Source organism: Neobacillus sp. SuZ13 (assembly GCF_030123365.1).
GTDB lineage: Bacteria > Bacillota > Bacilli > Bacillales > Cytobacillaceae > Neobacillus.
Map to the genome: position 1 here is coordinate 2,606,689 of NZ_CP126107.1, position 230,686 is coordinate 2,837,374.

General features: G+C 36.0%; 236 protein-coding genes, 3 tRNA genes, 2 other RNA genes, 14 pseudogenes and 1 other annotated feature (1 of these 256 cut by a window edge). Of the genes and pseudogenes, 178 read left to right on the top strand and 77 right to left on the bottom strand.

Annotation, left to right across the window (positions count from 1 at the left end):
* Nucleotides 1-632: 632 nt before the first annotated feature.
* The 5 genes from QNH17_RS12545 to QNH17_RS12565 all read left to right on the top strand — a co-directional run bounded on the left by QNH17_RS12545 (nucleotide 633) and on the right by QNH17_RS12565 (nucleotide 8,527).
* A complete protein-coding gene (locus QNH17_RS12545; RefSeq protein ID WP_283879491.1) occupies nucleotides 633-1,340 on the top strand; it encodes a DNA alkylation repair protein in 708 nt (235 codons plus the stop codon).
* A 367-nt stretch (nucleotides 1,341-1,707) separates the two neighbouring features.
* The gene (locus QNH17_RS12550; protein WP_283878992.1) at nucleotides 1,708-2,262 is read left to right on the top strand and encodes a hypothetical protein; all 555 of its coding nucleotides are present in this window, start codon (nucleotides 1,708-1,710) and stop codon (nucleotides 2,260-2,262) included.
* A 123-nt stretch (nucleotides 2,263-2,385) separates the two neighbouring features.
* The gene (locus QNH17_RS12555; protein WP_283878993.1) at nucleotides 2,386-3,444 is read left to right on the top strand and encodes a PrsW family intramembrane metalloprotease; all 1,059 of its coding nucleotides are present in this window, start codon (nucleotides 2,386-2,388) and stop codon (nucleotides 3,442-3,444) included.
* Nucleotides 3,445-4,150: 706 nt separating this feature from the next.
* Nucleotides 4,151-7,336 carry a glycoside hydrolase gene (locus tag QNH17_RS12560; protein WP_283878994.1) on the top strand — a complete coding sequence of 1,062 codons (3,186 nt, stop codon included), beginning with the start codon at nucleotides 4,151-4,153 and terminating at the stop codon, nucleotides 7,334-7,336.
* A gap of 159 nt (nucleotides 7,337-7,495) precedes the next feature.
* Nucleotides 7,496-8,527 (top strand): LacI family DNA-binding transcriptional regulator, encoded by a 1,032-nt coding sequence (locus QNH17_RS12565; protein ID WP_283878995.1) that lies wholly within the window; start codon nucleotides 7,496-7,498, stop codon nucleotides 8,525-8,527.
* Between the two features lie 81 nt (nucleotides 8,528-8,608).
* Here the strand turns inward: QNH17_RS12565 and QNH17_RS12570 are convergent, their stop codons facing one another.
* A complete protein-coding gene (locus QNH17_RS12570; RefSeq protein ID WP_283878996.1) occupies nucleotides 8,609-9,361 on the bottom strand; it encodes a YqcI/YcgG family protein in 753 nt (250 codons plus the stop codon).
* Nucleotides 9,362-9,619: 258 nt separating this feature from the next.
* Here QNH17_RS12570 and QNH17_RS12575 point away from each other — a divergent pair, with 258 nt between their 5' ends.
* The 8 genes from QNH17_RS12575 to QNH17_RS12610 all read left to right on the top strand — a co-directional run bounded on the left by QNH17_RS12575 (nucleotide 9,620) and on the right by QNH17_RS12610 (nucleotide 12,516).
* Nucleotides 9,620-10,213, top strand: a complete 594-nt coding sequence (locus QNH17_RS12575) for a YybS family protein (protein ID WP_283878997.1) — start codon at nucleotides 9,620-9,622, stop codon at nucleotides 10,211-10,213.
* A 123-nt stretch (nucleotides 10,214-10,336) separates the two neighbouring features.
* On the top strand, nucleotides 10,337-10,477 hold the full coding sequence (locus QNH17_RS12580; RefSeq protein WP_283878998.1) for a hypothetical protein: 141 nt from the start codon (nucleotides 10,337-10,339) through the stop codon (nucleotides 10,475-10,477).
* 284 nt (nucleotides 10,478-10,761) lie between these two features.
* Nucleotides 10,762-10,852: transfer RNA gene (locus QNH17_RS12585), tRNA-Ser, on the top strand.
* 9 nt (nucleotides 10,853-10,861) lie between these two features.
* Nucleotides 10,862-11,223: a transfer-messenger RNA gene (gene ssrA, locus QNH17_RS12590) on the top strand.
* A gap of 218 nt (nucleotides 11,224-11,441) precedes the next feature.
* A tRNA-Thr gene (locus QNH17_RS12595) sits at nucleotides 11,442-11,517 on the top strand.
* 4 nt (nucleotides 11,518-11,521) lie between these two features.
* A tRNA-Asn gene (locus QNH17_RS12600) sits at nucleotides 11,522-11,593 on the top strand.
* An RNA gene (ffs, locus tag QNH17_RS12605) (signal recognition particle sRNA small type) lies at nucleotides 11,593-11,676 on the top strand. Before QNH17_RS12600 ends, ffs begins: the two co-directional genes overlap by 1 nt.
* A 252-nt stretch (nucleotides 11,677-11,928) precedes the next feature.
* On the top strand, nucleotides 11,929-12,516 hold the full coding sequence (locus tag QNH17_RS12610; protein WP_283878999.1) for a nucleotidyltransferase family protein: 588 nt from the start codon (nucleotides 11,929-11,931) through the stop codon (nucleotides 12,514-12,516).
* A gap of 259 nt (nucleotides 12,517-12,775) precedes the next feature.
* Here QNH17_RS12610 and QNH17_RS12615 read toward each other — a convergent pair whose 3' ends face one another.
* Nucleotides 12,776-14,050, bottom strand: coding sequence for an MFS transporter (locus tag QNH17_RS12615; protein WP_283879000.1), 1,275 nt, complete (start codon nucleotides 14,048-14,050; stop codon nucleotides 12,776-12,778).
* A 146-nt stretch (nucleotides 14,051-14,196) separates the two neighbouring features.
* Between QNH17_RS12615 and QNH17_RS12620 the strand changes: the two genes are divergently transcribed.
* From QNH17_RS12620 to QNH17_RS12650, 7 genes are all read left to right on the top strand, one after another.
* Entirely contained in the window at nucleotides 14,197-15,108 is a 912-nt protein-coding gene (locus QNH17_RS12620) for a LysR family transcriptional regulator (protein WP_283879001.1), read from the top strand.
* Nucleotides 15,109-15,291: 183 nt separating this feature from the next.
* Nucleotides 15,292-15,747: a YrvL family regulatory protein gene (locus QNH17_RS12625; protein WP_283879002.1), complete on the top strand. Its 456-nt coding sequence runs from the start codon at nucleotides 15,292-15,294 to the stop codon at nucleotides 15,745-15,747.
* 721 nt (nucleotides 15,748-16,468) lie between these two features.
* A complete protein-coding gene (locus QNH17_RS12630) occupies nucleotides 16,469-18,634 on the top strand; it encodes a xanthine dehydrogenase family protein molybdopterin-binding subunit (RefSeq protein ID WP_283879003.1) in 2,166 nt (721 codons plus the stop codon).
* Nucleotides 18,618-19,094: a (2Fe-2S)-binding protein gene (locus QNH17_RS12635; RefSeq protein ID WP_283879004.1), complete on the top strand. Its 477-nt coding sequence runs from the start codon at nucleotides 18,618-18,620 to the stop codon at nucleotides 19,092-19,094. Before QNH17_RS12630 ends, QNH17_RS12635 begins: the two co-directional genes overlap by 17 nt.
* Nucleotides 19,088-19,957, top strand: a complete 870-nt coding sequence (locus QNH17_RS12640; protein ID WP_283879005.1) for an FAD binding domain-containing protein — start codon at nucleotides 19,088-19,090, stop codon at nucleotides 19,955-19,957. The genes QNH17_RS12635 and QNH17_RS12640 overlap by 7 nt, the downstream gene beginning before the upstream one ends.
* A 27-nt stretch (nucleotides 19,958-19,984) precedes the next feature.
* Nucleotides 19,985-20,788 carry an XdhC family protein gene (locus QNH17_RS12645; RefSeq protein WP_283879006.1) on the top strand — a complete coding sequence of 268 codons (804 nt, stop codon included), beginning with the start codon at nucleotides 19,985-19,987 and terminating at the stop codon, nucleotides 20,786-20,788.
* Between the two features lie 160 nt (nucleotides 20,789-20,948).
* The gene (locus QNH17_RS12650; protein WP_283879007.1) at nucleotides 20,949-21,791 is read left to right on the top strand and encodes an aldo/keto reductase; all 843 of its coding nucleotides are present in this window, start codon (nucleotides 20,949-20,951) and stop codon (nucleotides 21,789-21,791) included.
* 434 nt (nucleotides 21,792-22,225) lie between these two features.
* Here QNH17_RS12650 and QNH17_RS12655 read toward each other — a convergent pair whose 3' ends face one another.
* From QNH17_RS12655 to QNH17_RS12675, 5 genes are all read right to left on the bottom strand, one after another.
* Nucleotides 22,226-22,390: a hypothetical protein gene (locus QNH17_RS12655; RefSeq protein WP_283879008.1), complete on the bottom strand. Its 165-nt coding sequence runs from the start codon at nucleotides 22,388-22,390 to the stop codon at nucleotides 22,226-22,228.
* A gap of 306 nt (nucleotides 22,391-22,696) precedes the next feature.
* Nucleotides 22,697-24,061 carry an arsenic transporter gene (locus tag QNH17_RS12660; RefSeq protein WP_283879009.1) on the bottom strand — a complete coding sequence of 455 codons (1,365 nt, stop codon included), beginning with the start codon at nucleotides 24,059-24,061 and terminating at the stop codon, nucleotides 22,697-22,699.
* Between the two features lie 391 nt (nucleotides 24,062-24,452).
* On the bottom strand, nucleotides 24,453-24,911 hold the full coding sequence (locus QNH17_RS12665) for a BclA C-terminal domain-containing protein (RefSeq protein ID WP_283879010.1): 459 nt from the start codon (nucleotides 24,909-24,911) through the stop codon (nucleotides 24,453-24,455).
* A 258-nt stretch (nucleotides 24,912-25,169) separates the two neighbouring features.
* Nucleotides 25,170-25,424 (bottom strand): Ig-like domain-containing protein, encoded by a 255-nt coding sequence (locus QNH17_RS12670; protein WP_283879011.1) that lies wholly within the window; start codon nucleotides 25,422-25,424, stop codon nucleotides 25,170-25,172.
* 137 nt (nucleotides 25,425-25,561) lie between these two features.
* Nucleotides 25,562-25,855 (bottom strand): hypothetical protein, encoded by a 294-nt coding sequence (locus QNH17_RS12675; RefSeq protein WP_283879012.1) that lies wholly within the window; start codon nucleotides 25,853-25,855, stop codon nucleotides 25,562-25,564.
* Nucleotides 25,856-26,097: 242 nt separating this feature from the next.
* Between QNH17_RS12675 and QNH17_RS12680 the strand changes: the two genes are divergently transcribed.
* Entirely contained in the window at nucleotides 26,098-26,553 is a 456-nt protein-coding gene (locus tag QNH17_RS12680; RefSeq protein ID WP_144549525.1) for a C40 family peptidase, read from the top strand.
* Between the two features lie 49 nt (nucleotides 26,554-26,602).
* Here QNH17_RS12680 and QNH17_RS12685 read toward each other — a convergent pair whose 3' ends face one another.
* Nucleotides 26,603-27,565, bottom strand: coding sequence for a helix-turn-helix transcriptional regulator (locus QNH17_RS12685; RefSeq protein WP_283879013.1), 963 nt, complete (start codon nucleotides 27,563-27,565; stop codon nucleotides 26,603-26,605).
* Nucleotides 27,566-27,673: 108 nt separating this feature from the next.
* Here QNH17_RS12685 and QNH17_RS12690 point away from each other — a divergent pair, with 108 nt between their 5' ends.
* Both QNH17_RS12690 and QNH17_RS12695 read left to right on the top strand, forming a co-directional pair.
* The gene (locus tag QNH17_RS12690; RefSeq protein ID WP_283879014.1) at nucleotides 27,674-28,153 is read left to right on the top strand and encodes a GyrI-like domain-containing protein; all 480 of its coding nucleotides are present in this window, start codon (nucleotides 27,674-27,676) and stop codon (nucleotides 28,151-28,153) included.
* 22 nt (nucleotides 28,154-28,175) lie between these two features.
* Nucleotides 28,176-28,643 carry a DUF8821 family protein gene (locus QNH17_RS12695; RefSeq protein WP_283879015.1) on the top strand — a complete coding sequence of 156 codons (468 nt, stop codon included), beginning with the start codon at nucleotides 28,176-28,178 and terminating at the stop codon, nucleotides 28,641-28,643.
* An 81-nt stretch (nucleotides 28,644-28,724) separates the two neighbouring features.
* Here QNH17_RS12695 and QNH17_RS12700 read toward each other — a convergent pair whose 3' ends face one another.
* A complete protein-coding gene (locus QNH17_RS12700; protein WP_283879016.1) occupies nucleotides 28,725-29,045 on the bottom strand; it encodes a hypothetical protein in 321 nt (106 codons plus the stop codon).
* 203 nt (nucleotides 29,046-29,248) lie between these two features.
* On the opposite strand from QNH17_RS12700, the pseudogene QNH17_RS12705 reads away from it, so the two are divergent.
* Nucleotides 29,249-29,356 (top strand): annotated as a pseudogene (locus QNH17_RS12705) (SAM-dependent methyltransferase); the annotation flags it as partial.
* Between the two features lie 88 nt (nucleotides 29,357-29,444).
* Nucleotides 29,445-29,663, top strand: coding sequence for a hypothetical protein (locus tag QNH17_RS12710; RefSeq protein ID WP_283879017.1), 219 nt, complete (start codon nucleotides 29,445-29,447; stop codon nucleotides 29,661-29,663).
* Nucleotides 29,664-29,803: 140 nt separating this feature from the next.
* On the opposite strand, the gene QNH17_RS12715 is transcribed toward QNH17_RS12710, so the two are convergent.
* Nucleotides 29,804-30,295 carry a CBO0543 family protein gene (locus QNH17_RS12715; RefSeq protein WP_283879018.1) on the bottom strand — a complete coding sequence of 164 codons (492 nt, stop codon included), beginning with the start codon at nucleotides 30,293-30,295 and terminating at the stop codon, nucleotides 29,804-29,806.
* Between the two features lie 241 nt (nucleotides 30,296-30,536).
* Between QNH17_RS12715 and QNH17_RS12720 the strand changes: the two genes are divergently transcribed.
* The 3 genes from QNH17_RS12720 (at nucleotide 30,537) to QNH17_RS12730 (ending at nucleotide 32,549) form a co-directional block, all read left to right on the top strand.
* Nucleotides 30,537-30,890, top strand: coding sequence for a VOC family protein (locus QNH17_RS12720; RefSeq protein ID WP_283879019.1), 354 nt, complete (start codon nucleotides 30,537-30,539; stop codon nucleotides 30,888-30,890).
* A gap of 133 nt (nucleotides 30,891-31,023) precedes the next feature.
* On the top strand, nucleotides 31,024-31,839 hold the full coding sequence (locus QNH17_RS12725) for a Cof-type HAD-IIB family hydrolase (protein WP_283879020.1): 816 nt from the start codon (nucleotides 31,024-31,026) through the stop codon (nucleotides 31,837-31,839).
* A gap of 461 nt (nucleotides 31,840-32,300) precedes the next feature.
* Nucleotides 32,301-32,549: a DapH/DapD/GlmU-related protein gene (locus tag QNH17_RS12730; protein ID WP_283879021.1), complete on the top strand. Its 249-nt coding sequence runs from the start codon at nucleotides 32,301-32,303 to the stop codon at nucleotides 32,547-32,549.
* Between the two features lie 284 nt (nucleotides 32,550-32,833).
* Here the strand turns inward: QNH17_RS12730 and QNH17_RS12735 are convergent, their stop codons facing one another.
* Nucleotides 32,834-33,202, bottom strand: a complete 369-nt coding sequence (locus QNH17_RS12735) for a hypothetical protein (RefSeq protein ID WP_283879022.1) — start codon at nucleotides 33,200-33,202, stop codon at nucleotides 32,834-32,836.
* Between the two features lie 360 nt (nucleotides 33,203-33,562).
* On the opposite strand from QNH17_RS12735, the gene QNH17_RS12740 reads away from it, so the two are divergent.
* From QNH17_RS12740 to QNH17_RS12745, 3 genes are all read left to right on the top strand, one after another.
* On the top strand, nucleotides 33,563-34,063 hold the full coding sequence (locus tag QNH17_RS12740) for a CBO0543 family protein (RefSeq protein WP_283879023.1): 501 nt from the start codon (nucleotides 33,563-33,565) through the stop codon (nucleotides 34,061-34,063).
* A 43-nt stretch (nucleotides 34,064-34,106) separates the two neighbouring features.
* Nucleotides 34,107-34,532: a CBO0543 family protein gene (locus tag QNH17_RS30000; protein ID WP_481858622.1), complete on the top strand. Its 426-nt coding sequence runs from the start codon at nucleotides 34,107-34,109 to the stop codon at nucleotides 34,530-34,532.
* A 114-nt stretch (nucleotides 34,533-34,646) separates the two neighbouring features.
* The gene (locus tag QNH17_RS12745) at nucleotides 34,647-34,823 is read left to right on the top strand and encodes a hypothetical protein (protein ID WP_283879024.1); all 177 of its coding nucleotides are present in this window, start codon (nucleotides 34,647-34,649) and stop codon (nucleotides 34,821-34,823) included.
* Between the two features lie 532 nt (nucleotides 34,824-35,355).
* Here the strand turns inward: QNH17_RS12745 and QNH17_RS12750 are convergent.
* A complete protein-coding gene (locus QNH17_RS12750; RefSeq protein WP_283879025.1) occupies nucleotides 35,356-35,568 on the bottom strand; it encodes a hypothetical protein in 213 nt (70 codons plus the stop codon).
* Nucleotides 35,569-35,796: 228 nt separating this feature from the next.
* On the opposite strand from QNH17_RS12750, the gene QNH17_RS12755 reads away from it, so the two are divergent.
* The 3 genes from QNH17_RS12755 (at nucleotide 35,797) to QNH17_RS12765 (ending at nucleotide 38,345) form a co-directional block, all read left to right on the top strand.
* Nucleotides 35,797-36,999 carry a macrolide family glycosyltransferase gene (locus QNH17_RS12755; protein WP_283879026.1) on the top strand — a complete coding sequence of 401 codons (1,203 nt, stop codon included), beginning with the start codon at nucleotides 35,797-35,799 and terminating at the stop codon, nucleotides 36,997-36,999.
* A gap of 104 nt (nucleotides 37,000-37,103) precedes the next feature.
* The gene (locus tag QNH17_RS12760) at nucleotides 37,104-37,373 is read left to right on the top strand and encodes a zinc ribbon domain-containing protein (protein WP_283879027.1); all 270 of its coding nucleotides are present in this window, start codon (nucleotides 37,104-37,106) and stop codon (nucleotides 37,371-37,373) included.
* Between the two features lie 120 nt (nucleotides 37,374-37,493).
* Entirely contained in the window at nucleotides 37,494-38,345 is an 852-nt protein-coding gene (locus tag QNH17_RS12765) for an alpha/beta fold hydrolase (RefSeq protein WP_283879028.1), read from the top strand.
* A 125-nt stretch (nucleotides 38,346-38,470) separates the two neighbouring features.
* Here QNH17_RS12765 and QNH17_RS12770 read toward each other — a convergent pair whose 3' ends face one another.
* The gene (locus QNH17_RS12770) at nucleotides 38,471-39,178 is read right to left on the bottom strand and encodes an SDR family oxidoreductase (protein ID WP_283879029.1); all 708 of its coding nucleotides are present in this window, start codon (nucleotides 39,176-39,178) and stop codon (nucleotides 38,471-38,473) included.
* 747 nt (nucleotides 39,179-39,925) lie between these two features.
* Nucleotides 39,926-41,149 (bottom strand): MFS transporter, encoded by a 1,224-nt coding sequence (locus tag QNH17_RS12775; RefSeq protein ID WP_283879030.1) that lies wholly within the window; start codon nucleotides 41,147-41,149, stop codon nucleotides 39,926-39,928.
* A gap of 173 nt (nucleotides 41,150-41,322) precedes the next feature.
* Between QNH17_RS12775 and QNH17_RS12780 the strand changes: the two genes are divergently transcribed.
* Nucleotides 41,323-41,535 carry a hypothetical protein gene (locus QNH17_RS12780; protein ID WP_283879031.1) on the top strand — a complete coding sequence of 71 codons (213 nt, stop codon included), beginning with the start codon at nucleotides 41,323-41,325 and terminating at the stop codon, nucleotides 41,533-41,535.
* Between the two features lie 84 nt (nucleotides 41,536-41,619).
* On the opposite strand, the gene QNH17_RS12785 is transcribed toward QNH17_RS12780, so the two are convergent.
* On the bottom strand, nucleotides 41,620-42,036 hold the full coding sequence (locus tag QNH17_RS12785) for a MerR family transcriptional regulator (RefSeq protein WP_283879032.1): 417 nt from the start codon (nucleotides 42,034-42,036) through the stop codon (nucleotides 41,620-41,622).
* Nucleotides 42,037-42,333: 297 nt separating this feature from the next.
* Between QNH17_RS12785 and QNH17_RS12790 the strand changes: the two genes are divergently transcribed.
* Nucleotides 42,334-43,374: an NAD(P)-dependent alcohol dehydrogenase gene (locus tag QNH17_RS12790; RefSeq protein WP_283879033.1), complete on the top strand. Its 1,041-nt coding sequence runs from the start codon at nucleotides 42,334-42,336 to the stop codon at nucleotides 43,372-43,374.
* Nucleotides 43,375-43,619: 245 nt separating this feature from the next.
* On the top strand, nucleotides 43,620-44,699 hold the full coding sequence (locus tag QNH17_RS12795; protein WP_283879492.1) for an MBL fold metallo-hydrolase: 1,080 nt from the start codon (nucleotides 43,620-43,622) through the stop codon (nucleotides 44,697-44,699).
* Between the two features lie 113 nt (nucleotides 44,700-44,812).
* Here the strand turns inward: QNH17_RS12795 and QNH17_RS12800 are convergent, their stop codons facing one another.
* Nucleotides 44,813-45,445 carry a LysE family translocator gene (locus tag QNH17_RS12800; protein ID WP_283879034.1) on the bottom strand — a complete coding sequence of 211 codons (633 nt, stop codon included), beginning with the start codon at nucleotides 45,443-45,445 and terminating at the stop codon, nucleotides 44,813-44,815.
* A 306-nt stretch (nucleotides 45,446-45,751) separates the two neighbouring features.
* On the opposite strand from QNH17_RS12800, the gene QNH17_RS12805 reads away from it, so the two are divergent.
* From QNH17_RS12805 to QNH17_RS12825, 5 genes are all read left to right on the top strand, one after another.
* The gene (locus QNH17_RS12805) at nucleotides 45,752-46,960 is read left to right on the top strand and encodes an MFS transporter (RefSeq protein ID WP_283879035.1); all 1,209 of its coding nucleotides are present in this window, start codon (nucleotides 45,752-45,754) and stop codon (nucleotides 46,958-46,960) included.
* A 121-nt stretch (nucleotides 46,961-47,081) separates the two neighbouring features.
* Nucleotides 47,082-47,609 (top strand): dihydrofolate reductase family protein, encoded by a 528-nt coding sequence (locus QNH17_RS12810; RefSeq protein ID WP_283879036.1) that lies wholly within the window; start codon nucleotides 47,082-47,084, stop codon nucleotides 47,607-47,609.
* 367 nt (nucleotides 47,610-47,976) lie between these two features.
* Nucleotides 47,977-49,488, top strand: coding sequence for a spore germination protein (locus tag QNH17_RS12815; protein WP_283879037.1), 1,512 nt, complete (start codon nucleotides 47,977-47,979; stop codon nucleotides 49,486-49,488).
* The gene (locus QNH17_RS12820; RefSeq protein ID WP_283879038.1) at nucleotides 49,481-50,590 is read left to right on the top strand and encodes a Ger(x)C family spore germination protein; all 1,110 of its coding nucleotides are present in this window, start codon (nucleotides 49,481-49,483) and stop codon (nucleotides 50,588-50,590) included. Before QNH17_RS12815 ends, QNH17_RS12820 begins: the two co-directional genes overlap by 8 nt.
* Before the next feature lie 15 nt (nucleotides 50,591-50,605).
* On the top strand, nucleotides 50,606-51,718 hold the full coding sequence (locus tag QNH17_RS12825; protein ID WP_283879039.1) for a GerAB/ArcD/ProY family transporter: 1,113 nt from the start codon (nucleotides 50,606-50,608) through the stop codon (nucleotides 51,716-51,718).
* A 118-nt stretch (nucleotides 51,719-51,836) separates the two neighbouring features.
* On the opposite strand, the gene QNH17_RS12830 is transcribed toward QNH17_RS12825, so the two are convergent.
* Nucleotides 51,837-52,469, bottom strand: a complete 633-nt coding sequence (locus QNH17_RS12830) for an MOSC domain-containing protein (RefSeq protein WP_283879040.1) — start codon at nucleotides 52,467-52,469, stop codon at nucleotides 51,837-51,839.
* Between the two features lie 268 nt (nucleotides 52,470-52,737).
* Between QNH17_RS12830 and QNH17_RS12835 the strand changes: the two genes are divergently transcribed.
* The 9 genes from QNH17_RS12835 to QNH17_RS12875 all read left to right on the top strand — a co-directional run bounded on the left by QNH17_RS12835 (nucleotide 52,738) and on the right by QNH17_RS12875 (nucleotide 58,991).
* Nucleotides 52,738-53,700: a tRNA dihydrouridine synthase gene (locus QNH17_RS12835; protein WP_283879041.1), complete on the top strand. Its 963-nt coding sequence runs from the start codon at nucleotides 52,738-52,740 to the stop codon at nucleotides 53,698-53,700.
* 205 nt (nucleotides 53,701-53,905) lie between these two features.
* Nucleotides 53,906-54,487 (top strand): TetR/AcrR family transcriptional regulator, encoded by a 582-nt coding sequence (locus tag QNH17_RS12840; protein ID WP_283879042.1) that lies wholly within the window; start codon nucleotides 53,906-53,908, stop codon nucleotides 54,485-54,487.
* A 23-nt stretch (nucleotides 54,488-54,510) separates the two neighbouring features.
* A complete protein-coding gene (locus tag QNH17_RS12845; protein ID WP_283879043.1) occupies nucleotides 54,511-54,852 on the top strand; it encodes a DMT family transporter in 342 nt (113 codons plus the stop codon).
* A gap of 1 nt (nucleotide 54,853) precedes the next feature.
* Nucleotides 54,854-55,168 carry a DMT family transporter gene (locus tag QNH17_RS12850; RefSeq protein WP_283879044.1) on the top strand — a complete coding sequence of 105 codons (315 nt, stop codon included), beginning with the start codon at nucleotides 54,854-54,856 and terminating at the stop codon, nucleotides 55,166-55,168.
* A 64-nt stretch (nucleotides 55,169-55,232) separates the two neighbouring features.
* Entirely contained in the window at nucleotides 55,233-55,460 is a 228-nt protein-coding gene (locus QNH17_RS12855; protein ID WP_283879045.1) for a cyclase, read from the top strand.
* Between the two features lie 173 nt (nucleotides 55,461-55,633).
* A complete protein-coding gene (locus QNH17_RS12860) occupies nucleotides 55,634-56,002 on the top strand; it encodes a hypothetical protein (RefSeq protein WP_283879046.1) in 369 nt (122 codons plus the stop codon).
* 126 nt (nucleotides 56,003-56,128) lie between these two features.
* Nucleotides 56,129-56,599 carry a hypothetical protein gene (locus QNH17_RS12865; protein WP_283879047.1) on the top strand — a complete coding sequence of 157 codons (471 nt, stop codon included), beginning with the start codon at nucleotides 56,129-56,131 and terminating at the stop codon, nucleotides 56,597-56,599.
* Nucleotides 56,600-57,380: 781 nt separating this feature from the next.
* Nucleotides 57,381-57,992 carry a sugar O-acetyltransferase gene (locus QNH17_RS12870; RefSeq protein ID WP_283879048.1) on the top strand — a complete coding sequence of 204 codons (612 nt, stop codon included), beginning with the start codon at nucleotides 57,381-57,383 and terminating at the stop codon, nucleotides 57,990-57,992.
* 165 nt (nucleotides 57,993-58,157) lie between these two features.
* On the top strand, nucleotides 58,158-58,991 hold the full coding sequence (locus tag QNH17_RS12875) for a putative protein N(5)-glutamine methyltransferase (RefSeq protein WP_283879493.1): 834 nt from the start codon (nucleotides 58,158-58,160) through the stop codon (nucleotides 58,989-58,991).
* Between the two features lie 129 nt (nucleotides 58,992-59,120).
* On the opposite strand, the gene QNH17_RS12880 is transcribed toward QNH17_RS12875, so the two are convergent.
* The gene (locus QNH17_RS12880; protein WP_283879049.1) at nucleotides 59,121-59,594 is read right to left on the bottom strand and encodes a hypothetical protein; all 474 of its coding nucleotides are present in this window, start codon (nucleotides 59,592-59,594) and stop codon (nucleotides 59,121-59,123) included.
* 182 nt (nucleotides 59,595-59,776) lie between these two features.
* On the opposite strand from QNH17_RS12880, the gene QNH17_RS12885 reads away from it, so the two are divergent.
* A complete protein-coding gene (locus tag QNH17_RS12885; RefSeq protein WP_283879050.1) occupies nucleotides 59,777-60,418 on the top strand; it encodes a class I SAM-dependent DNA methyltransferase in 642 nt (213 codons plus the stop codon).
* A gap of 579 nt (nucleotides 60,419-60,997) precedes the next feature.
* On the top strand, nucleotides 60,998-61,120 hold the full coding sequence (locus QNH17_RS12890) for a hypothetical protein (protein ID WP_283879051.1): 123 nt from the start codon (nucleotides 60,998-61,000) through the stop codon (nucleotides 61,118-61,120).
* A gap of 282 nt (nucleotides 61,121-61,402) precedes the next feature.
* Here the strand turns inward: QNH17_RS12890 and QNH17_RS12895 are convergent.
* Nucleotides 61,403-61,736: pseudogene (locus QNH17_RS12895) on the bottom strand (IS110 family transposase); the annotation flags it as partial.
* A 362-nt stretch (nucleotides 61,737-62,098) separates the two neighbouring features.
* Here QNH17_RS12895 and QNH17_RS12900 point away from each other — a divergent pair.
* Nucleotides 62,099-62,530 (top strand): hypothetical protein, encoded by a 432-nt coding sequence (locus QNH17_RS12900; protein WP_283879052.1) that lies wholly within the window; start codon nucleotides 62,099-62,101, stop codon nucleotides 62,528-62,530.
* 603 nt (nucleotides 62,531-63,133) lie between these two features.
* On the opposite strand, the gene QNH17_RS12905 is transcribed toward QNH17_RS12900, so the two are convergent.
* Genes QNH17_RS12905 through QNH17_RS12915 form a run of 3 tightly spaced genes read right to left on the bottom strand, consistent with a single transcriptional unit; the run spans nucleotide 63,134 to nucleotide 66,865 of the window.
* Nucleotides 63,134-64,243 carry a Ger(x)C family spore germination protein gene (locus QNH17_RS12905; RefSeq protein ID WP_283879053.1) on the bottom strand — a complete coding sequence of 370 codons (1,110 nt, stop codon included), beginning with the start codon at nucleotides 64,241-64,243 and terminating at the stop codon, nucleotides 63,134-63,136.
* Complete coding sequence (locus tag QNH17_RS12910) at nucleotides 64,240-65,340, bottom strand: GerAB/ArcD/ProY family transporter (protein WP_283879054.1); 1,101 nt, start codon at nucleotides 65,338-65,340, stop codon at nucleotides 64,240-64,242. The genes QNH17_RS12905 and QNH17_RS12910 overlap by 4 nt, the downstream gene beginning before the upstream one ends.
* Nucleotides 65,321-66,865, bottom strand: a complete 1,545-nt coding sequence (locus tag QNH17_RS12915; protein WP_283879055.1) for a spore germination protein — start codon at nucleotides 66,863-66,865, stop codon at nucleotides 65,321-65,323. Before QNH17_RS12915 ends, QNH17_RS12910 begins: the two co-directional genes overlap by 20 nt.
* Before the next feature lie 1,481 nt (nucleotides 66,866-68,346).
* On the opposite strand from QNH17_RS12915, the gene QNH17_RS12920 reads away from it, so the two are divergent.
* A complete protein-coding gene (locus tag QNH17_RS12920) occupies nucleotides 68,347-68,712 on the top strand; it encodes a CPCC family cysteine-rich protein (RefSeq protein ID WP_283879056.1) in 366 nt (121 codons plus the stop codon).
* Between the two features lie 206 nt (nucleotides 68,713-68,918).
* Nucleotides 68,919-69,162: a binding site (T-box leader), on the top strand.
* 70 nt (nucleotides 69,163-69,232) lie between these two features.
* On the top strand, nucleotides 69,233-70,939 hold the full coding sequence (locus tag QNH17_RS12925) for a 2-isopropylmalate synthase (RefSeq protein WP_283879057.1): 1,707 nt from the start codon (nucleotides 69,233-69,235) through the stop codon (nucleotides 70,937-70,939).
* Nucleotides 70,940-71,340: 401 nt separating this feature from the next.
* Here QNH17_RS12925 and QNH17_RS12930 read toward each other — a convergent pair whose 3' ends face one another.
* The 3 genes from QNH17_RS12930 to QNH17_RS12940 all read right to left on the bottom strand — a co-directional run bounded on the left by QNH17_RS12930 (nucleotide 71,341) and on the right by QNH17_RS12940 (nucleotide 73,968).
* Nucleotides 71,341-72,357, bottom strand: coding sequence for a DUF3231 family protein (locus tag QNH17_RS12930; protein WP_283879058.1), 1,017 nt, complete (start codon nucleotides 72,355-72,357; stop codon nucleotides 71,341-71,343).
* 971 nt (nucleotides 72,358-73,328) lie between these two features.
* The gene (locus tag QNH17_RS12935; RefSeq protein ID WP_283879059.1) at nucleotides 73,329-73,481 is read right to left on the bottom strand and encodes a hypothetical protein; all 153 of its coding nucleotides are present in this window, start codon (nucleotides 73,479-73,481) and stop codon (nucleotides 73,329-73,331) included.
* A gap of 298 nt (nucleotides 73,482-73,779) precedes the next feature.
* Nucleotides 73,780-73,968: a TetR-like C-terminal domain-containing protein gene (locus tag QNH17_RS12940; RefSeq protein WP_186446690.1), complete on the bottom strand. Its 189-nt coding sequence runs from the start codon at nucleotides 73,966-73,968 to the stop codon at nucleotides 73,780-73,782.
* Nucleotides 73,969-74,143: 175 nt separating this feature from the next.
* Between QNH17_RS12940 and QNH17_RS12945 the strand changes: the two genes are divergently transcribed.
* The gene (locus QNH17_RS12945) at nucleotides 74,144-75,004 is read left to right on the top strand and encodes a hypothetical protein (protein WP_283879060.1); all 861 of its coding nucleotides are present in this window, start codon (nucleotides 74,144-74,146) and stop codon (nucleotides 75,002-75,004) included.
* Between the two features lie 200 nt (nucleotides 75,005-75,204).
* On the opposite strand, the pseudogene QNH17_RS12950 reads toward QNH17_RS12945, so the two are convergent.
* Nucleotides 75,205-75,417 (bottom strand): annotated as a pseudogene (locus tag QNH17_RS12950) (KGG domain-containing protein); the annotation flags it as partial.
* Between the two features lie 668 nt (nucleotides 75,418-76,085).
* Between QNH17_RS12950 and QNH17_RS12955 the strand changes: the two are divergent.
* Together QNH17_RS12955 and QNH17_RS12960 are read left to right on the top strand one after the other, a co-directional pair.
* On the top strand, nucleotides 76,086-76,646 hold the full coding sequence (locus QNH17_RS12955; RefSeq protein WP_283879061.1) for a hypothetical protein: 561 nt from the start codon (nucleotides 76,086-76,088) through the stop codon (nucleotides 76,644-76,646).
* Nucleotides 76,647-76,832: 186 nt separating this feature from the next.
* Nucleotides 76,833-77,354, top strand: a complete 522-nt coding sequence (locus QNH17_RS12960) for an MOSC domain-containing protein (RefSeq protein WP_349632572.1) — start codon at nucleotides 76,833-76,835, stop codon at nucleotides 77,352-77,354.
* Nucleotides 77,355-77,456: 102 nt separating this feature from the next.
* Here QNH17_RS12960 and QNH17_RS12965 read toward each other — a convergent pair whose 3' ends face one another.
* The gene (locus QNH17_RS12965; RefSeq protein ID WP_283879062.1) at nucleotides 77,457-77,945 is read right to left on the bottom strand and encodes a pyridoxamine 5'-phosphate oxidase family protein; all 489 of its coding nucleotides are present in this window, start codon (nucleotides 77,943-77,945) and stop codon (nucleotides 77,457-77,459) included.
* A 957-nt stretch (nucleotides 77,946-78,902) separates the two neighbouring features.
* Between QNH17_RS12965 and QNH17_RS12970 the strand changes: the two genes are divergently transcribed.
* The 4 genes from QNH17_RS12970 (at nucleotide 78,903) to QNH17_RS12985 (ending at nucleotide 81,504) form a co-directional block, all read left to right on the top strand.
* Nucleotides 78,903-79,337, top strand: a complete 435-nt coding sequence (locus QNH17_RS12970) for a DUF192 domain-containing protein (protein WP_283879063.1) — start codon at nucleotides 78,903-78,905, stop codon at nucleotides 79,335-79,337.
* Nucleotides 79,338-79,562: 225 nt separating this feature from the next.
* Nucleotides 79,563-79,994 (top strand): hypothetical protein, encoded by a 432-nt coding sequence (locus QNH17_RS12975; RefSeq protein ID WP_283879064.1) that lies wholly within the window; start codon nucleotides 79,563-79,565, stop codon nucleotides 79,992-79,994.
* 1,076 nt (nucleotides 79,995-81,070) lie between these two features.
* Nucleotides 81,071-81,205 carry a BA3454 family stress response protein gene (locus QNH17_RS12980; protein ID WP_144555969.1) on the top strand — a complete coding sequence of 45 codons (135 nt, stop codon included), beginning with the start codon at nucleotides 81,071-81,073 and terminating at the stop codon, nucleotides 81,203-81,205.
* Between the two features lie 140 nt (nucleotides 81,206-81,345).
* Nucleotides 81,346-81,504 (top strand): hypothetical protein, encoded by a 159-nt coding sequence (locus QNH17_RS12985; RefSeq protein ID WP_283879065.1) that lies wholly within the window; start codon nucleotides 81,346-81,348, stop codon nucleotides 81,502-81,504.
* Nucleotides 81,505-81,610: 106 nt separating this feature from the next.
* Here the strand turns inward: QNH17_RS12985 and QNH17_RS12990 are convergent, their stop codons facing one another.
* Nucleotides 81,611-81,976: a hypothetical protein gene (locus QNH17_RS12990; RefSeq protein ID WP_283879066.1), complete on the bottom strand. Its 366-nt coding sequence runs from the start codon at nucleotides 81,974-81,976 to the stop codon at nucleotides 81,611-81,613.
* Between the two features lie 345 nt (nucleotides 81,977-82,321).
* On the opposite strand from QNH17_RS12990, the gene QNH17_RS12995 reads away from it, so the two are divergent.
* Together QNH17_RS12995 and QNH17_RS13000 are read left to right on the top strand one after the other, a co-directional pair.
* Complete coding sequence (locus tag QNH17_RS12995; RefSeq protein WP_283879067.1) at nucleotides 82,322-83,338, top strand: DUF3231 family protein; 1,017 nt, start codon at nucleotides 82,322-82,324, stop codon at nucleotides 83,336-83,338.
* Nucleotides 83,339-84,216: 878 nt separating this feature from the next.
* Entirely contained in the window at nucleotides 84,217-84,600 is a 384-nt protein-coding gene (locus tag QNH17_RS13000; RefSeq protein ID WP_283879068.1) for a hypothetical protein, read from the top strand.
* Between the two features lie 482 nt (nucleotides 84,601-85,082).
* Here the strand turns inward: QNH17_RS13000 and QNH17_RS30005 are convergent, their stop codons facing one another.
* The gene (locus QNH17_RS30005; RefSeq protein ID WP_481858597.1) at nucleotides 85,083-85,301 is read right to left on the bottom strand and encodes an alpha-helical endospore appendage domain-containing protein; all 219 of its coding nucleotides are present in this window, start codon (nucleotides 85,299-85,301) and stop codon (nucleotides 85,083-85,085) included.
* A gap of 183 nt (nucleotides 85,302-85,484) precedes the next feature.
* Between QNH17_RS30005 and QNH17_RS13010 the strand changes: the two are divergent.
* Both QNH17_RS13010 and QNH17_RS13015 read left to right on the top strand, forming a co-directional pair.
* Nucleotides 85,485-85,637: pseudogene (locus QNH17_RS13010) on the top strand (CotD family spore coat protein); the annotation flags it as partial.
* Nucleotides 85,638-85,951: 314 nt separating this feature from the next.
* Complete coding sequence (locus tag QNH17_RS13015; protein ID WP_283879069.1) at nucleotides 85,952-87,367, top strand: coiled-coil domain-containing protein; 1,416 nt, start codon at nucleotides 85,952-85,954, stop codon at nucleotides 87,365-87,367.
* A 408-nt stretch (nucleotides 87,368-87,775) separates the two neighbouring features.
* Here QNH17_RS13015 and QNH17_RS13020 read toward each other — a convergent pair whose 3' ends face one another.
* Entirely contained in the window at nucleotides 87,776-88,108 is a 333-nt protein-coding gene (locus QNH17_RS13020) for a hypothetical protein (RefSeq protein WP_283879070.1), read from the bottom strand.
* Between the two features lie 183 nt (nucleotides 88,109-88,291).
* On the opposite strand from QNH17_RS13020, the gene QNH17_RS13025 reads away from it, so the two are divergent.
* Nucleotides 88,292-89,518: a phospholipase D-like domain-containing protein gene (locus tag QNH17_RS13025; protein WP_283879071.1), complete on the top strand. Its 1,227-nt coding sequence runs from the start codon at nucleotides 88,292-88,294 to the stop codon at nucleotides 89,516-89,518.
* Nucleotides 89,519-89,876: 358 nt separating this feature from the next.
* On the opposite strand, the pseudogene QNH17_RS13030 reads toward QNH17_RS13025, so the two are convergent.
* A pseudogene (locus tag QNH17_RS13030) lies at nucleotides 89,877-91,119 on the bottom strand (IS110 family RNA-guided transposase).
* 418 nt (nucleotides 91,120-91,537) lie between these two features.
* Between QNH17_RS13030 and QNH17_RS13035 the strand changes: the two are divergent.
* The 11 genes and pseudogenes from QNH17_RS13035 (at nucleotide 91,538) to QNH17_RS13080 (ending at nucleotide 99,339) form a co-directional block, all read left to right on the top strand.
* Nucleotides 91,538-91,984 carry an SMI1/KNR4 family protein gene (locus QNH17_RS13035; protein WP_283879072.1) on the top strand — a complete coding sequence of 149 codons (447 nt, stop codon included), beginning with the start codon at nucleotides 91,538-91,540 and terminating at the stop codon, nucleotides 91,982-91,984.
* Between the two features lie 188 nt (nucleotides 91,985-92,172).
* Nucleotides 92,173-92,469, top strand: a complete 297-nt coding sequence (locus tag QNH17_RS30010) for a DUF5316 domain-containing protein (RefSeq protein WP_481858598.1) — start codon at nucleotides 92,173-92,175, stop codon at nucleotides 92,467-92,469.
* A gap of 416 nt (nucleotides 92,470-92,885) precedes the next feature.
* The gene (locus QNH17_RS13040) at nucleotides 92,886-93,032 is read left to right on the top strand and encodes a hypothetical protein (RefSeq protein ID WP_283879073.1); all 147 of its coding nucleotides are present in this window, start codon (nucleotides 92,886-92,888) and stop codon (nucleotides 93,030-93,032) included.
* A 798-nt stretch (nucleotides 93,033-93,830) separates the two neighbouring features.
* Entirely contained in the window at nucleotides 93,831-94,604 is a 774-nt protein-coding gene (locus QNH17_RS13045; protein WP_283879074.1) for a TerC family protein, read from the top strand.
* A 203-nt stretch (nucleotides 94,605-94,807) separates the two neighbouring features.
* Entirely contained in the window at nucleotides 94,808-95,281 is a 474-nt protein-coding gene (locus QNH17_RS13050) for a hypothetical protein (protein WP_283879075.1), read from the top strand.
* A gap of 107 nt (nucleotides 95,282-95,388) precedes the next feature.
* Nucleotides 95,389-95,778, top strand: a complete 390-nt coding sequence (locus QNH17_RS13055) for a hypothetical protein (protein ID WP_283879076.1) — start codon at nucleotides 95,389-95,391, stop codon at nucleotides 95,776-95,778.
* A 130-nt stretch (nucleotides 95,779-95,908) separates the two neighbouring features.
* Nucleotides 95,909-96,052, top strand: a complete 144-nt coding sequence (locus QNH17_RS13060; protein WP_283879077.1) for a hypothetical protein — start codon at nucleotides 95,909-95,911, stop codon at nucleotides 96,050-96,052.
* A gap of 684 nt (nucleotides 96,053-96,736) precedes the next feature.
* Entirely contained in the window at nucleotides 96,737-97,084 is a 348-nt protein-coding gene (locus tag QNH17_RS13065) for a cupin domain-containing protein (RefSeq protein WP_283879078.1), read from the top strand.
* Nucleotides 97,085-97,219: 135 nt separating this feature from the next.
* Nucleotides 97,220-97,676 (top strand): annotated as a pseudogene (locus tag QNH17_RS13070) (2-thiouracil desulfurase family protein).
* A 219-nt stretch (nucleotides 97,677-97,895) separates the two neighbouring features.
* Nucleotides 97,896-98,465, top strand: a complete 570-nt coding sequence (locus tag QNH17_RS13075) for a histidine phosphatase family protein (protein WP_283879079.1) — start codon at nucleotides 97,896-97,898, stop codon at nucleotides 98,463-98,465.
* A gap of 229 nt (nucleotides 98,466-98,694) precedes the next feature.
* Nucleotides 98,695-99,339, top strand: coding sequence for a LysE family translocator (locus tag QNH17_RS13080; RefSeq protein WP_283879080.1), 645 nt, complete (start codon nucleotides 98,695-98,697; stop codon nucleotides 99,337-99,339).
* 168 nt (nucleotides 99,340-99,507) lie between these two features.
* Here QNH17_RS13080 and QNH17_RS13085 read toward each other — a convergent pair whose 3' ends face one another.
* The gene (locus QNH17_RS13085) at nucleotides 99,508-99,825 is read right to left on the bottom strand and encodes a hypothetical protein (RefSeq protein ID WP_283879081.1); all 318 of its coding nucleotides are present in this window, start codon (nucleotides 99,823-99,825) and stop codon (nucleotides 99,508-99,510) included.
* Nucleotides 99,826-99,982: 157 nt separating this feature from the next.
* A complete protein-coding gene (locus tag QNH17_RS13090; RefSeq protein WP_283879082.1) occupies nucleotides 99,983-100,117 on the bottom strand; it encodes a hypothetical protein in 135 nt (44 codons plus the stop codon).
* 275 nt (nucleotides 100,118-100,392) lie between these two features.
* Here QNH17_RS13090 and QNH17_RS13095 point away from each other — a divergent pair, with 275 nt between their 5' ends.
* Nucleotides 100,393-100,941: a CBO0543 family protein gene (locus QNH17_RS13095; RefSeq protein ID WP_283879083.1), complete on the top strand. Its 549-nt coding sequence runs from the start codon at nucleotides 100,393-100,395 to the stop codon at nucleotides 100,939-100,941.
* 312 nt (nucleotides 100,942-101,253) lie between these two features.
* Nucleotides 101,254-101,706: a YoqH family protein gene (locus tag QNH17_RS13100; protein WP_283879084.1), complete on the top strand. Its 453-nt coding sequence runs from the start codon at nucleotides 101,254-101,256 to the stop codon at nucleotides 101,704-101,706.
* A gap of 456 nt (nucleotides 101,707-102,162) precedes the next feature.
* On the opposite strand, the gene QNH17_RS13105 is transcribed toward QNH17_RS13100, so the two are convergent.
* The gene (locus QNH17_RS13105) at nucleotides 102,163-102,942 is read right to left on the bottom strand and encodes an SDR family NAD(P)-dependent oxidoreductase (protein ID WP_283879085.1); all 780 of its coding nucleotides are present in this window, start codon (nucleotides 102,940-102,942) and stop codon (nucleotides 102,163-102,165) included.
* Nucleotides 102,943-103,304: 362 nt separating this feature from the next.
* Between QNH17_RS13105 and QNH17_RS13110 the strand changes: the two genes are divergently transcribed.
* The 3 genes from QNH17_RS13110 (at nucleotide 103,305) to QNH17_RS30015 (ending at nucleotide 104,789) form a co-directional block, all read left to right on the top strand.
* The gene (locus QNH17_RS13110) at nucleotides 103,305-104,285 is read left to right on the top strand and encodes an SDR family oxidoreductase (RefSeq protein ID WP_283879086.1); all 981 of its coding nucleotides are present in this window, start codon (nucleotides 103,305-103,307) and stop codon (nucleotides 104,283-104,285) included.
* An 18-nt stretch (nucleotides 104,286-104,303) separates the two neighbouring features.
* Nucleotides 104,304-104,468 (top strand): hypothetical protein, encoded by a 165-nt coding sequence (locus QNH17_RS13115; protein ID WP_283879087.1) that lies wholly within the window; start codon nucleotides 104,304-104,306, stop codon nucleotides 104,466-104,468.
* A 138-nt stretch (nucleotides 104,469-104,606) separates the two neighbouring features.
* Complete coding sequence (locus QNH17_RS30015; RefSeq protein ID WP_372447615.1) at nucleotides 104,607-104,789, top strand: DUF1835 domain-containing protein; 183 nt, start codon at nucleotides 104,607-104,609, stop codon at nucleotides 104,787-104,789.
* A 536-nt stretch (nucleotides 104,790-105,325) separates the two neighbouring features.
* Here the strand turns inward: QNH17_RS30015 and QNH17_RS13120 are convergent.
* Nucleotides 105,326-105,502, bottom strand: coding sequence for a hypothetical protein (locus QNH17_RS13120; RefSeq protein WP_283879088.1), 177 nt, complete (start codon nucleotides 105,500-105,502; stop codon nucleotides 105,326-105,328).
* Nucleotides 105,503-105,658: 156 nt separating this feature from the next.
* A complete protein-coding gene (locus QNH17_RS13125; RefSeq protein WP_283879089.1) occupies nucleotides 105,659-106,339 on the bottom strand; it encodes a helix-turn-helix transcriptional regulator in 681 nt (226 codons plus the stop codon).
* Nucleotides 106,340-106,499: 160 nt separating this feature from the next.
* Here QNH17_RS13125 and QNH17_RS13130 point away from each other — a divergent pair, with 160 nt between their 5' ends.
* The 6 genes and pseudogenes from QNH17_RS13130 to QNH17_RS13155 all read left to right on the top strand — a co-directional run.
* Complete coding sequence (locus QNH17_RS13130) at nucleotides 106,500-106,889, top strand: RidA family protein (RefSeq protein WP_283879090.1); 390 nt, start codon at nucleotides 106,500-106,502, stop codon at nucleotides 106,887-106,889.
* Nucleotides 106,890-107,241: 352 nt separating this feature from the next.
* On the top strand, nucleotides 107,242-108,315 hold the full coding sequence (locus tag QNH17_RS13135) for a sugar phosphate isomerase/epimerase family protein (protein ID WP_283879091.1): 1,074 nt from the start codon (nucleotides 107,242-107,244) through the stop codon (nucleotides 108,313-108,315).
* A complete protein-coding gene (locus QNH17_RS13140; protein ID WP_283879092.1) occupies nucleotides 108,308-109,570 on the top strand; it encodes an MFS transporter in 1,263 nt (420 codons plus the stop codon). Before QNH17_RS13135 ends, QNH17_RS13140 begins: the two co-directional genes overlap by 8 nt.
* A gap of 671 nt (nucleotides 109,571-110,241) precedes the next feature.
* A complete protein-coding gene (locus QNH17_RS13145) occupies nucleotides 110,242-111,432 on the top strand; it encodes a YsnF/AvaK domain-containing protein (RefSeq protein WP_283879494.1) in 1,191 nt (396 codons plus the stop codon).
* A gap of 448 nt (nucleotides 111,433-111,880) precedes the next feature.
* Complete coding sequence (locus QNH17_RS13150; protein WP_283879093.1) at nucleotides 111,881-112,681, top strand: polysaccharide deacetylase family protein; 801 nt, start codon at nucleotides 111,881-111,883, stop codon at nucleotides 112,679-112,681.
* Between the two features lie 141 nt (nucleotides 112,682-112,822).
* Nucleotides 112,823-112,933, top strand: a pseudogene (locus QNH17_RS13155) (winged helix-turn-helix transcriptional regulator); the annotation flags it as partial.
* Nucleotides 112,934-113,195: 262 nt separating this feature from the next.
* On the opposite strand, the gene QNH17_RS13160 reads toward QNH17_RS13155, so the two are convergent.
* Nucleotides 113,196-113,384, bottom strand: a complete 189-nt coding sequence (locus QNH17_RS13160; RefSeq protein ID WP_283879094.1) for a hypothetical protein — start codon at nucleotides 113,382-113,384, stop codon at nucleotides 113,196-113,198.
* A gap of 192 nt (nucleotides 113,385-113,576) precedes the next feature.
* Here QNH17_RS13160 and QNH17_RS13165 point away from each other — a divergent pair, with 192 nt between their 5' ends.
* Nucleotides 113,577-113,903, top strand: coding sequence for a hypothetical protein (locus QNH17_RS13165; protein WP_283879095.1), 327 nt, complete (start codon nucleotides 113,577-113,579; stop codon nucleotides 113,901-113,903).
* A gap of 267 nt (nucleotides 113,904-114,170) precedes the next feature.
* Here QNH17_RS13165 and QNH17_RS13170 read toward each other — a convergent pair whose 3' ends face one another.
* Complete coding sequence (locus tag QNH17_RS13170; RefSeq protein ID WP_283879096.1) at nucleotides 114,171-115,019, bottom strand: helix-turn-helix transcriptional regulator; 849 nt, start codon at nucleotides 115,017-115,019, stop codon at nucleotides 114,171-114,173.
* Between the two features lie 119 nt (nucleotides 115,020-115,138).
* Between QNH17_RS13170 and fabF the strand changes: the two genes are divergently transcribed.
* The 4 genes and pseudogenes from fabF to QNH17_RS13190 all read left to right on the top strand — a co-directional run bounded on the left by fabF (nucleotide 115,139) and on the right by QNH17_RS13190 (nucleotide 117,888).
* Complete coding sequence (gene fabF, locus QNH17_RS13175; RefSeq protein ID WP_283879097.1) at nucleotides 115,139-116,371, top strand: beta-ketoacyl-ACP synthase II; 1,233 nt, start codon at nucleotides 115,139-115,141, stop codon at nucleotides 116,369-116,371.
* 134 nt (nucleotides 116,372-116,505) lie between these two features.
* Nucleotides 116,506-116,997, top strand: a complete 492-nt coding sequence (locus QNH17_RS13180; protein ID WP_283879495.1) for an SDR family NAD(P)-dependent oxidoreductase — start codon at nucleotides 116,506-116,508, stop codon at nucleotides 116,995-116,997.
* A 92-nt stretch (nucleotides 116,998-117,089) separates the two neighbouring features.
* Nucleotides 117,090-117,293 (top strand): annotated as a pseudogene (locus tag QNH17_RS13185) (VOC family protein); the annotation flags it as partial.
* 1 nt (nucleotide 117,294) lies between these two features.
* On the top strand, nucleotides 117,295-117,888 hold the full coding sequence (locus tag QNH17_RS13190) for a dienelactone hydrolase family protein (RefSeq protein ID WP_283879098.1): 594 nt from the start codon (nucleotides 117,295-117,297) through the stop codon (nucleotides 117,886-117,888).
* Nucleotides 117,889-118,266: 378 nt separating this feature from the next.
* Here QNH17_RS13190 and QNH17_RS13195 read toward each other — a convergent pair whose 3' ends face one another.
* A complete protein-coding gene (locus QNH17_RS13195; protein WP_283879099.1) occupies nucleotides 118,267-119,247 on the bottom strand; it encodes an aldo/keto reductase in 981 nt (326 codons plus the stop codon).
* A gap of 199 nt (nucleotides 119,248-119,446) precedes the next feature.
* Here QNH17_RS13195 and QNH17_RS13200 point away from each other — a divergent pair, with 199 nt between their 5' ends.
* Nucleotides 119,447-120,346 (top strand): AraC family transcriptional regulator, encoded by a 900-nt coding sequence (locus QNH17_RS13200; protein WP_283879100.1) that lies wholly within the window; start codon nucleotides 119,447-119,449, stop codon nucleotides 120,344-120,346.
* Nucleotides 120,347-120,522: 176 nt separating this feature from the next.
* Here QNH17_RS13200 and QNH17_RS13205 read toward each other — a convergent pair whose 3' ends face one another.
* From QNH17_RS13205 to QNH17_RS13220, 4 genes are all read right to left on the bottom strand, one after another.
* Nucleotides 120,523-121,050, bottom strand: coding sequence for a permease (locus QNH17_RS13205; RefSeq protein ID WP_283879101.1), 528 nt, complete (start codon nucleotides 121,048-121,050; stop codon nucleotides 120,523-120,525).
* The gene (locus QNH17_RS13210; protein WP_283879102.1) at nucleotides 121,047-121,529 is read right to left on the bottom strand and encodes a hypothetical protein; all 483 of its coding nucleotides are present in this window, start codon (nucleotides 121,527-121,529) and stop codon (nucleotides 121,047-121,049) included. The genes QNH17_RS13205 and QNH17_RS13210 overlap by 4 nt, the downstream gene beginning before the upstream one ends.
* Nucleotides 121,522-121,863, bottom strand: a complete 342-nt coding sequence (locus QNH17_RS13215; RefSeq protein ID WP_283879103.1) for a PadR family transcriptional regulator — start codon at nucleotides 121,861-121,863, stop codon at nucleotides 121,522-121,524. Before QNH17_RS13215 ends, QNH17_RS13210 begins: the two co-directional genes overlap by 8 nt.
* Before the next feature lie 535 nt (nucleotides 121,864-122,398).
* The gene (locus QNH17_RS13220) at nucleotides 122,399-122,611 is read right to left on the bottom strand and encodes a hypothetical protein (protein WP_026564780.1); all 213 of its coding nucleotides are present in this window, start codon (nucleotides 122,609-122,611) and stop codon (nucleotides 122,399-122,401) included.
* Between the two features lie 216 nt (nucleotides 122,612-122,827).
* On the opposite strand from QNH17_RS13220, the gene QNH17_RS13225 reads away from it, so the two are divergent.
* Nucleotides 122,828-124,291 (top strand): flavin monoamine oxidase family protein, encoded by a 1,464-nt coding sequence (locus QNH17_RS13225; protein WP_349632573.1) that lies wholly within the window; start codon nucleotides 122,828-122,830, stop codon nucleotides 124,289-124,291.
* A 163-nt stretch (nucleotides 124,292-124,454) separates the two neighbouring features.
* Here QNH17_RS13225 and QNH17_RS13230 read toward each other — a convergent pair whose 3' ends face one another.
* The gene (locus QNH17_RS13230; protein ID WP_283879104.1) at nucleotides 124,455-125,459 is read right to left on the bottom strand and encodes a DUF3231 family protein; all 1,005 of its coding nucleotides are present in this window, start codon (nucleotides 125,457-125,459) and stop codon (nucleotides 124,455-124,457) included.
* A gap of 697 nt (nucleotides 125,460-126,156) precedes the next feature.
* Entirely contained in the window at nucleotides 126,157-126,342 is a 186-nt protein-coding gene (locus QNH17_RS13235; RefSeq protein WP_283879105.1) for a hypothetical protein, read from the bottom strand.
* 517 nt (nucleotides 126,343-126,859) lie between these two features.
* On the opposite strand from QNH17_RS13235, the gene QNH17_RS13240 reads away from it, so the two are divergent.
* Both QNH17_RS13240 and QNH17_RS13245 read left to right on the top strand, forming a co-directional pair.
* Nucleotides 126,860-127,336 carry a hypothetical protein gene (locus tag QNH17_RS13240; RefSeq protein WP_283879106.1) on the top strand — a complete coding sequence of 159 codons (477 nt, stop codon included), beginning with the start codon at nucleotides 126,860-126,862 and terminating at the stop codon, nucleotides 127,334-127,336.
* Nucleotides 127,337-127,596: 260 nt separating this feature from the next.
* The gene (locus QNH17_RS13245) at nucleotides 127,597-127,968 is read left to right on the top strand and encodes a Clp protease ClpB (protein WP_283879107.1); all 372 of its coding nucleotides are present in this window, start codon (nucleotides 127,597-127,599) and stop codon (nucleotides 127,966-127,968) included.
* A 69-nt stretch (nucleotides 127,969-128,037) separates the two neighbouring features.
* Here the strand turns inward: QNH17_RS13245 and QNH17_RS13250 are convergent, their stop codons facing one another.
* Nucleotides 128,038-128,436 carry a nuclear transport factor 2 family protein gene (locus tag QNH17_RS13250; RefSeq protein ID WP_283879108.1) on the bottom strand — a complete coding sequence of 133 codons (399 nt, stop codon included), beginning with the start codon at nucleotides 128,434-128,436 and terminating at the stop codon, nucleotides 128,038-128,040.
* Nucleotides 128,437-128,463: 27 nt separating this feature from the next.
* Nucleotides 128,464-128,835 (bottom strand): VOC family protein, encoded by a 372-nt coding sequence (locus tag QNH17_RS13255; protein WP_283879109.1) that lies wholly within the window; start codon nucleotides 128,833-128,835, stop codon nucleotides 128,464-128,466.
* Nucleotides 128,836-129,208: 373 nt separating this feature from the next.
* Between QNH17_RS13255 and QNH17_RS13260 the strand changes: the two genes are divergently transcribed.
* The 7 genes from QNH17_RS13260 (at nucleotide 129,209) to QNH17_RS13290 (ending at nucleotide 134,419) form a co-directional block, all read left to right on the top strand.
* The gene (locus QNH17_RS13260) at nucleotides 129,209-129,979 is read left to right on the top strand and encodes a DUF817 domain-containing protein (RefSeq protein ID WP_283879497.1); all 771 of its coding nucleotides are present in this window, start codon (nucleotides 129,209-129,211) and stop codon (nucleotides 129,977-129,979) included.
* Nucleotides 129,980-130,266: 287 nt separating this feature from the next.
* Nucleotides 130,267-130,662, top strand: a complete 396-nt coding sequence (gene spxA / locus QNH17_RS13265; RefSeq protein WP_283879110.1) for a transcriptional regulator SpxA — start codon at nucleotides 130,267-130,269, stop codon at nucleotides 130,660-130,662.
* A 61-nt stretch (nucleotides 130,663-130,723) separates the two neighbouring features.
* Nucleotides 130,724-130,858: a BA3454 family stress response protein gene (locus QNH17_RS13270; protein ID WP_283879111.1), complete on the top strand. Its 135-nt coding sequence runs from the start codon at nucleotides 130,724-130,726 to the stop codon at nucleotides 130,856-130,858.
* Nucleotides 130,859-130,975: 117 nt separating this feature from the next.
* Entirely contained in the window at nucleotides 130,976-131,389 is a 414-nt protein-coding gene (locus QNH17_RS13275) for an RrF2 family transcriptional regulator (protein WP_283879112.1), read from the top strand.
* 112 nt (nucleotides 131,390-131,501) lie between these two features.
* On the top strand, nucleotides 131,502-131,837 hold the full coding sequence (locus tag QNH17_RS13280; RefSeq protein WP_283879113.1) for an IDEAL domain-containing protein: 336 nt from the start codon (nucleotides 131,502-131,504) through the stop codon (nucleotides 131,835-131,837).
* Between the two features lie 602 nt (nucleotides 131,838-132,439).
* Entirely contained in the window at nucleotides 132,440-133,687 is a 1,248-nt protein-coding gene (locus QNH17_RS13285) for a glycosyltransferase family 2 protein (protein ID WP_283879114.1), read from the top strand.
* Nucleotides 133,688-133,702: 15 nt separating this feature from the next.
* On the top strand, nucleotides 133,703-134,419 hold the full coding sequence (locus tag QNH17_RS13290) for a glycosyltransferase family 2 protein (RefSeq protein WP_283879115.1): 717 nt from the start codon (nucleotides 133,703-133,705) through the stop codon (nucleotides 134,417-134,419).
* Here the strand turns inward: QNH17_RS13290 and QNH17_RS13295 are convergent.
* The 3 genes and pseudogenes from QNH17_RS13295 to QNH17_RS13305 all read right to left on the bottom strand — a co-directional run.
* A pseudogene (locus QNH17_RS13295) lies at nucleotides 134,349-134,521 on the bottom strand (transposase); the annotation flags it as partial. The gene QNH17_RS13290 and the pseudogene QNH17_RS13295 overlap by 71 nt on opposite strands.
* 386 nt (nucleotides 134,522-134,907) lie before the next feature.
* Nucleotides 134,908-136,080 (bottom strand): beta-aspartyl-peptidase, encoded by a 1,173-nt coding sequence (gene iadA / locus QNH17_RS13300; RefSeq protein ID WP_283879116.1) that lies wholly within the window; start codon nucleotides 136,078-136,080, stop codon nucleotides 134,908-134,910.
* A 33-nt stretch (nucleotides 136,081-136,113) separates the two neighbouring features.
* Nucleotides 136,114-137,544 carry a YfcC family protein gene (locus QNH17_RS13305; protein ID WP_283879117.1) on the bottom strand — a complete coding sequence of 477 codons (1,431 nt, stop codon included), beginning with the start codon at nucleotides 137,542-137,544 and terminating at the stop codon, nucleotides 136,114-136,116.
* Nucleotides 137,545-137,822: 278 nt separating this feature from the next.
* Here QNH17_RS13305 and QNH17_RS13310 point away from each other — a divergent pair, with 278 nt between their 5' ends.
* The 10 genes and pseudogenes from QNH17_RS13310 to QNH17_RS13355 all read left to right on the top strand — a co-directional run bounded on the left by QNH17_RS13310 (nucleotide 137,823) and on the right by QNH17_RS13355 (nucleotide 146,535).
* Nucleotides 137,823-139,844, top strand: a complete 2,022-nt coding sequence (locus QNH17_RS13310) for a sigma 54-interacting transcriptional regulator (RefSeq protein ID WP_283879118.1) — start codon at nucleotides 137,823-137,825, stop codon at nucleotides 139,842-139,844.
* A 229-nt stretch (nucleotides 139,845-140,073) separates the two neighbouring features.
* Nucleotides 140,074-140,895 carry an Imm26 family immunity protein gene (locus tag QNH17_RS13315; RefSeq protein WP_283879119.1) on the top strand — a complete coding sequence of 274 codons (822 nt, stop codon included), beginning with the start codon at nucleotides 140,074-140,076 and terminating at the stop codon, nucleotides 140,893-140,895.
* 226 nt (nucleotides 140,896-141,121) lie between these two features.
* Nucleotides 141,122-141,592 carry a hypothetical protein gene (locus QNH17_RS13320; RefSeq protein ID WP_283879120.1) on the top strand — a complete coding sequence of 157 codons (471 nt, stop codon included), beginning with the start codon at nucleotides 141,122-141,124 and terminating at the stop codon, nucleotides 141,590-141,592.
* A gap of 155 nt (nucleotides 141,593-141,747) precedes the next feature.
* Complete coding sequence (locus tag QNH17_RS13325; protein WP_283879121.1) at nucleotides 141,748-142,179, top strand: hypothetical protein; 432 nt, start codon at nucleotides 141,748-141,750, stop codon at nucleotides 142,177-142,179.
* A 202-nt stretch (nucleotides 142,180-142,381) separates the two neighbouring features.
* The gene (locus QNH17_RS13330; protein WP_283879122.1) at nucleotides 142,382-142,879 is read left to right on the top strand and encodes a DinB family protein; all 498 of its coding nucleotides are present in this window, start codon (nucleotides 142,382-142,384) and stop codon (nucleotides 142,877-142,879) included.
* 354 nt (nucleotides 142,880-143,233) lie between these two features.
* Nucleotides 143,234-143,722, top strand: coding sequence for a DinB family protein (locus tag QNH17_RS13335; protein WP_283879123.1), 489 nt, complete (start codon nucleotides 143,234-143,236; stop codon nucleotides 143,720-143,722).
* A 442-nt stretch (nucleotides 143,723-144,164) separates the two neighbouring features.
* Nucleotides 144,165-144,406, top strand: a pseudogene (locus QNH17_RS13340) (TauD/TfdA dioxygenase family protein); the annotation flags it as partial.
* Between the two features lie 86 nt (nucleotides 144,407-144,492).
* Nucleotides 144,493-144,873, top strand: coding sequence for a DMT family transporter (locus QNH17_RS13345; RefSeq protein ID WP_283879124.1), 381 nt, complete (start codon nucleotides 144,493-144,495; stop codon nucleotides 144,871-144,873).
* Between the two features lie 336 nt (nucleotides 144,874-145,209).
* Nucleotides 145,210-146,022 (top strand): protein phosphatase 2C domain-containing protein, encoded by an 813-nt coding sequence (locus tag QNH17_RS13350; protein WP_283879125.1) that lies wholly within the window; start codon nucleotides 145,210-145,212, stop codon nucleotides 146,020-146,022.
* Nucleotides 146,023-146,037: 15 nt separating this feature from the next.
* Nucleotides 146,038-146,535, top strand: a complete 498-nt coding sequence (locus QNH17_RS13355; protein WP_283879126.1) for a peptidoglycan recognition protein family protein — start codon at nucleotides 146,038-146,040, stop codon at nucleotides 146,533-146,535.
* 99 nt (nucleotides 146,536-146,634) lie between these two features.
* Here QNH17_RS13355 and QNH17_RS13360 read toward each other — a convergent pair whose 3' ends face one another.
* Nucleotides 146,635-147,252, bottom strand: a complete 618-nt coding sequence (locus QNH17_RS13360) for an NUDIX hydrolase (RefSeq protein ID WP_283879127.1) — start codon at nucleotides 147,250-147,252, stop codon at nucleotides 146,635-146,637.
* A 589-nt stretch (nucleotides 147,253-147,841) separates the two neighbouring features.
* Between QNH17_RS13360 and QNH17_RS13365 the strand changes: the two genes are divergently transcribed.
* Nucleotides 147,842-148,504: a nitroreductase family protein gene (locus QNH17_RS13365; RefSeq protein ID WP_283879128.1), complete on the top strand. Its 663-nt coding sequence runs from the start codon at nucleotides 147,842-147,844 to the stop codon at nucleotides 148,502-148,504.
* Nucleotides 148,505-148,673: 169 nt separating this feature from the next.
* Here QNH17_RS13365 and QNH17_RS13370 read toward each other — a convergent pair whose 3' ends face one another.
* Together QNH17_RS13370 and QNH17_RS13375 are read right to left on the bottom strand one after the other, a co-directional pair.
* Entirely contained in the window at nucleotides 148,674-149,300 is a 627-nt protein-coding gene (locus tag QNH17_RS13370) for a metal-dependent hydrolase (RefSeq protein ID WP_283879129.1), read from the bottom strand.
* Between the two features lie 269 nt (nucleotides 149,301-149,569).
* The gene (locus QNH17_RS13375) at nucleotides 149,570-150,160 is read right to left on the bottom strand and encodes a hypothetical protein (RefSeq protein ID WP_283879130.1); all 591 of its coding nucleotides are present in this window, start codon (nucleotides 150,158-150,160) and stop codon (nucleotides 149,570-149,572) included.
* Between the two features lie 115 nt (nucleotides 150,161-150,275).
* Between QNH17_RS13375 and QNH17_RS13380 the strand changes: the two genes are divergently transcribed.
* Nucleotides 150,276-150,818, top strand: a complete 543-nt coding sequence (locus QNH17_RS13380; protein ID WP_283879131.1) for a YjdJ family protein — start codon at nucleotides 150,276-150,278, stop codon at nucleotides 150,816-150,818.
* 137 nt (nucleotides 150,819-150,955) lie between these two features.
* On the opposite strand, the gene acpP is transcribed toward QNH17_RS13380, so the two are convergent.
* Complete coding sequence (acpP, locus tag QNH17_RS13385) at nucleotides 150,956-151,183, bottom strand: acyl carrier protein (protein WP_283879132.1); 228 nt, start codon at nucleotides 151,181-151,183, stop codon at nucleotides 150,956-150,958.
* Between the two features lie 247 nt (nucleotides 151,184-151,430).
* Here acpP and QNH17_RS13390 point away from each other — a divergent pair, with 247 nt between their 5' ends.
* The 8 genes from QNH17_RS13390 to QNH17_RS13425 all read left to right on the top strand — a co-directional run bounded on the left by QNH17_RS13390 (nucleotide 151,431) and on the right by QNH17_RS13425 (nucleotide 156,478).
* Nucleotides 151,431-151,655, top strand: a complete 225-nt coding sequence (locus tag QNH17_RS13390; RefSeq protein WP_283879133.1) for a hypothetical protein — start codon at nucleotides 151,431-151,433, stop codon at nucleotides 151,653-151,655.
* Nucleotides 151,656-151,728: 73 nt separating this feature from the next.
* The gene (locus QNH17_RS13395; protein ID WP_283879134.1) at nucleotides 151,729-151,899 is read left to right on the top strand and encodes a hypothetical protein; all 171 of its coding nucleotides are present in this window, start codon (nucleotides 151,729-151,731) and stop codon (nucleotides 151,897-151,899) included.
* Nucleotides 151,900-152,110: 211 nt separating this feature from the next.
* Complete coding sequence (locus QNH17_RS13400) at nucleotides 152,111-152,677, top strand: tyrosine-type recombinase/integrase (RefSeq protein ID WP_283879135.1); 567 nt, start codon at nucleotides 152,111-152,113, stop codon at nucleotides 152,675-152,677.
* Between the two features lie 48 nt (nucleotides 152,678-152,725).
* Nucleotides 152,726-153,598 (top strand): YitT family protein, encoded by an 873-nt coding sequence (locus QNH17_RS13405; protein ID WP_283879136.1) that lies wholly within the window; start codon nucleotides 152,726-152,728, stop codon nucleotides 153,596-153,598.
* A gap of 226 nt (nucleotides 153,599-153,824) precedes the next feature.
* Nucleotides 153,825-154,481, top strand: coding sequence for a 7-cyano-7-deazaguanine synthase QueC (queC, locus tag QNH17_RS13410; protein WP_283879137.1), 657 nt, complete (start codon nucleotides 153,825-153,827; stop codon nucleotides 154,479-154,481).
* A 2-nt stretch (nucleotides 154,482-154,483) separates the two neighbouring features.
* Nucleotides 154,484-154,960, top strand: coding sequence for a 6-carboxytetrahydropterin synthase QueD (gene queD / locus QNH17_RS13415; protein WP_283879138.1), 477 nt, complete (start codon nucleotides 154,484-154,486; stop codon nucleotides 154,958-154,960).
* Nucleotides 154,957-155,685: a 7-carboxy-7-deazaguanine synthase QueE gene (gene queE / locus QNH17_RS13420; RefSeq protein ID WP_283879139.1), complete on the top strand. Its 729-nt coding sequence runs from the start codon at nucleotides 154,957-154,959 to the stop codon at nucleotides 155,683-155,685. The genes queD and queE overlap by 4 nt, the downstream gene beginning before the upstream one ends.
* Before the next feature lie 142 nt (nucleotides 155,686-155,827).
* Complete coding sequence (locus QNH17_RS13425) at nucleotides 155,828-156,478, top strand: vWA domain-containing protein (protein WP_283879140.1); 651 nt, start codon at nucleotides 155,828-155,830, stop codon at nucleotides 156,476-156,478.
* Nucleotides 156,479-156,620: 142 nt separating this feature from the next.
* On the opposite strand, the gene QNH17_RS13430 is transcribed toward QNH17_RS13425, so the two are convergent.
* Nucleotides 156,621-157,418: an HAD family hydrolase gene (locus QNH17_RS13430; protein WP_283879141.1), complete on the bottom strand. Its 798-nt coding sequence runs from the start codon at nucleotides 157,416-157,418 to the stop codon at nucleotides 156,621-156,623.
* Between the two features lie 123 nt (nucleotides 157,419-157,541).
* On the bottom strand, nucleotides 157,542-157,958 hold the full coding sequence (locus QNH17_RS13435) for a DUF1284 domain-containing protein (RefSeq protein WP_283879142.1): 417 nt from the start codon (nucleotides 157,956-157,958) through the stop codon (nucleotides 157,542-157,544).
* 347 nt (nucleotides 157,959-158,305) lie between these two features.
* Between QNH17_RS13435 and QNH17_RS13440 the strand changes: the two genes are divergently transcribed.
* A complete protein-coding gene (locus tag QNH17_RS13440; RefSeq protein WP_283879143.1) occupies nucleotides 158,306-159,487 on the top strand; it encodes a beta-ketoacyl synthase N-terminal-like domain-containing protein in 1,182 nt (393 codons plus the stop codon).
* A gap of 10 nt (nucleotides 159,488-159,497) precedes the next feature.
* Entirely contained in the window at nucleotides 159,498-161,927 is a 2,430-nt protein-coding gene (locus QNH17_RS13445) for a putative bifunctional diguanylate cyclase/phosphodiesterase (RefSeq protein ID WP_283879144.1), read from the top strand.
* 277 nt (nucleotides 161,928-162,204) lie between these two features.
* On the opposite strand, the gene QNH17_RS13450 is transcribed toward QNH17_RS13445, so the two are convergent.
* Nucleotides 162,205-162,669: a BclA C-terminal domain-containing protein gene (locus QNH17_RS13450; RefSeq protein ID WP_283879145.1), complete on the bottom strand. Its 465-nt coding sequence runs from the start codon at nucleotides 162,667-162,669 to the stop codon at nucleotides 162,205-162,207.
* Nucleotides 162,670-163,003: 334 nt separating this feature from the next.
* Between QNH17_RS13450 and QNH17_RS13455 the strand changes: the two genes are divergently transcribed.
* From QNH17_RS13455 to QNH17_RS13475, 5 genes are all read left to right on the top strand, one after another.
* Nucleotides 163,004-163,927: a DMT family transporter gene (locus QNH17_RS13455; RefSeq protein ID WP_283879146.1), complete on the top strand. Its 924-nt coding sequence runs from the start codon at nucleotides 163,004-163,006 to the stop codon at nucleotides 163,925-163,927.
* A gap of 3 nt (nucleotides 163,928-163,930) precedes the next feature.
* Nucleotides 163,931-164,827 (top strand): RCC1 domain-containing protein, encoded by an 897-nt coding sequence (locus QNH17_RS13460; protein WP_283879147.1) that lies wholly within the window; start codon nucleotides 163,931-163,933, stop codon nucleotides 164,825-164,827.
* Nucleotides 164,828-164,999: 172 nt separating this feature from the next.
* Nucleotides 165,000-166,019 (top strand): tetratricopeptide repeat protein, encoded by a 1,020-nt coding sequence (locus QNH17_RS13465; protein WP_283879148.1) that lies wholly within the window; start codon nucleotides 165,000-165,002, stop codon nucleotides 166,017-166,019.
* Nucleotides 166,020-166,091: 72 nt separating this feature from the next.
* A complete protein-coding gene (locus QNH17_RS13470) occupies nucleotides 166,092-167,468 on the top strand; it encodes a M20/M25/M40 family metallo-hydrolase (protein ID WP_283879149.1) in 1,377 nt (458 codons plus the stop codon).
* Entirely contained in the window at nucleotides 167,465-167,866 is a 402-nt protein-coding gene (locus QNH17_RS13475) for a gamma-glutamylcyclotransferase family protein (RefSeq protein ID WP_283879150.1), read from the top strand. Before QNH17_RS13470 ends, QNH17_RS13475 begins: the two co-directional genes overlap by 4 nt.
* A 154-nt stretch (nucleotides 167,867-168,020) precedes the next feature.
* On the opposite strand, the gene QNH17_RS13480 is transcribed toward QNH17_RS13475, so the two are convergent.
* Nucleotides 168,021-168,404, bottom strand: coding sequence for a VOC family protein (locus QNH17_RS13480; protein ID WP_283879151.1), 384 nt, complete (start codon nucleotides 168,402-168,404; stop codon nucleotides 168,021-168,023).
* 277 nt (nucleotides 168,405-168,681) lie between these two features.
* Between QNH17_RS13480 and QNH17_RS13485 the strand changes: the two genes are divergently transcribed.
* Together QNH17_RS13485 and QNH17_RS13490 are read left to right on the top strand one after the other, a co-directional pair.
* A complete protein-coding gene (locus QNH17_RS13485; protein ID WP_283879152.1) occupies nucleotides 168,682-169,185 on the top strand; it encodes a GNAT family N-acetyltransferase in 504 nt (167 codons plus the stop codon).
* Nucleotides 169,186-169,389: 204 nt separating this feature from the next.
* On the top strand, nucleotides 169,390-169,623 hold the full coding sequence (locus QNH17_RS13490) for a hypothetical protein (protein WP_283879153.1): 234 nt from the start codon (nucleotides 169,390-169,392) through the stop codon (nucleotides 169,621-169,623).
* 208 nt (nucleotides 169,624-169,831) lie between these two features.
* On the opposite strand, the gene QNH17_RS13495 is transcribed toward QNH17_RS13490, so the two are convergent.
* The 5 genes and pseudogenes from QNH17_RS13495 to QNH17_RS13515 all read right to left on the bottom strand — a co-directional run bounded on the left by QNH17_RS13495 (nucleotide 169,832) and on the right by QNH17_RS13515 (nucleotide 175,712).
* Nucleotides 169,832-171,049 (bottom strand): IS110 family RNA-guided transposase, encoded by a 1,218-nt coding sequence (locus QNH17_RS13495; RefSeq protein ID WP_283879154.1) that lies wholly within the window; start codon nucleotides 171,047-171,049, stop codon nucleotides 169,832-169,834.
* A gap of 345 nt (nucleotides 171,050-171,394) precedes the next feature.
* A pseudogene (locus tag QNH17_RS13500) lies at nucleotides 171,395-172,745 on the bottom strand (IS3 family transposase).
* A gap of 103 nt (nucleotides 172,746-172,848) precedes the next feature.
* Nucleotides 172,849-173,610 (bottom strand): SDR family oxidoreductase, encoded by a 762-nt coding sequence (locus QNH17_RS13505; protein ID WP_283879155.1) that lies wholly within the window; start codon nucleotides 173,608-173,610, stop codon nucleotides 172,849-172,851.
* Nucleotides 173,611-173,692: 82 nt separating this feature from the next.
* Nucleotides 173,693-174,073, bottom strand: a complete 381-nt coding sequence (locus QNH17_RS13510) for a MerR family transcriptional regulator (protein ID WP_283879156.1) — start codon at nucleotides 174,071-174,073, stop codon at nucleotides 173,693-173,695.
* A gap of 610 nt (nucleotides 174,074-174,683) precedes the next feature.
* The gene (locus QNH17_RS13515; RefSeq protein WP_283879157.1) at nucleotides 174,684-175,712 is read right to left on the bottom strand and encodes an extracellular catalytic domain type 1 short-chain-length polyhydroxyalkanoate depolymerase; all 1,029 of its coding nucleotides are present in this window, start codon (nucleotides 175,710-175,712) and stop codon (nucleotides 174,684-174,686) included.
* Nucleotides 175,713-176,244: 532 nt separating this feature from the next.
* Between QNH17_RS13515 and QNH17_RS13520 the strand changes: the two genes are divergently transcribed.
* The 3 genes from QNH17_RS13520 (at nucleotide 176,245) to QNH17_RS13530 (ending at nucleotide 178,086) form a co-directional block, all read left to right on the top strand.
* Nucleotides 176,245-177,027 carry a hypothetical protein gene (locus QNH17_RS13520; protein WP_283879158.1) on the top strand — a complete coding sequence of 261 codons (783 nt, stop codon included), beginning with the start codon at nucleotides 176,245-176,247 and terminating at the stop codon, nucleotides 177,025-177,027.
* Nucleotides 177,028-177,501: a hypothetical protein gene (locus QNH17_RS13525; protein WP_215006635.1), complete on the top strand. Its 474-nt coding sequence runs from the start codon at nucleotides 177,028-177,030 to the stop codon at nucleotides 177,499-177,501. It begins immediately after the preceding gene.
* A gap of 246 nt (nucleotides 177,502-177,747) precedes the next feature.
* On the top strand, nucleotides 177,748-178,086 hold the full coding sequence (locus QNH17_RS13530) for a DUF5655 domain-containing protein (protein WP_283879159.1): 339 nt from the start codon (nucleotides 177,748-177,750) through the stop codon (nucleotides 178,084-178,086).
* A 244-nt stretch (nucleotides 178,087-178,330) separates the two neighbouring features.
* Here QNH17_RS13530 and QNH17_RS13535 read toward each other — a convergent pair whose 3' ends face one another.
* A complete protein-coding gene (locus tag QNH17_RS13535) occupies nucleotides 178,331-178,834 on the bottom strand; it encodes a CBO0543 family protein (protein WP_349632574.1) in 504 nt (167 codons plus the stop codon).
* Between the two features lie 586 nt (nucleotides 178,835-179,420).
* Nucleotides 179,421-179,975 carry a CBO0543 family protein gene (locus QNH17_RS13540; RefSeq protein WP_283879161.1) on the bottom strand — a complete coding sequence of 185 codons (555 nt, stop codon included), beginning with the start codon at nucleotides 179,973-179,975 and terminating at the stop codon, nucleotides 179,421-179,423.
* A gap of 151 nt (nucleotides 179,976-180,126) precedes the next feature.
* On the opposite strand from QNH17_RS13540, the pseudogene QNH17_RS13545 reads away from it, so the two are divergent.
* The 3 genes and pseudogenes from QNH17_RS13545 to QNH17_RS13555 form a co-directional block, all read left to right on the top strand.
* Nucleotides 180,127-180,287, top strand: a pseudogene (locus tag QNH17_RS13545) (VOC family protein); the annotation flags it as partial.
* A 158-nt stretch (nucleotides 180,288-180,445) separates the two neighbouring features.
* Complete coding sequence (locus QNH17_RS13550; RefSeq protein WP_283879162.1) at nucleotides 180,446-181,153, top strand: DUF421 domain-containing protein; 708 nt, start codon at nucleotides 180,446-180,448, stop codon at nucleotides 181,151-181,153.
* Nucleotides 181,154-181,262: 109 nt separating this feature from the next.
* Nucleotides 181,263-181,601, top strand: a complete 339-nt coding sequence (locus QNH17_RS13555) for a YmaF family protein (RefSeq protein ID WP_026564944.1) — start codon at nucleotides 181,263-181,265, stop codon at nucleotides 181,599-181,601.
* A 366-nt stretch (nucleotides 181,602-181,967) separates the two neighbouring features.
* On the opposite strand, the gene QNH17_RS13560 is transcribed toward QNH17_RS13555, so the two are convergent.
* The 6 genes and pseudogenes from QNH17_RS13560 to QNH17_RS13585 all read right to left on the bottom strand — a co-directional run bounded on the left by QNH17_RS13560 (nucleotide 181,968) and on the right by QNH17_RS13585 (nucleotide 187,121).
* Nucleotides 181,968-182,417: a peptide deformylase gene (locus QNH17_RS13560; RefSeq protein WP_283879163.1), complete on the bottom strand. Its 450-nt coding sequence runs from the start codon at nucleotides 182,415-182,417 to the stop codon at nucleotides 181,968-181,970.
* 155 nt (nucleotides 182,418-182,572) lie between these two features.
* Nucleotides 182,573-182,714: pseudogene (locus tag QNH17_RS13565) on the bottom strand (IS110 family transposase); the annotation flags it as partial.
* A 296-nt stretch (nucleotides 182,715-183,010) separates the two neighbouring features.
* Nucleotides 183,011-183,904 carry a TIGR03943 family putative permease subunit gene (locus QNH17_RS13570; protein ID WP_283879164.1) on the bottom strand — a complete coding sequence of 298 codons (894 nt, stop codon included), beginning with the start codon at nucleotides 183,902-183,904 and terminating at the stop codon, nucleotides 183,011-183,013.
* A gap of 13 nt (nucleotides 183,905-183,917) precedes the next feature.
* Nucleotides 183,918-184,805: a permease gene (locus QNH17_RS13575; RefSeq protein ID WP_481858623.1), complete on the bottom strand. Its 888-nt coding sequence runs from the start codon at nucleotides 184,803-184,805 to the stop codon at nucleotides 183,918-183,920.
* A 366-nt stretch (nucleotides 184,806-185,171) separates the two neighbouring features.
* Nucleotides 185,172-186,098 (bottom strand): TIGR03943 family putative permease subunit, encoded by a 927-nt coding sequence (locus QNH17_RS13580; RefSeq protein ID WP_283879166.1) that lies wholly within the window; start codon nucleotides 186,096-186,098, stop codon nucleotides 185,172-185,174.
* A 15-nt stretch (nucleotides 186,099-186,113) separates the two neighbouring features.
* Nucleotides 186,114-187,121 (bottom strand): permease, encoded by a 1,008-nt coding sequence (locus QNH17_RS13585; protein ID WP_481858599.1) that lies wholly within the window; start codon nucleotides 187,119-187,121, stop codon nucleotides 186,114-186,116.
* 220 nt (nucleotides 187,122-187,341) lie between these two features.
* Between QNH17_RS13585 and QNH17_RS13590 the strand changes: the two genes are divergently transcribed.
* Nucleotides 187,342-188,274 (top strand): metal ABC transporter substrate-binding protein, encoded by a 933-nt coding sequence (locus QNH17_RS13590; protein WP_283879168.1) that lies wholly within the window; start codon nucleotides 187,342-187,344, stop codon nucleotides 188,272-188,274.
* A 409-nt stretch (nucleotides 188,275-188,683) separates the two neighbouring features.
* Here the strand turns inward: QNH17_RS13590 and arr are convergent, their stop codons facing one another.
* Entirely contained in the window at nucleotides 188,684-189,100 is a 417-nt protein-coding gene (gene arr / locus QNH17_RS13595; protein WP_283879169.1) for an NAD(+)--rifampin ADP-ribosyltransferase, read from the bottom strand.
* A gap of 368 nt (nucleotides 189,101-189,468) precedes the next feature.
* Here arr and QNH17_RS13600 point away from each other — a divergent pair, with 368 nt between their 5' ends.
* From QNH17_RS13600 to QNH17_RS13610, 3 genes are all read left to right on the top strand, one after another.
* A complete protein-coding gene (locus QNH17_RS13600; RefSeq protein WP_283879170.1) occupies nucleotides 189,469-189,837 on the top strand; it encodes a YxiJ family protein in 369 nt (122 codons plus the stop codon).
* Nucleotides 189,838-189,975: 138 nt separating this feature from the next.
* Nucleotides 189,976-190,143 carry a hypothetical protein gene (locus tag QNH17_RS13605; RefSeq protein ID WP_283879171.1) on the top strand — a complete coding sequence of 56 codons (168 nt, stop codon included), beginning with the start codon at nucleotides 189,976-189,978 and terminating at the stop codon, nucleotides 190,141-190,143.
* A 72-nt stretch (nucleotides 190,144-190,215) separates the two neighbouring features.
* Nucleotides 190,216-190,467, top strand: a complete 252-nt coding sequence (locus tag QNH17_RS13610) for a hypothetical protein (protein ID WP_283879172.1) — start codon at nucleotides 190,216-190,218, stop codon at nucleotides 190,465-190,467.
* A 159-nt stretch (nucleotides 190,468-190,626) separates the two neighbouring features.
* Here QNH17_RS13610 and QNH17_RS13615 read toward each other — a convergent pair whose 3' ends face one another.
* Nucleotides 190,627-191,109 (bottom strand): YndM family protein, encoded by a 483-nt coding sequence (locus tag QNH17_RS13615; RefSeq protein ID WP_283879173.1) that lies wholly within the window; start codon nucleotides 191,107-191,109, stop codon nucleotides 190,627-190,629.
* A gap of 587 nt (nucleotides 191,110-191,696) precedes the next feature.
* On the opposite strand from QNH17_RS13615, the gene QNH17_RS13620 reads away from it, so the two are divergent.
* The 9 genes from QNH17_RS13620 (at nucleotide 191,697) to QNH17_RS13660 (ending at nucleotide 198,066) form a co-directional block, all read left to right on the top strand.
* Nucleotides 191,697-191,858 carry a hypothetical protein gene (locus QNH17_RS13620; RefSeq protein WP_283879174.1) on the top strand — a complete coding sequence of 54 codons (162 nt, stop codon included), beginning with the start codon at nucleotides 191,697-191,699 and terminating at the stop codon, nucleotides 191,856-191,858.
* 201 nt (nucleotides 191,859-192,059) lie between these two features.
* The gene (locus QNH17_RS13625) at nucleotides 192,060-192,239 is read left to right on the top strand and encodes a hypothetical protein (RefSeq protein ID WP_283879175.1); all 180 of its coding nucleotides are present in this window, start codon (nucleotides 192,060-192,062) and stop codon (nucleotides 192,237-192,239) included.
* A gap of 203 nt (nucleotides 192,240-192,442) precedes the next feature.
* The gene (locus QNH17_RS13630) at nucleotides 192,443-193,141 is read left to right on the top strand and encodes a VanZ family protein (RefSeq protein WP_283879176.1); all 699 of its coding nucleotides are present in this window, start codon (nucleotides 192,443-192,445) and stop codon (nucleotides 193,139-193,141) included.
* 252 nt (nucleotides 193,142-193,393) lie between these two features.
* Nucleotides 193,394-193,888, top strand: a complete 495-nt coding sequence (locus QNH17_RS13635) for a hypothetical protein (RefSeq protein WP_283879177.1) — start codon at nucleotides 193,394-193,396, stop codon at nucleotides 193,886-193,888.
* Nucleotides 193,889-194,022: 134 nt separating this feature from the next.
* Nucleotides 194,023-194,313 (top strand): hypothetical protein, encoded by a 291-nt coding sequence (locus QNH17_RS13640; RefSeq protein ID WP_283879178.1) that lies wholly within the window; start codon nucleotides 194,023-194,025, stop codon nucleotides 194,311-194,313.
* A 133-nt stretch (nucleotides 194,314-194,446) separates the two neighbouring features.
* Nucleotides 194,447-194,794 (top strand): cupin domain-containing protein, encoded by a 348-nt coding sequence (locus QNH17_RS13645; RefSeq protein ID WP_283879179.1) that lies wholly within the window; start codon nucleotides 194,447-194,449, stop codon nucleotides 194,792-194,794.
* A 544-nt stretch (nucleotides 194,795-195,338) separates the two neighbouring features.
* Nucleotides 195,339-195,689 (top strand): DUF2019 domain-containing protein, encoded by a 351-nt coding sequence (locus QNH17_RS13650; RefSeq protein ID WP_283879180.1) that lies wholly within the window; start codon nucleotides 195,339-195,341, stop codon nucleotides 195,687-195,689.
* Nucleotides 195,690-195,902: 213 nt separating this feature from the next.
* On the top strand, nucleotides 195,903-196,112 hold the full coding sequence (locus QNH17_RS13655; RefSeq protein ID WP_283879181.1) for a hypothetical protein: 210 nt from the start codon (nucleotides 195,903-195,905) through the stop codon (nucleotides 196,110-196,112).
* Between the two features lie 574 nt (nucleotides 196,113-196,686).
* On the top strand, nucleotides 196,687-198,066 hold the full coding sequence (locus QNH17_RS13660) for a DJ-1/PfpI family protein (protein ID WP_283879182.1): 1,380 nt from the start codon (nucleotides 196,687-196,689) through the stop codon (nucleotides 198,064-198,066).
* A gap of 346 nt (nucleotides 198,067-198,412) precedes the next feature.
* Here the strand turns inward: QNH17_RS13660 and QNH17_RS13665 are convergent, their stop codons facing one another.
* Nucleotides 198,413-198,916, bottom strand: a complete 504-nt coding sequence (locus QNH17_RS13665) for a divergent PAP2 family protein (protein WP_283879183.1) — start codon at nucleotides 198,914-198,916, stop codon at nucleotides 198,413-198,415.
* A gap of 687 nt (nucleotides 198,917-199,603) precedes the next feature.
* Here QNH17_RS13665 and bluB point away from each other — a divergent pair.
* From bluB to QNH17_RS13715, 10 genes are all read left to right on the top strand, one after another.
* Nucleotides 199,604-200,245, top strand: coding sequence for a 5,6-dimethylbenzimidazole synthase (bluB, locus tag QNH17_RS13670; protein ID WP_097974747.1), 642 nt, complete (start codon nucleotides 199,604-199,606; stop codon nucleotides 200,243-200,245).
* Nucleotides 200,246-200,862: 617 nt separating this feature from the next.
* Nucleotides 200,863-202,122 (top strand): group II intron reverse transcriptase/maturase, encoded by a 1,260-nt coding sequence (gene ltrA, locus QNH17_RS13675; RefSeq protein ID WP_283879184.1) that lies wholly within the window; start codon nucleotides 200,863-200,865, stop codon nucleotides 202,120-202,122.
* Between the two features lie 551 nt (nucleotides 202,123-202,673).
* Nucleotides 202,674-203,912: a group II intron reverse transcriptase/maturase gene (gene ltrA, locus QNH17_RS13680; RefSeq protein ID WP_283879185.1), complete on the top strand. Its 1,239-nt coding sequence runs from the start codon at nucleotides 202,674-202,676 to the stop codon at nucleotides 203,910-203,912.
* 194 nt (nucleotides 203,913-204,106) lie between these two features.
* Nucleotides 204,107-204,334, top strand: coding sequence for a hypothetical protein (locus tag QNH17_RS13685; protein ID WP_283879186.1), 228 nt, complete (start codon nucleotides 204,107-204,109; stop codon nucleotides 204,332-204,334).
* 433 nt (nucleotides 204,335-204,767) lie between these two features.
* On the top strand, nucleotides 204,768-204,959 hold the full coding sequence (locus QNH17_RS13690; protein ID WP_283879187.1) for a hypothetical protein: 192 nt from the start codon (nucleotides 204,768-204,770) through the stop codon (nucleotides 204,957-204,959).
* Between the two features lie 183 nt (nucleotides 204,960-205,142).
* Nucleotides 205,143-205,592 (top strand): hypothetical protein, encoded by a 450-nt coding sequence (locus QNH17_RS13695; protein ID WP_283879188.1) that lies wholly within the window; start codon nucleotides 205,143-205,145, stop codon nucleotides 205,590-205,592.
* Nucleotides 205,593-205,844: 252 nt separating this feature from the next.
* The gene (locus QNH17_RS13700; RefSeq protein WP_283879189.1) at nucleotides 205,845-206,042 is read left to right on the top strand and encodes a hypothetical protein; all 198 of its coding nucleotides are present in this window, start codon (nucleotides 205,845-205,847) and stop codon (nucleotides 206,040-206,042) included.
* Between the two features lie 401 nt (nucleotides 206,043-206,443).
* Nucleotides 206,444-206,542 carry a YjcZ family sporulation protein gene (locus tag QNH17_RS13705; RefSeq protein ID WP_283879190.1) on the top strand — a complete coding sequence of 33 codons (99 nt, stop codon included), beginning with the start codon at nucleotides 206,444-206,446 and terminating at the stop codon, nucleotides 206,540-206,542.
* A gap of 80 nt (nucleotides 206,543-206,622) precedes the next feature.
* Nucleotides 206,623-207,849, top strand: a complete 1,227-nt coding sequence (locus QNH17_RS13710; protein WP_283879191.1) for a glycosyltransferase family 2 protein — start codon at nucleotides 206,623-206,625, stop codon at nucleotides 207,847-207,849.
* A gap of 481 nt (nucleotides 207,850-208,330) precedes the next feature.
* Nucleotides 208,331-209,338 (top strand): ketoacyl-ACP synthase III, encoded by a 1,008-nt coding sequence (locus tag QNH17_RS13715; RefSeq protein WP_283879192.1) that lies wholly within the window; start codon nucleotides 208,331-208,333, stop codon nucleotides 209,336-209,338.
* 158 nt (nucleotides 209,339-209,496) lie between these two features.
* Here QNH17_RS13715 and QNH17_RS13720 read toward each other — a convergent pair whose 3' ends face one another.
* Nucleotides 209,497-209,643, bottom strand: a complete 147-nt coding sequence (locus QNH17_RS13720) for a hypothetical protein (protein WP_283879193.1) — start codon at nucleotides 209,641-209,643, stop codon at nucleotides 209,497-209,499.
* A gap of 429 nt (nucleotides 209,644-210,072) precedes the next feature.
* Here QNH17_RS13720 and QNH17_RS13725 point away from each other — a divergent pair, with 429 nt between their 5' ends.
* The 6 genes and pseudogenes from QNH17_RS13725 to QNH17_RS13745 all read left to right on the top strand — a co-directional run bounded on the left by QNH17_RS13725 (nucleotide 210,073) and on the right by QNH17_RS13745 (nucleotide 213,660).
* Nucleotides 210,073-210,438 (top strand): hypothetical protein, encoded by a 366-nt coding sequence (locus QNH17_RS13725; RefSeq protein WP_283879194.1) that lies wholly within the window; start codon nucleotides 210,073-210,075, stop codon nucleotides 210,436-210,438.
* 153 nt (nucleotides 210,439-210,591) lie between these two features.
* Nucleotides 210,592-211,059 carry a hypothetical protein gene (locus QNH17_RS13730; protein ID WP_283879195.1) on the top strand — a complete coding sequence of 156 codons (468 nt, stop codon included), beginning with the start codon at nucleotides 210,592-210,594 and terminating at the stop codon, nucleotides 211,057-211,059.
* 534 nt (nucleotides 211,060-211,593) lie between these two features.
* On the top strand, nucleotides 211,594-211,758 hold the full coding sequence (locus QNH17_RS13735) for a hypothetical protein (RefSeq protein WP_283879196.1): 165 nt from the start codon (nucleotides 211,594-211,596) through the stop codon (nucleotides 211,756-211,758).
* Between the two features lie 38 nt (nucleotides 211,759-211,796).
* A pseudogene (locus QNH17_RS30020) lies at nucleotides 211,797-211,853 on the top strand (MarR family winged helix-turn-helix transcriptional regulator); the annotation flags it as partial.
* 18 nt (nucleotides 211,854-211,871) lie between these two features.
* Complete coding sequence (locus tag QNH17_RS13740) at nucleotides 211,872-212,159, top strand: hypothetical protein (protein WP_283879197.1); 288 nt, start codon at nucleotides 211,872-211,874, stop codon at nucleotides 212,157-212,159.
* A gap of 43 nt (nucleotides 212,160-212,202) precedes the next feature.
* Nucleotides 212,203-213,660, top strand: a complete 1,458-nt coding sequence (locus tag QNH17_RS13745; RefSeq protein WP_283879198.1) for an aryl-sulfate sulfotransferase — start codon at nucleotides 212,203-212,205, stop codon at nucleotides 213,658-213,660.
* A gap of 174 nt (nucleotides 213,661-213,834) precedes the next feature.
* On the opposite strand, the gene QNH17_RS13750 is transcribed toward QNH17_RS13745, so the two are convergent.
* Nucleotides 213,835-214,404: a dihydrofolate reductase family protein gene (locus QNH17_RS13750; RefSeq protein WP_283879199.1), complete on the bottom strand. Its 570-nt coding sequence runs from the start codon at nucleotides 214,402-214,404 to the stop codon at nucleotides 213,835-213,837.
* A 478-nt stretch (nucleotides 214,405-214,882) separates the two neighbouring features.
* Between QNH17_RS13750 and QNH17_RS13755 the strand changes: the two genes are divergently transcribed.
* From QNH17_RS13755 to QNH17_RS13770, 4 genes are all read left to right on the top strand, one after another.
* Nucleotides 214,883-215,290: a hypothetical protein gene (locus QNH17_RS13755; protein WP_283879200.1), complete on the top strand. Its 408-nt coding sequence runs from the start codon at nucleotides 214,883-214,885 to the stop codon at nucleotides 215,288-215,290.
* A gap of 659 nt (nucleotides 215,291-215,949) precedes the next feature.
* Entirely contained in the window at nucleotides 215,950-218,574 is a 2,625-nt protein-coding gene (gene ppsA / locus QNH17_RS13760) for a phosphoenolpyruvate synthase (RefSeq protein ID WP_283879201.1), read from the top strand.
* Nucleotides 218,575-218,788: 214 nt separating this feature from the next.
* Nucleotides 218,789-220,492 (top strand): hydroxysqualene dehydroxylase, encoded by a 1,704-nt coding sequence (locus QNH17_RS13765; protein ID WP_283879202.1) that lies wholly within the window; start codon nucleotides 218,789-218,791, stop codon nucleotides 220,490-220,492.
* Between the two features lie 808 nt (nucleotides 220,493-221,300).
* Complete coding sequence (locus QNH17_RS13770; RefSeq protein WP_283879203.1) at nucleotides 221,301-222,668, top strand: dipeptidase; 1,368 nt, start codon at nucleotides 221,301-221,303, stop codon at nucleotides 222,666-222,668.
* Between the two features lie 56 nt (nucleotides 222,669-222,724).
* Here the strand turns inward: QNH17_RS13770 and QNH17_RS13775 are convergent, their stop codons facing one another.
* Nucleotides 222,725-225,757 (bottom strand): efflux RND transporter permease subunit, encoded by a 3,033-nt coding sequence (locus QNH17_RS13775; RefSeq protein WP_283879204.1) that lies wholly within the window; start codon nucleotides 225,755-225,757, stop codon nucleotides 222,725-222,727.
* Nucleotides 225,758-226,021: 264 nt separating this feature from the next.
* Between QNH17_RS13775 and QNH17_RS13780 the strand changes: the two genes are divergently transcribed.
* The 4 genes from QNH17_RS13780 to QNH17_RS13795 all read left to right on the top strand — a co-directional run.
* Nucleotides 226,022-226,531 (top strand): hypothetical protein, encoded by a 510-nt coding sequence (locus QNH17_RS13780; protein WP_283879205.1) that lies wholly within the window; start codon nucleotides 226,022-226,024, stop codon nucleotides 226,529-226,531.
* A 205-nt stretch (nucleotides 226,532-226,736) separates the two neighbouring features.
* Complete coding sequence (locus tag QNH17_RS13785) at nucleotides 226,737-227,489, top strand: NADPH-dependent oxidoreductase (protein ID WP_283879206.1); 753 nt, start codon at nucleotides 226,737-226,739, stop codon at nucleotides 227,487-227,489.
* Between the two features lie 173 nt (nucleotides 227,490-227,662).
* A complete protein-coding gene (locus QNH17_RS13790; RefSeq protein WP_283879207.1) occupies nucleotides 227,663-229,537 on the top strand; it encodes a XylR N-terminal domain-containing protein in 1,875 nt (624 codons plus the stop codon).
* 233 nt (nucleotides 229,538-229,770) lie between these two features.
* Nucleotides 229,771-230,686, top strand: partial view of a 4-hydroxyphenylacetate 3-hydroxylase family protein gene (locus QNH17_RS13795; protein WP_283879208.1) — the 5' portion only. It continues 596 nt past the right edge of the window; 916 of the gene's 1,512 nt are visible here — the first part of the coding sequence; the start codon lies at nucleotides 229,771-229,773; the stop codon falls past the right edge of the window.

Consider the following 230,686-nt stretch of genomic DNA (forward strand, 5'->3'; position numbering starts at 1 on the left):
TAACAATTTTATCAACTTGTTTACATCGCTATTATAAATTCATAAATTTTAAATTTGGAGTTCTTTATGAATCTGTTCAAAAATAAGTCAAAAAGATTTGAACACTTCGTGACAAAAAGGAAAGTGGATGAGGTTGGACCTTATTTGAATTTAAATTTGAGCTTGTGGAAATTTGTACTTAAATTAACAGGGCTTTACATCAATATGGAGTAGATCCTTTTTTGTTGTGTCACTTACGGGAGTTTAACTCAATATGGAGTTGATAAATTCTGTACATAATATGAATGGAAGGAGGCAAAATGAAAGTGAAAGGCAGTGGAAGATTAACGAGATTATTTATAATAACACTGCATACTATAACGGAAAGTATAGATATTTCCGAAAAAACATGTTCTTTATCCTTTGCTTCAAATGAATATACTTTTCCTTCTTTTTAATATAAAAAGAGTTGAGTAATTTAAAAAAATACAAAAATAGACAAAGTATGATAACTTTAAAGTATAATATGAAATAGGTATGTTTGTTCGGTCAGTAAATAAATAATGAAATTCAATATCTTCTGAACGAATCAGATATTGAACAGAATTTGAAAGGTAACAAAGGATCGATAAAAAGAAAGGAAGTGCAAAATGATAGATTTTGAAATGGTTATGCAGGAACTGGACGCGCTTGGCAAGGAACGAACGAAAAAGATATACATAAGTAATGGTGCACACGAACCTCTTTATGGGGTGGCTACGGGTGCAATGAAGCCACTCGCGAAGAAAATCAAGAAAAATCAGCCATTAGCTGATCAGCTTTACGCCACCGGGAACTACGATGCCATGTATTTTGCCGGCATCATTGCGGACCCCATGATCATGACAGAGGCAGATTTTGAGCGGTGGATTGATGGGGCGTATTTCTATATGATTTCTGATTATGTGGTTGCCGTAACGCTGGCTGAAACTGATATTGCGCAAGATGTTGCAGACAAATGGATCGCAAGCGGGGAAGAACTAAAAATGTCGGCAGGCTGGAGCTGTTACTGTTGGCTTTTAGGGAATCGTCCAGACAGTGAATTCAGCGAAAGCAAGATGTCCAGTATGCTTGATCAGGTGAAAAATACGATTCATGATTCTCCGGATCGAACGAAATCCGCCATGAATAATTTTATCTACACCGTGGGGATTTCCTACTTGCCGCTACATGAAAAAGCGGTTGAAACGGCAAAAGCCGTAGGACCAGTAGAAATCAAACGGGACAAGAAAAAAAGCAGTATTCTTCTTGCTTCCGAAAATATTCAAAAGGAAATTGATAGAGGAAAACTTGGTTTCAAGCGTAAATATGTAAGATGTTAGCATAGCTTATGGAAAGTGGCTTAGTAATTACATTACTGAGCCATTTATTTTGGCAAAATTCGATACAAATTAGAATGCATTTTCGAATACACGACAAATTATTCATTCTGTCATGGGACTTTTTAATTAAAAGCGTGGAAGATGAGGATTTTTGCAAGATTAAGCAGGATTTTTAATTTTTATAAAAGAATATATATTATACAATTTAGATTCAGTGGTTCATGGAAGTTGATTTGTCAGATTTTTTGAAAAATTGTATGAAAAGCTAATGCAGAATGTTGTTTTCATATTGCTAATAGTCGCTGATAAAAATAGACAAACCATATTATTCATCCATTCTATCAAGGTATGAAAGAGGGTATTCGATATGATTGAAAATTTCTTTGCTGACTATAAAAACTATATTGTGGTACCGGAGGATGAAAAGGCTGGTAATGAAGTATTTGATCCCCAAAAATTTGAAGCCTATTATATCTTAACTCTGTCCATTTTTGATTCCCGTTTATCGACCTGGAAGGATGCAAGTAAATTTGAAATCGATGTTGAAAAAGGTATCAAAATAGTCCTGAGTGATTTCAATCAAAGGCAGCGAAACAAGTATCATCTTCAATTACTGGAATTTGACCGGTATAAAAACTATTTTATCTTGGCTCTTTCTGCTAAAACAAAATTTAATCCAGGGGAAGAAAAAGAGCGAATCACGTATGTCATTGATAATATTCTCACGAATCCTTTTTATGTTGGACAAGGATGGTTTAACTTAGTTGGCGAAAAAGGCAAGGTTGCCCGAAAGCTATTTTGCTGTTCCTTTAAGGAATATGTCGTGGAGGACCGAAACCAGTCTAAAAGGGAAGAAAAATTTGAAAACGTCAGTGAATTCATCCCTAAGAATGGAGAGATGAAGCTAATCAAAAGCCTCTAAAAAGGGATAGTTTAGAAGACTACTCAAAATTAGAGGAGTAATCATTTATTCAAATAATTTACCTATTTTTGGGCATCCTCTTGGTGAGGATGTTTTTTTGCTAACCAAAAGGGGTGAAGGTGTTTGAAATGCCCGCAATGTGTTTATTCCAATCCAGATGGAGTGAAGTTTTGCTTAAGCTGCGGCGAAAAGTTTTTTAAAAATAACGCACAAGAGGATGAAAACAGCTATTTCTATGAGTTTGCCCATTATGTTGATATGGTTCCAAAAATCGAACGAACGATCGAGCCGAAATTTCAAAATGTATTTTCGCGTGTTTTCCGAAATCATACTGAACTGGAAGCTGAACGGCTGTTTATCGTGGGAACGGCACTAACGACACCCAAAATTTCGGAAGTGAAAGACACATGGCCGAAACCGTGGCTTTTTGCAAGGGTGTTTATCATTGCGCTTCTTGCCTTCGCAGGATTTTACATGGGTGTGACCTATTTTGGAAATGTGAATTTTTTACCTGGACTTATTATCGTTGGAGCATTTGCTGTTCCGTTTACAACGTTGATCTTCTTCTGGGAGATGAATGCGCCGCAAAATATTGCCTTTTATCGAGTGTTTTATGTTGTGTTGATCGGTGGTGTTCTCTCCATGTTGGTCGCACTTGTGTTTTTCAATATTTTAAAAAACAATATCAATCCGATTACGATTGGAATAGCTGAGGAGCTGGCCAAAGCGATAACGGTCATTACGTTTGTTCGGTATCGAAAATACAGATATATTCTAAATGGCCTTCTCATTGGAGCTGCCGTAGGTGCAGGATTTGCAGCGTTTGAAACCGCGGGGTATGCTCTAAGGGCACTGCTTTCTGGGGATGGTGCAAATCTCTACAATACAATCCTATGGCGTGGAATCTTTGCACCCGGCGGCCATATTGCCTGGGCAGCGCTGACTGGTGCTGCATTTTGCAGAGTACAAGGGGACCATCCTTTTGATCTTAGGATGCTATTCCGTTTTCGGTTTTTACGTGTCTTCGTCTTAGTGGTTTTGATGCATGCACTATGGGACACTCCGATAAAAGGTATGTTCCCCTTTGGACAGATATTTTTAATGCTAGCTTCATGGGTAGTGGTCTTCCTGCTTATCCGCGCAGGCCTTAAAGAGATCGGGGAAAGAAAAATATCCGTTTAAGAAGCAGAGGAGAGTTCTTCTGTTTCTTTTTTGGACTGTTTTTGCCATCAAGCGCCAGGGGAAAATGTCAGTAATACAAGATCTTACGGACAAGACTTGTCGAGCACTTTGATTTTTGTGAAGGTATGGGAATTCATAGACGGAGAATTTCCGGTTAATGTATAAAGGTGAAGCTTAAGAAGCAGATATAAGCGGAAAAATTCCGATTAACTGTCTAAATAAGACAAAATCCAACGATTTGGAACATATAAACGGAAAAACTTCCTTTATTTTTAAGGAAATAAGGGTATTTCCCAATTTAAGCGGAATTTTCCGTTTATTTTTCAAACACAGTGAAATCAACATTCAGTGAAAACAGACCCTTAACATTAGGCATACTTTGACAGAGTCCCAAAGACCTATTTTAGATAGGAATAAAGAACCAAAAATTTCCTCTCGTATTGACAGCACCCAGGGCAAATTTTATATTAATACTCAAGGTGAGTATTCAGAATTAACAGACATCTATTTGAAATAGAAACCGGTTTCTACTCCTTGGAATACACCACACGACTTTACTTCCAATTGATTCATACATAACTACTTCAGATAAATAAGGTGTTTTTTTCTATTTTATAGAAACCGGTTTCTATAATACCACTATTTGGGAGGTGATCCAAACCGTAACTGTTTCAATCTAGGAAAATAGTAAAAGGGGGATGATAACATGACAAAAGCTCATATTAAGCAAATAGCTAAAAAGGTTTTAACATGCGGTTCGGCTACGGCCCTTACGCTTAGTCTGCTCGCACCTGCAGCAACACCTAAGGTATCTGCGGCTGAAGTTACTCCATCAAGCACAATCACAGAAATGGTGAAATTAGATCCAAGTTATCAACAAGCACCTTTTGATGGGTGGGGAACAGCACTTGTTTGGTTTGCCAATATTACAGGCGGCTGGCCGGATGAAATCAAAAACCAATTAGCCGATGCCCTTTATGGCGAGGATGGACTTAATTTTAATATAGCTCGTTATAATATCGGTGGTGGTGATTCACCAGAAACTACTCCATACATGCGCCTAGGCGGAGCAGTCCCAGGTTATTGGAATCGGCCGGCCGAATTTGGACCGCCGAATGGAAACACAGAAGGATGGACAGAGCCGAAGAACTGGTGGGACCCGACAAATCCTGAACATTGGAATTGGGATGCTGATGCTAACCAGCGCTGGTGGCTGACGGCAGCTAAGTCTAGAGGAGCAGATACATTCGAAGCCTTTTCGAACTCAGCACCATACTTTATGACGCAAAGCGGATACGTATCTGGAAACTGGAATTCTAATAATGATAACCTTAAGTCCGATCAATATAAGAATTTTGCCAGCTATTTAACGGGAGTTGTTGACCATTTACAGCAACAAACCGGCATTGAATTTAAAACGCTTTCACCGGTAAATGAACCGAATACGAATTACTGGGGTGCCAAGGGCAGACAGGAAGGATCACACTGGTCACCGGCTTCACAAGCGAAAATGATTAATGAGGTCAAACAGCAATTGACCGAAAAAGGATTGGGAACAGTTGTATCGGCAATGGACGAAACCAATCCATCAACATTCCGAAAAAACTGGGACGCGTACAATACCGACACCCGCAATAATATTGGCCAATTGAATGTACATACGTACGGAACAGGAGAAAGAATTGGTGCTAGAGATATTGCCAAAGGTGCGGATAAAAAACTCTGGATGTCGGAGGTTGACCTAAGTGTCGGCGGCCAAAATCACGAGGACATTAAGACTGGTCTTGCCATCTCGGAAAGAATTCAAGCGGATATCCAGCAGCTTGAGCCGGAAGCATGGGTGCTTTGGCAAGCAGTTGAGGATGAAGTAAATATGAGACCAGAGCATGAAAATGGCAACTGGGGTCTGATACAGGTGGACTTTGCTGCAAAGGATTTCAGCGATTTTAAAATCTACAAAAATAAAAAGTACTACGCCGTAGGTAACTATAGTAAATTTATCCGTCCTGGCGATCAGTTTATCAACTCAAACGACAAAAATACGTTAGCAGCAATTGATTCGAAAGATGACTCTGTTGTGGTCGTTTATACCAATTCATCGACAGAACAAAAAGCAATCGATTTCGATTTATCTGGTTTTGAAACAGTGAATAAGACAGCTTCAGCAACGCCATATGTAACATCTGCTACCGAGAATTTGCAGCAAAAAGCAGCCATCAAGGTAAAGGATGATCTATTAGAAGCTGTGGTTCCAGCACAATCAATTACGACATTCGTTGTATCCGGTGTATCTGGAGTTAATGACGTGGCTGGATTTTTAAATAACCAAGATCATTACAAAATAAGCAATCTAAACAGTAGCAAGGTCCTGGATGTGAAAGAGGATGGCAAGGTTGTGCAAAAAACCTATGACCGCGATAAAGCGAGCCAGCAATGGAGCATTCAAAAAGTGACTGATGGATACAGTTCAAAGGAAGAGTATAAAATCAAAGACACAAATAGCGGCAAGGTAATTGGTGTTGAAAATGGGGCCGCAGTGATTCAAACCGATCAAGACAAAACTAGCCAAAAATGGAAGTTATCCACCTCCGGCAACCAACAATTCACGTTCATTAACACAGCCAACGGTCAGCTGCTCGAAGTTGGCGGTGAATCAACAAAAGAAGATGCAGGTGTCGATGTCTGGTCTGCTAACGCAGGAAAGAATCAGACATGGATCATCAATAAGGCTGGAATTGTGGACATTGAGCCAGCCAATGTGGTCGTAACGAAGAAAAAGATCGCACCGGAAATGCCGCAGGAAGTGACCACGATTTATGGTGACGGAGAAAAAGTACAAAAAGCTGTCCAATGGGATCCAATTGCCCCTGAACAATATGACAGGGAAAACACTTTTACAGTAAGAGGTACAGTAGAGGGAACGAACATCCCGGCTATCGCTAATGTAACCGTCAGCAAGGTGGAGAGTGTAGAACCGATTAAGGTGAAAACTGTTCCAGGCAAAGCCCCGGCACTTCCTGATTTTGTACCTGCTAAACTTGAAAACGGTACAGAAGGAAACGTACGTGTGAAGTGGGAATCAATTGATCCAAGTAAGTTTGAAAGTCTTGGCAAGTTTGCAGTAAAAGGCTCGATCCCGTATAGTCATGTTAAAGTAACTGCCAATATCCAAGTTACCAAACCTGCATTGCAGAACATTGCGCTAAACCTTCCTAATTCTGGACAGGAGTTTCCAAAGGTATCAGCTTCCTTTACCGGACAATATGATAGAACAACCAATGTCAACAATGGAGAAATCTCTTCAGAGCGTTGGACGAATTGGGATCCCAACAGCTGGAGACCAGAAGATTGGGTAGCAATCGATTTTGACCGTGAAGATACAATATCTAAAATTGATTTCCATTTTTATGATGATGGCGGCGGTACGAGACCACCAGCATCACTAAATCTTGAATATTGGGATGGAACCCAGTGGAAGGCAATCGAGGGAACCCAATTAGATGTGAATGCAACAAAGGACTTAACGGTGAAGTTTGCACCAGTTACCACCTCGAAAATCCGAGTGGTGATGAAGGCGATGCCGAATACATGCATCGCGATTTCGGAAATTGAGGTATTTGGAAATGGAGATGTCACGAAGGCTGACCCAAGCATTGGGGAAGATGCAACGCTTGAGAGCATCTTAATCGATGGGAAGCCGTTAAAGGATTTCCAAGCTGACCAATTGACGTATGAGGTAAAGGAAAAAGCAGTGAAAGATCCAATAGTAACAGCGGTCACTAATGACTTATTTGCCTCCTATCAGGTTTCTGAAAAAGATGACACTGCGGTAATCACCGTAAAATCGGAGGATGGTCTTCAGACAGAAACATATACTGTGAAATATAGGTAATCCACTAGATCATAGTTGAGGATGAAAACGTCCTCAACTATGACTTTTTTTATCACCTTTATTCCTCCGCAGCCACTTTCACCTGAACATCTACCATTTATCTAATAAAATAGATTACAATTGAAAGAAAGATACTTTTCAAAGAAGGGAGGCTTTCCAGTGGATAAAAAAACGTTCACCATCTATGATATTGCCGAAGCAACAAACGTATCACCTGCGACGGTTTCCCGTGTCCTAAATGGCAATTATCCCGTCAGCAAAAAAACAAAAGAAAAAGTACTAGCGAAAATACAGGAATATAATTTTCAACCAAACAGTATTGCGAGAAGTTTGTCCAAAAAAGAAACGAAGATGATTGGATTAATCTTGCCAGACATCACGAATCCATTCTTCTCAAGCTTTTGCATCGAGTTAGAAAAATACGCACAAAAAAAGGGCTATACGATTTTCCTATGTAATTCTATGAATGATAGTGTAATGGAGTCTGTCTATCTTAAGGTTCTCTCAGAACGCCAGGTCGAAGGCATTATCATGATGGGAGGCCGGATCAACAAATCGGTAACGGAAGCGGAAGAGGCTTTAGAAGTTCTCGAAGTGATGAAAAAGATCCCTGTGTTGATGGTCAATGGAGAGATGTCCGGTGTCGATTGTTATCAGGTGAGATCCGATGAGCGGTTAGGGATGAAGATGATTGTGGAGCATTTAGTTCAAGTCGGGCACAAAAACATCGGCTTACTTGGAGGTAAGCAGGGAATAACATCAACCGATATTAAAGTAGAGGGATTTAGGCAGAACCTGTTGGAAAATGGTCTGGATTATCATCAAGAATGGCATATTTATAGCGGTTTTTCGGTAGGAAGTGGACAAATAGCGATGGAAAAGCTGCTGGAAAACAAGGAGCTGCCTACTGCGATTATTTGTATGAATGATATGATTGCCTCCGGAGCGCTAGTTGCATGCAATCAGAAACAGATCGATCCTAATAAATTTGCCTTTGTCGGCTATGATGATTCATTTGTCGCCGATATTTTGACACCGAGTCTAACCTCGATTAACCATGATTACGAAAAACTTGGCAAAGAGGCTCTAGATTTAATTATTAACGCAAAAAATGAGCTGGTGGCACCGGAGGAAACAAAAGTAATAACGATAGAACCTTTTCTCACTAAGAGGAACTCGACCGACAGATAACTCCTCGCCTTGAACTTGGTCCTAAAAAGGTCCTTTTTGTTTAAAAAGCAATAAAATAACCGCAGGCGGTTTCTCCTGCGGTCATTTGTTGGATTTAAATAAGTTGAGAATCCGATGATAGGGGCATTTGGCCAATGATGTATCATCATCACGAAGAAAATATTGCCGCCACTCAAAATTATCCTCTGCACCATAGCTGTTTAAATCGGGATGGATAGGAGCAGAATCGTAGGCTGTCAGCCTTTTTCTAATTTGTTGTTTTATCCCCTTTGCAAAATGGGGCGACTTATTAAATTCTTGGAGAACCCAGCGTGGAGTAATAGCGAGCAACATTTCATCAAAATGCCTGCTTTTTCGATTCCTATGGGCAGGTGTTGCACAGTACATAAAGTATTGCTCCCCATTAAAGCAAAACTCCCAAACAGGATGATGGGGGTCCATTGGTAAATCCTCTGGCCAATCAAATTGGTCGATGCTTCTTAAGCCGCTAAGATGCTTCCAAAATGTTTGTTCGTAATCTTCAACCTGATAGGCGTCCTTCATGTCTTCGGGCGTTTCATAAAAAACAATCAGTGATGTGTAGCCTCCGATATTCCTAGAAACTTCAGTATAACTACTCAATGCTTCCGCAAGTTCATATAGAGTAGAAGGTTCTCTCGGATCCCCAATAAAGCTGTATCGCAGTTGATTTTTAGAGAATCCAATAGTTGCAGGGATACAGGGAAAGGGTTTTTCTTTGTCACTCATTTTAGTGGAAAATTTCTCTATAGCATTCTTTTCCCATTCCTTTAATTGATTCCTGCCTAAAGGATCGTCTATATAAAGTCCTTTCACGATTGACACCTCCATACTGCAGTATATTCATACGTACAAGAGTGGGGAGATGTCCTGATTTAAATGGGCAAACCCTAAAAATTTCTTAAGAATATCGCTTGGTATCAAAGATTATAGAGCCAAAGTGTTTCCGATTTTCGATTAAAAAGAATGCATCAATTGCTGATCGAAGAATAGATGTTAGAGATGGATTCAATCAATATCTTATGAGGAAAATCTGCAGATCGGACCGCAATATACCAGTTGGGGAGGATGCTTATGAGATTGATAACTTGGACTTTGGGCGTATTTAAAAAGAAACATAAGATTACAGCCGTTCTGTATACCAAGAATATAAAGCATGTGCTCGGCAGCCTGTTAGGTGCGATCGCTGCCATCTTGCAATCAGCGGGTTTGATAGGTGGGATTGGTTATGCGTTCAGCATCATGGCTACCGGACCGATTGTTCTTGCGATGGTCATTTCCATCCGAATCGGTCTTTTAACATATGCTGTCACTGCTTTTTTATTGGTCATCCTGCAACCTAGTGAAGTCCTGGTTTTCCTATTTACCACCGGTCTTCTCGGCATTGCCCTTGGGATAGGATTTAAACGGTTTAAAACAGGATCAATGGTTTCGTTAATGGGCGGAACCTGTCTTTCAGCAGGTATTTTTATCTTACTTTACATAATTCAATTCCCCGTATTAGGACCTTCAGTTTCAAGCCGAATAAGTGGAACAGTGGTAGCAGGAGTTTTCCTGTTTGGCCAGTTTTATAGCTGGATTTGGATGAATCTTAGCATAGTTGGAATGAAGTATTTAAATAAGGTCATGTTGAGAAAGATATTGGTAGAGAAAGATGAGTCAAGTTGAAAGTTATGGGGGATAAACAAATTGCAACTAATAAATAATTTTTTGTTAATAATAATGCACGTTTCTTCTCCATTAACATAAATTAGCTTCTGTGAGAAATTTGATTGGAAGGAAGAAATCATTATGAACAACCATGAATTTAAAATTAAAACAACTAAACATGCATTTAACGTCGGAGGAACTGAATATAAAGTAATTGAAATAAAGGTAAATGATCTATCTGAAAATTTATATGCTGTCGTAACTCCTATTAAAATGAAATAATACCTATCGAACTTATGGCCTCATCCAATCAAGAGAGGCCCTTATTTAAATTTTGCTTTTTTTCTGAAAGATTGATGCATCTTAATTCGCTCATTGTAACGTGGGATTCGCTCATAAATGTCCATTATTCGCTCATAGAAACTCAATATTCGCTCATAGCACTTGGCTTTATTGATATAACTAGGTCTTTTGGACTACCAAAATTTACAGCTATCTTCCATTTGGCAGACATGATATATTTCTCTTGTAAGTTCTTAACGGAACTGACGCGAAACTTTTATTACAGAGAAGTACTCAAGAGGCTGAAGAGGCGCCCCTGCTAAGGGTGTAGGTCGGGTAACCGGCGCGAGGGTTCAAATCCCTTCTTCTCTGCCATTATATTATGGGAATGTCTTGGAATCGACAGGGATCGTTTGAGCTTATATTGCGAGTCGAGGGATTCGGCCTCGTTAAAACGATAAAGCCTATAACTGGCAAACAAAACAACAACTTCGCTTTCGCTGCCTAATATCAGACGATAGCGGTTCCTCCCTCCATCGTCCATGTGGTAGGGTAAGGGACTCATTCTAAGTGGACTACGCCGAATTCCACCGTCTGAGGATGAAGGAAGAGACTAACCAGACTAACTGCTTCAACGCCTGTCAGTAGGCTAACGAAGTAAGTGAAATCAATTCTACTGACTACACTCGTAGATGTATAAGTGTCAAGATCTTTGCACACGGGTTCAACTCCCGTCATTTCCACTAAAATTTAAAAAATTTCTTGAAAAAGATTCATTATCCGATTATTATGTAAATATGACGTAAGTATTATGCCGGTTTAGCTCAATTGGTAGAGCACGACCGAATAGGCATCCTGAAAAGGCTTCAGCATACTGACCAAATTGCTGCTTGCATAAGCATTCTGAGGTCAGGATGACGTAACTTTTCAGCGTGTACAAACTTTATAATACCTCAAATTATTTGCCGGTTTAGCTCAATTGGTAGAGCAACTGACTTGTAATCAGTAGGTTGGGGGTTCAAGTCCTCTAGCCGGCACCATTTTTCCGCAGTAGCTCAGTGGTAGAGCTATCGGCTGTTAACCGATCGGTCGTAGGTTCGAGTCCTACCTGCGGAGTTTAGTCCAACAAAGACATTAGGAAACTGGTCAGGGCGGGAACGCAGCAGCCATAACTAGTGGAATTGTGTGGACTATTACATAGCACAAACACTTTATAAACTAACTTTCTAATACTAATATCTACCATTTCCATCACCATCCATATTTGTGGATGGTGATTTTATTTTTAGTAAACGCATAATATCATCAATGAAAGAAAAAAGCGCCAGTTAGACGCTTTGTAAGTTCTTAAGGAGTTACTGTATCTTAGGAATGGTTATCTTAGATCGCAATGGACAAACATGGAGTCAAGGTAAATAAAATGATTAAATAACATATAGAAGGTGACAAAAATGGAAGCAATTGTCCTAGCTGCTGGATACTCTAGTCGTGCGAATGCATATAAAATGACTCTGCCACTCGGGCAAATGACTGTATTGGAGCAAACCCTATCAAAATTTGAAGGAATATGCAGCAGGGTCATCGTCGTAGCGGGGTTTCAAGCACATATAATCCAAGAGGAAATTGTTAAAATCAACAATAAAAATGCCTATACATTTCAGCTGAAATTTGTTTACAATGAATACTTTAACCAGGGAATGTTTAGTTCCATCCAAAAGGGAAGTAGCGAAGTAAATGCCTCAACCTTCTTTATTACACCTGGAGATTGTCCGCTTGTAAAAAAAGAGACCGTTCAGTTACTAGCAGTACAAGAAGGGAACGTAGTGATTCCCAGTTTTAATTGTAAAGGTGGTCACCCTATCAAATTATCAAGTGAAGTGAAACAGAAAATTCTCGAAACCAAACCAGACAGTAATCTGCGTGTAGTATTAAGCTGTTTCGATAAGAAATATATGAATGCAGAGGATCCGGGAGTTTTAATGGATGTTGATACACTGGAGGATTACCAAAAAGCCATTGATTATTATGATAAAGCTTAGATTTCACTATATTTTTCCGCTTCATAACCGGAGGCGATTCTTTAAAAAGCAGCAGAAGAATATAAGTGAATCCAAATAAAAAAGCCAAATCTCTTACTGCAGTACCTAGAAATTTGGCTTTTGAACACCAAGTTATAACTAAAATATAAATTCTATGGATTACAGGTTGCTTGCCAGAATCTATAAACTCTTTGTCAGATAACGTAACTCGTGCTGTGAGAGTAAAGTAAATATCTGACCTTTATTTTTTTACGAATTGCTATATATTCATTATTCCTTCTTTAGTTAATTGACTTGAATGTTGTTTCTTAATAATAATGACAAATAAGCTTGCAAGTAAACAGAACATTCCTGCCGAGAAGAATGCCCAAGTATAAGTGTTGAAAAATTTATAGACTAGACCCCCTCCATATGCAGCGACTGCAGCACCTACCTGATGTGATGCGAAAATCCAACCGTAAATTATTCCACTTTTAGTAGTACCAAAGATTTGTCTTGAGATACTAATAGTAGGGGGAACAGTTGCAATCCAATCTAATCCATAAAATACAGTAAAGAAAACTAGCATAGTAGTGGAACCTTCATTTAATGCAAAAGGAAGTAATACAAGCGAAGCCCCTCTTAAACCATAGTACCAAAATAATAGCCATCGATTATCGAAACGATCTGACAGCCACCCGGATAGAGTTGTTCCTACTAGATTAAAGATTCCCATAAACGAAAGAAAAGAAGCTGCTGTCACTAAAGGGATGCCAAAACTAATACAGTAAGAAACAAAATGAGTACCAATTAATCCGCTCGTTGAAAGCCCACAAATAAAGAAACTACCTGCTAATAACCAAAATTCCTTCACCTTCACAGCTTCGAATAAGCCATTGAAGGCTAAAACAATAGGATTTTTCTTTTCTCCTTTATTGCTCACTTGTGTTTCTTTTTCCAGTCCATATGGAAGAATGCCAACATCCTTAGGTGTGTTTTTCATAAATAAAAGGATTATGATAAGCATTATGAAACTAAGGATCATAAATAAAGCAATCGCCCAGCGCCACGAATAATTTTCAATTATAGCCGCTAAAACAGGAAGTAGAATTAACTGACCAGTTGCTGTACTTGCTGTTAATATTCCTACTGCTAGACCTCTTCTTTTCTCAAACCAATGATTCGCCACATATGGACTTACTACCGTTAAAAAAAGGCTTGCTCCTAATCCAATTATAACGCCCCAAATAAGGATCATATGCCATGACTGGTTCATCATTAAAGTAAGTATGATACCTGTCAGCAAAGTTGCCATAGAAACGATCATCATTTTTTTTAACCCAATCACTTCTAATAATGCTGCCATGAACGGTCCTGATATCCCATATAAAAAGAGACTAATTGCAAAAGCAAGTGCAATAATAGATCGATCCCAGCCAAATTCGTTTTCTAAGGGATCTATGAAAACCCCTGAAGATGACATGACAATTCCGGCTACAATAATAGAGAAAAATGTTATAACAAGAATATACCAGCTATAGTGTATACGCTTCAAAACTCAAATACCTCCGTTGTCTTTATATAATGTTTTTTTCTAAATAATAACTTGCAAATAATTATTAGTAAAATTGAAGTTTATGAAGTTATCCATTGATTTTTTTGATACTATAAAAGTAAGAGTAAATTTAAGTAGGTGAAATAATGGAAATACGCCATTTTGTTACGTTTAAAAAGGTCATTGAAACGGGCAGCTTCACACAAGCAGCAGAACATTTAGGCTACACTCAATCGACAGTGACTTCTCATATTCAGGCACTTGAAGGACATTTAGGTGGACCTCTGTTTGATCGGATGGGTCGAAAGGTTGGATTGACTGATATTGGCAAGAAGTTGTTGCCATATATACAAGAGATTTTAGATACCTATGGAAAAATCGAAAGCATTACTAGTGATGGTGAGGATATAAGAGGGGAGTTAAAGATAGCGGCCCCGGAATCTCTAACGGTATACCGCCTAGAAATAATATTAAGAGAATATAGAAAGAAATTTCCTCATGTGCGCATCAGTTTAAGTAACGCCACCTGCGGTGATAACAAGAAATCAATACTTGATGGTAGAGCAGATATTGCGTTTGTCATGTTGCCACGGTTTGAGGATTCAGATTTAGTCATCCATCCGTTAATGAACGAACCAATTGTTCTCGTTGGAAGTCCTGACTGTTCCCTGAACAGTTTAGCTAAAAGTTACGAAAATCAGAAGCTTAGCGAGTGTTTAATTACTAACGAAAAAGAAGCCAGTTATCGAAGAATATTTGAAGAGTTCCTACGGGAAAGAGGGATTGTACCTTCCAATATTATGGAACTTTGGAGTATTGAGGCGATAAAGCGATCTGTAATGAGTGGTCTTGGTATTGCTTATTTACCTTTAATAGCTGTACAGGATGAAGTCGAAGAAGGAAAGTTGAAAATTATTCCTTGTGAAGCTGATTTAAAACTGATATACTCCCAAGTCCTTTATCACAAAAACAAATGGGTTTCCCCTGCATTATCAGGTTTTATAGATATTACCTTGAAACATGCAAGAGACTGGTCATGTGAGGAGACTACTTGTTGAGTTGAGATTGTGAAGTTCAAACTTAAACGAACGGGTTCAAAATTAGACGTTCCAGCTGCCATTTCTGGTGGCTGTTTTTCTTGTTCAACAAACGGGCAGTTTAGTAAAAGAAGGTATATTACAATGAGAGGAAATAAATGTTAATAATTTGTAAGTTCACGAAAAAGGAATTGTTAATAAACAATGAATCAAAATTATGATAAAAATTCATTTCGAAATTTGAATCTATTTGAAAAGATCTTAGTTATTACAGCATTAACACTCCTTGTTTTCCTATCCATTACTTTTGTGATAGGGAGTTTTTTCTTTGGGATTGCAGGCTTTTTTAGTTTATTTGGAGTGCAATATACATCTCCATACTCCCTTATAGGTTTTGTGTTGTTTTTCTTGCTATTGGGTGTTGTAATGGATTTATTCTCTAATGCTTTTATCAAGTTATCATCCGATTATATATCAGGTAAATATAAATTATTTATCACACGAATGGTTATTGATTGCACATTTACTTGGTTAGCTTTACATACAGTAGATGAATTTATGAATAGTATTACAGTTCCATCGACAACAGAAATTATTACAGCTTTATTATTATTCTTTATTGAAGTTGCCTTTGATGATAAAGATAAAAATAAAAAGTAATTGTTTCAATGTGGTTTCTTAGGTTTACATACGGGAATTTTTAAAAGGTTTATTTTAATTAATGCAATTTTAAATGCATTCTTTGCTTATCCGTTGTCATTTTTCGCGAAAAAAATAAGATATTATAAATTAGTTCGTTTTAATAATCATCAATTCTTCTTATATTTCTTTTCAAAGGCATTTTTATTTTATTGGTTACAATATCTATTTGAAAAGAACAAATCGCCCAATAATAAAGGGGCTTATATTGTGAAGGATTATACTTAAGCTACGGGCGGCTTTACTTCAATAAGGAGTAAGGCTTTTTTCTTGTTCAACTAAGCAGGATAGCTATAAAAATTCATTAAAATTACTATCTAAAGATGAAAAGCATATTCTTCGCAATTTATATTCCCTTTATTTACACGACCTTTCTGAATTTACCGATGGTTTAGACATATCATCAAGTGGTTCATTTGAGCTTAACTCATTTGAATTAATCTGGGAGAGAGATGGGGGAACACCATATTTTCTAAAAAAAGACCAGATAAATTATCAATAAGCCAAAAATATGCGAGTTTTTATTCATTTACTTGTATATTTTCGGCTTTTTTACATGAAGCATCATAAATTCTTGAATGAAATGAATCATAAAATATGATTCTCGTTTATAAAATCATAGGAAGAGGTTTCTATAAATAAAGTGTCCCCTATAAAAAAAGAGTCGAAGGGTGTTGTTGGAATGAACCTAAAAGACATAAGCACCTCAGTGCCCAAAAAGGACCATGGTGGTAAAGTATCGGGTCAGCTGCCCTACATTAGTGACGTGAAAGTAGAAACTATGGTTTATGGGGTTTTGTACCGGTCGACCATTGCGTATGGAAAAATCAAGTCAATTCAGTTACCGAACCTTCCTGAAGGTTATGAAGCGGTTGGGGCAGAGCATATTCCTGGACCAAATTATGTCAAAATCATCAAAGAAGATCAGCCCATTTTTGCGAATGAATGGGTCAATTATATTGGTGAGCCGATTCTTATGCTCGTTGGAAAAGAACTTAATGTCCTGTATGGATTGTTAAGTGAAATTAAGGTCGAATTTGAAGAACATCAGCCTATTTATACATTGGACGAAGCCATCCAACAAAAATCTACAACTGGTGTAAATATGGCAAGCTATGAATTCGGAGAAAGCTTAGAGAACATTACAGTGATTGAACAGGGAGCCCATAAAATAATTGAAGAAGAATATGAAACGGGTTATCAGGAGCATGTCTACCTTGAGCCACAAGGAATGCTCGCCATATATAAGGATGATGAAATTGAAGTCCAGGGTTCAATGCAATGTCTTTATTATATAAAAAATGCCTTACTAAGCGCGTTAGCCTGTGGCGATGATGAAGTCAGAGTGGTCCAAAGCCCGACCGGCGGAGGTTTTGGCGGCAAAGAAGAGTTCCCTTCAATGATGGCATGTCACGTAGCTGTTGCGGCAAAAGCAGTAAAAAAATCAGTGATGCTCGTGTTCGACCGTGCTGAGGATATGGTAGTAACCACAAAAAGGCACCCGGCCAAACTTAAATATCGAACGGCCATAGATAAGGAAGGAAATATCTTAAGCCTGTGTGTAGATATCTATTTGGATGGCGGAGCGAATGTGGGTTTGAGTTCTGTCGTGCTGCAGCGTGCCTTAATAAACAGTGCCGGTGTTTATAAAATTCCGCACTTTCATGCAAAAGGCTATGTCTTAAAAACCAATACGGTTCCGAACGGTGCCTTCAGAGGCTTTGGTGCTCCTCAAAGCTTTGCCGGAATCGAAAGTCATATGGGACATCTTAGTAAACTAGCAAATATCGATCCACTTGAATATAAACAAAAATACCTCGTCAAACAAGGAGACCCCACCATTACCAAAGGTATATTCCGCGACCCAATATTAGTGCAAGATATGATTGACGATCTACTTAACAAGTCTAAATACAAAAATAAGAAAGAAGAGTTTCAGCATTACAATCAACAAAATCAACGTTATAAAAAAGGCATTGGAACTTCGTTGTTCCTCCATGGTTGTGGATTTACAGGCAGTGGCGAACGAGACCATATTAAAGCAACAGTGAAACTGTTTAAATCAAAGGACGGAAAGGTATCACTTAAAATCTCAAATTCTGATATGGGACAAGGCATTTTGACGACCCTGTCTAAAATTGTCGCCAAAGAACTAGACCTCCCGTACGAAGAAGTATTGTACCCGTATCCCGATACAAAAGAAGTTCCAGACTCCGGTCCGACCGTAGCCTCGAGGACGACGATGATTGTCGGAAAATTGCTTGAACGGGCCGCAAAAAAACTAAAGGACCAGTGGCAAATAGGAGTGGAACAGGAAGTAGTGGAACATTATGTTCATCGTGAAATGATCCCTTGGGACGAAACAACCTTCACAGGAGATGCTTATCCCGCTTATTCATGGGGTGTGAATATCGTTGAATTGGAAGTGGATACGTTAACAGGAAATATTAAGCTAGAAAAAGTATACGGCAATTATGAAGTGGGGAAGGTCATCGATGACAGAATTATGAAAGGCCAAATTGATGGTGGTCTGGCTCAAGGGTTAGCGTACGGCTATTTAGAAAAGATGACGTCAAAGCAAGGCAGGATCCAACAAAAAAGCATATCGGATTATGGACCGCCGACTTCATTGGACGTCGTTTCAATCGAAAGCAAGGTCTTTGATAACCCTTATGCTGATGGTCCGTACGGGGCGAAGGGTGCGGGTGAATTGACATTAATCGGCGGTGCTCCAGCCGTCCAAGCGGCAATCGAGGATGCACTGCAAACTTCTTTTCAGCAAATTCCAATCACACCGGAAGTCATTATTGAAAGTCTTTGGAGGAAAGAAGGTGAAGAGGTTGATTAAATTTACACTAAATGGAAGAACAGTAGAAACGGACGCTCCTGCTACTGTAAGATTACTAGATTTAATAAGAGAAGAGTTTGAGTTAATCGGAACAAAGGAAGGCTGTGGTGAAGGGGAGTGCGGAGCCTGCAGTGTATTTGTGAATAACCTTCTGCAAAACAGCTGCCTGATTCCTATTGGCTCGATTGATGGAGCCAATATTCAAACGATTGAAGGAATACTTGATTCCGAACAATTTAAGATCTTAGATGAGAGCTATTCTAGTGCCGGGGGAGTGCAATGCGGCTATTGCATTCCGGGGATGATTATGGCAAGTGCCGCGTTATTATCTAAAAATCCTCATCCTTCCGAGGCTGAGATACGTGAGGGGATTTCTGGAAATTTATGTCGATGTACGGGCTACAATATGATTGTTGATGCGATCAATCAGGCAGCAAAAAAAGGTGATGGCTTATGGTAGAGAAAATAACCACGTATCGCTTTGAACGGTTAGACCAAACATTGAGCCAATTGAATAGTGAAGACTGTGTAATCATGGCGGGCGGCACCGATGTCATGGTTCTTCACAAAAGTGGAAGGGGAGTACCTCTGAAATTCCCAAAACCGCTTGTTTTTATTGATCATCTTTCCGAATTAAAGCAGGTATATCAAAATCACAACGATCTCCACATCGGGGCTTGCTGTACCTATAGCGAATTACTTGAAGAGCGGTTAATCCCAGTACCATTAAAGGACGCAATCAAAACGATTGCGGCACCGGCCATAAGAAACAGAGGGACATTAGGCGGGAATATTTGCAATGCATCTCCGGCTGGCGACACACTGCCATTATTATATGTATATAATGCAAAACTTGTACTGCGCTCGATTAATGGTGATCGAGTAGTGGCTATTAGCGATTTTATTCAAGGTCCAAGGCGGGTAGGGCGGCATCAAAATGAGATTTTAGCTGAAATTATCTTACCGTCCGTTTTAGAAGAAGGTGCTCATGTTGTTTTCGAGAAAGTGGGCAACCGCAATGCTGATGCCATTGCCAAAGTAGGGTTTGCAGGATATATCCGAATAAATACTGATCGAATCGATGATGTGCGCTTATGCGTAGGGGCGGTCGGACCTACTATGGTTCGTTCCATTAATATTGAAAAAATGCTGGTCGGAAAAACCATTCCATTAGCCGATGCAGACATTGCTCAAGTGGTAGCAGCTTTCAGTAAGATTATTCGGCCGATCGACGATCAGCGCTCCACAGCCGCTTACAGAAAAACCGTCGCCTTAAATCTTTTACGCAATTTCCTGAGCATGAAGCAATATCAACCGAATTAATTTTAAAAAGAAGGGGGAGAGCTATTCATGCTACTGATGGAAAAAGTGGCCTTACTGAACCGTCAAAACGAAACCTTTGCCTTAGCCATGATCATCGAATCAAAAGGCTCAACTCCCCAGCATGTTGGAAAAATGATAGTTTACCGTGACGGTACGATTGAAGGCACTGTCGGAGGGGGCTTGGCTGAATATTACATCATTGAAGAGAGTGTTAAAGCGATTAAAGATGGAAAATCGAAAATCGTTGAATACAAATTAAATAGACATGCAAAAGACGGAATTCAAATGAGTTGTGGGGGAACGTTGCGGGTGTTTATTGAAGTCTATAAAAGCAGGCCTGAACTTGTTCTATGCGGTGCCGGACATTTAGGCCAAGCGTTGGCAAAGCTTGCCGATTTCCTTGAAATCCCCTATTGCATTGTCGATGATCGAGTGGGTTATTGTACGCAGGATCGCTTTCCTAATGCGACGAACCTTTATGTGAACGAGGATATTGAAAAAGCCTTACTGGCAGCCGGCCTAAATGAGAACTCCTATGTGGTGATTGTGACAAAAGATGGCGATGACATCGTCTTAAAAACGGCACTGCAATTTCCTATTGCGTATGTGGGCATGGTCGCCAGCAAACGCAAGGTCATAACCATATTTGAAAAATTAAAAAGCGAAGGCGTCAGTCAAGAACGGTTGGAACAGGTACACTCTCCAATCGGCTTGAACATTGGCTCGGAAACCACACAAGAAATTGCAGTCAGTATTATCGGGGAAATTATCAAGGTAAGCAAGGAAAGTAAGGAAAGTAAGCTTTTGAAAGTGAAACAATTGAATAGATAATCAAGGTGTTTTATTTTGGTTTCATTTAATTAATGGATAAAGGCATTTACCAGGAGAATCAAGTTCCGTGGTAAATGCTTTTTTGCGGTAAGCCTCCAATCATGAAAAAGATTCGGAATTGTGCTAATCTTATGATATTACTGAAAGGAGGGATTGGTTAATGAGTAAAGCCATTCCAGAGTTGACTCTTAATGATGGGCTTACTTTGCCTGTAATCGGGCTGGGTACATATAAGCTAAAAGGAAATGATGGGGTTAATTCTATCCAAAGTGCGATGGATATCGGTTATAGATTAATAGATTCTGCTTATAATTATGAAAATGAAGGTACAGTGGGTGAAGCAGTTAGACGCAGTTCGGTTCCTAGAGAAGAGTTAAGAATTACTTCGAAATTACCGGGTCGTTATCAGTCATATAACAAAGCAGTAACGACGATTGAAGAATCCTTATATCGTGCACATCTCGATTATTATGATTTATATTTGATCCATTGGCCGAACCCAAAACAAGACCAATATGTAGAAGCATGGCAAGCATTAATTGAAGCAAAAAAGAAAGGGCTAATTCGTTCAATTGGTGTTTGTAATTTCCTGCCTGAACACATAAAGCGTCTAGAAAAGGAAACGGGTGTTAAGCCAAGTGTGAACCAAATTGAATTACATCCTTACTTCAATCAAGCAGATCTAAGAATTTGGCATGAAGAACAAGAGATTAAGATTGAGTCATGGAGCCCATTAGCTCGTGCCAATGATATTTTACAAAATGACACGCTGCAAATGATTGCCAGCCATCACAATAAATCCATTTCACAAATCATCCTTCGTTGGCATTATCAACTGGGGGCCATTTCGATTCCAAAATCTGCTTCTCCTACAAGGCAACTAGAAAATATATCAATCTTTGACTTCACCTTGAATGAATCTGAAATGAGCATAATTTCAGGATTTACTCGCCCTGATGGAAGGATCAATAATCAAGATCCAGCTGAATACGAAGAATTTTAAACAAGTAATGAACGGATCCATTTAATAACCAACCGGATGGAGAAGGGATAAGGAATGGTTTTTGGAGCTTTCAGCGGAATTATACGGGATGAAGAAGCTTGTTAATGGAGAACATTAAAATCCCTAAATCATTAAGAGTAACTAAATTAGTGAAATAAAACAGGAAAATAGAACTACAATATTTTTCCTGCCCTTAAACAAAATTAATCAAACAACATATAATAAAATATATGGTACACCTTAAAGAAGACCGTGACTTGGACGACACGGTCTAACAAAAAACTCGAAAGTGATTGAGTAATCCATCCTCGTCGGCAAACTCTGGTTGGATTACTCTTTTTGTTTGTTTTGTTTTCTCATGTGTGGATATCACCTACTTATTTATTTTTGGTTAAAGATGAATTATTAAGATTCTCATTTATTACATAAGGTATTTACGGTAATTGTATTGTTTTGATATGCTCTAAATTGCGACAAACCATTTCCCCTTCAGCTGTTATAAGAATCATTTTGTTATTACGAATCTTTTGAAGTAAGCCTATTTTTTCAGTATTTTCTCCACCATCTATTATAATTAGTTGATTTTCAACTTTTTTCAATTGTTCACTAAAAGATCCAGACAACGGAGTAGATTAGGTTTAAGTAGTAGAGATTCACTGTTTAATGAAAAAGGGGTTACTTTTGATGGGTAAGGAATGAGCCATTTGACATGATACATTGAGATAAACATGGATTTGTATACAGGGGAGTGAAGGACAAAATAGTCACTCATAATGCTAGTTAAATAGCCGTGAATGGATTTTTTCCCTGACACATAAACCTGAACAAACAAACCTTTAGCAAGTGTTAATACTTTTCTTCAAAATCTTTAAACATTCTTCATTCTCCTTTTTCCTCAAAAGGTGTTATCTTATTAGAACATCCCCAAAAAGCGTAGAAACCCAATAATATAAGACAACTAATGTGAATAACACAGTAGGCGGGATGACAACAGCCGTGACTTTAATATATTCACTCCAAGTTATTCTGATTTTTCCGCGCTTGACAATGTGCATCCACATCAATGTAGCCAGAGTTCCCATTGGAAGAAGTAACGAACCGATGTCACTGCCTATAATGTTAGCTAAATAGGCGATTTTCAAGGAAAGTAGACTTAACTCCATATTCGTTAACGTAAGCGTTCCAACCATAAGGGCTGGGTGATTATTAAATATGTTGGACGTTACGGTTAGTAGTGTTCCCATCATCAAACTTGCATGGAACAGACTTCCTTTAATGATTGGCTGCATAAATCCAATCAACCAGTCCGTTAAACCGATGTTATTGAGACCATAAATGATGGTATACATACCAAAGGCGAAAATGATAATATACCAAGGTGTTTTTTTCAACATATCGGCAGGGGATATTTTTAGATAAGCCCATCTCCATCCCAAGAGAACCAGAGATCCAAAAACAGCTACGAATGAGACGGGAATAGCGAAAAATGAAGCGACAAACAAACTGACACGTACTGCAAATACGAAAAGGAGGACGTTACGCATAAACCTTGACCGTGCTTTCTGCGAAGCATACTGAAGCCCTTTATGGCTTGTCTTAAGTGGAGGGTAAGAAGGGAGTGATAGTCCTGTTACCTCGGTAGGAACTGTTTTTGGTAAGATTTTGCGAAAACGAAGGAACAGGAGCCCCACTAGGAGTAGTAGTCCAAGCGTTGCAGGAACAAACATCATCGCAGTATGCATCCACAACGTCATATCCACGATTTTCAATGCAACAAGGTTTACTATATTACTTACACCGATTGGTGCACTCGAAGCGGTTGCAATTAAACCTCCAGACAGCAAATAGGGGATTTTTTGATGGTTCTTTAAGCCCATATTGTTTAGTAACATGACTAAAATGGGGGTCGTGATCAAAATACTTCCATCATTATTAAAAAAGAGGGTCATGAGAAAACAGAGAAGATTGACATACCAGAATAATCGAATGCCTGAGCCCTTTGCTTTTGTCGCGAGCTTCTCTGCCACCCAGTGAAAGAACCCAAAACTTTCTAATACAATCGCCATGACAATGGTTGCCATAATGGTAACCGCAGCACCGCTGATTGTATCAGAAATGATTGCTAGGTCAGATAATGAAACACTCCCAATTAGTACGACAATAATCGCACCTACCGCCGCAGGTATGGCTTCATTCATGCCTCTAGGTCTCCAAAGAATCAAGATGAGGGTACCCAAAAAGGTTAAAATGGTCATCCAAAGTTGAAACATATTGATCTCCTTTCATCTAGCTGGTATTAAGGATTTCCCTAAATCGACATGACCTCCACTTGTCTCTCACTCCGCTGATGTCCCTCCCTTCCATTTATCTCTCTTGTGATTTTGTACTATATCTATATGTATTTGAAAGAGACAAGCTTGGGTTTTTCCCTAACTTCCAATAAAATCCACTTGAGTCTAAACACAATGGATTAAGTAAATGCATATGTCAAGACATAAGAAAAACACGTTTGTTTGACACAACGTGTTTTTGTATAGTTCCTGTGGAGTTATTTCCATTTAGTTGAAAATATAATCTAGGTCGTTTTCCTTTTTTCATAACCAAGCCAAGGAGGCTCAGAATAACCTTCAAAGAATAGACCATGCAACGTAACATCACTTATCAATTAAGTTTCACCAGCGATATTGATGCGGCATTGATGTTGTTATTCCCTAAAATTGGCAGTAGTGTATCTGTAGCAGTTCCTATATTTCTTAGTTCTACTGTGGAATTTTTGGAAACATGGATAATTGCTTGTCCTATAAGCATTAGAGTAGCATTATTTACTTGTCTTGTAATGCCAAAGTTGGTTAGATTACTAGGCACCAAAGAATGGTTTAAGAAAATACCATATACAGAGGTGGAAGCGGGACCATCAATGAGTAACGTATATTCTATCTTATAGTCTCCCGATTTCAAAACGGTAATAGTATGGCTATTTTGGGAAAATTTTATATTATTCAATGAGCCATGCTGATTAAATCGTATATTTTCATTGGGTCCTACTAAGATTGAATCGCTTCCAACAAGTGTGAAATAACCATAGGCTGCTGAAGATTTATTCCCATTTCGATCAGACAATTTATATCACCACCTTTTCAATCAACTAATATATGATATTAGAGAATAAAGGAAATGATTGTACGATAAAGAAACTTTAGATTACTTGAAAATCAAGAAACATTGACGGGCAATTGATTTCAAAAGGAGAAGGTTACAATAAAGAATTTCTCCAAAATTGCAAAGACGCCTTCAAAAATCATGTTTGAAGGCGTTTTTCTGCGTTTTATTATAAAAATGCCGCACTTGAATATTTTCCGTAGATAAAGAGTTGTTCAATTAGTAAACCTTAGTAGTAACTTGCTTACTTCGATTTTTAGCAGCATCTATTGCTATAATCTTAATGATTGTTCCTTTTTTCATTCCCTTTATTTTTAATGAATAGGTTCCACCCCTTGTTGCTTTGACGCTTCCCAATAATTTATTTTTAACAAGGATCTCTACTAGTGAATATTTTTCTGCCTTTCCAGTTATACTCTTGGATTTGGTTGTGACCTTTTTCACTACTGGTGAACGAGGCGGAATGACGTCCAATCTATATCATTTTTGTAATAATTTATTGAATCTAACCCAATCTCCAAGGGTCCCTTGTGAAAAAATCTGATTACTTCCTTTTAATTTTGTATTAGGTGTAAGATCAATTTCCTCCTCAGGAACAAGCGTGAATTGTATTAAATCATTCCTTTTTGTTTTTTATATACTAATGTAAGGTTAGAAACTGGTTCAGATACTTCAGCTTCCACACTGACTGTGTCACCATCTTTAAGGTTTGTTGTTGTTGAGGGTTTCACTCGTTTAACATAGAGTTGGTTATTTGCTTCATTTGTTGCCAGTTCATTTTGTGTATTTATAGTGTTTTGAGTATTTAAATTACTTCCAATGGATTTTGGCCCTTGCTCTTTCACTGAAAAGCATCCACTTAGAGTAAGTAAAATTGTAATAATCGGTACAATAATTTTTTTCATTTATTTCACTCTCCAAACTGCTACAAATTAATTATTGATTCTGCTGAAACCATATTCTATTTATTAAATAAAATATATACCTGAACTATGGAACGGAATAATATTATGGCTCTTTTTTCATTCATACAATGAAAAAATTATAATAGAATTACTTTGTAATGAAATTATCATATTGCTGTGATGAGTCTGTTATACCTTTCTAGTATAGTGAAACTATCAAATCACACTAGGAGGAAACAATCATGCTAAAGAAATTCATCATAGCTTTTACCATCTTAGCTTCTTGTGGCTCTTTGTTCGCCGCCAAGGGTGAAAAAGCGGAAGCAGCAACTTATAATTATCATACAGCAGCGATTTCGATCGCAAAATCTAATCTTGGAGTTCCGTACCGATGGGGCGGAATGTCGCCAAGCGGATTTGACTGTTCAGGTCTTGTAAAGTATTCATACGGAAAAGCGGGAAGAACACTTAATCGCACGGCTGCCCAAATGTACTATGGAAACGGATATCGACCATCTAATTTACAAATTGGCGATTTACTTTTCTACGCGCCGACCAAAGCAAGTGCCCCAACCCATGTAGCCATTTATATTGGATACGGGAAAATGATCATGGCATCCTCTTCAAAAGGGGTCATTATTACCTATACAAGTAACCCTTATTGGCATGCAAGATATATTGGAGTCAAGCGCGTCTAAAGATCATCATTAATGATGGTCTTTTTTTTATCGTAGAAAAAGTTTATGTTCATGGGCAGTATAAGTGTAATCTCTCTTGTAAACCTTTTACTACTTCCTCTGGGATTTCCCTGACATTGATATCCCCACCTAGGAAAAGTAGCCAATTTATTATTTCGGTCAATTCTTCGGGCATATTAACATTGATAAAGGTCTTAAGAATCGCTGTGGATTGGTAAGGATTCGTGTAGGAAATTGAAACTTTTAATGGATGGTATTTTTTGAACTGGGCAATCGCTTTTGGACCAAGTTCAAGGATTAGGTTGATTTCCTCTTCCTGCTTCCTTAGTTTTTCTAAAATCTTTTTCTTACTTACTCTTTTTTTCGTCGGGTAGGGCTCGACATTGGTGAGATGGTCGACTGGAAAAATCCGCTTTTTTTCTTCCTTTAAGTCAAACCCTTCAATCAGCCAAAGGCTTTTTTCTCGATAAAGGTGCAAGAGATAAATTGGATAAGACTTGATTACCTCCTCTTCTTGGATAGTAATCAATAAATAACGATCCAACTGAAGGGTTTGGATCAGTTTTTCTAACATCGGATGTGGGAGGTCTGATAGATCAAGTAGGTCGGGATTATAGGGGTTGGTCCCTTCAAAAAGCAAGATTTGATTTAAAAGAACAAGGTCATCTTGCTGGTTTTCAGAGAGGAGACCAAGTAATTTTTCAGCTAAAGACTGACGACTCTTTAGATAAGGGAGCTGTTGATTTCTTGTGGCCATAAAGGCAATAAAAAGGGCTTTGACTTCATTATCGGTAAAGCGGACTACAGGAAGGACAGAGTTGTGCATGACAAAATAACCCCCATCTCTTCCAACTTCAGCGACAAGTGGCATCCCCATGGACTCAATTTCTCTAATATCTCTAATAGCTGTCGAACGAGAGATGTTAAACTCTCGCATGATTTCAGAAATGGTAAAGTGATTACGGTTGTTGATATACCGCATGATGATATTAATCCGTTCAACTTTTTTCATCGGGACTCCTAAACAGTATCATTTTTTGACATGATTTAAGGTTATGATATATCCATCAAGTGAAGAATACAAGACATTTGAAATTTTTAAGAAGAGGATGGTATTAAGATGGCAGAATATACACTAGAGGAAAAGGACGGTTTTACCGTTTTAGGGATTGGAACCGAGCTTAAGAGTCATTACACAGACTTTGCAGGGATAAGCAAGGAAAAGGCAGACTTTTGGCAGTCCATCAAACAAGATGGAAGGCTTGACTGGTTAAAATCTATAGCAACAAATAACTATGTTTTTGCCGTGAACGAAGCGGTGAATAACAAGATGATGCATTATGCTGGCGTCATGACAGAGGCATCGGCACCAGAAGGAGACAGACTGATCCAATTTCCTAAGGGGGAATACCTTGTTGTAAAAGGGGAAGGGAAGATGGCTGATGAACTGCATAATACGCTTGCCGGTGTCGCCTTTGGAGAAGTCTTGCCAGAAGCAAAGAATTTTGCTTATGTGGGTGGGCCCAATACAACGGTTGAAATGGGTCAGCAAGACGGCTTAGTTTTTGGTGAAATGTGGATTCCTGTTGTTAGGAAATAAAGAGATAAAAGGAGAGATGGACTTGTCCTATATCGTTGATTTTAAAAATGTGTCTACGGTAGGCTTAGAGTCTTCGCCGGTAGCAGAAACGCTTGCTGGTTTACGCGCAAATGAAGCCCGTTACTTTATGAACAAATACAAACATGAATTTACGGTAGTACCAGCTAGTGAGTCCTGCGAGACCCTTGATTATGTGAACCGAATCTTGAAAGAAGAGCGTGATATTGAATTTGCGGCCAAACCATTAGTAACATCGCGTTTTCAAGTGGAAAATATCAATTGGGCTTACGTCTTCTATGAGGATGGTCTTGAGGTCAACGTCTTGTATACGATTGATGGTCCCAAGCCGAAACGGGCCGTTGGTTTCAAGCTGTCGGAGGGGATGGAGATACCAAAAGAGTTAGAAGGGAAGTTTAAATTTGCTAGGCAGAAGTCCAAACTGGCAGGAACCATTCGTGGCTCGTTTTTTGTAATAAAGAGAGAATATTAAAGTAAGCAAAACTGCTAGTAGAGGAACTTTAGCGAAAAATTAGAGCTGCCAAATATGGTGGCTTTTCTTATTGTTCGAGAGCTAAAATTTTAATTCTACACCATTTTCTATATAAATTGTGTTTTGTAATCCGGTTTGATTTTTCAGATATTCAAATACATTTCTTGCTGTGTTTCTGATCATCACACTCAAACCTAGGTTGTCAAATACGCGTGCATAGCAGCGGAGTATCAACGTATCATTTTCTGTGAACAAATGATAATAGACGGTTTCTTTCTGTAATTTCGAAAAACAGTGGATAAATAGATATTCATCTGTTGGAACTATTCCTTTTATCAAAAGTTCTTTTTGAACGATTCGTATTATTTCCGCTATTTGATCCTCTGATAAATTAATTCTCATTCAAGCATCACCTTCTTTATTTTGATTAATATTTCATCCAATTTCATTATACTAAAGTCCATGTTCGTCTGTCACAAAGCGCGAATTAGTTAAGAATATCTTTAAAGAAATAACAAAAGGATTATTAATTTCCTATATAATTATAACTAACAAAAATAGATTATATAAGGATAGCTGATAACTTGAAAACAAAAGCAAAAGAAGAGCTTTTAAATGTCCTAAAGAAACATGGGGTATCTGAATTGAATAGCAAAAAACTTGCTAATGACATGAAATTGCCAAAGCTCTTATTGAATAAGAAAATATTATGAAATGCAATGATTTTGAGTGGAAGGAAATAATACATTGTACTTGTATTGGTCATATAAAAAAAGATTAAGGAAGTAATCAGGTAACATTATGAAGATGTATAAGCTAAAGAATAATTTTAAAGGTTTTAAAAAGGGAACACAATTCTATTTGATTGCTGAATCTGAATTTATCGGAGTAAAAGATTTTGTTTTACGAACGATAGACTTAGCAGACAGGATTGCAATTAATGAAAGGGAGCTTCATAATAATTTTATTTTATTGAAGAATAGTTCAGGGGTTAATTCTAATGAAGTAACGGATGCTTGAGAGTATGATTGTAAGGCTGTTGCGGCAGCCTTTTTTTATTGTACTAAATGAGTTTAGTTAAATAAGAAATTAAACTTAATGGGTATTTGATACTAAAGATGACATAAATAAGAAGCGTTTAATAACGCTTCGGATGTGAACTATTGTGTGTTTTCGGTTTGTTTTTTTGATAACTTCCTAATTACCCCCATAAGATACCTGACCATAATAAAGGTTGTGGCAATTGAAAAAAAACTATGTATGGATGTCCATGATTTTTTATAGCTAATTAACTTTGTGTTTTTTTCAAGCCAATCCTCCGCTAATGCAGACGGGGCACTAAATAATAACGCCTTAATAAAAATTCCTAAGTTACTTGATTTACTGGTTAATTGATTAAAGTAAATACAGCTTACAGGGAAAAGTAAGTAACTAAATAAAACACTAATGTCAAAAGTTTTAAATAAATTAACTGGATATTTAAGGTAGCCTTTTTTTACTAGAACATTATCCAATATTGAAGCAATGTAGCTTTTTAATAAAAAAATGATCAACCAATCTTTTAGTGGTGGCTTTCTAACTAAATTTATAAATGTGGCGATTCCAAAAACAAATAATATCCTTAATACCTTTTTTTCAAATCCTTTAGTCATATTTTGTGCTCCTGTATCCGTTTATAGTAGTTTAATCCAAATTCATAAATTTATGATTACGTAATCTTTCAACACTTTTGTTAAGAGTTGTACTTAAGCTAACAGTTGCTTTAGTTAAAGAATAATAAGCTGCTTTTACAGCTTTTTTCTTGTTCCACTTATGGGGCCGGTTAGTTTAATAAAAAGGAGATATATAAAATAAAGCGAATTATTTTAATAAATTATATTTTAGGAGGTTCCAATGAATCCTGTTTTAAATCAAATCGGAACAGTCTTTATTCCTGTAAGTAATGTCGAAGAAGCACGGGATTGGTATTGTGATATTTTGGGGCTAGATGCAGAAGGTGAGATTTTTTTTGGGCATTTATTTATTGTACCTACAACGAATGGAACTGGAATTGTCTTGGATAGCAAGACCTATTCAGAAGAAAATATTTTCAAAACCCCAGCTTTTCATTTTAATACCCACAATATCGAAGCAGCCTATAAGTTTTTGAAGGGTAAGAATGTTGAATTAACAACAGAAATTGAGCATAATCATTGGTTTAATTTCAAAGACCCTTATGGAAATCATTTGATGGTATGTAGGTGTTAACCTTTTTCACCAATCGAGGCATAGGTCCAATTAGGAATGGCACAAATCGCAGTTGATATAAACAAACTGAGAAGAAGTTAGAGCATACTTTAAGAAAATTAGTGTTTAATTAAATGAAGGAGGACAATAAAATATGACACTTAAAGCTATTTTTAGCGATATCGACGGAACCTTATTAAATTCAAATCATCAAATTACAGAAGAAACCAAAAAAGCAATTTTAAAAGTTGTGAACAATAATATTCCCTTTATACTCGTATCAGCAAGAATGCCGAGTGGCATCCTACATCTTCAGCAAACGTTATCCATTGATTCTCCTATAATATGCTATAGTGGTGCTCTGATTTTAGGTCCAGATAATGACAATGGAGAAAAAACAATCATTGATAGCACCAGCTTATTGCAAACAGATGTACAAAAATTATATAAAATAGTCAATGAACTTTACTCATCCATTAATATTAGCTTATATAGCCATAACCAATGGGTGGTTAGTGACAGTCAAAATGAATGGGTTATACAAGAAATGGAAATTACAAATGCTACTCCAATTCATCGTCAACTCCCTTCATTTATTGAAGAGAACCATGCTATTCATAAATGTTTGTGTATGGGGGAACCACAAATAATTAATCAACTTGAATCAACATTAAAAGATAAATTCGCTAATTTAACCATCTATAAGTCAAAGGATACCTATTTAGAAATCATGTCAGGTAATGTTTCCAAATCTAATGCTATTAAAAAGCTAGAGAACCTATATCACATTACAAATCAGGAAATCATGGCCATTGGAGATAACTTTAATGATATGGATATGTTAAAATACGCAGGTTTAGGGGTTGCGATGGGGAATGCACCAGATGAGGTAAAGGTGATCGCTGATGAGGTCACTTTGAGTAATAATGAGAATGGTCTAAAACATACTTTACAAAAGTATTTTGATTAACAGGAAACTAAAATTTATAAGATTTTAATAGAGTTGAATTAGGTTCAAAATTGAGAAAATATGAATTATTTCACCTAAACAAACGGGTAGATTTACTTCAACAACGAAATAAGGTATTTAATCTTGAACGTGGCAGCTTCTTGAATAAAATGTGGTATTTTAATAAATAACAGAAGGAAAGAGATTAGGTATGGTGGCTAAAAAGAAAATTTATTATGAACGAGGTACGCAGGAACTAAGGATGAAAAATCTCCGTGCCCATAAACTAGTTCAAGAATTTAATAATTGTGCAATTGAGTTTTCTTAAAAAAAGAGAAAATTATTAAGGAATTGTTTGGAACAGTAGGGGTAAATTCGAGTATTGAACATAATTTCCATTGTGATTTAGGATACAACATTCACGTTGGAGATAATTTCTATGCTGGTTATAACTTTACGATTTTAGATATGGCAGAAGTAGTATGATTGGACCAAATGTTGGACTATATACGGCTGGTCATTCAATTGAACCTAAAGATAGGAACAAGAGTGGTTATGCTATTCCAATAACGATTGGAAATGATGTTTGGATTGGTGGTAGTTGTGTTATCTTACCAGGAATCACAATTGGTGAACATTCAATTAGTGCTGCAGGACCTGTTGTTACGAAAGATGTACCTGCTAATTCAATAGTCGCAGGAAACCCAGCAAATATACTGAAAAATATATAAATTCATATTAAACAAGAAAGATTCGAAAACCAACAAGTTAGGACCAATTATTTTGCAAAACACCCTTCAAGGATGCCACTTCGCTCAAAATAATAATTGAAATCCCTTTATTTCAACAGAAATAAACCTACAAATTAGTAAACAATTTGTAGGTCATTTTGCATTACATTTCTAATGCTTGCGATACACAACGTAGGCTTTAATGTTTTTACTTATTATTTTATTGTTAATTATGACTGTCTATTTCTTTTTAGATGGACACTATTAGAATTTTAACATAATAACTATCCATTATTTTTAACCACGACCCACAGGGAAACGTCTGAAGGTACATCAGAAGCATTATGAAGGATAACAATCATGGCATTTGGGTCACTTGGACCATTTTGTATCGAATAAATATTTGCAATGGGGGCACTCAAGTATCCTGCGCTAATTACCTGTTCATTTTTATGTGCTTCTAATCGAAAGTCCAGATATTCACCATTATTGATCCGGATGGCAGGTATCCACGTATAACGTTTAAACCCATGGCCAAGATCCTCTTCAATCGCATTTTTGCAAATCAAATCAATACGTTTCCTATACACCGAGTCATGAGATAGTTTCTCTCGATTTGTATAATGCAGCCATCCATTAACGGGTAAACTCATTCGGATCACTCCCAATCTATTAAATTAGTGGCAATTTCTAAAAACAGATTATCAGTCTTTATCTAATACATATTGAAAGAAATGGATGATATTCCAGAATTCGATGCAAAAAGCATGGTTATTCTTAATTTGACAAAAATTCCTTAAGAAAATAGTACCATATTAGTGATTAGTATAAAGTGTCTAATTTATAACAACATTTTAATTATTCAAATAAATTTTCGAAAAGGGGAACGTGCAACGTTTGTTCGGTACACATAGGTTATAACAATGGACATCTATATTTATATGTGAGGTGAAGTTAATAAAATTCAACGAAAAAAGCATACTAGCAGTAAAAACCATATTGGAGTGAGAAAATTGAATACGGATAGATGGATATTAGTGATGATCATAGTAACTTCTATTATATTTCTAATAAAATTTGTACCTCTTCAAAAGTTGAGAGATGCCGTAATTATATTTTTATCACTTCAAATGTTAACATGGCCATTGGGTCTAATTGCTGTAGAGAAGAAATGGATCGAATATCCTGTTCAATTATTACCAAATGAGAATCAAACTAATAAATCAAGTTTATTGTTTGAATATTTTTTATTCCCACTTTTAGCCATTCTTTTTAGTTTGTATTATCCTAAATACAAAAATAAAATGGTTATTGTTTTATACTATCTAATAATTACAGGTATATTTACTATTCTCGAGGTTGTGATTGAAAGGTACACGGATCTAGTACAATATCATACTTGGCGTTGGTACTGGACTTTTATATCGGTTTTGATTGTCTTATTTATCAACCATTCCTATTATTCATGGTATAAAAAAGAACTCGTGGCAGTAAGCAAAGTAAATTATGAGTAAAGAATTATTTGTTTTGATCATCTCGTGGACAGTAGCTATTGGAATGTTATGGTGGAAAATCCCAAGGAATAGGGTGAGGGAAGCACACCTTGTTTTCTTGTTTGCCCAAGCGATAGGATGGTTATACGTATTTATTCAAACTAAATTAGGGAATATAATCTTTCCATATCGTGAGTTTCCTTACGCATCTGATATGTTAATTTCTTTGCATTACATTATTTATCCAACTTTTAATGTCTTTTATATTTTGTGGTATCCAAAGAATAAGGGAAAATTTATACGAATAATCTATACCTTGATATTCATTGGAATACATCAAATGTACGAATACTTATTAGCTCGCTATACAGATTTAATCGAAAATAAGAACTGGCATTGGTCATACGGCTTACTGACAAAACTCATTATTTATTTCATCATTTTAAGATTTTACAAATGGTATAAAAAAGGATTAAAAACACCCGATTAAAATTTTAAAAAATTCACAAAAAAGATAGTTGAAATTTTCCGAAGGGACAGCACCCAATTGTAAATGGGTACTGTCCCTTTTTGTTACATTCAATCAATCAAAGGGTGGGTATTTGTGAAGAAAAAAATTGATGAGTATCAAATTTATGAAAAACACTACGAAGAAATTTATAACCAAGTTAAAAACGATCCGAATGCTCAGTCTTTAGGCATTCAGTTAAAAAAATTTGAGGCTCACAACTACAATAGGAGCGATTGTTCAATAAAAGCAGTCGCTTTGTTTTTCCGCTAACGGGGCAGGCTCAAGACCTGAAAAAGCACATGTCATAAGGTCGATGAGAGTACGGGTCAAATCCTAAAAAATCTTACGAGAAGTTCTGAAGGGGATTTTTCATGAAATCAGCTCTTATATCTTTCGGAAAAATGTCTAGAAAACGAGAAAATCACCCCGCGCGGTCGTGAGGGTGATTAATGAGGAATTGGAAACCAAATTTTACCCATACTAAATATAAAAATAAAATAATGTAGACGTAGTGAATTTATTTATAATTGGATTTTATTCCACAGAAATATAAACAGTGAGGGGGCAGAATTCCTGTAATCGTTGAAAATAAGTTTGAAGGTTGTGAAAGTATATACTGATAGGAACGAAAACTGTCAATACCCATTAGTGGTATGGAAACCAAAAGCAGATTGAACCGCCACAACTTCTTAAAGAAACGGTAGCTTTAGTAGAAGAAAGCCACTGATTTTTATTAGTGGCTTTTGTGTTTGTTTAATGGAGACCTCTTACAATTAACTATTTATTCAATTATGGCAGAATTCTAGTTACTTAATTCCATTAATACTTCGTGAACAATGTGTTGTTCAAAATCTTTTGGCTTATCCATTAGTATTCCTCTTCTTGAAGCGGATGCAATTATTAGTCCTAGTTCATAGTACATATTTTTAGAAACTAATCCTTTTGAAATCATTTTCTTCACTTCATAATAAAATTGAATCAAAAAATCACTTGGTAATTTTTCATACAAAGACAAATTTAAAACACCTACTATTCCTACTATACTAATAGGAATAATAGCAATTAAAACTCAAATTGAAAAGAGTTTTTCGCCAGATTCATTAAATTGTCATTTTATTTTACAATTACTTATAAGTTTGAGATTTTCAAGAAATGAACTATGATAAATTTAATCCCATTATTGAATAGACAAGAGTATAACTCTACTCATTCATAATATAGAATTAATTGAGGAGTGGTAGAAATGGCACGTGTTTTATTTATTAATGCCGGATCAGAAGGGCATATCAATCCAACGATTGGAGTTGTCCAAGAGCTTATTTCGCGCGGAGAAGAGGTCGTGTACTTTACGATAGAAGCTTTTCGAGAGCGACTGGAGAAGGCGGGAGCAACAGTCCGTACATTGGACGGTCAAAAATTTATAAAAGCCTTTATCTCGGGTGGTAGAAATTATTTACATGAAAGAATTAATGGTCTTCTACATACGGCAGATATTGTCATACCTAACGTTCTTGAACAGATTGAGGGAGAACATTTTGATTACATCATTCATGATTCCATGTTTGGTTGTGGACGTATACTTGCCCAAATCCTAAAGCTTCCGGCAATCAACTCTTGTACTTCCTTTGCGGAGACAAGGGAATCATTCGATAAACTGTTGGAACGGCTTTCTATAAATATTCCTACAGAAGTAATGAAAGAAATTAACGATGAGTATCAAAACCTGACAGCAATGATAAAGGAAAAATATGATGTCGAAATCAATTCTCCTTATGAAGTTTTTTGTAATCCAGCACCACTTACAATCGTGTATACAACTAGAGAGTTTCAACCTTCTGGAGAAGCATTCGACCAAACTTATAAATTTATAGGTCCATCTATTTCAACACGAGTGACTCAAGAAAATTTTGACCTTACAGCAATCAAGGGAAAAAGCCCCATTTATATTTCACTGGGTACGGTCTTTAACCGAGCCATTGAATTTTATAAACTTTGTTTTGCTGCATTTGAAAATAGCGATCATACGGTTGTCATGTCGATTGGGAAGCAAACCCTACTTAATGATTTAGGAGAGATCCCTCAAAACTTTATTGTAAAAGACTATGTTCCACAAACGGATGTGTTAAAACACAGTAAATTATTTGTCACACATGGTGGAATGAATAGTACTAATGAGGGTTTCTACTACGAGGTTCCGCTAATTGTAATCCCACAAAGTGCGGACCAGCCGATTATTGCGGGGCAAGTTGCCAATCTCGGAGCTGGTATTACATTACCAATGCAAGGCTTGAGTGCAAATCAACTACGTGAAGCGGCAGATCATGTGTTAAACGACCCATCTTTCCAAAAAGCTGTTTCAAATAAAAGAGAATCCATGCAGCAATCGGGTGGATATCACAAAGCGGTTGATGAGATTTTTGAATTTAAAAGTCAAAATGATATATAAATATCAAAAATGAAAAAATAGGATAGTTGTGCATCGGCTATCAGTATAAAATGGTAAATGCTATGATGACATATTCAAAATATAACAAAAACGGGGGAATAAAAATGGCAAAACCAAACCTTTGTCAAAGCTGTGGCATGCCCATGAAAGTTCCAAGTGAATATGGAACTGAAAAGGATGGAACACCGTCAGAAAAATTCTGTCACTATTGTTACCAAAATGGTAAATGGGTGCAGCCTGATTTAACATTCGATGAATTTTATGCATTCAGTTTGAAAAAGTTTCAGGAATCAGATATGAATCGGATTGAGAAATTTTTTCTCAATAAAATGTATACAAAAAAATTCTTAAAAAAATTAGAGCGCTGGCGCTAAAACATAAGAATTGTGCAGGCTCATTTTGTTTAGGCTTAGGGCAATTTTTGAAGAAGGGATTCTCGCTAGTTAATCGAATATTTAATTATCGGAATATTAAAAATCGAAGGTGGTGGTGTTATGTCTTCTCCTAAATCTAGGTTTGAAACGATTAATGGAATGGAAGTTCATTTTACAGAATGGGGAGATCCACAGAAACCAGCTGTGGTTTGTTGGCACGGATTAACTCGAAATGGGCGAGACTTTGATATTTTAGCCCGCCATTTATCCCAAAACTATTATATCCTTTGCCCGGATACAATTGGTCGAGGCTTGAGTCAATGGAGTTCGTCCCCTGAAAAGGATTATTGTTTTGAAACTTACAGTAACCTGGCGATTGAATTATTGGACCATTTAGGAATCGATCAAGTCCGATGGATAGGGACTTCAATGGGGGGAGCCATTGGAATGCGAATTGCTGGCACGCCTAATCATCAAAATCGGATTTCACATTTAGTGTTAAATGACATTGGCGCCGGTGCTTCTGAAAATGCTGTTCACGATATTGAAGGCATTAAACGAATTATTAGCTATGTAGGGGCTCCTCCACAATTTAAAACCTTTAGTGAATTAAAGAAGTATTACCAAACCATTTATACCACATTTGGTCTAGCGAATGAAGAGGAGTGGAATGATTTTACCCGATATTCAAGTAGAAGAAGAGATGAGGGTGGAATAAGTCCTGATTATGATCCAAACATCGCTTTGCAATTTCAGCATATAGAAGATTTAAACCTATGGAACTACTGGGAAGTGGTTCAATCTAAAATATTACTAATCCGAGGAGAAATTTCCGACGTTCTTCCTCTTGATGTTGCGGAAAAAATGAAGCAAAAACCAAACTGTCAAATGGTAACGGTTCCAAAACTTGGTCATGCCCCAGCTTTAAATACAAAAGAACAAATTACCATCATTGAGAATTTTCTTTTGTAAATGGTAATTTAATCTATTGAATTAGGGATGGGTACCAAGTATATGACTATGAAACTCATTCAAAAAGTTATAGAAAAAGCCGAACATCTTAATTGGAAATAGGATGTTCGGCTTTTTATCTTTTGCTACCAATCGATTCGTTTTCCATCTCTGAAGAATCCCCCGTTAGGTCCTTCAGGTCCAATTGTCGCTAACCAAAGGATAGACTCAGCAGCTTGCTTTGGAGTTCGTGGAGCCGATGGTCCACCCATATCTGAGCTTACCCATCCCGGATCGACAGCGTTTATTTTGATATCATCATTAATTTCTGCCGAGATTAATTGTGTCAGTCCATTCAAGACAAGCTTAGACAATTTATAAGCGCCTGCTCCAGGATAAGACATTTCACTCAACGCCCCATATTCCGAAGAAATATTAATAATTCTTCCATATCCTTGTTCTTCCATGAGTGGGATAAAGGAGCGGATGACATGGTAAGCACCGAAGAAATTCGTTGTCATCGTTCGCTCCAGAATGGAAGGGTCCATAGACACTAACTTTTTATTATCATCCAAATAGACCCCAGCATTATTAATCAATACGTCTAATCTTCCATACTGCTCATTTACTGTAATCGCAGCTTGACGAATGCTTTCTTGATTATCAACATCCATCACCACAAACGAAACATCCAGATGTGACTCTTTAAGCTTTTGGGTAGTTTCATGACCCATCTCTGGGTCCCGGCTTGCTAAAATAACCTTAAAATCTTTTAAAGCTAATTGCTTGACCAGCTCATATCCAATTCCTCGATTCCCACCGGTGACAAGTGCAACTTTTATATCCGATGACATTTTTAATCCTCCATTTCTCAGTAACTAATATTGGGCTAGAGCAGATTTTTTTACACCCTAAAAATCTCGAAGAGTAATCTATCACTTTTTCAGGTTTTCGAAGGGATTAGGTCATCATCGCCTCTATGATGACCACTATCTCAGGTTTTTCGAAAGGATTAGGTCATCATTGCCTTTATGATGACCACTTTCTCAGGTTTTTCGAAAGGATTGGGTCATCATCGCCTTTATGAAGACCACTTTCTCAGGTTTTTCTAAAGGATTAGGTCATCATTGCCTTTATGAAGACCACTTTCTCAGGTTTTCCAAAAGGATTAGGTCATCATCTCCTCTATGATTACCACTTTCTCAGATTTTCCGAAAGGATTAGGTCATCATCGCCTCTATGATGACCACTATCTTAGATTTTCCGAAAAGATTAGGTCATCATCGCCTTTATGATGACCACTTTCTCAGATTTTCCGAAAGGATTAGGTCATCATTGCCTCTATGATGACCACTTTCTCAGGTATTTCGAAAGGATTAGGTCATCATTGCCTCTATGATGACCACTTTCTCAGGTTTTTCGAAAGGATTAGGTCATCATTGCCTTTATGATGACCACTTTCTCAGGTTTTTCGAAAGGATTAGGTCATCATTGCCTCTATGATAACCACTTTCTCAGATTTTCCGAAAGGATTAGGTCATCATTGCCTTTATGATGACCATTTTCTCAGATTTTCCGAAAGGATTAGGTCATCATTGCCTTTATGATGATAAACAAGTTGAAGCTTTAATAGAAGGTTGTTTGGTAGGACTATAAATATAGTTTCTTAGTAAAATAGTTACCAAACTTAGTATCAATGATAGGATTCCCACAAATACGACGTATGGTGTACCCATTTCTGAAATAAATAACCCGCCTACCGCTGCACCAATGGTTGTTCCTACGTTACAAGATGAGATAAATAAACCATTGGCGAAATCAGGCGCTTCAGGAGCCGCAGATATAATCCAATATTGATTTATATTACCACCTATCCCTCCTAAAATACCCCAAAATAGGGTAATGAAGGCCATAGGTAAGGTAAACTGTCCAAATAAGAATAATAGGATGTAAACGATACCTAATACAAAAGGAAAAGATGCGACTAATTTGTTTGCATTTTTAGTAAGTAATTTCCCTGCCACAATGTTTCCAATAATATTGGCTCCACCGAATATGAACAGCATCAAACTAATTGTATTCGAAGACATATTGGTAACAGTTTTTAAATACTCAGCAAAATAGCTATAAACTCCAAATACGGCAGAGTTTAATAAAATGACTGTAACTATGGAAAGCCATGTAATAGATTTTTTTAATACTGATAATTGTGCTCCAGAAGAAAGTCGTTCCTTAACAGGCATCGATGGTACAAATAGTAACGTAGCAATGAATACAATAGCATTAACAATAGCAAAGAATGCCATCGCCATTTCAAACGAAACGGCACTCGCGATAAAACTTGCGATTGGTACACCGACTACCATACCGGCTGATACTCCTATGAATACTTTAGAAACAGCCTTTGGAGCTTCCTCTTTACTTACTGAAGAAGCAGCAACTGTAAAGGCCAAGGAACAATAAATAGGATGAAAAAAGGCTGGAATAATCCGAGCAATTAATAGAATAGTAAAGTTAGATGTAAAGATGGATACGATGTTCCCCAAAATGAAAACACCTAGTACCAGTAACATGACCTTCTTCCGATTTATACCGGAAAACAATAACGGCATCGTTGGACCGGATACTGCAACAACAAGGGCAAACAGGCTCACCAGCCATCCTGCTTTTGATATGCTGACATGAAAGTGTTCAGCAATGGCAGGTAATATCCCAATAACCCCCATTTCAGTATTTAAGATGCCAAATACTCCTATAGCCATTATGAAAATTAACAAATTACTCTTTTTAGTTAAAAAAACATATCCAGTCTTAAATAAAGACATGTTTATTACCTCCCGTAATTTGGCTTATGTACGGGAGTAAGTATAAACGCTAGAGTTAACTCTATATCAAGGATGAAATTTTATGTAAAAAAATGTAAGAACTTTCTCATTGACCTATCGTTTAATCTAGGTTGTAAAGTCTTTTGGAATGATGTCACAAGGAGGAAATGTGCATGGCAAAGGGGATAACGCGAAAATACCGGTTCTTACGGACAAAACTCGTCAAGCGATCGGGGAAAGTGTCCGCAAAACCGGTTCTTACGGACAAAACCCGCCAAGCGACAGAGGAAAGTGTCCGCAATACCGGTTCTTACGGACAAAACCCGCCAAGCGATAGAGCGAATTGTCCGCAAAACCGGTTCTTACGGACAAAGCTTGCCAAGTGACAAAGTGAAATGTCCGTAATACTGTCTGCTTCTGAATTTTGATACTTGATAATAAGAAAAGCAACAATCTTTTAGAAAAGAGCCTTAATCAATAGTAGAAATTTCTATTTTATCATTTTTGTGAATATCTTCCGTTCCAGCATCCAATGCAGTCTTGTAATATAAGCATTTATGCTCGATGACTTCCATTGTTTTTTTCAGTTCTTCCATTTGTGCTTCTACATTCGCTTTTCGCTCCATAAACATGTCATATCTTTGTTGCAAAGTGGAATCCCCATCAGAACACCAATCGATGAAATTTTTAATTTCCTTAATAGGCATTCCTGTCGATTTTAGACATTCAATTACTTTTAAAGCGCCGATATCGGATTCTTTAAACATTCGAATTCCGCTAGGTGTGCGTTCTACAAAAGGAATAAGTCCCTCCTTGTCGTAGTAACGCAAGGTATATACTGTAAGATTTAATTCCTTTGCAACCTCGCTGATAGAATAAGTCTTCATCTTGTATCTCCCATCCTAATTGATATAGACTTCGAGTTAACTCTATGATAGAGAGGATTTTAACACGCTGAATGCTTAATGTCAAAGCTGTCACGTAAACATAAAAAGGCAAAACAGAAATCAAAAGCTCAAAACTTTATCCGCAAAATACTTGACCTAGAGTTAACTCTAAGGATTAATATTGTTCTGCAAGAGAGAAAAGTAGGGTAAATATGATTGATGGGGAATTTGAACCTGAGTTAAACCCGTTAAAAGTACATTCTCTTGAAAAAATATAAATTATTGGAGGTTTTATTAATGATTACTGCTAAAGCACGAGCTGTCGATGGCCCAGACAAACTGTTTCGAGCGGCTGAAATTAAAAGACGCGATCTTGATTTACATGATGTTCTGATTGAAATTAAATATGCAGGGATATGCCATTCTGACATCCATACTGCTCACGGCGAATGGGGTCCCGTAAACTATCCCCTCGTGCCTGGACACGAGATCGCTGGAATTGTCACGGAAGTAGGAACAGAGGTCACAAAGTACAAGGTCGGTGATCGGGTAGGGGTCGGATGTATGGTTGATTCCTGTGGCGATTGCGAGAACTGCCGTAAAGGAGAAGAACAATACTGTCTGAACGGAAATGTCCCTACATACGCTGGTGTTGACAAGTACGGCGAGCCTACTCAAGGTGGGTATTCTACACACATAGTCGTCACTGAGGACTTCGTGGTCAGAATTCCTGATAGCATTGGGCTTGACGCTGCCGCACCATTACTTTGCGCAGGTATTACGACATTTTCACCACTAAACCATTGGGGAGCAGGACCAGGTAAGAAAGTAGCGGTCGTTGGTATGGGTGGTCTTGGTCATATGGCAGTCAAAATTGCACATGCCATGGGTGCCGAGGTTACCGTTTTGTCTCAATCATTAAAGAAAATGGACGATGGCTTGCAATTCGGCGCAGCTAACTACTATGCCACAAGTGACCCAGAAACATTCGAGAAACTTGCCGGAGCCTTTGACTTAATTATTAACACGGTAAGTGCAAAAATCGATATTAATGCTTATTTCGCCCTACTCACTCTTGACGGTACGTTGGTTAATGTCGGTGCACCAGCGGAGCCGTTGTCAGTTAATGTATTCTCACTCATCGGTCATCGTCGTTCATTTGCGGGTTCAATGATTGGAGGCATCCGTGAGACTCAGGAAATGTTGGAGTTCTGTGCAAAACATAACATTGTTCCTAAGATTGAAGTAATTTCCGCAGACCAAATTGATGAAGCCTACAAACGTGTATTAGCTTCAGCTGTGAAGTATCGATTTGTAATTGACATTAGTACAATGTAAGTTGTGTAAACGATAGGATGTCCAAAAAGCCTAGCTTCTTGGACATCCTTTTATATATTTAGCTTAAAATTTAACTTATACTGTACTTATGAAGAAATACCAATAATAGCAAACTAGGAGAAGAATCCCAAGCCATGTATCGAAAGGAGGGATTTAGTATTTTAAATACAAAAAAAATTCCTGCCTCACAAAAAACGGCCGGAGGTTTTGCACCAAAAGGTAAGTACATAATAATGAAAAAAATAATGATTTTTTTATTGGTTACTTTAGTTTTAATAGGAGCTGTTATTTCATTGTATATAAACTTGCATCCAGTATTCGGTAGAAACCCCAGTAACGAACAAAAAGAGGTATATAAAACGTTTGATAATTATGTGAACGGGAAATTTGTTTACCAGTCACCACCAAAATCCACTATTACATCCACGTTTAAGAACTCTAAATCAAGTAGTAAAGACCGAAGACCTGTTGAAATTCCTGTATCCGAGATTGATTGGAACAAAATTAATAATAAAGAAGATAGTCTAACTTGGTTTGGGCATTCTGCTTTTTTACTTAGCATCGATAATAAAAAGATACTCATAGATCCGATGCTTGGCCGTATTGCTTCACCTGTTTCCTTTGTAGGACCTACACGCTACAGCGAGGATATGTTGGATATTATTGAAGATATGCCGCCAATTGATGCTGTCTTTATTACTCATGATCATTATGATCACTTAGATTATCCTTCCATCCGGAAACTAAAGAGCAAGGTTGGTCATTTCTTTGTTCCTTACGGTGTAAGTAATCATTTGATCCGATGGGGAGTGGAAAAAGAAAAAATTACAGAACTCAACTGGTGGGAGGACACTTCATTCCAAGGTTTAAACATTGCCTTGACACCATCCAAGCATTTTTCTGGAAGGGGGATTTTTAATCGAAATTCAACCCTTTGGGGTGGTTGGGTTATTGTTGGAAAACAGACCCGTTTCTATACCAGCGGAGATGGGGGCTATGATGCGCATTTTAAAGAAATTGGAGAAAAATATGGTCCTTTCGATATCGCCTTAATCGAAGGCGGCCAATATGATAGACGCTGGTCTTGGGCTCATATGTTTCCAGAAGAATCTGTACAGGCTAATATAGATGTAAAAGGAAAAAATATGATGTTAATGCATTGGGGAGCTTTTACCCTTGCGAATCATGGATGGTCAGAACCTATAGAACGAGCGTTAAAAGAGGCAAAGAAAAATGATGTGAATCTCATCGCTCCTAGAATTGGTGAAACTGTTCCTTTAATAGAATCGTTATCTACTCCTGTTACATCATGGTGGGAAATATAAAAGGGGATTTTTCAAGTAATTCTTTATCCAATTTAATAAAGGCCTAATAAATTTTCGAAGAAAAGACCCTTAGATTTAAGAAAATCAAGGGTCTAACCGTAAATTAGAATCACCTAATTGTGAGCTTTTTCAAGAAATAGTCTTATACCAAAACCTATCAGTATGGTTCCCGTGAGTCCTTCAATAATATTTTGTGTTTTAGGTTTTTTCATAAAAGCACTAATATGATTAATTAAATAGACATAGAGCACAGACCATAGGGCAGTCATTACCGTATAAGTGGTACCCATGATCACAAACGGTAAAAACGAAGTGTTTCCATGGTCAACAAATTGAGGGAAAAAGGTTAAGAAAAGAACCGCAATTTTGGGGTTGAGGAGATTTGTAAGGAACCCTTGTTTAAAACAAGAGGTGCTTGCAACTTTCCTTTGTGTATTCATCTCAACGCTTGCTGCTACTTCTTTGTTCTTTAAAGACCATAATGTCTTAACACCCATATAAATTAGGTAAGCAGCCCCTACATATTTAAAGACAGAAAATAATAACGCTGATTTCATAATGATGGCTGAAAGTCCTAATACAGCAGCAGATGTATGGATAAAAAGGGCACAACAAATACCTAAAAGTGTTTTAAGACCCCCGACTTTCCCCGCGGTGATCGTATTTTTTGTAGTAATTGCAGTGTCGGGACCGGGTAAAATGATAAAAAAAATACACATAAGAACAAACATATAAAAGTTTTCCAATTTAGGATCTCCTTTCAGCTTTAGATAAGGTTTGAATATAATTCTTAAAAATAATTATATATAAAGCTGGAGATTAATTGAAGATTAAACTTTTTTGGATGCTTAGCTCCGAACCTGTTTTGAATATTTTTTAGTAAGTGTTTGAAATTTACTAAAATACATATAATCATTTATTAGAAAAAATTTTGAGATAAATCTACATCCCCCAGGTTTATCCGATATTGAAAGGAGATAGGCCTTAAATGAACAGTCCGATTTAAGATCTCCCAATAATCAAGATTAATTTGAAATATTGGGGGATGTAGAATGAAATTGAATAAAAATTTTACTTTGTTACTGTTAGGTCATTCGTTCGCAAATATGGGCGATGTCCTATATATCGTTAGTGTTATTAGTGTGATATTTAACTTAACAGATTCTGCAACAGTATCATCATTCGTTCCATTTACGATTACTTCATCTATGTTTGTTTCCAGCATGTTAACTCCTCTTTTAGTTGGAAAAGTGAATTTAAAATGGTTAATGGCTTGGTCACAAATCGGAAAGACCATTCTGCTTGTTATTTTGGGTTTGATGATAGTTGGTATTACAGCATCTAATTATTATTTAATCTTTTTAATAATTGGTTTGATTGCGATTCTTGACGGTTGTGCAAATCCCATAAGACAAACATTAATTCCATACTATGTAAACCCTATTGATTTAATAAAAGCTAATGGAATTGCTGAAACAGTGACTCAAATCATTCAAGCAGTAATGTGGTTCGTGGGTAGTCTGTTTTTAATAGTATTAAGTCCGCAACAACTCATTTGGCTCGTTGGATGTTTGTTCGTAATATCAAGTGTTTTGCTAAGTTTATTAGAAACTGTAAGTCATACTTCATCGGAGCAAAAAGGGAAATTAGAACAACTTAAAGAGGGATGGAAAACTTTATTAATTACACCTGTGTTGAAAAGAATTGCTTTGATCGACACTTTAGAAACCATTGCAGGGACGGTATGGATTGCGGCTATTTTATATGTTTTCGTGAACGATGCTTTACACGTTGATGAAAAATGGTGGGGTTTTATCAATGGTGCTTTCTTTCTAGGCTTAATCATAGGAAGCATTTTTTGTATTAAATATTCTAGTTTTGTGGAAAAGAACCTGGGTACTTTTATTTTTGTTGGTTCATTCACGTGTTTCTTAGTCACCATATTTTTTAGCCTAAATAGTAATCCGCTCATGGCCTTATGTCTATCGCTCTTTATGGGGCTTTTTGGGCAAATCAAATACATTCCTCAACAAACGGTCATACAAACTAGTGTTACCAAAGAGGAGTTGTCCACTGTTTATACCTCATTAAGTGCGATTGGAACGGGGATGTTTGGGGCTGGTTCTTTGGCAATGGGGATATTAGCAGACTTGTTTGGGGTAAGAAGTGTATTCATTTTATCTGGGATAATGATTGCTTTGGCAAGTACAATTGTTTATAAATACAAACAACTGTTTGTTAGAAAGTTATTCCAAAAATAGCGTTGTGAAGGAAGGATTGTAATTAATAAAATCCTTCCTTTTAATGTTTGGAGTAGTTTGTGAAAATTAAGGAAAAGGGGAGTTTACTTAAATAAAAACAAACAAAGGAAGGGAGATTCACGTGAAAAAAGAGCGTAACATTATTTTATACATAGGCACTTCAATTGATGGCTATATTGCAAATGAGGATGGTACATTAGAATGGTTAGAATCAACAGAAGTAGAGGGAGATTCTGGCTACAATTCACTCCTTGAAAGAATAGACACTGTAGTTATGGGAAAAGGAACCTATGATGTCGTTCGTGGATTTGATATGGACTACCCTTATAGCACTTATAAGAATTATGTATTTTCAAAATCTGTTAGTGGATCAGATGAATACGCTACCTTTATTGATGAAGAGGCCAAAACGTTTATTAATAATCTAAAACAAAAGCCTGGTAAAGATATATGGTTAATTGGTGGAGGAAAGTTAGCTCGTGAATTTTTTAAAGATAATTTAATTGATGAAATTCAATTAGGTATTGCACCTATTATTTTAGGGAAAGGGATCACCCTATATACGGGGGATGACATTACTCAAAACTACACATTAACGAAAGTAGAAAAATTAGGTCAACTGGCAATGCTTCATTATATGAAAAAATAATTTTCATTTTCCCCCTTTTTGCAGTGACGTTTAAAATTTTCACACCCTTTGATGTTTTTACTAGTGGTAAAAAAGTAGATCAGGAGGGTGTCGCAATGATTATTAGAATTGCGCTAATGCCCATGCAAAGCTTCATTTAAAAAAACAAATCAATAAGTAAGAAAAAACTAACCGGAAAATTTCCGATTAGTTTTTTGTCGTTAAAAAATAAAAGTAAAAAAGATACATTGGGAATTAAAAATAAATGCTGGGGCAAATTAATGATTGGGAGTTTTATAAAAAAAGTGTGATTTTTTATTCTTAAAAGAGTTCATGGGTTTTATACGACAATTTTAAAGAATATATAAGATCAATTTAGGTGATATAAATGCCTTTCAAGTTTTTCCAAGAATTTAAAAATAATCAGAAGTCAGAGAACGAGACAAAGTCAATAAAAACGATTTTTGAACAAGCTGCTAAATCGAGTGATTTTCATCAATTTTTACTATCTGAAGAACTGGATATTACAATTAGTTACTATAAAAGTATGGTGGATCCAAAGAAAATAAATAACCTTCTTCTTCCAGCAATTCAAGAACATAGTGAGAAAATTAGGGGAATTAATGACATAAAAAAGTTTATTCCTTTTGAGGATCTTTTAGTTACAACTAATCCATTAGATGTAGAAGAAAAATTAATTAAAGGATATGTTATTGTTCAATTAAAAGATTCCAACCAACATTTTTTAACGATAAATATTGAAAATGCCAATCTTGGTTATCGAGAGAATAATGATACAGAAAATGAATTTAGTGTTATCGGCCCAAAAGTTGGATTTGTAGAAAACATAGGTATTAATATTCATTTGTTAAGAAAGCAAATAGCTGTTCCAGAGTTAGTTTTTGAAGAAATAAAAATTGGTTCAATGTCTAAAACTGAAGTAGTCATTGCGTATTTAGATGGAATTACCAATCCAGAATATATTCAAACTGTTCGACAACGATTAAAGGATATTGACTTTGATGTTATTTTCGATAATTCCCAAATTGATCAAATTATTTCAGATAACTCAAATACTCCCTTTCCTGTTTTTTTATCCACTGAGCGGATTGACAGGGTTATATATGCAATGGTTATGGGGCAAGTTGCAATCATGTCGAATGGATCCCCTTACATTATTACAGGGCCAATAACTATATTAGATTTTTTCATTTCTCCCGAGGATTATTATCTTAATTGGGTACTGGGGTCATTTTTTCGTATCATTCGCATTTTTAGTGTTATATTCTCGTTGTTTGCTACACCTTTATATGTAGCAATTTTAACTTTTCATTATGAAGTCGTACCTGATGATTTATTGCAACCCCTTATTAGTTCTAGGGCTCATGTTCCATTTCCTCCGGTTTGGGAAGCTATTTTTTTGGAAATTACCATTGAATTGTTGAGGGAGGCGGGGGCACGCTTGCCGACTAAAATTGGGCAAACACTTGGTATTGTAGGTGGTATTGTTATCGGTCAGGCCTCTGTCCAAGCTGCTCTAACAAGTAATGTTTTACTTATTATTGTTTCATTATCTGCACTTGCTTCTTTCACTACTCCTATATTTAAAATGTCAAATGCAATTCGTCTCATCCGGTTTCCGCTAATTTTACTTGCAGCATTTTTGGGCGGGTTTGGAATTATAATAGGATTTGTTCTGCTGGTAGGACATTTATTAAAACTTAAATCCTTAGGGAATCCATATATGGTCCCTCTATTTCCTTTTAGAATAAAGAACTTTCGAGACAGTTTTATTCGATCACCATATCAGTTTACAACAACACGAAGCAGATTTTTAAGACCTCTTTCACTTAAAAGATATACACCAAATCAAGATAAGGATGATATTAATAATGAATAGTCAAAAGCGAAAAAATATAAGGTATTTTTGTGCTCTTTTGACTCTCATTTTGATTATTCCTGGCTGCTCATATCCACGGCAAAAAATTATAGATGATGTGCAACTTCCTAAAGTATTAGGTTTTGACAAAGTGGATAACCAGTATGTTGGAACGGTACTTTATTCTGATTATACGGGAGATGAAAAAAAAGATGGGAGCTCTATTCTACAGGGGAAAGGAAAGAAATCCTATTTAATAAAACAATCTATAAATGCACAATCTCCTAAACCTCTAGAAATTGGAAAGTTGAACCTTTTAATCTTTGGTAAAGAATTAGCTGAAAATGGGGTGTCTTATTTTGTTAAGACTGTTTGCAGGGATCCTTTGATTGGAAGCAATATGTTAGTGGCTGTTTCAGAAGAACCAGCAGGAGAAATATTAATGAAAAATAAAGATAAAAACAGCGACTATCCTTATAAAATGATTGAACAGAATTATCGAACTCAAAATGTACCAATTCCAACTTTGCAAAGTTTTTTATTTGATTTCTATGGAGAGGGAAGAGACCCCTCCCTACCTTTTTTAAAGATAAATCAAAAGGGGAACATTGAGGTAAACAGGCTAGCAGTGTTAAAAAACGACAAACTGGGACTTATCTTAAATCAAAAAGAAAGCTTTCTATATAAAATTTTGAGAGGAAGAGTTATTAGTGGACAAACAGATTTTAAAATACATAAGGGGCAGTCGGGGGATTCTGTAATTTTAGCAATTTTATATGGAAAAAACAAAAAATCAATTATTATCAAAGATTCGAAATCAAAGGTAACACTCAATATAACACTTAATGGAATGGTAAAGGATTTTCCAGATTGGCTAGATTTAAGGAAAAGACAAAATAACATATTATTAAAAAAGCAATTGGAAAAACAAATGAAAAAGGATTTTGAAAAGCTATTCGTAAAACTTCAAAAGCATCAAGTCGATCCTTTAGGTATAGGTGACTTAGCAAGAGCAAATTCACAAAAATGGAACGAAAAGGAGTTTTATGAAAAGGTGTACCCAACTATTTCATTGGATATAAATTTAAAAATAGAACTATCTCAAGCAGGGATTGGTGAATAAAAAAGGTGATTGACTATGAGTAAACAATTAAATAAAAGTTTGACAGTATCTCCTTTTTTTTTATTTTTTTTGATTCACAGTACCCAAACCGGTGTAGGCTTGTTGAATTTTCAAAGTAAAATAATAAAGGGAGCAGAACAGGATGCATGGGTTTCAATTGTATTGGTTGGAATTAGTCTTCATCTCATTATTTGGCTGCTGTATTTCTTATTAAAGAAATCAAATAATGGTGATATTATGTCTTTACATCAACAATTATTTGGGAGATGGATAGGAAACGTATTAAATATTTTCTTTTATGGATATATGCTTTTAATTGTTTCGACTATAATTAGGTCCTATTTATCAGTTTTAGTTACTTGGGTTTTTCCTTATACACCGATTTGGTTTTTATCACTTACTATGATTTTTGTGATTTCATATTTAGTTGTTGGAGGCTTTAGGGTCATTACCGGAATTTGTTTTTGGGGGATGCTAGTCCCTTCCCTCCTTCTGTTTACTGTATATTTTCCATTGAAATATGCTTACTGGACAAATTTATTACCCGTTTTTAATCACAGCTTAAGTGACTATTTTGTATCAGCAAAAGAAAGTATTCTTATGTACTCAGGACCAGAATTTTTACTAATTTATTTTCCTTTTATTAAAAATAATCAAATCTCCCAAAAATGGGCCCACATTTCACAAGCGTATACAACCATTTTATATTTATTGGTTACAATCATATCATTTGTTTATTTTAGTCATGGGCAGCTTGAACATGTTACTTGGCCAACCCTCATGATGTCAAAAATTATCCGTTTTCCATTTATCGAAAGATTTGAATATATCTTTATCTTTTTATGGCTATTAGTGATCCTTCCCCCTTGTTGTATGGCATTGTGGGGGGCGATTCGAGTTTTGAAAGAATCGTTTAAATTTAAACCTAGAAGGTCATTATGGATGTCAATTATTATTGTTCATTTAATTGTAATTAATGTAAATAGTAAAATAGAAGTTGAGGAAATAGGGGATTTCTTAAAGTATATCACCTCTAGCTTTTTGTATATTTATTTACCTATATTGTTTATGTTTTATCTCATTTTACAAAACTTTAAGAAAGCAAAGAGTGGAAAGATAAATCCTTAGCAGTTCAATTTATTAAGATTTACTAAATTATAATACGAACGGGCAGAAGCAATATTATACATAAAAAACCTAGCTTTTTAGGCTAGGTTTTAGCGTTATCCAAAACACAATAATTGAATCATAACAATTTTAAAAATCTATTTCTCCAGTCCTCTGCAAGAGCATCAACTGTCAATATTTTTTCAATGGATGTTTTATCTTGTTTTTGGTGAAATAGAATTTGTGTAGCAAAAGAAACGGAGATTTCTTTTGCGTGTTTCTCCACAAGACTTATTTGCGAATTTAATGTAATAGTCCCTTCTTCTAATACACGAAAAAAGTACCCAGTTAGCGTCGTTTCAACGACTTTCTTTAAAAATTGTTTTTCCTGATTATAATTAGAGATAGTTGCACAAGGTACTCTTCCTTGTGTTACTTGGACAACAGTATCCCCTAATTTATATATATCACCAATACAAACCTGTTCTTCTACCATTCCTGTTGCAGTAATATTTTCTCCAAAAGCAGGTAGAATAAGCTTTTTTTGAAACATCTTTTCCCAATAGGAGTAATGCTCAAATGGATACAAACATACTGCACGGTCTGGCCCCCCGTGAAACTGGTGGTTTGCAACATCATCACCAACAAAGCCAGCTTTTTTTAACTCAACAGCTTGTACAGATGATTTTCCGATTGCGGAAAACTCCTTTTTATTGTTCCAATTAAATTCCTTTGGTTTTCCAATAGCCAAATTAATAATTTTTCGATTCAAATTAGATTTACCTCACTTCCACAGATCTCTTTAATCAATATTCAATAATAAATTCTTTTATAATATACCATTTAAGAACGATTTCAGTTAAAATAAATACTGCTGATTTTTACAATAGTTTTTCACAAATAATAAAGTACAAATATACTTCTGTTTGATAAAAAGTTATTAAGCATGATATAAGTGTAAAAGAAGTGGAACTTTTGGCTTTATATTTTTTTTCAGATTGTTTAAAGTTGTATCCATAGTGAGAGGATTTGAGTTTGAAATGATAGATAATTTTTGGCGTGATTTACCACGGCCATTTTTTGTACTTGCACCAATGGAGGATGTGACAGATCTTGTTTTCCGTCACGTAGTAAGTGAAGCCGGCCGTCCGGATGTATTTTTCACAGAGTTTACCAACTCGGATAGCTACTGTCATCCAGAGGGCATGAAAAGTGTGCGTGGCCGATTAACTTTTACAGAAGATGAACAGCCAATGGTGGCTCATATATGGGGGGATAATCCCGAATATTTCCGTCAAATGAGTATTGGCATGGCAGAGCTAGGATTTAAAGGCATCGATATTAATATGGGCTGCCCTGTACCGAATGTGGCATCGAGAGGGAAAGGTAGTGGCCTTATTCTGCGTCCAGACGTTGCGGCAGAACTTATTCAAGCAGCAAAAGCGGGCGGACTGCCTGTCAGCGTGAAAACACGACTTGGCTATAAGGAGGTTGAGGAGTGGGAGGAGTGGCTAACGCATATTTTAAAACAGGATATTGCGAACCTTTCTATTCATTTACGGACAAGAGAGGAAATGAGCCAAGTGGATGCGCATTGGGAGCTCATTCCGGAAATTAAAAAATTACGTGACCGTGTCGCACCAAATACGCTACTGACAATCAATGGCGACATTCCTGACCGTCAAACTGGTCTGCAGCTTGCTGAACAATATGGTATTGATGGCGTTATGATCGGGCGAGGTATTTTTAAAAATCCTTTTGCATTTGAAAAAGAGCCAAGAGAGCATAGCAGTAAAGAATACCTAGATCTTTTAAGACTGCAGCTTGATCTTCAAGATCAATATGCGGAAGTACTGCCACGTTCCATCACAGGGCTACATCGCTTTTTCAAAATTTATGTTAAAGGATTCCCTGGAGCTGCTGAATTAAGAAATCAATTGATGAACACGAAATCAACAGATGAAGTGCGTGCATTGCTTGATAACTTTGGAAAAGATAGTTGATGGGACGGGGTAAGTGAAAATAGGAGTGTTTGTAAAGAAATACAGGTAATTAATCTGGCTGCTATGATGCAGCCTTTTTCTTATTCGACTAAAGGCAGTTCAATTAGAATTGTAAAACTTTAATTCTTGAAAAAAATATTGACTGAAAAATTAATGTGTGATAAGTTTTAAAATATAACTGACGACCGTTCGGAAGGTGAATTTTATGACTTATAATCAAATTAAGAATGTTGCTCTGAATCATTTCACGGATAAGGGATATGAAGGAACATCGATGGCACATATCGCTGATGATGTAGGAATTAAAAAACAATCCATCTATACCCATTTCAAAGGGAAAGATGAACTTTTTCTACAGGTTTGCAGTGATGTTTTTGATGCCGAATTAAAATTTGTTATTAATTATATAGACAGTAACAAGACACAATCTATAGAGGAATTCTTATTTAATTTTCTTATGCTATATAAAGAAAGATATGAGAAGAACAACATAACAAAATTTTGGCTTCGAATCTCTTTCTTTCCACCCACTCATCTTTATGAACAGGTTATAAGTCATGTATATGAGTACTTGGATAAGGTAGAAAAACATCTCCTTTTGGTCATCGAGAAGGCGATGGTGGAGGGAGAACTTAGCTCAACCATTGATTCACAACAAGCTACTTCTGCATTTTTAGGAGTTTTAGATGGAATATTTGTTGAAATGTTATATGGAGGTTCTGAACGCTTAATGAAGAGAATGGATGCCTCTTGGTATCTTTATTGGCGTGGACTTTCGAAGGAATAATTATATTTTTTGGGGGATATGGAATGAAACGTAATTGGGTATTTGTCATATTGGCTGGCCTTATTGAGGTTTTGTGGGCATTAGGATTAAAGCATGCGAGCAACTGGCTTTCTTGGGCTGGTATTGCTCTACTTATATATATTTCATTTGTTTTACTGATAAAGGCGACAAAAAGCCTGCCCGTTGCTACAGTTTACGCAATCTTTACTGGAATAGGGACAGCTGGAACTGTTGTGGTGGAGATGTTGTTTTTCGGAGTGGCCTTTAGTTGGACGAAAGTATTATTTATTCTCTTACTTCTTTCTGGTGTGGTAGGCTTAAAGCTTGTCACAACTGAATCTAGTAAGAAAGAAGGTGCAGTGTAACATGGCCTGGATGTATCTTATACTGGCAGGAGCTTTTGAAGTGGTTGGAGTTACAGGTATGAATAAAGTGGTTAAAGACAAAAACATACAGTCATATATGGTACTGTTCATTGGATTTATATTTAGTTTTAGTTTTCTGAGTTTAGCAATGAAAACACTACCTGCGGGAACTTCCTATGCCGTTTGGACAGGAATCGGAACTGTAGGTGGAACGATTATTGGAATGCTTTTTTATGGAGAAGCAAAGGATTGGAGACGTATTTTATTTATCGCTCTAATATTAGTAGCAGTCATTGGATTGAAAATGACATCGTAGAATTGTTAACCTGAATATATATATTTAGATCAATTTTTAATCCAAGGTTAAGGTGTGATTCTATATGGATAAAAGAGTTCAATTTGACTTTGAAATCGAGTTTACGAACGGCGGGGGAATTCAAGGTCAGGAATTTCGTCTTGATATTGATGGCGATGACATTACTGACGAAGAGTTAGCAAAATATATTGTAGAAGATATGAGGTTGCTAATGGTTGGTAAAGTAAGGATACTTAACAAGAAAATCATTAATGAAAAACATAAACGAAGAGTTTCCGATGAGCAAAGCTGAGAATTATAAATGTTTATTTTGCTGTCCTGCAAATAGAAGCTGCCAAATGAGGTGGCTTTTTTTCTTATTCAGCAATTAGTTGAATATGATATCATTTAAAACAAAACATTTTAAATAATAAAAAAATGATTTAGTATGGAGAAAATAACCATATTTGAAACGAGGCGTTTTAGATGAGTGAGATGGAAAAAGTGATTTCCTTTTTATTTGGAATTGCTATGAACGCATTAATAATAATGGCATTATTAAGCCTCAATGGAAAAATAAACCGACAGAAGAAATGGTTATCTATATTAAGCCTTATATCCACTATTATTTTCAGTTTCATTCCTACAACTGGTACTAGAGTTGATAAAGATTTGTGGGAGTATCACCTTGGTTTTCCTGCTGAAGGTTTTATTTATCGGGGCGGATGGGATATAAATTTTAGCTCTCTCGGGTTTATATATAACTTTTTCTTCTTTTATTGGGTGTTTAAATTCATTTTAAAAGTTAGAGAGGTTGGTGTTGCAATAGCAAAAGGTCTAAAATCTCAATCATAAATTTTTTCAAAAGGATTCAATCGATGATGTTCTATAGTGTTACATCTTATTGTCTATAATGTATAAATCGCTTTATTTAGTCAAAGTCTAAATATAGTTGATGATAAAAATAGAGGTGGACTTACGATGGCATTATCAATCATTCTTTATTTAGCGTGGTTAATTATTACTATATTATATGCAATGAAGAAACCATTTTCAAAAATAGAAATTTCTGCCATCATATTTTTTATTTTTATTATTGATATTAACCGGAGTTGGATAACAAATGATGAACTAAAATATATTACATATTCTAAAGTTCCACTAAATTATACAGCATATATTATTCATCGTACCTTTATAACCCCAGTGTTTATAGTACTAGGTATGAGTAGTATTCCTAGAAACTCGACAGTGTTAAAGAAAATTTCAGCGATTCTTATTTCTTCCTTTGTTTTAGTTTTAATACGAATTGTTTTACTAAAATTTGATGTCGTCTATTTCCATCAATGGAATTTGTTCTATGATTATCTATACTATGTCTTATTACATTTGTTAGGATATTTTATTCTAAACTGTTACAATTCATTAGTTTTAAAAGGAGCTAAAAATTAAATGATTTGGATCGGAAATTTTAGCCTAAATGAGATTTCACTAATCATAATGAATGTTATCGGTTACTCAATAATGATGTTTTTACCAAAAAAACTAGGTAGGGATGTAACTTTTATAAGTATACTTGCAGGTTTATCAACTGGTATGTTGTTTGATTTTACGATAGGTGGAGGTCTCCTGGATTTTTACAAGCAAAATGATAGTAATCACTATGAACTATTTGATCTATTCTATTATTCCTTATTTGCACCGTTTGGTTATTTTTTTATGTATTTTTATCATGTGATACGGATTAATAAAATATCATTTATATTTTATATTACCGCTTGGGCTTTTATTGGTATTACTGTTCAATGGATATTTACACTTCTTCATATCCTTACTTATCAAAATAACTATCAATTATCGTACTCTTTTCCTATATTCTTACTAACTCAAACATTGACGGGGCTCTATTACCTTTTCATTACTAGAGATAATAGTAGAAAACTGACCTAAGAAAGGGTGCAAGAGTTTAAGAACGAGATCGCTGCGGCGGTCTTTTTATGTTGGGCAAGCTAATGCAGGGAGTTCAAGAAGCATCGTCCTTAATCACCTACGACATGGCATGCGAATAAGTAATAGGAGTTAATGTGGCAGGATAATTGAAAAAGTAATGATTATTAAAGATAATAAAAAAGGGCAGGTCACGGTAATATAAATTTTTTTAGGCTAATAGTGAAATTAAGATGGAAACGGATTGAGAATTCAATAAAATATTGAAAAAAGGGAGTGAGTATTTATGTCAATCAGGGAAAAAATGAAAAACGGAAAATTATATTTCTGTAATGATGAAGATTTAATGAATGAACAGATGCAATGTCTAGAGGTATTATATGACTTTAATCAGACTAGACCTTCTCAAGTAGAAAAGAGAAAAGAAATTTTACATAAACTGTTTGCCGAAGTAGGTGCCAACGTGTATATTGAACCACCACTTCATGCAAATTGGGGTAGACATACACATCTAGGAAATGACGTCTACGTCAATTTCAATCTTACATTGGTAGATGACACCGATATTTATATAGGCAATAATGTATTAATTGGGCCTAATGTGACGATTGATGCAGGAACTCATCCGATTCATCCAGAATTACGGAGAAAATCGGCACAGTATAACCTGCCAGTAGTAATTGAGGATAATGTTTGGATTGGAGCAGGTGCGATTATCTTACCCGGAGTTCGAATTGGCGAAAATACTGTAATCGGTGCCGGTAGTGTAGTTACCAAGGATATTCCAGCCAATGTAATAGCAATAGGAAGCCCTTGCAGGATAATGCGGGAAATCAATGAGCGTGACATGGAGTTTTATCATAAAGACATGAAAATCGATGAAAAAGACTTAATTTAAAAGATTCATTAATAATCTTACCTAAGACTGCTGCTGCAGTCTTTTTTCTTGCTGTGCTGACGGAGCAAGTTAGTTGAAGAAGGATTTTTCCATTTTATAGCGAACTATTTATATTACTTTTATATAAGTAGGTGTGGTTATATAGAAAAGCAAATTAATTTTAATATTGATGATCAAATTAAAAAAAATATTATCGAAAGTCTTAGGTCCGCCGGATGTGTTTTCGCAGAAGAAGAGGCTGAACTTCTTTTTTCTGAGTCAATGACATTGGATGAGCTCTCAAGTATGGTCAATCTTCGAATGACAGGTACCCCACTTGAACATGTCCTTGGTTGGGCGAAGTTTTGCGGCATAAGGATTATTGTAGACCCAGGAGTCTTCGTTCCTAGGGTCCGTACAGAATACCTCGTCCGAAATGCGGTTGCCTTATCAGTAACTGGGGCCATAGTCGTTGACCTTTGCTGTGGTACAGGAGCGGTTGGTATTGCGATAGCAAAAGGTCTAGAGTGGATTCAGTTGTATGCAGTGGACATTGACCCAATCGCAGTGCGCTGTGCTCGCCGAAATGTTACAAACCTTGGTGGGCTCGTATTTGAAGGGGACCTCTATAAGGCTCTACCTGCCAAACTACGTGGGAAAGTAAACATCGTGGTAGCAAACGCACCCTACGTGCCTACAGGAGCAATGAATCTACTTCCACAGGAAGCACGTTTACATGAACCGAAGGTGGCGCTGGACGGTGGATATGACGGACTCGATATTCAACGAAGAGTAGCAGAAGAAGCAACCCTCTGGCTAGCTCCAGGAGGGCATTTATTAGTAGAAACAAGTCAAATGCAGGCACCTCATTCCTTAGAAATCTTTGCCCAATTCGGGCTGATACCTCAATTGATACACAACGATGAAATGGACGCTACTGTCGTAATTGGAACCAAACCGAACCTGTGGAAACATAATGAGCCTAGTGCGCTTGTCGAAAAACCAAAAGGGATTGATTAATCATTGTCTTTACTAATTGAACTGGGTGCGAATCTTTAATAATGAAGGATCGCATTTTCAATACAAAGGAATTATTTTTCTGATGCAGTATTAAAGGGCATCCTTGAGGTTGCCCTTTTGTATCCCCCCTTATCTTTTTTTCGCCCTCAATAAGGCCGCGTAGCTTGCCGCCTTTTTGGGTGGGGCAGTGAGGGATTTCTCATAACCTTTCTGGAAACTTTTTTCGTACGCCTTCACAAACTTCAGCCCGAGTATCCGTTGGGCCGCCTGTACCGCATTCATTTCCGGATGGGCATGAAGGTAGGCGTAGAATTTCTCCCCAGAGGAAAAAGAGAGGTACACCTGTCGAAGAAGTCCTATTTTAATGAGAGGCTGAACTATTTCCATCTTGTTGTCCAAGCTCAGCTGGGAGCGTGGCATCTGCTGCCAAGCACGGGAGATCCTGAAATTATGACGGTCCTCAAGCCCCGACCGGATTCCTTCATAATATCCTTCTTCCTTCCCCATCTGGACGGGGTCGGTCGGCGGTTCGCCGTCTGTCTGTAAACCGCCGGTGAAAAGAAGGCCTGCAAACAGGAAAAAGGCTATAAGTTTCCGTGTCACAGCTTTTCCCCCTTTCTATTTATTTCGTCTTCTTTAGTTTAACCAGTCATTTCCGTCATATGAGTAGGGACTTTTATCAGGAGGACAATTTAGAATAATCAAATGCTAATAGTGACCAATAACTTTTTTAATTCATAGTATATTTATAGGTATTATATGGATTGAATTGTGAGGTGAATAAATTGGGCAGAGAGTTTATTCAGTTGTTCGATGATTGGGCAGAATATTATGAAGAAACTATCTCAGGAAAGGATCAAGAATACAAAGAAGTTTTTGAGCGGTATGATTATATATTAGAAACGGTTGCTTTAAGATCTCATGGCACTGTTCTTGAATTCGGTGTTGGTACTGGAAACCTAACTGAGAAATTGATTAAGTTAGGCAGAAAGGTTATTGGTGTTGAACCTTCTAAGATGATGAGGGAAAAAACAAAAGCTCGTTTATTAGATTGTCTTTTATTCGATGGGGATTTTTTATCCTTTCCTGAATTGCCAGGGAAAGTGGACTCAATTGTAAGTACCTATGCTTTTCATCATTTGACAGATGCTGAAAAGGAAGTTGCTATTTCCCTTTATTCCACGATGCTAGATGATCGGGGAAAGATCATTTTTGCTGATACTGCCTTCATTAATGATGAGGAGCGGCGGGAGTGCCAACGAAAAGTTAGAGAACAGGGTTATGGGAATCTACTGGAGGACCTACAAAGAGAATACTATTCAACTTTAGAAGTCCTTGAGGAACTTTTCACTAAGAATGGTTTTAAGGTAAGTTTTGAAAAAATGAACTCGTATGTTTGGGTGATGGAAGCGATAAAGGCAGTCTAAGAAATTTCCCTTGATAAACTAAAGGGGACTTGAATTGAACAAGGGGTTACTGCTGCAGCCCTTCATTTCGAAAGTTTTTTGAAAAAATTAAGTCAGTTTTCTTTTCTAAAAAGTGTTCTATTACTTCTATAGGATTGCTGCTGCAGTCCTTTTTTTGTTATGGCACTGTTATAACTGAATGTTGATTTCACTGTGTTTGAATAATAAACGTAAAAATCCGTTTAAATTGGGAAATACCCATATTTCCTTAAAAATAAAGGAAGTTTTTCCTTTTATATGATCCAAATCTTTGGATTTTGTCTTATTTAGAGAAGTTAATCGGAATTTCTCCGCTTATAGTTGCTTCTTATGCTTCCTCTATATACATTAGCCGGAAATTCTCCACCTATGAATTCTCATACCTACACGAAAATCAACAATGAATAAAAACAGAGCCTTTGTTATAAATAAGGTGAATGAACAATCGAACTTGTTTGAATGAGAATATACTAAAGAAAGAAATAAATAAATTTCGTGAGCACATTCCACTTACTGATGAATTACTTGTAAAATGACTAAGTTAAAAGGGGTGATAGGTAATTGGGACGAATGAAAATAAAAAGAATTGCAGTCGATTCCATCCTTTATTCAGAAGTTGATGATTGTGAAACAGACGATCAAACAGATGATTGGGATGTTCAATTAGAAGGAAGTGAAAGTTAAATATCAATTGCTAATGCTTTTAAATTTTGGAACTCAGAAATAAGTCACATTTATGTCATATGATATGAAAATGAATTTAGGTGGACTGTGTTATACTATTTTTTAATAATAGTTTTAATTAAAGCAGTTCTCTAACCTATAGAAATACTTTAAGCCGCCAAATAATTAGTTCATTAGTTAATATAGTATATGAACCCAAGTACTAAAACAAAAGTGTGCTTGAGTTAAAGATTAGAGCTGTCATTAAGGCAGCTTTTTCTTGTTGAATTAAACCAGCTAATAGAGATGGTAAGCATCTATCGCATCTGTCTTTACTTTTCGAAGACTTGAACTTTTAGCCTTAAAAGAAATCAATGGATTAACGATGATCAATAAATACCCACGGTCCTCCTAGTATTGAACAATAGAGGAATGATAATGTCCTGTCGCTTCTAGAACAATAGGTGGTTTCTTACCAGTTTCCATTCATAACCACCTCCAGAAACTCTACAAGTAAATCAAGACCTTCAATAGTATGAGAAACTTTAAAACTCTTACGGTATGGTTTGCCTTTATCTATAAATGCCTGAACTTTACTTTCCCCTTTTGAAACATCCAGACCAATGACTGGATTCATTCTAAAATCTCCTCCTAAACTCGTAATTTGCCAGTACCCCTAATTCCTCCATGCAGTGTCATAGCTTCGCTTGTTATACGAGATCTAGGTCACAACCAGCCTCAATCATGTTTCTACAAGAAGGGGGCGAACGGTTTAGCTGACGGGGTCAAAGCCCCACGGGCAGTTAAGTTCTACCCTGGCTACTGATATAATAAGACCCAAATAAATAAGGTCAACCAGAAATATTTAGCATTCTGGTTAACCTTATAATACGAACGGGGTAGGTTTCTTTTAGAAGGAATTAACCCCTTTACCAAAATCTTGTAGTATCATTGATATAAATAGGGTATGGGGGAGATGTACTTGAAAGAGAAGATTTTATGTTTTTTATGTTCTTTATACTTATCATAGTAGTTGTTCCAATTGTATTTGCCAGTTCACCTTTTGTTATTGGTGAAGAAAAAGCAGGAGGCTATGAATACACTGTAATAAAAGAACAAAACACATTTACTTGGAAAATTGGTCATCAAGACAACATTTCTACTCTCGTAGAGAATAAGGATAATAACGAAGATTTGGAGCGTTTTAGAATTGCGGTTGAGGATATTAATATGGAAATATTTAATATAATAATATCTGCATCATATTTTTTAATTGTTGTTATAACAACGTTATTTTTCTACAAGAAGAAAAAACAAATACCTAAAGGTGTTGGTGCAATTATTACTATATTTGTAGGGATTGCATTGTATTATACAATAGTAAATTCTATTAACCTAAATACTGCATTTCAGGATGCGAAGTTTTATTAATCGATGCTAACAAATTAAGAATTTAAATTCCACTAAATGGTGTTTACTCCAAGAGGAGTAGAGCCTTTTTGGTTGCTCCACTAACGGTGCAGGTGAGACGAATTCGATTAATCTTCAAATAATTCGTGCTTATGAGAATGAACTTCTAGAGGAGTGGCAGATTGTTTGTCGGGACAGCGGGTCTAAATATCGTTTTGAAACCTTTGAGAGTAAAGAATTGGAGATATTAAGTGACCATGAATTGCTATGGAAATATAACAACGATTGCGGCAAGTTAATCTTAAAGGGGAGAGCGAAATCGACTTTTAAAACCATTGGGGAACTGTATAAAACGCACCATAACCATACGAAGGGTTACTTACCTAGGCGACGATGTGGTTCTTTGTGCTAATCGTAGTTGTACTTTACATACTGTTCCTGTTCATGCCCAAAAGCTTCCACCTAACTGAGCATAGATACTTGTAGTCTCAATTTACTCATTACCGAGTACACTCTGAATGACTTCCAATGGAGCACCGTGATAGCCCTACTGTTAACACAGTAAGGCTATTTTGCAGCTTCCGCTACTCACTTTCTTAGTTTTCATGTTTGATTACTCATCCATTACAAGACAATTCCGTTTTTGATGATTTCAACTTTCACATTTGTTTTAAACTTTATATTTTTAAAATAATCCGTCTTATCCAGCATGGCCCAAGTTTTAGGGTGAAGCGCAATCAGTCTCCTTCCAATTCCAAAAACATCACAGTTCGACTGCTGTAATTTTGTAACGACTTGATTTGCTTCTTCTGTAAGCTCCTTCGTTAAAGCCTCGTTTAGGTGATCTATTTCCTTTGGAACATCCCCTTTGGGATATTCTTCTACGTTTATCTTTAAATGTGAATATATATAAACAGAAACCTCTCCATTTTTTACTTGTACTTTTAATTTTCTTTTCATTTTGTGAACATTAAATGTAATATAGTTTTTTAATTTCTGCTCCTCATCGTTATTTACCTGTTTTGTAAATCGTGCGTATTTTCCTTTTTTGTTATTCAATAAAAGAAGGAGGGTTGAATCCTCTGGTGAAATACTTCGCACATATTTTTTTTCATTCATGAGTGCTAAGCCGACCACTACAGCGCTTTTCTTGTTATTTATTTTTAGGTAAGGAAGGACGATATCTTCTCCAGGATCAAGCATTTCTGAAGCGAGTGTCTGGATGGTTTGATTCGGAATAATGGAGTTTTCTTCTGCGCTTGTAAGAGCGTCTTGTATATATTCGCTCACGTTTGTCTCATGTTTCGGTGTAATATTAAGCAGATTAACCGCTTCTCCCTCCACCACCCCAAGTGTCGCCCCCAATGAATTTCGGGGATCTCTCCAAATAACATCTAACGGAGGATAAATACCTGAAGCAGCCATTTGTTCGCCAAACAGAATCAGTTTATTTTTAGATGTATCTAATATTCCAGATATTTCTCGGTCGATTTTACGTCGGCTATCCCTTGGTGTATGACCTTTTGCAGAAAATGTTTCACTTTTAACCAAAGCTTGCGGTCCCCCTGCGGCCTCCTCGATAATGGGGATGGAAACCCCTAACAACAGATCCTCGTTATCTGTCAAATCGAAACTTAATATTTGTACGAGAACTGCATTTTTCAACAGGTGCTGGTCCCAGCATCCAGTAAGTAATAAACATAAAAGTACAAAGATAGGCTTTTGGCTTTTCATAGATTATTCACCACTTCTTTTTTCGACAAGACCCATGAGAGAATGAGTAGAAGTATAGGGATGATGCCAATAAAAATATAGTGCGTCGGCCCAAGAAAGTGATTAAAATGTTCAAAGTCTCTTCCTTGATCAGGAAGAAGAGCCAAAATTAAATTGACTCCTGCAACAATGGGCAGACAGCCGGCATAGTGTTTTTTTCTAAAAAGGCTGGCCAACCCCATTGAAGATAATAATAGCCAATTCGCAATCGAAGTTGCAACGACTACAAGCCAGAGCGATAAGAAAAATAAATCCGTCCTTTCGAGAACCTGAAACGAATAGGCTTTAATCATATATAATAATGGCTCTGGAGTCAGTCCGATATCTATATTTGGCTCGAAATAGACAAGGGCTGCAAACACTAAAAAGGTATAATAGAAGGTGACAAAAATGTTCGCTGTTGTGATGGCGATCAGCTTCTCTTTTCCGGAAGCTTGCACATAGGGATGGATAAAAAGAAACAGTTCAAAGCCCAACATAGAGAAAGCAGCTTCTTTTGAACCTTTCAATATTGTTAGAATGCTATGCCCCCCTACTGGAAAGATATACAGGAAGTTCGCATCCTTCATTGCATATACAATCAACACTAATAATACAAACAGAATGGGGGATACCAGTACATAAAATCTCGCAATACTGGTTAATCCGGCATTGACGATGTAAATGCAGGTGATGAGGATTAAAACCATTGTAATCCAATTAGGGGTACGTGGTAAGATCCATTTATCAAGGATATCACTATATCTTGCTAAAACTAAGCTCCCTGTTACCATAAAATAAAGTGCATAACTGAGAATAAGTACCTTCCCGACAACTTTCCCCAGTAATTTTGGGAGTATTTCGTACAAAGATGACGAAGGAAATCTTCTGCTTAATCCCCAAAAGGCAAAAATAATCGCCTGCGAGATGATTCCTGCAAGTAAAGTGGAAATCCAGCCATCCTGTTTGGCTAATAATGCCACATCATGGGGCAACGATAATATTCCTACCCCGATTTGGGCCTGGATAATCATAAAGACAAGCTGTTTGTTCGTAATTCTATTCTTGTTTTGTTTCATTTTTATCCCAGCCCCTTGCCAAAGATTGCTTTTTCAGGGTGTTCGGTTTTGAATCAAGCGGACGTGAATTAAATTTCCAAAGGGGTAAACGGATAAACGTATCCTTCATGTCTTTTAATCGAAATGGTGCCCAAGGTGCAAAGTAGGCAGTGCCAAATGATTCTAACCTGCATAAATGAGCTAAAGTAAACATAAACCCGAAGGTAATCCCAACAAATCCAAAGGTTGATGCCAAAATCATATGGGGAAAACGCAAAAATCGTACGGCATTACTCATTTCTGTGGTCGGGATGCTGTAGGCCGCAATGGCCGTAATCGCTACAACCACAATCATGGTATTTGAAATGAGGCCTGCACGGACAACTGCATCACCAATAACCAAACCTCCGACAATACCGATGGTTTGGCCAATCCTTGATGGAAGGCGTACCCCTGCTTCCCGTATCAGTTCAATGGTCAACTCCATGACAAGTGCTTCAATTAACGGAGGAAAAGGTATATTTTTGATGGAACTTACAACAGGGAGAACTAAATCATCCGGCAGGACTTCAAAATGAAAACCAATCACCGCAATATAAATAGCAGGCAAATTAACTGCAATGAAAATGCTTACGAGCCTCAAGGAACGGATAAAGGTTCCGATCATCCAACGTGAGTTATAATCATCAGGTGAATGGAAAAATGCAAAAAAAGTAACGGGAATAATTAAACCAGCAGGATACCCTTCCATCAACACCGCCACTCTTCCTTCATTCAAATGACTTACTACACGATCTATTCTCTCTGTACTTAATATCTGAGGAAAGGGTGACCATGTGGAATCTTCGATCAATTCCTGAAGAGCTCCAGTACTGGGGATATAATCCATTGAAATATGATGGACCCTCCGTTTGAATTCGTTGATCATTTCATTATTGGCAAGTTGTTTCATATAAACCATGGCTATTTTGGATTGAATCTGGTCACCCACTGTTAAATATTCCATGGTAAGGTTTACGGTTCTACACGATTTCCTGATTAAATGAAGATTGGTTGAAAGGTTTTCGATAAAACCTTCATGAGACCCCTGAATGACTTGTTCATTGCTAGGTTCCATAATGGTCCTCTCTTTGGAGAGGCCAACTTCCACCATGGAGAATTCTTTGGCACCATCCAAGAACACGATGCAGGACCCATTTAAAAGTGCTTCTTGAGCTTTGAATAAGTTATCTGATTTAAGTAAGTTAGTATGAAGTACACCTTCGAACTGGGTATCCTCCACTTCCATCATAGGTTTTACAATATCGGTTTGAATCTTATCCTTGTCTACCATCGTATCTAAGAAAACCAAAATTCCCCGCTTATTTCTTTCATTTAATTCCTTAATCATTAAATCAGCCGAATATGAAAATGTTTGTTTAAAAAAAGAAATATTTTCATCGATTGTATGGAATACCTCTTTAAACGATATAGAGTCCTGATTTGAAGAAACTGGTTGGATATCTCTTTTCATGACCTTTTTTAAGGCAAGGTTGAGGAATTTCATTTTTTTACTCCATTATCAAAATGTTTCTAATAACATCCCCAGAATATGGTATATATATGTAATTGTTTGTTCTGGTTAAAAATGAAAAAAGGCTATTTAATTCAATTGTTGTAGAACCTTCGCTAATTCTAAAATTCATCAAGTATACAGGAAAGGTATCCATCCCTTTTATCAATAAGTAGGTTGCATAGCTGTGCCTTAGTTGGTGGGGATGAATGTGTTTATTTATGCTAGAGAATTTAGTAAATAGGCTTAAAAGTAAAAGTTATCAAAGAGGCCTTATGAAAATACTAAATACTATCTATGAAAATGATTTTCTAGACTGTTCATTTGGATTTCGTCCAAAGATACCCTATACCCTGCCTGATAAAGACGGGTGATATTGAATGGGATGACAATATATATGATGAGCTATTAGAAGCTCTTGACAAAAAGGGGTTACAGTCTGTAACTGACATAGAATTTGATTGGGAAGAAAATGATCTGGAAAATTTATTCCCTATTTTATGGGAAAGATTTGGAGAAGAACCACTAGGTTAAAAGTGTTTATTTCGGGGGAAAACATTTGGAACATCTACGAATTACCAGGAAAAGAGTATTAAATACCTTCTAACTGTTTCAGTCGTTATCTTATTCTTTGTTATTTTTTATACACCTACTTTAAAAATGCCGATAAGTTGGGCTGGCGCTTGGATAGGAATAGAAGCTGAACCAAGTTATATCCCTTTTGATTATAACAAGAGTTATATGACCACTACTTCCTGCGGTAAGAGGTGCGATAAATTAAAATTACATTACATATCAAAAAAGTCCTCGTAATAACTGCTACTGATTACGTATGTTGGTATAATGATCCCAAATGGGATAAAAAGAACAGAATTAAAGGAACAAAATATTTTTATAAAGAAAAATACGGAAAGCAATATTTAGATTGGGAAGAAGGAAAAGAAGAATTAGAATTAACTATTGAATATCAAGGTGAAAACAAATTAACTAAATCAGAAATTGTAAAAATTACAAACTCTATAAAAGCTGAGGGCAAGTTATTAAACTAACAGGTACTTGAGATGAAGATCCAGCTGCCATACTTGGTGGCTTTTTCTTATTGCACTAAGGGCAGGTTAGTTAAATAAAAATAAATTTTTTATTCCAAAGAATGTGACAAAATAAATTATTTTCCTTGATAGGGTTTTCGTTTATATATATCACAAAAAAATTAGATGATGAATCCATTAAAGAAACAAAAATTCATTTAATGTTTAAGGCATGGGTACCAACTTTTCCTGCATCGATAACAAGATGGATAATGTATATAATTGGGGCATTACTAATTGTTTTAGCTATTTTAATAAAAGATTAGTAACTCACAAACATACTCTTATTGAACTAAAGGAGCAGCATACTTCAATAAGCAAAATTTAAAATGCAAAGAAAGAATTGGATATTATGATATTGTTTAAAGCGATTGAGGTGGGACTTAAATGCAACCTGAAAAATGTCCGTGTTGCGGTTATCCAACATTAGAAGAACGTGGGGGCTTTGAAATATGTATACTGTGCAATTGGGAGGATGATGGACAAGATAATCCTTACGCAGATGAGGTTTGGGGTGGACCAAACGGGGATTACTCCTTAACAGAAGCAAGAAAAAATTTTAAAGAGAATCTTATAATGTATAGAGATAAAAGAAATTTACTTAGTCAAACCGATAAGGAAATTGCAACGAAAAAGTCATTAACAAGGGCCTTCGTTGAATTAGAACAATCCGAAACCGATTCATTAGAATATAAGGCACTATGGAACGAGATAAAGTTTTACGAGAAGATTTTATTAGAAGATTCTTGTTGAACCAACGGGTGCTTGAGTTAAAGAAGAAAAAGCTGCTTTTCCAGCTTTTATCTTGTTCTACTAACGGAGCAGAATACTTTAAAAGAGTTCTATAATATTGGGGTTTAACTTTTAAAGAAGTGATATTAATTCATATTAATCTTTATTTTCAGTAAATTTAGTATTGACAACTAAAGTTTATCGATATATTATCGAATTTAATTAAATAATAAGCAAGGATTGGAAATAGTAAAAGGATTTATAAACTTGTTAGAGAGCCGATGGTTGGTGAGAATCGGTAGTTATTGCCTTTGAACTCATCCAAGAGCTACTCCCTGAACTTATTCAGTAGGGGATGTCGGTTTTCTACCGTTATGTAGATAGGTGGTGATTGCCACTGAAAATGAGTGGGTTAATATTATTATGATTAATCAATTAGAGTGGTACCGCGAGCAATGCCTCGTCTCTATATTTTTATAGAGATGGGGCTTTTTTATTTTAAATAAACTAACAATTACAATTGAAAAGGGTGGGAGTCGGGATGAAAAATATCGATAAATATTCTAGGGGTTACTTTATGCCTCCAGTGCAATGCTTGAAATGGACAGAGAAGGAATATATTACAGAAGCTCCTACCTGGTGTAGTGTTGATTTACGTGATGGGAATCAGGCTTTGGTCGTCCCGATGAGTCTAGAGGAAAAGTTAGAATATTTTCAGTTGCTTTTACAAGTAGGTTTCAAGGAAATTGAAGTAGGTTTTCCAGCTGCCTCGGAAACCGAATTTGCTTTTTTACGTACATTAATTGAAGAAAATTTGATTCCGGATGATGTGAAAATTCAAGTTTTAACACAGTCAAGAGAACATATTATCAAAAAAACATTTGAAGCGTTACAGGGTGCGAATAATGCAGTGGTGCACTTGTATAATTCCACATCTATAGCACAACGTGAGCAAGTATTTAGAAAATCTAAGGAAGAAATTATTAATATTGCTGTAACTGGAGCAAAAACACTAAAGAAATATGCTACTGAAACCGAAGGGAATTTCCAATTTCAATATTCTCCTGAAAGCTTCACGGGTACAGAAGTGGAGTTTGCGCTTGAAATTTGCAACAAGGTACTTGATATTTGGCAGCCGACAGCTGATAACAATGTAATTATTAACCTACCAGCTACGGTATCAATGTCCATGCCTCACGTTTACGCAAGTCAAATTGAGTATATGAGTGACAATCTGAGCTATCGAGATAATGTAATCCTATCACTGCATCCACACAATGACAGAGGAACTGGGGTAGCAGATGCTGAGCTGGGAATGCTTGCCGGAGCTCAAAGAGTCGAAGGAACATTGTTCGGAAATGGAGAAAGAACAGGGAACGTGGACATCGTAACGCTGGCATTAAACATGTATTCCCACGGGGTAGATCCCAAGCTGAATTTTGAAGATATCCCTACTATTATTTCCAAATATGAAAAATTAACAAGAATGAAGGTTCACGAAAGACACCCATATGGCGGTGAACTTGTCTTTACTGCATTTTCAGGTTCCCATCAAGATGCCATTGCCAAAGGGATGAAATGGCGAGAAGAAGTAGAACGTCAGTATTGGACTGTACCTTATCTATTAATTGATCCGATGGATATTGGAAGAGAATATGAAGGAGATATCATCCGAATTAACAGTCAATCCGGTAAGGGAGGAATCGGTTATATTCTTCAGCAAAAGTATGCAATTGACCTACCTACCGAAATGCGTGAGAGTTTTGGATATAGTGTGAAAAATGTTTCAGATCATAAGCATAAGGAACTTATGCCCGATGAAATCTATGACATTTTCATCAATGAATATGTAAATATTAATACCCCTATCGAATTAATAAGTTATAAATACACCCAAAATGGTTATTACGAAACGATTGTATCGATCCGGATGAATAATGAAGAACATAAATTTACTGGTGTGGGAAATGGAAGACTTGATGCTGTCAGCAACGCTCTTCAAACCCAACTGGGTATCGATTATAAAGATTTGGTCTATAAGCAGCATGCACTGGAAATAGGTTCAGGATCAAACGCTGTATCTTATGTAGGAATTACCGCAAAGAATGGTGCTGTATATTGGGGATGCGGAATTGATACGGATATTATGACCTCCTCAGTAAAAGCTCTGTTAAGTGCAGTTAACAACATGGTATCCAGCTTACAACTTCCTGTTGAAAAAGAATTTAGCCATTCAAAAAATAAGTAGAAAAATATTTACGGGTTCCTGTTACCTATTGCAAACAAATAAAATGTAAGGTGAAATGTCTATCAAATTATGTTATTTGATAGGCATTTTTTGTTGGCATATAGCGATTTCGATGTAATTTCTACTGAATGTTGAAAAATATATATTAAATTGTATTAGTAAACTAACTGGTGTACAACTACAATTAGCCTACATTTTAAAATAAATACAAGATTGTTAATCTTATACTTAAACTATAGGTGCTTGAGTATAACAAGGGGTTGCTGCGGCATCCCTTTTTCTTGTTCAACTAAAGGGGCAGTTTAGTGGAACAAGGGAGATGGAATTTTGTTTTCTTTGCCCTATGAGCAGCAAATGAAAAAGCTAGGAATCGTTCCTAGCGTCCAGTTTTTACATATTATTTATTTCTCCTTCCTGTTGGCGAGCGAGTCACGGTCACTTGCTGTTGGAGGCTGCTCTAACCATCCATTTTTTATCATTAGGTTTGCTCCGTCTTCTGCAAATTGTAAAAGTTCTAAAATTAGTCGTATGTAATGAGCACCTAAATCTCTTCTTGAATTGACACTCAAAGCGGAACCATAAAATGAAAGGGATAATTGTGTAGACAATAAAATTTGGTACATCATATATTTATCTGAAAAGGTTATAGAAGTAGAGCTCGTGATCATCGATTGCCAAGAAACAGGCGAATTCAATTTATCTTCCTTAAATACCGATTCAAATATTTTTATGTGTTTATTGGCAATGTCAAGACCCCTCATGAAATATTGACGAATCTCTTTGGATTGGGCTACTTGGATGAATCCCACTTTTAAAGCAGCATGTAAATGCATTTTTAGCATGTTGAAAGTAATATCTCCTATTTCGATACCATTCAGAGGACGACGATCTCCCAACCATCCCGTTAAACAACTTTGGTGCTTTACAAAATCGATTGATTCGGGTGGTGAAATAACAGGAGGTCGTACAAAAAGTCCTTTCGAAAGCATTAAATCAATGGATTGATCAAAAAGCTCCATCGTTTCGGACATACAGGTTATGTAATACTTCCGTAAGTCAGAACGAACCGAAGTACCAACAGACAAAGAATATCCAGTCATGCCTTGCAAAGTCATGATATAAATATAATTTAGGTAGAACGGGTCTTGAAAAAGACGAGGTGCCTGAATGTTTACGTCATCTTTTTCTGTAAACCCATGTGGAATAGGATAATTTTCATTTAACATGAATTCTGTAATTTTTTGAATATGCTTTTGGGATATTCCCAAGGATGTTTGGTAAATCGATTTGACATCAGGATCTTCGATATGCTCCAGTGCATAACGAAAAAAACAAATGGACATGGTATCAAAAATGTATTGAGTCCAAAGGCTTGCCATTTCTGGAGCAGTTAATCGAATGGGGTTATATGTCTCCAAGATTTTTCCTCCAATAAACGAACTTGTACATTTTTTTTATTGTTCTCTCAGAGGTGAATAATATGTAAAAAATTAGAAACCTCTTAAATCCAAATATTTTACTGATGAGAAAACAAGGTGTAGTTTTGATAAAAACAGTATTTGTGGAAGTTTTTTATAAAGAAACTTCAACATGGTTCGATGCGGGTGGTTCAGTAATTCCGATTATTATCGGGATATATTTATAGCTTAACTGGTGTGATTCTTCAAGATGTAGTTTGCCTTTTTCTAATCTCACAAAAAAATTGTGAAATAGTGCACTTAAAGTAACGGGCGCTTTTGTTCAGGATGATGATCGCTACGGCGGTCATTTTTTTCTTTTTGAACTAACTAGGCAGGTTAGTTTAACAAAAGGAAGGAAATTTATTGGAAAATATCGTAATAAGGGGAGAGAAAAAAGTGGGAGATTTATTGAGGTTTTTTGCAATTTTTATTGTCTTTTACCTTATTAGATATTTTATGGACTCTAATTATAAGAAAAGAACAAAGAAAAATGTATTAATCGATATATTAATCACTACGTTTTTAGCAATAATCGTGAATGAAGGAATCTTATCGGGGTATTAGGATTTGTTTTAGCTTTCTTTCAATTTGAAGCTGGATGGTTTGTTGGATTCTTTTGCACAGGTATTTACTACATAATTAGAAGTGAGAGTAAAAATAGGAAAATAAATTTAATCTGCGGAGTGTTTATACTTCTATATTCATTTTATTGTTTGATTACCCAAACTAATATTATTTAACGGGGCAGAATAACAAAGGTGATTCTTCATCAAAGAAGGTCGCCTTTTTTTGTTTTTTACAAGAAATATTGTGAAATGTTGTACTTAAACTATCGAAGCAGGAATGTTATTTAGAACTCGACCAGTAGACACCTACTGCTACATAAAGAAAAGGACTAATCAAATTTATTAGTCCATTAGGAGAAGAGGTTAATTGTTACCAGTTTTTTCTTGGTAATAACTCCAAGCAGACATTGCCCAAGCTGCGATTAAATCACCAACAAAGCTAATAAGTCCAACAATTAACTCCATAATAATCAACTCCTTCAATTTATTATCGCATTGTTTTGTTGTTGTATCCATAAATTTCCTATATGAAATGCAAATTTTACGCAGTAAGAAAATCATAAACACTTATAAACCAAAGGGGTAGGTTAGCTCAAGATGAATCCATTCAAAATAAAAAAAGACCGTTTTTTTTTATATTTGTCTAGTGTCACCAAACTAAATTAAAGGCAGTTCTAAAATTGTGTAAATACTAAATCAATTAAGTATCATTATATTGAATGATTTGAACAAAGTTTATTATTTATTGCTGCGAACAAAACAGGCATGTTCATACCTGGCTGTTGAACTTCTGCGCTTTAATATTTTTTAGTAATTATAATATTCTCTCTACTAATTCTCCGACTTGCTCTGCCATAACGCGTGGCGGATAAGGTATTCCTTCTTTAAGCCACCATTCCACCAGTTCAAAGTATGCAGCGGAAACAAATCGAATAATGATATCTTCGTTTAATCTTTTATTTTTGCCTACGGTAACATTGACTTCGTCTCTTAAGATGGGGATGGGGAAGCCAACTTTTTACGAGGTACCGCCAACAAAAATGATTTTTAATGTACCGTATTTATGATACGTTTCACCGTAATGAATCAATATGAAGTATAGAAATTAGAGAATCTCTAATAATAAAAAAATTAAGAGGACAAACATTAGGAATTCTTTTAGTATCGGAGTGAACCGTGTGCATAATAGTTATTGGTTTTTTGCATTACTCATTTCAAGTACGATACTGTTTTGTTTTATTTTATTAAAAAAAAGAAACACTCGAACCCTGTTTCTTTATTTAACAATGGTTGGATTTGGTTATATCATCGAGACCACTATATTTAATTTCTTAGGAAGCTATGATTATAACCCCAATATTATCAAGCGTAATTCATTTTATGACAGTGAATTGGGAGCGTTTTTCTCAAACGCATTATCTTTACCTGTCACAGCAACCTTGATAGCAACTTTCCACTTAAATTGGCTTTGGATCATCTTTTTTTCTGGATTCTTTGTAGGGATTGAATGGTTATTTTTAAAGCTTCATATCTATACACAGCACTGGTGGAAATTAGCATATACAGGATTAGGTCTCCCTTTATATTTTTCTTTAGCTAAGGTTTTCTATAAATGGATTTTACACCCTTCAAGGGGATTCAAACACAATTTGATGCTCTATTTAATCACGGGTTCCATATCTGCCAGTGCCCATATTCTTCCGATGCTCTTTTTCTTGAATAGATTTTATCGCCCTAGATGGTTTGAGAATGTAGGGAAAGATTCCATTGCATTCTCAGCAATTTACTATTTATGCGCAAGTCTTTTTTATTGTCTTATGATTAAAATCAATTGGAAACCAAAATGGTTCAAATATATTTTGACAGGTTTATTTATTTATACTGTGAATCAAGTTCTTGAAAAGATTGGAATTCTTCATAGTCTTGTGTGGTGGGACCAAATTTACTATATTTGTTTAGCATTATTTCTTATTTTCCTTGTTGGAGTTATAGATAAAAGATTATCTAAACAAATAGTAGTCGATAAAAATCCATCCTAATGAAAACAGGTGCAGTCTTCATTTAGACGAAATTATTTGTGAAAATATGTACTTCAACTAACTGGGTGCTAGAGCTTAACAAGAGTCGTATCTGCGGCTCTTATCTATTTCGACTAACGTGGCAGTTTAGTGGTAAAGAACTAGGTGGGGGATAAAAAGAAGAGAGAAGAATTCTCTCCTCCCTTTATAGACAAGATTTAATCATTATCACGTTTTTCTGCTCGGGCTTTTCCACCTTTTTCCCCAATTTCCTGATAGAATTCTTTATCGTGGCTTTCAGAGGTGGCTTCTCCGCCCTTGCGTCCAATTTCCTGATAGAATTCTTTATCGTGGCTTTCTGAAGTCGCTTCTCCGCCTTTACGTCCTACTTCTTCCACTGTCATATTACCTTTGTTATCGTTTTTGTTTGCCATAATAAGATCCCTCCTAGTGAAATTTGGAATTGCTATTTGACTTACATTTTTTATATACCCGTGCTAGTTTCTCTTAAACATTTTTTTAGTTCTTAAAAAAGACGGTTCATAGCAATATTGTGAAAAGATACACTTAAATTAACGGGTGCGATTGTTCAATAAGAACAGTCGCTTTTCTTGTTCCGCTTACTGGCAGTTTAGTTGAAGAAGGATTATGATTATTTAGTAAAAAAAATGAGAATTATCTCCTTTTGTTGATATAATTTAAATAGACGATTAAAAGGTAAATAGGAGATTTTTTTATGAAATTAACGACTTTTTTTGAACCTGTTTCTAATCTTTCTAAAAAGCAAAAAGTATTGTGGTTGATTTTCATTATTGTTATATTTTCTGATATTATCACTCGTATTCTAAAAATTGAATCCTTCTTAGTTTCAAATATAATTGATTCAGTGATGGTACTATGTCTTTTTGCTTTCATCTTTGAATTCTTGTATTTAAAGAAGAAAAGAAATTGATTACAAGTATATGTACTTCAACTTAAGTGCGGTATTTTCAACAAAGGGTTGCTGTGGCGGCTCTTTTTCTTGTTCAACCTACTTGCAGTATAGTTCAATAAGAGAGTCCTATAATTATTTCAAAATTAACTAAAAGGATGTTTAAAAAAAATGAAGTTTGAATATAAGTTACGAGGGACTGGCTGGGCAAGTTTTAATATAGAAATTAATTCCCAAAGTTATAGTTTTAGTCCAGGGTACCTGACAGATGCATTAGGTGGAATTTTAAATGCGATAAAAGAAATCCATCCATTATTTGATACTGAAGGCGATTATAAAGAATATGGCTCAAATTATACTTGGGATGCAGAACCTGCTATTTTAAAATGGAACTTAAAATATATAGATAATGAAAAAATACTCATTAATCTTACTTACTTTGAAGATGATGAAGAAGATGGGGTTGTAGTATTAAACGAAGAATGTCTTTATGATGTTTTTTTAAAAGAAGTTTTAAGAGAAGTCGAACTTATTCTCGTAGAATATGGAATCGTTGGATATAAAGAAATGTGGGTTGAAAATGAATTTCCATTAAGTACATTTTTAGAGTTGAAATTTTATTTAGAAAACAAGAAACGCTTTCCAATAGCTACTAATATAGTAGCGTATAAAGAAACGAGAAAGAGCGATTTGAAATTTGAATTAGATTTTATCAATAAAATGAAGTATTGAGAAAGGCATTAATGTACGATTGAATTTTTATGATATATGGAGGTTTTCAATGAAAAATCAAAAATTTCAAGTCAAATCAATAAATGTGGGGAAAATAGAAACACTAACCTAGGGAAAAGAACGTTCGAATCAGCTATAAGAAAGAAATCTGTCCAAGGCCCCATTTTTTTAAGTAAAACAGGATTTATGAGTGATGAGCAAGCCTATGAACATCACGGTGGCGAGGATAAAGCTCTATGTTTATATCCTTATGATTACTACTCCTATTGGAGTGAAGTTTTAAATAATTTTAGTAATACAGCCTTGTTCGGCGAGAACTTAACCGTTGAAGGATTAAAAGAAGATAATGCTCATATTGGAGATATTTTTACTTTTGGTGAAGCAGTTATTCAGGTCTCCGAACCTCGAAATCCTTGTTATAAACTTGCTGCAAAATATCAAGTACCTGATATGGTTATTCGAATGAGAGATACTGGCTATACAGGATTCCTTTTAAGAGTGTTGAAAGAGGGAACGGTAACACCAAACGATGACTTAGTGCTTCTTAAAGAACATCCTCAACAAGTTTCTGTGTCATTGGTTAATGATGTTAAATTTTTTGACAGATTTAATAAAGAGAAACTTGAAAAACTTTTATCGGTTGATGCTTTATCAGAAAGTCTCCGTTCAATTTTATTAAAACAATTTCTATCCGAAACAGTTGAGTAGGTTTGTTGTTAGTATCCCAGAGATAAATGTGGTACAAATATTTCAACATAACTCAACAAAGCTAAATGGATTGTCCAATGGCCAGACAATCCATGTTTGCTGTTATTTATTTAATTCGACAGTTTCATTAATATCTGTGGATTTAGAACTTTGCCCTGTCATGCGTTTATAGAGAAAGGCGATTTTCTTCGTAAAATTACCGGTTTCCCAATATTCGGCTGCTTCTGCTTTTACCTTTATCAAAATAACGTTGGGATCATCATAAGAAGTTTTCATAATTTTCTCATTTACATTGTTCCACAATTCCTTTTTCTTGTTTAAATCTTCTACGATTTCCGCTCTTCCACGGACGGAAACATAGGATTTACCTGCATAAGTCACATTAACATCTTGATCATGTAAAATTTCTTCATATTTATTAGTTTCTTTCTTAGTGAAAAACCATAAGTCACCATCAAACTCTATTTCTTGTGTTTTCATAGGTCGAGAAACAAGACCTTCTTCAGTTACCGTGGTCAGCATGGCCGTGTCTACGTCTTTGATTAACTCTCTTAATGTTTCCATTTCTTCTTGTTTCAACATGTTAGTCATTTTCATCACCTCATTAATGTTTACAGAGGTATACTACCCTTGATACCCACTTTTATTCTGTAATGGCGGATTACTAAATTTACTCTATCAAAATGAACTAAAAATGTACCCTTAACATAAACAAAAGAGCATGAATACAAAGATAAGTAGTTCAGTGTTAAGGTAGAAAAATTAAATTAACATCACAATTTCCAGTCCAATTGGAACAAGAATTGGACTCTTTATTTTTGTTGATATATCTATGTTTAGGGGCAATAAATAGATAAAAAAACAAATACATTAGCATACTATTTGGTAGGTCGGCATTGGCTAATGTTCATATGCTAAAAGTTGTGCTAATTTCGTTGTGATTTCAGTTCAAAAGTAGGTAGATTTATTTGGTGTTGTCCTTGCTTAACTTCTAGAGAAGGATAAATGAAGTGAAAAAGTTAAAAGCCTACGGATATAATTTTAATAAAGGGGCATGAATCTGGACTTTTATGAAGATAGTGATTATCGGCATTTTAATGGTTGTAGGCGGATGTATCATTTTAGGGTGGCTGATTAAAGAGTCCTACAAAAATTTTAAAGGGACAAGTTCAAAATTTAAAATTCTTTATTTAATTTGGGCAATCTAGGGTGTTTTGTTAGATACAAGTGGATTAATCGTACTTTTTGGTCTGATTTTTTTAGGAGTTCTTTTTATTGTCTATCACTCCCTTATCAGCTAAGCGAAAGATCAGAGCTTCCAATTGTGGCAGCTTTTCTTTTTACGCTAACGGAGCAATTGAAGAAAACCTCCTTAATCTTTTAATATATTGTAGCTGTGATTATTGAAAATACAGTATTAAATGTAAAACCATATAATAAGTATAGGAAGTGATAAGGAGTTTTCCTTGTTGCTTTTTTCTTCTTGTTTTCGTTTTATCTGCAACTTTCTTCCTATTAATACAAAGGGAAAAGACAAGGTGAGTGAATATGTGGAAAAATGGATTAAAATTAATCGGTTTTCTTTTTCGTCAAGAAAAAATAACAAGACTTCAAACAAAAATGATTAAAGTATCTAGTGGAGAAAGGATCACCAAATTAACCGTTCAAGTTGCAGATACTCAAGAAAAAAGAGATAAGGGCTTAATGTTTGTTGGCAAATTACCCGAGAACGAGGGGATGCTATTTGTGTTTTCAGGAAAAACAAATGTCGGCTTTTGGATGAAAAACACATTAATTCCTTTATCTATCGCATTTCTTGAATCAGATGGAAAAATTCTAAAAATTCTAGATATGGTCCCTTGTACAGAGGATGAATGTCCTATTTATGATCCGGAACTTTCTTATCACTATGCAATCGAGGTAAATCTGGGATGGTTTGAAAAGAATCAAATCAAAGTAGGGGATTTTGTAATAGATATATAGGCTATTATTACTGATAGGGTTGTGGAGTTATGGGAGGTTATTTACTTACGAGATGAAAAAGAAAAGTGAGATCAATAAGTTTTTCTCATTTTCTAATCTCCCTTTAATTAGTTTACTTATTTTTTGCTTATTAAGCTAACGTGGCATGTTACTTTAAGAATGATTATAATTGAATTAAGAACTTAACTCAGAGGTGTTGCTGTTTCTTAATTAAGGAGGTATATTATGAAGTTTTTTATAAAGTTAAATATTATTAGTGCCTTATACGCTATAGCGTTGTTTATAGCAATCGAACTCATTATAAATGTATCTCATATTAGTATGTTAACTGGCTGGGAATGGGATAATGTTTACATTGTAATTGCTGCTATTAATGTTATTGGACTTCTACTTTCAACAATTTTATTCATTTACTTAACAAAAAAATGGACTATAAGTATAAAATACAGCTATTTGTCACTCCTTTTGTGGTTACCATATTTTATTCTTTTTTTCTCTTTTTTCCCTGTTGTTTTTCCTATTAATGTAGGGGTAACACTATTTCCGAGATTTAGCCTTCTGATTTATGGGTCTGTCATTCTGTATCCAGTTTACATATTATTTATTAATATATATGCTTCACCTCTAAGTACAGATTATGAGGAAATAAGGCATTAATAATGCAGGTCACTTTTGGCAACTTATTCATCTCGCTTATTGAATTAAAGGGTGGTTTAGTTTAACAAAGAGTCGTAGCTGCGGCTCTTTTTTCTTGTTCCACTAACGAAGCAGTATACTTTAAGAGGGATTACTTTAACCACCCCTAGAATAATAACAAAATTGAATTTATATTTTTGGAATTTATTCTAATTACAGTATAAAGAACGCTAATCGATTTGATTAACGTTCTATACATGATGGAAGGGAACAAGCAGGTGGCGAATTGATCACAGTATTAGATTCAAAAAAAAAACGATCTCTAATTATGTGAAAGCCCAGACGCTTCTAAAATTACACTGAACGATACGATTACGAAGGTCAGGAGCAGTGTTTTAATAAAGAGTTGGAGTTGGAGGAGAACAATGGAAGTTAACAATATCTCTTAAAGCAACCGAATATTGATTCCATCTTCCGCCGAAAAACCTATAGCCATAAACTCTTTGATGCCCGATGGTCGTCAAAAAAAACCAGAAATTGTCTCCATTTCTTAGCCACAAATACGTGAAACGATAGATACAATTTTCAAGACCCCAGGTATTCTGGGCATAGGTTGGATTTTGTCGTATATATACCATAATTCGAGGTTCACTCCCTAATGAAATTAGACATATAACCAGTTTATGCTCAGGGTCAAAGCTAGGATTGGATGTATGCCTAGTAGCCCACCTACATTCAAATAAACCATCTTATCTAAGGTGGTTCTTTTACTTTGTGGGTATTTAAATTGAAGGATTAAAACAAAAAGGTAAATTCGCTATTAGGAGCCAACTTTTTTAGTTTATTTATTTCGACATTTTTCTGCATTCTAAGTAGTGTAACAAAGTACATAAGAGATTAAGATCATAAAAAGTTTGTTGATTTTATGGGCTTTTCCAGTTATTACCTTTGCTTGTGAGGATATTAATTTTTGTTATGTGGAGATTTTGTCAAATCTTGACCTTTTTTTTAGCTTTATTAACTTTCACTATATTTGTAAAATATAAAAAAGTCAAAAAACACCATGGTTAGAATTATAAAAAAGGAGATAGAACAATATGTACAAGTACACAATCTATGTAACACATAAAGGTAAAGTTTATCAAACCAACGTAATAGCTACCAAAAACCAAACAGAAGAAGAAGTTTATCGTATAGCAAAAGAACAAGTTCTTAAACAATGGGAAAATTAAATATGGGATCCTGGGATTAAAAGGATTTCGAATGAGATAGCTTCCTTTACTTGAAAATCCAACTGCCAATAGTGGCTTTGGAGGATTTTATGAAGAATTCTAATTATATATAAATTATAATAAGAGGAGTTGGTGGGTTTATGAAGAATACTAATAACCTTACTATAGAAGAGTTGGAAAGACGTATTACTCATTTTGAGGATCGTCTTAAGGATTTTATTATTACCGAGGAACAAAGAGAGTTAATCAAAGAAAGCTTAAGGGAACTAAAGAACGCTAAAGAGTACAAGGCTTCCTAAACTTTTATAAAAAATCCATATAAATTAAAGAGCATTATCTGTGAAACAAATTAAGATTTTTATTATTTTTTCCATCATTTGGAGAGAAAAATGTATAAAGTTCTTATTAAGCTAACTGGTGGGTTAATTGAGATTGGGATTGCTGCGGCGATCCCTTTTTTGCAACGGAGCCGGATAATTCTATATTTGTAATTAAATATTTCAGAAAATTGCCGTATGTTAGTTTAAATACCCAAAGTGTAGTTATAAAAAAAGGACCTAATATATATGTAAAATCCACAAAACCGGGAGATAAAGGATTTTTAGTTTCCCACCATTTTTTCTTATTAGCAATTACACTTAACACACTTATGATTAAATTAACAAAACTTGCAACAGGTAAAAATCTAAAAAATGATTTTTTTTCCATAAAAGGAACAGTTATCCAAGGAATGATTAACATCGCTAAAGCGAATGTCTTTTTATTAACCATATAATTCAACTTCCCTCTTATATGTTTTTTATAACATTCCTCTAACTAAATCATTTTATTATTTTTCCTGTGTCATTAGCAATTATTATTTATGGGTTTCAGTATATAGTGGAAAAATCGATTAATAAAAATCTAGACGAGGTAAAATAACATTAGCCATCCTCTAAGTATTGAACAACAGAGGAGTGATAATTTAGAACAATAGGTGGTTTAAGCTAACGGGCAGAAATAATAAATTTTTTTAGCTTACTGTATAAAGCAGTAGGCCTTTTTATTTACATATTGTTAGAAAAATTAGGGAATATTGTACAAGAAAGGATTGTTTGGTTAGATGGAGGTTTTTTTATGGAGGCAGACAGTTATGAACAGCTTACATCAACAGAGATAACAGCTCTTTGGACATCCTATATTAATGATACTGCCATTGCTTGTCAGTTTAAATACTTTTTGACCATAGTTGAGGATGAAGAGATTAAAGCATTAGTCAAACATGCTTTTGAAATTGCTCAAGGCAATCTTAAAACACTAACTGAGATTTTCAACAAAGAAAAGTACCCAATACCATATGGATTTAAACTTATTGAGGATATAAATGTAAATGCTCCTAGGTTGTATTCAGACACATATTTCTTGAATTACCTTCATCATGCATCACAAATTGCTTTGCAAGGATACAGTATCCATCTATCAGTATCAGTTAGGGCAGATGTTTACAGTCATTTTAGTGAGTGTATTTCGCAATTAATAAATTTTCTTAGGGATGTAAAAGAGCTTTTATTATCTAAAGGTCTTTATATCAGGTCTCCTTATTTACCTATACCAGATGATATTGATTTTGTTAAAAAACAAAGTTTCCTTAAAGGCTTTTTTGGGGAAAGGAGACCATTAATAGGTACAGAAATATCAAACCTCTATGTTAATTTTCAAAGAAATGCTTTTGGAGTTGCAACCTTAATAGGATTTAGTCAAGTTGCACAGTCACAAGAGGTAGCTAAGTTTTTATTTAGAGGTGTAGAAATTGCAAAAAAGCATTGTGATGTTTTTGGATCTATCCTTAAAGAGGATTACCTTCCAGTACCTATGTCATGGGATTCAAATGTAACAGAGTCTACAGCTTATACTTTTTCAGATAAACTTATGATGTACTATACTTCATCCCTTATTGCCCTAAGTATTGGATTTTATGGTACAAGTATGGCGATGAGTCCTAGAAGGGATTTAGGTCTGCATTATGTAGGACTTACTGCTGAAATAGCTTTGTATGCTGAAGACGGGGCTAATATAATGATTAAAAATGGATGGCTAGAACAGCCTCCTATGGCTCCTGATAGGGATGAATTAATAAAAAATAAAATCAATTAATATCCATATTCAAGTCCTTCTGCATAAAAACAGAAAGGGCTTATTATTTTATTTCATTTCATTAGAACTTAAGCAACTTCCTTCCTGATACTTTGTGAAGATTTTCACTTAAACTAATGGGTGCGTTAGTTTATAAATAAGTAAGAAAACCATCTTATCTAAGGTGGTTTTCTTACTTTGTGTTTATATATAAATTATAATAAGAGGAGTTGGTAGGTTTATGAAGAATACTAATAACCTTACTATAGAGGAGTTGGAAAGACGTATTACTCATTTTGAGGATCGTCTTACGGATTTTATTATTACCGTGGAATAACGAGAGTTAATCAAAGCTTAAGGGAACTAAAGAAGGCTAAAGAGCGCAAGGCTTCTTAAAACTTTAAAAAAAAATAACAAATATAAATTAAAGAGCATTATCTGTGAACCATATATAGATTTTTATTAATTTTTTCATCATTTGGATAGAAAAGTGTATAAAGTTCTTATTATGATAACGGGTGCTTATGTTAAATAAAAAGTCGCAGCAGCGACTTTTTTTCTTGTTCCACTAAAGCATCCGGATAGTTGAAGAAACGCTTGGTTTCATATGGTAAAGCGATTCCTTTAAAGACGCAGAAGGACAGAAGCAACAGTTTTAAATCCAAGCTGTCATATTGGCAGCTTTTCTTATTGACTAATGGGAAGTATGGACACTCTAATCAAATAATTTGATATGATTATCTCAAATACTTTATTTGGAGGAAATACCTTTGGAACATCTACGAATTACTAAGAAAAAAGTATTGAAATACCTTCAAATTGCTTCAGCCGTTGTCTTATTTGTTGTTATTTTTTATACACCTATTCTAAAAATGCCAATAAGTTGGTAAGGTTCTTGGGTGGGAATAGAAGCTGAACCTGGCTATATCCCTTTTGAGTATAGTAAGAGTTATATGACCACTTCATCCTGCGGTAAGAGGTGCGATAAACTAAAATTACATTATATATCAAAAAAAGCCGAGCTCGTAGTAACTGCCACTAATAACGTAAGTTGGTACAATGATCCCAAATGGGATAAAAAGAACAGAATTAAAGGAACAAAATATTTTTATAATGAAAAAAACGGAAAGCAATACTTAGATTGGGAAGAAGAAAAAGAAGAATTAGAATTAACTGTTGAATATCAAGGTGAAAACAAATTAGCTAAATCAGAAATTGTAAAAATTGCAAACTCTATAAAAGCTGTGGGCAAGTTATTAAACTCCCATGAAAATAAAAAATGAAAAAAGGGCATGAAAAAATAGACCAAGAGAAACCAGTTTTTAAAAAAAGGCTGTGCCTCTTGAAGAAAGTATAAGGTTAGCTGGTAAAACGAAATAGTAATACCTTTCTATTTAAAATAAAATCAGGAAAGCTGGCGCACAACCAAAAAGAGGATTAATCTCCCATAAGTGCTACCCCTAAATGGGCGCGACAGTCGGTGGTACACCGTGGGAACAAAAAATGGGCGGCGGATTCGAAGTGCAAGAAACAAAGCTAGTGAGTGCACACGGAAATAATGGAATTAATTGCAAAAAAGATTGTAGAGATAGTGAAACAATTTCATAATTCCAAGTCAGACCGCCATTTGTATTTTTAAATTTGAATTCTAAGAGCATTTTTTCTTGATGACGTCACGAAGGGTACTTTGAACACTTGCATTGACATCTAGTAAATCTCCTGATGAGACATCTGCAGGTGAAAGTGTAACCGCTGAGTCACCTAGTTATCCAAGAACGAACTGCATCTTCTCTGCCTCAGCGTTCATAATATGAGCAAGAGCCAACTCCTCAAGAGCAATGGAACTGAGAAGTAAAGGAATAGTGTGTTCAACAGAAACTGAAATCAACGGTGTGATATTTGGTATATTCGGTAAAGACAAATAATCACCACTATTTCTAGTAAAAAATAGGTATATAACTAGTCCGCTTATACAAGAATCCACATAGACTGTTGATGTAACAAGACATATTCACATTGAGGTCATTTAACGATGAAAAGAAACTTTCCACCATAAAACATGTTGCCGAATATGATACCGCCTGTACGACCATTGCAAGCCCAATACTGCCCACCATAACTACTTCCGCCTCTAGCGTTTCCTGTACAGTATGCCCCACCACATCAATATGTAGAAACAAATATATTTAATAAGGTAGTCACACATGTCCATCCTCCTCATACGACAACAGTTTACAAACTTCATATTAATCATCAACATTATTTTCCACACACAGAATCTTGTGTAAATAAGTGTTGTGAGACACAAACGATGTGCTGAGTACCGGTTAACCCATGTTGTCCTCAAGGACCATTCGGATTTTAATTTACTAAACCTCCCATTCCTTTGAATATGTTTACTCAAAAGACGAATCATTTTCGTATCCAATTAATACTGCCCTGAAATATCCGAAAAAAACAGGAATCATTTCACTCATTAGGAGTCTATTTTCCGAGGTTGAAATTAACAAAGTTTTTTCTTATGGACTCGTTGCTGTTGAGGAAAATGTGATTGAATATGTTTTTATAAAAGCAGATGAAATACCAGAAAATAAATATTGAAGGCAATGAAATTGTTGATAAGGGGGTAAATAAATGGATCATACCAATGAATCGAACTCATCCATCATGAAGTATTGGGGTTCTATGATGAAGTCCAATCAGGAATTTCAAAAGGAATTGCACCAAGAGATTCAGAGTCTAATACAAAAAATTGGTAATGAAAATTCACCTATAACTAATTTATTAGCAGAAAAAACTGCTCATGTTAATAGGTTTCAGGAATTAGAATATGAGAGAAACCTATTATTTTATAAAGAACTACAAAATAAAAATGCCCAACTAAATGGACTATACGAACAACTAAGAAAAGAAAAAGTTCAATTAGCAGAAAAATATGAAGAGTTAAAAGAAGAAAAAAGCCAATTAGCTGATTCAAATGATGATGTAAAAGAAAAAAATGCTCAATTAGCAAGTTCATATGAAGAACTAAAGGAAGAAAAAGCTCAATTAGCTGACTCATATGATGATGTAAAAGAAAAAAATGCTCAATTAGCAACTTCATATGAAGAACTAAAAGAAGAAAAAGCTCAATTAGCTGACTCATATGAAGAATTAAAAGAAGAAAAAGCTCAATTAGCTGACTCATATGAAGAATTAAAAGAAGAAAAAGCTCAATTAGCTGACTCATATGAAGAATTAAAAGAAGAAAAAGCTCAATTAGCTGACTCATATGAAGAATTAAAAGAAGAAAAAGCTCAATTAGCTGATTCATATGAAGAACTAAAAGAAGAAAAAGCTCAATTAGCTGACTCATATGAAGAATTAAAAGAAGAAAAAGCTCAATTAGCTGACTCATATGAAGAATTAAAAGAAGAAAAAGCTCAATTAGCTGATTCATATGAAGAACTAAAAGAAGAAAAAGCTCAATTAGATCATTCGTACAAGGAATTACAAGAGGCAAAAGATGAGTTAACCATATCCAGTGTTGAACTTTTACAAGCAAATGTACAAATGTATAAACAAATGAAAGCACTTAAATCAACAATCAATCATTTTGAAGAAGTATTTATGACCCCGCTAAGTCCATTATTGAATGGATTACTTGAAACGGAATCGATAAGAGAAGATTTACCAAAAGTGGGGATTGAGCCGCTCGATGGAAACTCTCCAAGAAATTACTTAGCTCTTTCCAAATTAACTGGTCAAATGTATTTAGCACGTTGGGTTCAGGAGTCCCTTTTTGAATCCAAGAAAAAACATCTGGTCTATTTATCAGATAGTGAGCTTAGTCTGATTGCAGAAATTAATCAATATTATCGTGCTGAAGGATGCCAATGGGATATTTTAGTAGTACCTGAACCTGGCAGATTTGAGGGTTCCCTAGTTCAAGATTTTTATACACCATTACGTAATTATAATAAGTTCTCAGGTGTGTATACACCGGCTTTCTTTCAAAAAGATAATGATCCGCCAACCTTTAAAGCACGAGTAAAAGGTCAATTATACTAAATTTCATCAGAAAGGCAAACGGGGCATAAGCACTTCCCATTGCCTTTATTCCTTTTCTTATTTTAATCAGAGGGTACATAAGGTGAATAATGAAAAAGATAAAAAACATCAATTGTTTGTGTAACACCGTAAGTTGGAATAATGGAAACCTAATTTAATTTAACAAAGGAGGTTATCCTGGGAATAATAGCTTAGTCATTTGTACTTTTTTCAAGGGTGGAGGGTGTATTAGGGCCCTTCAAACAAAGGGGTTTAAATAGGGGGGAGACTAAATCCCGACTTCTCATCCTACGAACGTACTGCCAGGTAAACGGTAAACCATTACATGGAATATGGTTTCGGTTAAAATTAGATTTGTGAAGTTTTTACTTAAACTCCCATGAAAATAAAATATAAAAATTAACGAGGTTACATACCCCAGAAAATTTCTTCGCTCTTTGTAAAAGATTGAAGAAATTCTCTATCTACAAGTTGTGAACGGTAAGCTCGAATAGCCTTTAGCTTTTGATGTGCAACAGCTTCATTCAGAGGCACTCTTTCTGGCGGAGGCCATGGAACAAAGCGATGAATAGGAACTCCTTTAAAATCAAGTGCTTCATGAAGAGCAAAAGGATCTCGTGGCGTAACCCCTTGGGGCCATGGCCATTCGGAATCAGGTCCACTGTGGATTAAATAGGTATGAACACGACCTTTATATCCTAAAACTTTAATTGCGTCTCGAACAAACCAGTTGACTGCCATGTGGTCAAGGTGTTGATCTCTGCATGAGTGACATAATTTAAAAGTACATATAGTTGGCAAAGAGGAATATTCGGTCCAACGATTATTGCAAAACTTCCGCTCCATAGAGGGCTAACAGGATAGTTTTGTCCCAATAACAAAAACTAAAAGAATGAAAACGATAATATATAAAGGAGATTACATATGTTGAAAAAAATACGGAAAATCCTTCAAGTACTCCTATTTGTTTTTTTCGGCGCATGTTTTGTTTTGCTTCCTTGGAGCAATATTGACAGAACAACAGCCGAAAAAAGGATGGTATTTGACCAGCAGCCCATCCAATACCCGTTTCGTCAAAGTAATATTACTATGTATACGGACGGTAAACAGTTAGTCAATCAATTATTCTCAGATATAAGAAAAGCAAAACATTACGTGCATATCAACTTTTTCTCTATTGCTGATGATAAAGTAAGTCATCAGTTTCTAGATTTATTGAGGCAAAAAAGCCAGGAAGGTGTAGAGGTATATTATGCAGTGGACAGGCTAGGTGGAATTTTACTTAAGAATAGGGAAAGAGAATTATTGGTTAAAGCAGGAGTGCATTTTACGTATTACAATAAGCCTGCTTTTCCTTATCTTTTTGCTTCTTTGGATCGTCGGAATCATCGCCGTATTTCAATTATTGATGGAAGCATTGGGTACATTGGCGGATTTAACATCGGCAAGAAGTATTTAGGAGAAAAAGTAAAACTAGGTCATTGGAGAGATTATCACCTTCGAATACGAGGAGAAGGGGTGCAAGATCTAGAACATCAATTTGTGTTAGACTGGAAGAAAAACACAGAACAGCAGATTCCTACACACAGCGCGACAAAGGAAAAGGGAGCAACTTCGCATCGATTTACTGCATATTATAGCGGAGAAAAACTTGGGAAAGATTATGCAATTCTGTTTCATCAAGCCAAAGAGTCCATCAATATAATAACACCTTATTTTATATTAAATGACTTAACTATTTGGAACTCATTAGTGGATGCAAGAAAAAGAGGGGTTCGTGTTAAAATTCTGTTCTCGCCTCATTCGGATGCATTGTTAGTTAAAGAGGCAGCGTATCCATACATTCGAAAAGCATTAAAACAGGGAATAGAAGTATACGGTTATAAAAAGGGAGTGATACACGGTAAAGTATTCTTGATTGATAAAAACGTATTGATGGTAGGGACCGTAAATTTTGATTCGCGCTCGTTTCATTTAAATGAAGAAATGAACTGCTATATCCATGACCCAGTCTTTATTTCTAAAATAAAACCAGTGATTAATGAAGACTTCCAAAATTCAAAGCGAATAACATCCTCTGAGGTCAATCAATTATCTATAAAAGAAAAACTGAAAGAAAAGTTTGCAAAAATGATTGAGTATTATTTGTAAAACCTAAGTATTTTAATTTTAGACTGCATTTTATTAGATAAAATAGAATGCTATGAAGAGGGAACATTGTTTTCTTCTCTTTTTTATTTAGGCTATGGAAAGAGTTACTCATTTTTATTACCATTTAAGAACGATATTTTCTAAACGAAAAACTTATGGGCTTTGCGTTGTAAATCCTCATTTTCCTGATGGTACTCTTTGTAAATAAGATTGTGAAAAAATGTACTTTAACTAAACCAGCGAATAGTTTGTCAATATTTTTCAATAAAAATCCTAAAAATCACATGATATACTAAAAATAAGCATGCCAAATAACCTTCCTAACCTAAACTTTTGGAAGGTTTTGTACTGATTGGTTTTATTTTTTATTTAAGCTATTTTGGAAAGTGGAGTTGCTTTTTAAAAGTGCATATATCCACTGTAAAAGTTTATTTGCACAAGCTATTACAGCTACTTTATATGGCTTTCCTTCTTCGCGTTTCTTATCATAAAATTCCCGTAATCGCTTATTTCGGGGGATGAGTGTATCTGTCGTTTTCTTTTTGCGACAATCACGAATGGCACATTTAACAGCCATAAACAAGGCATGCCGTAATCGACTGGACCCTCTTTTAGTGATTCTGTTGTCGCTTCCCTTGAATCTACCAGATTCAAATATGCTTGGATCAATTCCGGCAAACGCTACGAGCTTTTTAGGTGATTAAACCGATCAATCTCACCAATTTCAGAAATAATCGTTGCTGCGATTTTTTCTCCGATACCTGGGATTAATTGGATAATCTTATATTCTTTGATTTCTTTTGTTAAAGCATCTATCTCTTCCTCAAACGTAGATAGGTGCTTTTGGTATTCTAAAAGCATTTTAATGTACATTTCTAGGGTTAAAATTAAGCTTTGATATAAGGTTTCCTGAAAAGGATTCCTTTCTGCTGCAGCTATTAGTTTCTGAGCTTTTGTTTCAGCCCACTTATAAGAACGACTTTTACATAACTCATTGATTTTAGCTGCTAAAGTTCCTTCGCCAGCTTCAAGTACATCGTTAGATGTACGGTACACCGACAAAGTTTGTAAAGAAACAATAGAATATAGGTCCCCAAAAACACCTCTAAATTCAGGAAAAACCTGATCAAGGATTGCTTGGAATTGTAGTTTAGTTTGAACAACAATACCTGTTAGGTTTTCGTGTTGTCTTGTTAAATTACGTAGGTTTAAAAGTTGAATCCCTCGTTTTATATAGGGCTCTAAGTCCTCCTTATAGTACAGCTTGCAGAGATGATTAGCATCGATAATATCTGTTTTTACTTTACGTAAACTTGAGCTCTTTGCACGATAAGAGATTAATGGATTAACAATGATTAATAAATAATTTCTTTCCTAAAAAAACTGAACTACGGGTGTATGATAATGCCCTGTAGATTCGAGTACAATTGGAGGTTTAACCCCAGTTAAACTCTCAATTTCTCTAAGAAATTGGTATAATTCATCTAGTCCTTCAAGGGTATGTGCTACTTTAAAACTACTTTGTATGGCTTTTTCTTTTCCAAGTAAGCTTGAACCTGACTTTTACCTTTAGCTATATCCAGACCAACGACTGGATTCATTTTTAAATCTCCTACTCCAATAATTAAATTCACCGGTACCCCTAATCATTCTTGCAGTATCATAGCTTCTCTTGTTATACGAGATCTATGTCCCAACCAGCCTCAAACATGTTTCTACAAGTAGGGGGCGAACTGTTTAGTTGACGGGATCCAAGCCCCACGGGTGCTTACGTTCTACCCCGGCTACCGATATCATAAAACGATATAAAAAATGTTCAACCAGAAATATCTGGCTGAACTTATAATACGAACGGGTGCCTATGTTAAACAAAGGGTTGCGTTGGCAGCTCTTTTTTCTTGTTCCACTAACGGGGCAGGTTAGCTTAAGAAGGAAATGACATAAACAGAGAAAAATATTATACTTTACCTGTTTAACATTTTGTCTAGTAAGGGAAGGAAAAAGTATGGCAATTCAACTGTGGTTGATAAAATAAAGAACTTACCAAACTGTAAAGTTCATTCTCCTTCGGGCTATCCCGTTGTAGAAAAAGGACATCTTTTACCAGGTAATTTTTATAAAATATGTGGTGGAATTGACTTATATATCGACCGTGATTATGGGATAACAATTGTTTCTCCTAAAGAATTTGTGATCATCGGTGAAAAAGCTGAATATGATATTTCTTCAAATTGGTACATTATTGGTCGTGATACAAATTATAATTACTTAACCATTGACCTTAACAAGTCACGTTTAAGTAGATGTTATGATAGTAATTGGGACATTCACGGTGTTGCTGGAAGTTGCCCTATAATCGCCAATTCCTATATAGAGGTAATAGAACGCTTAATAATAAATAAAGGAAATCATTGGTACGATCTTCAAGATGATTTTCCTACTCTGGGGGATGCCTATGATGAATGATCTTGTTGTAATTATGGGGGCAAAGTTTTGAAGATCCACGGCTGCTTCGGCGGCTTTTTTGTTGTTCCACTAACGGGGCAGTATACTGTAATAAGAATGGAAAATTAATGCATTAATAAAATTCCAGAAAATGTTATAATTAAAATAGAAATAAATCGAAATAAAATACCAAAAAAACCAGTAAGGATGTGTTACTAAATGAAGAAACTTGTTGGAGGAATTGGTATCGTGGTGGTAGCTTTCCTCATTTCAGTTTTTTAAGCGATTTCACTTTATTGTATAAAATTACTGGAGTTGTCGGAATTATCTCACTGGTATTAAGTGCATTGTTTTCTGGAGCATTCGTGGATGGGGATAGATTGGGCAGAAATTTACAATCTGAATCAAAAGAAGATAGAAAACAGAGATTTTTACTAACTAATTCTATATTATTGATTGGGCTACCGAATTTATTAATTGCAACAGTTAGCTATTTTGTAATGTAATGAATGAACAGTTACCAATGCTGTCTTTTCCTTGTTGAACTAACTGGGTGCTTTCCTTAAAGATATGGTTGCCAAAAACGGTACCCTATTTCGGAAAAACTTCATCATTTACGGTAGTTTTATGAAGGCAATTGGGATTTACTTTTCAAGTTTTGTGACAGGAAACCGAATCCGTTAGGGTCAGAGCACTTTTTATGGGGAAGAATAGGACGTAATGGGATTTGAACCCATAAGATAAGCAAATAACGCTGATATAATCTATCTGTTCTACCTTTAGCTACAAGTCCTAAAGATAGTGTGTGAAATATCTGAGTCTTTATTCTAAAAAATTTAAATGAATGTTATACCCACATTATCGTATAAATCCTATCCTCTACATAGATAATATGAGAGATTAACCAAAGGAGATGATAAGGATGGAAACAAAGGATGATTTTTTAACTGGAGCTAAAGTAACAAAGGATAATCAAATTTATGGAACGCCTAAAAGCAAGAGCAAAAATGGTACTGGAGACTCACCAAATGATAATGTCGGTAAGAATAAAAAGGGACTCGGTCGATAAAGATCAGCCAAGAGTAACACTTGGCTACTATTTTTTGCTCCACTAGCTTTGGACTTTTAGCATAATGAATTATGTCAAGTAAAATAACTAGTTAACAGAATCTGATGGGGCGATGCTTTAATGATGCATCGCCTTTTCCTTGTTCCACTAACAGAGCATGTTAGCTGAAGAAGGAAACGTATTAAGTGGTGTTGAAATTAATACTTATGTATGCCTTTTTGTTGAGTATCGAAATATGTGCTTCATTATAACAGTTTACTTTAAGTGCTAATTTTATATGTGAGGTTTTTCAATGAAAAATTATATCGATATTATCAATCAAAACTATGTATTAGAAGAAGGTTCTTTTCTGCATTCTCTTGCAGAAGAATGGATTTTTAATGAAAGAAAAATGGGCAAAGGTAAGTAAAAACTTTTTACACTTAAACTAAGGTTAGGTTAGATATGTGGTAGAAATGTAGAATAAAAAAGGATTCGCTATACAAATGATTGGACTCAACATTAGGAGAACTAAAGAAGATATATCAGAAAGATTAAAAGGATACATGCTGTAATAGAAGCCGATTTTGTTGTTGTGTTATTTTAAAGGGGCGTGTTTTTTTAAAAAAGTATTTAAATAAATTTAAATTTTTGGGTATTACAATATCATAAAAATTAGTTGGTAAAATCAATCTTTATATCGAACTTATAAAGAATGCTAAGTTGGTTTGTTTAAACAAATCTAAATATAAGTAATTTAGTTTTCCTATGGATTTTTGGGAAATTCTATAGTTAATGATAAAAGAAAGGAGAAAATGAATGGAGTCACTATGGCTGGAGTATGCTTGGGCACTGTTAATTTTAATAGGATTAGAAGGATTGTTATCAGCTGACAACGCTCTTGTACTAGCGGTAATAGCCAAGCATTTACCCGATGACCAGAAAAAAAGGGCGATTAATTACGGAATTATTGGAGCATTTGTGTTCCGGTTTGCTGCACTTTTTGTCATTTCCTTTATTGCAAACGTATGGCAGATTCAGGCGATAGGAGCAGCTTATCTTCTATACCTGGGATTAAAACATGTCATACAAGCGAAGTTCGGGAAAGATAATAAGAATATCCATAAAGACGATGAAAAGGAAGCAAGAGGAAAAGGTTTTTATTCCACAGTAGGGAAGATTGCATTAGCTGACCTCGCTTTTGCAGTGGACTCGATTCTCGCTGCGGTTGCTCTTGCTCTTGGACTCCCAGATTCACCACTTGGAGAGTTCGGCGGCATGGATGGAGGACAGTTTATCGTTGTTTTACTAGGTGGTATTGCCGGACTTATCTTGATAAAGTTTGCAGCAACCTGGTTTGTGCAACTTCTTGAAAAACGTCCGGCTTTGGAAACAACAGCATATGCAATTGTTGCCTGGGTTGGTGTTAAACTTGCTGTCATTACCCTTGCCCATGAGGATATTGGTATCTTAGATCATCATTTTCCTCACAGTACAATATGGACGGTCATCTTCTATGTGGTATTAGTTGGTATTGCCCTAATCGGTTGGTTTGCACCAAGAAACAAACCACTAAAAGAAGCTAGGTCTTAAAAATATAACATAGAAAACTGGACAAATAATCGTTCTATAAAATCAATAGGGACAAGAGTTTAAGATGAAAATGAGTTGCGGTAAGCAACTCATTTTCTTTTTTGCTAACGGGCAGTTTAGTGGAAGAGTGGAGACGAGTTATTTTAAATCTAATCGGGAAATATAAAGTCGACTTAGTATTACTCCAAAGGAGGACTCGACGATTGGTTCTTGCCACTTTTATAAGCTTATCATTGTTTCTAGCACTCATTGCCCGATTCGCCGTGAGAACCCTTCACTTTTTTGAAATCGTATTTACAATCACGGTCAGTATATTTTTGTACGTAACCAGCTGGGGCAGTATTTTTTTCAACTACGGTTTGTTTTCCGCTTCAGCAAAACTGGGGGCGTTTTGCTGTTTTCTAATTTTTGGTTACATTACAGTACCTTCGGTCGTTCTGACAGCAGTGAGCATTGGATTTTGGCGAGGCAGTCTCAGATGGAAGTTGCTGATTTGGCTGGGGAGCTCAGCGGTACTATTAGGGATGGAAGCATTGGCGGTCTGGGGAAAGGTGATCATATATCACGATTGGACCTTTTCTTCAACGTTCGCAGCTTGGATTGTGTATTTAGCCGTACTGTTTATTTTGGTGCATATGTATCGTAATCTGCTCCGAAAGGATGTTCGGATCCCGTGATACTTTTCCCACCAGATAGATTCAATGTTAATGAATGGTTTATCATCATTGTCATCCTTACAGTTCTCAGCTGTATGTGGATGCTACCTAGGAGGTTTCCTCCATCGATGGTATTACTGACTTCTCTTGTCCCTCTCCTATTTGCTAAAGTGTTCGATTCAATCTTGTTGTTACCACCTTTCGAGATGTATTATGTTAACGACATAAAGCAAGTGGAATGGTTCGACCTGCTGTTGTATTTGATGTACCTGCCCTTCGGGTACTTGTTTCTATATGCGTATGACTGGTTTCGCCCTAAACCAGTCAGTACCGTTGCGATACTTACGGTAACTTCGCTTCTTGCTGTATTGTTCGAGTGGGTAACGGTAAAAGTAGGTGTGTTTTATTATACTGGCTGGAAAATTTACTATTCGCTACCCGTATATATCACCGTGCAAAGTTTGTATATCATCTTATTTGAGCGTATGAAAAGTGAATATATTCGTACTAAACGGTAGCCTAGAAAGAACATTGCTAATTACTTACTGTTTCGACCACAATCTAATGGTACTCTCACGCATATTGTTCAACTAACGGGTGCGTTTCTGACCTAAGCAGCTATGATTCTTTTTGAGGGGGTGAGGTCTTTTGATTATTAAAATTGACTTTGGTGACGATTTTATTCAATTCATTTCTTGTTCAACCAAAGTAGGGCGGAAGATAAACTGTATTGAAAAAGACTTCCTAAAGTGGATTTTTGATGAAGAGAACAATACAAAATATTGGCTTTAGAAAATGGCGAAAAGATACACCCAAATTATGATGCAAATGCAATTATAGATTGGTTAAACAATGTAAGGTTTAAGAAAGGAATGGAGAAAGCTAAATTAATTCCGCATCTTCAATTAAAAGTGAAAAAGATTATATATTACTAATTTGAATTTAAGATTGTGAAAAACTGTACTTAAGCTAACGGATGCAAGAGTTCAAGATGGATCGCTGCGGCGGTCTTTTTTGCTTTTTGCGCAAACGTGGCAGTTTAGTTCAAGAAGGTTTTTTCCAATATTTGTAGGATTATTCTTATAAATACGATGTTGAGGAGGAACCTCGTTGAACCAAAACAGATTAGGATAGTTATTTTTAGGGTTTGCTGGATGCTTTGGCTTGTGATAAATATCATTAAGAGTATTCCTGCAGAGAAATTAACCTATCTTTGTGAAATTGGGAATACCCAAAAAACATTACAATGGCTTATACAGGACTACCTTAACCATATGGAGAATCATATTAACAAGCAAATCTTAATTAAGGGAAACAACTAAATCTTAATTTAGTTGAACTAACGGAGCATTACTGGATAACAGTAATGCTTTTTTCTTCTTCAAGTAACGAAGCAGGTTAGTTGAAGAAAAAAAGGTTATTCCACTCTTTTGTCGAACTAACTCTTTTGATAAAGTATTGCAAAGGAGAAAGAGTATGCTGAAAAAAGGACAATTAGAAGTGATAAACTTACACAAATTAATAGAAAATCAAAACGAATATACAAATTTTATTGTGAGTGAAGTTAATGACCACGCTCTTCGAATAGCTGTTATAAACGGAGAATTCCACTGGCATAAACACGAAAATTGTGATGAATTATTCTATGTATTGGAAGGTGAACTTTTCATTGACTTTGAAAACGATGAAACAGTGTCTTTGAAACCAGGTGAAATTTTTACAATTCCCGCGAATACAATGCATCGTACTCGTTCAAAGGAAAGGACAGTTAATCTATGCTTTGAAAAGTCCAGTAATGATATAACAGGTAGTAACAACAGGTAAAATGCAACTCAACAAATGGGGGCAAGAGTTAAAGATGGGGACGCTTCGGTGATCCCCTTTCTTATTCAACAAACTGGCAGGAGTTGAACAAGAAAATATTTGGTAAAATTGGACTTAGCAGAAAGGGGTTAGTAAATGATATTGGTGAGTTCCTGCTTAGCAGGGTTAGATGTGAGATATAATGGGACAAATTGTTTAAATGATAAAATAAGTAAATTGGTAGAAGAAAATAAAGCTATTACAATATGTCCTGAATTACTTGGTGGATTTTTAACGCCAAGAGAACCAGCTGAGATAATTGGTGGAAATGGAGAAGATGTTCTGGATGGAAACGCTAAAGTAGTTGATAAATCAGGTAAAGATGTTACCCAACTTTCATAAAAGGAGCATATTCTACGCTAGAACAAGCTATTGAATTAAATGCGACTTTGGTGGTTCTAAAGGAAAATAGCCCATCTTGCGGCAGTTCAACCATATATAACGGTGAATTTACCGGAAAAAAATTATGGGGATGGGAGTCACTTCTGCTTTACTAAAAAGAAATGGATTAAAAGTAATTTCAGAAGAACAATTTGCAGATACCTTCCTTTAGTTCTCAACTAATAATGGCGTTTTAATATTGTTTGTTCTATAGAGATTGTGAAATAATGTACTTAAACAAACGGGTGCTTGAATTTAAGAAGGAGAGGTTGCTGTGGCAGCTTTTTTTATTGAACTAACGGCGCAGTTTAGTTGAAGAAGGATTTCTTAATTCTTTTATAGAATAACAGTTAATGGTAGTAAGTAACGTGTAAATGCTAGGAGAAGAATTATGGAAATATCATTGATTAGACATGGAAAATCACTACTAACTGAAAATGATAAAATAACTTGTTTGGAATTTAAGAAGTGGGTTGAAAAGTATGATTACAACGGAGTGTTTGAAGAGTCAACATATCCCTCGACAACCCTTGAAAAAATTGTAACTGCAAATGTTGTTTTTACAAGTGATTTAAAAAGGGCTGTTGAATCTGCAAGATTATTAAATCCAGTAACGGAGATCATTACTGACCCTTTATTCAGAGAAAAGGAGTTACCTTCTAATGCATCTCAATTATTTAATATGAAATTAAAGCCAAGTGTCTGGGCAATTGTATTAAGAATACTATGGTTCTGTGGTTATTCAAACGAGTGCGAGTCTTTGAATCAAGCAAAATTTAGGGCAAATAAGGCATCTCAACAGCTAATTGATTATGCTAATGAATATAAATCGGTGGCTTTAGTTGGACACGGTTTTTTTAATATGTTAATTGCTAAAGATTTACGGAAAAAGGGCTGGAAAGGTACAAGGAAAAGGGATGCAAAGCATTGGAATTGTATGTCATTTTCCTTGTTCAACTAAAGGGTGCAATAGTTAAAGATTGGAGTTGCTGCGGCAGCTCCTATTCTTATTCCACTAACGAAGCAGGTTAGTGCAAGAAGGAAAACTTTAAACTATCGTTAATATTATAAGTAAGTTCCTGCTCAACACCATTCTTTATTCGAACGGGCGGGTTAATGTAATAAGAGTATTGTGAATATTCCTTCATTACTTTATAGTGATAATATCTATTTACTTCGGAGGTGTATTTATGTTTGATTTTATCAATTTAGATTTTACTAATTTTACAGCTTTTTTATTTGCTTCATTGGTAATATCCATTATTCCAGGTCCAGATGTAGCATTTATAGTAAGCCGTAGCGTTGCCGGAGGTAAAAAGGTTGGAATTGCCACAGCATTTGGGATGCAAGTAGGGATTATGTTCCACATTCTTCTTGCAGCATTCGGACTATCAGCTATCTTGATGACTTCTGCACTTGCTTTTCAAATCGTAAAGTATATTGGTGCCGCGTATCTAATTTATTTAGGAATACAAACTATTCGAGATAAAGAGGGAATAAACATTAATATTAAAGAAAATCAAGGTGGTATGTGGAAAGCTTTTTGGCAAGGAGCTATAACTGATATTTTTAATCCGAAAGTTGCTTTATTTTTCCTTACTTTTCTCCCACAATTTATTAATCCCGACAAAGGGAACACTTTTTTCCAATTCATATTTCTAGGAGTGGTTTTTGGATTGCTTGGTTTAATAATTGATGTTTGCTATTCAATTATTGCGAGCTCGATTAGAAATGTTTTAGCAAAAAATAAAACTGTAATGCAATGGCAGAAAAAGGTTAGTGGATTTACTCTAATTGGTTTAGGAACTTGGTTAGCTTTTGAGAAGAGAAGTTAATCTTCAATTAATGGAGAGCTTAATTAAACAGTGGGGTAGCTGCCGCGACCCTTTTTCTTATTCGGCTACTGGGTGAAAGAGTGAAATAAACAACGCATTTGAGATGCGTTGCTTTATTTCCTTCTGTATTAGGTACTTGATCAAAAGGAATCACATGACTTCGAGTACCTAATGGTCATTAGCTGAAGTATCATCATATTCCTCTAATATTCCTTCAATAAGTATAGATTCACCTTCGGACATGTCAAATTGAAGGGAATTGTCTGTATCAATTACATGGTCCATCCTTGCTGGGGCAATACTTACATAATGAGCCTTGTCTCTCTGCCACAAAAACTGACTTTGCCTTTTATCAAATTTTCTATTACTTTGCACAGTACCTACAGCAGTAGCTAGTGATCCAAAAACCTCCAAATTATTACAGGGATCATCGCCTTCATGTTCACATATAAGTCTAACCGCTCTAACCAAAACTCTTTTAAACATTAATATTTCCTCCCTTTTAATTGTAATAACAAATTTATTGTTAATAAAATGTAAGAAAATATTAAAGTCTTTTGCAAACGGATGTTTTGATTCATCTAAACGACCCTTTGCAAAAAAAGCCCTTCGATAAGCTCGAAAGGTTTTTTTAGTTCCGCTGCTATTCTTTTGATAATCGTTTTAATGCTTCGTAATTATCTTGAATCGACTTTTCTATCAGTTTCTTTCTGACTTTTTTTCTAAACTCAGGATCCTCTTTCATCCGCTCTTTTATGGATTTCTTTTCTTCGTTCATAATAATTCTTTACCAACAGGAGGACCAAAATCAATTCTTATGGGCGGTAATAGGTGTCCTACTAGACACAAGTGGTTTAATTATTCTTTTTTGATTTATATTTTTAGGGATTCTTTTAATTATCTATCATTAACTCTTCAATTAACGGGTGCGGGAGTTAAAGACGGGATGGCAGCTGCGATCCCTTTTCTTGTTGAGCAAACGGAGCAGAATAGTTGAAGAAGATGTGGTAAAAACTATCAGACGATAAATATATTGAAAAAGGTGAATTTTCGATGACATACCAAGAAGGATTGAACCAAGTTGATAAAGCAACTCAAAAAATTACTGAAGCAAATCAGTTAATTGTTGAAGCAATAATGAACGCTTTCTTATTTACTTGGCAATGGTGGGTTGCATTAGCTATGATGGTTATCCCTTGGGTTATTTGGGGGATATTCCGTAACCGTGAGAGTTCAGCTCGTATTTTTTCGGCAGGTTTATTGGTGATGGTTTTATCAGAGATTCTTGATACGGTTGGGGTCAGTTTTGGAAAGTGGGCTTACCCAGTGAAGTTAGTCCCCGTAGCAACAATAAACTTTTCATTCCGGCTTTCTGTTTTACCTGTGTTTGTAATGGTATTGTTGCAATATAAGCCTGGCTTTAATCAATATTTAAAAGCAGTTATTTTTGGTGGATTAGCTGCATATGTGGGAATACCAGTATTAGGTATGATTGATTTATACAAGAAAATTGATTGGGCTTATACATATTCATTCTTTATTTTAACTTCATTCTATTTAATCGCTCACTGGTTTAGTCGAAGGAATTCCTTTTTACAATAAAAATTTTACCCCTTAGAAATTTTGATCATCTAAAGGGGGCTTATATGTTGTGATGCCGATTGTTCAAAATGGGCTTAAAGACAAAAGCGAAATTGTTAAAGGACAATCAACCGCAGCCTTAGATGATATTAACTTTTTTACTGAATGAAGAGTTATTCTTGTTAAGCTAACGGATGCTTGAATTTAAGAAGGAGAGGTTGCTGTGGCAGCCTTTTTTTATTGAACTAACGGGCAGTTTACTTGAAGAAGGATTATCTATATTTAGAACATAATGAGGGTAAATTAACCAAAAAGAATTGTAAGAGGTGCATTATGAAACGATTTATTTTAAGCATATTTATCATCTCAACTTTTTGTATTTATCCTTTACAATTAAAGGCAGCAACCTTCCCTTGTACTATGGTCTTGGAACCAACAGATAAAAAACTTGAAAATGCAAAGGGTACAGCATTAATTTATAAAGTGCGGTTGCGTCCGCCTAGTTTCGCACGAACTAATATTAGTATCCTTGGAGTTCACCTTCCTGAACCATCCTCTTTTGGCAATTACGACAGTTATGAAGGATTCGCTTTTAAGCCGAGTGAAATAAGTTGGCGTTTCAGACTTTATCCAACTCCAGAAATAGATAGTCCGACTTGGGCAGGAAGAATTGATGAAATAACAGCAAAGATGGAAAATGTAAAAGTGCAGGTTCGTCTTTCTAATTCAAAGAATGAAAAATTGGGACCACCTATATTAAGAAACAATATTAATAAGTGTAAGTGACTGTAAGCTAAGGTGCATTACTTCAACAATGAGGTAATGCCTTTTTATTATAAGATAAACCATCACGTCAACAATTTTTATGAAGGTTTCTACCAAGAAAATCTTGTGAAGATTTACACTTAAACTATCGGGTGCAAGAGTTGAAGAAATGATCGCTGCGGCGGTCTTTTTTGCTTGTTATGCTAACGGGGCAGGTTAGTTGAAGATGGAATTCTTGCCTTGGCTATGGATAACAGATGTTGTAAAACTATGCAGAACCCGAAGGAACAAAAGCGGAAGCGCGTAGATGAAAGGCGTGAGTCTAGACAAGCTTGCGAGAAAGTTTGCTCTTTAGTCTTATTGTCTGATTGGCTTATAACCGTGCCGGAGCCGGACATCTCATAAAATATAAAAAATAATCACAGGGACAGCTCTACTTCTTCAAAGAGAAAAGAATCCGTCCCTGTGATTAAAAACTTATTTTCTTTTGAGAAGCCAGTCTTGAAAATCGGTGGCAACTATTCTTTCACCTGTGATTCCCTCTGCAGCAGCTGAGGCTAAAAAAACAATCGGTTCGGCCATAACCCGTGGATCTAATAGCTGGAATTTTGATTCAATCTCTTTTCGAACTTCGTCTGGAATCATCCCGGTAGTAGTCGCACCACCCGGTAAAAGCATATTCACCATTATTCCATATTCCTTTAAATCTTCTGCCATTATATATGAGAGTGATTCAGTGGCTGCCCTCGATGGTCCATAAGGTACAAAACCCTTTCTTTTCATAGTCTCATGATTCATAGATATATTAATGATTCGCCCATGACCTTGTTCCATCATTAAAGGAGCAAACCCTCGAGCTACTAAAAAATATCCTGTGAGATTGGTATCAATTAAATCTCGAAACCCCTCTGGTGTTACTTTGAAAAATGGCTGAGGCTCGACTAAAAAACGCGGATTTACTGTCCTCATCCCAATTCCCGCATTATTGACGAGAACATCCAGCTTCCCCCATTCTCTTTTCACCCATTCGACCGCCTGATTGACGGATTGTTCTGATCGAACATCCAAAGGAATTCCAACAGCAGGATAACCCTCGCGCTTTAACTTCTCTACTGCTTGATCCAATTTAGTTCCAACTCTAGAAGCTAACGCCACCGTGGCTCCAGCCTGAAGCAAAGCCTCCGCCATGGAAAATCCTAGGCCGCTTGAAGCACCTGTTACGAGGGCATGGATATTTCTTAACTCTTTTGTATTCATTGGCATTTTTCCTCCGAAATGTTATTAGACCACCACTGACTAATACAGTATTCTATCAAATCATCACTTTTATACTTTGCCAAAAAAGTAAGCTAGAGGGTTTTCGGGCGCAGTAAAAAAGGGGCAGAATAGGGAAAAATCAATTTTTAAGCGAGGCGGATCACGATTTCGAGCAACCACTGAACAATTAACTATCTGGTGGCGCCTAAAGGTCAGTTCAATAAAAAAAAGGTGTCTCTTTTGAGGAAGAATGCGCTTCTGTGTTGAAAGTAAACAACTTTTTTCACACCTTTTTTTACTTTATTTGTAGTGAACAACATATATATTCTATAGAAGAAAATTATTTTCTATAGGAGGTTTCGATGGATCAAAAGGATCAAAGTCGTCAATTAGACCAAATAAAGCAAATGCAAGACATGTTTAAAGCGAACATGAAAACTCAGCCATATCCCATGTACCCTAATTATGGGAAAATCACACGTTACCAAGAAATTCCGATGAATTTACCTGAACAGCGACAGCTGCGCCATCCCGGAGTGGAAAAATTAATGGTGCCCCTCCCAATTATCGAAAATCCGAACTATAGAGGGAGTGGAAAGTTATCAGGAAAAGTAGCACTTATTACAGGGGGTGACAGTGGTATTGGTGCAGCAGCAGCAATTGCGTTTGCAAAAGAAGGCGCAGATGTTGCTATTGCATACTTAGATGAACATGAAGATGCAAATAGAACAAAAACTAGAATTGAACAACTCGGACAACGTTGTTTACTTATGCCTGGAGACTTGCGAGACAAACAACAGTGCGTCTCCATTGTAGAACAAACAGTAAATACGTTTGGACGTCTCGATATTCTTTGTAACCACGTTGGTATCCAATTCCAACAACTAAGTCTGCTTGACATTACAGATGAGCAATTCGATGACACCTTCAAAGTAAATATATACTCTCATTTTTACACAACAAGAGCAGCAATTCCTCATTTAAAACCAGGCAGCTCAATCATTGGCACTACTTCAGTGGTGACGTATGTAGGTGAGCAGCAAATGATTGATTATACAGCCACAAAAGGCGCAATAGTTGGCTGGACACGTGCCTTGGCTAAAAATGTCGTGAAACAAGGGATCCGAGTCAATGCCGTCGCCCCCGGCCGAATCTGGACCCCGCTTATTTCAGCAAGTTTCTCGTCAGACCAAGTCGCTGTATATGGAGCATTTAATCCAATGGAACGAGTTGCCCATCCATTTGAACTCGCACCAACCTTTGTCTATCTTGCTTCTGATGATTCCCGTTTTGTAACTGGTCAAGTTCTTCATGTTGATGGGGGAGAATCCACACATTCATAATGGAAGGAGGTTACCATTTTGAGATATGAATTTAATCCAGAAGTAAAGTTATTGCTAGTAAACCATTCAAATGAAAAAGTAACGATGGTCTATATGGAGGATTCCTGGCCAATGCCTAAAATTGGACGCAGACCACCATACTATTGCTACCCAAGTTATGAGTTGAATTATCCAATAATCTAATAATAACAGACTTGTGGGGAAGTCCATTCAACATTTCGCTTAGGGATCGCAATTATACTAACTTTCAATTCATCAATTTTAACTTATAAGAAAATAGGCAGTCTTCCTCACGATTATTAAATTTCCCGATTAGTTTCTATCCCAGAAAATATTCCAATTATTATATGGGTATCAGAGAATGCGAATGAACAAACAGGGCTTCTCTTTACGATGTCCTTATTAAGGGAACGAAAAAATAACATCTTTTTCATAAATACCGGACAGTTGTATAAAGAAATATTTAAGTCAAAATCAATTTGGCGACAGGGAATTTGGGCTTAAAAGGCATATTGAACAAATAAAGGATATCATTAAAGCTTTGCTGTAAGAGAAATGGGAGAGAGCGACAGAAGCAGAAACAGAAAATAGAAAAAACTACAAAGCTGTAATGTTTATGAAGAAAGATAACAAATGTAATTAACATTCTCCATTCAGGTCTATCGCTTTAGGAAGAATTGTAGAGCAAAGAAATTCCACCACATAATCATTTAAACATTTATTGTGAAGAAATGTACTTCACTAACGGGTGCTATAGTTGAGCAAGATAATCTATACTCCTTAGAAGTTCAGAGCAAAAAATTAGCCCTCAATCGAGGGCCCAAGAATATATTATTAAGGGGGTCTATGAAAGGTCTGTCCTTTCATACCTGTATCTTAACTCATTAAACTTAACTAATTATTAATAATATAACTATTCTTTTCGTTTGATCCAGCCACCCTAGAAGGGAATTTTATCGCTATCAAAGACAGCCTCTATATCTCCAAAGTGAAAAAATTCTTTTTGATCGTGGTTCATCATCTAAGACAGCTCAAAAACCTCAAAAACCTACTCTTTCGTCCTCTAATTGTGTTATATGGCCATGATAATAAATTTCTTCTTCGTCCTCTTTAACTGTCCAAAAGCGAACAACAATCCTTACATAGCCACCTTCATGAAAAGGGAAATCTGTTAGTCCTGGTCCGTATATGCTACCGTCTTTGTACTTTACTTTCATTTGTGGCCCCTCCGGAGAGTAGTAATTTAGAAAATGTACCTCAACCGATAGATGGAGAAATCCCGATATAATTGAAACAGGGTCATAAATAATTCACAACATACCGCAAAGTGAATCCTCCGAATCTTTTAGGTTTTCGCAAACCATCCAGACAGATTATTTGATTTTATTTAAATATCTATAAATAGTGGCTTCGGATACATCTAAATATTTGGCTATCTCGCTTACGCCGCCTTTAAGTAAAAAAGCTCCCTTTTCATTCAGTTTTTTGACCACTTCTATTTTTTCTTGCGATGACATCCGTTCTGGCGGAATGTCATACTCTGCTAAAACCCCTTTAATAAGAGATAAGAGAAGTTCCTCAATATTTTCTTCAAAATTCTCAAAAAGATGTGTATCAAAGATAGGCTTTGATGACTCAACAGGATCATTTGTGGGTTTGTCAATCATGATGAATTGATCCAAAATGTTGCGAGCGTTTATAACATCTGAAATATCCATGTTAACACAAATCATACCAATGATTTTGTTCGTTTCATCTTTAATAAAATAGCTCGAAGAACGGAGCGTCTTATTCTTTTTTGAGTTACTTTTATAATTGCAGATATAGTTTCGATCTTTATAACTTTCTTCTTTTAATATTTTCAAGGCAAGATCCGTAATAGGGCTATTAACCTTTCTTCCGCTAACATGTCCATTCACTATTTCAATAATAGAATGATCAGGGTTCGTTACATCGTGTAAAACAACTTCACAATTCCCCCCCATTATGTCAGCAATAAAATGCACCATGGGAATATACTGTTTCAGTTTTTCGACATTTGTCACTACCATCATTCATCGCACCTTCAATTTCCATTTGTCATTTTTAGTTTAGCAAAGATTTTTTAAATTTTAAACAAATAATTTTCTGAAATTTTAGTTGTTGTAATAATAATTTTGCGTTACAATAAAATTCAATCATAATAATAATTTTTTATCACATGGAGGAATTACGATGAAAAACACTATTTCAACGAACAATGCACCAAGTGCTATTGGACCTTATTCTCAAGCCGTAAAATTGGGTGACTTTCTTTTTGTATCTGGACAACTTCCGATTCACCCAGGTACAAATGAAATGCCGCAATCCGTTGCAGAACAAACGAAGCAATCATTAGAAAATGTAAAAGCCATTCTAAAAGCAGCGGGGAGCGATTTACAACATGTCGTGAAAACAACTGTATTTTTAAAAGATATGAATACGTTTACGCAAACGAATGAAGTATATCAATCGTACTTTACTGAAAATTATCCAGCTAGAAGTGCAGTAGAGGTTGCACGTTTGCCAAAGGAAGCATTAGTTGAAATCGAAGTCATCGCTTCTATACCATGGAGTAATCAGTAGCTTCAAGTCACTCTATAAACTTTGTCATCTTGTCTTCATTTGAACAATCAAAATAAAAACACAAAAAATGGTTTACGCTTGTCGTATTAAACCTGGGTGTTTTTAAGCTCCCACGGTTAAAAGATCCATTTTACGTTCCGATGATGGATTATTTTCATTTATACTCGTGGAGGTTAATAACTCATTTTCTTATAACTTTTCGGTTTTTAACTCACTAAATATGCATACTCTCTGATGAGAATCTAAATGTTAGATTGATCCCTACGCGAGTATAGTAATATATTTTATTGAAAAATCTTTAAGAATAACGAATGGTTCATTCTTATAAAAGGAAATTTTGGAGGGAATAGTTATGTCCGATTTAGTAAGTTCATATTTTGAAAAATCGGTTTCACGAAACGTCTTACCGACAGATGCGAAACCACCGGAGTTTACGGCAGATTTAGCAAAAAAATTGCTAGATCGTATCCGCAAAATTAAAATCCATGCCCACGCTTATGCATTACTCACAAACTTGACTCATTATAAGTGGAAAATAGAGGACATGCTCTATTTTGCATACCAAAATGAGCTTAATGGATTAAATATTCATTTGGCGGATGGCGAGTCTGGTAGTCTCGGGAATATAAGTGACGATGAAAGAAAAAAGTTTGCGGAACTAGCAAAAAAACTGGACCTTGAAATTGTCTTAGAGGCTAGCAGCACAGATAAAGCTACCGTCGATAAACTTTTTCATATTGCAAACGTGATGGATGTGCATAATTTGCGTGTGTACGGTCGCTATGAAGGTCCTCTTGATGTGGTGATGGACAAAATAACGGATGACTTGCATTACATCACAAGCTTGGCAGAAAAACATGATTGTTATGTAGATTTTGAGCAGCACGAAGAATTAAAAAGCCAAGAAATCGCTACCATTCTAAAACAAGTAAACAGCAAGCGTATTCATGCTTTATTTGACTTTGGAAATATGATTAATGCCGACGAAGCGCCGATGGAAGCCTTTTTTAACTTAGCTCCTTTTATCAGAACAGTACACATGAAAGGAGTAAAAGTTGTAGATTACGGTGGAAGTACAGGACATTATGGCGTTCTTCAAGGTAGTGATCAAGATGAAATGCCCAGCGAACGGTTTATTTATGAATTACTCATGCTAGGCGACGACAAACCGCAAGTAAAAACCTACTGTTTGGAGCAAGAAAATCATTATGTTGCTCCGCCATTTCGCTCAAAGGATGAGGGGAAAAATCCGTTTATCAAGTTTAGGGACATAAGTGAAACTCCAGTCCCCGAGGGCATGACACTGGAGAAAATGCTGGCTTTGGAACCTGTATGGGCATATAATCAGCTAAAGTATTTTAGAAAGGTTTTAAACAAATTTGAAGTATTATGCGAACTCAAAATTATGGAGGGCACTCATGAATAACTCTGTTGAAAACAATTCGTTTTGGACAAAAACGAATATTATTAGACTCTGTGCATTTTTGTTGGTTTCCGGTACAATTTATAAAATTGCATTTATGGCAGACGTATTCTATGACCAAATGCAAGAGTTTATGGGACTAAGTAATACGCAAATTGGTCTACTAGATACAGTTAACTCATTCGTTGCAATGTTTGGTTTCCTAATTGGCGGCGTTTTAGCGGATAAAGTAAAGATTCGCGTACTTGTTCCTCTTGGTTTATTCTTAAATGCAGTCATGGGAATCTGGCTTGCTATGAACCCACCATTCTGGGGAATGATTGTAATATTTAGTGCTTTGGCAATTGGAGCGGACTGTTTAGTGTGGTCTGCACTTTTGAAAGCGGTGGGTAAGCTAGGTGGGAACCAAGATCAAGGAAAAGCTTTTGGTTTCTTTGAAGGTGGAAGAGGTGTCGTAGATACTGTTGTGGCATTTGGTGCTCTAGGTATTTATGTGGCAGTTGGAGAGAGCATGAAGGGTTTAAGTTATTCAATTTTATTCTATTCGATGATAGATTTAGTACTTGCTGTTGCAATGATTTTTATTCTTAAAGATGTTTCAGTCTCAAAGACAGATGAGTCTGACAATAGTTATAGCTGGAGTAATATTAAAAATGTTTTACGTAAAAAAGAAGTTTGGCTCGTTGCGTTTAACGTATTTATGGTGTACTTTGTATACAAAGGATTAAAATATTTTAATCCATTCCTAGCAAATGAGTTTAATGTACCCGCGGTAATTGCAAGCGCTTACGGTATAATCAATGCTTATTTTTTGAAATTTGTTGGCGGACCTAGCGGCGGCTTAATCGTTGATAAATTGAAAAACCCTGCAAAATACATTAAGTTGTGCTTTGCGATTTTGATTGCGCTTTTGGGAGTAATTGTTTGGTTCACATTTGTAATGCCGCCTGTCATGGTAATGGTTGTATTACTGTTAGTATTTTCAACCGTTATATACTCTATGAGAGGTACATTCTGGTCGCCAATGGGTATGATTGGACTGAAAGAAAATGAAACAGGTACAGCATTTGGTATAGGTTCTTTTATTGGTTATGCTCCGGGTGTATTTGCTTCAATCCTTTTTGGAGCTATCTTAGACAATTTTGAGGGTATGATTGGGTTCCGTATTATTTTTATTTCCTTGGCAGTTCTATCAGTTGTTGGATTCGGGGTAGCACTTACGCTTCAAAAACGTATTAGCAAAATTAATAATATTTAACTACGAAAAGCAGCAATATCACCCCGTTCTCCTGTAAAGAGGATGGGGTTTCTTCATTGAATGAGCGAAGTGGAAAAATGGAGACCCCATTTAAATAAACAATTGCCTTACATCATTCAATATAGCCACATAATTTGAACAAACCTCGTATTTTTTATGAAATTTTTAGCCCCGAAAAAAATGCTGTGATTTTGACGTCACAGTCAGCTCATTTGCTCATGAGCTTTGGATTCTAGTTATCCCTTAATAGTTACATATCTTCAAATTAAAGTATAAGATTCTATTTGTTTATGGTTCTTCTATAACTTTCGTAGAAATGTTTGTGAAGAAATGTACTTAAACTAAAGAAAACGTTTGATCAAATTCAAGATGCTGCGGAATTTTTTTTTCTTGTTGAGCTAAACCAGCTATTAGTTACTGCCTTTAATTCTAAAATGCCATCTAAATATGTGTTCATTTCTATTACCCCATCAATCCATTTTACCGAATATTAACATTATTCTTCTTCCTCTAACCTGCAATGTTCCAGTAATCGTCCAATTGTGAAAACGAAATATTAAACATGATTCTATTTTCCATGTTTCTTCTGATGACTTCCAGGGTAGACATACGTTAGATGGGATGCCATTTATATCCCACATTAATATATTAGAGGAGGTATTAGTGTGAGAATGGAAAAAAGAATCGTTGGAACATTTAATTCAGAGTCAGAAGTCTTGTATGCGATTGAGGAATTGAAACGTCAGGGGCATAGTGAAACAGATATGATGGTGGTGGCAGAAAATAGAAGTAACATTCCATTGATTACTTCACATACGGGAGTCATGGTAGAAGCGGACATGCAAATGAGTACCTTAGCAGGTGTTATGATGGAAAACTTTGTTACCATGATGACCGCAGGAATGGGCGGAAGGCCCGCAAGAGCACTGTCCAGCAGACTTATTGAAAGAGGACTGTCAGAATTTACAGCAAAACAGTGTGAGGAGGAAATAAAAAAGGGGAAAATCACGTTGCTGGTTGATACGTATGGAACTTATGAAAGCCCTAATTTTAAAACACAATATAAGTATGAAAGCCCTATTAATAAAGCATATGAAACGCAATATGAGACTGAAAAAACAAGGTCAGTCCCGCTCAGTGAAGAACAGCTTAATATTACAAAACAACGTGTCCAAGTCGGAGAATTACAGCTTCGTAAAGAAGTAGTTGAAGAAGAGCGAACTGTTCTTGTTCCACTCATGCGTGAAGAAGTATATATAGAGCGACGTCCTGTCATCGATGGAAATTATGACGCGCGCCCGTTTTCAGGGGATGAAATCATTCGTATCCCAATTACGGAAGAACGAATAGAAGTAACAAAAAGGCCAGTAGTCGTTGAAGAAGTGATTGTAGGCAAGAGAAAAATTCAAGAAACAAAGCAGGTACAGGATGTCATTAAAAAAGAAGAAGCACGGATTGAGCGATCTGTCCCTTCGTCAATGGAATCATGGACGCCGGTCAACCATTTGACTGATGTAGGAGAAGAAGAAGTTAGTAATGACAGCCCAAATAATTTGAGCGTGGAAGGAAATCCTAATAACACTGCATTTGTAATGTCAGAGGATCAAACAGATGAAACCCGTCAAAAACGTACTGGCTCCGTCGCTATACAAGCCGAAAAAAACAAACCTGAATTATCTGCCAGTAAAAAAGATCAAACGAGCGGGGCTCTAACAGATTCTTCTGATATGAATAAAAATGAAAGTGAAAGTTCAGAAGCGAATTCAGCAGTTTCTGTGAAACTAGAAGCAACCCACAACAAAGAAAATTCTACCAAAGATGAGAAAAATAAAAATAAAAATAAAAAAAATCAGCAGAAATAAAGAAAAAACACACCAAACTAAATAAGCTTGAATGAAATAGGAAGTCATTAGATACTGTATAATAAAAGCTGATTTTCAAAGGTCACTAATCTGTGCCCTTTGAAATCAGCTTTATTCAGAAGATTTAAGTAAAAAAATTCTTCAAGTGAATAGATAGAACACCGGTAATCCCTATGTTTTAATGGAGAAATATTTGTAGTCAATTATGTGGACTACCTGGAGTATAAGTTTGTGAAACAATGTACTTAAACTAACGGGTGCAAGAGTTGAAGATCCAAGCTGCCGTCGTCGGCGGCTTTTCTTGTGCTAACAGAGCAGGTTACTTCAATAGGCATAATAGTATCATACTGTGACACTAGATCCTACTACATTTCATAATCTGTTTTCGATAAATAATTTTAATAAAAATTTGAAAAAATAAGTTCATCATAAAAGAGGAGCTTACCCAATGAAAAAAATTTTGTTCATTAGCGTGCTTGTATTGATTTCTTTTTTCTCCATTCCAGTAAATTCGGATGCATTCGATAAGAGTCGAGAAGAATATGAAAAAACTGGGCGTGTTATTTGGGAAGTAAACACAAAAGACAAGTTAGTTGCCCTTACTTTCGATGATGGACCTCATCCTGTTTTCACTCCTCAAATACTAAATATATTAGCAAAATATGATGCTAAAGCTACATTTTTTGTGGCTGGCAATAAAGTAGTCAGATTTCCAGAACTTTTAAAGAGAGAAATTAAAGAAGGACATGAAATTGCCAATCACACATTCCATCATATTTATGGCAATATAACCTCTGCAAAACTATCCTCCGAATTGGATGAAACAGATAAAGTTATTAAGAAATTCACTGGTATAAAACCGTCTCTCTATCGTCCCGTGGGGGGTTTTTATAATGATGTAATTATTAATACCGCTATAAAAAATGGAAAAGAGGTCGTACTATGGTCATGGAATCAAGATTCTCGTGATTGGGCAGATCCTCCAGCAAGTCAAATTTACAGTAATATAAAAAAAGGAGTAAAACCAGGTAATATCATTATTTTTCATGATTGGCATGGTAGTGAATATACTCAAACCTGTGTTACAACAAAAGCCTTAGAAAACATTTTGGAGTTTTTAGACAAGAACGGGTATAAATGTGTAACGGTAACTGAATTGCTCTACCGTTCAACGCAAATATTTCCGGAGTCTTTTGGAATCTATCCTTCAAAAAAAGGAAAAACTTCTCACATTAATTTAATGTTTTAAAAATATATTTTCGTATCGTTTTGTGCAATAGTTCTTATTCAAGTAAATTGGTGTGTTAGTTAGATAACAAATAAAGGAAGAAAGAAATGCTATTAGATGAATATATTGACAGGAATTTTCCTGATTTACCAATATGCCCTAGAGGTTCCTCCCCGTGTAGAGTATTAAATAACCTCAAAAGGGAAAGAATTCATTTCTATAATTGATTTGATGGAAGAGTTCGGGAAGAAGTTTGGGGAGCAATCAGACTAAACAAAAGTAATCACATCCATTGTTTACCCCACAGATATGAAAAATTAAATGTGGATAAAGTAAAAGTTGTGGGACGGGAAATAGTTCTAAAGGCAACTTTTACTTTTAAGATAAAAGTTTGTGAAGAAATGTACATAAAGGAACGGGTGCGTTAGGTGAATAAGAGGACGACCGTCAAGAGACGGTCTTTTTATTTTCTATTATTGTTCGCCTAATGTGCATTTCCACTGAGTAACTAGCTAATTTAATAGACCTGTGTTGATTAGTCCTCACTTGTATCTAAATAAGGTTTGCCGCCAGTGTAACTAGAGTGAGTTGAAGGATCCTCACTTGTTGTGTCTAAATAAGGATTCTTAACCTGAATTGAAGGGTTCTTACTTGTATCCAAATAAGGAAGTCCTCCAACATCATTATCAGTTTTTCTTGGTAGTTTATGAATTTGTTCTCGCATATAAATTCACCTCCGTTATTATATGTTGTGTGGTTGTAGTTATAAATATCAGGTAAGTTGGAGGGAATTAGAAAAAACAGTTAGTTTTGTATTAGGAGGGTGGTTTCAGCGGGTAAAACTCCGGTACCATGTAATGGGTAATACATATAATAACTACAGTTAATCTAATTAATTTAGACGAGGAGAAATTTTATGCTTACCGAAGCCGATGCATTTAGAGTAGGCGATATATTAACTGTAAGACTCATTGGTCGATTGCCCACAACATGTGATGAGGTAAGAGAACTCGTAAATTACCCGGCTAATGGAACTGGTTCTGCTCAAGTTTTTCTTAGAGAAGGCAGAAAACCCGGAATGGAAAATATGTACTGCACCCAGGGATTGGGGGGAATATGGAATATAAATTCATTGATACGCGACAAATTTTCTAAGACTGTTGAGATTTTTATAAATGACCATTTTGTGAGGAGAATTCGAGTCATAGAAATCTCACCAGTAGGATGGCATAACATACATTGAATGAAGCTTTTCTAAAATTGAAATGAAAGAAACACACTTTTAATTTTAATGGGCTTAATAAAATACACCACGGGGGGCTTCCCCCTCTTATGGTGTATTTTTTATTTGGCATTGTTTAACATTATTCGAATAATGTTGTCCTATTCGGAAGTATTCAATCAAAGTAGGAATGAAAACAATTGAACATTGCCTGATTAACGGATTAGCATACTTGAACAAGATTCTTAAGCATTACGAACTGATTGAATAAGTTTTATGATATATTAATTACCTATTTTCACTTTTATTCATCATTCTCTTCAATTTTTCTTCAGTAGATGAACCCTCAACTGGAGTATAAATGCTACACCAAAAATCTGTATTACCATGAACTTGTAAAGAAGATAAATTAAATAGCATTTTTCCTGCCTTGGAATGCCTAAACTCAATTAAAACTTCGGGTGCCATACTTACCTGATTTTCTTGCCATAAAGACTCAAACTCTGGATTTAGATTAGTCATTTCTTCGAGAAATTGAGTGTACCATTCATCTCCCATATATTGTCCATAATAAACCCGAAAGATGGATAGAAAACCTTTCACAAAATGCTCCCAATTGACAGCTAAAGACCTCAATTCTTTCCTGGTAAACACTAAGCGGATTAAGTTTCTCTGTTCAATGGGAATTTGTTCAAAATCCAAAAAAACATAAGCTGCAGCAGGATTCCAACCAACGATTTGGAAATGTCGGTCTGCGATCAGAGTAGGACAGTATTTTAATTCTTCTAAAATTTTTTCTAAAGAAGGGGAAAGTTTTGTTTGTAAAACTTCATGTTTATACACATTTGTGTTAACTTCTAATGCTAAATCGTATAGATACTTTCGTTCATCATTATTTAACTGTAAAGCAGATGCTATAGAATCTAGTACAGAAGATGAAACTTTAATATCTCGCCCCTGTTCTAGCCATGTATACCAAGTAGTGCTGACTCCCGCCAACTGGGCGACTTCCTCCCTCCTTAAACCTGGAGTTCTCCGTCTAGTTCCCGTTGGTAATCCTACTGATTGAGGTTGTATACTTTCACGTTTTGACTTTAAAAACTTTGATAGAGCTTCTAATCTTGTTTTACTATTCATGTTAAATTACTCCTGTCTTAGAACATCATATTACTAATTATACTATGATAAACAACAACTTGTAATAGGATAAACATGGTGCCAAAATATAGATAATCTAATAACGAGGGGGAAGAAATATGGAACGAGTTGTGATTACAGGGATGGGAGTCGTGTCACCCTTGGGTAACAACGTTGAAACATTTTGGAGGAATTTAACCGAAGGCAGGTCTGGAGTTTCTTACATTAATAGGTTTGACGTAAGTAAACATAAAACCAAAATTGCTGGATTAGTTAGGGATTTTAATGTTGAGGATATGCTTGGTCAGAAGGATGCAAGGCGTATGGATAGATTTTGTCAATTTGCTCTAGTTGCAGCTGAACAAGCATGGAACGATTCCAATCTGAACATTAAGGAAATTGATTTAGAGCGTCTTAGTGTATATATTGGTTCGGGAATAGGTGGAATTGAGACTTTAGTGCAAAATATTGATGTACTTCGGGAAAGAGGACCACAAAGGGTAAGTCCAACAATGGTGCCTTCGATGATAGCAAATGCAGCTTCAGCACAAATAAGTATTAAATGGGGGGCATTGGGACCATCTATGGCACCTGTTTCCGCTTGTGCAATTGGAAATACAGCTATTGGAGAGGCTTTCAGAATTATTCGGTATGGTACGGCTGATGTAGCATTTGCAGGAGGGGCTGAGGCAGCCATCACAGAATTGTCTCTAGCCAGTTTTGGGAATGCAAAAGCGTTGTCTGCGAGGAATGATGAACCAGGTGCTGCTAGTCGTCCTTTTGATGCGAATAGAGATGGATTTGTAATGTCTGAAGGTGCAGGAATTTTAATACTTGAATCTTTAACACATGCAATACGTAGAAATGCACGAATTTATGCTGAAATAATTGGATATGGGGCTAGTTCTGATGCATATCATATGGTTTCTCCACATCCAGAAGGAAAAGGAGCCTATCTTGCAATGAAAATGGCTTTAAAAGATGCGTCCATTTCTACTGAAGATGTTGATGTAATTAGTGCGCATGCAACAAGTACAGAGATAGGTGACATATCTGAAACAAATGCAATAAAAAAATTGTTTGGCGAACAAGCATACAGGATACCAGTTACGGCTAATAAGTCGATGACAGGACATTTATTAGGAGCAGCTGGCGGGGTTGAAGCTATTGCATTAGCAAAAAGTCTCCAAGAGGGCATCATTCCGCCTACTATCAACTTAGAACACCCCGATCCATTATGTGATTTAGATTATGTACCAAACGTAGCCCGACAAACAAATCTCCAAATAGGGATCTCCAATTCATTTGGGTTTGGTGGGCATAATGCAGTAATTGCTTTGAAAAAGTATTAATTGTGAAAATAGTTTTATGAGATAGAGTGAAGAAATGTACTTACAATCGGGTTACTTCTCTTCAATAAGAATAAAATCAAGGACCTTATTTGTGGTCCTTGATTTATATTTAAATATCAACAATATTATTTGTTATACTTTGGACCGGTGCTGGACAGATTGGCATGGCGATAGCTAGAAGAATCGGTTTTGGAAAGAAAATTATTGTTGGTGATAAGAACCTAGATCATGCCAAGGCTATTGCAAAAATGATGAAAGAAGCCGGATTTGATGTGGTACCTGTAGAAACGGATATTTCTTCCAGAGAATCTATTTTAAATTTGATTGCAGAAGGTCAGAAGAATGGTGAAATCACTGCTCTTATCAATGCAGCCGGCGTGTCACCTAATCAGGCACCTTTTGAAACCATTTTGAAGCTGGATTTGTACGGAACTGCTGTATTGCTGGAGGAAGTAGGTAAGGTCATAGCTCCTGGAGGCGTGGGTGTGACAATTTCCAGTCAGTCTGGACACAGAATGCCTCAATTGGGAGATGAAATTGATGAACAGCTAGCAACGACACCAACAGAGAAACTACTTAGTTTGGAAGTGCACTTAAACCAACAGAACAATGAAAGAATCTCATAAGGAGATAGAAAGTCTGCAGGTTGGTTGAAGAAGGAATCTGTTTATTTTTATAGAATTTCTAATTTAATAAAAAAATTAATGAAATTAGAGAAATGAGGGAAATAAATCTTAAAATAAAAGGTTTCGGAGGAATATTTTGGAGGACTAAAAATCTAGATGCTACAAAAAAATGGTACAGTGAAGTGTTGAAGATTGAAATAGACAATTGGAATGGGACTATCATCAAACCCCAGTCAGGAAATGAAACTATCTTTTCTTTCTTTACTGAAGATGACAGCTATTTCAAGGAGGTACAAAATGAATCAAATACATAAAAAGTCGGATACTTTAATCATTGTAATACACGAAATTTATGGAATAAACCAACATATGCAGAGTTTTTGTGATTTATTATCGAAACAGGGTTTTAATGTCATTTGTCCAAATTTATTAGAACGAGAGGTAGCTTTTGATTATTCACAAGAGGAAGATGCTTATCGTAATTTTATGGAGAACGTAGGATTCGCTAATGCTTTGCATAAAATGAAAAATATATTATCAGATGTTAAAGATGAATACGAAAAAATATTTATTATTGGCTTTAGTGTAGGGGCGACTATTGCTTGGTTATGTAGTGAGCAGGATTGTGTCGATGGAATAGTCGGATACTATGGTTCACGTATTAGGAATTACGTGGAATTATCACCACAATGTCCTACAATACTATTTTTTCCGCAAGAAGAACAATCATTTAATGTGGACGAGTTAATTTTAACTTTAGAAAAAGTGAATATCGAAATACATAAATTTAACGGAAAACACGGATTCAGTGACCCATACTCTCCACAATATAATGAAAAATCAGCACAAAAAGCATTTAGTGAAATGGTGAAATTTTTTAAGAAACATTAATTAAATCCATATTTGGTATATCAAATGTTACTTTTACCTATTTCTTCGTAAAAAATATTTACAAATCCCTATCAAAGTGATGATTTAGGAACAGGTCTACTGTCACTAATGATTGGCTTTCAATAGTAATTGCTATTTTTTTAGGATAAGTTGTAATAAAAGGGAGTAGGACTTCCAAAATCTAAATCTTATTCAAATTATGGATGCATAGGTTAACCAGATTTCGGTAACTATTTTTCTAGTTCAACGAAACTGGCATATTAGTTAAAGTACGTATCTTCACAAAGTTATAGAAAAAGCCGATTATCCTAATAACAAAAAGGGGAATCGGCTTTTCTTAGTCATCAATATTTTATTAAAAGATTTTGTCTAACAAGATTAATTATGACCAACAATTGGGTGTGGTACATATGGTTCTTCTAGGAACGCCATTTCTTCAGATGTTAATTTTACAGATAGAGCACCTACTGCATCTTCGAGATGAGTTATTTTCGTAGCACCTATGATAGGAGATGTTACTGGTTCTTTCTGAAGCAACCAAGCAAGTGCGATATGAATACGTGGAACACCATGTTTTTCTGCAAGTGATGCAACTCTCTCTACAACGTATCGGTCCGCTTCAGCAGTCGCATCATATTTAGATTTTAAAATGAAATCTGTTTCAGAGCGTTGAGTTGTTTCCGACCAATCACGAGTTAATTTTCCTGATGCAAGTGGGCTGTATGGAGTCACACCGATCTTTTCTTCTTTACACAGAGGAAGCATTTCTCTCTCGTCTTCACGGTATATGAGGTTGTAATGATTCTGCATCGATACAAAGCGAGTCCAACCATTTTTTTCAGCTACATGTAATGCCTTTTGGAATTGCCATGCATACATGGCAGAAGCACCAATATATCTTGCCTTCCCAGCTCTCACCACATCATGTAATGCCTCCATCGTCTCTTCAATAGGGGTATTGTAGTCCCAGCGGTGAATAATATAAAGATCTACATAATCCGTTCCGAGTCTCTTCAGACTCTTATCAATTTCACTCATGATGGCTTTTCGAGAAAGACCCGCACCGTTTGGACCTTCATGCATTCGTCCATGTAGCTTTGTTGCGATTACAACTTCATCACGATTGGCATAATCCGTTAAAGCTCGTCCAAGGAATTCCTCGCTGGTTCCCATTGAGTATACATTTGCCGTATCAAAGAAATTGATCCCAAGATCAAGTGCTTTTTTAATAATAGAGCGACTTTTCTCTTCATTAAGTACCCATTGATGAATCCATTTTTCTGCTTCACCAAAACTCATACAGCCAAGACCAAATCTAGATACATCCAATCCTGTATTACCTAGTTTCACATAGTCCATCTATTTATTCCTCACTTTCATTTACTAGCAAGTTTCGATTTAAGTTTGGTAATTGCACTTTTAATTATGTCACAAATATTAAACAAACCTTAAACCCATTCGTAGCAAGTTTTTGCCTAATCCTATCAAGCCACTTTATCACTCGACGAATATCAAGTAAAATTAAGCCATCTAAGTTGAGGAAAGAGGAGAATAAGATATGTCTGAGGAAATCGACAAGCAGCATGAAATAGGCAAACTTATTGAGCGATATACAGGTCAGGATGGTGTTCATCCTACCTCTATTCCATCATTATTTCTCATCCGTGAATCCATAATCACCGAACCCATCTCGAGAGTTAACGAGCCGTCCTTTTGCCTTATCGTCCAAGGAGAGAAAGAGGTATGGTTGGGAGAGGAATGCTTTAGGTATGGTCCAGGCAATTACATTGTTGCATCTGTTGACTTGCCAGTAACGGGCCAAGTTATAAAAGCCTCATCCGACTCTCCATATTTGGCACTGAAACTTGAATTTACATCAAGCGAAATTTTAGAGGTTTTAAGTGAAACGGATATTCAATCTGGACAGAGAAAAAATGTGAAACGAGCTATGTTTATTAGTGAAGTAGAGCCTTTTTTATTGGATGCGGTTATCAGATTAGCTTGTTTGCTAGACAATCCAAAACATATTCCAATTCTTGCTCCATTATTTAAGAAAGAAATCCTTTATTGGGTTCTACAAGGTCCGAACGGGGAAGCACTGGAGCAAATGGCCATAGAAGGTAGCAATGCCCTCCAAATTAGAAATGTAATCGAACATATCATTCATAATTATGAAAAGTCTTTTCGAATAGAGGATTTATCAGAAATAGCGAATATGAGTGCGGCTTCGCTTCATCGGCATTTTAAAGAGGTGACTGCTATGAGCCCAATTCAATTCCAAAAACAATTAAGATTACAGGAAGCTCGGCGTTTGTTATTAGCTGAATCATCAGATGTATCTGATGTTGCATTCAGGGTGGGCTACGAAAGTCAATCGCAATTCAGTCGAGAGTATTCACGCATGTTCGGCTTTTCACCTAGAGCGGATATAAACCGACTGAGAAAAAACTACGTTTAAACTAATAAATTACATGAATAATCAACTCAATGAAGTTGAAACCCTCTGGATGACACCTAGACGTATTTTATTTATAAAAATACAGATTGTGAAAGATCGTACTTAGACTAAAGGGTGCAAGAGTTGAAGATCCTGCTGCCATGAAGCATTTAGCTTAAAGACTTATTGATCCAAATCTATACTTCCTTAGTTAGATGATACTTTAACAACTTTTGTTGGTCATAAATTTTTTCAAAAAGAATTCCCGTTAAATAGTAAAACACGAGGCCAAAACAAATGTGAATAAGTGTAAATTTTGAACCAAATGAAGTAAATTCATATACTAGAACTGGCAATTTCACTGTTGACCAAGCGCCTAAGAAAAACACTATATAGCGGACACTGGCTCCTTTTTTCAATAAAAGTACTGCAATCGGAAAGGCTATATAAAGAGGGCCTGCAGCTACTGTTGCTAATAATAAGGTGAAGAAGACACCATATATACCTGACTTTTCACCCATATATCGAATGAGTGATTCTTTCTTTACCCATTGATCCAATAATCCCACTAATATGAATATAGGAGGAAGTAGGAATAACATATCCAAAATACTTTTACCAGTTAACTGAACTGTTTTCATAGCAATAGCTTGATTCATAAACCCAATAAGAAGAAGCCCTAATAATAAAATGAAAAAGAACCGATATCTTTTTAGTTTTGTCATGTCATCACCACCCAAATAATCAATGCAAATAAAAGAGACATTATTATGGCAGATATATTTCGTGCAATAGCAAAACTTCGTCCAAAAGTTTTTTGTTCCATAGATAAAGTTGCAAGTCCTACAGACATTAATGTCGACATTAATACCGCTACTTGTGGAAGAGCAGCACCATTTTGAACTAATGTATATCCGAGAGGAAAGACGATAAAGCTTGGAACTAAAGCAATTGATCCAATGATTGTTGAATAAATGATGCCTAGTAAGCCAGAATTTTCGCCAATTATTGAAGAAATAAGGGACGGTGTCAATAAAGACAATGCTAGCCCAACAAAAAGCATAATAGCTAATAAATCCGGTAAAACATTGCGAAACATTTTCCATGAACTTAATAAGGCTACCATTGTTTTATGTTTGTCTTTTGTGAAGGAAATACCCAAATAAATAGTGGCTAGAGTATAGAGAATAATTCCACTAATCATTATTTTGAGCCCTCCATTCTTTATATTTTTCCTGGAAAAACGATAAATTTTTAATTTTTTCTTCAATATCTATTTGAAAATCTTCTAATTTTCTTTTTCCAACTGAAGTGATTCTGTACATCCTTATCGGTTTATCTCGTTGAGATGTATCCAGATAAGACTCAACAGCACTTTCTTCCTCTAACTTTTTTAGTGTACGATATAATATGGCACTATCGATTGGATTAATGGGAAGCTCTTCCTCACATCTTTGCAGTAGTTTCCCTCCATAGTTATCTCCCTCTGTTAAAAACAGCAAAAGAAATGCACCTGTATGTCTCCCTGTATGTTTCATGAAATATATAGCCTCCTAATTTTTAATGTAAAAAATTTTTTCGGTAACTCATTACTGTTAATAACAGTATGCTGTCACAAACAGTAATGTGCCAATTTTTTTCTCTGTGATAACAAAAAAATTAGAATGTGAATCTAGTTTGGATTGGTGGAGGCAAAGATGTGGAGATTGAACGGGAGCAACTTTCACAAGAACAGATAGAAACTCTGATTATAAGAATGAAAAATAATCATTAATTCTAAGTATGAAGATGCTTTAATATAGAAGAACAGATAGTCAGCTGCCATACTTGGCAGCTTTTTCTTATTGAACTAGAGATGCAGGTTAGTTGAATGTGAAGAAATAAAGGTCGAGTTAGTTTAAGATATCATAGGGAATTTTAGCTATCGGTATGGTAAAGTTGACTCAAAAATAACTTAATTAATCTTAGGGTTTTATTTAACCAAGGGGTAAAGTAAGGAAGTTGCGACAGCAGGGTTAAAAAATTAAAACCTTGAAGACCGCTTGTGTTTCACCCCAATAAAAAAGCACCCGATTATTCGGATGCATACTTAATTATTCCGTGTAAATAAACTGAGTATTCTCGTAGTACACATTCTCTTAACTTGATTTTTCCTTCACTTACTAATTCTCCAACCAATTCTTCAATCTTTTTTACATCTTCATTGGTAGCTTTAGGAATCTCTGTTGAAAACAAATTACCTCGACTGGCATTGTGTAGTTTTTTTAATAATTCAACTTTATTCATTGGGTCATCCCCTTTACCTATTATATTCGACATAAAGGAGGTTCTTTCCTTTAAGTTGTTTCACAAAAAGGGGCAGGTTAATAAAAGAAGGGATCGGCTAAATGTCCATCATTTATTATGATTAATGAATTTAATTTTAGTTAATAGTCTACTTCGATTTTCTATCGAATAACATTTTATTCGTAGGTTATTTTTTTGGAAGTAGAGGTGATATCTTTGATACAAAAATTACTGCTTTCAATGGAGCAAATGATTTACATAATTCAAAATGGGTTACAAAAAACGAATTCACCAAAGGATGTAACCATTATAGGTGCAGGGATATCTGGTTTAGTTGCTGCTTCACTCTTAAAAGAAGCTGGACATCGGGTTACCATTATTGAAGCAAATAACAGAATTGGCGGAAGAATTTACACAAAAAGGGAACCTTTTATTAATAATCAATATATAGATCTTGGGGCAATGCGTATACCTTCATTTCACTATTTAGTTTTTGAATATATAAAAAAATTCAATTTACAAATCAATGAATTTATTAATAGCACCCCTAATGATCTGATTTACATCAATAATATATTAACAAATGAAAAAAATTATGGAACAAATCCAGACCAATTAAGGTTTAAAGTCTACCCAAGTGAAAAAGGAAAAACTGCAACAGAGTTACTATTATTAGCAGTTGGTCCAGTTATTGATTTTATAAACCAAGATCCCGAAAAAAATTGGGATATAGTTATTAATATGTATGATCATTTTTCAATGGCTAACTTTTTAAAATATAACCCTGTGGGTGTATCCTTATCAGCTGAAGCAATCGATATGATTGAAACGATGGTCGGATTAGAAGGGTTTTCTGAACTTGCATTTACTGCAATATTAAGAGAAGTTTTAGTACTCCTTACAAAGAACCTAAAACTTTATGAAATTTCAGGGGGTACTGATCATCTTATTAATGGATTTTTACCACAACTAAAAGACGATATTATTACTAATCAAAGAGTAAAAAAAATTATACAACAAGAATCAAACGTAACAATCTATACAGAAAATCAAATACTTAATACTGAGCATCAACTTACAAGCGACTTTGTTATTTCAACAATTCCTTTTTCTTTATTGAATTTCGTAGATTTACTTCCCTTTGAGTCTATTTCATATGACAAGAGGAAAGTTATTAGAAAGATACATTATGCAAATTCAACTAAAATAGGACTTCAATTTAAAACCAGATTTTGGGAAAAGTATGGGTTATATGGTGGGAAAATAACAACCGATTTACCAATCAAGTTTGCATATTTTCCTAGTCATAGACAAGAGGCATCGGTCAGTACAGGGATTATGTTAGCTAGCTACACATGGGAAGACGATTCTAGTATTTGGGATAATATGACACAACAAGAACGTATAAAAATTGCTTTAAATAATCTTTCGTATATATTTGGAAATCAAGTGTTTACAGAGTTTTTAATAGGATATTCACATAATTGGTCTGAATTTCCTTATTATGGAGGAGCATTTGTCATGTTTAAACCCGACCAAATAAAAGAATTAGGTCAATATATTAGTACACCAGAAGGGAGAATTCATTTCGCAGGATCACATTCATCTACTACACCAGGTTGGATTCAAGGGGCGATTGAAGCAGGAGTTAGAACAGCATTTGAAGTTAGCAATAGATAAGTTTTATTTAAATATCAAAAGATGAACTTACAAAAAAGGCGCATGCGTTAGTTCAATAACGATCGACTGCTTTGCGGTCTTTTTTACTGCACTAAATGGCAGTTTGGAGGAAGAATGATTTTTCTAAACTTAAAATGCCCGACCGATTGGGGGGCATTTTAAGTTATTTTTCTCTTGCAATTTCTTTTCTATTAGGTGCAAGTGGAGGTTGTTCTAACCATTTATTTTGCACCATAATATTAAACCACTTTTTAGTAAGCATAAGATTTTGTAGAATGGTGCTTTCGTAAGTAGATACTAGGTCTGTTCGCATTGCAGATGCTAAACCTGCCCCGTGATACGCTTGTGCAGCTTGGAATAAGAAACCGGTATGATACAGCATTAACTTATCGGAAAAAGGGGAGTCTGTTGAAGTTGAAACTTCAGTCTCCCACGACTTCGGAGCTGGTAAATTATCCGTTTGCATAATTTTTGAAAAATCTTTTATTTGTTGATCAGCTATTTTTTCAGCATACTCTAAAAATTTTCTTACTTCTTTTGTTTGTGTGACTTGACTGAATGCAATTGCAAGAGTTTTTGCCATAATACTTTTTTTTAGGTTGAAAGAAATACTTATGATTTCTGTCGCGGCTAACATTCTACCCTTTCCGAAAAATCCATCTGCGAAATCTTTGCTGGAAACATATTCAGGGTTTTCAGCAGGATAAAATAAAGGGTCCCTCTGAAAACTTCCTTTTTCAAGCAATAAATCAATTGTTTGATGATACATCCTTTTCCCATCGTTATCGCACGAGTCGTAAAAAAACCTTAAGTCCTCTCTGACAGAAACACCTAATGAAGTGGAGTGTCCTAGCAAACCGTGTAAAGTCATAATATGTAAATAATTTAAGCAAAAGATGTCAGTGAACAATCTTTCTGTACCTTTATTAAGATCAGATTCAGTAAATCCAATCGGAACTGGAAATCCCTCATTCTCAATAAAAGTTATGATTTGATTCTTTTGTTTTTCAAACGTCTTGATAGCATCCTCAAAAATGGCTTTTATTGAATCGTCTTCTATAATAGAAATCATATATCTATTTACAATATCAACAGCTGTTCCATTTACATACTCTCCCCACAAAGTTCCTATTTCGGAAGATGTGAGTTTTAATTTATCCTTTTCCATCCTGTCACCTCTTTGATATTATTTACCAATTTCACCAAGAGATATGAATTACTGTTTTATAAAAAGATCACAAGTTTTAAAATTAGATGTAAAGTTTAATTTATAATAGCTAGTCGAATTTTCATTACGATTTTTCCAAGAAGAATTTTACTTTACGTTAAATTAATTTATAGATTGTGAAGAACTACACCTAAACAAATGGGTGCTTAACTTGAATATAAGGGAATTTATTGGCTTAAGGGGTTATAATGGCTCACAATTTATAAATCTAAGCCTACATCACTTATGGAATAACTTGGAACACCCAGATTTCTTTTGCTGCTTATCCCCAATAAAAATAAGCATCCGATTATTCGGATGCATACTTAATTATTCCATGTAAATAAACTGAGTATTCTCTTTGTACATATTCTCTTAATTTAATTTTTTGTTCTGTTTCTTAAACTTTAACCAATTTTTGAATCTTTTTTTCATCTTCTTTTGTAGTAGGAATCTCTAATGAAAACATATTACCTCGACTATCATTTAATAATCTTTTTAATAACTCAACTTTATTCATTGGGTCATCCCCTTTAGATGTTATATTCGACATAAAGTTGACTTTTTCCTTGCAATATCTTATATTGTTTTAAGTTTTACCGACTTTCCACTAAAAGCATCTGATTACAGGTACTCTGACAGAAATGTGTAGCTTTTTTTATTTGATTTTTTTATAACCACCTTCTACCAATCTAATCATATCACGCCCTGAGGTCTTTTCTGTTTCATGATAACCTTCTTCGTCACGCAAACTCAAATACCAGTTGCTATCGGCATCTTCATTTAGCCTATATAACTTATTGGTAAAAACATTAGTATAAAAATCTCCATTTCTTAGCCTCATAATATCCCACCTCTAATGTATATTAACTGTATTATGCCCAAGATAACCACCTGGAGTCATTAGACATATACAGTCCAAAAATCCCATGGATATAGTATGTGGGTTGGGGTTTTTTATGTAGGAATTTCCAAATGTCCTTCTGAAGGTTATTCTGACAGTTCAGGTAAACATATTCCTCCTAATAAAGTAAAGGTCTATCAAATATGGGGAGGTTCTCCTCTTAATAGACCTCGTATTGGAAAAGAAACAGATTACACCTTCGAATTTAATAAGGATAATACTGGAGAAGTTTCTCAAAAAATCTTTTATTCTTTGGAGGAAGCAGAAGAATGGTGGAGTTCATATCCAAACTGGTAGAACAAGTAAAGTTTTAAATGCTTATTAGGCTGCGGGTGATTTTGTTAAGGATGATAATCGCTGAGGCGGTCATATTTCTAGTTAAACTATCTGACAGTTTATATTAATAAACCCCAATTATATGATAAAAGAAAAACTGCAAATATCGAGGTGGTTCAAAATGGATTACTGGAGGAATAGTGCAATTTGGTTTCAAAACACTACCAATGATTTATATAATAGGGGTGGTAAATTGAGGAAATTTGTATTTCTGATTTTTTTCGTACTTATTTTTGTAGCAGGGTGTTCGCAAGTGGGTGGTATGCATAATAAAGGTTTAGAGAAATCTATAAGTTCTGTTTTGGAGAAAAAAAGCGTGATGGAAATTGATATTACTCCTCTAACGGACTTCGATTGGGATAAAGCATACCTAATAACCCCTTACACTGATGAAGAAACCATAAATAAGCAACTTAGAGTTAAATTTAAAGATCCAACTAATATAGGTTATCGAGATGATATATATTTACTGGTATTTCTTGATAAGAATAAAGTAGTTCAGTATGTTGAAATACCGACGAAATATGGACAGTTAATGCACGGAAATAAAGATGGGTTTACACCTTCAAATGCAATCATAAAGATACAAAAGAATTAGCAATTTGATACCAAAGGGGACATCGCATAAAGATGTTCCTGATTGGGTTCAAGAGTAAAATAAATGTAAAAATATTTTTAATGGGGAAAAGGTTTTGTTCAAAATTTGAAGAATTTATTAAAAGTATGTTCGTAAAATGGGAAGGATTTAACTCAATATTTCACTAAGAATTCCAAACTATATCGTAATACCTTTAGAGAGTTACTGCAGCTGCTCTTTTTTATTAAATTAAAGTTTGTGAGGGTAAGGGGAAATGTTCAATGAAATTTATTGCTTATCCGATTAGTGCCTTGATTATTGGAATTTCAATCATAATAAGTGCATCAATCTTAAAGGGGACTTTGTTTACAAACCCAAATGATCCTAGTAGTAAAAATTTTTCAACGTCGGTTTATTCTGAGAATAGTCCAAATATCATGACGAAAAAACAACTTTCAGAATATCTTCAAGTAAACGAAGCAACAATTGATACAATTATGAAAGAAGATAGTAGACAAAAAGTTTTAATGGGTGGCTCTTATGAAACCTATATGTTTCTTCCTTATTTAAAAATCGACAACCAAGAACGATTTTTAAAGTCAGAAATCGATAAATGGTTAAAATATCAAAATGATAATCCTCTTAATCATTAATAGGAAAGCCGTCAACAACCTCCCCATTAAAAAAGGGGAGGTTGTCTTGTTGAATCTTATTTTAGGAAGTTAAAATATGCCGTTCTCGTTAGGGGACTCCTCGGGTATGGGTTGTCCGATATCCCACAATTCAACGATTTGGTTATCTTGGAAACGAAAGATATGGACCACAGCTCCACCGAGATCCTCAGGATGCTGCTTTACATGCGAGTGAACGGCTACGGTATCCTTCTCATGAATTGCAAGTTTGACCTCAAGGATTTTGTTCGGGTTTAATGCTGCATTTTCTTCCATCGCGAGCATGAGCGATTCAGCATCGCCGCGGAAATAGGGATTATGGTGACGAAAGTCTTGACCTATGTAACGCTGGTACGCCTCACGAACCTTTCCTGAGGCGACGAGTTGTAAAAAAGACACAGCCTTCTCTTTAACTGAGAGGTTCGTTGTAATCGGTTCTTCGATAGCCATTTAATTCCTCCATTTTTCCTCTTTTTTTCACCGATGCTGATCAAGAAGAATCTGATTACCGTCTGGATCTTCAAGGACCAAATGTGCGGGTCCATCAGTGGCTTCATCTGCTTCCGTCAACATTTTTATTCCTTCAGCCTTAAGTTGTTTTTGAATGTCTCGAATATCCGTAAACTTTTCAAGATTCTCAGCATTTTGATTCCATCCAGGATTAAAAGTCAGAATGTTCTTTTCAAACATCCCTTGGAACAACCCGATGACACAATTCTCATTCTTCATAATCAGCCAATTTTGCGAAATGTCACCACCAAATGCGTGGAATCCTAATTTTTCGTAGAATGATTTGGATAAATGAATATCTTTGACGTTTAAACTTACAGAAAATGCACCTAGTTTCATATAATCTCCTTTTTTTAAATGATGTGGGTTAATCACTTTATTTAATTTAACTATAAATGAGAAAGTTGAAATTCACAACATTTTCCATTAGGTGTAATGGACAATGAATTTCCATTAAAGTTTTAGAACATTCCATTGAAATGAGGAGTGCTATTTATCTTTGTTTTAGATAAAAAATGATTATAAGCAATAAAAATATAATTATAATCATTAACTATTTATTGTTAAACGATAAAACAGGTGGTAAAATCATATCAAAAGGAAATGAAAGATCTCTTTTACAAAAATGAGAATTAAATTCATAGAAGGGGAGTTACTCATGAATTTAACCATCCAAAGTGATTTTCAGAAAAAAACTTTGAAGACCAAAATCATAAGATCACTTAAACAACTTGTTCGTTTTGGCTGGGAGCAGGCCCTATCATGTTTGTTTCCTGTCGTTATTTTTGCCTCTTTGGCAATTACACAAATCATCCCACTTCCCTTCCTGCCGCGGTATGACTGGCTGCTCATTATTTGCCTTCTGATGCAATGGGGGATGGTGCGTTCTGGGCTTGAAACACGGGATGAACTTAAAGTGATCACGTTGTTCCACCTTATTGGCCTTACTCTTGAACTTTTCAAGGTGCATATGGGCTCTTGGTCTTATCCGGAAGAAGGATATTTTAAAATTTTTGGCGTACCTTTGTATAGCGGATTCATGTACGCGAGTGTAGCGAGTTTTCTTTGCCAGGCGTGGAGGAGGCTTAAGGTGGAACTGGTTAAGTGGCCGCCGTTTTTAATGGTGGTACCACTTGCCGCTGCGATTTATTTAAATTTTTTCACTCACCATTATTGGTTGGATGTTCGTTGGTGGTTAACTGGAATGGTGATAATTGTCTTTTGGCAATCATGGGTCACATATGAGGTTGATGGAACTCGTTATCGCATGCCTCTCGCGCTTTCATTTGTACTCATTGGATTTTTTATATGGGTTGCTGAGTATATCGCGACCTTCTTTGGAGCTTGGGAATATCCAAATCAAACCGATGCTTGGAGTCTCGTTCATTTAGGAAAGGTGAGTTCCTGGCTCTTATTAGTGATCGTTAGCTTTCTGATCGTAGCGACTTTAAAGCAGATTAAAGGGGAAAATTCCAAAGGATAGGGAAAAGCGTTATAAATAAAAGTGATTGAACACCTGTTGAGATGGAATACCCATTCGCACTAATTTTCTTGCTATGAATCCCTTAAGTATAAAAGCTTAAGGGATTTTTTATCATTAGGCGGAATGGTTAATATCAAAATATCTTAAACACTCATATAATATTCAATCAAACACTTACCCATTGACAAAATGAACTGTAACGATTATATTTACAGTATGGTAACTGTAATGATTTTTATTACATTTAAATATGTTGGCCAGAATATATGTTAGGAGTGTGTAATGCGATGGTAACTTTGTTTACGACACCAAGCTGTGGGTCCTGCCGAAAAGCAAAGGCTTGGCTTGAGGAACATCAAATAGACTATATAGAAAGAAACATTCTATCTCATCCTCTTACAATCGATGAAATTAAATCGATTCTTCGCATGACAGAAGAGGGGACAAGTGAAATTATTTCAACGAATTCAAAGGCGTACCAAGACTTAAAGGTAGATATTGAAACACTCCCACTTAATCAATTGTATAAATTAATCATGGAGCATCCCAAAATGGTGCGCCGGCCAATAATCATGGACGAAAAAAGATTACAAGTTGGCTATAATGAAGACGAAATTCGCAGTTTTCTGCCCCGGAGGATACGAAACTATTTGTACAACGAATTGCAGAAAGAGGCCAATTAAGGGGAAAAATCTTAGTCTTTACAGTTAATATCGACCTTAATTACAAAAGGAGGAAAACAGGATGATTGAAGTATTCGTAAAAGTATTATATAAAAATCGAAATTACCATACCAATGTCATAGTGGAAAAAGAGATGACCTGGGAAAAAATTAAACAGATTGCTGAAGAACAAGTGAAAAAACAATGGGATATTTAATGTAATAGACAAAGTAATCTGTATGCATGACTAGCTAATCTGTAATGTTTACTATTACAGTTAGATATGAACTTTATAAAATAGATAAGAAGTTTTTTTGTCTTAGGAGGCAAGCCCATGAATAGTGATTTTACCCTTGCCATTCATAGTTTAACATATCTTGCGTTACAGAATGACCGTATGTCAACAAGTGATGCGATTTCTGAGAGTGCTGGCGTCCATCCTGTGCGCATTCGAAAAGTACTAAGTTTGTTAAAAAAACATGGATTTATTAAATCCAAAGAGGGAACCGGCGGCGGATTTATTTTTGTGCTCGATCTAAGTGAAGTGAATCTTTGGGATATCTATAAGATCACCACTGAAGGTGCACTGCAGCCAAAGTGTCCTGAATCCAATGAAAAATGTATAGTCGGGGCAAATATGCAAAGAGTCCTATGCAGCATTTTCTTCGGTGCAGAAGAACATATGGGAGAATATTTAAAGGACTATACAATCAAAGAAGTGGTTGAGCTTGTAAATAATCACAAGTGACCGATAGTTGGTTGAATACTTCTTTAATTAAAATGTAATAAAAAAGATTACAGATCAATTAAAGCTGCATATCCTAAGATTAAACGAAAAAAATTAAGAAGGTGAAATAACAATGTTCTCCAAAAATCATATGGTTTTAAATACAGGAGATTGGATTAAAGCAGAATCACGGGAGGGTGAATTAATTATTGGTTATATTGAATCACAGTCTAGTATAGAAGGAGTAGTCAAAGTAACTGTTGTTACAAGTGATAATAATCAAACGATTGGTAAAACCATACCTATTTTAAGTAACCGAGTGAAAAAACTGCCTGTCTCAAATGTAACAAATAAGGCACAAATTGAATTTCTCCTAGATCTGGCTTTATCAACCGGAGATAAAGAATGGTTTTTGGCGCTTTCTTCAGAGTTAAACGCAATGAAGCAGCTTGCAAATGGAGTACATTAAGCCTTTCAGCGAATTCAGGAGTTTTGTTCCTATATCGTAATTAAAATTTATATCACCATTTAATCATTCCCACACAATATTTGTTAACGGGTTCCATTGCCTATCGTTAACATTAAAAATGAAACTAGAAATGAGTGCCAAATTGTATAAGAATTTGGCACTCATTTTAATTGATGTAAAGCGATTTGGAGAGAAATGCCTAAAATTTGTAAAAGAAAATTCACCCCGATTTTTAAAGTTCAATGGCGGTTGGCGACATAATAGTTAATTAAAGAGGGTTCTAAAATAATATTTAGAACCCCTTTAGTTGTGATATTAGTATCATCAACACATGAAAGATGCTCCAACAATGATTAAAGGATGAATAGAACAACAATCAAAGAAAAATGTGCCCATTCCGCCACCTTGGTAGCCCATCAATCATCACTACCTTTATTACACATATATATAAGAGCTTTCGGGCTCTTTTTTCTTGTAATAGTTGAATTCACCAATTAACTAAAAAAGTGCATTTAAAAATAGGTAGTAGTTTAGTCAGTTATAAATGTCACTCATATTCTATAAAGACCATCTGGACAGGTTTATAGAAAGGAAGTGAACACATGAGTTATGTAAAACATCAATCTACTGCGAATAAAAAGATCTCCAATAATGAAACGAACGATGATATTGAAGTAAGTATTATAATACCTTCCCGAAATAAGTATCCGTTAAATTTATTTACCCTTTATTCACTTGAAAATCAATCCTTTAACGTTAAGAAGATGGAAGTAATTTTTATTAATGATGCATCTACTGATGAAACAGAAGAAAAATTAAAAAACTATCATCCTCCCTATATTTTTAAATATATTCATTGCACACAAAAACTCGGAAGAGCCAGGGTTAGAAATTTAGGTATCGAATCAGCAAGCGGCAGGATTCTTATTTTCCTTGATGCTGAAATGATTACTGAACCTGAGTTTGTTCAAAATCACTATAACTATCACCATAAAACCGATAATCTGATTGTGACAGGCGCAATGCATTCAAAAGCTCTATATTCTTGTATTTTCCCCGAATTTTCCGACAAATTCACGAATAAAATCGAAAAGTTAACAAAAGAGAATAACGAAATATATAAGAGATTCAAAAATTCTAAACATCCTATCGAAACCCCATATCCACTGATTAATAAAGACGATATAGTACAGGGGCACTTCAAAGATATATCGTATAATGCGTACCTATGGTTCGAAGAAATAATTAGTAATTATAATGAAAAGTTAGAAGGGTTCATGTTTCCATGGATGGCATTTCTAACAGGGAATATCTCTATCAAAAAGGAGCTTATTACCCAGGCAGGATTGTTTGATGAAGAATTTTTTAATTACGGTTATGAAGATTGGGAATTAGGATACAGGTTATATAAAATGGGCGTCAAATACGTAGTGAGTAATAAAATGCCCACATACCACCAAGAACATCCTGTCGAGGAAAGAAAGTGGAAAGAGGCGGTTGGAAACTTCGGCTTATTCACAATAAAACATCATGATGTCGATGTCTTAATTTTGGCATTAGAACTCGCTAGGATGACAGATTTGAACACGATGAATAACATCTTAAAGGAGTATAAATCGCTTCTAAAATCTTATCCAGAGCAATTTCAAGTTTTCTCGGAAAAATTTATCTATATCCTAGAAACGATTATTCTGATGCTAGAAGTCGATATACGACATTTTAATATAATAGGTGCGGCAGGATTCAGTTCAGAAGCAAAAAAAGAGTTACAAAGAGATATACAACAAATACAAAAACTTGAAAGGTTTCCGAACCTAACAAAATTTTTAGCAAGTGTTATCAATTCATAAGAGAGGGGTGAAAAAATGGTCTCTATTATTACTTGTACCATAAGAGATGAATGTATGGATAATGTTTTTAAGAATTATCAACAGCAAACATGGTGGGAAAAAGAATTAATTATTATATTGAATAAAGATTCCATGGACATTGATAAATGGATTAAGAAAGCAAAGGAATATCCGAATGTTCGGGTTTATCAACTGCATGAAAAGGCTGCTTTAGGTGATTGTTTAAATTTTGGGGTCTTGAACTCAAATTATGATATTATAGCCAAATTTGACGATGATGATTATTACGGACCTGATTATATTGCAAATGCAATGTCCGTCTTTGAAGATCCTAATATCTCCGTTGTTGGAAAAAGCTCTATTTATATATACTTCAAAAATAAAAAGGCTTTAATTCATGTTCCAGGAATCGAAAATTCAATGTCCGATACAGTTGCTGGTGCAACTTTGATGTTTAGAAAAAATGTGTTTTATTATGTCCGTTTTGAAAAAGTAAATCGTGCGGAGGATTACTTTTTTATCGATCAATGCAAAAAAGAAGGCTTTAGGATCTATTCAACAGATCGTTATGATTTTGCTGCTATTCGACAAGACTCAGCAAACCATACTTGGAAGATTTCAGACGAGGATTTGATGGGGTGGGGAGACTTGGTTGAATATACTAAGAATTTTCAATCATTGGTTCAAAAAAGTAAACTACTTTACACATTAAATTCATGGCAGCAAAAGTAAGCATCTCTTGCATGGTAAGATTTTTTTTAGGTCTCTAAAGAGTGTCTAACGCATACCATGCTTTTCTTTTGCATCCGCAAAGACACGTTCAAGAGTTTCTTGTGAAATAATCTACTTAAACTAAAGGGTGCAAGAGTGCATTAAAGCAACGCAATTGCGTTGCTTATTTTAATGGAAAAATATTTCCTATATAATTCCTGTCTGATGCTCCACTCAATGATTTGATAGTCCGTATGCGATGAGCTAAACTGGCAGACTTGAGGCTTTCGCTTAATTTTCCAAGTAAGCCTTTAAATCATCAGTTGTTAATTTTTTCATGCAAGAACACTCCGCTCGTTTTGATTTATAATCAAAGTATAAATCTTAAACCTGAAGAAAAAGGGGGGAATAATTCTTAATATTTCTTAAGAATTCGTTTTGATTCATTAATGTCTCCACAAGAAAGCTAAAAAAACCACAGTCTTAAGGACTGTGGTTTTGAAAAACTACTATTCAAAAGTCCCCTTAACCAACGGAACTCCCCGCTCAACCATGATTTGACCCCTGGCAATCACCGTCCGGATGTCCAGCGATTCTCTGTCTAATAAAACAAAGTCAGCATCTTTTCCTTTTTGGATGGCGCCTTTATGAGGCAGCTTTAAAACTTGTGCTGGATTGGAGGTAATCACCTGGATTGCTTGCTCTAAAGGAATGCCTTCTTCTAGTATGGCGTCGCGCACTTCTTGGAACAAAGAAGACATTTTTCCCACCTTCAAACCGTTAAACTCACCATTATCGTCAAAATAGGGAAGGCTGGCCTGACCATCCGATGAAAAGGTAATACCGCCAATCGGCACTCCCTGCTCCAGCATGATTTTTAGTCCTGTCGAACACTTTACTTCCCCTTCTTCTAAAAACTGTGGAATCGTACTGGTGGTAAAGTCGACATAGCCACCCATTTTGGCATAGGAAATCCCGGCTGTAAATAGCTCCATATTCCGATTAATGTGAGTAGGATGAAAATGACGGGCTGGAATCTCTGTTTGATCAAGGATTTTTTCAAGTAATGATAATTGTTCTTTCCCATCCCCGACATGAATCTCCAAAAGTCCGGCTTTTCCTGATAAAATCCCGCCGTTTCTTGCGGCCGTGGCAATCCTCACCAGCTCTTGAAAAGTAGGCTGAGAAGAACGATGATCAGAGATGGCGATTTCTCCGACACCGATAATTTTATCAATTAAGATAATATCGTCCTCGATGCGGTTTGTTAAGGTCTTAACAGGAACTTGATACGACCCGGTATGAATGTAACAGGTCACACCTTCTTCCTCAAGGGCGCGCGCTTTTGCGAGCAGACTTTCCATCCTTCTAGTCGTTCCGTCTGTTCCCAGCACCCCGACTAGAGTGGTGACCCCGCTTGTCGTAATATCCGTTAACATTAATTCCGGGGTACGCGTTTTAAACCCTCCTTCACCGCCTCCGCCAATAATATGGACATGGGCATCGATAAACCCTGGTACAACCAACTGTCCTGTTGCATCAATGATCTTTATCGGCGCAAATTGGGCTGGAATTTCCATTTGTTCAGCAACATAAGCAATTTTATCTGCAGCAATAAGTACATCCTTTACTCCTAAATAATGGGGTGCATAAACTTCGCCGTTTTTTATTAATGTTAACAATTGCTTTCTCTCCTTACTTCTTTACTGCATTTTTTAAAATGGCCCATATTCCGTTAAGTATGCTATTACAACAGCCACTAATCCTATTACATATTGAATTAGAATCAACGGTAACACCCATTTTGCCCACTTAGTCCATGGAATTCCTGCAATCGCCAGTCCGGCCATTAACGTCCCAGCTGTAGGGAAGATGATATTCCCGATTCCATCAGCAAATGAGAACGAAAGAACAGCGGTTTGCCTTGATATATTTAATAAATCGGCTAGCGGCGTCATAATCGGCATCGTTAACATCGCATGACCGCTTCCAGAGGCTAAAATGAAATGAATGAGTGCTTGGAAATTATACATGCCGATTACGCTTAAATAGGCGGGCACATCCTTAATCGCCTCTGAGATTCCAAACAGCATGGAATCTACAATAAATCCCTGGTTTAAGACGACAAGAGTGGCACGGGATAAACCAATCACAAGTGCTCCGCCAATTAAGGCCGCCGAACCGCTTGTGAAGGAACTAACCATTTTATCAACAGACAATCTGCCAATCAATCCAATTACAACCGTCAGCGCCACAAACAAGGCGGCTATTTCTGTAATATACCATTGATATTTAATGACACCAAAAGCAAGGACCACATAGTTTAAGAGAAAAGCCGTTAAAATCAGCTTGTGCTTCGTCGTCAACTTGGTGGTAGAATTTAATAGTTCTGAGGCATTTTCTTTTGAATAATTTCCATAAAATCCAATGGAAGGATTCTTTTTTACTTTCATCGCATAACGATAGACAAAGATAACAGAAACAAGATAGACAATCACAAAAAGGACCAACCTGTAGCCAATTCCTGAAAACATTGGCAGCTCCGCAATCCCTTGGGCAATCCCAACAGTAAAAGGATTCATAACAGCTGTCGTAAATCCGGCAGAAGCTCCCAATAGCACCATAGCTGTCCCTGTTAAGGTGTCAAAGCCAAGCGCCAGCGCCAGGGGAATCAACAGTGGGATATAGGCTAGGGTTTCTTCCGCCATCCCCATTAATGACCCACCAGCTGCAAAAAATAACATCATTATCGGGATTAATAGCTTTTCACGTTTGGATAATTTTCTTGCCATCGTGCTAATTAACACATCGACAGTGCCTGTTGCACTTAAGACCCCAAAAAAGCCCCCGATGATTAAAACAAAGAAAACGATATTTGCGGCCTCGACCATTCCCGTATGAACGGCTTTAATCATCTCAAATGGTCCAACCGGAGTGGCATCCTTCCATTTAAACGTACCTGGGTCGATCACGGTGCGTCCATCCACCTCAACACGAGTATACTCACCCGCAGGCACCAAATAAGTTAATATCGTAGCTATTAGTAAAATTCCTAGTAATAATGCAAAAACATTAATTTTCCTCTGCTTCTTTTCCATTTTATCTCCTGACGGAGTCACGTCTAATTTTCTTGCATTTTGGCTCATACTATCTCTCCCTTTGTTCTAGTTTCCATTCCTAAAATCATTCATAATAGCGTTTCCATTTTGGTAAACCTTTGAAAATCTCCCTTAAGTGGTACTCCTTCCGTGTGAAATTTAAGAAACAATTGCATAATTTTTATGCATGCTCTTATAAATGCAAGTATTGTGCCAGTTTTAAAAACGGTTCTGCTTGGTTTTTCTTTCATTTTCTTGTTGTTTTTGGTTGTTTATAGTTCTTTATGGGTGTATTATTGAACCAATTAAAAAGTAGAGGTGGTTTCATGAATAAGCCATGTATAACATTGATAGCCGGAGGGACGACTACCAGAAAAGGACTGCATGAGCAGATTGAACAATTGCTTGGTGACTATGCAGAGATCAAGAGCTATGCCGTTGATGAAGGATTGCCAACTCAAATAAATGAATCAATTATATTATTTTCCTCAGAAGCTATTAAAACGGAAGTAAATGCCCAAACTGCCATTCTATGCGACCACTTTATTGTCGGAAAAAGAACAATCCATCATGAATATATCGATCAGCTTCTGCAAATTCCAAGTCACACCAAAGTCCTGTTAGTTAACGATAACTACTCGGAAACGATTGATTTCATTGAATCCCTATATCAGCATGGAATTGATCATGTACAGTTTGTCCCTTTTCGAAGGGAGCAAATCTTTTATGAAGGCATCGAAATTGCGGTTTCTCCTGGGGAAACGCACCTTTGTCCGCCCTTCATCAAGCAAGTAATCGATGTCCGTGTCCGGCTTTTTGACATGACAACCATTTTGAAACTAGTAGAATTTTGTAATTTGAGTACCGATATTTTTTCAAGTATATCGGGGAGATATATTCGAAATATCATTGAACTCCATAAAAAATTACTTATCGCAGATCAACAAACGAACCAACTAAAGGATCATTTACAGAAGGTCGTTGATTCGGTGGACGACGGAATCCTTGCGATTAATCAAGATCAAGAAATAACGGTCTTTAATCATCGGTTAGAGGCTCTGTTCCACCTATCAGTTCAGGAAGTGATTTATCAACCCGTAAAAAAAATTCTGCAGCAGGAATTGGTGGACTTTATCTTAAACAGCAAGGAAACTAGTTCATTTTTTAATATTAAGGGTGTGGATGTGGTGGTTTACCGCTTCCAAATGAGCACGGAAAATACCATTGTCGCTACATTTAAAAGCGTCAATCAAGCGTTTGAAATTGAAAAAACAGCCCAAAGGCAACTAAAAATGAAAGGATTTACGGCCAAATATGATTTAAACGATATTATCGGGGAGCATCCCTCTATTATATATAGCAAACAAATTGCGAAAAAACTGGCCTTGTCCGAACACCCGATTTTTATTCTTGGGGAAACTGGGACAGGAAAAGAGCTCTTCGCTAATGCCATGCACCTTCATTCCATGAGAAAAAATGGACCTTTTCTAGCCGTGAATTGCAGTGCATTAACTGAAAGTCTGCTGGAAAGTGAATTATTCGGGTATGAGGAAGGGGCTTTTACGGGTGCTCAGAGGGGGGGCAAAAAAGGACTCTTTGAACTCGCCGATAACGGAACTTTGTTTTTAGATGAAATCGGAGATATCAGCATGACACTTCAATCCCATTTATTACGGGTCCTTCAAGAAAGTGAGATTCGTAGAATTGGGGGAGATAAAATCATTCCGATTAACGTTCGAATAATTAGCGCTACTAATAAAAATATCCAAGAAAAAATTCAAGAAGGCACGTTCCGGTCAGACTTATTTTATCGCCTTAATGTCCTTCATTTTTCCATACCGCCTTTAAGGGAGCGCAAAAGCGACCTTCCTTTGCTCGTGCATCATTTTATCAGGAAAAGTGGAAAATGGGTAAAAATGGAGCAGGGAGTCATGGACCGCCTGTTACAGTATGAGTGGCCAGGAAATATTCGTGAGTTAAAAAGCAATATTGATTATATGCTGACCGTATGCGAAAACAATCTCATCACCGAAAAGGAAATTCCGATGAACAGCTTACAGCACCATGATCATTTTGAAACCATATCAGCGCCGCTGGCCGAAAGTGTACTTGAAAACAGTGAATATTTGTATATTTTAGACCTAATAAATAAATGCAATGAAACAGGAAAAGCAGCAAGCCGCGATTGGATTTCCTATCAAAGCCATAAAGCAAATCGGCCTCTATCACCACAGCAGGTTAGGAAACGACTGGATTTTCTGGAATCAAACGGCTTGATTGTAAAAGGCAAAGGACGGGCCGGGACAAAGATAACTGCCAAAGGAGCAGAAATGTTAGTTAATCGGTAAAACAGGATGGACCTTTATGGTGAAGCGATTATTTTTTCGCTTCATGAATGGCAAACGGGTGCAAGAGTTCAAGATGGACCGCTTCGGCGGTCTTTTTATGAGGATCGCTGCAGCGGTCCCTTAGTGTTGCTATACTAACGTTGCAGGATAGTTGAACAACCTTGCCCCTTGTTTTAGTTCTTTTTTTTGTAATAGAATCAAATATAATATGTGTGTCGGGAGGTCTAATATGGTTGATAGTGAAAATTTGACTTTAGATATTGGAATAGTTAAAATTCATCTTCCTGATGCAATTAATCCCAGTTTTATGATTGCACAAAGCTTAGGTGAGGAATTGGGTTTAGTAACAAATTATGAAGCTGAAGAAAAATTACGCAATACTTTGAAAAACAAGGATAGAGACATTTATAAAAAAATAAAAATCGACACTGAAGCTGGCTGTGTATTTATTAATGCAAATTCAAAACAAGGCAATAGTATTTTTGAAGTGGCAATAATAATTAATGAATTAGCGATACCACCATTTCGTCAAGAACTAATTTCAGAACATATCGAAGAAGCAAGAAAAGTTCTGACAACCTGGAAACGTCCTAAATCACAAAAATGGCAAGAAGGTGATATATTTGCCATTCCATTATCGGATAGGACATTTGGGTATGGACAGGTAATATGGCATCAAAATAAAAAATCTTCTGTTACTTGTGCTATATTTGATTGTCGGAGTAAAGAAATAAAAGCAAAAGAGGATATTGTTCAATCGAACGTTATATCAGTTATGACAGTGAAAAATTTATTTGATTTAAACAGCGGCAAATGGAAAGTATTAGGTAGGCATTCATTGGTCATAGAAAATTTCAATGTTCTTGAACATAGCGGCAATACTGGAGTAGGTTTAAAGATTTATCAAGAATCTACACTTAGCAGTTTTATTGAAGCATATTTTGCGATAAAACCCTGGAACCATTTACCTTTTAAAAATAACTTTATGGATACACTTCTTTTGCCAGGAACTGTTCGACCTGACAATGTTATTATCCTGACGAAAGAATAGAAGTAATTATATTAAACAGACGAATGTTATAAAGTGCTGAAAGTACACTAATTAGTTTTTTTTTCTGAAAGTTTCTGAAACATTGTACTTAAACTATCGGGTGCAAGAGTTTAAGATGTGGATCGCTTCGGCGGTTCTTTTTCTTGTTGCACTAGAGGAGCAGGTTAGTTGAAGTACAATATGCTAGAATTAAAGGAAATTATTTAGTGAGCGGTGGAGTTAAAGAATGCTGAACTTATCGGGGAAGGCGGCTGTATACCAACTTGGATTGGGTATAGGGTATTTTAAAATTCCTAAAGTAGTTGAATGGGTTGATTTAACCATATTACAATTGGACTCTTCTGAAATTCCTAATCAATTGTACGAAGTTTCGTTATCGAGTACTAAAAAAATCGATGACGTTATCAGCTTGTTAAGTGAAATTACCAGAGGAAATTACATAGAAACTGCATCAAAAGTTATTTTAGGTCTTCTGTGCAAATCATTTGAGAAAAAAGAAATCGAAATTCAACAAATGGTCACTTTGATGTATAGATTAGCTTGGGAACGAAATATTGAAGATGAAATATTTTCAAAAATAAATGGATTAGACGCAGACTATGAAATGGCTGTTGATGGATTTGGAGATATGCAACGTGTGAAAAAAGAAATACATGAATTTTTATGTAGATATGAAATGTACGGTGAGTTAATATAATGCTTGTTTAACTAACGGAGGCTTTGTTAAGGACGATAATCGCTGCGGCGGTCTTTTTTGTTGTTGTGCTAACGAAGCATGTTAGTAAAAGAAGGAGTATGAACTATTTAACAAGAATATTAGATAAAACTTATTAATAATAAGGTGAATAAGTTGTGAGGGCAGTTGGAGTTATGATAAAGAGAAAAGTGGATTGGAAGGAAATAGTTTGGGTCAATATTTTTTTTATTTTATACATGATAATAGGCACATTTTGGATGGACTATCTGTACAAGAATGATAACTTGATAAATATTTATACTACTTTAGGTGTAGCAATATTTTTAATTCTGCCGTATGGGTATATGAACTCAAGAGTTGAATTGGGAAGGTGGTATATTTTATTTTTAATTCCGTTTATTCCATATTTGGTATATCAAATGTTACTTTCACCAATTTGGTACAAAATTTTATCAAATCCCTATAAAAGTGATGACTTAGGAGTAGGTCTGCTTTCACTAATGATTGGGTTTCTCCATTGGTTTTCAATAGTAATTGCAATTTTCTTAGGATATGTAGTAAAAGGTTTTAGGACTTCCAAAATCTAATGTTTCCTCAATTAACAAGTGCAATAGTAGAAGATTAAGGGTTGCTGCGGCATCCTTTTTTATTGTTAAGCTAACAGAGCAGGTTAACGTAAGAAGGATATTTTTCTATAATCTTGAATACATAATAAAAGTACTGATTTTTTGGGGGATGTTATGATTGAAAATCGACGTTTAAAAACTAAAAAGTGAGGAGATTGATTTTATGCAAGTTGTATCCAAAATGTTTTTAGAACAACTCGACATGCATTGCTATGAGAATGAGTGGTTTGCATCTATGGATCAGGCGCTTCATGGAGTCGTCGCAGCTGAGGCAGCATGGACAAGTTCGGGAATCAGCAATTCGATTTGGCAGATTGTCAACCACTTGATATTTTGGAATGAAGACGTAATCCATCGAATTAAGGGCACAGAGAATCCGCATAAAGCAGAAGGCAATGATGAAACCTTTGGAAATCCAGGAGATCCAGAAGACGAAATTGGGTGGACCCAGACAGTGCAGCGCCTTTATGAAGTCATGAATAAATTAAAAACGGTCATTGCGGACCTTGACGATGAAAAGTTAACAGCTCCGTATGCAGCTAACAGTTACTCTATTGAGCGTTTACTCAGCAATATCATGATGCACGATACGTATCATCTCGGCCAAATTGTTCTGTTGCGAAAGTTACAATCCTCTTGGAGTGGCGTTGATTGGTCCTAACGAAATGAATGAGCTGTTTCCGTCAATGCCCAAGACTGTTGTTAAAGTACGACTTAATTCGATTGGCAGAAAGACCCTTTGAAGGGGAGATATGTTACGCTAAGGAGATTTTAAAGCATTTATAATTATAATTCCAGCTGCCATTCTCGGCGACTTTTCTTATTGAAGTAACTTGTGCTTATGTTAAAGAGGGGAATGCTTCTGCGAACCATTTTATTATTTTGTATTTAGTTTAATAAGAATTCTAACCATATGAAATAGTCTTTTTTTTTAATAAATGAATAATTAGTAAAGAAAGGTCTTTCCATACATGTATAGAGTATGAAAGTTTATTTGTTAAAGGTGGGTGTTTGGATGCTTCAACACGAATATAGATGGGTTCGGCAGACTAGAGGAACTCTGTTAGATTTTTGTAGGAAAATAGATTCTAATCATTTTACTCATACAAATGGTTTCGGGTGGCAAAGTGTAAGAGACACATTGGTTCATATAGCAGATTGCTATGTTGCATGGCTTGGCTCATTTGTTTTGCTGAAGACAAATAAACCACTTACTCCAAGGGAAGAATTACATAATCTCGGTTTAGAGGAAATAATAGCACGATTTGAACAAGTAGATTCAATAGTAAATGAATTATTTGAACAATTTGGACATAAATTAAATGTGCAAATTGATAGAGAAATCCCTTGGAGAGAAGCATCTGAACTATTATCTATTACACCCCGTAAATTGCTAATGCACACCATTACTCACGAGGTTCATCATAAGGGACAAATAGTAGCCATGCTCCGTCAGATGGGTTATGAGCCCCCAAATACAGATGTTTTAGGAACAGAAGATTAATATATTCTAGAACTATTTTGGCGATGTTTAATGGACATTGCCTTTTTTGTTGAGAGTAAATTTATGGTGTATCGTACTTAAAGTAACTAGGTGCTTTAGTTAAAAATGTCTTTGAATTTAAGACTGGGTGTAGTTTAGGTTCATATGAGACTGGGCTATTTGTTTATAAACAAATAGCACCGGAAATACGGTGCAAATTGATACGCATTGTCCTTTACAATATTTAACTGTGAATTCACGTTTTGCGATAAGAAAAGGAACACGGGATTTTTTTAGGCTTTTCCGATGATGTAAACCACTCACTATTTCTTTCCATTTCCTCCAAAGACACAGATATTTTTTTCATAGTTCCTTGGAAGACAGTGGTAAGAACAGCTTAACACCCCGTTTATTAAATCGAAGTATTTTAAATCGGCTATTAGATTACTAATGTAACCAGCTGCTTTTTGTCAATCCTTCATTTACGACCAGAATCATTGGACTTGATGAGGATGAGAGGAAGAATTGCTGGAATTTTTATTTCGGCAAACACATATACCTGAATATCAGGTTCGTTTTCATTGGCAACCTCATTCCATCGCTTTCTGGGATAATCGTGCTACTCAGCATTATGCTGTTTCAGATTATTATCCTTACGAGCGTTTAGCGGAACGTGTAACCATTGCAGGAGATTCTCCTTATTAACATTTTCTTTTACAAGGATTCGGAAACGGATAAATATACTTTATTCGTTTCTTTTGTTTGTTAGCCCAAGTGAAGGAGTAGATATGATGAGTTGGTTTTATTTGATTTTAGGTATATGTGCTGAAATTATTGGAACAACGTCCATGAAACTTTCGCAAGGTTTCACCAAGTTATTTCCTTCAATAGCTATTTTTGTTTTCTATGGATTGAGTTTATCTCTTGTGACACTGTCACTCAAAAAAATTGATATAAGTGTAGCGTATGCCATCTGGTCAGGTATTGGAACCGCAACCATAGCTATGGTGGGGTTATTCTTTTTTAAAGAACACATTTCCTTACTTAAAGTTGGTTCTATTATTCTAATTATTTTAGGTGTTGTAGGATTAAATATTGCAGATAATACGCACGAAGCGATGGACAATACAAAATTTAAAGACGAAGCAATAAGTAGATTACTAAACAAATAAATTGTGATAAATAATACCCCGCTTATTTGAATTTACGATGGTTAAATTGGGGGTCTTACAGGAAAAGACTGTATTCGTTTTTTTTTGAGTTGCTATCGATACGTACTTTTGCGTTAATCCAAGTAGGATTAACGCTTTTTTAATAGAACTTATTTGTTAATGAACAAAATCCACAGGGACGGTTCACATGGTTTAAATCAGACCAAAAGATAGGGTTCCACAAGCAATATAGGCAAATTGGGGCATCAGTATTAAAATTTCACATTAATTCATATCATGTTTTATATAATTAATCGCTTTTCTGTTAATTTTTATAAAAAAGTAGGTGGACAACCAATGAAAGTTGAGACTTTTTTTAGGGCTTCCCCTCATAAAAGTGTAAGTGAAGATTCAATCGTATTAAATGAAAAGATAAATGTTTATGGGGTTTTTGATGGGGCAACTCCATTAATGCCATTCCAAGATGAAAACGGAATGACCGGTGCATATCTAGCATCTAATATATTTAAAGATTATTTCTTTAGACTCTACCAAAGTAACCTTTCATTAGTTGAAGGAATCATGGCTGCTAATAGAATGTTGAGAGAACACATGGAAAAATACCAGGTGAATCAGGAAAAATATGAAAATCTTTGGTCAACATGTGCTGCAATAATAAAGATTGAAAAAGACGGAAAGATTTCTTATGCTCAGCTTGGTGATTGTATGATCATTGCTGAGTATCAAAACGGAACCATAAAAGCCTTAACAAGGGATACTGTGAAGGATATAAGTTATAGGGCGAAGGCATGGCGTGAAGAACAAAGAAAGCAAGGAATTAACATTCCAGATGAGGAGTATTATCAGGATCGTACTCATCAGCTTATCTTTAATCGTTCATTAGCTAATAAGGAATATGGTTACACTGTAGCTAATGGAAAAAAAGAAGTTTTACATTTTATTCAGCATGGTCTAGTAAATATCAGTGAAATCAAAACATTATTAATGATAACAGATGGACTTTTTCATCCAAACTATTCAATGGAAGAAACATTTAAAAGGATACATACTAACGGTTTACAAGTATATTCTTGTGAATTAGAACAATATGAGAAAAGGAATAATCTTCGCTCAGATGATAAGACGGGGATCATGATTCAGCTTATGTGATGAGGAGAGGTCTACATGAAAGTTGAACCGGGATGGATTAAAGATATTAATTTATCATTTAAAGAACAGCTTCTTGCTTTAAAAGTTGTCATGTACGTCATAGTACACCATACAGAAGAAATAGGTTGGGATATTCATATGACGCATAGATTTCATCAGAATCATCGTCGATGGAGTGGAATAGGATACAATTTTTTTATTGAGGAAAATGGTGAAATTATTAAAGGAAGAGGATATCATGTTGGAGCACACGCCTATTCATATAATGAAAAATCAATAGGTATTTGTCTAGCTGGTAATTTTGATATTCAAACTCCATCAGAAGAGCAGCTGAAATCATTGAGTAAATTATGCATTTTCCTATTACATCAATTTAATTTATCAACTACTCGCATTTTGGGACATCGTGAATTAAAAGGGGTCACAAAAACTTGTCCAGGTAAAAACTTTAATATGGACCAATTCAGAGAATCTATTAGGATGCAGTGGACAAATGATAAAGATAAAGAGTGAAGTTCAAATTAAAACCAAGATGTATTTTGAGGGATTTCAAATATATCTTGGTCTAAAACATTTAATGATTAAAAAAGGAAGTAGCATTCTAAATTAAACTTAATCAAAATAAACGGCTTCATGGGGATTTTTTAAGTATTTAAAAGCCATCTCAATTTGTGACTTTGTATTTCGAGCTGTTGACAGAGTAGGCAGTTCGTTTTCAGCAAAGAACTTTACTTCACTTGTTTCAATTCCTTTAGCTGGCACCCCGCCAATTATTTCACATTGAATAAATATTTTATAAACATGAAAAGCAGAAGGAGGGTGTGGATGGCACTTTTTATCGGTTACAGCTAATACTTTGATCGGATTCACATTAAATCCCGATTCTTCTTTTACCTCTTTAACAGCGACTTCACTTGGGGTATGTCCAATGTCAGCCCAGCCGCCAGGTAATGCCCAGTTACCATCGGTATTTTCCCGGACCATCAGTATTTTATCATCCTTAAAGACTACTGCCCTAATATCAACCTTTGGAGTTGCATAGCCAGTTTCACCTGCAAATAAATCTTTGATCACAGGCCTGTCCATACTTGTGTAATGTGCTAAAATGTCAACGCTTATATTTCTTATGATTTCAAATCTCTCCAAGTCATAAACATCTTTTGAATACGTTAATCCCGCCTGTGCAATGGATTGAAGTTGTTTCGCCCAATCCAGCCATTTAGGTTCCAATATCATCATCTCCAGCTAGTCTAATAATATTTACTATTACTATATATATTCATCAAGCTAAAATTTGCTACAACTCCTGAACAAACAAGAGTATAAAAAAGATCAACGAAGGGGTATTCTCCATTTATTTTGGAAGTACCATTCCTTTATTAGTTGGAAAATAGATTGCTAAAGTACTTTATTTTTTCATTGGAGTGGCAGGTATAGATTTTTTTGAAACCAGTCGAGTTTATCGAGTAACGAAAAAGCCTAATTTCTCAATTTTATTGCAGAGAAATTGGGCTATTTATTTTAGAATTTCCTTAACATTGTAAAGCCGCATTTTCCTGACGCTCCCTCCTTAAGTAGTGGATATCGACTCCCAAATGAAAGGGTAGTAGCAGAGTTAATGGGTAAGGTTACTGTTGCATTTTTTTTGACAAATCGGTTCAATGTGAGTAAGGTTACTTAGTAAGATGCAAATAATAGTGTAGAAGTATCTTATATCATATTAAACATGATAGGGTTAATAACTCTTACTATACATGAATTTTCCTTAAAATATTCGTAGTAGAGACGAGGTAAACTATCATTACTAGGAGGAATTATGATGTCAAACTCTCAAACTATAGATAGGGTCGAACAGCAAATGTTCGTAGATGTGATCCGTGAACGTCGATCTGTTCGTTCATATAATCAAACAGTCCAGATTTCACGTGAAGAAATGACCGAAATGCTGGAGCTAGCAACGTTGGCTCCTTCGTCTTCGAATCTACAACCATGGCGGTTTCTAGTTATCGATAAACCGGAGTTGAAAGAAAAGCTATTGCCAATCGCGTTTAACCAACAACAAGTAGTCGAAGCTTCTGCCGTTATTGCTGTGCTTGGTGATGTGGAAAGCTACAAGAAAGCCGAGAAAATTTATGGGCAGGCAGTTGAAGCAGGCTTTATGCCGGCTGATACGGCTAAATCATTTATCGAGCGAACTGTTGGCATGTACTCAAACTTACCGCATGAAGTGGCTCGCCAAATCGTATATACGGATGGTGGTCTTATTTCGATGCAGCTCATGCTTGTCGCCCGTTCCAAAGGTTACGACACTGTTCCAATGGGAGGTTATGATAAAGCGAAGTTTGTAGAAGCTTTCGGAATTTCCGAACAGTTTGTTCCGGTTATGCTCATTGCTATTGGGAAAGCAACAAAACCAGGACATCCTACGACACGTCTTCCTATTGAGGACGTAGCGTTCTTTAACGAAATGCCATCGGAATAATACAATAGAAACTAAGTATTATGCGTTAATCCAATAAGGATTAACGCTTTTTTAGTAGATTTTATTAAGCAACGAGTAAGATGAAGTTTTTAAAGTATATTGAAGAAATAAATAAATTTCAATTATATTTAAAAATATGTAAAACAAACGAAGAAACACTTTGTCAGAGTCATAGTTCCTTGGATGTCAGTGGTAAGAACAACTTAATCCCACGTTTATTGAATGGAAGTATTTTTAAATCCGCTATTATGTGACTGATGTAACCTAATAAACAGGAATAGAAAACCCCATCAATCCCTAGTGAAGCTTGTAAGTTGGAAGCAATAACCCCAAAGAAAACAATGCCTAAAATTGAATGGGTATAGCTGCGATGAGAAGTAAAGGACGCAATGACTATATAAATCCCTAGGAGAATTAACCATAGTTCCCCTAAAGAGAATCCGGCAGCCAGGACAGCAATTCCTGTAATGGTTAACATATGTCTTTGTTTAATGAAGGATGCAACCAATACAATCAAACATCCGATTCCAATCCCCAGCCATCTTTCTGTCGTTGTTTTTTCAAACAAACTATATAGAATCATGATCACTCCAATGATCATCGCAGAAAATTGAATCACCTTATGCGACAAAGTAATTTTTCCACGAAGCTTCCCGTCAATATCAAGATCTGGCATTAATCCTGAGACGCCTCCTAATCCTACAAACAAGAGTGTTGCAGAAGGAGAAGTATGAAATGTATTAGCAACAATAAATCCTGTTGCTGCACCAATTACTGCGTGTGATGTACCATTCAAACTAATTCCACCTCTATTAATTATTTATGTTGTAAAACAAAACGGCAATAACTATTTTACACCAAAACATCTGTTCTGTTTAGAGGTTTATAGATTTTAAGTAAACTTTATGAAATTACATAGAAATTGATAGATTAAAATAGACAGAAGTATTTGTAGGAAAATGACAAAAAACACGCTGGGTTAACTCAACGTGTTTTGATCGACATTATTGATTGCCAAAAACATTTCGTTTTACAGGCGCGGATAATGAAATTGAGGGCTACCCTTCATTCTTCTTTCTCATTTCCCCCGAAAATAATTTCACCATTTGAATCATAAACTGTTACCTTAACCGGCAATTTAACTTTATCTTTCTGGATCATAACATACCAAACCCACAAGTTATCACGAACGAAAAACCTGTTTGGCTGGATGTTGCCTTCACTATTTATTACAATGGTCTTCGCCTCGTCTTCGGCAAAACCGTATATAAGGGAAAAATTCTTTTGGACATTATTTTTTGCACGCCAGTCTATTGGTCCTCGTTCGACTTTCTCCTCCTTGAACTCCAGGAAGTCCATCATTGGGAAAATGAATTTATTAAATTTTGTATAGTCTTTGTTTGTAAGAACAGGAAAGATTCCGGTACTATTCTCGACAAAAACTAATTTTGAATTAGCATCAAACAATAAAACTCTCTTGCAATCTCCAAATTGTGCATTTACTCTTTCACAGATGCTTTCTTCTAAGGACGAAGTAGGAATAGAGGGTTTAGCAGAGATTGCAGGTTTAGTTGGACTAATAGGGAGTGATGACAAAAAATAAATTACACCAACTAACCCTAAACAGAGTACAGCTATGAAAAAGATTTTTTTCATCTCAATCGCCCCTAATTGAAAATAATTTATATATATTTGACAATTATATGATATACCAACAACTTAAATGGTCAAATACAATTATTTATTTACGATTTCGGATTGTAGGAATTAATTGGAATTAAATGGTATGATAGGGGGGATTGCTGTAGGATTTAAGGTAAGGGGGAGTTCTATGTTATCGCGTCTGATTCAGTTCGGAATCGCCATTATGGGACTGGTTTTCTCAACGACTATTACTTGGTATGAAGGAAGTGCAATTTTAGATAATCGATGGGAATGGAAGTATTCAACGCCAATTTCTCAATTATTGAATGGACAAATACTTAACAATAGCGATATATCACAATTAGATTATTTTGTATACGCTAAAAAATTTCAACCCACTTTTCCTTTGATTATGCAAATAAGTGGATTATATTTGTTCATTCTAATTGGGTTCTATACATTAAAGGACAAAAATAAATGGTTTGCGTTTTATTTATCTATTTTAGGCGTGGTTTTATTTTTGTTTAGTTCCTTTTTATTTCATTCACCAACTGTAGGAGGACGAATGATATTCACTAGTAGTTTAATAAGTGGATGTTTGTGTACTTTATATGCTGTGGTATGTTATTTGCGGATATATAATCTTTATAAAGACAAAATTACAATTTAGCCTTCATCTGTTGCTGCTTGGAGTGTTTCTTCAATTAAGCCCCTTTGTGGAAAAGATTTTTGGCGGATCCCTTCTTCATACGTTTACCTATAGAATCAAGAGTCCGTTTGCCATCGGATATCCGCCTTTCTTATTCTTTATCGGTTTTCAATATATTTTACAACATCACCGACAGTTTGAAGAGTTGCTGCGGTTTTTTCACTTATTTCAATTGCGAATTCATCTTCAATTTCCATCGTCAGGTTCACCATATCAAGTGAATCAGCTTCGAAGTCTTCTTTAAATGATGCCTCTAGTTTGATATTCTCCATTTTAACACCGAGTTGATCGGCAATAATTGGCTTTAATTTTTCAAATGTGGTCATTGGGATATCCTCCTATGTATGCGTAGCCACCATTATAACAATCAATTGCTAAGCGTAAAACATGAAAGTATTGCCAATTTCCTTCTTATTAAACTTGAGTAAGAGAAAAATAGGTCAGGGTGCAGCTGAATATTTGGGAGGGAGAAGTTATTAGTTCGGGAGTTAAGATATTATTGTTATAATATGGATAAAAGTTTGTAGTGCAGGCTACTGGTTAATTTAATCGGGTTTATAAAGGAGGTACATAATGGAGGTAATTTTAGCAAGTGTGTTTTCAGCTATTATAATATCTATTACTGTCTTTTCTATGATGAAGGTATTTATTTACGCCTTTAGGAAGAATGATATATCACTTCGGAAATGCATTATTTTATCTACTTCTTCAATTGTAATTGGTTTATTAGTGGCAAGCGTTTTACCCTTTGGTTTTCAAAAAATAATGGATTTTATTAACTATAGAAAGCCTTTCTAATGATTTCTGATCGCTCCTTAAAAAAATGTTTTGATTTAAATCGTGAGAAATAGAAGAGATGGGAGAGAGTATGGTGAATACATTTAAAGAGAAAAGAAAAGCCCGAAGAGACAAGAGGAAAGAAGAAGGGAAGGAATCCATATGGTGGGAGATCCTTGATATTTCTTTGGATATAGCTGAATTAATTGGACCAATTCTAATACGGTCTATTCGGTCAGTTTCAAAATTTCTGGAACATCATTAATTGTACTGCTTGGAAATAATCTTCATACGAATGAGGCTTTAGCTCTATTTAATAAGGGCTAAGGCCTTTTTTCGTTTTGGAAGGGACTAGTATACTTGTCCTTCCATTTTCAGATGATATTTAAATCAGCTAATTTATATGCGTTAGATTTGAATGTTACTCAAATATAAATTATACTTGAGTTAAGTAACATTGAAGGAGTAATGATTCGTTGGAAACCGTGGATGCACTCAGAGACTTAGAACAAATAAATGTATTGAAAAATTACCTTAAAGAACATTCATACAGGGATTATTTATTGTTTGTAGTTGGAATTAATACTGGGCTTAAAATATCTGAACTGCTTTTGATTAAGGTAAAGGAACTTTTTAATAGTGATGGTGAAATGAAGGATTTTTATCATTACTCTGAACTGGAGAGTGAAAGGAGGAAGTCTGTATATTTGAACAAAAAAGTGAAAGAAGCAGTAAAGTCCTACTTAGACCAGGTCGACAGCGAACAACAAATATATTTATTCCAATCTCGTAAGTTCAAGCAGCCGATTACACGACAGCAGGCGTATCGAATCATTCATGAAGCAGCTGTGAAGGTGGGCATTGAAGGGAAGATTGGGACTAATTCACTCGCGAAAACCTTCGGATTTCATGCCTTTAAACAAGGTGTCTCGATTGCACTACTACAAAAACACTTTAACCATTCAACACCAGCGGAGACATTAAAATTTTTAGGAATAACAAAAGAAGATTTAATTACCACTCAGATCGATGTAAATTTATGAGTTGATTAAATCCATAGAGATGATAAGTATAGGGAAGAGAGGAAATATATGACTACAAACAAAACACATAAACCTAATAAACTAAAATTTATTCTACGCGGATTAATGGTCATTATCGGGGGATTAATCGCTGCCTATGGACTAGAAACGGTTCTAATTCCAAATAACGTATCTGATGGAGGAGTGACGGGCCTTAGTATCGTTGGTTCAGAACTATTTGATTTTCCATTAGGTGTGTTAATTGCTGTTATCAACATTCCTTTTATCTGGTTAGGATATAAGCAAATTGGAAAAAGCTTCGCCTTATTTTCGATTATCGGGATCGCTTCCCTAGCGGTTGGAACAAGTCTCTTGCACCATACGCCTGCTATTATTGAGGGGGATACTTTGTTAGTAACAGTGGTTGGCGGTATTATCCTTGGATTTGGGATGGGGTTAGCCTTACGTAATGGTGGTGCCTTAGATGGAATTGATATGCTGGCAGTCCTCCTATCGCGAAAATTACCGTTTGGTACAAGTGATCTCATTCTTTTCTTAAATATATTTGTATTTATTTTTGTATCCATCGCATTTGGTTTACAAGGGGCGATTCTGTCGGCTATCGCTTACTTTATTGCTTCGAAAGTGATTCACATTGTCGAAGAAGGGTTAAGCGGCTCTAAAACCTTCAATATTATCACCACTCAGCCAGAAATAATGGTAGAGACCATCCGTGATCGTTTAGGTCGAAGTGCAACGTATAAAGAAGCTTATGGGGGCTTTTCCCATGAAAAATTTAAAGAAATCACCTGTGTCATTAACCGCTTAGAAGAAACAAAGTTAAAAGAAATCATTAATGAACTGGATCCGAAATCCTTTGTTACTGTATATGACGTAGCAGAGGTGAAGGGCGGTAATTTCAGAAAGCATAACATTCATTGAGTTGTATGGGTGAAATCAGAACCTTGAAAGAAAAGAATGCACAATTTGTCGATAAATAGGTGAAAAAATTAAGATAATAGTTTATAATCATTTAGTCATAGAAATTAATATATAATTGCATTTATGCAAACGAGGTTCTAGCCCCCCTCATTAAAAAAACTAAGATGAAGCAGTACTTCTATCTTGGGGTACTGTTTTTTCTATTTGAAAGGAAGTAAAGAGAGAAATGTTGAAAAATGAGAAGGCCATTGTTGTATTTAGTGGTGGACAAGACAGCACCACTTGTTTATTTTGGGCATTAAAACAATTTAAAGAAGTAGAAGTCGTTACATTTGATTACAATCAAAGGCATAGTTTAGAAATTGAATGTGCCAAAAATATAGCCAATGAACTTGGTGTAAAACACCATATTTTAGATATGGCCTTACTAAATCAATTAGCCCCTAATGCGTTAACGCGTTCAGATATTGAAGTGACTGATGGCGGTGAAGGGGAACTTCCCTCCACATTTGTGCCAGGTCGTAACCTATTATTCCTAACTTTTGCTGGTGTTTTAGCTCGCCAAGTTGGAGCCAAGCATTTAGTCACAGGTGTGTGTGAAACAGATTTCAGTGGCTACCCAGATTGTCGTGATATTTTTATTAAATCACTAAATGTTACCTTGAATCTATCCATGGACGATAATTTTGTCATTCATACCCCATTAATGTGGATCAACAAAGCACAAACATGGGCACTTGCGGATGAATTAGGCGCATTGGATTTTGTGCGTGAAAAAACATTAACCTGCTACAACGGTGTGATTTCGGATGGATGCGGCGAATGCCCGGCCTGCGTATTAAGAAAAAGAGGCCTTGAAGACTTTTTAAATGGGAGGTTTTAGCGATGGGTTTTCGAATCGTTGATAAACTTCAAAAAATAAATGAGGATATTCATCCACATCAATTAAAATATCATCATAAACGTGTCCTAGTAAGCAAAGAATTTACATTCGATGCTTCGCATCACTTGCATTGTTATGAAGGGAAATGTAAAAATTTGCACGGCCACACGTACCACGTTATTTTCGGAATCAGCGGATTTGTTGATGAACGCGGTTTAATGATTGACTTCGGTGATATTAAAGAGATTTGGAAAAATGAAATTGAAATCTTCCTGGATCATCAATACTTGAATGAAACCCTGCCATACATGAATACAACCGCGGAAAATATGGTGGTTTGGATTTATGAGAAAATGAAGGAAGCATTAGAAACAGAAGAGCGAATGGAACAATATCATGGAGCAAGAGTAGAATTTGTCCGTCTCTTTGAAACTCCGACCAGCTATGCGGAAGCTCGAAGGGAGTGGATGGAGGAATGAGCAAGATTCCTGTTCTAGAAATCTTTGGCCCAACCATCCAAGGAGAAGGGATGGTCATTGGTCAAAAAACAATGTTCGTTCGGACGGCAGGCTGTGACTATTCTTGCAGCTGGTGTGATTCTGCCTTTACATGGGACGGCAGTGCCAAAGAAGATATTCAGCAATTGAGCGCAGATGAAATTTGGGCTGAATTAGGAAGAGTCGGTGGCGATAATTTCTCGTTTGTGACGATCTCAGGTGGAAATCCGGCACTGCTTAAAAATTTAGATGTGTTTATTGATTTATTAAAAGAAAAAAACATCAAGATTGGGATCGAAACACAAGGGAGCAGATGGCAAGACTGGTTCTTAAACGTTGATGAACTAACGATTTCACCGAAGCCGCCCAGTTCAAATATGGTCACCAATTTTGAAATCTTGGATTCTATTTTTCAAAATTTAAATGATAATGAGTTTAAACATCAAGTGAGTTTGAAAGTCGTCATCTTTGACGAAAACGATCTTGAATATGCGAAAATGGTCCACAACCGGTACGCGGATATTCCTTTTTATCTTCAGGTCGGGAATGATGATATCACGAATGTGAATAATAATGAATTAATTCAAAAACTATTATTGAAATATGAGTGGTTAGTCGATCGTGTGGTTGCTGACCCAGAGTTGAATGATGTAAAAGTGTTACCGCAATTACACGCACTACTTTGGGGAAATAAGCGAGGCGTATAGGTTCGAATAAAGAATACAGCATTAATTGTAAGCCAATTAGTACAACCAATACTCGATACTTAAAAATGTCGCTTTCTAAGCGACCTTTTTTTATCTAATACTTGTTATCCTTAATTCATCAAAGAAACGGAGGATAACAAGTATGAAAAAGAATGTAACAGAATTAGTGCTTATATTAGATAAAAGTGGATCAATGGCAGGGCTTGAGGCAGATACCATCGGTGGTTTCAATGCGATGCTGAAGAAACAACAAGAAGCGGAAGGGGAAGCCTTTGTTACGACTGTATTGTTCGATCATCGTTATGAATTATTACACGATCGAATTAATGTTAGAGGCATATCGCCTCTAACCGACAAAGAGTATGAAGTTGGGGGTACCACTGCGTTATTAGATGCCATCGGTTTTACGATTCAAAAAATGGTCAATGTGCAAAAGAGAACTCTTGAGGATGAAAGGGCAGAAAAGGTGTTATTCGTGATTACAACGGATGGGATGGAAAATGCCAGCCGTGAATTCAATACGGACAAAATCAAAAAAATGATTCGTCATCAAAAAGAGAAATGTGGCTGGGAATTCATCTTCCTTGGAGCGAATATCGATGCAATCTCAACGGCTGCACAATTCGGAATCGAAGAGGATTTTGCAGTGGAATATCATGCGGACCACAAAGGAACGCAATTAAATTATGAAGCGGTCAATGAAGCCGTGAGTAATCTTCGAAGTGGAAAAAAGATTGATCGAAGCTGGAAAGAGGGAATTGAACGGGATTATAATCAGCGGTCAAGGAAATAAAATACTAGATAAAAGCCTGTATTGTGGATTACACAATAATCCACAATACAGGCTTTTTTCGTCTATAAATTATCATTATTGAAAGGTATGAATCTAACAACATCTGCCATTTTTTTATGACTTAGTGTCAAATAAACACACTCTATATCGCATATGATTGTTTTGATTTAAGAAGATATCGTTCTATGAACTGAGCTAAACCATCATTTTCGTGGTGTCCTGTTATAAAATCAGCTGCTTGTTTAACCTTATCACTCGCGTTCCCCATTGCTACACCAGTACCAACATAACGAAGCATCTCGATATCATTAGGCCCGTCTCCAATGGCTACAACCTCACTTGGGCTGATTCGAAATTCTTGAAGGAGGCTTTTTATAGCAGACCACTTGGATACATTAGGAGCAAGCAATTCAAATCCGTCATGCCAATCGATGACTTCTGCTTCCGTGTTAAATATAGCCGAAATTTTTGGACAGGGTGTACCTGTTCGAACACTATATTTAAGAACATCTTGATAATTTGCTTGTTTTAAATCGCCAATATAACGTGGCGGAATTTGCCCCACTTTTGTCCAATAATCAATTTCTTCATTTGTCTCCTTACAATAAACCCCATTTGCAGTATGGATGATAACATTCCAAGAATTCACAGCAGTCAGATGGTGGAATCGTTCTTCGTTCAGTCGGACGGTTTTCGTTTGCATCGTTTTTCCTGTCACTGCATCGTGAATCGCGGCACCGTTTAAACAGATCATAGGAGTTCGTAATCCAATTTCTTTATGATAAGGAGCAGTTACTTCATAATGTCGACCTGTAGCCAGAAAAACCTTAACTCCCTGATTAATAAGTGAATTAACAGCTTCCATATTTCGGCTGGAAATGGTGTTTGAGGATTTTAGTAGTGTACCATCCATATCAATAAACATTGCACGCACATTCATTTATACTGCCTCCTCATTCGTTGTTAAGCCAATCATAACATCTGAATATTAAAGTCTTGTAAACTCAGTGTACAGATTATATGAAGATTATGTGGAAGAAAATGACGGTCTAAGTGCGGACGGTTATGTAACTTCCCTTAAACCCTTCAATTCATGAATCTCCTGAATCCCTTCCTCACATACTCCATATGAACGCCAGGAACAAGTTTTACACAAAATTTGAATATCGGAGGGGACGGCAAACTTTCTAATGCACGACTCAATGTCCTCCCAATTCAGGATTTGGCCGATTTTAAGTCCTATTTTATCTAAAATAGCCTGATCTCTTTCATAAATATTTTCGTCTTGGCAGTGGTAATTACCTGAGTTGGGGTATTTTTCACACAACTGGTCTGGACCCTTAACAATCTGAATTAACGTCTTCGGGTTATTTCTCAAGGTTTGATGCAATCGTGTCATATTTTTCACGTATTCTTCTGAATAGCCCATTCCCCGGTAGCCCAATAAGCAAAAAAGATGGTGACCTCGCAGTTTATACATTTTTTCTCCTCCTAGTTCACAGATGTTAACTATAAATCGAAATAAGTTAACATTACTCTCATTTTTCATCATAACATATCGACTTTGAACAATTGGTAACTTTTTTTGATTTACTAATAAGGCAACAATTTCCAAGAGGAACTAATACAAGAGCAATTAACCAAGTTAATTTTCAAGTACAAGGAGGAAATTTTTCCTTTTAAAGCAGTTCAAAAAGAGTGAAAGAGATGGTGGCAATGGGGAAGAATGGCAGGGATAATATGTCTATATTTGTTGTTAATTGTTGAATAACCTCATATAATATATTTTTAATATATTAATATAATTTATCATAATCGAGGTCAACTATGGACAATATAGTCATTACAGGTTACGGAGTTAAAGCTCCTGGTATAAGTAATATAGATCAATTTAAAGACGTTCTAGAACAGGGGATCTGTACCCAGGAAATTCTCCATGGCCGTGGCAATAACGGCTCTAATATAGTATGTGGAGTTGTTAATGAAGATCTGGATATAATCTCTGGTCAAAATTATAAAAGGTACCCACGTGCAGCACAATTGGGCATTGCAGCTGCTGACGAGGCTTATAAGATGGCCAACTTACCAAATGATGATTTTGCACGTGTTGCTGTCATAATGGGTACATCCGGTGGAGGAATTTTAGAAGTTGAAAAGTTCTCTAACCATGGTAATAACCTTAAAAAAGTACCTATTCAATATGTTCCGATCGGAGATCCGCATACAATATCTTCTGGGATCACTAAGCATCTTGGAATAAATGGACAGGCTTATACCATCTCTACTGGCTGTACGGCAAGCTTAGATGCGATCCTTATGGGCAAATTATTCTTAGAAGCTGGACACGCAGATATATGTATCGTTGGCGGCTCAGATGCTCTTTTAGGGGATTGGATTACCTATGGATTTTTAAAGACGGGTGCGATTGCCGAAAATACGGAGATAGAGGAAACCGGGGTACCCTTTTCCACATCTCATAAGGGGTTTGTTAAATCAGAGGGTTCTGCCGTTGTGATTATGGAACGGAAGAAAGATGCAGAATCAAGAGGCGCTAAAGTTTTTGGGCATGTCAACAGTGGTGCTTCTAACAATGAAGCTCTGTCAATATTAAAGTCCGACACAACAGGGACTCGAATGACAGCTGCCTTAAAAAGTGCCATAGGGGATTGTGTTCCTACCTATGTCAACAGCCAAGGGTTGGGGTTAAAACAGAATGATATGATAGAGTATATTACTCATACTAATCTATTTGGATCCACTGTCCCGATTACTTCCATAAAGGGGATGACCGGCCATACCTTTGGCTCAATGGGGGCGATCCAAGTTGTCTCTTCGTTAATAAGTATGGAATATGGATTTATTCCACCAACCATTAAAACAAGTGGAGATGGATTTAATGACTTGCCCATTGTCTTCGAGACGAAGTATCAAAATGTCGATAGTGTGGCAATAACAAACCATGGGGTTAGCGGAAATAATACTTGTTTATTAATTACAAAAGAAAATTGAGGAAGAAGCAATGATTTATCTATTAATGATTACCTTTGCATTATTTCCATTAGCAGCCGGAATTACAACGATCTATATTTTGGAGAAAACAAAGTTATCAATGCTTTTATTTCTCTTTTTTATTTTTACCTCGTTTTGGCAAATGGACGTTTCGTTTTTATATGCTCGTGATTTTTTTTCAAATAGTGTGATCGAGTTTTTATTTCAGTTATTTCGTTTTGGCTCGATAATGTTGGGTCCTACTTTATTTTCCGTAATATATATGGCGACAAACCAAACACAAATGATTGAATCTAGAATAGTAAAATATGCAGTGAACAAATATACTGTCGTCACTCTTTATATATGGTCAGCTTTTGTTTACTTGATTGGATGGAGTCACAAAGGCATCCAAAGCTTTGAGTTAGTAAGTCAACAGGGATTAATAAAGGTAAGTTTCTTATACCCAGTCTATGGAGATTGGTCATGGATCTTTAACTTTAATTTATTATTATTTATTATTATCACATTATTATCCCTTGCACTATGTAAACACCTAAAGGATTCTGAAACCAAAACGTTTGTCCTTTACTTTATTATTGTTGCATCAGTAGGCTATTGCATTGGAATCTTAAACATGATTAAAAGCTATCTGCTACTACCAAGCAGTATCGCTGTTTTATTTTTATCGATTGGGATCCTCATCCCAGTGATTAGAATGCACCAAAAGATTATAACTAAGATGAATAATGCACTACTTGATCAAAAAGAATTTCTTCATAAAATCATCGATATGAATCCCAGTTATATCTATGCCAAAAGTCAGGATGGAAAATATACATTAACAAATCGAGCTTATGGTTTACTCTTTGGGGTGAATTCCGAAGTACTAATCGGGAATTTTGAACTGGATTATAATCCTGATGAGGATAGGGCCAAACAGAATATAAGTATAGATCATCAGGTATTATCGACTTTAGAAGAAAAGCATATCCCAGAAAATGAAATCATTGATTCACAAGGAAATAAAAGATGGATACAAACTGTAAAGCTACCCATCATTTCATCTGGTGATAAGCAGGTTCTTAGTGTATCAACTGATATTACACAACGGAAAATCAATGAAAAAAAGAGAGAATGGGAAGCTCTTCATGATCCTCTCACTGGATTACCTAATCGGCGGGCATTTAATCAGGATTTAATCGAACGAATGAAATTAGCAAAACTCAATAAAGAAAGTATAGCGGTCATTTTTTTAGATTTAGATCGTTTTAAAATTATTAATGACACTCTCAATCATGAAAATGGAGATTTTCTATTAAAGAAAGTAGCTGAACGTTTAAGTAAAGCAGATGATAAAAGGGTGACCAATTTTTCAGTTTATAGACTTGGCGGTGACGAGTTTACCTTTATTTTATCTAGTGTGACTAAAGATGAAACAACCATCTTTGTAAAAAGATTGTTAAATATATTTAAAAAATCTTTTACCCTAAAAGACCATGAACTATTTGTCACTTCCAGTTTGGGAATCAGTATGTATCCAACGGATGGTGAACACCCAGATTTTTTAATTAAAAATGCGGATATTGCGATGTATTCTTCCAAGGAATCCGGAAGAAATTCATATTCCTTCTTTACGCAAGAGATGAATGATGATTATCAGAAAAAAATGGTATTAGAAAAAGCTTTGCGAAAAGCATTACATTCCAATGAACTTAAAATTGTTTATCAACCTAAAATGAATATTGAAACGAACAACATCATTGGGATGGAAGCATTATTAAGATGGGAGAGTTCCGATTTAGGAATGATTTCACCGGCTGAATTTATTCCTTTAGCAGAGGAAACCGGAATCATATTACCGCTAGGTGAATGGATTCTTAAAAACGCATGTCTTCAAAATAAGAGATGGCAGGATAGGGGGTACACTCCTATACCAGTATCCGTTAATATCTCACTGCGGCAATTTTATGACGGAAACTTTGTAGAATCTGTTATGGATATCTTAAAAGAAACAAATCTAGACGCTCAATATCTAGATTTAGAAATAACAGAGAGTATTTCGAGTACAAACATCAACTCTGTGATTTCCACACTGAATGGGTTAAAGGCAATGGGGATTTCGATTTCCATAGATGACTTTGGAACAGGATATTCCTCATTAAGTTATCTGAAAAAGTTTCCAATAAATAATCTTAAAATTGACCGTTCCTTTGTAAGAGATATTACAAGTAATTCTGAAAATCGTGCCATTGTAAAAACCATTATTTCAATGGCCAATAATTTAAATCTTGATGTGATTGCAGAAGGAGTTGAGACTGAAGAGGAGTTAAAATTCCTAAAATCAAATGGCTGTATGGTTGTTCAGGGATACCTATTCAGTCCTCCATTATCGGATGAAGAATTTGAAAGAACCTTCTTAAAGCAACACAATGAACCTGCAACAACATTAGACAAATAAGAAAGGGCGGACAGGATGGTAAACTGTTCGCCTTTTCCATTTTCTAAAATGCTGGATATGAAAATCCAGGCATTGTTGGGCTTGTCTAAATTAACTTAATAATAAATGACGAAGATCCTTAGGGGTAACTGAGGGTGATTTTAATGTTCTTCTGATTCAGCCTTTTAATTTTTACTTCTATAAATAATATTAATAACGCTGCAATTTTTTCATTCATTTCGATCGTGAATTCAACTTCCATTTCCATCAAGTCGGTTCCATTTCTCCTCCTTGACCACTAACATTGACTAAGTTTCACCATCGAAAATGATGCGGCATTTATGTTGTTGTTCCCTAAAATTGGTAGTAGTGTATCTGTAGCAGTTCCTATATTTCTTAGCTCAATTGTGGAATTTTTGCGAATACGGATAATTGCTTGTCCTATAAGCATGAGCGTTGCATTATTTACTTGTCTTGTAATGCCAAAGTTGGTTAAATTTCCAGGAACCAAAGAATGATTCAAGAAAATACCATATGTCGAAGTTGAGGCAGGACCATCAATGAGTAACGTATATTCAATTTTATAGTCGCCTGTTTTCAAGATGGTTATAGTACTCCTATTCTGGGAAAAGCAAATATTTTTCAATGAGCCGTGTTGATTAAATCGTATATTTTCATTGGGTCTTACTAAGATTGGTTCGGTTCCTACAAGTGTAACATAACCATATGCCACAGAAGATTTCTTCCTATTTCGATCAGACAATTTTATTTCACCACCTTTTCAATCTGCTATTATATGATATTTGAGATTGAAGAAAATGATTGTACGAATATTTCTTATAACATTTGTGTTGGTCATATCATTCCATCATGCAGCTATATATTTTGCTAGATTGTAAGGTGGGTTAAGTTTCTGTTTTTATTATGATGGAAATGTAGTATATTTAAAAAATCAAACCTATAAAGCAGTCAAGCCCTTCTAAAAATTTAATTAGGTGGGTGGCGAAAAAACGGAATTAGAGTAGATAAAATCCAACTCTTTTAAGGGAAGAGTTGGATTTTTTTGGGGATGTAAACAAACAGGGGAGAAATGATAGATGAAAATGTCAAAATTAATGGCAAATATATTGCTATTGATCACTTCAGTCTTTTGGGGTTCAGGGTTCGTGGTAACAAAAATAGCATTGGACGTAAATGTGTCTGCTGGTTTTATAAATTTTGTTAGAGGTTTTCTCTTTGTTGTTTGCGTGCTACTGGTTTTTCATAAAAAAATATTTAAAATGACCTTCAGGGATTTTAAAGTAGGGGTAATTGCCGGACTCCTAAATTTTGGCGGATTTATTACACAAACGATTGGTGTAATGTATACCACACCATCGAATAATGCTTTTATTTCTGCATCGTATGTGGTGATTATTCCTTTTATTGCTTGGATTTTTTATGGGAAAAAGTTTCAAGGAAAAAGTTTGATTGCCATCTCTGCTTGTATATTGGGAATGGCTATTATCTCAGGAATAACGAATGAAGAGATAAACATGAATATTGGAGACGTATACACTCTTTTCTGTGCGTTTTTTTACGCAGGTTCTATTGTCTACCTTGGGTATAGCACTAGAACAACCGATTTTAGTATTGTTGCGTTTTTACTTGCTGCTGTACAAGCAATAGGTGGATTGTTGTTTTTCCTCTTAGTAGAGAAAGGGCAGTTATCGAACATTAATTGGTCTGTTGCCATCGTTCCATTGTTATACATGGGAGTCGTATGTTCGTTTGTGGGTCAAACAGTACAGGTTTTAGCTCAAAAACATACATCAGCAACATCCGCTGGACTTATCATGATGCTTGAATCTGTTTTTGGAAGCATTTTTTCTATTACTTTTGGTTTTGAACCATTTACCATGAAGTTAGTATTGGGAGGAACGATCATTTTGCTTTCAATTATTCTTATGGAACTCGAATTTAAACAGTTCTTATTCAAGAACAAGGAAACCGGTAAGAATAAGCTATATTCAGGGAGGTAAAACATGGATTACATTTCACCGAAAGAAGCGGTGTTAAAGGTGAAACGGTGGCCTAAAGATACCATCGCTGCGGGTCGTCGTCATACCGTTGGGCTTAAATCGGACGGTACGGTGACGGCTGTGGGTGATAATAAATATGGCCTATGTGATGTAAGCGGCTGGCGAGATATTGTGGCGGTCGCCGCCGGTAATGTTCATATGGCGACGAACACGGGTAATGCTCATACTATCGGTCTTAAATCTGACAATACGGTGGCGGCAGTAGGTTGGAATAAGCATGAGCAATGCAATGTAAACGACTGGAACGATATCGTAGCAGTTGCGGCGGGTTGGTGTCGTACCATTGGGCTTAAATCCGATGGCTCGGTAGTAGCAATGGGTCGAAATAATGAAGGGGAATGCAATGTAAGCGGCTGGAATGAAATTGTGGCGGTCGCGGCGGGTGACTGGCATACGATCGGTCTTAAATTGGACGGCACAGTGAAAGCTGTGGGTAATAATCGGTATCGCCAATGTGATGTAAGCGACTGGAGCGATTTTGTGGCGGTCGCGGCAGGTTATCTTCATACAATCGGTCTTAAATCGGATGGTACGATGTCGGCTGTCGGTTTGAATAAACATGACCAATGCAATGTAAGCAACTGGAGAGGTATTGTAGCGATAGCGGTGGGTAGTAAACATACAGTTGGACTTAAATTGGATGGAACGGTGGCGGCTGTGGGTTGGAATGAGTATGGCCAATGTAATGTAAGTGATTGGCGTGATATTGTGGCGATAGCGGCGGGGTGTGCCCATACCGTCGGACTTAAATCGGATGGAACGGTGGTAGCAGTGGGTAATAATGAATATGGCCAATGCGATGTAAGCGGCTGGAACGGCATCCAACTGCCCGTCAATTAGTTTTTAATAACAACAATCAAGAGAAGAACAGAACGAGTTAATGAGCATTGCTTCGTTTTGTTTAAATTTGAAGGATTTTTTTCCCCAATCCTTGAATCTAATAGGTAACTAGTTGGATTGAGACTATTGTGATACTTACAAATAAGAATCCATAAATCATAGGGGAATTTAAATGCACTTAAGAAACAAAACTTTGGAAGAATTAGAGGATCTGGAGGAAGAGTTAACCAGCCAAGAGGCGGAACAGGGGACTCCAAATTTCTTAATGAGAATCAATTTATACAAAGAAATGGTTCGCTGCCTTGATCTGCTAATTCGCAAGAAGAAGGAGGACTACCAAAGTTCTTTAGAATATGTGAAAAGAAAACTAATCTTTCAACTGATTGAATATGGGTCCTACTTAAAAATGGTGGATCAGAAGGATGATCATTTAGCGATAAAGTGCCTAAAAGATGCTCTGAAGTATGATCCTAATAATCCAATTGCAGCGTACCGACTTGGATTTTTGTCATACAAGTACAAAAGGTATTCAGAATCCCTAACATATTTCGAGATCTCTTTAGAAAATCACAAATATGATTCCAATGGACAGTACAAATTAAATAGCCAGCAATTAGTTAATGCGTATTTAACAACTAGTGCTTTACATATTGCCAATCAAAGCTACGAACGGATGAATAAATTACCTTCTACTGGGACTGTAGAGTTTCCCAATAATGAATTTTCATCACTGTTAAAAAATATATTAGATAATGAGCAGTTTTTGCAGCGCCATGCATTTAATAAGGTAAATCGTAAAGGGAGATTAACATGTTCGAAAATAGAATGTGAGAAAATGTTTAACTTCCCGCCACCTGACACCATTGTGTTATTTTTTAATGATCGTACCATTAACATAGCTTTTGAAGGAGAAGAAGCAGAGTTAAGTCCGGATCAAGGATACTTGCTGCGGCATTTCCTATTAAAAAGCTCGGAAGACCATCCAACGACCAGAAACTCATTCTCGAATGTTGAAATTAGACCGAATACCTATACTCAAAATATTACCAGGTTAAAAAATAAACTAACCCAAAAAGGATTCCCTCCCATCATAGAGAACACAAGATACCGAAACGAGACAGCATACTACTATAATCATGCTTATCCATTTTATGTGATGTATAGGGTGGATGAGGAAATTGAATATGTATGAAAGAGGGCGATGACAGGGGTGTCATCGTCCTTTTGCGATAATAAGACCATCAAGGAAAGAGGAGATGGTTTGATGAAAAACTGGAATCAATTATTCATTCGTCAAGGATTTATGATCGAGGAGGTTCGTCCGAATGTATTTCATTGTTTAGAAGAAACAGAGGATAATATGGCATTTTTATTAGAGAGGTTGGATAATCTCTCCGTTTCATATACCTTAGAGAAAGGTATTTTAACCATGCATGGCCCTGCAATAGCTGAAGAAACATGGATAAATGGTGTCGACTATGAATACCGAGGCCGGGGCGGGGATTTGTGGTTTCGTCCTGGATTGGATCATCCGAAGGTTAAAGAGCTTGATACCTATATCTCCGGTATTGTAAGGCAGCTTAACCGGCTTGGCTTTTATACGAATATGAGCTGTGATGGACATGAAAGAAGAAATCCACGTCTTGGCTTCATTGATAATGTGGACGTGAAAATGGTCACTGAGATCTTTTTAGCCGTGGGTGTTCCAAGAATTTCTCTGAGAAATAGGGGAGTAACGTTGAGCATCTCACGTCCAGCACTACTTGACATTGCCGAAAAGCTGTCTTATTTGCCAAAAGAATGGCTTGAACATGGTTCGGAATATATCAGAAAGCAATTATTCCTCATTCAATTGGAACAGCTTTTATCTATCCCGGGAGAGAGCGGGAATGAGGAAAATGTGCGACAATTTGTCATGAAGCAATTGAAGAATCTTGTAGACTTAATTACGGTTGACCATACTGGAAACATTCTGGCGCAAAAGAAATACGGAACCGGTCACGGCCCAACAATCCTTCTTAATGCCCATCTAGATACTGTTGAGCGAATAGAAAAAGGTAGGAAGATCGTGAAGGATGGATCAAATTGGTCAAGTGACAAAGGTATTCTGGGTGCAGATGACCGGGCAGGAATTGCCGTGGTTTTGGAAGCAGCAAAACGTCTATACACCTCGGACTTCAATGGAAAAGTAAAATTCATCTTTACGGTGGAAGAGGAAATTGGCTTAATCGGAGCAAGAAGTGTAGATGAATATTTCTTGTGGGATGTAGATGCTGCAATTGTTGTCGACCGCCGTGGTTCGGGCGACATTGTCACATCCTGTGGTAGCTACCAGTTCTTCTGCCATGAGAATTACGGAAAATTCATTGAAGAAGCGGCCATACGAATCGGAATGGCAGGATGGAAAACCACAGCCGGTGGCAGCAGTGGTACACGAATTTGGGCGATGCAAGGAATCCAAAGTGTTAATCTCTCTGCCGGTTACAGCCATGAACATACATCGTCTGTAACGTTGAATATTGACGCCTGTTATAACACGGCTGCCTTAATAGGCGAGGTCTTTAGTGACTATAGAAATCTCCAAAGAACCTTGCGTCAAATTGAAAGGAAGGAATTGAATGAAGGAAGTGAAGTTAGATGAACAACATCTGTGTGTTTGTTTATGGCACATTAAGAAAAAATGAGAGTAACCACTATTTAATGAAAGGTGCTACACTCATCGCCGGTCAAGCATGGGCGAATGGTCGTCTTTTTGATACAGGTCATGGTTACCCGGCATTGAAGGAATCGATGAGCGATAAAGTCTATGGTGAATTGTACATTGTATCCGAGGAACAGCTTCTTAGGCTGGATGAATTGGAAGGATACCGTCCAAATAGTAGAAATAACTTATACATCCGCAAAAAGCAAGTTGTCTTTTATGAAAAGGGTAAAATTGAAGCCTATCTATATTTCATAGCGGAACATCATGGGGATATGTTGAAAAATCATATTGAATCAGGTGATTGGAAGGTTTATAGATTGGAAAAATCGGATTAATCCATCCAATATATTTTGTAAATGAAAGTAGTAAAAGCCGCCAAATTGGCGGCTCTTAACTTAGTGCAAGAAGAAAAACGTTAATGCGTATTTGAAACCTATTTAGACATAAAGAAAAGCCATGGTAGAAAATTTCAACCATAGCTCTTAACTTTTAACAGTTACAGATCATTAAGACGTTTCCGTCTAAATCTTGAAAGTTGAAATAGGCGAAATCACCAATACGCTCTACTTCTTTAACAATTGTTATTCCTTTATTTTTAACAAACTTGTACGCTTCATCTATGTCTTTAACATAGAAATTAAATAAAACATGTTTAGAAGGTTCTAATTTAAAGCTCGGATTAAAGGTGTGATCATCTAAGGTAAGTCCAGTCTCGGACGTAACAGGAATGTTGTAAACAGGAGATTTAACATTACTCTTATTAAATGGTATTCCAAGTAAGTTACTGTACCATTTTGCCGATTCTTTGAGGTTACTAACATGAATAAAAACATTGTTTACCTTACAGGCGATGGGAGATACAACAGAATTCATAAACAAGCCACCTTTATTAGGAATTTATTTTACAAATTCCACAATATGGTGGAAAATCCTTTAAATAAATTAAATACTTACGTCGCAGTACGAAACTATTGTGAAGAAATGTACTTAAGCTAACGGGTACAAGAGTTAAACAATGAGGTGCTATCGCAGCTCATTTTCTTTTTGTACTAACAGATCACGATAATTAAACAACAATATCATTAAATAGAGGATTTTTAGCTTTCGTAAAGAAAGAGTAAATAATAAAAAATGAGGGGATGAAGAAAATTTGGAGTATATCATTCAGATAAAGCCTTGGGAGGATAATGACCTTGATTTACTTTTTCGTATAAACGCTCCAGAAATGATGCAGCATCTTGGAGGTTCAGAGAGTAAAGAGCAGATTTTTAAACGACATAAACGATATCTTGAGCTTGGTAATAGAGGACGTATGTTTAGCATTATATTGTTACCAGAATTAGAATCAGTAGGTTCTGTGGGTTATTGGCAAACTACTTGGAATAATGAAAGTGTATATGAAACTGGATGGAGCATTATACCCCCGTATCAAGGGAAAGGAATAGCTACAAAAGCAGTAAAGTTAGCAATAGAAGAGGCATCTAATGAAAACAAATATAAATACATTCACGCATTCCCATCGATTGATAATCCTGCTTCTAATGCAATTTGTCGGAAGTTTAACTTTCAGTTTATTTCTGAATGCGAATTTGAATATCCCCCAGGAAACTTTATGAGGTGCAATAATTGGCGTTATAACTTAATTGGACAATAGCTGTTTTTTCAGTTCTTAATTTTTAAAAAAGTTTGTGAAGAAATGTACTTAAGCTAACGGGTAGCAATAGTTGAAGATTCGGGGTTGCTACGGCAGCTCTTTTTTCTTATTCCACTAACGGAAGCAGTATAGTTCAAGAAGGAATATTCAATATTCTAAACGAATGATACAATATATTTATCTGTCTTTATTGGAGGGAACTGATTGTTTCGTAAAATGACTTCAAAAAAGGAATTTTTGTATCTAGGTGTTGTGGTAGGTATAACAACAGGGCTCTTTTCTGCAACACATTCTATAATATGGCTTTATTTAATGGCTTTATTGATTTTTATACAAGGCTTTATATTTGGAAAACCAACAAAGAAGGATATTATATTTGACGGTGTTGGATTAGTATTGTTGATCCTGGTATTTACAATTGGACAACATTCCTTATAAAACGAGTTATTTAAATAGTGTACTAAAGTAAAATGCTTGATTTTAAGAAAGGGTTGCTGCGGCGATCCTTTTTTCTTATTGCACTACCATGAAAATTAACTTCTGTCAGATCCGAAAAATGGCAATACTTAAATAGACGCAGCTCATTCATTTTTTAAAAAAAGAGCAGGGCGCCTGATCAAGGTGTTAATGGACAACGAATAATAGATTAAGATGCTTCGGTAATTGTCACCGTATAACCTAAGTTTTCTAGTCTTCGAACCGAATGGCGTACTATAGATGCTTGTTTTTGTTTATCAAAATAATCTTCGCCTAAGTCAACGTACATTTCTTTTCTGGTTAGAAGGTAATATGCGATTCGCAACATCGCATGGGCGACTACAATTGCTGCCTTTTTCTTTCCTTTTCGTCCAGCTGTGCGTCTATACAGCGCACCTAGATAGTTTTTTGACCCTCTTACAGATTGAGCTGCTTCTGTTAATGCGGATCTTAAATACTTATTTCCCTTTTTTGATCTGCTAGATTTCCTTTTTCCTGCGCTTTCATTGTGTCCAGGGACCAAGGCTGCCCATGAACACAAATGTGCGGCAGTCGGGAATTGGTTTCCAACGTGCGTACCAATTTCAGCTAAGATTTGTTCAGCCATTCTTGTGGCGATACCAGGGATGGAATCGAGTCGTTCTATATCTTCTTGATAAGTGCTTACTCTTTTAGCTATCTCTTGATCTAACATTTCAATTTGCTCTGTTAGAAAATCAATGTGAGTTAAAATTGTTTTTAACATTAAGCGTTGGTGTGGGTTAACATAACCCTGAAGTGCCAATTCAAGTTCTTCTTTTTTCTTTTTCATTGTACGACGAGCGAAGTTTGCTAGTTTTTCAGGATCATCTTCACCATCTGCGATTGCTCGAAGCATATCTTTCGATGAAACACCCATAATATCAGATACAACAGAACCTAGTTTGATGTTGGCTCCTTCTAAAACCTTTTGAATCCTATTATGTTGTCTGGCGCGTTCTTCAATGATACTCCGGCGATAGCGTACAAGTTCCCGCAGTTCTCGTTGATTCCGATCAGGAATGAAGCTTGCTTTAAGTAATCCATAACGAAGAAGTTGGGCTATCCATTCGGCATCTTTAACAACCGTTTTGCGTCCCGGAAGGGCCTTCATGTGTTGAGCATTTACAACTAAAAACTCTATTCCTTCGGACTCTAATAAGTTAACAATAGGTTTCCAATAAACACTCGTACTTTCCATAGCTACATGTGTACAATTATTCTCCTTAATCCAGTCCAATAACTTTAATAGAAAAACTGTTTTAGTGGAAAATGTTTGAACTTCCTTTCCTTCTGAAGTCATAATACAAGCTGTGATATTGTCCTTATGTACATCCAAACCACATGCTCTTTCAATGATTACATCCATTGAAATTGTCCTTTCTAGGCTTGAAAATTGGAGGCTGGTGCAACAATCAGAATTAGGATTAATCTACCATGAGTGCTTCCCGAAAGGGAGCGACAGTTTGTGGTGCACCGTGGTCGTTGGAGTCAGACTAACGGATGGGCTCTAAGGCACCATAGTTTATCGACCTTCCTCTCCCAGCCTTAGGAACAGTATCGTCGGATTAAATATATTTTCATTCTTTGTGGTGAAGCGCCGATTTTGCGCTTCATGAATGGCTAACGGGGCAGGTTAGTTGAAGAAGGAATGGCTTATAAAAAAGAAAACTCGCCATACTGAAGTGAACCAAAAAAGTTAGACATATATATTTTAAGCAACCCTTTGGACCTGAGTTCTGTATTCTACTGGACTCAGGTCATTTAACTTTTTCTTCATACGAACATTGTTGTAGTAGTAAATATAATCGTGTAATTCCTGTATAAAATGCTCAATACTTTGAAAATCCTGGAGATAGAGGAGTTCTGTCTTAAGGATGCCAAAGAAGTTCTCGATAACGGCATTATCGAGACAGTTTCCCTTTCGGGACATGCTTTGTGTAATATTCCGGGCTTTAAGTGTTTTTTGGTACTTGTCCATCTGGTAATGCCATCCTTGATCTGAGTGAAGGATCAACTTATCCTCTGGACTTAAAACCTCTAAAGCTTGTTCAAGCATGTTACCTACTAAATCAAAAGAGGGGCGAGATTTAACTGTATACGAGATGACCTCACTATTGAACAAATCAAGAACAGGAGATAGATAGAGTTTCTGACCGAAAAGGCTGAATTCTGTGACGTCTGTTACCCATTTCTGATTAGGCTTGTTGGCTTGGAAATCTCGATTCAGAATGTTAGGCGCAACTTTCCCTACATTTCCGCGATAGGACTTATATTTCTTCATACGAACCTGGCACTTAATCCCCATTATGTTCATTAGCTTGAGGACAGTCTTGGGGTCAAGAATCAAGCCTTTCTTATCAAGCTCTTTTTTTATGTTACGGTGTCCATAACGACCTTTATGTTGGTGATATATTTCTTGTATTGCCTCTTTCACCTTTGCGTATTTATCAGGGCGGTCCATGTGTTTTTTTCAATAATAATACGTACTTCTTTTGATACCCGCGATCTTGATTAGCTCAGCGACTTTATATTCATTCCTTAGTTCAAAAATTACTTGCGCTTTGAGTCTTGTTGTAATTTTTTCTTTTCCCGAACTAAGGCATTCAACTTTTTTAGATAAGCATTCTCCATTCGCAAACGTTCGATTTCTTGGATAAGAGATTCATTTGTTTGATTGGTAGGATCAACGATCTGTTTTCTTTTATTTGTCATGGGAGGTCGCCCCTTCTCTTTGGTAATAGGGCTTCCACTCCTTCTGTTTCAACAGCCCTCCTCCAAGTATTGATGGAAGAAGGTTCTGGAATTTTAAACTTCGCCGCTGTTTCATTAAGAGATGCCCAATTATCGTCCATATATTTGAGTACCTCCATTTTAAACGCTGCAGAGTAGTTTGTATAACTTTTCCTTAAGGAATCCTCTCCGTGTTCCAAATAGAGGTTTACCCACTTTTGAATTGTTTTATGAACAGTACCGAGCTTTTTAGCAATATCCCTATAAGACAGGATTCCTTTTTCATATTCTTTTACTGCCCATAACTTGTCCTCGAGTGTAAATTTAGTCATATAAAAAACTGCACCTCCATTGTTAGTTTTGTGTCTAACAATTTTGGTGCAGTTCATACTGAGCGAGTTTTGCTTTTTTTATATATGAAGCAAGGATAGTTATTCAAACAATTGTATGTTTCAATGAATTGTACATATTTGCTACGTGTTCATCGACTTTATCTCGTGACATGCGTAGACGTTCCACAGAAGTACCATACCCAATTTCTTGTTTACCCTCTTCTAATCCTTTGAAAATCCCATCTGCAAAGGCATCTAATGGTTCTCCATGAGTATGCAGCCCTGCTCCGCCTAAATCTGTATTCACTGCCGGAGGAGCAACTTCAATTACTTCTACAGATGAATCAGAAAGTTGGTGTCTTAGACTCATTGTAAATGAATGAAGTGCAGCTTTCGTTGCTGAATAAATCGGAGCAATTGCAAACGGTGTAAAAGCTAACCCAGATGTCACGTTAATGATAGCCGCCTCTTCTTTTTCAGCAAAAAATGGAGCGAACAGCATTGACAAATGGAAAGGTGCTTCAACATTGGTTGTGATTTCTTTATTGAAATAATTCCAATTGTTCTTCGCATCTGCTTTTAACACATTAAACCGTTGTTGAATCCCTGCGTTGTTCACTAACATATTCACTTCTGGGTAGTTCTCTGTTACCCAATCAAACAACGCTACACGCTCGGATTCACTATCCAAATTACTTACATGAGTAATAAGGCTAGGAAGTTTTTCTTTCGCATCTTGAAGTACATTTTCTCGTCGTCCACAAACAATGACTTTATTTCCAGCTTTTACAAAGCGTTCTGCAAAAGCTAATCCTATCCCAGCACTTCCGCCTGTAATGAGTATTGTATTCCCTGAAAGTTTCATTATAGTTCCTCTTTTCCACTCTATTTTTTAGAATTTGAAAGCCGATTCCATTATATGCGTCAGTTATCAAGACTTTTTTATCTTAAAAGTCTTCTTTTCCTTCCTTAGTGTGTTTTGTATAACGTGTAATTTTTTCATCAATTCCCTTTAAGGATTCTGTCATCAACGAAATTTCATCTAATACTGCTTGCTTGTGATTATTCATCATTTCAAGTCGGAGTTCAATGGTTTTGTCACCTTCTACTACCCAATCAATATATTGCTTAATACCACTTATAGGCATGTGTGTGTTTTTTAAACAAATAACGGTTCCAAGGAGCGCCATTTGATTTTCTGAAAATAATCGCCTACCAGCTTCATCACGCTCCATTAGTGGTAGTAATCCTTTTTTTTCATAATAACGTAATGTTGATTCTGGAATGTTGAATTTGGCTGAAGCTTCGCTTATTGAACAATATTTCATCTGGAGACCTCCAAATTTTATCTTTCGTTGTCGACAGGAATATGATACGACTTAAACCACGGTTTAAGTCAATAAAAAAACAAAAAATATTTTAGTCTTACCAGTTAAAAAATTCAGACATATGTTCATAAATATTTCTAAAAAGCACCATCAAAAGAAAATAAAATATCTATGAAATGCTATACGGTGTGAACCACAACAGTTAAATCGACAAAAATTCCACGCCAAGTAACAAAGATTGTGAAAAGATGTACTTAAACTAATGGGGGCATTACTTCAACAAAGGGGTAATGCTTTTTTTATTGAGTTAATATCCTTATTTCACTACCATGAAAATAAGTTTCTTCAACATTAGAAAAAAGACAACACCAAAGAAGACCCATCTCATTCGTTAAAAAATGAAGAGAGCCTCAATTCTTAGATCTATGGATTAGATTGTCTGGACCTGCGTCTTTTTTACATTTAGCATTTGATATACAACGTTTGATTTCATTACGTTGATCCAATTACTCATCAACTTCGTGAAGTAGTAAAGCCTTGCGAGTTTAATCGGGTGGCATTCGAGGATGTGGTTGGAGTAGGTAGACTTAAGAGAATAAGATGAATAGTTTTATCCTCTTTTCTTAAAAAGCTTTGTAAAAAGGTCACGAAAAAAGTTCTTTTTTGGTGTTTCGACCAGATTATCAACCAGATTATCAACAGTGTGCTGATGATGTTTGGTGAAAAAATTCCAAATGATTTCTGTTGCATTTGGCCCTAATGGGTCGGTATATGAACCATTTAAGCTCCCGCCAGACCATGCATGCCCCATTTGATCGATCATCCATAGTTCCATTAAAATTTCACCGCCCCCATCATCGTATACATGTTTAGTACAACTTTTTCCATTAATAAGGTCTGATTTGACCTGGTAAGGTGTAATATCAGCTCTTCCTGTACCACCTTCTACAAGAAAATTAGTTTGTGCCCACTGTATGATAACCTGTTGTCCATTAATGGGATGTACAACTATATCACAGATACCATGGAAAACAATAACAGGCATTTTCTTCTTGAACTTTCCCATTTCTTGAAAGGCCCTGTTACCACATGCATAGGGATCCGAAACGCCTTTTTGCATGCTTTCTTTAGCTGCCTTAGCCATTGGATCAGTTAGAAAAAATACATTCGCAGCATCGTAGGGAAGTCCCGCACAAACTCCGATACCACTAAATACATCTGGATAGGTAACTCCAAGAATGCAAGCAAGTGCCGCACCTGCAGATAATCCAACTGCGTACACCTTACTTGAATCAATGCGGTATGTACTTTTAATCTGATTAATGATCGCATTAATTAACTTGGGATGTCCCTCTCCACGGTGCTGATTTTTATCCAAAAACCAGTTCCAGCAGCCAAAAGGGTTATAAGCAGCCGGATTCGAAGGATTAAACAAGTGATTCATGTCAGGATAGAGTACGAGAAAGTTTTCTTTTTCAGCAAGCTCGTTCATATTTGTTCCAGCAGCAAAATCATCCGGATCTTGTTCACATCCATGAAGCATCACCATCAAAGGAGTATCTTTTTCCGCTTTATAGTCGCTCGGAACATAAAGTTTGTACCTAAAACCCTTATATGAAAAATTTAGAAATTCCCCCAACTTTATCAACCCTCCTTAACTTAAACTACATGGTTCCATTATACTTCTACATGTTCCTATTTTTATCGAAAGAGGCATTCCTTTCAATATTATATTTGATGCAATAACATGCTGCTCAACCTCCTACTATGTATTTTAAGAGACAAAAGAGGAAAGTAAATCCTTCAATTTTCCTTAAGCCTTTATATCTAAAGTATTCAGCTTTTTTAGGTACATACCCAGTAAGATTGTGAATCAATTTACTTAAAGTAACTGGGTGCAAGAGTGCAATAAAGCAACGCAATCGCGTTGCTTATTTTAATGTTAAAAATATTTCCTATATAATTCCTGTCTAATGCTTCCGCTGAGTTGTGCGTATATCCGGGTCGTTTTCTTCTTGAGCTAAATAGCAGGTTATCATAAGAAAGTAAACTTAATTATTGATATTATTTTTATTTAAAAAATTTTTTGGAGAGATTAAGGAAAAAGGATTATATAACTGAATCTAACCTGTACACAGAAATTACAAACATGGATCAAAGGAGCATTTTATATGAGTAGGGTTATGAGAAGAGAAAGTCTTCCTAGAAACGTTTTAGGAATTTTTGATACAACCATACTTCATTTAAGAAAACCTTCAATAATTGCCTGGTGGTCAGTAGCTTTCCCTGGACTTGGTCACATTCTACTAGGACATTTTTTTCGTGGTACTGGTCTAATTGTTTGGGAAATTTGTATTAATTCATATTCAAATCTAAACGCTGCTATGGTGTATTCTTTTATAGGCGATATACCATCAGCTAAAGGTATATTAAATACCAGATTATTGCTTTTATATATACCTATATATTTATTCGGTATATGGGACAGTTACCGTGGAGCAGTTGATTTGAACAAAGAGTATAAACTTAGCGAAAGTGCCAACTCTCCCATCAAGAAATATGCTATGAACACAGCGGGTGTTAATTATCTGGATAAGAGAAATCCTATCCTAGCCCTTATTTGGGCAATTTTCATTCCAAGTCTAGGTCAATTTTATCAACAAAGAATCTTAGCAAGTTTTTTTACACTTTTTTGGGCAGTTATCTTTGTATTTTACTCGCACTTCGCTGAAGCAATAATTTATTTAATACAGGGAGATATACAAAAATCCACACAAGTATTAAATATGCATTGGTTGCTATTTATACCGTCTTTTTATTTCTTCACATTGTATCAATCTTATACAGATACTATTGAACTAAATAAATTGTTTGCAAAAGAACAAGCACGCTTTTTAGAGGAAAATTTCCAGCCTTCGAATTTCCACATTAATAAGGGAGGACTGGTGGAATAAATGCAAATTTTTGCGACCTTTGAACATACAAAGTATCTTGAGCTTGGGATAACAGAGTTACAGGAGAATGGCATAACGGATATTTTTGCAGTTCCATTAAAGAAAGTAAATGTTAGAGCTTCAATCATTGACTCCCTTAATCATTCTGACGGTCGTTCGTTTTTAGATAAGGGTTTTGCATTAGCAGTTGTATTATCAACTATTTTAGCCAGCAAGGGATTTGAATTAGAATGGGGACCTATATACTGGGGACTAATTGGTGCAGCCAGCGGCATTATTATTGGTTTAGTAATCGAAATAATATTGTATAAATGGAAGAATAAAAAAAAGCAAATTAAACTGGTACGGAATGAAAAACATGGAGAAGTTATACTAATTATTAATTGTCAGCTGAAGGATGAAAAATTAGTTTCAGATATACTCACACGGAATTTAGCGTTAGGGTTGGCGAAAGTTATTAATTCTAAAGAATAACAACAAATTTTTTTATTATCGGTGTTATGCTATAAAAAGCATCACCCATTAAAGAAGGAGATTGTGAAGAATTGTACTTAAAGTAACGGGTGCAAGAGTTGAAGATGTGATCTGTCAATATGGCAGCTTTTCTTATTTGACTAACGGAGCAGGTTAGTGAATAAAGAAATGGTAAAATGATGTAAAAAGAGGCGAAATAAAGGTAATAAAGTTTAATATGTTAAAGTGAAAGTAGGAGATGGTAATATGTTAGAAGATGAATTATTCTCAAATAAGGCATCTAATGTTTATGAAATATATTCAAAAATACTCGATTTATTGAAAGAAATTGGACCTTTTGAAATTGAATTTAAAAAGACTTCTATACATCTTTTGAATAAATCTGCCTTCGGAGGAGTTCATCAAAAAAAGAAATGGTTAGATTTTAATTTAGTAACAAACCATCAAATTGAACACGGGAAGATTACTAAAATTGAACAAGTTTCAAAAAACAGATTTCACAATAACTTTAGATTTCATAGTGAAGACGAACTAAATCAAGAGTTTTTAGTTCTTTTAAAAGAATCATATCAATTAATGAGTTAGTTAGAGAAAAGATATTTATTACCAATGAACAGCTTTTTATAATTGGTAAATTATCTTAAATGGTTGGAATATTCATAAAGTGGGGGGATTCATTTATTGTGTGGCTGAGGATGATTGCTGCTGCGGTCATTTTTCATGTACCTAAAAAAATGTTCAACCAGAAATATCTGATTGAACTTATAATACGAACGGAAGAAGAAATGCCTCATCCTTTTTACTCTTATTGTTGAATAAGAACCTCCATCTAAGAAAAATCGTATTTATTATTGAAGAGACGTCTAATAACAGACATTGTAAATCTGACCAATAAAAAGGAAAAAGAAAGCGAATAAAAAGAGGTTTTCCAATCCCATCCCTTTTTATATTTAACAAGCTGTGTATTTTTTTCTAGCCATAGTTCAGAAATAGTCATCGGTACACTAAAATACAGAACTTTTAAAAGGCACTGAAGGATGCGGGAATCCTTAGTCAGTTGATTATAAAAGACACAAGAAATTGGGAAAAGTATGTAATCAAACAAAAAACTTGTTTTAAATTGTTTTGGAAATCGGGTGGGATATTTAACATAACCTTTATTTACAACAAGTTTATCCACCAATGATGCATAATAACTTTTTATAAAGAAAACAAGGAGCCAGTCCTTTGCAAGTGGTTTTTTAATTAAGTAAATAAAGGAACTAATACCAAAGAAATAAAGCAATTTTATAAGGTTTTTTTCAAATTTTAGACCCATGTTTAGCGCCTCCATAAGATAGGTTATCTCTGATGCAGGTCCGTTATACTTAGGACATTCGAAAATTAGATAAGTAAACAATGAATTAAACAAGGCTCTATTTTGATATAAAATTGTTTCCTAATTGTGAACATTTTCACTTAAACAAACGGGTGCTTGAGTTTAATTAAAATTAGAATTTGAATGACTTGAGTGGTCGTTCTTATCAATTGTTGTTCTTGTAATAATCTCCCTTATTAGGTGCAAGATAATAACGATTAATTCGTGGAGGTAATTTGTTGTGCTTAACAAAAGAAGGAAGATAACATCGTTATTTTGGATTGCTATACTTGGCTTAATTTTAACAACGATATATACAATAATCCTTGGTATTTTAGGATATAGGACAATGAACAGGATCGATTATATTTATAAACAGAATAAACAAAGATCAAAAAATGGTTAATTAAGAGTGGCTGAGAAGTCGCTCTTTTTTTATCCTTATTTAACTAACGTGGCAGTTTAGTGGAAGAAGTATAGTTCCCTGTAATAAAATAAGACTCCTCTCTTGTAGGGAAGAGAGGAGTCTTTCCAAAATGGAAAAATTATTCATGTGCCTTCATTACAATGGAGAAAACTTAGTCCGTTGGATAAGCCAATATGAACTCATAAAAAGAAGAATCTGAATCGGGACTGAATAACTATAACGCCAGGCATTTGGCTCATAAATGCCCAACCAGTCAAAAAATGGTTCTGCGAAATAGGAAGTTAAAAGTGCGAAAAATATTGCTTTAAACCATGGATTTCTTTTTGGAAAGAATTGCAGGAGAATCATTACCGATACAGGCATGAGCGTAACATCCCATGGGAAATAGGTAGGAAGTGTGGGGATTACATGAAACCGATAATGCCAAATGCCTATTTGGTCTCCTAAAATATCAAGCAGAGTTGAAATTGCCATAATATAAAAGCCCACATACATTATTCGATCTGTACTTTGTTTTTTTCTAATAAGAAACCAGATAATCCACGGGATAATTGAGAGGGCAACCCCAAACCACCATAAGCTAGAAAAAAGAACATGTTCTTGCCAAATTTCTATCTTTTGGTCAATTAATTCTTCGGTCGTATAAAAATTTTTATCCTGCATCGAGATGATGCTATCTTTACTTGCCAAAATGATCACCCGCTTCAATTCAAGAGCATTACTTTATGTTTAGATACTATTATAAAAATATACATTTTTTATTGCACACCCTTAAAATTGGTAAAAAATGCAACTCGTATATTGAGTACGGGGGTTACCACTAGGAGATGATTGCAGTCTCATTCTTCTTACTATTGAAGATATTGAAGCTGTTGTTGCCAAATTGAAAAAGAAGGGTCCGAAATCTTTAGTGAGATACAGCAATATGAAGAAAGTTATAAATTATGCTACGTTCGTGGTCCAGAGGGAATTATTTTGGAGTTGGCTGAGAAAATCAAATAAGTAATGTTAATTAAAATGAAAGTACGACTCTTTGTTACTTTCTTGCAACAATGCTTTTTTTACTGGTGTTTTTTGATAATGGAACGAAATTGTTATATTCCCACATAAAACTTAGAATACTAACAAAAAGGGAAGAACCCTTGAGGGGTGAAGCAGTTTTGGAAACATTATATCGTACGTTCATAATTTTTGTTGCGGGATATTTGTTTTTAAGGATTACTGGAAAAAAAGCTGTATCCCAAATGAACACTATTGATTTATTGTATATTTTTGTCCTTACAAATATTATCAGTACGCCAGTTGAGACTAGTCATGTATGGAAGTCATTAGTCTATGCTGGAATCGTTGTGATACTTTATAAAATTTTTTTGCGTTTATCCTTACATAATCAATTAAGATGGCTTTTATATGAGCGTCCAATTGTGCTGATTCGTAACGGGGATATAGATCGAAAAGGACTGAAAAAGGCGAAGATGCCATTGAACGAATTATTGTCCAATTTACGAGTGAAAGGCTATACCGATACGCAAAACATTGCCTTTGCAGCCATGGAAGAAACCGGAAATATTAGTGTGATCCCGAAATCGCAATACAGACCAGTACAACCGAATGATTTAAATTTAAAGGTAAAAAAAGAATACCTTCCAATTCCACTGATAATGGACGGTCAAATCATTTATCATAATTTAAAATATTTACAACTAAACCAAGGGTGGCTCATGAATGAGGTAGATAAAAAGGGAGAAAAAGTAGAGAATATTATGTTAGCAACTTTTTTAGAAAATGGAAAGTTATTTATTGATAATAAGGAAATTAAAAATCATAAAAATGATCCTCACTACTATAATCCTGGGAAAGGCAATTAATGAAATTTAAATAACCCTATCGCATAACATATTCTTATTTTTTGTAAATATTATAATAAAGCAGATAACTTACAATTTATATGCGAACTAATAGTGAAGGGGTGGGGGTATGGCTAAGGTAGGAAAAGATGATTTTGTAAATGGGTTTGTTCCGCATCATAATCATGGTTCCGTTGATTACACCTCGATGGAGGCTGGGCATGTTCATCAGTGCTTAGATGTAACGTCTCCACCGATACAAACTCAGGATGGCAGCCATATTCATTATACTGAGGGATTTGTTGTTTTCGAAAACGGGCATAACCATCATTATAAAGCTTATTCAGGCCCGGCTATACCTGTTGGTAATGGAATGCATGTACACTATTATGATTTTTATACATCAGAAGAAGATGGACATAAGCACCATGTTAAAGGTGTTGATCAGCCGGCTCCAGGAAATAAATAGATTGGCAGTGGGCTTCTAGATAATCAATAATGAAAATTAGCAGGATGAAGGAAAGGGTTTGGACTGGGTTCCAAATCCTTTTTAAATGTCCTGGGACCCTAGAGTTGAATAAGACCAGGTTGCTGCGGTAGCTTTTTTCTTGTTCCACTACCGTGGCAGAAATTTATTTTTTCATTAATTTGGCGAAGAATATTTATTTGAAGGAACAAACACATTTAAATCAATAAATTCAAGTTTCCTTTGATATTCATCTTTAAGACCCATCATAAAAAATTCCTCCAATAAAAAACCTGTATAGAAAAAATTCTATTCAGGTCTTAGAAAATCCTATTATTTTTTTCAACAGCCCCAAAATCCGTTGCCTTTTTAAAATGCCTGCAAAGTTTTGCTTGTAAAAAGAATTCCTTCCAAATGATCAAATTCATGCTGAAATATAATCGAATCCATCCCTCCTATCTCACGGAATGTCCTTTCACCAAAGATTGATAAATAGGAAATCCTTATCATGAGGTAGCGCTGAACAATCCCTATAATCCCTGGAAGAGAGATACATCCTTCGCCAGATGGTAATGAGTTGGGTGTTGGATCAAGTATTTCAAAACTTGGATTGATTAAAATTTCTGTTCCTGTTGTAAATCGAGCAACAAAAGCCCGTTTTGATACCCCCACTTGCGGTAATGAAATTCCTAATACATGTGGCGAATTTTCCACGAACGTTTTCATTTCATTCAAAAGTGGAGTTACACTATAAATGTGTTCAACATCAATTGCTTTTTGAAACAAAATTGGGTTTGGAAATGTAAGAATAGAAAACATATCATCACCTTTCGTCTCAGTTAAATATTTTTACAAAATTTTTTGGAATATTTTCAAAAAAAGCCCTTTATAAAATATATTCGAACGGAAGAAAAAAATAATAGGAAATCAAATTGACAATAAACATTATTAAAAAACATGTATTGATATATAAATCAATACATGTTTTTAATGGGGGCAAATATCCAGTGTAAGAGTTTATTTACACAAGCAATAACAGCTACTTTTAAAAGGTTTTCCTTCATCACGTTTCTTATCATAGAACTCTCGTAATTTCTTATTACGAGGAATGATTTCATCATGATCGTTGCAGCGATCTTTTCTCAGATACCAGGGATATCCATAAAAAATGGTCAACCAGAAATATTTAGCATTCTGGCTAACCTTATAATACGAACGGAGCAGGTTAGCTGAACAAGAGTATTGCCATGACTGATATGCCTTCCACGCCCCCCATGCAAGCACCCTCAGAGGTTCCTAATTGCACAAATACATAATCTAGACTAAGAGATGGAACATTTTCCAAGCTCTTTTGTTTTTCTATATTTCCATACATAAATCGACAAAAAAAGACCCCAAATAGGGTCCTTTTATTAATTCAAAGTGTTTCTATAAACATAAGGGTCATTAGGCTTTGGAATGGTTTTGTAGCTTGTTACTTTTAAAACAGGAATTTTGGTTTTCATTTGTGGATAATAAACTGTATCCATTGTTCCTGTTACCTGATACCATTGGTCATTAGGAATGTGTACGTTTTTCGGGAATTGAATCATCATTCCAAAGGCACCAGAGTCAGCGACACAATGAATGAGCCCAAATCGTAGTAAAAACAGCTGGTTAGGTTGTTCTCCTGGACCGTTGTAAGTAAAGCCTTTCATGGTAAGAGTTTTCCCTGCAAATGCCCCAGAATAATTATACATTACTTCTAATCCGACTAAATAATCTCTATCCGTTAAAGTAATAGTATCCTTTGGAATATAGGACTTAGACTCTTTCCTGACTAAATCCGTAAAATCAGCTTGGTTCATAAATTTACTCATATCAGGATTTAGAACTTGATGGGTCCCGTACCGATTATTTCCGTCCTCTAATGTTGGAAATGAAAAACCCTTTGCATTCACAAGCTGTGAATCAAGAGTTGCCACTGGTAAAACCACTCCAGTAATAGCAGGAATCAGCACAAGCGTGTAAGCCAAGAACTTTTTTATCTTTTTTCCAGCAGATGGTTTCTTTTTTTTATGTCCATGTTCATGAGGGTGTTCATGGTCATGATGATCGTGGCTACAATCACAATCATCTAGTCTTTCTTTCTTTTCTCCAGAGAACCATAATTTAATTCCTTCGACAACTGTAAGGATGGATAAAATCACAATCATACTCTCAGATAAGAAGCTATATTTCATGTTTATATATTTTGAAATGTTTCCTGTAGTATGCAGCATAAAAAACAAGTTTGTAGTAAGTATTAAAATAAGGACTTTAAACATCATCCCACATCCTTTACAAAAGAAGTGAACCAATGAATACAAATGATGAAATTAATGAAACTAAAAGAACCGCAAATTTTGCCTTAAAAGACCCAAACATCATAAGTAAATTTTTAATATCTACCATATTGCCAAACACTAAGAAAGATACGACTGAAGTTTGGGGGAAAAAATTACGAAAAGATGCTGCTACAAAAGCATCTGCTGCCGAACAAATAGATAAGATAAAAGCTAAAGCCATCATTACCAGTACAGCAGTTACGTGTGTACCGCCCAGTGTTGTTAATATCCGTGTAGGTACATAAACTTGCATAGTAGATGCAATTAGTGCACCCAGCACTACATATTTTCCCATACTAAAAAATTCGTCACTGGTATGGTTAAGAACACTCATTAATTTTTGTTTAGTATTTTGGTGAGAATGATCATGAGTGTGTAATTCACAATTTTCCTTTAATGGATTCTCCTTTATGACAAAAGATAATACAAGGCCAACTAAAATAGAAACTCCAATCGCTAACCCTGCTCGGTACCCTACCATCTTCCAGCTATCTCCGAAAGCAATAAATGTAGCGAATAAAACAATTGGATTGATAATTGGGCCAGAAAGCATAAAGGAAATGGCTGCATGTGGGGCGAGTCCCTTTTTTATTAACCGTGAAACTATGGGAACAATCCCACATTCACATCCAGGAAAGAATACTCCCATAAAACTAGCAGCGACAACGGATAAATATCTATTTTTTGGTAGAATTCTAAGCAGTGTATTTTCAGAAACAAAAACTTCTATCAGTGCAGAAATAAAAGCCCCAACGACAATAAATGGGAATGCTTCAATGATAATACTTATAAAAATCGTATTCAATTGTAATAATCGATCCATGAATATTCCTCCTGTGATATAACACAATTGGTTTCTTTAAAAAAACATCTTCTATCATATCAAAATTATCACTAATTTGATATGTTTTGATTTTCCATATGGGGTAGATATTTTTCCCATTAAAATATATTTAAAAATCTTTGTGAAGAAAATGCTAACAGTTCAAAAGAATTTTCTAAATGTTTAATTTGAAACCAATAATAATTAGAAATAGAAAATCCAGCACAATTACGGCTGGATCTCTATGTGTTAGGTAATGGTTCGTTTACCCAAAAATGATTCTACTACTTAAATGTGAATATTTTATGAATAGATAAAAATAAAAGCCTTTTATCTTGTTTTTAATTTGATGGAGTAATCATTTTTTTCATTATTAATAAAGGTCTATTCCATTTTAATACCTGCGTCAAACACATAGGGCTGTTGTGGAGCAGTAATTTTTGAAAGTTGGTTAATTTTTATAACGGGGATTGTCTCCCCATTAAATTGGGTCTGCTCAATTTTTCCTGTTACTTGAACCCATTTATCCTTCGGCAATACAGCTACCTCTCCTTTTGCCATCATTCCATATACCGAGGCATCGGCAACACAACATGTGATTCCAAATCGAGCAACAATAATCTGGTTTTGCATAAATTCATTTTCCCGATACACAAATCCTTTTGTGGTTACCGTTTTTCCAACCAACGCATTTAGATTATCTTGAATAATGTTCATTATGTTTACATACTGGTTATCGTCTATATTAATGGAATTAGCATTTAATATTTTATTCTTTAAAGCATCATATTCTTTTTGAGTTAAAGGCTCAGGTTGATTATCAAGTACACTTTGTGTGGTAGTTAAAGTGGTAGTTTTATTGGAATTAGATGATGATGGTAATTTTGGAATGTAATTTGTAGTTTTATTTTGTTTAGGCGGTTGAGAGCTAGCTCCCAAAATAATTGTTCTGTTCATTGCAACAGAGCTTCCCAGCACATTGTTTGAGAAAAGAAATCCTGTGGTTATGGGAATAATAAATAATAAATAAAGAAACACACTTTTCCCGAAAGAGGAAGGATAAGTATGATCCCCATCACAATCACAATGATAAGAATGATCCTTTCCTGAAGTTCCTCTAATAATCAAAAGAACTCCAAGAATAAGGCATATAAAGAGCGTGAAATAAATAAATCGAATCATTTTGGGTGCGATTAAAAGGGATATATTATTCGTTAGAAGTAATTTAAATAACAGTAGCATAAATCCAATCAAAATGATTCCCCTGATAAGATGATGAAAAGAAAAATCTTGGACTTTATTAGGTCTCATAATTGAACACCCCTTTTATAAAAAAATTAGCTGAAAAACATAAACAGAAAAATAGACGATAAGAGGAGTTACCAATAGTAGATATAAGACAAACTTTTTCTTAAAATAACCGAATAACATTAAGGTATTTTTTATATCAATCATAGGACCGAAAACAAGAAATGCAAGGATGGAACCTTCTGTAAAAGTGGAACCAAATGACGAGGCTACAAAGGCATCTGCTGAAGAGCATACAGAAAGGACGTACCCTAATCCCATCATAGCCATTGGTGCAAAGGTTGTACTTGTCCCTATTGATAGGAGAACATTTCGGTCTAAGAATGCTTGAAATAAACTGGCGAGAAATGCACCTATGAATAAATACTTCCCTGTATTAAATAATTCATCACTAGCATGATAGAGTGTTTCTAATAGTTTATTTCCTCTTTGGTGGTGGTGATGGTGATGATGGTCTTCCTTCTGCACTTTAAGAATATTTTCACCTTTAAAACGTCTGTAAATGATTAATCCGATAATAATGGAACTTATAAATCCTACAAACATCCTTGCATTGGCTACATAAGGCGTGCTTTTAAATGCAAAATAAGTAGATGCATAAACGACAGGGTTTAAAATCGGAGCACTAAGCATAAATACAACACCTACATGTGAAGGCATACCTTTTTTTATTAACCTGCGAACGACAGGAACGATGGCACACTCACATATAGGAAAGATTATTCCAAGTAAAGCAGCAGGTATAAGGGCTAAATAAGCATTACGGGGTACGACCCTTCGGATTACATTTTCGGAAACAAATGATTGGATAATTGCTGATACAAATACACCCAGTAAAATAAATGGAATTGCTTCTAAAATAATACTAAGAAAAATGGTATTTACATTAAAAAACGTACTAGGGATTCTAGTAAAAAAAGAAATGTTTTTTAATTCCTCCGCGAAAAGAAATAGAAAAAGGAATAAACAAAATAATAGTAAAGCGAAGCCATCTTTTACCATCTTATTTATAAAGCTCACAGCCATTCTACCTCCTCGAATCTATCATTCCTATCATATCGATATGCACTTCTAGTTAATTCATTTCATTAAAATTTGATGATTGACATAAATAAATAATCATTATAATATTTAATTCGTAATAATTACGATTTACATATTACAATTAATCTTGAATTATACAAAATAATTATGCTCCTTAAATCGTAATAATTCCTAATTAAAGATACCTTGGAGGTAAATGAACATGAAAAGACTGTTAGTCACATTAGTTATTTTTCTATTAATGGTAAGTGGTTGTTCAAACACAGCTTCAACGAAAAGTGAAAAAACAAGTGAAGGATCTAAAAAACTGCAAATTGTTACTACTTTTTATCCAATGTACTATTTTGCAAAAAAGGTGGCAGGCAATTCAGCAAACGTTGAACTATTAATACCAAATGGTGTAGAACCACATGATTGGGAACCGACAGCAAAGGATATGGAAAAAATACAAGACGCTGATGTTTTTATTTATAATAGCCAATACTTTGAACTTTGGACTGAAAAGGTATTGAAAAGTATTAATGATTCAAAATTAAAGGTTGTTGAAGCTTCCAGTGGGATTAAATTGATGAATGCACTGGAATCCGAGGAAGGCGAGGATCATGCTGCTTCTAAAGATCCTCATGTCTGGCTTTCTCCAGTGTTAGCTCAGCAAGAGGTAAACACTATTGCTAAGGCTTTAGAACAGGCAGATCCCAAAAATAAAGACCAGTTTCAAAAAAATGCAGAGGCATTTAATGCGGAGCTAGCTAATTTGGACCACTTATATAAAGAGACTATCGATAAAGCCAAGAAGAAAGAATTTGTTACACAACATGCTGCATTTGGATACTTAGCAAAACAATATGGATTGACTCAAATTCCTATCGCAGGATTATCACCCGATGTTGAACCAACATTAGGAAAATTAACTGAATTAACAGAGATGACAAAGAAGAAAAATACTAAAGTGATTTATTTTGAGGAGATGACATCTTCAAAAGTAGCAAAAACCTTAGCAAATGAAATAGGAGCTAAAACGGGAGTATTAAATCCATTGGAGGGATTAACGAAGAAAGAGCAAGAACAGGGCTTGAACTATTTAGATGTTATGAAAAATAATCTAGAGTCATTAAAATTATCGATTTTAGATTAGTTATCTAATTTAGGGTTACTCCTAAAAAGTCCTTATTCTAATAAATTTTAAGTAACCTCTTTATTTATTTTTGTTGGATTGTGAAAGATTGTACTTAAACTAACAGGTGCTTATGTTCAATAAAGGGATGGCTGCGGCGATCCTGTTTCTTATTGTACTAATGAAGTAGGAAAGTTGAAGAACCGTCTAACACATATCCTTAATCTAACTAAGAAAGCCGAGAGCATCAAATCCCCGACCAAATCTATTATTACAATAAAAAAATATCGTCTTCTTCTGTTAATTTGCACCAAACCATAAATCGGATAAATTTACGTTACAAAAAGAAAAATACTAACACCGCCCTGTACCTTTTGATAACGGAAAAAAAAAAGCCCCTCATGATTGAGGGGAAGTGTTTATTTGAAAATTAATCGTATATCACATTTTTTCCTTCTTCACTTAATTTCTTTAAAGATGTAAGCATATGATTTATCTCTTCATCAGAGTGTCTTTCCCATGTAGCTAATTCAGCTATTATTTTTAGAGGTGATTTAGATCTATATGAGCGTGTTGGGTTTCCAGGAAATCTTTTATCAGTCAAGTTAGGATCATTTTCAAAATCTCCTAATGGTTCTACTATGTAGATCCTTTCTTTTGAATTAGATTTTGCTAATTCAGCACCCCATTTGGCAGCATTTAATGTTGCAGTAAAGTATATATGGTTAGATTTTTTTTCTTGGTAATTTGATAAGTGTTGCGGTTCTAATAAATCACCAATTTTTAATTCTGCTTTAGTACCATGAAAAAAAGGACCATTATCTAAGACATCTTTTTTATCATTCATACTGATACACCTCTTCTATTATTAGATTTGTATTTAAAGTATAATATAGTGTAGGAATTACAAAAAAATACTCTATTATAAAAATATAAATAACGGTATTATGTAAGTATAAAGAATGTTATTGAGTCACTCTGTTAATGATTATTTTAAATTTATTAAATTAAATGATACTAATATTTATAGTCCGGCTGCCATTCTAGGCGGCTTAAATGGTAGTTTATTGTTAAACGACAGGTACTTGAGTAGAAAATCGATTGCCATCAATGATCGCTGCGGCGGTCATTTTTTCTTGTTGTGCTAACATAGCTGATAGTTGAAGAAGAAACCGTGATATACATAGGTAAAACGGACACACTTATGGGGGAAAAATGGAGAATATAATAAAACGATTAACTGATTTAAAAAACAAATTAGATAAGCCATTTCCTTATAGAGATACGGATAAAATACAAGAAGATTATAGAACCGAGTTTTTCAATTTATCCGAAGAAGATGATTGTCTAACTGGTGATTTTAACACTTATTGTATGAATATATCTGGAACCTTAAGTTATGTTCTTACAGGGAAAACAAATAAGATTCCCAAAAGTCAGATTGAGTTTTTACAAATGTCCTTTTTTGATTTCTTTAAACAATATAAGTTTTTTGAACACAAAATTAGCGATTATCAAGACTTCTTTGAGGAATATAACAACTTTGAAGAAACGAGAAAATTATTATTAAAAGTAGTTGAGTAAGATTATTTCTTATTCAGCTAACGGGTGCAAATTGGTTGAACATTCGTAGCTGCTATTGCAGCTTTTTTTGTTTGTTCGACTATAGGGCAGAATAGTTAAATAAGCAGTATTAAAAATCCCCTAATTGGAGGGTATCAAATGGCAAGGTATCTTGTTGGAATTGTAATGGTCATTTGTGCCATATTACTTTTTATCATTAACCAAGGACAAGATTTTATAGAAGTTGAAGATTCATTAGTTACTGCTTATGTATTTCTAATCGGTGGATTTATTTATATCGTATTTAAATTTATTCGCAAGCGATAAATCCTAAAGGATGCGTTTATGAAAGAAAAGGGTGGCAGTTAAGGGTTTTCTGTCGTAAAGGGGTTGATAAATATGACAAAACTTAAATTTATTTTCCATACAGAACCAGATGAAGTTTTACCTGAACTGTTTGATAATGATTTAGTTGATATAGATTTTTGGTGTCGATTAGATATTCATATAAATGGTCAGTCTTTTTTTAAAAATTTATCACCGTCTTATTACGGTGATTCCGAGTTTACTGAGTATTATATCAATAAGAGTGGGATTGGCGTTCCTGTATTCCCTTTTATTCATTCTCTATTAGCTGCTCCTAAATGTTGAAAGTGATCAAACAGTATTTTTTACAAGATGACCAAACCAGTATAAGCTTTGTGTTCTTTATAAGGAAAAAAGGGACCACGTTTCTTTAGCATCAGCGGAATAATTGGGATAATTTAAAAAAGCGTACATTCATTTGGAATGTACGCTTTTTTTAGATTATTATTGTTTATTCTGGTCCTCCTGAGACTTGTCCTGTTGAGCACTTCTTACATCCTGTTTATCAGGAGTTAATTCAGAAGAGGCTTCTGTTTGAAATTGTGGTCTTCCAGTTTGGATGGTTTGTCGCTGATTGGAAGCATGTTTGCCACGTTCTCTTCCTAATAAGCGATGAAAGAAGATTTCAAAAGCTGTGATCGCTATCGAGCCAATAAGTGAAGCGGAAAACACGTCATCCTCAATGGTCATATTATCGATCATTAAGTAGAGAATGACAAACGATAAGACAAAATCAGCAATCGTTGCCACTGTGTTATTGGTAACTCGTAAAATAAATAAGTCGCCCAATACATAACTAACAATAGCTAAAACCGCTGAAATCCCTAGGATATCAGAAGCACCCAAATCGTAGCCCAACGCATCAATAATGCCTAGAACAACAACAGCTGCAATAAACTTCATGACAATTCTTAAAATATGTCTCATATCTTACACCTCCTTTGTGTATTTTTCGAAAAAGTCTTTTAAGATATACACCGACCTCTCTGAAGCAATCGTTAAGGATATTTTGATTGGAATAATCTGTGAAGGTTTGTACTTAATCCCAAGGGGCGGTAATTAAAGATCAAGCTGCAAAATTGGTGGATTTTTGTCTTGCTCTTATACTGCTAAAGAGGGTTGCCGGTGATTGTTAATGTTTGGACACGGTTATTTCTAGCCGTGTTTTTTATTATGTTTACCCACCAAGGCATGAAAAGCTAATTGGTAAAAGCGAACATATCAAGTTAATTTAGAATTTGTAAAAAAATGTACTTAAAATAACGTGTGCGATGCTTCAATAACGAAGGATTGCTTTTCTTATTCAAGTAACGAAGCAGGTTACTTTAAGAAAGAAGCCAAAAAGAAAATCTTTTCTATTTACATTGTTGAACAATGGGTTGCATTACTGGGACCACGGTAATGCTTTTTCTTATTGAAGTAACGGGGCAGGTTAGTTGAAGTAATTGTTAACTAAAAAACCTATATATGTTAACATTTGTATAGGAAATTATTTACTTTTGGGGAGGGGAAAAATGAATAAAGGGATGACTATGTTTTCTATAGGATTAGTAATGTTTATGTTTGGTATATATTTATCAACCAATTGGGCTATCATTGGTACTTTAATGGGTGTTGTTGGAGGCATAATAATGGGCAGTAGCAAGTATTTCTTGGTAAAAAAATATAATTCCTGAATTTACAAAAGAAAAACCTCCTGATTGAAGCGTTTTTTTGGTATTGAGCTAACGGGGCAGTTTACTTGCTTAAGGATTGTGTATTCTATCTGCCGAATTGTTTAAATTAAAGGTTGTTTTCGTAATCTTTGTTGTTTTTAGATAGGGCTTTAAGAAATCAATTTTAATAGTATAATAATGGTAAAGGAGGTTGGTAAATAATTGAAGAAGAACTATACAGTAATGTTTCTTATGTTTTTTGTCGCATCAATTGCGGGTGGAGTAGTATTAAAGAATATCTTTGATTATTCAATGATAGTGGGAGTTGGGTTAGGAACAGTCGTCCTTCTATGTTCTGCATTTTTCGCAGGAAAGAAACAAAAGATTCCGAAGGCACAGTAATTATAATTGCTGTGTCTTTACTTTGTTAAAATGTTTTTCTAAGGTTATGAGAAGTAATCTTGTTTGACTTTTGACATGTACTTATTCAACTAACGGGGCAGGTTAGTTCAATAAGAACTCAACTTTACAATTTTTAGTGACAAGTTTTATAGTATTGGCTATCATACAATTATTATTATCCAAATTTTTGAAGGAGGAAGGACATGATTAATATAAAACTGAATAAATGCTACTGTTTGTTAGGGGCTTTATTCTATTTTATCTATGCTTATAGAACTTACATATATGAAGGAGTACAGCTTCTAGATTTATTAAACTTAGTGGTGAACTTTGGAATTGTTTTACTAATCTCTATATGGTTAATTAGTAAATCAGAAGTGAAAAATGTTTTGAATTTGGTTATTTTATTTGTATTTGTCATTTATTTATTTGTATTACACTCATTTGTAGCTTACATTGATATTTCTTATTACATAACGCAAGAGTATGTAGGAAATCTATATGTGAATATTGAACGAATAAATTTTATCCCTTTTAAAACTATTTATAGTAATTTATTTGGTAAGGTTGTTGCACCTGTAACAATAATACAAACGGTAGGAAATTTATTTTTATTGTTACCATTGGCTTTTGCATTGTTATTTTTACAGATTATAAACAACAAATATAAAGCTGTAATAGTTATTTTCTTAACAACAGTTTTTATCGAGATGTATCAGCTTCTAGATAATTTGATCACTTCAGGATTTAAGTATTCTGGAGGGGGACAACGAGCAATTGATATAGATGATGTTTTATTAAATACAATTGGAGGGTTAGTTGGAATAGCGTTGTATTTCATTTATAAAAAGTTGTTTTTAGGTAAAGCCCTTGATAAAAAGAACTTCACAACACAGATTTAACATATTATTGTCACCCTCCTTGTTCGATGGGTGCGATGGTTCAAGTATAAGGTAGCATTTTTTTCGACAAGAAAGATTGTGAAATGTTGTACTTAAGCTAACTCGGTGCTTTTGTTCAGGATGATATGATCGCTGCGGCGGTCATTTTTTCTTGTTGAACTAACGGAGCAGGATAGTTGAAGAAGAATTGAGACTCTTTCAGCGAATAATTTGATATGATTATCTCGTATATTTTTGTGTGGAGGAGTAACTTTGGAAAATAAACGAATTACTAAGAAAAAAATATTGAAATATCTTCTAACTATTGGGGGAGTTGTGTTAGTATATGTTATTTTTTATTCACCTACTTTAAAAATGCCTATAAGTTGGTCTGGCGCTTGGGTAGGAATAGAAGCTGAACCTAGTTATATCCCTTTTGAATATAGTAAAAGTTATATGACTACTACTTCCTGTGGTAAAAGGTGCGATAAACTGAAATTACATTACTTATCAAAAAAAACAGAGCTCGTTATAACTGCTACAGATTATGTAAGTTGGTATGATGACCCTAAATGGGATAAAATACACAAAATTAAAGGAACAAAATATTTTTATCAAGAAAAAAACGGAAAACAATACTTGGATTGGGAAGAAGAAAAAGAAGAGTTAGAATTAACAGTTGAATATAAAGGTGAAAAAAAATTAGCTAAATCAGAAATTGTAAAAATTGCAAATACTATAGAAGCTGAGGGTAAGTTATTAAACTAACGGATGTAAGAGGTTGCTGCGGCAGCCTTTTTTCTTTAGCTTTCTTCAACTAAAGGAGCAGTTTAGTTCAAGAAGGATTTTTCCAATATTTTTAGAATTTTTCTTATAAATACGATGTTGAGGAGGAAACCTCGTTGAACCAAAACAGATTTGGATGGTTATTTCTTAGGTTTGCTGGATGCTTTGGCTTGTTATTTATTTTGATGGCTGGGGAAGGCAATGGGTTAGTAAATAGTCACATTGATGGGACTATGCAATTAAACTTCTTAGGAATAAAGATTGCCGAAAATATTTCGACAACGGAAACTTGGAATCAGTTTGGAACATATTTTTATCTATGGAGTATATTACTGTTTGTATTAACAATTGTCTGTTATCGGAAGTTTTTAAAACTGGTCCCAACTAAAAACAAATCCTTCGCATAATCACCGTAGCTGCCACCTTGGTGGCTTTTTCTTATTAAGCTAAAGGGCAGTTTAGTTGAGGAAGGATTTATTCCAAAAGTTCCCTTAAAAAGGTAAAATGGAAATAGAAACCTAAGTATTAGGAGGCTTTTTAGTGCAATTGTTTAAAATTGGAGCATGTCAAATAATCAGTAATTACAGCTCTGTCTCAGCATTATATTCAAAAATAATAAAAACAGAGGAACCGACCAATATTGGTTTTATTGATATAGAACAAGGTGGTATTGTAGGGTATCACATAGCACCAGTGCCACAGCTTTTTATAGTAATTCAAGGTGAGGGATGGATTGAGGGAGAAGATAATACCAGAATAACTCTGAAAAGTGGTGAAGGTGTATTTTGGGAAAAAGGTGAAGGTCACACGAGCGGAAGTGAAACAGGTTTAACTGCCTTAGTTCTTCAATCTGAAAAATTAACAATACCAAGTTCATTAAATTCTTAAAGTTTCTTTAATTGTTAAAGTTATATTTATTCGATAAAAAGGTGTGAGTTGTATGCGTTTTGTAAATAAGAACAATGTTTTACAATTATTATTTTGGTTACTTCTCATATTTTCCGTTATTGCACAAATATCGGATCAACTCATAATGTGGTTAGTTCCGAATACTGTTTCCATATGGGATGAAAGAATGTGGTTTACAATAGTACCAGTGTTAGTTAACTCGCTACTATTAATATTCATTTATAAAAAATCTATGGTTAAGCCTTTCATTTCTCATTTTTCTCTTACCCTTAATACCTTTTTGGGTCTTTATTATTTTTATTATCAATTTATTTGGGATGTTGGAGGATGGAAGTTATTCTAAAAATTTTATAGTTTTGGAATTATGACGATGATTCAGCTAACTGGTTTGGGATTGTGAAGTATTGTACTTAAGCTAACGGGTGCAAGAGTTCAACAAAGAGTTGTGGGGGCAGCTCTTTTCTTATTGAACAAACGGGGCAGATTAGTTGAAGAAAGAACCTTTGTTGGAGGTGAAAAATAAGTGAAAAAAGATAAAACATATTTAACAAATTTATTTATTGAAAATGCTATTATTCAAGGACAAGCCACCTTAAATGGTGATTATATAGAGGGAAACAAAGCTAGTGATAAACTTTTAAAAATAGCTAGTCTTATAAAAGAGGACAAAGATTTTTTTAAGGATATACTCGATTCTCTGATGACTAACCCTGAACCAAATGTGAAGATTTGGGCTTGTGGGATTGCTTTGGATATAGATTATAAAGCAATCGAAGCTGAACAAATATTAACAGAAATATCTAATATGACTGAATTAGGCATTTTGAGATTTGATGCTGAAATGAGCTTGGAAGTACGTAAAGGTAACATATAGCTACTTCAACTAACGGGTGCATTATTGGAACAACGGTAATGCTTTTCTTTTTGAAGTAACGGGGCAGTTTTAATAAGATACCTTCCATTTGTTTAATTGTGTACCTTGCTCATGTTATAATGAGGTACTTAGGATAATTACGACTTTTACTTATAATTGAACGGATGCCAAGAAAAGCCTCCGACTAGCGATAAAATATGGGGGTGTAAGAGAATGAATAAACGATGGACGATTGGTAAAATTAAAGAATTTGTTGAGAACAATTCGGAAAGTAAGTTGCAAACGACGGAATATCACGGTTTTTCTCAAAAGTTACTGTTTAAATGTGCATGTGGTAGCAACTTTGAAAAAACATTTACGAAATTTAAAAATAATAACCAACGTAAATGTGACGTGTGCCAACCTCAAAAAGCGTCACGCTAAACGTATATAACAGGTGCGTTGATCCAATTAGGATTAACGCACTTTTTATTGAACTTCTTATTGAACAAACGGGGCAGTTTAGTTGAAGAGAGAGTGGAAAATTCTCTCCCTTTTAATTCACATTTGACGCAAAAAGCGAAGTAATTATTTATTGTTCAAGTTAGGGTCTAGTTCTTTAACTTGATATCGGTTTTTAAGGCAATATCTTAGGCAGAGACTATTTCAGTCTCTGTCTTTTTTGTGGTCTGAAACCGGCTAAATCTGAAGTCTGATATAAAAATCAAGCTCTAGCACAATTATGAAGGTTTTAGAAAAAAGATAATATGAAATCAAGATAACAACAAATACCCTGTGGGGGTACCACGAAATTTTACGGTAATACCCAAAAAGAGTGCGGTTTTTATCATGGTCAAACTAAGTAAAATGTAATACAGGGGTATCAATAACAAATAACCACATTTTGGAGGTGGAAAATGATTTTTGTTCAAGATGTATCAAAAGTTTATTCATTGGAGTCTGGAGATTTTGTCACGTTAAAGAATAACAACATTCATATCCGGAGGAGGAATATAAAATGAAAAGGTTAGTAGTACGTTTCGTTGTTTATGTATTGATTTTTGCCGTGTTTGTGGGAGGGGTGGGATTCCTCGGATTTGTTCGTTCACAGAATGATTTTTTCAAGAATGTCCGCCATGAGCCAGTTCCTTCTCTACATGGTGTTAAACCACCAAAGTATGATCCTAATAAACCTACAGTAGCAGTTCTATTAGCGAATGTAGACACTGAGGTATTTGATTTTATGATTCCCTATGATTTGTTATCTAGAACAAACGCTTTTAATGTATTTGCTGTTGCTCCAGACAAAAACGTAAAGACGTTATCGGGCGGTCTGGATGTAGTCCCCCATTACTCTTATAAGGAATTAGATAAATTATTAGGCAAAAGTCCCGACATTATCGTCGTTCCTTACATGCCGATATTTGATGAAAAGAAATATCTACCCACTCGGGAATGGATTCAACAACATTCCAGCAGTAAAACCACTATCTTGAGCATTTGCAGTGGATCAGAGAATCTTGCCGATGCAGGCTTATTAAAAGGAAAATCAGCCACCACACACTGGCAAGGGATATCTTTACTAAGCAAGCAATATCCTGACACTCATTGGAAAGAGGATGTGCGGTATGTCCACGAAGGTAACACCTTAACTTCAGCAGGTCAAACTGCAGGTATCGATGCTGTGCTGCATCTGATAGCTCAAAAACTAGGAGAACCCATGGCTAAAAAAATATCGAAGGAAATCAGTTATCCTTCTTACCACTTCGTTCAAAACCCAAAAGTAGAACCTTTTCAAAAGGACATATATTTTGCAACTTTTTTATTGAATCTTTCCTTCCATTGGAATAAGACAAAGGCAGGTGTACTACTTTATAACGACATGGATGAAATCGCATTATCTTCTATATTTGATACTTACGCAGCCACAGGAACGACACAAGTTTTGACTGTTTCGAGTTCGGATGCACCCATTGCTACAAAACATCACCTTAATATAGTGGCAAGACATCAAATATCGAATGCTCCAAGATTGGATAAAAAGATCATACCAGGTGGCAACGCAAAATCCCTAGCGGCAGCCGACGTAAAACTTTGGAGTGAAAAAGGTAATTCTAAAGAGACGAACATCATTCATAGCGATTCACCAAATAGATATGTATTTGAAGCACCATTGGAAGACTTAGCTAAACAAGAAGACCTTTTAACTGCCAAGCATGCAGTGAAACGACTCGAATATCGTGCGAATGATATCCACCTTGAGGGCAAACCATTTCCTCTTGAAACTTACGGCAATGTACTTCTAACCGGTTTACTAGCTTTGTTGGTAGCTTTCTGGATTGACAGACGATTCATTATGAAGAAAACAATTTTCAAATCGTATAAACAAGTCAGTTAATCACTACCGACTTCGGGCTGTTTTTTCCATTCTCACCATTAACGTCAGATAGCTATCATTATAGTAAATTAACGAACCAGGGTGACCTGAAATTCTGTCAACTCCGCTATTCTGCCAAAGCTAAAAGGAGTCGTGAAGTATCGCGACCTTACAAAGAAGGGATTCTTGCGAATACTTTCTTCTGAGCATTGGACAGCATAAAAGCCCTCCTATCGTTAGGAAGGCTTTTTCAATTTATACATGTGTATTCATGTTGTTCAGAGTTATTTCCAAATTTCCCATAAACTCAATTACAACAGTGTCGCAATAGGACTCATTTAATATTAAAAAAGCGTATTGGAATGATTTATACTTCTAATTCCAGCTCTTCGTGTTTCATTTGCTTACCATCCTCGATTTTCGCCGAAATAAGACCAAGCACAATGCCAAGCAACGCACCAGCTCCTACTTCCACCGGCTGATGACCGAGAATTTCCTTCAGTTCTTTCTCTCGCTCCACATACTCAAAGCTAGGAAATTCACCCGAAAATTTCACTAGATTATCTTCAAGATCGTTCACAAGCTGCGCAATTTCGCCTGTATGGCGACGAATTCCCTGAGCATCATACATCACAATCACGCCAAACACTGTTGCAAGCGATGTCTCAGTATGTCGCCATCCTTTATTCGCCGCCACATAGGAAGCTAGAGCTGCTACACCAGCGGAGTGCGAACTAGGCATACCTCCCGTTGTGAAAGCCTGCTTCAAGTCCCAATCTCCCGTCAACTTCTTGTGAGTTATAATTTTAAGTCCTTGCGCTATGGCGATCGCCGACAGCGCCGTCAAAATTCCTCGATTCATCTTTTCCATGAGCAACTCCTCCATTCCACAGATCAGTCAACCCCTATCCTGCATATATCTTTTTGATACCCAATTTTGATTTTTATATGCTTAAAGTAACGGGCAGCTATTGGAAGAACAGGAGGAGAATATAATTTTTTAATGTCGTAATTTGCAACTATTAGCACATTTTAGAGTGATCTATTCGGCAATAATTAAAGAAAAATTTACGACTTTTTAATCTCAACTAAAAAAATAAAGGCTAGAATTATCGTAAGTAACCGGATGTAATACCCGAAAAAAATAAATCAAGTAAAGACAAATATTATTCATAATGGAAGGATGATATTTATGTATATTTCCTATAAAAACTATCAAGGCGGAATTGATAATTTGGTGGTAGTAGAAAGCAATGGAGTGGTTACAACAAGTATAAAAGATACGAAAACAGCTATAAGAACCCATAAAAGAAAATTAAAACGATTAAAGGCTAAACAATAGTGAACAAAACGAACATAATGTGCAATAGAAGAAAAGGAGCTTGGTCAATGAACGGGTGCGTTACTTCAAGTTGGGATTGCTGTGGCGATCCCATTTCTTATTCAACTAAAGGGGCAGGATAGTCTAAGAAGGAAATCCAATAATAAATGTAGAATAGTTCCATGCAGGAGGAAGAACGAGTAATGTTCTTCATTATTTGATAGGGAGAGAAATTTAATGTTTTCTAATGAAGAAAGAGATGCAATTTATAAAGCTATTTATTATAGGAGAGATATTCGAAGTTTTTTGTCAACTCCTATCCCAGAAAACAAGATACATAAAATATTAAATGCAGCTCATCATGCACCTTCAGTAGGTTTTATGCAACCTTGGAACTTTATTATCATTTCCTCTGACGAAATTAAAGAAAAATTAGCCTGGGCGGCAGAAAAAGAAAGACGAGCTTTAGCTATTCATTATGAAGGGGAAAAAGAAATGAAATTCCTTGATTTAAAAGTTGAGGGTTTAAAAGAAGCTCCTGTAACTATTTGTATAACATGTGACCCAACAAGGGGAGGTTCACATGTATTAGGGCGAAATTCAATTCCTGAAACAGATATTTTATCAACAGCCTGTGCTATTCAAAATATGTGGTTAGCATCTTGTGCTGAAGGACTTGCGATGGGGTGGGTAAGTTTTTATAAAAAGAATGATATTCGAGATATTTTAGAAATACCACCACATATTGACCCTATTGCTCTTATATCTATCGGTTACACTAATCACTATCCAGAAAAACCTATTTTAGAATTAGCTAATTGGGAAAAAAGGCGTTCGTTAGAACATCTCATTTTTGAAAATAAATGGGGTAGAAACTAAACGGCTTATTCAACAAACGGGTGCTTATGTTAAACAAAGAGTTGCGTTGGCAGCTCTTTTTTCTGTGCGCCCAGCATGGGTGCAATCTATAGGGTGCAAGTCCCGAACCGTGAGGGTAGAAGTAACGGTTAGCTTAACACAAGGGTGTCCATGGTGACGTGGAATCTGAAGGAAGTGAGCGGCAAACCTCCGGTCTGAGGAACACGAACTTCATATAAGGCTAGGTATCATTGGGTGAGTCTGCAGAACAAGACAAATCCCTTTCTACCGAAGGTGGTACAGAGTAAATGAAGCAGATAGATGGAGGGAAAGATTGCACTCTTACCTGGGGAGGTCTGATTGTAATGCCAAGTACACTTGGTAACCTATCTAGCGATAGATAGCTGAACAGTCAGAAGTCAGCAGAGGTCATAGTACCTTACCTACTCGAGATGGTAAGGGAAGGACTGAACAATTAGGAAGAACGAGAACTAGGCATACAATTCCTGTGTAGAAGCAGACAATCCGAAAGGACTTACTTGAAGGAGGAAGTGGTGAATCCCACTGGGGACTTTATGAGGGTGGAGCAGGAATAACATAAATAGATTTCTACGTTAACGTCGAAAGGAAATATCAAAATGTTAATGGATAGGGTTTTGTCACGGGAAAACTTAATAGAAGCACTTAAACGTGTCGAGAAGAATAAAGGGAGTCACGGCATAGATGGAATGTCCGTAAAATTCCTACGAAGACATCTCTATGAAAACTGGGATTCACTTTGTACTTCTATAAGAATTGGAACCTATGAGCCGAATCCAGTCCGTCGGGTCGAAATCCCAAAACCGAACGGTGGAGTAAGATTACTGGGTATACCTACCGTGACAGATCGTTTCATTCAACAAGCTATTGCTCAAGTGTTAACACCACTATTTGACCCAACCTTTTCAGAATATAGTTATGGATTCAGACCAAAAAGGAGAGGACATGACGCAGTTCGAAAAGCAAAAGAATATATAAGTGAAGGTTACAGTTGGGTTATAGATATGGACTTAGAGAAATTCTTTGACAAAGTGAATCATGATAAGTTGATGGGGATATTGGCTAACAGAATTCAAGACCGTATGGTCTTGAAACTAATTAGAAAATACCTTCAAGCAGGAATCATGATTAATGGTGTAACCTATGATTCTGAAGAAGGAACACCACAAGGAGGTCCACTAAGTCCTCTTCTTTCCAATATACTGTTGGATAAGCTTGATAAAGAATTGGAAAGAAGGGGTCATAAGTTCGTCCGCTACGCCGATGACTGTAATATCTACATGAAGTCAAAGAAAGCGGGAGAAAGGGTTATGAACTCTATAACAAACTTTATAGAAGTGAAATTGAAACTTAAAGTAAATAGAGAGAAATCCGCAGTTGACCGTCCATGGATACGAAAGTTTCTGGGTTTTAGCTTTTCTTTCCACAAGAAACCGAAGGTTCTGATATCTAAGGAAAGTATCAAAAGACTAAAATCGAAAATACGTGAACTAACTTCACGTTCAAAATCCATCCCAATGGAAACAAGAATACAAAAATTAAATCAATACCTAACGGGATGGTGTGGTTACTATGCTTTAGCGGATACACCAAGTAAGTTTAAAGAATTTGATAAGTGGATAAGAAGAAGACTCCGTATGATTGAATGGAAACAATGGAAAACCCCCAAAACAAGAGTGAGAAAACTCAAAGGTTTGGGAGTACCAACAAACAAGGCTTACGAATGGGGAAACTCCAGAAAGAAATACTGGAGAATATCTAATAGTCCGATTCTACACAAAACCCTCGATAACTCTTATTGGAGTAACCGAGGGCTCAAAAGTCTGTATCACAGATATGAATTTCTTCGTCACACTTAGTTGAACCGCCGTATACCGAACGGTACGTACGGTGGTGGTGTGCTGTGAAAGGCACATCAGAGATGAGGGAAGGTCCCTCGATGGAGATTGTACCAGGCAAATCCATCAAACAACCCTAAGCTGCTGCAATAAAGAGTTGTGGTAGTAAGCGTCTAGGGAAAAGGTTGTATTAAAACAATCATGTGAGATATACAAAGATGAACGAAAGTGAATCGCTGAAGAAGTATCGATAACGTAAAGCTTTGTCAAAACTTGTTGTTCACCACTAGACAAGGATAAGAGCAGAAGATAACCTGGAAAGCTGACTGTTCGGCAAACGGTATTAAGGCGACATGAGTGTATATCAGGCTCTGATGTGAAACACAGGAACCTGCATCACGATGTTAAGCGAAAAGTCACAAGCTACAGAAAAGCAAGGTCGAAATAGCGAAGCGTGGTACAGGGGCGGAGGTGCTCGTAGTAGGAATGAAGTTGCTGTAATGGCAATGGAGCGAAGGGGCACCATCATTCAACTCAATATCTGATAACAACTGTGGAAACAGGAGGATTTGATGAAAGAGAGTAAGCCATTTAAAATCTCAAAACATGTTGTACTAACAGCCTTTAAAAGAGTAAAAGCGAATAGAGGTAGTGCGGGAATTGATGGACAAGACATAAAGGAATTTGAGATGAATCTCAAAGGAAACCTTTATAAAGTTTGGAATAGAATGAGCTCCGGTAGCTATTTTCCTCCACCAGTTAAGTTAGTTGAAATACCCAAGAAAACTGGAGGGAAACGAGGACTTGGTATTCCAACAGTCGAGGATCGAGTCGCACAGATGGTAGTTAAAATTTATCTAGAACCAAAGGTAGAACCGATATTTCATGAAGACTCTTATGGATACCGTCCAAATAAATCAGCCATTGACGCTATTGGACAAGCAAGAAAAAGGTGCTGGAAATATGACTATGTCATTGAGTTCGATATTAAAGGATTGTTCGATAATATTGATCATGAATTATTAATGCGAGCTGTTCAAAGGCACACAAAAGAGTCATGGATAAGGATGTATATCGAAAGATGGCTCAAAGCACCATTTATGGATTCGGAAAATCGTAAGATTGAAAGAAATTCGGGAACACCGCAAGGTGGAGTAATTAGTCCAGTTCTTGCGAACTTGTTTATGCATTATGCGTTCGATGTGTGGATGTTGCGAACAAATCCGCGAGCGCCTTTTGAACGATACGCAGATGATGCCATCATACACTGCAAATCGGAAGAAGAGGCTCAGGACATACTGAGAAAACTTAATCAGCGGTTAAAAGAATGCAAACTGGAATTACATCCGGAAAAGACAAAGATTGTCTACTGCAAAGATAAGGATAGGGTAAATGAGTATCCAGTTACGGAATTTGACTTTTTGGGGTACACTTTTCGAAGGATTTTCATCAAAGACAGGTTAGGAAGACTACAATTTAATTTTCTTCCATCCGTAAGTAAAAAGTCCGGGAAATCTTTCCGTAGCAAGATAAAGGCAATGAATATTCATAAGTGTACTGGTTGCAATATCGAAATCATAGCAGAGATGATAAATCCAATGATTAGAGGTTGGCTCAACTACTTTACTAAGTACAATCCATCAGCAGTTAAATACTCAATTGATTGTGTAAATCGGAGATTAACCAAATGGGCAATGTGTAAGTATAAGAGATTTAGGGGACATCGAAAAAGAGCTGAAACATGGCTTAAAGCACTTGCGAAAAGAGAACCCAGCATGTTTCCGCACTGGGTTCTTGGAATGGTTCCTTAATGGCTGAATGATATGAGCCGTATGAATCGAGAGATTCACGTACGGTTCTGTGAGAGCCTCTGGGTGAAACTCCTGGGGGCTACTCGACTGAGAGGTCGGGGGTTAGTCTCTCCCTCCTACTCGATTGTTCCACTAAAGGGGCAGTATAGTTGAAGATGAGTGTTTGGGTAATATAGAAATTGAGGTGATTATCTTTGAAATTCAATCAAATGACAGATGAAGAAAAAAGAAGGTTATTAATGTCAATTTATTTTCTGTATAAAGGATTGCATCAATTAGGGAGAGTACAAGATACATTCAGTGAAAGGGAAACTGATGTAGAGATAAAAGAAGCAATGGTAAAGATGCAAAACCTCTCTGCAGCTATTGTGATCGTCACTGCGGCGGTCATTTTTATTGAACTTAAGAAGAGGGATAGTTGAAGAACCTTCTAACACTTGTAGTCCATAAGCTAGCTAAGAAAGAAAAAGCCGAGGGCATCAATCCCCCAACTGTTAATTGACCTTGTAATAATCTCCTTTAAGAAGTGTAAGATAATAATAACAATTAATTGGTGGAGGTTATTAGTGTGCTTAACAAAAAAGAGAAGATAACGTCGTTATTTTGGATTGCTATACTTGGCTTAATTTTAACAACAATATATACAATCATCCTTGGTATTTTAGGATACAGGACAATGAACAGGATCGATTATATTTACAAACAGAATAAACAAAGATCAAAAAATAGCTAAAATGAGTGACAGGAGAGTCGCTCTTTATTTATTTTTTCCTTATAACGGGCAGGATAGTGCAATAAAGAAAGGTAAATCTATCTCACTTTATCTAATTATTTCGAGGGAAGGAGAAATTATCAATGGGAATGACATACGAAGATTGTAAAAAAGTTATTAGAAATATGGAAGAAAGACTGGATAACCACAAGATGTTAGCCAAGTACACAAAACAAACAGTAAAGTTAAAAAAACATCAAGCTGACATTAAATACTGGGAAGAAGCTATACAGCAAGTAAAAGAGGACTTTGGCTCTGTTTACGATAATATATAAACAGAAGAACGTTCTTCAATAAACTGGTGCAATAGGTAAAATTCGGATCGCTGCGGCGGTCCTTTTTGCTTGTTATGCGATCGGAGCAGGTTTTAGCACAAGAAGGATTGTTAATTCGAGTCGCCGAATTTATATTTGTTAAAAGGAGAATATTCGGGGATGTGACAGGAGAAAGGACTGGTATTGTTACAACAGTTTAGAATAGAAAAATGGTTAATAGAAGCTGATATTGATAAGACACGTGAATTTTACAGCAAAGATATACCAGTCTGTAATTGCTTATACTGTAAAAATTATGTTGAGGCTTGTAAGAAATTAAGGCTTTCTGTTTCAATTGTATTCACTAAACTAGGAATCAATCCAGCAAAACCAGCACATCTGTCTGAATTTCCAGCGGAGGAAGCGAGGACACGGTTATACTTAGGGCATTATCATCTTGTGGGCAGAGTGCTACAAGGAGAATTGTGTACAGACACTAACTTTAATGAAAAAAATACTATTGAGATAGACAATTTCACAGTTGGATTTTCAGATAATTTAGAGTTTGTACCAGAAGGATTCCCAAACCATGTCCTCCAGTTAAGCTTTGATGCTAGTATTCCTTGGGTTCTTAAAGAAAATCCAGATGATTGAGTAGAGTCTTGTCCAACTAACGGATGCAAGAGTTGAATAAATGATCGCGGCGGCGGTCATTTTTCTTGTTGTGCTACCGAAACAGGTTAGTGGAAGAAGGAGCATTCTCCGAAATTATAGAATTAATAATGATACTACCCTTTTTATTTGGAGGTTCTAATGAGTAAGAAAAAACTCTCTTTACCTTTTTTTAAAGAATAATGAGTAATGAAGTTTTACTGTAGAAATATTTAAAAGAAAGAAGAGATATTAATGATTAAAAAGGTTAGAGAAATTGCTATAAAATTAGCTAGTTTTCAAGATGTTTCATACGAACATTTACCTCATTCTTCAAGGTTTAAGATTATATCTAAAAAAGGAGTAAAATGGTCAACAAGAGCTTCTAAATTAGGAAATATTCATTATTCTGATGACCATCTATATTTAGCATTAGATTTTCCTAGTGGGTGAGATCACAGAGTCATTTGTTCACGAAAAATTAAATCTTCCCATAAAAGCTCCAAGAGATATTAACTCAGGTTTCTATATTTTACAGGCTAAAGATACAGGTAAATTCGATTCTGTGAGAATTTCGCTTTATCAAGATGATTTATCAGAAATCGATTCAAATAACAGCTTATTAATAAATTTCGCAGTGGAAATATTCAATAAATCAATTTGCTAACGATTGTTCAATAAGGGCAGTCGTTTTTCTTGTTCCGCTAACGGGCAGGTTACTTGAATAAGCAAAATATATTTTGAAATGTAAAGCAACCTAATAGCTTTTTTAATAATAATTTGTAGATTTTGGCTCTTGTCCAATTCCATATTTATCGTTATGACATACGATGTTATATTAGTAAATTAAGGTGGTGATACATTTTGTCAGATGTCTTGCTGTTAATTTTGCTTTAATCGTGGTGCTTTTTATCCTTTTAATTATTGTGGGTGTAACTTTCGTTAAAAACTAGTTTTAAACTAACGGCAAAAATTTTCCGAACTTCCTTAATTGTTCATAGATATAAGTACACAAGGAGGAATGACTAAAAATATGGAAATTGAAGTCACAATCATCATGCCTTCATATAACCGCTATCCCCTTAATCTGCTTAGCCTTTATGCATTGGAGAAACAGAGTTTTGATTTATCCAAAATGGAAGTGATATTGATAGATGACGCCTCTACCGACCAGACCCCCAAAATTAAGGAATACTGTCCTCCCTACCATTTTCAATATATTCTCAATAGAACCAATGTTGGGGTGGCTGCTTCAAGAAATACTGGACTTAGGCATGCGAGGGGAGAGATCATTATCGTTTTGGATGCAGAAACCATCGTTCCCCCTAACTATGTTACCCTAAACCGCCAGCATCATCTAACTCACGAGAAATCTGTTGTTATTGCAGGAAGTAAGCGGGGGCGCATTTATACATTTTTATCCCCGGATTTTACTACTAATCAAATCAACGCAATTTATAAGTGGAGCGAAAAAAATTCTCTCTTCAAGCAACGTCTTGAGGAGGCGGTATCACAAGAACTGACACTTAGTACCCTAAGGACACATAATAGTCTTTTACAAGAACCCCAACAAGTGGTTAAAAGGGAAGATATTGACGATATTAAAAAATTATGCTCGCTTGTAAAATACAAAAGTTATGCTAATAAATTATTAAAATACCTTAAGGGAAATTTTGATAGCAGCCCATTACGTTGGATGGCTTGCTTAGGTTTTCTTTCTATAAAAAGAAGCTTTATGGAGCAAGTCGGCGGCTATGAGGAGGATTTCAAAGGATGGGGATCCGAGGATGCTGAGTTTGCTTATAGATTATATAAGGCCAATGCTAATTTTATTATCGAAGAGGATTTAGAAACGTATCATCAAGAACATCCGCCATCTTCATCGAAGGAGGAGGATGCGAATAGAAATCGTTTGTTGTTTCAACTAAAGCACCCAGTTCTTGATGTATCCATTAGAGCTCTACACTCTATTCATCCGAAAGATTATGGACTTATGGAAAAGATTATATTAGAACATCAATCCCTTACTGCAAGCTTTCCCAATGAGTTTCATGAATTTAACCAAGCAATCCTAACATTACTTCATCAAATTCGTATAAATATTGCAGAAAACCGTCCCCCTGTTAACCTTGTTCAAAATTCCGGGATCGGCGACGACTCGATTGCAATGGAACGTATCCTAATTGAGAGAGATCAAATACAATCCTATGGTAAATACGATCATCTTGTATGGTTATTCGATAAATTGAGTACGGTCTAGTACTCTTGTAGAGGACAAGGATTGCAGAGAGCGATCCTTTTTTATTGAACTAAAAATTTATTTACCAATACACAAAAACTTATAAAACCTACTTGGTTTTCTCCTTTTTACTATCTGGATGTTTCTCTTATATAATAGAGCCTTTATTTATAAAAGTTGAGATGTTTGCTTTACATAACTGGACACATACTTACTCGTTTATTGGTTTTTTTGTACTCTCCCAAATAGTTTATTTTATAATAAAAAAACTTACTGCAATATAGAAAAATTCTTTTTCGAACTGGGTGGTTTAGTAAAAGAACAAAAGGACTGCTGTTTCAGCAGTCCTTTTTCATTATCGTTATTCAAGTAAAGGGGCAGGTTACTTCAAAAAGGAGTAACCTTTTTGTTATGTAAAAAAGTTGATTTTTAATAATATAAATCGCTATAATTATAACCAGCTACTAATACCAGCTTATAATAAAAACATGGGGTGGATTCTATGATAGGTTCGAGAATAACTGCTATTGGTACATATGTGCCCGAAAAAAAGCTAACTAATTTCGATCTTGAACAAATGGTTGAAACAACTAATGATTGGATTATTCAAAGAACAGGAATTCGTGAACGCAGAATTAGTCGCCCTGATGAATTTACCAGTGATTTATGTGTAGCTGCAGTAAAGGATTTAATGCACAGATATAATAAAAAAGTCGAAGACGTAGATATGATCATCGTGGCAACAAGCACTCCAGATTTTCCGTTTCCATCTGTCGCAAGCATCATACAAGAACGATTAAATATCAAACAAACAGGCGCCATTGATTTAAGTGCGGCGTGTGCAGGATTTGTATATGCTCTGCATACAGCAAACACTTATATTGCCTCTGGACTTCACAAGAAGATTCTGGTAATCGGTGCCGATACGATCTCAAAGATAACGGATTATACCGATCGAAGCACATGTGTTTTATTTGGTGATGGAGCTGGGGCTGTAGTGGTTGAAAGGGATGAACAATCAAAAGGTTTCATTGGATTCCATTTGGGAAGTGATGGAAGTGGAGCACAGAATGTATATCAAACTGGACTTTCAAACAAGGTTAATGAGATTGAGTTAATCGATACGAAATGCCTTGTACAAAATGGTAGGGAAGTTTTTCGGTGGGCTGTAAGGAGTGTTCCTACTAGTGTTAGACAAATTTTGAATAAAACACAATTGAGTTTAGACAAGGTTGATTGGTTTGTACCTCATAGTGCCAATTTACGGATCATAGAGCCAATCTGTGAAAAATTAGAATTCCCAATGGAAAAAACTCTTTATAGCCTAGTCAATTTTGGAAATACTTCTGCTGCAACTATTCCTTTAGCTCTTGACCTGGGAATCCGTGAGGGAAAAGTTAAAAATGGAGACAGAGTTCTCATGTACGGTTTTGGAGCTGGTTTGGTTCAAGCTGGTCAACTTCTTGAATTAAATTTTGACGAACAAATTTATACTCCTACACCGTTGTAACGAAAGGATTGTGAAGGATTATACTAAACAAACGGGTGCATTACTTGAATATCCTACTGCTAATTTTGGCAGATTGAAAGCAATTCTCTATAAGGAGAATTGCTTTATTTTTGTATTATTCTATCCAATATCCATTTCATTTTCTCTACTTAAGATTCTTATCTCAATTCATCCCAATATAAAAAGACATACTCTGGTTCATGCTCTTTTTTCAACTCATCAATACTTGCTATTGTATCTAAATTTTTTTGTTTATTCGTATGCAAAGTATTACTAGCGTTCTGTTTTAAGCCCTTTTCATCCATGATTTACACTCTCCTTTTTAGCATAGTTTGTGCTCTGTCCCTCTTCTTATTCTTGTTTTTGCAAGGAATGTAATCAGGTGTAATTTCCAAAATAAAAGAAGAAAAATGGAATGTATTATGAAAATCAGATTACCTAGTTCACTCTAATATGTATGTCTTATGCTGCTTTGTTCATTTCACACTTTCAAATAGAGGCGAAAGGAAACGAGCATTAAAAAGATTCGTGTTTGTATAAGAGAACATATTGTGAAACATTTCACTTAAAGTAACAGGTGCAAGAGTTGAAGAAATGACCGCTGCGGCGGTCTTTTTTGCTTTTTGCGCTTCCAAAGCAGGTTAGTTAAAGATGAGTAACCCAGACAAAAAGATTAACGTCAAATATTACAGGGGGAGTGATGGAATATAAAAAATATAATTGGTATTATCTTATTGTTTTCCTTTATTTTACTCGGATGCAGTTTAAAGACACAGACATTGCCTGAATTTTATACAAAAGACCTTGGTGATGTAACTAAGATAGTTATAGTAAAAGGCAGTACGGGCAATAAAAAAACAATCGTAGAAAAGGCTGTTATTGAGGAATTTTTAACTAAGATGAAGGAAATAAAGTTTATTCCAGAAGAAAATCAAGAAGAAAGAAAAGGTTGGAGTTACTCTATTAGACTTTATAAAGATGCCGAGAAAACCTTTCAATTCGAACTAACTAAAGTAAATGGGAACTATTATTATACAAAACCAGATATTTATCCAATTGTTGATGATTTTTATAAAAACCTCAATGTACCAGAAAACTAATTTTCCACTATTCACTAACGAGTGCAAGAGTTTAAGATCCGGCTGCCATTTTTAGCGGCTTTCTTCTTGTGCTAACGGGGCAGTTTAGTTCAAAAAGAAAAGGAGTATATACACCGAATGTGGAATAATTAATGCCAAAGAGGTGTTAACAAGATGAAAGTTAATAGAATTGAAGTGAAACCTCTGAAGAGTGAGTATAGTGATCTTGAACATCCTACTATCACAATAGATGGTGTTCGTTTAGATTTAATTCTTCATAAACTATATCCCACAAAAAATCTTCTGGGACTAATCCCCACCTTGATAAATTGGATTGACGATCAAAAGGAGAAGAAATTTGTAATAAATAGGTACAACACTAAAGAAAAAGAAGTTTCATTGCCTGTATTAATGTGCCCAGATGACTGTGATTTATGGTGTACTGTCATTATTGCTAAAGTAACCACATCCAACGGCAATATAATGTGGGATAAAATAGGTATAGATAGGAGTTCAAGAGAGGAACTTCTTTCGGGGTATGATTGTATTGGCTCAAAAGTTGAGTGGCTTGATTTGATACCTCAATTTGTATTTGATGAAGATGAGTATAGAACAGAGATAAATAAAATCTTATTAAACTAAAGGGTTGCAAGAGTTGAACAAGGAGTTGCGGTTAATACATTGTCAAAGGGGAGTGTAAATTATGCTTGAACTTGTTAAAGAAATATAATCACCTAGTAAGGCATATAAGGTGGAAATTAATAAAGATGGGCTTTTAGAAATTGACATTTATTTTTGGGATAGTGAGTGGGAAACATGGCTACAAAAGTACACTGGCTTTACACTTACTGACAACATAAATAGTGAGGGATTGCTTTTTTTAGTAGTGATACGTTTTTTTACTGTGGATTTGTTGGCGAGGAGGGAGGGTAGAAATGAGAAATAAAAATAAATTATTAATACCAACTTGACACATAGGAATTCAGGGATTAATATATGGATATTAAATATTTTGACATTCATTTTCTTAACATTCATTATTTTAATACTAAAACAATTTAAATAGCTGTTTGGACCACCAAAGGCACCTATACATTTCATCATTCATGTATTTTGAATGTTCAGAAATGTGTTCGGTGCCTTTTTTGTCTTCTTAAGGCTTAGAATGGAGGAGATATGGATACGATTAATCACGGCGAGTTATTGGAAAAAGCAGATTGGCTGTTTCGCAAAATGGTTCGCAAATTTGTAAAAGAACGCGACAAAATCAATATTGAAGGCATAATGTTACCGGGGTTCATGATTTTAAAAAAAATATTCATGATGGTGAGCAACGATTAACGGATTTAGCTGAGGAGTTTGATTTCACATCGGGGGCAATTACTGCACTTTGCGATAAGCTGGAAGAAAGAGGATTTGTTATCCGAAAACGTCATAAGGAAGATAGACGAATCGTGTGGCTGACCATTACTGATGATGGCCGGAACTTTATAAATCGAAACAACAACTTAGGGGTAGCTACAATTTCCATTTTGTTTGATGGATTTTCGCTGGAAGAAATTCAGGTTCAGATCCATGCTTATCGACGTTTAATTAATAATCTAGAACGATTTTCCAGTACAATCATGACATTAGCGAATGAGAATGTGAGTAAGAAAGAAACTGCTGCATTGCCGTCTCTGAATGGTAAGACGGATTCAGAATTACAAAAAAACACAAAAGGGTCTTTTTTAACTTATTAAGACGAGATGTTTCTAGTGGAACAATACTAAAAGGAGTGGGAAAATGGGACATCCAACAATTTATCCAACGGGAGCAACGGTTTATAACCCTAAAAAAGCATGGAGCGGCTATACGATTTATCAAGCTGCAGATCTTGGAGCTTTATTAATTGATATGAATGGAAAGGAAGTTCACTTGTGGAAGGGTCTTCGCGGGTTTCCGAATAAGATGTTGCCAGGAGGGTATGTTTTGGGGCATACAGCACAGAGAGATCCTAAATATGGCTTTCAAGATGAAGCTGATTTGGTTCAAGTTGATTGGGAGGGAAATATCGTCTGGAAATTTGATCGGCTTGAATATATAGAAGACCCTGGCCATGAACCCCAATGGATGGCTAGGGCACATCATGATTACCAGCGTGAGGGAAACCCAGTTGGCTACTATGTTCCGGGATTAGAATCGAAAATAAACAGTGGAAATACGCTGATTTTAGCTCATAAAAACGTTAAAAAATCTGAAATATCTGATAAAAAACTCCTTGATGACATTATTGTCGAGGTCGATTGGGAAGGAAATATCGTTTGGGAATGGGCAGTAAGTGATCATTTCGACGAGCTTGGATTTGATGAAAGTGCAAAAAATGTGCTTTTCCGTGATCCGAATTTAAGAGGCTTTGGAAACGATACAGACGGAGATTGGATGCATATTAACTCCATGTCTACAATAGGGCCTAATAAATTTTATGATCAAGGAGACGAACGATTCCACCCAGATAATATTATTTGGGATGCCAGAGAATCAAATATCATTGCCATTATTGATAAAAAGTCAGGGAAAATTGTATGGAAACTTGGCCCCGATTATTCGACTCCAGATGTGAAGCATTTGGGATGGATTATCGGACAGCACCATGCCCATATTATTCCGCAAGGCTTGCCTGGTGAAGGTAATCTCCTCGTATTTGATAATGGCGGCTGGGGGGGTTATGGTCTTCCAAATCCTGCATCTCCATATGGGGCGAAAAATGCTGTCCGTGATCATTCAAGAATCTTGGAAATTAATCCAGTAACACTTGAAATTGAATGGCAATATACCCCAACGGAAGCTGGATTTCAAGCTCCATTAGATTCTTACCGGTTTTATAGCCCTTATATTAGTTCAGCACAAAGGCTGCCTAACGGTAACACATTGATTACCGAAGGTGCAGATGGGAGGATTTTTGAAGTTACTCGTGAGCATGAGCTTGTATGGGAATATATCTCCCCTTATAAAAATAATAGGAATTCAAATATGGTTTACCGTGCTTACCGTGTTCCTTATGAATGGGTACCACAATTAGAAAAAACAGAGGAAAAAGAAATCCTTCCTCTAGATATTGCATCATTTAGAGTGCCAAATGCTGCAGGTACTGGCACGGAATCCGTTGTGACTGTTGAAGGTACATCCGCATATGGTGCCGGAGATTTCTGCGTGGCAACGCTGGATGAAACTATTAAAAGGCGGGATATCAACGCTGAATGATAAACGATAGTCTGGAGGAATTGACCGGTAGGATTAACTTAATGTTTGCGTCATCATCTTACATTTAGGCTATTTTAGATCCTGATGTTGATTTTTACGATAAGAAAACCGCCTTGTTGAAGAGGCGGCTTATTGAGCTATCGTATCTGTCGTAATCTGCTTTAGGAGAAAAGGTCATCTCTGGTAAACGAGGGCTATGGCTCCAGAATCAAATGTCTTGTTTTCGATCAGTTTAAGATTGATTTTCTCCTTGAGACCTTGGAATAACGGCAACCCGCTGCCGATCAGGACGGGAGAAACCGTAATTTTAAACTCATCTATTAAATCAAGCTGCATAAGGTAGTGTGCTAACCTTGGACTGCCGAGGATGACCATATCCTTGCCAGGCTGCTGTTTAAGGTTCTTGATTTCTTCCTCGACATCCTCTTTCACCAGTCTGGAATTGTTCCATTCGACTTTCTCCAATGTCGTGGAAAAAACGATTTTGGATGTCTTTTCGATCCACTCGGCATGATTCCGTTCATGCGGCGAAGCTGAGGGGTCAGAAGGCACAGATGTCCAGTAACTATGCATCATCTGATAAGTCTCACGTCCCCATATGACAGTGTCGGCAGTACTCAGAATTTCTTTCGCGTGTTTCTCCAAGTCAGCATCGTATGAAACCCAGCCAATGTCCATTTCACCGTTCGGACCTTCTACAAAACCGTCAAGCGATGCGTGCAGAAATAGAACGAGTTTTCTCATTTTTATTCTCCTTTGTTCATGAGGGATATTTTTTTATACTGCTTTACCTCCAATGTAAGTATAACCAATTTTTTATAAATTTTGGTAAAAAAATTCTATAAGTTACACTAATTAAAATAAAATGGGACGGGGCCAGCATCAGTCCCTTTTTGTTTTGTTAAAGAGAAGATTGTGAAGAACTACACTTAAACAAACGGGTGCATTACATCAACAATGAGGTAATGTTATTTTCTTATTGAAGTAACGGGTAGAATGCTCAAAGCTAAAGAAACTAAATAACTCAACTATGTTTTACAAGGATTATTAAACAACAAGAATCAGACTCTATGAGCATTTAAAGAAAAATAATCCTATGGCATATGAGGTTCTTATCGAATAATCTACTTTTCTTATAAACTCCAGGTGATGACAAGCACTAACCCTTTTTTTCTTCATATACATGAAAGGATTTACTGTTTGAAGAAAGGGGGAGGCTGCATTGTATCCAAATTATCCCCACCAGCCTATCTATCCATATTTCTATGACTATAGACAAGGACTATTTCAAAAAATTCTTGCTTGTTATCAGCAAAAGCGATGGATCAGATTATCTTTCCGAGATGGAACAACTGCCGAAGGTTTAATAAGGACCTATGATCCTTTTAGGGGAGTATTAATTTATGTACCGATGCAAAGGTATACGATTTCGTGTGAAGGTGTCAGGGTGGACTCTCTGCAAAAAGCACAGAATTGCATAGGTAAAAAATCCACTTTGTCACTTTCTAACAATATTAGGCTAACTTTTACCATTGAAGGTGTTGACCAATCTCAAAACATAGGGGGATGGGTTAACCTAAATGAAGTTATGTCGGTATCTGGACAGGTAGTTGACGCGAATTGTATTTAGTTGGGAATAATAATAAGAACAAAAAGGGCGATGACAGTACGGAGATTAAGGAAAGAAGAGGGGAACCAGAAAACTATAAATTTGAGACAATAAGAAATTATCGAAAAAGTGCCAGTTATTTGATGTTTGATCCTTTTTTATAAACGTAACGAATTGGTTAACATAAAAATTATTATGTAAACTAAAAGACATTGTGAATTTGATATCAAACAATCTAGATCAACTTTACTACAGAATCTAAGCAAAGTAAGTTGATATTTATAAATTAATATGAAATAGTTGACAGGCCCCATGCATCTATTCGCAAGAGGTCCTCATATTCAAACTGTTATTTTGTTTAGAACTCTCACTCTGCTTTCATTAGTCATGCTATAGAATGACAACAGAAGGCTGGCGTTCTTCATCTTCTGGTGTAGCCAATCAGGAATAAAAACCTCACAAGTGTCGTTAATGAACGCTTGTGAGGTTTTTTGTATTAAATAAAAGGAATGATTATCATTTATTTCCGCATCTCAAGAAGTAGAAAGTTTAGTACTAAATATTGGCAATATGGTTATTTTAAGGAGCCGTAATAGTTAAATAAGCGAATGCAAGGGGCACATTGGCGATACCCTCAATAAAATAAAAGAAGCCATCATTTTTTAGGGGAGGGGTGTGCCATGAATGCCTATGTGCTAGGTTTTCGAGAAATCGACCATAAGCAGCTAATGGCTGTTGGGGGCAAAGGGAAAAACCTTGGAGAACTGACTAGGATTGAGGGAATTCAAGTGCCAGATGGCTTTTGCATTACCACAGAAGCCTACAAAAAAATTATCAGCGATAACAGACAATTTGACTACTTCCTGAATCAACTCAATCAGCTAAGTGCCGATGACAGGAGAGAAATCAGTGTAATTAGTAGAAAGATTCGCAGCCTTATCGAAAAAGCGGAAATACCCCTGGATTTAGAAACAGAGATCCTTCAGTATCTGTCAGAGTTTGGCGAGGAGTGGGCTTACGCGATTCGTTCCAGTGCCACTGCCGAGGATTTGCCTCATGCGTCCTTCGCAGGGCAGCAAGATACGTTTTTAAACATCAAAGGAAAAGAAGAAATCCTTCGGCATATCCGCAAGTGCTGGGCCTCCCTGTTTACAGAAAGGGCGGTGATCTACCGCATCCAGAATGGGTTCGACCACCTTAATGTCTACTTGTCCGTCGTGGTCCAAAGGATGATTTTCCCAATAGCTTCAGGGATCTTGTTTACGGCCGATCCTGTTACATCCAACCGCAAGGTGATATCCATTGATGCTAGTTTTGGACTTGGGGAAGCACTTGTCTCTGGTTTAGTGACGGCAGATAACTATAAGGTTCGAGATGGAACCATTGTTGAAAAGACGGTCTCCGCCAAGAAACTAGCCTTTCAGGCATTAAAAGAGGGCGGTATAGAGAAAAAAGTTATTCAGTGGGACCAACAGAATAGGCAAACCCTTACAGACTCGCAGATTTTACAGCTGGAGCAAGTAGGTAGAAAGATTGAGGCGTATTTTTCCTGCCCGCAGGACATCGAATGGTGCCTTACTGAAAAGGCGTTATATATCGTGCAAAGCCGCCCCATCACAACCTTATTTCCAATCCCGGAAGATTCCGATGGGCAGAACAGGGTTTACTTGTCGTTTGGCCATCAACAAATGATGACAGATGCCATAAGACCATTGGGTATGTCCTTTTTAATGGATCTATTCGATGAATTTCCACTTTGTAAAGCGGGTGGAAGACTGTTTCTTGACCTTACTTACGACCTGGCCTCTCCCATTGGCCAAAGGATCCTTCCTGCTGCAATGGGCAAAAACGACCCTCTCTCTAAGAATGCGATTTTAAGCTTAATGAACAGAAAGGATTTTAAGAGTTCATTGCCACGGGGAAAGAGAGTATTCAAATTTGGCACTGAAGGACTATCCTGGACACTTCCCTTACACATAATCAACATCTACCGTAAAAACGACCCCGTGATCACTCAGGATCTCATCACTGTAAACGAGGCATCTATAACGGAACTGCAGGAACGGATTACAACCGTATCGGGAGAAGAACTGTTTACTTTCATTAGGAAGGACCTTAAGAAATTAAAAGAACTCTTTTATGATCCACAAGGATTAGGAGTTATTATAGTTGGGGTATTAGCATGGGATTGGATCAATAAAAAAATGGAAAGATGGTTGGGGGAAAAGAACGCGGCCGACATACTTTCCCAATCGGTGCCAAACAACGTTACATCTGAAATGGGTTTTGCACTCATGGATGTGTCGGACATCATTCGTCCATATACTGACGCGATGGAAGTTTTACAAAATGCTCGCGATGACACCTTTTTCGAGGACCTAGCCGAATTGGAAGGCGGGCGGGCAATTATTAGCGCTTTGAGAGGGTATCTTGAAAAATACGGAATGCGCTGTTCTGGAGAGATTGATATCACAAGGACCCGTTGGAGAGAACAGCCCACCGCACTGATTCCCATGATACTTAGCAATATAAAGAATTTTCCTCCTCATTTCGGCAGAGTTAAATTTGAGCAAAGCAAGAGGGAGGCAGACCTAAAGGGGCAGGATCTTCTGAAACGATTGAAACAATTGCCCGACGGAAAACGGAAGGCAAAAATAACAGAGAAGATGATTCGCGTTTTGCGTAATTTTATCGGCTATCGGGAATATCCCAAGTACGCTTATATTAGACGTTTTGATATCTACAAGCAGGCGCTGATGAAGGAGGCCGTTCTACTTGTTCGAAACGGGGTCATCCAAGAAAAAGAGGACATCTACTATTTAACCTTTAATGAGCTTTATGATACCGTTCGAACCAACCATTTGGATTACAAGATGATTAATGAGAGAAAAAGGAACTATCAAGTTTTTGAGAAATTGGCACCACCAAGGGTGATAACGTCTGAGGGCGAGGTAGTAACTGGTGCATACAACACCGATTATATCCCTCAAGGTGCCTTGGCGGGAACCCCAGTATCATCCGGCATAATCGAGGGCCGCGCGCGTGTCATATTAAAAATGGAGAAAACTCAATTAGAGGATGGGGATATTCTCGTAACCACATTCACAGATCCCAGCTGGACTCCGCTGTTTGTATCTGTCCAAGGCTTGGTGACGGAAGTAGGAGGGCTGATGACCCACGGATCCGTCATTGCACGCGAATACGGTCTTCCTGCCGTTGTAGGAGTGGAAAACGCCACGAAGTTAATAAAAGACGGGCAGAGGATCCGGGTGAACGGTACAGAAGGGTATATTGAACTATTATGATGTTATGTTTCATAAAAACTAGGTAATTAGCATAAAGTCATCGACTTCTTCCCGCCGAAAACACCACCAACGTCCGGTCATCCAACCAATGAGGGTTTTGGAGTAAAAAGAGACCAATACCTTTCCGCTTTCATGTTACAGAATGTCCAAACACCTCCAACTCCTGTTGCATATATTGGATTACTCTAATCCACTATGCGAGGAAGGTGAGTCTATGAAGAAAGTGGCCATCTTGGGAGGCGGGGTGGCTGGCCTTAGTGCTGCACATGAACTGGTAGAAAGAGGGTTTGACGTAACGGTATACGAAAGTAAAACAATTCCGGGTGGAAAAGCACGGTCGATTCCTGTTCCCTATTCCGGTACGAACGGGAGAAAAAATCTACCTGGAGAACACGGATTCCGTTGCTTTCCAGGTTTTTATCGCCATATCATTGATACAATGAAACGAATCCCTTATGACCAAAAGCAAAGTGTTCATGATCAATTAGTTACGGCTCGGGAGATGGGACTTGCCCGCTTTGATCATGAACTAGTTGCCATCTCCACTTCTATTCCGAAATCGATGACCGGCATCAAAAAGAACTTGAAAGCATTGTTCGATTCGGATTGGGGACTTAATGAGGAAGAAGTGGTTTTCTTTACGGAGCGGCTTTGGCAGGTGATGACGAGCTGCAGGGAACGAATCATGGATGAATATGAAAGAATTAGCTGGTGGGATTATCTGGATGGAGATAACCAATCAAAGAACTTCCATGAAGTGTTTGCTGCCATTTCCCGGTCATTGGTCGCCGCGAAATCTACAGAAGCAAGCACCAAGACCTTCGGTACGGTTCTTTCCCAACTTCTTATCGGTATCCTTACGCCGACAAATGATTCGGACCGAGTCCTGAACGGCCCGACCAATGAGGTGTGGATTGACCCATGGATCAGCTATTTGAAACAAAAAGGAGTTCATTATTATACCAATGCACCCGTACGCGGCTTTCAACTCAAAGAAGGCAAAATCACGGGTGTCCATATCGATAGGTCAGGAAAGGACGAGTTTGTCAATGCGGACTTTTACGTAAGCACTCTCCCGGTGGAAGCCATGGCCCCGTTAGTTTCCGCCGATATGCTTAGGGCAGACCCGGCACTGATAGGATTGAAGAAGCTTACAAAAGATGTTGATTGGATGAACGGGCTCCAGTTCTTTATGAAACGGGATGTGCCCATCGTAAACGGACATCTGATCATCATGGATTCTCCGTGGGCGATTACGGCCATTTCACAAAAGCAATTTTGGGACGGGAAGGATCTTCAAGCATATGGGGATGGTCAGGTTAGGGGCATTATTTCCGTTGATATTTCGGAATGGAACCAACCAGGCATGCTTTTAGGAAAAAAGGCAATCCAATGCACGAAAGAAGAAATTAAAGAGGAAGTTTGGGCACAGCTGAAAAAAGCTTTAAATCATGAAAAAGTGTTGCTCCGGGATGAGGATGTTCACTCTTGGTTTTTGGATCCGGACATTCATTTCGACGATTCTGGCAAAATGATCAATAGTGAGCCTTTACTTATAAACAAAGTTTTTGCGTGGAGCTTAAGACCCTATGCTTTTACAAAGATCCCCAATCTCTTCCTGGCTTCCGATTATGTGCGTACAAATACGGATCTGGCGTCGATGGAAGCGGCCAATGAGGCGGCCCGCCGAGCGGTCAACAGTATACTTGATGCGGCAGATTCAAAGAAAAGGAAGTGCAAGATTTGGGACATGTATAAATTTGACCTATTAACTCCCTGGCACATTCACGATTGGATTCGCTATAGGAAAGGGCTCCCCTGGAATGGCGGCTCCTCCTTCTGCTCAAGGGTTGTCTACTTGCTCCTCTATGCAGGTAAATATGCTTGGGGAAAAGTCCAACAGTCCAGATGGTTTTAGTAGCCTAACCTGAACGCAACGCATTCAACCATATTTCTAAAGGAAGTACATGGAACGTAAACGTGTGCTTCCTTTTGTATTGTAGTCACATAAAACTCTACTTTTTTTCCGGAAGATTATGGCCAATTAGAGAAAAACTTTATTGATAAAAATGGATTCATACGTTGATGAAAGTTTAAAAAGAATCCCCTGGATTTATCCATGGGGCGAAGTCAAGGGATGGCTCGACCTTTATTAGCTACGACGATACTCAGTCCATGTCTCAAAAGGCATCCTTTATCAAATCCAAAGAACTGGCAGGAGCAATGATCTAGGAGATAAGCCAAGATCCTGGTGAGGTATTACTAGATCGACTTGCAATGGATTTAAAATAAGTAGGGGGAGATCCATAGGAACGTTCTGCAGGCTTTTTTGATATAGGAAAAACATCAGAAAGTAGCGGATGATTCAAAGGAATCAATTAGGATTTTTAAGGTTGGCATCTTCTCGCTGATGATGAACCAGAAGCATTTTGTCTTTATCTCTGCCACTCACAAACAAGCGAATTCTATTTTAAAACATTTCATAAACGAGTATTAGCTGGATTTCCAACTTCTATAGAAAATAATGGAGTTCGTTTCGGGATATGAGGAAGGAATTCACGAGTATTCCTGCTATAGCTGGGTAATTTAAGAGGTGAATGAAGAATTCAAGTCGGATCCTGTTATTTTATTCGACCTGACAGTATTGGTGAAGTTGAATTACTTGATGCCAATCATGTCTTTATATATATAATAAGAAGGGGAAATAAACTAGAAAAGGTGATAATATGAGTCAATTATCTGAGTTATTATCTAAGCAACATAATCAAAATGTTGAGGAATTAAAAGAATTGCTCCGAATTCCAAGCGTCAGTTCATTATCCGAGCATAAAGAGGACATCCAAAAAGCAGCTTCATGGATTGCCAATAAATTAGAAAGCATTGGAATGGAACATGTGGAAATCATCCAAACAAAAGGTCATCCGATTGTCTATGCGGATTGGCTACACCAAGAAAACGCCCCAACCGTCTTAGTGTATGGCCATTATGACGTCCAGCCCGTTGACCCTCTTCATTTATGGGAAACGCCTCCGTTTGAACCAACGATCCGTGATGAAAAGATCTTTGCCAGAGGGGCAACCGACGACAAAGGGCAGACATTCTTACATATCAAAGCAGTAGAAACACTATTGAAAACAGAAGGTAAATTACCGGTTAACGTTAAGTTTTGCATAGAAGGAGAAGAAGAAATCGGAAGTCCTCATCTTCCGCCTTACTTGTCCGAAAATAAAGAGAAATTATCCTGTGAAGTAGTTGTTATTTCTGACTCAGATATGTGGGACAGAGGCGTACCTGCCATCACCTATTCGTTAAGAGGTCTTTGTGCACTGGAATTTTCTCTAAAAACCGCTAATTCGGATTTACACTCGGGCATGTTCGGCGGGGGAGTTCAGAACGCAAACCATTTATTAGTACAACTTCTTTCAACCCTTCATGATGCAAATGGAAAAGTAAATGTGGATCATTTTTATGATGATGTTGTACTGCTTACAGATTTTGAAAAGGAACAAATTAAAGCATTAGGTTTTGATGAAGAAAAGCTAAAAAAATCATTAGGGTTAACAGATTTAACCGGAGGGGAAAACAATTTCCCATACCCTGAGAAAATCAGTTCACGACCAACCTTAGAGATTAACGGATTATGGGGCGGATTTCAGGGAGAAGGAACAAAAACGGTCATCCCGAATGAGGCACATGCCAAAATTACTTGCCGTCTCGTCCACAATCAAAACCCTGAAAAGATTCAGCAATTGATCAAAAAGCATCTAGAAGAACATGCGCCAAAAGGCTGCACCGTAACAGTGTCTCTTCAAGATACCGGGAATCCATTCTTAACGCCGATCGACAGCCCGATGATTCAAAAGGCGGCCGAAGCATATGAAACCGTTTATGGAAAAGCACCGGTTTACAAAAGAGAAGGTGGTTCGATTCCGATTGTATCGGACTTTAACCAGTCTCTAAATGCACCTGTTGTCTTAATGGGATTTGGTTTGCCAGATGAAAATCTTCATGCTCCGAATGAACATTTTAACTTGGAAAACTTTGATAAAGGGATCTTAACGATTTGTTCGTTTTTAGAGCTTCTTAAGAAGTAAATAAGAAAGGGCGATGACAGATAGATGTGTCTTCGCCCTTTTTTGCAATTACCTATTTATTGGCTTAACGTATCTGATACGTGGTTACCATGCAGCCTTTGTTTTTTGGCTTTGCGGAAATGAAATAATTCATAGAAGGTTGGAATCACAATCAGTGTTAAAAGAGTGGACACGATAAGACCAAAAATGACGACCACCGCAAGTCCCTTTGAAACAAGATTTAAACTCATAGCGGATTCATGTGCAACCAGAAGCGGAAGCATCGCAAATACAGTAGCAAGTGCTGTCATAAGAATTGGTCTTAGACGTACCTTTCCCGCTTCCATAATCGCCTCGCGAATACTCATACTCTCCTCATTATGACGGATTCGATCGACCAGCACAATCGCATTTGTAACAACAATTCCAACTAGCATCAACATTCCAATCCCAGAAGAGATATTAATGCTAGATTGAGTGATCACCAACCCTAATAGTGAACCTATAGCTGCTAGCGGCAGAGTAATCAAAATAGCAATGCTTGCACGGAACGATTTTAAAGTAACCAACAAAATCATAAATACAATACCAATCGAGAACATTGCCAGTTTACCCAGTTCTACTAAATCATCGGATGACTGCATGGCAGAACCAGTGATTTCTGCACTTGTTTCTTTGCCAAATGTATTATTTTTGTCCCACCCAGCGATCTTTTTTTGAATCTCGCCAGCTACGTCCACCATTTTATCTGAATCCACAAAAGCATTTACTTGAAGATAATGATGACCGTCTTTTGAATAGATGGTACCTGGTTCCTTACTCTCTTCTATCTTAGCAATGCTTGATAGAGCAACTGGTCCATTTGGTGTCATTAGCTGCAAATCTTTTAAATCATTTACCGTTTGAATTTCTTTGAGGGCTCCTAATTTAACCGTAGTGGACCGACCATCTATTTTAATACTTCCAATCGCAGCAGGCTGAATCATGGCATGAATCGACTGAGAGATTTCCTGTGCGTTGGATAATTTTGAATCCACCGTAATTGTAACGGTTGGCTTTGTATTTTGATCGTTACTTTCGACTTTTTGTACGCCATCAATGGTACTAATTTCTTTCTTGACGAGATCAGCAGCTTTTTTTATGTCAGCTTCATTTTTGCCAATGACATCCACTGAAACCGTCGTTTTATTTACTCCCAACAAACCAGCGGTGTCTGCAGTCAGCTCCGCACCTGGGAATTGATCTTTTGTTTTTCGAATGTCTTTTACAAATTTGGCGGAATCGGTCCCTTCTTTTGGGAAAACCATAAATTGAACCACGTTTGCATCTTGTAAATTTCCATACTGCGCAGCACCTTCATTGACTCCTGCTATAGCTATACGGTTCTTTACCCCTTCTTTATCTGCAAGAATGCTCTCCATTTTCGAAATCCCGTCATTTATTTCGCTTAATGGGGTTCCGTTATGATAGCGAAGACTGATGGCTATGTAGGCGGAATCTTTCTGATCGACAGACCCTTTAGGCATGCTAACAAACAGCCCAACTGACCCGACCACCACCAGAACTACTAGTATGATAGGAAGCCATTTATGGTTAAGCGACCACTTCAACACAGTGGGGTAGAAAGAATTTGTCTTGTGTTCTTTCACCTTTACCTTTTTCATCATGCGGCCGCTGAGTACTGGTACGACTGTCAGCGAAACCAGCAATGAAGCTAGTAGTGAACAAGTGATCGTAATCGCAAACGGGGCAACCAGGTCTCTTAAACCTCCCGAAACAATCATCATTGGGAGAAATACGGCCACCGTTGTAAGGGTGGAGGACGTAATGGCAGCTCCCACTTCTTTAACAGCTTCGATAAGAAAGGTAGGAGTTAGTTCATGATCTTTCTTTCTTCGGTAAATATTTTCAACGACAACAATACTGTCATCCACGAGTCGTCCGACCGATACCGCAATTCCTCCAAGGGTGAGGATGTTTAAGGTAACGTCAAAAAATGAAAGTAAGATCATTGTAATACAAAGTGAAAGTGGAATACTGACAATCGTGATCAGGGTCATCCGGAAACTTCGAAGGAATAACCAGATAATAAGAGTCGCAAATAATGCTCCGGTCAATACTTCTCTAGTCATCGAGTTAATTGAATCAAGAACGGTATTCCCTAAATTCATAAAAATAGTAGCATGTAGTGTACCCTCATAGTCTTTGTTAATTTGTTTAACCGCATCTTCTACTTGTTTCCCGAGGGTTACCGCATTGGAGGTGGAATCCTTCTGAATCACGACATCGATAAAATTCTTCCCGTTCAAATGGGTGATGCTTGCGGTATCTTTTTGCATGGTAACATCAGCGACATCTTGCAGTTTGGTCTTATTGTTTAGCTGAATGTTTTTGAGGTCATCAACTGATTCTAATTTTCCTGTTACGATGATACTTGTAGCTTCGTTGTTTAGGGTTTGTTCACCCACTGCAACCGATGCATTTTTTCCTTGTAGAAGAGTGTAAAGCTTTTCAAGCGGGTATTGTGAGGCTGCTAGTTTGCCAGGATCGACTTTGATCAGCACTTGTTGATTGCTGCCGCCGTTGGTGATGACATTGCCGACACCTTTTAGGTCTTGGAATATCGGCATAATCTCGTTTTCTACGAGATTTAGCTCATGATTGTCAATTTCGTTGTCAAAGGTAAGACCTAGTTCGACAATCGGAATTTCAGATGTGTTTAGGTTGACGACGTAAGGTTTCATGACTCCAGTGGGGAGATTAACCATTGAAATTCTCTCTTGAATTTGCTGTTTAGCTTCTTTCACATTAATGTCAGATTCAAAGGTGACGGTCATCTGAGTGAAGTTATTTCCTGTTTGCGCTGCTACATTTTGTTTTCCTCTGACGCCATTTAATGCTTTTTCAATTGGCTGTGTTACCTGTTCATCCATGCTTACAGCATCCATACCGTTTCCAACCACTGATATGGTCACGTAAGGCTGATCAGCAGACGGCATCAGTTCCATTGGAATCGTGGTGTAACTAAAAATACCAAAAATCATAGAGGCAAAAACAGCGAAAGCTAATGCGGCCTTGTTCCGTAACGCCCATTTGGTAAACCAAGTCATAAAAAGACCCCCTAGTATTAAAGTAATAAAACCAGGTAAATTATACCATCCACTTCATACCAATAATAGGGTGTTTTTCCTGATTTTACAAAAAATTCACTCAAAAAAAATAAATACCAACCAAGATTAAAGATAAAAGAGACTTGTAAGATAGAAAGAAAGCAGCCAAGAATGAACGAGCAATATACCTAGACATTCTATATATAATGATTTAGAATAAACCTAGAATGTCTAGGTATTGTTTTTTCTTGATGGGGGATTAAAATGCATAGAAAAATAATAGTGATTATTGTACTACTTTTATTGGCAACTTCCATAGTAATAGTAAAACCATCTTTAACTCGTTCATTCCAGTATCACATTACATCAAGCACAAACCTTAAGAAAGAAAATATAAATGGTCTACAATTGTTTGATAACATAAACGATAAAAAATTCTTAAATAAATACGGTGAACAAACCACTAAAAGCCAAGATAATAACCTCTATAATTATTATGAAATTCAGGACGGCGTAGAAATTGCAACTGATGATAAAGGAGATATTTTAAGATTTGTTATTGAAACGGGAATTCCAACTGCAAAAGGAATAGAAATTGGAAGTTCTATTGATGAAGTAAAGGCTTTATACGGAAAAAATTATTATAAACGTGTAGAACAAGGTATCGATATTATTGGCTTTGTGGATAAAAAACACCACCAATCCCTCGAATTTTGGTATAACCTTCAAAATAAAATCATTATGTATCGGTTAGATGACAATTCGATGAAATAGTAAAAAATAGCACGTTGATCCGTGCTATTTTTTGTGCAAGCATTTAAACTGTATAAAAAAATAGGGATTTAAAAATAGAACTACTACGATGAGTATGTCCATCTAAAAACAACCGTTTACAGGTGGTGTCAGGCACTTTTTTAAATTCAGTTGTTTGAATTTAAAGTTCTGATTGTAGTAGTATCGTTACACGAGGAGTGATCGTATGAACGAAACCATTCAATTATTAAAAAATCATCGCTCAGTTAGGGACTTCAACTCTGAAAAAGAGGTAAGCGAAGCGCAAATCGAAGTAATTATTGCGGCGGCATTGGCAGGTCCCAATTGGATTAACGGACAACAAGTGACCGTGATTGAAGTCAGAGAGCCTGAAAGGAAAGCTGCCTTGGCGAAAGCGGCAGGCAACCAACGGTGGATTGAGGAAGCTCCCGTTTTTCTCGTGTTTTGCATGGATTTTTATCGCGCGAAGCTCGTAGCTGAAAAAAATGGTACAGAATTTAATATTATCGAGGACTTAGAGGCAGTCATCGTCGGTTCAACAGATGTAGGAATCGCGCTGGGAAGCGCAGTAATAGCGGCTGAATCGATTGGACTCGGGATTGTTCCAATTGGTGGATTACGGAGAAATCCCCAAACCTTTGTTGAGCTATTGAATCTTCCGGAATATGTTTTCCCAATCTCAGGTCTGGTCGTAGGATATCCCAAATCTGTTCCTGCTCAAAAACCAAGGTTGCCAATTAAAGCAACACTTCAGAAAGAAAAGTATGATACGAAAATTCAAAAGGATATCATTGATCAATATGATCAAACAATATCATCCTATATGTCTGAACGGACAAATGGTGAGGATTCCAGTAATTGGTCAAGTAAAATTGCTCAGTTTTATGATACCGGTTTTGACCAATACGCCAAAAATTCTAGTCCTACGGTGAAAAATCAGAAGTTCCGGTATAAATAAAGAACTCAAGGAAAGGGTCAAACCCCCAACGTGCTAACGCTTTAGCGCACTGAGGGTCTGACCTTGTTTTCCGTTTTCACGTTTTCAGTAGAAGAAGGTATTTTTCACAAGAAGTAGAATTAATCTTTAGGAATGCTGTTGCTACAAATTCATATAAGAAAGGGAGCAATGGAATGAAAGCGTTAACATTAAATGACCTATTGCATATTAGACAAGAAAATGAACTCCTATTTGCAAATAATGAAAGGTCTGTTCTCGTTTCTACAAGAGCATTTGGGGCGATGCAGCGTGATTTAATCAAAAATATTGGGATTAATCGTATGAAAACCTTTTTCTTCAAATATGGGTTTCATCTCGGAGAAGAAGATGCTCAAGAGGTTCAGAAAATAGATTCATTAAGTATGCTTGAAAAATTTGAATATGGTCCTATTATTCATGCCTTAAAAGGACATGCGAAATCTAGAATTACTGAAAGAGATCTTGAAGTGGAAAATAATCAAATTAAATCTTTTCGACTTAAGGGAATTTGGGAAAGTTCATTTGAAGCCGAACAACATATTCAAAATTTTGGGATTAAAAAAGGTACCGTTTGTTATACCTTAACTGGTTATGCAACCGGATATGTTACCGCTCTGCTTGGAGAGGAAGTATTTTTTAAAGAACTGCAGTGTGAGGGTGAAGGGGCACCTTGTTGTATTTGGGAGGGGCGCCTTGTCTCTGAATGGAAGGAAGAAGCAGAAGAATTTTTTTCATATAGTAAGGAACTGCCAATTATTAAGGAACTGGAACTGACAAACGAGAATCTTTTGGTTGAAAAAAATAACTTAGCACTCGTGTCGAGAACGTATAATGAGATGACAAATGAGCTCATAAAAGGAAATAACATCGATTCCATTCTAGAAATATTAAATAAACAAACAAACTTGCCTATTGTAATTGAGGATATCAGACAACATCTCTTAGCATATAAAGGAATTACCAGGGATGATTATGAGTTGATAAGAAAAGCATGTAACTACTCTGGCGATAAGTATCGAAATATTGCAAAAGTGAATGTCCTCTCGTTTGAAAATGGGACAAGAATTATTACACCAATTTACCTTTTAGGCAAAGTCGTAGGATATTGTTCGTTTCTATATGATAGGGGAAGGACACCTAACTATGATATTGACTCAATGATTATCGATCGATTAGCATCTATTTGTGCGCTTCTGTTTTTAAAGGAAAAAGCTGAAATCGAATCATTGGAACAAGTAAAGGGACATTTTCTAGAAGAAATAATTAGCGGAAAGTACTCCCAACAAGAAATCCTAAGGAAGGCTGATTTTATTCAATTGGATTTATCTGGTCACTATCATATGATCGTCCTTACCTACAAGTTTATGAAAAAATGTGAAGAAAAGGAATTTACTCTTCATAAAACCACCTTTGAAGCTGTTTCTACTTTTTTTAGAAATAAGGGCATCAATGTCTTAATTGGACAGCAAGCTGATAGTTTAGTTCTCCTATTAATGGAGAAACAATTAAACCAGCAAAATATTGAAAATACCCTACTTTCTCTAGTATCCCATTTAAAAAAGGAAATAAACAATTCCGTGTTTTTAGCGGGGATCAGTTCTCAAAACAGCAAAATAGTGGATGCAGGTGTGGCTATTGAAGAAGCCCGTTCAGCTGTACGATTATCCTCAAGGGATAAACCCATCACATCTTTTAGTGAACTAGGTATACTTGGTGTTTTAATTAATGACCAAAATGAGAAAGCCATACGGAAATTGGTTAGGGATACTCTTGGGGTTCTGTCTGAGAATTTAGATAGTAATAAGGTTGAATTAATTGAAACCTTATATCATTTTCTACTTAATGGTGGAAACCTAGAACAAACCGCTGAATATTTAGCATTATCTAAAAGTGGTCTTCGTTATCGACTCACGAAAATCACTGATTTTCTTGGCTGCGACCTGCGGGATCCCCAAAGACAGTTTCAATTGCTTTTGGCACTAAAAGCATTAAAAATTGTCGACCATGAAAGACTTAAAAAATCCAAATAAAGTCATCGTTTTTTATAAATAAAAGTGTCAGAAAGCGCCCGATGAAAATTGTCTAGGGGCATTTTCTGACACTTTTTTTTACTTTTAAACTGACATAAAGTAGCAGTTTTTTTTGATTTTTCTGACACTCGGTGTCGTTGTAAAGAATTTTCAGATAAATTAACATGATTTTAAGGATCGACATAATCGGTCACATATGAAGTTCAAATAATGATAGGAATGGAGTTGAAGGAATGTACACAGGTAAAGAATATTTGGAAAGCTTGAATGACGGAAGGGTCGTTTATTTAAACGGTGAAAGAATTAAAGATGTAACGACACATCCTGCTTATCGAAATTCTGCACGTTCGTATGCAAGAATGTATGATGCTCTTCATGATCCAGCCACACGGGACATTTTAACTGCTGAAAATGAATACGGTGATCGTACACACAAATTCTTCATCACTCCTAAAAGTACACAAGATCTATTAGAATCAAGAGATGCCATTGCCGAATGGTCCAAGCTTAATTATGGATTTATGGGCCGCACTCCAGATTATAAGGCTTCGTTTATTGGTCATTTAGATGCCCTTTCAGATTATTACAAAGGTTTTGAGGATAATGCGAAAGCATGGTACAAGAAAGCTGCAAAAGAGCTTCCATTTGTTAACCATACTATTATCAACCCACAAGTGGATCGATCAAAACCACTTCACGAAAATAAAGATGTATTTGTAAGAGCCGTTGCTGAAAAAGATGACGGAATAATTGTAAGCGGTGCCAAAATGGTTGGAACTGCGGCTGCATTAACTCATTATAACTTTGTTGCGAACTATGGAACATTTGATTTAGGAGATGGTGACCATAGCCACGCACTGATTTTCTTTGTGGCTATGAATGCACCGGGGGTAAAAATGATCAGCCGACAGTCGTACGAACTACAGGCTGCGACAATGGGAACACCATTTGATTACCCGCTTTCAAGTCGTTTTGATGAGAATGATGCCGTGATTGTTTTAGATAACGTATTTATTCCATGGGAAGATGTTCTTTGCTACAAAAATATCAATATATCTAATAATTTCGTCCCAGAAAGTGGCTTTGTTAACCGCTTTACATTCCACGGTTGTACTCGTCTTGCTGTTAAATTGGATTTCATGACAGGAC

What these genes read in the sequence shown, in the direction of transcription:
- QNH17_RS13375 (WP_283879130.1), bottom strand. Translation starts at nt 150,160, where the DNA reads ATGAAAAAAATCTTTTTCATAGCTGTACTCTGTTTAGGGTTAGTTGGT.
- QNH17_RS12770 (WP_283879029.1), bottom strand. Translation starts at nt 39,178, where the DNA reads ATGTCATCGGATATAAAAGTTGCACTTGTCACCGGTGGGAATCGAGGA.
- QNH17_RS13405 (WP_283879136.1), top strand. Translation starts at nt 152,726, where the DNA reads ATGACTACAAACAAAACACATAAACCTAATAAACTAAAATTTATTCTA.
- QNH17_RS13130 (WP_283879090.1), top strand. Translation starts at nt 106,500, where the DNA reads ATGAAAAACACTATTTCAACGAACAATGCACCAAGTGCTATTGGACCT.
- QNH17_RS13690 (WP_283879187.1), top strand. Translation starts at nt 204,768, where the DNA reads ATGGGAATGACATACGAAGATTGTAAAAAAGTTATTAGAAATATGGAA.
- QNH17_RS13455 (WP_283879146.1), top strand. Translation starts at nt 163,004, where the DNA reads ATGAAAATGTCAAAATTAATGGCAAATATATTGCTATTGATCACTTCA.
- QNH17_RS13715 (WP_283879192.1), top strand. Translation starts at nt 208,331, where the DNA reads ATGATAGGTTCGAGAATAACTGCTATTGGTACATATGTGCCCGAAAAA.
- QNH17_RS12835 (WP_283879041.1), top strand. Translation starts at nt 52,738, where the DNA reads ATGATAGATAATTTTTGGCGTGATTTACCACGGCCATTTTTTGTACTT.
- QNH17_RS12660 (WP_283879009.1), bottom strand. Translation starts at nt 24,061, where the DNA reads ATGTTTCAACTTTGGATGACCATTTTAACCTTTTTGGGTACCCTCATC.
- QNH17_RS13235 (WP_283879105.1), bottom strand. Translation starts at nt 126,342, where the DNA reads ATGAGGCTAAGAAATGGAGATTTTTATACTAATGTTTTTACCAATAAG.
- QNH17_RS13150 (WP_283879093.1), top strand. Translation starts at nt 111,881, where the DNA reads ATGAAAAAAATTTTGTTCATTAGCGTGCTTGTATTGATTTCTTTTTTC.
- QNH17_RS13120 (WP_283879088.1), bottom strand. Translation starts at nt 105,502, where the DNA reads ATGAAAGTAAAGTACAAAGACGGTAGCATATACGGACCAGGACTAACA.
- QNH17_RS12905 (WP_283879053.1), bottom strand. Translation starts at nt 64,243, where the DNA reads ATGAAAAGCCAAAAGCCTATCTTTGTACTTTTATGTTTATTACTTACT.
- QNH17_RS12550 (WP_283878992.1), top strand. Translation starts at nt 1,708, where the DNA reads ATGATTGAAAATTTCTTTGCTGACTATAAAAACTATATTGTGGTACCG.
- QNH17_RS13580 (WP_283879166.1), bottom strand. Translation starts at nt 186,098, where the DNA reads ATGAGACCTAATAAAGTCCAAGATTTTTCTTTTCATCATCTTATCAGG.
- QNH17_RS12850 (WP_283879044.1), top strand. Translation starts at nt 54,854, where the DNA reads ATGGCCTGGATGTATCTTATACTGGCAGGAGCTTTTGAAGTGGTTGGA.
- QNH17_RS13085 (WP_283879081.1), bottom strand. Translation starts at nt 99,825, where the DNA reads ATGTTTAAAAGAGTTTTGGTTAGAGCGGTTAGACTTATATGTGAACAT.
- QNH17_RS13200 (WP_283879100.1), top strand. Translation starts at nt 119,447, where the DNA reads ATGTCTGAGGAAATCGACAAGCAGCATGAAATAGGCAAACTTATTGAG.
- QNH17_RS13045 (WP_283879074.1), top strand. Translation starts at nt 93,831, where the DNA reads ATGGAGTCACTATGGCTGGAGTATGCTTGGGCACTGTTAATTTTAATA.
- ltrA (WP_283879184.1), top strand. Translation starts at nt 200,863, where the DNA reads ATGTTAATGGATAGGGTTTTGTCACGGGAAAACTTAATAGAAGCACTT.
- QNH17_RS13655 (WP_283879181.1), top strand. Translation starts at nt 195,903, where the DNA reads ATGAATAAACGATGGACGATTGGTAAAATTAAAGAATTTGTTGAGAAC.
- QNH17_RS13505 (WP_283879155.1), bottom strand. Translation starts at nt 173,610, where the DNA reads ATGAAACTTTCAGGGAATACAATACTCATTACAGGCGGAAGTGCTGGG.
- queC (WP_283879137.1), top strand. Translation starts at nt 153,825, where the DNA reads ATGTTGAAAAATGAGAAGGCCATTGTTGTATTTAGTGGTGGACAAGAC.
- QNH17_RS12920 (WP_283879056.1), top strand. Translation starts at nt 68,347, where the DNA reads ATGCAACCTGAAAAATGTCCGTGTTGCGGTTATCCAACATTAGAAGAA.
- QNH17_RS13390 (WP_283879133.1), top strand. Translation starts at nt 151,431, where the DNA reads ATGGAGGTAATTTTAGCAAGTGTGTTTTCAGCTATTATAATATCTATT.
- QNH17_RS12995 (WP_283879067.1), top strand. Translation starts at nt 82,322, where the DNA reads ATGGAGGCAGACAGTTATGAACAGCTTACATCAACAGAGATAACAGCT.
- QNH17_RS13355 (WP_283879126.1), top strand. Translation starts at nt 146,038, where the DNA reads ATGAAAGTTGAACCGGGATGGATTAAAGATATTAATTTATCATTTAAA.
- QNH17_RS12675 (WP_283879012.1), bottom strand. Translation starts at nt 25,855, where the DNA reads ATGAAAAAAATTATTGTACCGATTATTACAATTTTACTTACTCTAAGT.
- QNH17_RS13220 (WP_026564780.1), bottom strand. Translation starts at nt 122,611, where the DNA reads ATGAATAAAGTTGAATTATTAAAAAAACTACACAATGCCAGTCGAGGT.
- QNH17_RS13195 (WP_283879099.1), bottom strand. Translation starts at nt 119,247, where the DNA reads ATGGACTATGTGAAACTAGGTAATACAGGATTGGATGTATCTAGATTT.
- QNH17_RS13305 (WP_283879117.1), bottom strand. Translation starts at nt 137,544, where the DNA reads ATGAGCCAAAATGCAAGAAAATTAGACGTGACTCCGTCAGGAGATAAA.
- QNH17_RS13660 (WP_283879182.1), top strand. Translation starts at nt 196,687, where the DNA reads ATGAAAAGGTTAGTAGTACGTTTCGTTGTTTATGTATTGATTTTTGCC.
- QNH17_RS13230 (WP_283879104.1), bottom strand. Translation starts at nt 125,459, where the DNA reads ATGGAAAAGGATAAATTAAAACTCACATCTTCCGAAATAGGAACTTTG.
- QNH17_RS13605 (WP_283879171.1), top strand. Translation starts at nt 189,976, where the DNA reads ATGGCAAGGTATCTTGTTGGAATTGTAATGGTCATTTGTGCCATATTA.
- QNH17_RS13785 (WP_283879206.1), top strand. Translation starts at nt 226,737, where the DNA reads ATGAACGAAACCATTCAATTATTAAAAAATCATCGCTCAGTTAGGGAC.
- QNH17_RS13775 (WP_283879204.1), bottom strand. Translation starts at nt 225,757, where the DNA reads ATGACTTGGTTTACCAAATGGGCGTTACGGAACAAGGCCGCATTAGCT.
- QNH17_RS13570 (WP_283879164.1), bottom strand. Translation starts at nt 183,904, where the DNA reads ATGTTTAAAGTCCTTATTTTAATACTTACTACAAACTTGTTTTTTATG.
- ltrA (WP_283879185.1), top strand. Translation starts at nt 202,674, where the DNA reads ATGAAAGAGAGTAAGCCATTTAAAATCTCAAAACATGTTGTACTAACA.
- QNH17_RS12710 (WP_283879017.1), top strand. Translation starts at nt 29,445, where the DNA reads ATGAAGATGTATAAGCTAAAGAATAATTTTAAAGGTTTTAAAAAGGGA.
- QNH17_RS12685 (WP_283879013.1), bottom strand. Translation starts at nt 27,565, where the DNA reads ATGAAAAAAGTTGAACGGATTAATATCATCATGCGGTATATCAACAAC.
- QNH17_RS13555 (WP_026564944.1), top strand. Translation starts at nt 181,263, where the DNA reads ATGGCTAAGGTAGGAAAAGATGATTTTGTAAATGGGTTTGTTCCGCAT.
- QNH17_RS12915 (WP_283879055.1), bottom strand. Translation starts at nt 66,865, where the DNA reads ATGAAATTCCTCAACCTTGCCTTAAAAAAGGTCATGAAAAGAGATATC.
- QNH17_RS13015 (WP_283879069.1), top strand. Translation starts at nt 85,952, where the DNA reads ATGGATCATACCAATGAATCGAACTCATCCATCATGAAGTATTGGGGT.
- QNH17_RS13365 (WP_283879128.1), top strand. Translation starts at nt 147,842, where the DNA reads ATGTCAAACTCTCAAACTATAGATAGGGTCGAACAGCAAATGTTCGTA.
- QNH17_RS13020 (WP_283879070.1), bottom strand. Translation starts at nt 88,108, where the DNA reads ATGGCAGTCAACTGGTTTGTTCGAGACGCAATTAAAGTTTTAGGATAT.
- QNH17_RS12790 (WP_283879033.1), top strand. Translation starts at nt 42,334, where the DNA reads ATGATTACTGCTAAAGCACGAGCTGTCGATGGCCCAGACAAACTGTTT.
- QNH17_RS12645 (WP_283879006.1), top strand. Translation starts at nt 19,985, where the DNA reads ATGCTACTGATGGAAAAAGTGGCCTTACTGAACCGTCAAAACGAAACC.
- QNH17_RS12985 (WP_283879065.1), top strand. Translation starts at nt 81,346, where the DNA reads ATGAAGAATACTAATAACCTTACTATAGAAGAGTTGGAAAGACGTATT.
- QNH17_RS12900 (WP_283879052.1), top strand. Translation starts at nt 62,099, where the DNA reads ATGTTTTTTATGTTCTTTATACTTATCATAGTAGTTGTTCCAATTGTA.
- QNH17_RS13080 (WP_283879080.1), top strand. Translation starts at nt 98,695, where the DNA reads ATGTTTGATTTTATCAATTTAGATTTTACTAATTTTACAGCTTTTTTA.
- QNH17_RS12775 (WP_283879030.1), bottom strand. Translation starts at nt 41,149, where the DNA reads ATGTCTTTATTTAAGACTGGATATGTTTTTTTAACTAAAAAGAGTAAT.
- QNH17_RS12630 (WP_283879003.1), top strand. Translation starts at nt 16,469, where the DNA reads ATGAACCTAAAAGACATAAGCACCTCAGTGCCCAAAAAGGACCATGGT.
- QNH17_RS13435 (WP_283879142.1), bottom strand. Translation starts at nt 157,958, where the DNA reads ATGTATAAACTGCGAGGTCACCATCTTTTTTGCTTATTGGGCTACCGG.
- QNH17_RS12780 (WP_283879031.1), top strand. Translation starts at nt 41,323, where the DNA reads ATGGCAAAGGGGATAACGCGAAAATACCGGTTCTTACGGACAAAACTC.
- QNH17_RS12640 (WP_283879005.1), top strand. Translation starts at nt 19,088, where the DNA reads ATGGTAGAGAAAATAACCACGTATCGCTTTGAACGGTTAGACCAAACA.
- QNH17_RS12935 (WP_283879059.1), bottom strand. Translation starts at nt 73,481, where the DNA reads ATGGATACAACAACAAAACAATGCGATAATAAATTGAAGGAGTTGATT.
- QNH17_RS12715 (WP_283879018.1), bottom strand. Translation starts at nt 30,295, where the DNA reads ATGACTAAAGGATTTGAAAAAAAGGTATTAAGGATATTATTTGTTTTT.
- QNH17_RS12760 (WP_283879027.1), top strand. Translation starts at nt 37,104, where the DNA reads ATGGCAAAACCAAACCTTTGTCAAAGCTGTGGCATGCCCATGAAAGTT.
- QNH17_RS13610 (WP_283879172.1), top strand. Translation starts at nt 190,216, where the DNA reads ATGACAAAACTTAAATTTATTTTCCATACAGAACCAGATGAAGTTTTA.
- QNH17_RS13280 (WP_283879113.1), top strand. Translation starts at nt 131,502, where the DNA reads ATGTTCTCCAAAAATCATATGGTTTTAAATACAGGAGATTGGATTAAA.
- QNH17_RS13125 (WP_283879089.1), bottom strand. Translation starts at nt 106,339, where the DNA reads ATGATGGTAGTGACAAATGTCGAAAAACTGAAACAGTATATTCCCATG.
- QNH17_RS13210 (WP_283879102.1), bottom strand. Translation starts at nt 121,529, where the DNA reads ATGATTAGTGGAATTATTCTCTATACTCTAGCCACTATTTATTTGGGT.
- QNH17_RS12690 (WP_283879014.1), top strand. Translation starts at nt 27,674, where the DNA reads ATGGCAGAATATACACTAGAGGAAAAGGACGGTTTTACCGTTTTAGGG.
- QNH17_RS13250 (WP_283879108.1), bottom strand. Translation starts at nt 128,436, where the DNA reads ATGGCTATCGAAGAACCGATTACAACGAACCTCTCAGTTAAAGAGAAG.
- QNH17_RS13780 (WP_283879205.1), top strand. Translation starts at nt 226,022, where the DNA reads ATGCATAGAAAAATAATAGTGATTATTGTACTACTTTTATTGGCAACT.
- QNH17_RS12700 (WP_283879016.1), bottom strand. Translation starts at nt 29,045, where the DNA reads ATGAGAATTAATTTATCAGAGGATCAAATAGCGGAAATAATACGAATC.
- QNH17_RS13075 (WP_283879079.1), top strand. Translation starts at nt 97,896, where the DNA reads ATGGAAATATCATTGATTAGACATGGAAAATCACTACTAACTGAAAAT.
- QNH17_RS13350 (WP_283879125.1), top strand. Translation starts at nt 145,210, where the DNA reads ATGAAAGTTGAGACTTTTTTTAGGGCTTCCCCTCATAAAAGTGTAAGT.
- QNH17_RS12650 (WP_283879007.1), top strand. Translation starts at nt 20,949, where the DNA reads ATGAGTAAAGCCATTCCAGAGTTGACTCTTAATGATGGGCTTACTTTG.
- QNH17_RS12865 (WP_283879047.1), top strand. Translation starts at nt 56,129, where the DNA reads ATGGCATTATCAATCATTCTTTATTTAGCGTGGTTAATTATTACTATA.
- QNH17_RS13520 (WP_283879158.1), top strand. Translation starts at nt 176,245, where the DNA reads ATGAGTAGGGTTATGAGAAGAGAAAGTCTTCCTAGAAACGTTTTAGGA.
- arr (WP_283879169.1), bottom strand. Translation starts at nt 189,100, where the DNA reads ATGAATGATAAAAAAGATGTCTTAGATAATGGTCCTTTTTTTCATGGT.
- QNH17_RS13245 (WP_283879107.1), top strand. Translation starts at nt 127,597, where the DNA reads ATGAAATTTATTGCTTATCCGATTAGTGCCTTGATTATTGGAATTTCA.
- QNH17_RS13445 (WP_283879144.1), top strand. Translation starts at nt 159,498, where the DNA reads ATGATTTATCTATTAATGATTACCTTTGCATTATTTCCATTAGCAGCC.
- QNH17_RS13145 (WP_283879494.1), top strand. Translation starts at nt 110,242, where the DNA reads ATGGAAAAAAGAATCGTTGGAACATTTAATTCAGAGTCAGAAGTCTTG.
- QNH17_RS30000 (WP_481858622.1), top strand. Translation starts at nt 34,107, where the DNA reads ATGTTATGGTGGAAAATCCCAAGGAATAGGGTGAGGGAAGCACACCTT.
- QNH17_RS13495 (WP_283879154.1), bottom strand. Translation starts at nt 171,049, where the DNA reads ATGGATGTAATCATTGAAAGAGCATGTGGTTTGGATGTACATAAGGAC.
- QNH17_RS12725 (WP_283879020.1), top strand. Translation starts at nt 31,024, where the DNA reads ATGACACTTAAAGCTATTTTTAGCGATATCGACGGAACCTTATTAAAT.
- QNH17_RS13290 (WP_283879115.1), top strand. Translation starts at nt 133,703, where the DNA reads ATGGTCTCTATTATTACTTGTACCATAAGAGATGAATGTATGGATAAT.
- QNH17_RS12730 (WP_283879021.1), top strand. Translation starts at nt 32,301, where the DNA reads ATGATTGGACCAAATGTTGGACTATATACGGCTGGTCATTCAATTGAA.
- QNH17_RS13790 (WP_283879207.1), top strand. Translation starts at nt 227,663, where the DNA reads ATGAAAGCGTTAACATTAAATGACCTATTGCATATTAGACAAGAAAAT.
- QNH17_RS13345 (WP_283879124.1), top strand. Translation starts at nt 144,493, where the DNA reads ATGAGTTGGTTTTATTTGATTTTAGGTATATGTGCTGAAATTATTGGA.
- QNH17_RS12735 (WP_283879022.1), bottom strand. Translation starts at nt 33,202, where the DNA reads ATGAGTTTACCCGTTAATGGATGGCTGCATTATACAAATCGAGAGAAA.
- QNH17_RS12815 (WP_283879037.1), top strand. Translation starts at nt 47,977, where the DNA reads ATGCCTTTCAAGTTTTTCCAAGAATTTAAAAATAATCAGAAGTCAGAG.
- QNH17_RS13665 (WP_283879183.1), bottom strand. Translation starts at nt 198,916, where the DNA reads ATGGAAAAGATGAATCGAGGAATTTTGACGGCGCTGTCGGCGATCGCC.
- QNH17_RS12765 (WP_283879028.1), top strand. Translation starts at nt 37,494, where the DNA reads ATGTCTTCTCCTAAATCTAGGTTTGAAACGATTAATGGAATGGAAGTT.
- QNH17_RS12970 (WP_283879063.1), top strand. Translation starts at nt 78,903, where the DNA reads ATGTGGAAAAATGGATTAAAATTAATCGGTTTTCTTTTTCGTCAAGAA.
- QNH17_RS12805 (WP_283879035.1), top strand. Translation starts at nt 45,752, where the DNA reads ATGAAATTGAATAAAAATTTTACTTTGTTACTGTTAGGTCATTCGTTC.
- QNH17_RS13615 (WP_283879173.1), bottom strand. Translation starts at nt 191,109, where the DNA reads ATGAGACATATTTTAAGAATTGTCATGAAGTTTATTGCAGCTGTTGTT.
- QNH17_RS12575 (WP_283878997.1), top strand. Translation starts at nt 9,620, where the DNA reads ATGAGATTGATAACTTGGACTTTGGGCGTATTTAAAAAGAAACATAAG.
- QNH17_RS12980 (WP_144555969.1), top strand. Translation starts at nt 81,071, where the DNA reads ATGTACAAGTACACAATCTATGTAACACATAAAGGTAAAGTTTATCAA.
- QNH17_RS12840 (WP_283879042.1), top strand. Translation starts at nt 53,906, where the DNA reads ATGACTTATAATCAAATTAAGAATGTTGCTCTGAATCATTTCACGGAT.
- QNH17_RS13160 (WP_283879094.1), bottom strand. Translation starts at nt 113,384, where the DNA reads ATGCGAGAACAAATTCATAAACTACCAAGAAAAACTGATAATGATGTT.
- QNH17_RS13590 (WP_283879168.1), top strand. Translation starts at nt 187,342, where the DNA reads ATGAAAAGACTGTTAGTCACATTAGTTATTTTTCTATTAATGGTAAGT.
- QNH17_RS13255 (WP_283879109.1), bottom strand. Translation starts at nt 128,835, where the DNA reads ATGAAACTAGGTGCATTTTCTGTAAGTTTAAACGTCAAAGATATTCAT.
- QNH17_RS13630 (WP_283879176.1), top strand. Translation starts at nt 192,443, where the DNA reads ATGATTAATATAAAACTGAATAAATGCTACTGTTTGTTAGGGGCTTTA.
- QNH17_RS13720 (WP_283879193.1), bottom strand. Translation starts at nt 209,643, where the DNA reads ATGGATGAAAAGGGCTTAAAACAGAACGCTAGTAATACTTTGCATACG.
- QNH17_RS13215 (WP_283879103.1), bottom strand. Translation starts at nt 121,863, where the DNA reads ATGAAACATACAGGGAGACATACAGGTGCATTTCTTTTGCTGTTTTTA.
- QNH17_RS13105 (WP_283879085.1), bottom strand. Translation starts at nt 102,942, where the DNA reads ATGAATACAAAAGAGTTAAGAAATATCCATGCCCTCGTAACAGGTGCT.
- QNH17_RS13530 (WP_283879159.1), top strand. Translation starts at nt 177,748, where the DNA reads ATGTTAGAAGATGAATTATTCTCAAATAAGGCATCTAATGTTTATGAA.
- QNH17_RS12860 (WP_283879046.1), top strand. Translation starts at nt 55,634, where the DNA reads ATGAGTGAGATGGAAAAAGTGATTTCCTTTTTATTTGGAATTGCTATG.
- QNH17_RS13765 (WP_283879202.1), top strand. Translation starts at nt 218,789, where the DNA reads ATGAAGAAAGTGGCCATCTTGGGAGGCGGGGTGGCTGGCCTTAGTGCT.
- QNH17_RS12620 (WP_283879001.1), top strand. Translation starts at nt 14,197, where the DNA reads ATGGAAATACGCCATTTTGTTACGTTTAAAAAGGTCATTGAAACGGGC.
- QNH17_RS13090 (WP_283879082.1), bottom strand. Translation starts at nt 100,117, where the DNA reads ATGAACGAAGAAAAGAAATCCATAAAAGAGCGGATGAAAGAGGATCCT.
- QNH17_RS13710 (WP_283879191.1), top strand. Translation starts at nt 206,623, where the DNA reads ATGGAAATTGAAGTCACAATCATCATGCCTTCATATAACCGCTATCCC.
- QNH17_RS13110 (WP_283879086.1), top strand. Translation starts at nt 103,305, where the DNA reads ATGGATCAAAAGGATCAAAGTCGTCAATTAGACCAAATAAAGCAAATG.
- QNH17_RS13285 (WP_283879114.1), top strand. Translation starts at nt 132,440, where the DNA reads ATGAGTTATGTAAAACATCAATCTACTGCGAATAAAAAGATCTCCAAT.
- acpP (WP_283879132.1), bottom strand. Translation starts at nt 151,183, where the DNA reads ATGACCACATTTGAAAAATTAAAGCCAATTATTGCCGATCAACTCGGT.
- QNH17_RS13585 (WP_481858599.1), bottom strand. Translation starts at nt 187,121, where the DNA reads ATGGCTGTGAGCTTTATAAATAAGATGGTAAAAGATGGCTTCGCTTTA.
- QNH17_RS13460 (WP_283879147.1), top strand. Translation starts at nt 163,931, where the DNA reads ATGGATTACATTTCACCGAAAGAAGCGGTGTTAAAGGTGAAACGGTGG.
- QNH17_RS13465 (WP_283879148.1), top strand. Translation starts at nt 165,000, where the DNA reads ATGCACTTAAGAAACAAAACTTTGGAAGAATTAGAGGATCTGGAGGAA.
- QNH17_RS13320 (WP_283879120.1), top strand. Translation starts at nt 141,122, where the DNA reads ATGCTGAACTTATCGGGGAAGGCGGCTGTATACCAACTTGGATTGGGT.
- QNH17_RS12820 (WP_283879038.1), top strand. Translation starts at nt 49,481, where the DNA reads ATGAATAGTCAAAAGCGAAAAAATATAAGGTATTTTTGTGCTCTTTTG.
- QNH17_RS12825 (WP_283879039.1), top strand. Translation starts at nt 50,606, where the DNA reads ATGAGTAAACAATTAAATAAAAGTTTGACAGTATCTCCTTTTTTTTTA.
- QNH17_RS12870 (WP_283879048.1), top strand. Translation starts at nt 57,381, where the DNA reads ATGTCAATCAGGGAAAAAATGAAAAACGGAAAATTATATTTCTGTAAT.
- QNH17_RS12845 (WP_283879043.1), top strand. Translation starts at nt 54,511, where the DNA reads ATGAAACGTAATTGGGTATTTGTCATATTGGCTGGCCTTATTGAGGTT.
- QNH17_RS13330 (WP_283879122.1), top strand. Translation starts at nt 142,382, where the DNA reads ATGCAAGTTGTATCCAAAATGTTTTTAGAACAACTCGACATGCATTGC.
- QNH17_RS13055 (WP_283879076.1), top strand. Translation starts at nt 95,389, where the DNA reads ATGGTATTACTGACTTCTCTTGTCCCTCTCCTATTTGCTAAAGTGTTC.
- QNH17_RS12580 (WP_283878998.1), top strand. Translation starts at nt 10,337, where the DNA reads ATGAACAACCATGAATTTAAAATTAAAACAACTAAACATGCATTTAAC.
- QNH17_RS13425 (WP_283879140.1), top strand. Translation starts at nt 155,828, where the DNA reads ATGAAAAAGAATGTAACAGAATTAGTGCTTATATTAGATAAAAGTGGA.
- QNH17_RS13100 (WP_283879084.1), top strand. Translation starts at nt 101,254, where the DNA reads ATGAAACGATTTATTTTAAGCATATTTATCATCTCAACTTTTTGTATT.
- QNH17_RS12910 (WP_283879054.1), bottom strand. Translation starts at nt 65,340, where the DNA reads ATGAAACAAAACAAGAATAGAATTACGAACAAACAGCTTGTCTTTATG.
- QNH17_RS12680 (WP_144549525.1), top strand. Translation starts at nt 26,098, where the DNA reads ATGCTAAAGAAATTCATCATAGCTTTTACCATCTTAGCTTCTTGTGGC.
- QNH17_RS13135 (WP_283879091.1), top strand. Translation starts at nt 107,242, where the DNA reads ATGTCCGATTTAGTAAGTTCATATTTTGAAAAATCGGTTTCACGAAAC.
- QNH17_RS13095 (WP_283879083.1), top strand. Translation starts at nt 100,393, where the DNA reads ATGACATACCAAGAAGGATTGAACCAAGTTGATAAAGCAACTCAAAAA.
- QNH17_RS13270 (WP_283879111.1), top strand. Translation starts at nt 130,724, where the DNA reads ATGATTGAAGTATTCGTAAAAGTATTATATAAAAATCGAAATTACCAT.
- QNH17_RS13440 (WP_283879143.1), top strand. Translation starts at nt 158,306, where the DNA reads ATGGACAATATAGTCATTACAGGTTACGGAGTTAAAGCTCCTGGTATA.
- QNH17_RS13165 (WP_283879095.1), top strand. Translation starts at nt 113,577, where the DNA reads ATGCTTACCGAAGCCGATGCATTTAGAGTAGGCGATATATTAACTGTA.
- QNH17_RS12975 (WP_283879064.1), top strand. Translation starts at nt 79,563, where the DNA reads ATGAAGTTTTTTATAAAGTTAAATATTATTAGTGCCTTATACGCTATA.
- QNH17_RS13040 (WP_283879073.1), top strand. Translation starts at nt 92,886, where the DNA reads ATGGAAACAAAGGATGATTTTTTAACTGGAGCTAAAGTAACAAAGGAT.
- queD (WP_283879138.1), top strand. Translation starts at nt 154,484, where the DNA reads ATGGGTTTTCGAATCGTTGATAAACTTCAAAAAATAAATGAGGATATT.
- QNH17_RS13535 (WP_349632574.1), bottom strand. Translation starts at nt 178,834, where the DNA reads ATGGAGGCGCTAAACATGGGTCTAAAATTTGAAAAAAACCTTATAAAA.
- QNH17_RS13315 (WP_283879119.1), top strand. Translation starts at nt 140,074, where the DNA reads ATGGTTGATAGTGAAAATTTGACTTTAGATATTGGAATAGTTAAAATT.
- spxA (WP_283879110.1), top strand. Translation starts at nt 130,267, where the DNA reads ATGGTAACTTTGTTTACGACACCAAGCTGTGGGTCCTGCCGAAAAGCA.
- QNH17_RS13430 (WP_283879141.1), bottom strand. Translation starts at nt 157,418, where the DNA reads ATGAATGTGCGTGCAATGTTTATTGATATGGATGGTACACTACTAAAA.
- QNH17_RS12625 (WP_283879002.1), top strand. Translation starts at nt 15,292, where the DNA reads ATGAATCAAAATTATGATAAAAATTCATTTCGAAATTTGAATCTATTT.
- QNH17_RS13205 (WP_283879101.1), bottom strand. Translation starts at nt 121,050, where the DNA reads ATGACAAAACTAAAAAGATATCGGTTCTTTTTCATTTTATTATTAGGG.
- QNH17_RS12720 (WP_283879019.1), top strand. Translation starts at nt 30,537, where the DNA reads ATGAATCCTGTTTTAAATCAAATCGGAACAGTCTTTATTCCTGTAAGT.
- QNH17_RS13700 (WP_283879189.1), top strand. Translation starts at nt 205,845, where the DNA reads ATGATTAAAAAGGTTAGAGAAATTGCTATAAAATTAGCTAGTTTTCAA.
- QNH17_RS13770 (WP_283879203.1), top strand. Translation starts at nt 221,301, where the DNA reads ATGAGTCAATTATCTGAGTTATTATCTAAGCAACATAATCAAAATGTT.
- QNH17_RS12855 (WP_283879045.1), top strand. Translation starts at nt 55,233, where the DNA reads ATGGATAAAAGAGTTCAATTTGACTTTGAAATCGAGTTTACGAACGGC.
- QNH17_RS12610 (WP_283878999.1), top strand. Translation starts at nt 11,929, where the DNA reads ATGGAAGCAATTGTCCTAGCTGCTGGATACTCTAGTCGTGCGAATGCA.
- QNH17_RS13560 (WP_283879163.1), bottom strand. Translation starts at nt 182,417, where the DNA reads ATGTTTTCTATTCTTACATTTCCAAACCCAATTTTGTTTCAAAAAGCA.
- QNH17_RS12960 (WP_349632572.1), top strand. Translation starts at nt 76,833, where the DNA reads ATGAGTGATGAGCAAGCCTATGAACATCACGGTGGCGAGGATAAAGCT.
- QNH17_RS13600 (WP_283879170.1), top strand. Translation starts at nt 189,469, where the DNA reads ATGGAGAATATAATAAAACGATTAACTGATTTAAAAAACAAATTAGAT.
- QNH17_RS12925 (WP_283879057.1), top strand. Translation starts at nt 69,233, where the DNA reads ATGAAAAATATCGATAAATATTCTAGGGGTTACTTTATGCCTCCAGTG.
- QNH17_RS13240 (WP_283879106.1), top strand. Translation starts at nt 126,860, where the DNA reads ATGGATTACTGGAGGAATAGTGCAATTTGGTTTCAAAACACTACCAAT.
- QNH17_RS13745 (WP_283879198.1), top strand. Translation starts at nt 212,203, where the DNA reads ATGGGACATCCAACAATTTATCCAACGGGAGCAACGGTTTATAACCCT.
- QNH17_RS12990 (WP_283879066.1), bottom strand. Translation starts at nt 81,976, where the DNA reads ATGGTTAATAAAAAGACATTCGCTTTAGCGATGTTAATCATTCCTTGG.
- QNH17_RS13335 (WP_283879123.1), top strand. Translation starts at nt 143,234, where the DNA reads ATGCTTCAACACGAATATAGATGGGTTCGGCAGACTAGAGGAACTCTG.
- QNH17_RS13025 (WP_283879071.1), top strand. Translation starts at nt 88,292, where the DNA reads ATGTTGAAAAAAATACGGAAAATCCTTCAAGTACTCCTATTTGTTTTT.
- QNH17_RS13470 (WP_283879149.1), top strand. Translation starts at nt 166,092, where the DNA reads ATGAAAAACTGGAATCAATTATTCATTCGTCAAGGATTTATGATCGAG.
- QNH17_RS13750 (WP_283879199.1), bottom strand. Translation starts at nt 214,404, where the DNA reads ATGAGAAAACTCGTTCTATTTCTGCACGCATCGCTTGACGGTTTTGTA.
- queE (WP_283879139.1), top strand. Translation starts at nt 154,957, where the DNA reads ATGAGCAAGATTCCTGTTCTAGAAATCTTTGGCCCAACCATCCAAGGA.
- QNH17_RS12955 (WP_283879061.1), top strand. Translation starts at nt 76,086, where the DNA reads ATGAAGTTTGAATATAAGTTACGAGGGACTGGCTGGGCAAGTTTTAAT.
- QNH17_RS13525 (WP_215006635.1), top strand. Translation starts at nt 177,028, where the DNA reads ATGCAAATTTTTGCGACCTTTGAACATACAAAGTATCTTGAGCTTGGG.
- QNH17_RS12785 (WP_283879032.1), bottom strand. Translation starts at nt 42,036, where the DNA reads ATGAAGACTTATTCTATCAGCGAGGTTGCAAAGGAATTAAATCTTACA.
- QNH17_RS13065 (WP_283879078.1), top strand. Translation starts at nt 96,737, where the DNA reads ATGCTGAAAAAAGGACAATTAGAAGTGATAAACTTACACAAATTAATA.
- QNH17_RS13275 (WP_283879112.1), top strand. Translation starts at nt 130,976, where the DNA reads ATGAATAGTGATTTTACCCTTGCCATTCATAGTTTAACATATCTTGCG.
- QNH17_RS12755 (WP_283879026.1), top strand. Translation starts at nt 35,797, where the DNA reads ATGGCACGTGTTTTATTTATTAATGCCGGATCAGAAGGGCATATCAAT.
- QNH17_RS13480 (WP_283879151.1), bottom strand. Translation starts at nt 168,404, where the DNA reads ATGAATTCTGTTGTATCTCCCATCGCCTGTAAGGTAAACAATGTTTTT.
- QNH17_RS13475 (WP_283879150.1), top strand. Translation starts at nt 167,465, where the DNA reads ATGAACAACATCTGTGTGTTTGTTTATGGCACATTAAGAAAAAATGAG.
- QNH17_RS13190 (WP_283879098.1), top strand. Translation starts at nt 117,295, where the DNA reads ATGAATCAAATACATAAAAAGTCGGATACTTTAATCATTGTAATACAC.
- QNH17_RS12795 (WP_283879492.1), top strand. Translation starts at nt 43,620, where the DNA reads ATGATTTTTTTATTGGTTACTTTAGTTTTAATAGGAGCTGTTATTTCA.
- QNH17_RS12965 (WP_283879062.1), bottom strand. Translation starts at nt 77,945, where the DNA reads ATGACTAACATGTTGAAACAAGAAGAAATGGAAACATTAAGAGAGTTA.
- QNH17_RS13730 (WP_283879195.1), top strand. Translation starts at nt 210,592, where the DNA reads ATGAAAGTTAATAGAATTGAAGTGAAACCTCTGAAGAGTGAGTATAGT.
- QNH17_RS13170 (WP_283879096.1), bottom strand. Translation starts at nt 115,019, where the DNA reads ATGAATAGTAAAACAAGATTAGAAGCTCTATCAAAGTTTTTAAAGTCA.
- QNH17_RS13140 (WP_283879092.1), top strand. Translation starts at nt 108,308, where the DNA reads ATGAATAACTCTGTTGAAAACAATTCGTTTTGGACAAAAACGAATATT.
- QNH17_RS13735 (WP_283879196.1), top strand. Translation starts at nt 211,594, where the DNA reads ATGGATACGATTAATCACGGCGAGTTATTGGAAAAAGCAGATTGGCTG.
- bluB (WP_097974747.1), top strand. Translation starts at nt 199,604, where the DNA reads ATGTTTTCTAATGAAGAAAGAGATGCAATTTATAAAGCTATTTATTAT.
- QNH17_RS13510 (WP_283879156.1), bottom strand. Translation starts at nt 174,073, where the DNA reads ATGAAATATTGTTCAATAAGCGAAGCTTCAGCCAAATTCAACATTCCA.
- QNH17_RS13620 (WP_283879174.1), top strand. Translation starts at nt 191,697, where the DNA reads ATGAATAAAGGGATGACTATGTTTTCTATAGGATTAGTAATGTTTATG.
- ppsA (WP_283879201.1), top strand. Translation starts at nt 215,950, where the DNA reads ATGAATGCCTATGTGCTAGGTTTTCGAGAAATCGACCATAAGCAGCTA.
- QNH17_RS12560 (WP_283878994.1), top strand. Translation starts at nt 4,151, where the DNA reads ATGACAAAAGCTCATATTAAGCAAATAGCTAAAAAGGTTTTAACATGC.
- fabF (WP_283879097.1), top strand. Translation starts at nt 115,139, where the DNA reads ATGGAACGAGTTGTGATTACAGGGATGGGAGTCGTGTCACCCTTGGGT.
- QNH17_RS13310 (WP_283879118.1), top strand. Translation starts at nt 137,823, where the DNA reads ATGAATAAGCCATGTATAACATTGATAGCCGGAGGGACGACTACCAGA.